Origin of the sequence: Paenibacillus paridis, from assembly GCF_006345825.1 — a bacterium.
Classification (GTDB): domain Bacteria; phylum Bacillota; class Bacilli; order Paenibacillales; family Paenibacillaceae; genus Pristimantibacillus; species Pristimantibacillus paridis.
Map to the genome: position 1 here is coordinate 1,669,763 of NZ_VCIX01000092.1, position 230,686 is coordinate 1,900,448.

Consider the following 230,686-nt stretch of genomic DNA (forward strand, 5'->3'; position numbering starts at 1 on the left):
TCCATTCGGACGTTTACGATGGCTGATTGCTTGAATTAAAACGCCAATCCATGTGAATTGAAATAACAAAATGATAGCTAATGATGCAGGAATATAACGCAAGGATTGATAATAGAGCAACCCAGTAATCGCTGTCGGCGCGCCGGCTGCCATCAATAGCAGCCGATGCTTCCAAGTTAGGCGGCTTGCGTTGCTTGAGCTCGCCGCTTTCTCAGCCTTGCTGCCTCCTTTGCCCTGTTTCTCGCGCCATTTCATAAACAGCGCCAGCCCCCATGCGAGGATAAAGCCGGTTAGCAGTTGGCTGCCCACGACCTCTCCAAGCTGATAACCGTTGCCGTATGCCAGCACTACGATTGTGGATAATATGCCATAGCTGGCCGCTCCTAAAAATACGGATAAAATATACTTCATCTGTAGTAATGCTCCTTCCTGTCTTTTGCAAAATCAATAAAAACAAAAAAATCCTAACGACGAATATAGGATCATTGTGCAATGATCGCATATTCGTAGTTAGGAAGTTAAGGCTTCCCGTAGAAACCCTCACCCTGTAAAATAAATTCCGTGAGGTTATACGAATTATTCAGTTATGCGGACTCGTGTTCAATAGTACAGATGTTACATGAGAAGTGAGGTACTGTCAATAGACAATATGTTGGAAAAGAATAATTAGGCTGCTACTTTCAGCATAGAGTGAGCAAAATCGAAATGATATTCATTTCTTATATGGTATGATATTTAGACATGATATTGGTTACAGGATGGAGTGAACGATAATGATCAAACCTGCTATGAATGGAACGGTCCGTTCCGTATGCCCTTTTGATTGTCCGGATACTTGCGGCCTCAGCGTGACGTTCGAAGAAGGGAAAATAACGAAAATTACGGGTGATTCCGAGCATCCTGTCACACGTGGAGCGATTTGCAATAAAGTGCGGCAGCTTAATGACCGCGTTTACCACCCTGAACGCCTGCTGTATCCGATGCGGCGCACCGGGCCAAAGGGTGAGCTTGCTTTCGAACGCATTACATGGGACGAAGCATACAAGGAAATTTCTGCACGCATGAGAAGGATCATAAGTGAGAATGGCGCAGAAGCTATCTTGCCTTACAGCTTCTATGGCAATATGGGCGTCCTCAACTCAGAAAGTATGGATCGGCGCTTCTTCCACCGGCTTGGCGCAAGCCAGCTCGATCGCGCCATCTGCAATGCCGCAGGCTCCAAAGGTTATTCTTACACGATGGGAGGCTCAATCGGCATCGATCCTGAGGATACCGTGCATACGAAGCTGTTTCTCATCTGGGGCTGCAATTTGGTATCCACGAATATGCATCAGACGATGTTAGCTACCGAAGCTAGAAAAAACGGCGCCACCGTCATCCATATCGATGTTCACCGTAATCGCACTTCCGCCTGGGCAGACCGCTTCGTCCACCTTCGTCCGGGCACGGACGCAGCGCTCGCCTTAGGCATGATGCATGTCATAATCCGTGATGGGCTTACCGATATGGCGTTTCTTGAACAAAACACGCTAGGCTATGAAGATCTCTTCGAACAAGCAGCAGAATATACGCCGACGCGCGTGGAAGAGATAACAGGCGTTCCGGCAGCTGAAGTCGAGGAGCTTGGCCGCTTGTATGGCAGCACTTCCCCCTCTTTTATTCGGATTGGCAATGGCCTCCAGCATCATGACAACGGCGGCATGATCGTTAGGACAATATCCTGCTTGCCTGCACTAACTGGACAATGGGGAGTTCAGGGCGGCGGTGCCATGAAAGGCAACAGCTGGTATTCCCGTCTTAATGGCATGAAGCTCGAACGACCGGATTTATTGCCAGATCCTGAGGTTCGCACGGTAAGCATGAATCAGCTTGGTGAAGCGCTGCTGGAGCTCTCTCCGCCGATCCGGATGCTATTTGTTTACAATAGCAATCCAGCAGTCGTAGCGCCCGATCAGAACCGGGTTCGGGAGGGTCTGCTGCGCGAGGATCTGTTTACGGTTACGCATGATCTGTTTCTGACGGATACTTGCAAATATTCAGATCTCGTTTTGCCGGCCACCTCGCATTTTGAAAATTTGGACTTGTATACCTCGTACTGGCATTTGTATTTGCAGCTTCATGAGCCCATAATGGAGCCGATGGGCGAATGCAAATCGAATTTTACGCTATTTAAAGAACTGGCTCTTCTCATGGGCTTCGAAGAAGCTGAATTTAATCTAACCGAGGAACAAATGATAGCCGAGGCACTCGATAGCGAGAACAATCCGCTTCTGGAGGGCATCACCTATGAGACGCTGAAAACAAATACATGGATGAAGGCTGGCGGTGGCAAGCTCCCTCCAGTGACCGAAATGATACCGACAGCGTCGGGAAAAATCGAGCTTTATTCCGATGCGATGGCGCAAGCCGGGCTGCCGCCCGTGCCTGACTACACGCCGCTGCGCGAGCCTGATACGTATCCGTTTCTGCTCACAACTGGGCCTAACCATAGCTTTATCAATTCGACATTTGGCAATCAAGAACGTCTCCAAAAGCTGGAGAAGGAGCCTCTCCTCCACATGCATAGTCAGAATGCGGATGAGCTTGGCATCAAGGATGGCGAACGGGTAAAAATACGTAATGACCGAGGCGAAGTGGAAATGGCGGTTCGAATCGGCCATGATGTGCTTCCTGGCGTTCTCGTAACCCAAGGACTTTGGTGGGATGACCAGAAAAAAGGGCATCAGGCCGTCAATACGCTTACGCCTCAGCGGTTAGCTGATATGGGCGGCGGTGCCACCTTCTTCTCCAATCGCGTGGAAGTCTTGAAGCTGGAGTAACATGATCGCTTAAAAATCCCAAAAAACAGTACACCCATAACGCGGTGTACTGTTTTTTGTAATGATGCCCCTTCGGCTGGCTAATAGCAAATTCCCACGCGCTCCCGCACAAAGGTCTGATTCAAATAAGAAGAAACCGCAAAATGTGCTGTATCCGCAAATGAAATTTGCGAACCTCCCGTAGGCAAAATATTTTTTCGCACGCGATATTCGCCCGTGAACTCCGTTTGAACAAGTCTTGTTGGGCATACAATCGTCCAATCCAGGTTTGAATCAGCCAATGCGCAATAAGCTTGCTCATGCTCCATGGCCGCTTCATGGTTCACCCTTTTGTTCTCGATGGATTGGTAGCGCAAGAGATGCGGCTGAAGCTCGCTTTGCAAAATACCAGCCGTTCCTATCGTCACAAGCCGCTTGATTTTAAACTCTTGCATGGATCTGACGATATGCTGAATTCCGGTTAGAAGCGTGCCGTTTCCTTCGGTGTTCAAAGCGCATATCACCCCTTCTGCACCCGACATGGCTTGAAGCACATCCTGTTCGTTCCGAATATCGCCAAGAATGCTTCCAGTCTGAACTTGCTCCGGCATTCGGACAAATCGCCTAGCTTGCAGTCCCTTTTCTTCGATAAAATGCTGTATGTATTGCCCGGTCTTCCCTGTGGCTCCAATAAGCAGCAAACTCACTAGCCCAAACTCCTTTATCTGTTCATATTATTTTGTAGGTCCTATCATCATTTCCTACTCGGCGGCAAAAGTAAAGCAAGAAGCCAAATGTTCATTCCTTAAAAAGGAAATTGCCGCTATTCCATAGAAATTCCTCAACCATTAAGCTATGATATATAAAAATGTGAACGGAGCTTGTCCATGGAAATACGCCAGCTAGAGTATTTTGTAACCATTTGCGAAGAGCTGCATTTTACGCGTGCAGCAGAACGGCTTGGCGTGACGCAGCCCACTCTTAGCCATCAAGTTAAGGCGCTTGAAGATGAACTTGGCTTGCCCTTATTTAACCGCATCGGCAAAAAAATCTCGTTGACGGAAGCCGGCTTCATTTTGAAACAACAGGCGAGTGTTCTCTTTCAGGCTTTGCAAAGTGCCAAAGAACAAATGGATGAGCTGCATCTTATTGAGCGTGGGACCTTAACGATCGGTTCTTTGCCTGGTGAGCTTAATCAGCTAGTTGCCTCGTTACTGGTCGATTTCAACCGATTATATCCAAAAATTCAGATAAAAATCGTTGCGGCAGGCGATATTTTTGAGCGTGTGCTTCATAATGAGCTTGATTTAGCCGTGACTATCCATCCTGCCGAGGATGAACGCATTTTAAAAATCCCTTTGTACGAAGAAGAATTTTACATGATGGTTCCAATGGGACACGCGCTTGCGAATGCCAAAAGCATCGAGTTCCAATCGCTGCAGCAGCTGCCCCTTATTTTATTTCCGCCTGATCATAAATGCCGCCAGTTGATAGATGCCACCTGCAGCTCGCTTGGTCTTCATTTCAAGCCACTGATTGAAACCAATACGATTGATTCGATCTTCAGCCTAGTACAAGCAGGAGCAGGCGTAACGGTTCTCTCCAGAACCTTGATTCGTTTGAATGGCAATCATGCCTTGAAGGCGGTTAAAATAACGAATCCTTGTTTAATCAGGCAAATCGCAATCGTCCATCAGCAAGGCAAATATTTAAGCAGCTCGGCGAAAGCCTTTATCGAACTTCTGAAAAATCATATTGCGCAAAGAGATATTAGTGTTTCAGCAGTTTAAGGCAGGCACATTCTTCTTCCAATTAGATCTCCTCGTATCGATCGTGAAAGCAGAAAGAGCCAGACCGGATTCGGAATGGCTCTTCATTATGAAGGATGACATCAACAACTAATCATTGCTGCTGCCTATCGTTTGCTTGTCTTTACCTAGCTGCAAGCTGGCATACAAATCGGGATTTACGATTTTGCGCAATAAGTGCATCGGTCCATCGCCGTTGTCAAAATCAAATACATGCAGCTTCTCGTAACCTCTGCGTTCATACATTGGCAGCAGCCATGGATGCTTCTCAGCGGTGGCCAGCGTTACGGCAGCAGCGCCTACCCGATCACGGATAACGTTCTGCTCTACCCATGTGAGAAGCTTGTCTCCGAGACCTGCACCTTGGTAAGAAGGATCTACCGCAAACCATTTGATAAACGGAAAATCAGTGACAGCCTTCACCTCTTCGCCTTTGGACAAAGTAACCGTTGCGGCAATTACGCCATCTTTCTCCAGCACATAACATTCATTGGAATGGATATTGTCTTGAATTAAAGCCAAATCAGCATGTGCCGCCGGCCAATGGAGCTCCAATTCCCTGATGGTGATATAAGCCTCGTAAATGACATGCTGTAAGCGCGGCGCGTCTTGCATAGTCGCGAGCCGATAGTTTTCGCTCATCTATTTCACCCCTGCTTCATTTGATAGAACGAACAATGCCGATTGATTTAATCGGGATTCCGTTTATTCACTGTATCATCCCTTCAAGCAGGTATCCAATAGACAATTTCTATTGATTGATAAAAATAAACTTGAGCTACCTTAGTTCGTCAACGATGCATGGCGGCGTTTGCCCGGTTAAGGCGTAAACTAAGTTTTTGGCAGCAAGCATGGCCATATCATTTCTCGTTTGCGTCGTAGCTGATCCGATATGCGGCAGCGTCAGTACATTCGGCATCTGAAGAAAGGGATGGTTGGGCGGTATCGGTTCTATCTCGAACACATCGAGTCCAGCGGCAGCTATCGTGCCTGCTTGAAGGGCCTCGACCAATGCATTCTCGTCTACCGTTTGCCCCCGTGACACATTAATAAAAATCGAAGATGGCTTCATTAAGCTGAATTGTGCTTTCCCAATTAGCTGATTCGTTTCTGGTGTCAATGGCGCTAGCATCACCACAAAATCCGAGCTTGCGAGCAGCTCATTTAACTCGGAGTAGTGGACGCCGAGCTGTTCTTCAGCATGAAGCTTTCGGCTGCGGTTATAATAAGCCACTTCCATTTCGAATCCGAACCTCGCCCGGCGTGCTACCGCTTCACCAATCCGCCCCATGCCGATGATGCCAAGCTTGGCATGATGAACATCAGTCCCGAATAAGGTCTTGCCGTCGCCTTTTTTCCATTGTCCGTCCTTCACGTACCGATCAAGCTCTGCTACCCGTCTAGCCGCTCCGAGGATAAGAGCAAATGCCAGATCGGCAACGGTATCATTCAACACATGTGGCGTATGGGTTCCGATGATGCCGCGGTCTTTCATTGCAATTAAGTCAAAATGGTTATATCCCACGCTAATGCTGCTCACGACCTTCAACTGCGGGGCATGCCCTATGAGCTCGGAATCAATAGACGCGCCTGCCGTAAGCAGCCCGTTTGCGTTCGCCACCTTTTCAAGCAGCTGTTGCCGAGGAATTTGCCCATCGCCATCCCATTTGTCAATCGTACAATGCTCAGCGATAAATTCCTCAACCTCCAAGGGTACCTTTCGATCCAAAAAAACCGTTGGTTTCATCTTCTTTTTCCTCCCATCCTGTTATGGTATAAGCATAGCATAATCAACGAATGCTCGTACAAATGGAAAGAGAGCGGCCGATTGAGGCCGCTCTCTCCTTGGATCTATGCAAACATGGCTGCGTGTCTTTTCATCAAATCTTCAACTACGATACATGCCATCGCTTCAACGACAGGGATGATGCGTGGGCATATACACGGATCATGTCGTCCGATCGTCTCAATCATTTTCTCCTGGCCATGAATATCCATCGTTTGTTGTGGCAAGGAAATGGAGGAGGTTGGTTTTACTGCGATCCGAAACACGATTTCTTCTCCCGTACTGATTCCGCCAATGATGCCACCTGCATTATTGCTCAAAAACCCGTCCTTATTCATCTCATCGTTATGTTCGCTGCCAAGCATGTCCGCTGCCGCAAATCCGGCGCCAAATTCAATGCCTTTGACGGCGCCAATGGAAAGCATGGCTTTGGCAAGCTCTGCATCCAGCTTGTCGAAAACAGGCTCGCCGATGCCTGGCTTAACGCCTCTAATTCTGCATTCGACAATCCCGCCGCAGCTGTCTCCTGCCGCAGCCAACTGCTCTACTCTTTCGATCATGCGCTTAGCGGCCTCAGGATCGCATGCGCGAACGGCATTTTTTTCTATTTCATCCTCAAGGAATGTTTCGCATTTGATACCGCCGATTTCCTTGGAATAGGCTACGACGCTGATACCTTTGTTTTCCAGCAGCTTGCGTGCAACTGCGCCGCCAGCGACGCGACCTGCCGTTTCTCTGCCGGAGGCTCTGCCGCTGCCGCGGTGATCGCGAAGCCCGTATTTTTTTAGATAGGTGTAATCGGCATGCCCTGGACGGAATGAATACTGGATGTCATTGTAGGCATCCGGTCTCATATCCTTGTTATGAAGCATTATAAAGAGCGGCGTGCCTGTCGTTTTTCCTTCGAACATCCCCGACAAGATGCTAATCACATCATATTCCTTGCGCGGTGTAGTTACGGAAGACTGCCCCGGTTTCCTGCGGTCCATTTGCGTTTGGATATACTTCTCATCTAACTCCACGCCTGGTGTAACGCCATCTACGATCACCCCTACAGCTTCGCCATGCGATTCGCCAAAGGTTGTAATTTTAAAGCTGCTGCCGTATGTGCTTCCTGCCATCTTGTTGTCCTCCTTGGATCTGGCTTTGACGCTTTCAATCTATATCCATTATAATTTTGATTATGAAATAAATGAAATCAAAATATTAAAGCATTGACATAGAGAGAAGTGATATCATGCAGGTGAATATGGAATGGTACCGTATTTTTTGGCATACAGCCAAATTAGGCAATTTGACAAAAGCAGCCCTTGAATTGCACATCACGCAACCGTCGGTTAGTTATGCGCTAAAGCAATTGGAGGCCCAGCTAGAGGTTAAACTGTTTAACCGATTGTCCAAAGGAGTGAAGCTGACGCCTGAGGGTCTTGAAGTATTCCGCTATGTGGAGCAATCTTTCACGACCCTGTTCGCGGGCGAGAGCAGGCTGCAATCCCTAAAGGATCTAAATGCAGGCGAGCTAAGAATTGGCGCAAGCGGGCCGATTATTAAGCATTTATTGCTCCCTGTACTCGATACATTTCATGCCGAGCATCCTAGCGTGCGTATTCGGCTCTCCCAAGGCAAAACATCGGATATTCGGTCTCGCTTAAAGTCTGGTCAAATTGACGTCGGATTAGTCCATTTGCCGCTGTCTGATCATGAGTTATCCGTTCAGCATCTCACTACGATCCAAGATTGCTTCGTGGTAGGGCGGTCATATCAGCATTTAGCAGAAACACCGATCACGCCCGCTGCATTGTCCAGCCTTCCCCTTCTTCTTCTGTCAGAGGGCAGCAGCACAAGGCAATATGTCGAGAAATGGTTCTCGGCAGGCGACATAACGGCTGAAGCCGATATGGAACTAAGCAGCATGGACATGCTGATTGAGCTTGCTGGCCGAGGCTATGGCGCGGCATTTGTGACACAATCCTTCGTCAATCAGGAATTAATAGACGGTAAGCTGCTCGAACTGCAGACAACCGTCCCGATCCCGCCCCGCGCGGTTGGCTTTGCCATCCGAAAGGACACCGTTCTCTCCATTGCCGCCAGCCGGTTTATGGCATTATTCCAATGATGGTTGCTTATGAAAGAAATATGAGCGGCATGCTCCTATTCCCCCGGCCTTTTAATGCAGAGGGTGAAATGACAAAACCCCAAAAACACGCCAAGCCGATTGGGCTTAGCGTATTTTGGGGTTTCTTTGCCTTAGCTTTAGAGGAATGCTTCTATTCCGATCTGCGACGTCTTGCGAATACGTATCAATATGCTCTCTCGTATTGCTTAGGTGGCGCTGCTTCTCCTTTTACGGCTTGAATGGCATGGAGAGCCCAGTAAGGATCAACCAGCATTCCGCGGGCTACAGCTACGAGATCAGCATCCTTGCTCGCAACGGTCGCTTCTGCAAGCTTGGCGTCTTCTAGCATACCGACGGCGATGACTGGAACTTGCAATGCTTGTTTGAATGCTCGCGCAAACGGGACCTGATAACCGGGATAATTGCCGGGCTTGCGCGTGCCGGACGGACCTTCGCCTCCACTGGAAACATGAAAGATATCAACACCTGCAGCAAGGTACTTCTTGCTGAGTTCAATACTATGTTCAAGGTCGTACCCGCCATCCATGTATTCGATCGCAGAAATTCGTAAGATTAGCGGCATATCAGATGGCATTTCGCTTTTGACTGCTTGAATGACCTCTACACCGAATTTAGCATAATCCTGGCCATACTCATCATCGCGCTTATTGATCTCTGGCGATTGGAATTGATGGACCAGATAACCATGCGCTCCATGAATTTCGATCGTATCCACACCGGCCTCTACGGCTCTTCGAGCCGTTTGCTTGAACTGCTCCACAATTTGTTTAATTTCATCCGTTGAGAGCGGCTTTGGCGTTCTGTAATTAGGACCTGCTGGTATTGCCGAAGGACCGACTGGCGTTACAGCATCCTCTGCCTTCCGGCCCGCATGTGCGATTTGAATGCCGATCTTTGAGCCATATTTATGAACTTCATCAATAATCCGTTTGTAAGCAGGCACCTGCTCGTCGGACCATAACCCGAGATCATGGTCTGTTATCCGTCCGTCAGGATCAACGTCGGTCATTTCCATAATAATGAGTCCCGTCCCGCCTATCGCTCGCGAAACATAGTGGATATAATGCCAATCATTCGGTGTTCCATCCTTGGCTTCCACAGAATATTGGCACATAGGCGCCATAACGATTCTGTTTTTAAGCTCAAGATTTTTGATGGTAAAGGGTGTATTTAAATGAGTTACAGTCATATCGTTCTCTCCTTTGGTTTCTTCGGATCGTGTTCCCTTTTCTATTTTAAACATAGTAAACAAAGAAAATAAAGAAAATAAAGTACTGATCTTTTTTACATATAGTTTCCGAAAAGTTACTTTTGTACTATACTTGGTCTCAAATGAAAAAATAAAAAAAGAGGGATCTCGATATGAACCAGCAAGAACCGCTGATATTAAAGCGCGGAACACCGGGCATTCCTTGCGTCATAGGCAAAGCTCTTGAGATTATTGGAAACAAGTGGACGTTTCTTATCATTCGCGACTTGCTTGTTGAACAAACGCTGCGTTTCAGTGAACTGCTCAAATCCTTGGAAGGCATTAGTCCAAAAACACTCTCCCTCCGACTGAAAGAGCTCGAAGAGCAAGGGATTGTGAAACGAACGATTTATGCCGAGGTTCCTCCAAGAGTAGAATACACCATTACGGATAAAGGTAAACAACTGGAACCGGTGTTTATCGAGCTTAAGCGATTTGGTCTGACGTTATGACGTCTATCCAAACACCTACCGAAGAATCCTGTTGTTCATTGGTTTTACTGTTGAAATTCCTATCAAGTTCAACTATAATATAGACTGCTTTTAATTGTTTACCGGAAAGGAAAAACTACGATGAGCGATGCCAATCAATTTCGCGTTTTATTGTATTATAAATTTATAGCTGTTCCCGATGCAGAGCAATTTGCTGCGGAGCATCTTGCCTATTGCAAGGAGTTAAATGTAAAAGGCCGTATTCTTATTGCTGACGAAGGCATTAACGGTACGCTATCAGGAACTGTAGAACAAACCGAGCAATACATGGCGCATATGCGTGAGAATCCTCTGTTTTCGGACATTGTTTATAAAATAGATGAGACAGACCAGCATGCCTTCAAAAAAATATTTGTCCGCTACAAGAAAGAGCTTGTTACTCTTCGTTACGATAAGCCTTTAGACCCGAATACGCTAAGCGGAACACGCTTGTCGCCAAAGGAGTTCCACGAGTATCTGCAAAGAGAAGATGTGATCGTACTCGATGGAAGAAGCGATTATGAATACGATTTAGGCCATTTCCGCAATGCGATCAGGCCGGATCTGGAAACCTTCAAGGAATTTCCGGAATGGCTTCGCGAGAATATGGCTGATTTCAAGGACAAGCCTATTCTTACTTATTGTACGGGTGGCATTCGCTGCGAGAAGCTTACGGGCGTGATGATGAGCGAGGGCTTTAATGACGTGTATCAGCTAGAAGGCGGAATCGTTACTTACGGGAAGGACGAGGAAGTCCAAGGCCGATTATTCGATGGCAAATGTTATGTGTTTGACGAGAGAACCTCTGTCGTGATCAATCAGACGGACGAAGCTATCGTTGTGGGGAAATGCCACCACTGCGATAATCCAGCAGATACTTACATTAATTGCGCAGATGATTCCTGTCATCTTCAGCATATCGTATGCGATGACTGTTTAGAGACTAAACATGGCTTCTGCTCCAGCGAATGCGAAGAGCATGTCGTGGGAGTCAAATAATTCATTTCATTTAAAAACAGCGATCAAAAGCTTGAATTCTCAGGCCTTTAATCGCTGTTTTATTACGGTAAGAGCATAAATAACAAGCGGGAAAATAAAAAATCCCGTTAAGATATATAACGTTCCCGATTTTGAAATAAAGTCCCCTATCATTTGGAAGTCCTTCGCAAGCCAAAATGTTGATAACAACAGCAGCAGTCCTATCGGTAATATAATGACCACTGGTTTTTGAAGTTCCAGCGTTTCCGATAAGCTTAAATAGATGGTGAAATAATAAAAACTGATTTTGAAAAATTCGCCAAGCACCCACACCATCATCACGATGGCCTCCACATGCTCGAAAAACTCTGCATAGGCGATATACCGAGCTGCCGTAAAGACAGGATAATTGTAAAAGGAAGCACTCTCGCTCATAAGCATAAATACGGTAATATTCGCGATTAGCATTAATAAACCAATCCCCGTTACACAAATGTACCCCCATTTTTGAATGGTATTCTCTTGTTTGACATAAGGCAAGATGTAAATAACTAAGAAGATCTGGCAAAACCAGCCTGCAACTACAACTGAACCTTTAAAGACGGGGGCTGCTCCCTTCTCGAACATAGGAAATATCGTAGATGGATCAAGTTCTGGAATCAAAAAAATGAAAATGAACAACGTGCAAATCGTTATGATGGGAATAAACACTTGTCCCGTTCGAGCTAACACTTCAATTCCACCGCTAACTACCCAAGCACATAGAATTAGCATGCTGATAATGATAATGTAGACCGGTGTTTTCAAATAGAAATTTGTTACGATGAACTCCCCATAATCACGTGTAGCAATCGCTATGATATGAACTTGAAAGATGATGAACAATATATTCATACCTTTTCCAATCACTTTGCCGAACGACGATTCCAACAACTTTACGAATGATCCATGCGGTGCCAGTTTATATAGCTTGAAGGCTACCCAAACGGTAAGGTAACCAACAAGCATGCTAAAGATAGGCGTCATCCACATGTCTTTACCAGATAGCATCGTTGTAATCGAAGGCATGAGAAGTACGGAAGAACTCAAAATCATTTGAAACATTAGAAGAAACATTTGAAATGAGGATATTTTTTTCTTCATTTAAATTACCTCCTCCTATGGACTTAACCAGCCGTGAAGAGGCCGATAGAGTGCATTGACCCATTCGGTAAGACCAGGCAAATTTGGATTCAATCCTAGTCCCAGCGATAAGACAAAAGCAATGAATAATAAGCTGAACAGCACCTTTTTCTCTTTTTTATCGTGTTTTTTCCAGGATGGATTCACGATCCCATATCCTCCGATAAGCACCCAAATCGTGATAAGAGTATGCCATGACATATTAGTTGTTCACTCGATTCATTTTTTTTATATTTTGGTTTAATATGCCTGGTCTTTGGATATTGATTTCAACATCCAGTTCCGTCTCTATTTCCGAGAACATAGTACTCCAGTTTTTCTTTTCTTTTTGCCATTGCTTTGGAGCAAGCTTACGGAAACGGTCGCCGAAATCTAAGACATCGGTTTTGTATTTTTTTTGAAGTACCTTTAACGCTTGCCTGATGCTCATCTCTACCTCTTCATTCGTTTTTTTGATCATAGCCTTATGCTGGGCTGGATTCATAAAATCGAGCGAGCTTGTATTTTGCAGCAGATTCCCTTCTCCGCGAACCTTTATTTTCATCTTCCATTTTCCATCCGGCGTGATTGAAGGAATCAGCGTTGTTTTGCTGTGAGTGAGCAGGACGGCTAAGGTTTGTTCCTCCGGCATTTTCAAACTAATAATTGTATTGCCTTTGATTTGATTCGTGATCCAGAAATATCCCCATGTTAAGTCGGAATTTAAATTTCCGTTCATTTTTCCTTTCTTGAATAGACTCATGCCTCTAAAATAAGGAACGTTCGGGTTGCGCACATGGCTCACGTCTGTTAATAGCTTTCCGCGATTAATATACGGAATCGCGTAGGTTTCATCAGGCGTTTCTACAATTCGTTCAATAATTTCCTTTAGATCAACGGTAATGCTGATTTCTGTTTTAGACAGCTCGCTTAATGCCTCCATCGAATTTGGTTCTAGCCTGGGTATAATGCCTAGCACATCAACAGCGCTGCCTTCCGATATGTAAATGTTTGCTCTCTCGCGCATCCGAACGTATCTCAGAATAAAATCAAGGTCATCCTCAATGCCGTGCTCGGCCCTCGCTTGCCCAATGACAAAAATATCATTATGGCCCCAATACAGCTTGCGGGAAAGCCGCTCTTGGAGCTTGTACATCGCTTCAGCCATGGAGGAGCCTGCCGCACTGGAAACAAATGTTTTACCGTTGCCATTCCCCGCTTTCATACCGCTCTCCTGACCTTCCCCCGTACTTTCTACAGGGATATAAATCTCCGCTGATAGCTTCACCTGCTTTCCATCCATTTGGTCGATACCAGCCCCAACAATGATAGCAATATCATTCACTTCGACTCGATCCCAACAGCTCGTCAAGAGAGGAACGCTCCAACAAAGGAGGCCGCATAACATTGCCCGAATCATACGTCGCTTCATTGCTGTTCACTCTCTTTCTGCTGATGTATCAGGCTTAAAGTTTTGAACCTTTCGTTCTACGAATACTGCCTCCGCTTCTCGTGAAGCGCGGTCTCCGATTTGGCTTCCATGCTGGTGGACGCATAACTACATCCTGCCATTCTCCGGCCATTAACGGGGCAAGCGGCGATAAATAAGGAACGCCAAACGAACGTAGACCACTCAAATGGATCACGATGCCGATTACACCCATCAGCAGCCCGAGCAAACCAAGAACACCTGCAAGCAGCATGATTGGAAACCGCAATAGCCGAATAGATATGCCTACCGAATAATGGGGCAGCAAAAAGGAAGCAATCCCCGTGATCGCTACAACCATAACCATCGGTGAAGACACGAGCCCGGCAGAGGTAGCTGCTTGTCCAATGACCAAAGCCCCCACGATACTAACCGCCGCACCTACCTGCTTGGGGAGTCTTACACCCGCTTCCCGTAGCGCTTCAAACATCGTTTCCATAATAAATGCCTCAACCAAAGCAGGAAACGGGATCGATTCTCTTGATTTTGCAATACTTAGCAGCAAGGCTGAAGGTATCATTTCTTGGTGGTACGTTAATAAAGCAACATAGGCCGAAGGTACAAGCAACGCGACTAGAAAAAATAAATAACGCAACCAACGGATAAAAGTAGAAATAAGAAACCGCTGGTAATAATCCTCTGGTGACTGAAGCAATGAAAAAATGCTTATCGGTGCAATAAGCACAAAAGGGGTATTGTCTGTCAAAATGACTGCCCTTCCCTCCAGCAGGCCGGCAACGACCGTATCAGGACGTTCGGTTGATATTAACTGCGGGAACGGGGAGTATGGCTGATCCTCGATAAACTCCTCAATATTTCCGCTCTCTAATATGCCATCCACTTCGATAGCCGCTAAACGATGTTCAATCTCGGCGATCAGCTCCGGTGCAGCCAGCCCCTCAACATATCCGATTATAATTCTTGTTTTCGTATATTCCCCAATCTCTATCCCCTTCATCTTAAGTGAGGGCGTTCGAATTCTCCTTCTGATCATCGACATATTATCATCCAGTGTTTCCGTAAAGCCCTCCCTTGGTCCACGAATCACGGACTCTGCGACGGGGTCTTCAATGGCTCTTTTGCGCCAATCGCCAAGCGAAAATACATAGCCGCCATCGGAGCCATCAACAAACAGAACCGCATTCCCAAGCGTAAGCTGACTCATCATCTCTTGAAAGGTTTCGATTCTCGTACAGCTAAAGGAGGTTACCTCTTGCTCCATCGTTTCCAGCCATTCTTCAGTCTCGCTGAATTCCCAACTGAACATGGAATGCCTAATCTCATTAAGCCGTTCCTCATCCGTCAGGCCATTAAAATATACGAACATGCCTGGCACCTTACCGCCAAGCTTGCAACTAAGATAAGCAGCATCACTGCAGTCTTTGAGTGATTGTTCTATATGGTGTCTGGATTGTTCCAAATCTTTGGAAATCCTAGGTTCAGCTTTTTCAGCGTTTGCTTCCATGGCAGGAGTTCCCTTCATCTGGATGGGATTAATTGTTTGCTTATTATTTTCCAGTACCCTGCTTCCTATCCAGACTAAGCCGGAATAACCGATAATTTCTGAAAAACTTGGTTAACCTATTGAAGGGCAATACTAAAGAGGCAGCTACGAGGAGGAGGTTTAACATGGCTAGTAACAAGCATAAATCCATTCCAGCTAAAAACCAGGCATTTGAAGCAAGCTCCAAAGAGGCTGAAAATAATGTTGCCGCTTCAACCGCAGAGAATCGCAATCAAAAAGGACATGTGCCAAACAGTCCCTCAACGGGTTAGTCGACGGTCATTTTGAACGAACAAAAACAAAGAGCTTCCCGTGAATATTCTCACGGAAAGCTCTTTGTTTTTGTTCAGCCTGATCGAAACGTTAGTCTCTCTTCACAATGGGTTCCCAGCGATGCTTATATTGCAGTAATCGTGGATGCAGTTTCGTAGGCTCTTCGGTCAACACCAATCTGATCTTAACGATCCATTCTTCAAAGGAGGAGTACGATGCGAATAAATTAGCCATGTCTCCGCTTAAAAGGAGAAACAACGGTTTGGGATAGGTTTCAGACAGATGACGCAATGCCGTATCGATAGGCGTATACTTCTTCCGCTTGATTTCTAATCTTTCCACGATTACGTTCGTTTCTCCGCGATCATGTCTCCATTCATGAAGCCGGTCCTCTCGTTTATGGAAAGGGCTTACCTCGTCCTTCGACATTCGCTTGACGCTCTGCTCATGCAGTGGATATAACACCAGCTTGCTGAAGGAACGATCCTTAGCCACATAGGCTGCGACATCCAATTCGCGATCGGTAATATGCTGAAACGAATCATAATAGACCAGGGTACCTTTGTTCTCATCCTTTGGCGGTTCATAACCAAACGGCATCTTTTGAGCGATTTCACGCATACAGTCGGCCTCCTACGCAGCACTAGCTTGGTTTTGTTAGGGCTTAGGAGAAGAAAATAACATATTTAAGGCCAAATTGCCAAGCTAAAGCTTTCGGTAATCGCTTTTCATTATGCTTTTCACCAAGCTCGGCCATTTGGAATTGGCAGGGCAATATTTTTTGGCTACCTTCTCAATGGTGGTGAGCCCTTTCCCCACATAGTTTCTGGCTAACAATTGTCCGAACTTTCTTACGCTGTCACCTTTGGTTTCAAAGCTGAATGCCTTATTGTATTTATCGCCATCAATCGCATTAAGGCCAAACAGGTTATTTTTGCTTTTGGCCAAGCGACTCTTGCCGTTGCCGCTCTCCAGCTTCATGACTGCAATTGTAAAATAAGCATTGATGCCATATTCTTCTTCGATTTCGAGGATGGCTTGTTCCAAATCCTCGCCGGAGAGCGCCGTGCCTTCAAATATTTTAGCGATATGTTCTTCCGTTAAGCCGGATTCGGATTCCACAATCGAGGTTGGCTCGGTCGGTTCTTCATCGGGAAGTTCATCTATAGTTTCAGATTCCAGCGCTTGCTCAGCGCCGATCTCTTGAATTTCAATCGTTGGCTGGCGTGTATCGGTTACGGAGAAGGAGAGGATAGAAGCTTCTTTTTTCACCTTTTTGGCGTAGCCTCCATGAATATAACCGCCGCTTTGCAACTGCAGCCAGCCATTTTCAGTTTCGGCAACGATCTCAAGCCTCGTAGCTTGCTTAACCACTTTTTGAATAGCTGACTTTGCATTTGGCTCTGTGCGGACATTTAAGTAAAAAGCAGTAACTTCATATGTATGTACGAGTTCTTCGGCGATCGCCGTTTCTTCTTTCGTTGAATCAGGGAGGTCAGCGGTAGGTGCCGGAGGCGGATCAGCTGGAATGACCGCAATGGCTGATATGGCGGGGCTCATTGAGGTTCGAGCGATAGGAATAGGAGTAAGGGAAGATCGTTGTGCAGTTGCAAGCAGCGGTTCGTTACTTATAGTGGAGACCTCATTCTTCTCAGGCGCATCCAACACATGATTTTCAATCGTGTTATTTAAAGGTTGAACGTTCATTCCTAAGGTAATGACTAAGGATAAAATAAGCAAATAGACGAATAAATGCTGATTTAACTTTTTTCGCATGGTTATACCTCTCCCTTGTTAATGAAGTATACTTGGAATACAAGACTTTATATGTTTTACACGATAAAAAAGCCTTATATTTCTGCGAGAAACGGATCGCCTCTTCTTGCATAGGACGGCGACAGCCGTTTCACCTTGAAATATAGGAAAGGTTATTATCTCGCTATCCCTTCTCTACATTTCTCGGAATGAAACGCGCTGCGCCGCCAAAGAACAGCGACAGCCGTTTCACCTTGCAACAAACAACGGTTGACAAGTATAAGTGGACGGTCTGTGAAGATTATATGTCGCTGTCCCCTTCAAAAGACGAGTTTTTACGTATCTATTGAATTATGAGAAAAAATTAAACGAGCAAAATCGCAGTTCTATGCGCTCTTTTTACCTTTTTTCCATGCAAAAAAGCTCTTATTCCCGGGAGAATAAGAGCTTTGCTAATAAAATGTCTGATATGAAAAGTGCCGTGTTTATTTTTTAAATCCGGACGCGTGCGCCGCAATGATCGCATCCATCTGCTCGTTCCACTCGGCGTCTTCCGTGCAGCGCTCGGGGTGAGCTTCAAACCATGCGACCGTTCGTTTGATTCCTTCCGCAAACGATAATGTCGCTTCAAAATCCGGTACAAGCTGTTTAATCTTGCTGTTGTCAAATACGCTGGTTACGGCTTTATCGCCAAGCAGCCCGCCAGTAAGCTCAGGGTCATGCGACACAAGAAACTCACTCGAGATATGCACAAGCTTCGGCTCAGCACCAGCGGCTGCGCCGATCGCTTCATAAATTTGATTCCAGGTCAGCACTTCATCGGAGGTGATGTGATAGGCTTCGCCAATCGCTTCCTCTCGTCCGAGCAAACCGACAAACCCTTTGGCAAAATCCGAGTTATGTGTCATCGTCCATAATGACGATCCGTCGCCATGAACGATAACCGGCAATCCCGCACGAATGCGTGCAATCAGAGACCACGGATGGGGCCAGCTATTTAAGGCTGCCGGTATCATCGTATCCCCGTAGGTGAAAGATGGACGAACGATGGTGTAAGGAAATTCAGTTGACGCATGCTCTTCCTGCAACAGCTGCTCGCAAGCAATCTTATCGCGGGAATACTGCCAATATTTATTTTCAAGAGGCGTGGCATCTTCCGTAATGATATAATGTACGGGCGGCTTCTGATAAGCCGATGCCGAGCTTATAAATATGTATTGCTTCGTACGGCCGCGGAACAATTCAATATCAATGCTAACCTGCTCAGGCGTAAAAGCGATCCAATCGACGACGACGTCAAAATGATAACCTTCCAAAGCGGCTGCCGCAGACTTCGGATCTCTAATATCGCCTAGGATGACTTTTGCTCCACTTGGAACATGAGCATCCCGCTTCCCGCGGTTGAAGAGATACAGCTCTATTCCACGTTCTATTGCCAGTTTGGACACTGCTTCGCTAATCAAGCCTGTTCCGCCAATAAACAATACCTTCATCGTCAATCGCTCCTTTTGATCTATCGTTTTTTACGATTACATCGAAAAGCCTACGATATAGAAGTTCTCAATCGTCAATTAATAGTACCATAGGAGATCATCTTTTAATATTTGAAAATGATATACTATAGCCATACCTAAACAAATAAGGAGTTGCCCTACGTGAAACGTTTAGCGACAACAACGCTCTATTCCGTCCTACTATCTTCCATGCTGCTTAGTGGATGCAGCAGCCAGAATCAGCCGGCGAAAGCCACGAATGTGGCCAACATCGCAAGCGGCTCCGGACATGGCGAGCACCCTACCGATTCGGGAGATCTTCAAGAATGGACGGCTTCGCTCGAAACGCTGCCATCTTTCCTGGATACGGCCTCCGCTACCTTACAAACCGCTTATCGAACTGCGGCAACCGTTACGGATATTTTGCCCTATATCCCTTGCTATTGCGGCTGCGGCGACAGTGCCGGCCATAAGAGCAATCTAAACTGCTTTATTGCTGAAATTAAGGCAGACGGGTCAGTGTTATGGGATGATCACGGCACCCGCTGCAGTGTCTGCGTGGAAATTGCCGTTACTGCGGCAGCGATGAAAGCCACCGGAATCGAAAACGAACGCATTCGCGCATTCATCGACGATACTTACAAAGAAGGATATGCAAAGCCAACGTTAACGGAATATCCACCCGCCACCTAAATATTGCGTATCTACGTGGAGGCAAGAACCCGTCGCCTATTCTCTCTTGCCTCCACTGCCATACTGTCGAAGCTTTACTTCACCTCCGCATTTTTTAGCTGATAGAAGCCCTCATCCGTTCGTATGATCTCGTAAACCGCCTCATGACGGCTGATCTGCCTTTCGGTAGAAGTAAAATCAGCTAGCATTCGATCAAGCGTTACATCTAGTACAACGTCATCACCTCGCACGAAAACAAGCTTATGAAGAGAATCGTCCAATAAAGGGAATTTTTCTCCGGTTAGTTGATGAAACAAATAATTAAAATAGGTTGGCTCAGCGATCCATTTCAAGCCTATCGTTTTCTCCATTTCAGTTTTTGATAGATATGGAGGGAACATATATAGAGTATTCCATTCGAAATCGGTTGTTTCCTTCAAATCCAACTGGCTGTTTTGACTAACGGCAGCCTGCAAATTTTTAAGGAATCTGGCTTCCTCCAGATCATTGATTTTCAGTGCACGGTAGTTCACGTAGCTAACAGCCAAAGGAATACATAAACCTATAATCATTGCCAAAATGACATATTTATTCAAAATCCGCATGGTAACCTCCTATTTATTGTTACGACGACTTCAACATGCTCACGTTTCGCAAAAAAACAAACAAAATCATAACTTTACGGCATCGCCACAGAAGGGTCAAACTTACTAAGATTAAGCTGCAAGGTGTTACGGTTAACTCATGTCTGCTTGATGGAGGGGATCTATGAATCTTCAAACAAAGCTAGTGTTCATTACGGATGCGGACAGCCTTAGCGGCAAAACGATGATTGCTCGGTTAGCGCGTGACGGCACCCATTTTATTCTCAACAGCAGCTCAGGCGGTTTGGAATTGTCAGCTGAATTAGAGCTTGTCCACCGTGCAGGCTTAAAGGCAATCGTTGTAAATATAGACCTGTGCAACAGCCATGAAATTGAAGACATGCTGCAGCACGCTGAGCAAGAGCTGGGCACCGTCGATGTTCTGGTCCATAACAATCAAGAGATTACTCCAAGCACCATCGAATATGGCGAGGAAGAGCAATTTCTGAGCAGCATAGCCGTAAATGCCAAATCAGCTTTTTTCTGCACCCAAGCTGTCGGCAAGCAAATGATGAAGTCGCATGCTGGTAAAATTATTTTTGTTTCCTCGATTCATGCAGAAAAACCTACAGGATCTGCTTTTACGTACAGCATCGCCAAAGGGGCTGTCAAAATGCTCGCCAAGGAAGCTGCTCTAGCTTTGGGCCGGTATGGCGTAAGCGTCAATACGATTGAACTCGGTCCGCTGCCCGGAGATGACGAACGTTTTAGGAGCACACTCTCCACTCTCTACGATCATTATGAATATAAAGTTCCGGATGCAGTGCTGGGAAGCGATGAGAATCTCGCAGAGCTTGTTGCCTTTCTCTCCTCTGATGATTCCCGTTATATCAACGGTTCCGATATCAGGCTTGATGGCGGCTTCCTTCTGCATTATATGAATTTCAAAATGAAACAACCTTAACCGCCCTACCGGAGGTGTAACATGAGTATAGCAGGCAAAGTGGCTCTAGTAACCGGCGCAGGCACTGGAATTGGCAAGGGCGTTGCCATTGAGCTTGCTCGCAGAGGAGCTTTAGTGGCCGTTCATTATAACCAAAGCGATGCGGGAGCTCTTCATACCAAGCAGCAAATTGATGAGTTTGGCGGCGATGCAATCCTTGTCCAAGCCAATGTAGCGGTCAAAGAAGAAATTAATCAAATGATTCAAACCGTTGTCAATCATTATGGCGGAATTGAAATCTTGGTCAACAACGCCGCTCTCCAGCTCAATTACAACTTCTTCGATTATGACGAGGCTTCCTTTGACCGCATGATGAATATCAATTTGAAGGGCTATTGGCAATGCATTCAGGCCGTTGTTCCCCATATGAAGAAAAAGCATTTCGGGCGAATTATTAATATGTCTTCGGTTCACAGTAAGCGCCCGACAGACTTTGATGCCGTCTATTCGATGACCAAGGGTGGCATTCGCATGTTAGGCAGGGAAAGCGCGATTGAGCTCGCCCAGTATGGCATTACCGTCAACACGATTGAGCCTGGTGCCGTAGACGTTGGCAAGCAAAGCGCGCGCGAGTCCAAGCCGATTATGACTGCCGAGGATATCGCCAAGCTTAAAAAAACGACCAGATCGATCCGTGATAAATTCCCGCTTGGTCGTGTGGGACGCCCGCTTGATGTGGCGCAGCTGGTTTGTTTTATCGCATCCGATGAGAGTGAATTCATGACAGGGTCGGCCATTCGACTTGACGGTGGCAGCATGCTGCTCTAAATCACCGTAAGCTGCTGTTCAATCTTATTCCATACAAGGAGTGATTGTCTGTGTCCAATAACCAATCCTATGAAGAAACGTTAGCGCATGTCAGCACCTTCTCCAGCCCTGCCTCCCTGCGTATTACCGATATTAGGTTTACCGATATTGTTGGGGGCCCTTTCCACAGCAGCTTGATTAAAGTGTATACGAATCAAGGGTTGGTTGGCTTTGGTGAGGTTCGTGATGGTGCCGATAAGGTATATGCCCAAATTTTGAAAGGGAGGTTGCTTGGCGAGAATCCTTGCAACATCGACAAGCTGTTCCGCCGCATTAAGCAATTTGGCGGACATGCCCGCCAAGGCGGCGGAGTGAGCGGGCTTGAGATTGCGTTATGGGATTTGGCTGGCAAAGCCTACGGCGTCCCGATTTATCAAATGCTTGGCGGCAAGTTCCGCGAGAAGATCCGAATGTATTGCGATACCGAGGTCGTAGGCAAGGATACGGGCACCGCTATGGGCTTGGCGCTTAAGAAACGAATGGATGAAGGCTTCTCGTTCCTCAAAATGGATCTGGGCATTGGCCAAATTATTGATGAGCCAGGCACATTGAGCGCTCCTGTAGGCTTCCTTCAGGAGATGCGGGACATCTCCAAAAACCGGTACAGCTCCAATCAAGATACCCTTACTGAGGACGAGATCCGCGATATTCGCAATAAGCATTTTGAAATCAACAATATTCCTCATCCATTCACTGCGATCCACGTGACGGAGAAGGGCCTTGATCTGCTGGAGCAGTATGTTGCCGATGTTCGGGCGGTCATCGGATACGAGGTGCCTTTGGCGGTGGACCATTTTGGACATATTGGCTTGGAGGATTGCATTAAGCTCGGAAGGCGCGTTGATAAATTCAATCTGGCTTGGATGGAGGATATGCTTCCTTGGCAGTATACGGAACAATACGCTAAGCTGGCACGTGCAGTTGCTACTCCGATTTGTACAGGCGAGGATATCTATTTGAAGGAGAACTTCCGTCCGCTTCTGCAAGCAGGCGGCGTATCTGTGATCCATCCGGATGTGCTGACGACTGGCGGCATTCTGGAAACCAAAAAAATCGGCGACATGGCGCAAGAATATGGCGTGGCGATGGCCATTCATATGGCAGAGAGCCCTATCGCATGCCTTGCGGCCGCTCATGTCGCTGCTGCTACCGAAAACTTTATGGCACTGGAATACCATTCCTGCGAGGTGCCGTGGTGGGATGATATCATTATTGGCAGCAAGCTGCCGAAGAAGCTTGTTCAAAACGGCTTTATCCATATGACCGATGCTCCTGGACTTGGAATCGACGATTTGAATGACGAAGTGCTGGCCCAGCATCTGCATCCGAAAATACCCGGCTTATGGGAAGCAACGGACAATTGGAACCACTATCACTCGAATGACCGGCTTTGGAGCTAATACAAACATGAAAACAGCTGAGCAGAAACGTCTGCTCAGCTGTTTTTATATAGATGCCCCAATTTCAATTAAACGATTGAAATTCGCTACTTAAACTATTAATTTCTTCCAAGTTGATTTAGATGGATTTGCTCCCTCTAATATTAAGGATTTTGATCATTTGAGGCATTTATAAGGGATTTTTCCCTTTAATACTAGGAAATACCAAGTAAATAACGTAAAATGGTTGAATTAACGTGAGTAATTCCCTTTAATCCACTTGCCCCGCGGATAACGCTATTTTAGAGGGAGAAATTCCTGTTAAATGATAACCAATCTATATTCGCCACTCAACAAGAACAAAAGCAACTCATTTTAGTATTATCCTATGTTCGTTTTATCTAGCTCAAAATGCTTGCATCTGTTCCGGGATTAGATCGGACGCAATCCTGTTACGTCAGCTGGCACATGTCACTATAATATAGTGGATCATATCAAAAAAAGAAGGACGAGATGTCAAAATATCTCGTCCTTCTTTCTATGGCTTACGCATACTCCCGAACGCCTGCCGCCTCCATTAATCCGCGTATATAGCCGATTCCATATAACCGGCCCAGCAGCTCATAGCCCGGATTCGTGTTTTCCTCCCCTTCCATCGTCGGTACATGGTCGGGCCTTGCCGGTCCTTGGAAACCGATCTCATAATAGGTGTGCATCGCCTCAAGCATATTGGTTTTCCCGTCATCATGGAACGTCTCTTCAAATTTCTCAGGCGTGCCGACCACATCCCGAAAATGAACGAAAAATAGTTTATCCTGCTTGGCGAATTGCCGGATCACGCTCGGAATATCGTCCCCAGCCGTAGCCAAGGTGCCTTGGCACAACGTAATTCCGTTATACGGGCTAGGCACGAGATCAATGGCCCGCTGCAAAGCAGCTGCACTTCGTAATATTCGCGATATGCCCCGTATCGGCGTAATCGGCGGATCATCAGGGTGTAGCGCAAGCTTCACCCTCGCCTGCTCCGCTACGGGAACGATGCGTTCCATAAAGTAGCGGAGATTTTCCCAGAGCTGATCTTCCGTAACAATGCCTGCCTCTGTTAAGGGAGCATCCTTCATCAAGCTGTGGTCGTAGCTCGATACGAGCGCGCCGCCTCTTGTGCGTGTTGTTGTAGAAGTCCGGAACCAGTTAAACTGTGCCATGAAATTATAGCAAAGCACGGGAATCCCGGCAGCTCCCATATTTCGGATAAACTGCTGGAACACTTCGATCTCTGCATCTCGCCCAGCCGTACCTAGCTTAATTTCATTGCTCGGCGGCATGGATTCAATGACTAACAGCTCCAATCCAAAATCGGAAAACCGCTGCTTCATCCGGATAAGCGGCATGAGATCCCAGGGCTTCTCGACTTTCTCTTCCCAAGGCAAGCCTCCAACCGCGTGATTGACGCCAAGCTGCTTCGCCAAATGCCAAAGCCGGTTCGGCTGGGACGGAAACACTTCTGCTAGCTGCATGAATAGACACCTCACTCTTTAAATTTATTGGCCGCCTGCTTTGGCTGCTAATTCTTTGCCCATCTTATCCATTTTGTTGAACGCATCCTCAATGGATTGCTGGCCGAAGGTTACGGCTTCCATTTCTTTCTTGTACGTATCGACCCATTCCGAGAAACCTGCTGCTGGCGGATAGAATGGCAAAGCTTTGTCCAATGAAAGATCGTAAATCTCTTTGCCCAGCTTATCCTTGTTCTCAAGCGTTGGCTCGAGCGCGTTGTAGACTTCCGGATTAATCGGAATTCCGCGCGTAAGGCCAAGCGCCTGCCCTGCTTCTTGATCAGCGATAAACCATCTTACGAATTTTTTCGCTTCATCCTTATTTTTCGAGTTTGCGCTGATGCTAAGGAAGATTGTAGACTGCGCCCAGCCGCCGCCTGCAGGGCCGACCTGCATGTTAACGACGCCGACTTTGCCTGGCATCAGCTGCTCTAAAGCGCTCACAGAGCCAGTGGTTGCGCCTCTAGTCATGACAACGCCAGAGGCCATAGGGTCGGCTTGCGGATCATTTTCAAGGAAAGAAGCTGCTTTCTCGGCTGGCGGGACAATTTTGGCTTTACGGAATTCCTCATAGGTTTGATAGAAGGTCATAAACAACGTTTTGTCGAGCGTAAATGTTTTGCCGCCATCGGCCATCACCGGCGGTTTGCCCATAGCCGTCTGATAATAATTGAATGCATCCCAAGTCGTCGTATCGCCAATCGGATATTTGCCTTCCGGCAGCTTTTCCCTCGCGTCTCTTGCCCATTGGAAATACTCCTCATACGTCCAATCCTTGTGCGGGAGCGGTATGCCAAGCTGCTCAAGCTCCGGTTTGTTAAAGGCCATCCCTTGCGCATTTTGACTGAGTGGTATGCCGTACAGCTTGCCGTCGATTTGTAAATTAGCAATGACCGAAGGATCTACAATTCCGCTCAAGTCAATATCGGAGAGATCCTCCAATTGCCCGCGCGATACATATTCCTGGATATAAGCTGCATCCATTTGCAGCACATCCGTAATCGACTTCGACGCTGCCAGCGTCGGAAGCTTCTGCCAGAAGGCATCCCAAGCCATAAATTCGGGCTTAAACGTAACGCTCGGATTTTGCTTGGTGTAAATATCAAGCGCTTTTTTGGTTGCTTCATGCCGGGCATCAGGTCCCCACCACATGATGCTTAGCGTTGTATTGCCGCCTGCCGGCTTTTCTTCTTTTTTGCCCTGCTCCGTGTTGTTTTTCCCTCCATCATCCGTCTGTTTCCCACCGCTGTTGCCCCCGCCACCACTGCATGCCGATAATACAAGCAGCATTGCTAGCGTTAGGAATATCGTGCTTTTTGACCAACTGTTGACCATTCTGAGTCATCCCCTTTAACCTGATAAAATATAAAGCGATTACCCTTTCAAGCCTGTTGTAGCTATTCCTTCGACAAAGTGCTTCTGCGCAAGGAAAAAGATAAGTACCGAAGGAAATATCGACAGCAGGGACATGGCTAGCAATTGCCCCCACTGAATGTCGAACTGGTCAATGAACATGCGCAAGGCTAAACCGACCGTAAATTTATCGACAGAGCTTAAATAAAGCACTTGGGCGAAAAAATCATCCCAGCTCCAAATGAACGTAAAGATCGCTACGGTAACTAGCGCAGGCTTGAGCAGCGGCAGGACAACACGCCAAAAGATGCCGTACACGCTCGCGCCATCGATCGTTGCCGCCTCGTCAAGATCTCTTGGAATGCCCCGGATAAACTGGACTAACAAGAAGATAAAGAATGCTCCCCCGCCAAAAAAATGAGGCAGCACAAGCGGAACATAGCTGTCAACAAATCCTAGCTTATTAAAGAGAATATACTGAGGAACAACCGTAACTTGTCCCGGAAGCATCATCGTCAGGAGCAAAATCGAAAACCAGAAGCCGCGCAGCTTAAAATTCAGCCTCCCAAAACCATAGGCGACGATAGCCGCCGTGGCTACGCCGCCAAGAACGTTGCCGAGCTCCATCAACAGCGTATTACCAAAAAAATGAGCAAACGTATATTCCGAAGAGAAATGCCAGCCCTTCCAGTAATTGCTCCACATCGGCGTAGAAGGCCAAATCGTCGGCAAACTCAGCTCCTCTGTTTTTTTCAAGGATGCCCCTGCCCACCAAATGACCGGATATAACATCAGAAAGGAGAAAAGGGTTAGATACAAATGGCTCGTCAGCTTAGACCGCAGCGAATTCATTTCGGTTTCCCTCCATCCGACTCGTAAAATACCCAATACTTCGAAGCCGCAAAATTAATAATCGTCAATAGCGCCACAATCGTCAGCAGGATCCACGCTAGCGCGGAGGCATACCCCATCTGGTAATGCTTGAATGCTTTCTCGTACAAGAACATGGCATACATATAGGTAGAGTTGATGGGTCCGCCCTTCGTGATAATAAAAGCAGAGGTAAAGGTTTGGAACGATCCAATAATACCGAGCACGAGGTTAAAGAACATGACGGGCGAGAGCATCGGCAGCGTGATACTTATAAATTTCCTAAACTTGCCCGCACCGTCTACCGAGGCCGATTCATAAAGCTCCTGGGGCACCTGCTTCAGGCCAGCGAGAAAAATCACCATCGTTGAGCCAAACTGCCAGGTGTTAAGCAGGATCAGTGTTCCAAGCGACGTATCCGGATTGGATATCCAGCCAACGCCCTCGATGCCAAACCAGGCCAACACCTGATTGATATACCCATCAATTCCAAACATATTGCGCCACAGGGCGGCTACCGCGATGCTGCCCCCGATCAGGGACGGAAAATAAATGGCTGTCCGGTAAATATTCATTCCACGAATGCTTTTGTTAAGCGCCAAAGCGACCATTAGCGAGAAAAACAGCTTAAGCGGTACCGAAAACAGCACAAACATAAACGTTACGCTAAGCGATTTGGTAAAGGTGGTGTCGGCCGTAAATATTTTGGTGTAATTGTCCAGCCCTGTCCAAACCGGTTCCTCCAGCAATGAATAGTCGGTGAATGATAAATAAAAGGATTGCGCGATCGGCCAGAGCGTGAGCAGCAGAAAGCCGATCAGCCATGGGGATATAAAAATGTAACCTGCCGCTAGGTTGGATTTTGTTTTCTGGCGTGCGGTTTTGGTTTGCCGGCTGCTTGTACGCATTTTTTCCGTATGCGCTGTCTTCACCTCGTTCATTCCTCCCCTTCCTCTCGTCCGCGGGTTTACCCTTTGCTAAGCGTTCTATGCTCGCAAGAAGCTCGTTACACCAGTTGGATAACGTTCCCTTACTTTATACGAAAGCGGTTACATCGTTGAAGGTGAATAATTTATGAATTCGTTTGATTTTATATAGTGTGAAAAATTCATAGATGGCGGGCAAATGCCTTAAGAAAGTCGCATCGACAAATACAGCAACGTCCCTAACAATAGAGATAGGACACGGGGCTTAGGCCTGACAATCACGATAGCGAAAGAGGTGCTCAAATGAAATTCGATAACCCGGAAGATATCATTCAGCTAACGCCGCTTTGGGAGGGTGAACGCTTTCCTAACGGTCGGCCAAAAGTATCCGAGGACGTGCTGCGCCGCATGCGCAAAATTACGCTGGAGGAGGCCTGGGGTCCACTCTGGAACAGAGGTTACACCTTTCAATTTGAGGGTGATTTCAAAATCATTCATCCTAAGCAAACGATGGTTGGACGCGCGGTTACGGCGGTCATGGTGCCGAAGCGGCCTGATTTGCATGAAACCCTTCTTAACTACGGGCACGAGCAGGAGGAACGCAAAGGCTTCTTCAATCAATGGGTAATCGATACGCTTGTTGAGGATGACGTAGTTGTCGTAGATATGTTCGACAAGGTGCATCTGGGTACTTACGTTGGCGGAAATTTGTCGACAGCAATCTCTACGCGAACGAAGCGCGGCGGAGCAGTCATCTGGGGCGGGATTCGCGATAACCAGCAAGTGGTAGAAATCGAGAACATCAATGTGTTCTATCGGGGCAGTGATCCGACCGCCATTGCGGACGTAACGATGGTAGGCATGAACGTGCCGACGCGCATTGGCAAGGCGATCTGCATGCCTGGCGATGTTGTGCTCGGTACGCCGGCCGGGGTTATCTTTATTCCTCCCCATCTGGCGGAGCTTACCGTCGTGCAAGCGGAAAAATCCCAGGTTCGGGACGTATTCGGATTTGTTCGCTTGCGCGACAGCGTCTATACAACGGCACAAATCGATGCGGCTTGGGACTTGGCACTGTGGACGGACTTCCTGGATTGGTTCGAAAATGATGGGGCTGCGGCTGAGTATCGGCATTTAAGCTGGAGCTCCGAGCTTGAAAATGTGCGCGCGACGGAACGCAACGGCCCTCAAAGCGATGTTCGCTTATAATACAAATAAGGACTCTTGTCGGCAGCGTCTTTGCCAATAGAGTCCTTTTTGATGCCATCCTTATTTTCCGATCGAATCCCTGTACTCGCTAGGCGAGAGCCCAACCTTCTTTTTGAAAATTTGGCTAAAATATCGCGGATCCTGATAGCCCACTTTTTCAGCGACCTCATAATTTTTAAAATGCGTGCTCTTGAGCATGTCCTTCGCTTTGTCAATCCGGATATCCGTCAAGTGCTCGATAAAGGTTTTGCCGGTATTCATTTTGAACAAGAGGCTTAAATAGGTTGGTGTCATATATACCTTTTGCGCGACGCTTTGCAAGGAAGCATACTGGCATTCCTGCTCCATGTGGTGAATCGTCTTTTTGATAATGCTCCGATGGCTTTCCTTCTGGCCATACATGAGCACGTCCTTTAATCCGATCAGAAAATGAATCACGTATTGCTTAATTTCATCAAGCGTAGCAAGCTTCACAATCGACACGACATCGAATCTTTCGTAATCAATTACGTTCTCCGCTTCGGCAAGCACGCGTTTCTCCACGCCAACCAGCAACCGGACCGTCGTATCGTATATGTTTTGCGTGTCGATGGGTCCTTTGCGCAGCATTTCTTCATAAAAATTCAAGACGCATTGTGCAATCTCCGACTCTGATTCTGCCGCTTTGTAGGTGTCGAATAGCTCCTTCTCCTTGTCGGAGGGGTATTGCAGCAAGGATTCATAATTGCCAAGTTCGCTATAATAAATAATTTTGCCCGTCCCGCGGTAAAATTTATGCTGCAGCGCTGCCGAGGCTTGTCTATAGGATTGCGCTATATACTGTAAATGGCTGCAGGGCTTCCCTACTCCGACATTAAAGGGTTTTTGGAAATAGTCCTTCAGCATAGACTGGATCGCGTTGATCGGTTCTTTGGATACCCATGAGAAGAGCCACCCTACCCGCCCCGCTTCGTCTACAAATACGACGCTGCCATCGGATATCTTTTTGTGCAGAAAATCACGCATGCGCTCCAAGTATATTGTTTTCTCATGCTCATCATGGAAACAAAAGGCAGGCTCTAGCAAGGCTAGAGCGGGGAACGTAAAGTATGGGTTCAACTGCAGCCGCGAAAAGCTCTCTTTCACATCAGGCCTCGCTGTATTTGCATTGGAAACCAAATTCCGTAAAAACCGATCCCTCATCCACGTTAAAATGACATCCTCTTTAAACAATAATCCTTCACTCAGCATGCGCCATTACCCCTTTTGTAAGGTTGACTTGCGAGATGCATGATTTCATTTTTAAGCAAGGTGAATCATCTTGTAAGAATGCATATGCTCAATAAACGTTCGCTCGGCTAGGTCTGCGTCACCGGAACGCAGCACCTCAATTAATCGAAGATGCCAATCCGCAAGTCCGTCCGTTTTATAATGGCGGTTGGAAATGGCCATGAAACGCATCACCTTCATCCGCATATGGTTCCAAAGCTCCAAAATCATATGATTGTCACAGCGTCGGTAAAAAAAACCGTGAAATTCCATATCCAGCTCCAATATGCTCAAAATATCATTTTGCTCATGAGCCTCATGCATTTTGCGGATAATTTCTTCAAGGTAAGCATAATCAGCTTCGGTTAGCTGGCGCATCGTCTGCCTTACGGCAAATCCTTCAATGATTTCTCGAAGCTCGAATATATCTTTAATTTCCTTTGAAGTGATTGTAGACACGACCGAGCCCTTATTCGGAATGCCCGTAATAAATCCTGCGGATTTGAGTCTCTCCAGTGCTTCACGAACCGGCGCTTGGCTGATATTGAATTTTTTGGCGATTTCAAGCACGAGCAAACGCGCCCCCGGCTGCAGTTCTCCCGCAAGAATTTCTTTTTTTATCGTCGTGTAGACATGCTCGCTAATCGAGTTAACGGGTGCATAAGGGACGTTTCCATACATCAATCTCACCTCTTTCGGTTCACATTATCGATTATCGATAATACATTTCAAAAAAAGAAAGCGTTAACAAATTGCTCCAAAATTTCATTTTGAACTGGCTGCCCCATCTCACCGGATTATCGATAATCTGCTGCTACCGTTATTATAGAACTTATTTCCAGCCAAAACAACCGATTAAATTGTCGAATGCCACACAATTTACAAATCATTTGGTAACCAACCATTTATTTATGTCGCGTATCTAGTCATCTCCCCCTAGAACAGCATATAATAGAAATTGGTTTATATCCGATATAACTACTTGGACAAATGGAGATATGATGATGAATGTAAAGCATCCGACGATAAAGAAACAAGTGTTTGATTATATTATTCGCAATGGATTAGTTTCTAAAGCCGCGCTAATGGAACGCTTGACGGTTACAAGCACAAGCTTGTCTCGATTGCTAGAAGAGCTGCTAAGTGACGGATTAATTCTCGCATCCGAGCTGGGCCGATCCACCGGAGGACGAAAGCCGATTTTATACCGGGTTAACCCCGGTCACCGCGCTGTTTTCGGACTTGAAATTTCCCGCTTCAGCTCCTCCATCGGCCTTTACGACCTCAACCTAAAACCATTGGCGTTCGAGAGATGGAAGATGGATGAACACATGACGCCGGAGCGGCTGCTGTCGAAAATTGCCGACATGGCTGAACGAATGATGAGCGAGTGCGGCGTTGAGCGCGAGAAAGTGATCGGTATTGGGATTGGTGCCGTTGGACCTTTAAGCCGTGAGGATGGCATTATGCTGCAGCCGCGCTACTTCCCTGCCGACGGCTGGAGCAATGTACCGATTTGCGAGTGGCTGCAAGAGCGGCTAGGCCTGTCCGCGCTGCTCGATAATGGAGCTAATACGGCGATTATCGGGGAACACTGGGCACTTCGCAGCGAAGAAGTCAAGCATATGGTGTATGTGCACGCGGGTGTTGGCTTGCGAACCGCTATGCTCTCCAACGGCCAAATTGTGCGTGGCGCCGTAGACATGGAAGGCTCCTTCGGCCAAATGATCATTCAGACCGATGGTCCAAGACTCGGCGATGAAGGAAACTATGGTGCGCTTGAGGCGTTGGTTTCCATTCCTGCCTTGGAGAAAAAAATTCGCTCACAGCTTAAGCTTGGCCGGACAAGCTTGCTCTCTGGGTTTCCCCCAGAGGAAGTCCAGTTCGAAGCGCTGCAGAAAGCTTTTATCCAGAAGGACGCGCTCGTTACCGAGCAATTTCTGCAAACTGCAACCTATCTGGGCATCGGCATTGCCAATTTGATTAATATTTTGCATCCGGAGGCGGTTATTCTCGGCGGTCCGCTCGTCAAGGTACACAAGACCATCTATGAAACGGTCATTCAAGTGGCGCGGAGCAACATCTATTATTCGCAGCAATACGAGCCTAAATTTACGCAAGGCCAGCTGACGGAGGATGCCGTTACAGCTGGCGCCGCTATTATGGTTTTGCAGGATTGGGAGCTCAATTAAAGGAATAGTAACTTGAACCTTGCATATAAACACAAAGCGCCATAGGAACCCTATCCTTACGAGAGAATATAGGGCTTCCTATGGCGCTCTTTCATTCAAAAACAACTCATTGCCAAGCCTAAACTAATAAAGCTGGAAGCTCGCTTAAATGAGCAATTTCATAGGTCGGATTTGCAGAGGTCGAATTCAACTTATGGCCAGGATTGAACCAGCAGGTATCAATGCCGTAATTGTTGCCGCCTTGGATATCGGAAGTTAATGAATCACCGACAATAAGAACCTTGCTCTTGTCAGTAATCAATAGCTTATCGAATGCATAGTCGAAAATACCCGTATGCGGCTTGGAATAACCCGTATCCTCGGATATTATAATATGCTCGAATGAATTTGCAAGGCTTGACCTGCCGATTCGGCTATGCTGTGTCTTCTTGATGCCGTTAGTGATAATGGCAAGCCGCTGGCCTTTGGCAAGCAGCTCTGCGACAAGAACATCCGCCCCGTCGATCAGAAAGGAGCCTTCCCCTAAAAAATCGACATAACGCTCACTAAAATGAATGGCATCAAGATCAGCTTGGATTTCCACAAATAGCTTTCTAAATCTTTCATGCCGCAAAAAATCAAGCGTTACTGCACCCTTCTCATAATCATGCCACAGCTGCTGATTAACGCTTCGATAGAGCTCTACATGCGGCTGCATGAGCTCTATCTGATGCTCCAGGAAGGTACTCTTCAGTGCATGTGCCTCCGCGAGTGCGTAATCGAACAAGGTGTCGTCCGCATCGAATAAAATCACTTCATATTTCAATTTACAAGTCTCCTATTGGTTATTTTCTTCTTAATACCGAAGGGTCATAGATGTCCACGGCTCCACAATACATGCAGGACCGAAATAAATAATGATGGTACTGGAGGTTCAATACTTTGCTGAGACCCGCTCCAGTCATCGCGACTTCATTGATTTCACATTCCTCATGCCCACATTTGGAACATTGGAATTCATTCATTAGCTTTGTTTCCAAATCGAGCACGTCTTTTTCGAACGCTGTTTCCACGGAGAGACTCTCATCACCTTCAAACGGCGGGTTCAAATGTTCGGTTAACACCTCATGCTGGCATACCGGACATACCTGCTGTTCCAAGACCACCTCGTTGCTGCACCAAGGACATTCAATCATTACATCGTTCCTTGTTCAAGGTAATGGTACACCGCCATCATTTCTTGTTTATTCAACTCACGAATTCGATTAAAAATAGGGATTTCTGCTACAGCCACAATATTTAGGCTGTCCGTAACCACATCGCTTACTTTACCCGTTAACCATCTTTGTACGTCTACGCCTTCCACAATTTCTGTGCGCCCTTCATCATTGATGCCACTGGCATAACAACTGACACAAGGCACCGATAATTTAAATACGCCATCATGCAGCCCGTCTTCCGAAATGACTCTTTTCCCTTTGCAGAAAGGACATGGTTGACTTGCTTTAATCTTATTAATTAAGGTAACAATTTTTTTGTAACCAAATGCTTCATAGACATAAGTCAGTTTCTTGTATTTTCCATTGGTGAAATATTGATCTATGATGGTTTCTCTCGTTTCGGAGATATTAGCAAAGTCACAGACGGTAATTCGATTATGAAGGCTGATGGATTCGACACTGCTGCTAATACTGCCCCAAAATGGCAGGACATTTTGCAATACCATTTCATAGCCCGCAAAGCTTGCCAGCTCTAGTTCAAGCATTTTTAGCGCGACTTGCGTTTCCCTAGGCAATAATGAGACTTCTTCCGTCAAAACCATTTCACTGCCGACGATCGCTTCCACTTTTTCCAGTACCTGTAGTTTCCCGACTAAGTTCATCGCTTGCCCAAGAGGCTGCTGAATAATCTCGCGAATATCCTTTTCGCCAAAGGTTAGCTTTTTATGATGCTTTAGTACGGTTCCTTCGCAGATGGGACAGCTGATTTTGTGTTTGGATTGTTTGATGTGCTCTTTAATGATCGATTTCGATACAACCATATACATTCCAATGATGTGATTAAAGCCTTCCCAGGTCCTTGTTGCTTTAGCGGCTTTATCATAAAATGACTTTTCCCAATATCCATACAAAAAGGTGTGCTTTTCTGCCTCTGTCATTTCATTATAGCTTTTGCTTAGGTCTTGGCCTAGCTCATTCTTAATCTCATCAAAGATGAATTTTATTTTTGGGAATTGATAAAATTTTAATATATCCATCGCATCCGGATGCAATAAGCCATCCCAGAATGGCACGGATTTGTCCTGCATAACGATATCAAAATCAAATTTTTCGATGACTCGACGGCCCGAGCAGCACGGACAATGATTGGCTTGGTTATAGAAATCGAAGCTATTCGTATCTTTATTGGTTGGATGTGCCGCTACGATATGATTGATCAAGCCGCCAATTTCATAAAGAAAAGTATATTGGCTATACAAGTGCCGTTCCAAATCAATGGCTATAACGGGTGCAATGGTATCCGATTCATATTCGCCATAAATTAGGCGAGCCATGGAAGATAGGCTTTTTAAGATGCCGCCTTTATAGACGTTTTCGGCGTTTTTGAAATAGGCAATAGGGTTATCTTTTGAATAATGGATTCCGTTTTGTTGATGGAGTGTTGAGGGGATTTTCAGTGTAGCCGCTGTATCCTTATTGTTTTGATGACGATAATATTCATCATGACTGACTACCTCAAGTTGCTCCACGGGCTCAAGCTGTCTTTTGCCAAAATCAACGATAAAATCAGAGCTTTCCAACATATACGAATGATGTTCTATCATGATAATGGTGACCGATTCATCCTGCAAAATGACCCTAACGCTATCAATAAATTGATTTAAAATGTTTTGTGATAAACCTTTTGAAGGCTCATCAAAAATAAAAAGCGTATGTGGGTTTCTTGAACCCGCAAACAGCTCAGAAACTAAATGGACGCATTGAAATTCACCCGTGGACAAGGATTGTGTTTTGCGTTCCAACGTCAAATAACCAAGTCCGAGTTTGATCAATAGGCTCAATCGTTTATGAGCGATGTCTTCATTTGGCAGTTCATCAATGATATCTTCAATCGAGCGCTGAAAAATATCATCAATATCTTCGCTGTATTTGGTGAGCTTTCGTTTAATATCAAGGAAAGTGGCAACGGTAGACCGGCTGGTAATCGATTGGTTTCGATCTTGCCCAACCATGACCAGTTTATCCTTCGGATATCGCTTTAGAAAATCTTTGGCCATACACTCATTGACGAGTGTAGATTTACCGCAGCCAGACTCCCCTGTAAACGTTACAAGCCGATTTTTGGGAATTTGAATCTCGGCTATTTGAACATTTCGGCAATATAGATCGTTAAATTGGTAATAGTCGGATGGAGCTGCTTGATTCCGTTCCCCATAGATCGGTTTTGGGCGTGGTGACTCTTCAACGATTTTCCCGCCGTATTTACCGCTGCCAGGCCCAAAGAACAAGTGCTCGTCCGCTGCGCCGAGTACCGTATCCGAATGGTCAATAAGCCAAATTTGATTCTTATGCCCCAACTGTTTAATCTCGGCTAAAATTTTCAATAGGGTTTGGTGATCAAGCCCAACGGAGATTTCATCAATGATAATTACCGTATTTTCACTGGTTGCCATGAATTCTGCCAAGTAAAGCCGCGTTACTTCTCCGCCTGATAATGTACCCATAATACGGTTTAATGTTAAGTAACCAATATTCATATTGATTATATTTTTCAGAATGTTTTGTTTACCCTCGCTAATCTTTAAAACCTCTGCTAGCGAAAGAATGGTTTCAACGCTTAACTCATTGATATCGGAAATACTATGCGCTTGATTAAATAATTCAAAGGTATACTGCTCAACTTCTTGATTGTAGCGCTTTCCCAGGCACTTTTTACATTCGATATTTTTAGTCGTTCCGCGGCCTTTGCAATCCGGACACCAGCCTAACTCGTTATTAAATGAAAAAACTTCCGGAGAAAGATTATATTTTTCAGCTACAGCAACACGAATTTCTGTAAATACGCCAGTATGTGTGCCAATGGTTGATCGTGGATTCGAAGAAATGGATGATCTGCCTAGAAACAGTACAAGCGGCATTTCTTCCATCTTGATGGCACTGAAATTCGTTTCCATAATAGTGGGAAATAAATACTGATATTCCGCCTTTGGCAATAAGGATACGAGGCGTTTCTTGGATTCTTCCCCAATGGTTTTACAAAATGTGGTCTTTCCCGAGCCGGACAAACCAGCGATCCCTAATGATTGATCTACTGGCAGTACTTCGTCCAATTTGTTAATATTGTTCGCGATTAATTGATTTATTTTCAAAGCAAATTTCCCTCCATTCTCTAAAGCTACCCATAAAAAAAGAGCGCAATTCTTACTACGGAATTGCGCTCTATCGTTGAAGGATAGCTTATTTGTATCTTTCGATCCTATAAATAATATCCATTTACAGTTCTGCTAAAACGGTTCCGAGCTGTCCGCCAAAATTTTTCCATGCATAGGTTGCTCCCTCGATGGCTCCTTGGCGTGCTTTTGTTTCTTCGCTAAATCCGGTTTGATCAAGATGCAGGTGGACCGTTCCATCTGAACCTTCTTTCAATGTCCATGTAATCGTGGTGCTTTCTCCTGCACTTAACCAAGTGTAAGATAAAGTATGAGGCTCGTCCACTACAAGTACCTCACTATCTACAATTCCGTTCCACCATTCGGATGGCTCTGTCCTAAACTGAAATTTATGTCCAACCACAGGTTTGAAATCATTTTCCCAGATCCATTTCGCAAGCATATCCGAATCGGTTAAAGCGTTCCAAACCTTCTCGATTGAGCTTGTAAATTGAAAATCTAAAGATACATCGGCTTTCATTATTATTCCTCCAATAAAAGTTTTAGTTTAATGATATTTTCTTTCCAGAATCCTTCGTAAAAAGAGACCCAGTCTTGTATTTCTTTCAATGGCTTGGCATTCAACCGGTATCTCGTTTCTCTACCAACCTTTCGTGCAATGACGAGATCAGCATCTTTAAGGATAGCCAAATGCTTGGAAACGGCAGTACGGCCCATTTCAAAATGAACCGTTATCTCATGTAGGGGCAGGTCTTCAACATTAGCTAATAGCTGAAGTAATTTTCTCCTAGTCGGATCGGCAACAGCGTCATAAACGTCCCTCATTTGACCGCTTTCGTCCAAAATCACCCCCACCTTTTCAGTAATATTTCCTGTATTGTTATCGAATATCCTTCTTAACGCGCTAATAGGACACCATTTATAGTCACATTAATTATAGGACACCAAAAAGTGTCGTGTCAAGTTGCGGAATAAAAAAAGACAAAACATCCACTTGGATGTTTTGTCTTTCGGCATTAGGAATCCTTTGATCTGTTGGCCATATCGATGATCATTACGATAAGCACGAGTAGTTGAATGAGCACTTCAATACTCATATCAATCCCTCCCAGCTGCAGGTAATGCTCCTTCGTTTCGGCCTCTCCTCCCCTTATGACAAGGGTAAAAATACATCTCCCATTACCATATCTATGGTCGGAATTTGGAACTTATGACAGAAACCCAGACCGCTGCAGCAGACATAACGATTGACAATAGACATACGGCGACAAAATGAAGCAATGTATTTTCAATAAACCAAGACTCGAGCTTGGCCGCTTCTGCCCCTCCTCGAACAAGCACAATCGCAATCGGATGCAAGATATAAATCCATACCCGCCATTCCCGGAAACCTTTGCCCGATTTCCCTTTCCATTGCTGCGCCCATTGAAACAAAAAATAGGTGGCAGGAAGCGCAAAGATATACATGCTGTCATGCCTAGGTATTTCCGCCGAGTGCAAAAGTATGCCTTCTGCGAACATCAAGCCAAGCGAAACTGCAAACAATCCGGCATTCGAGAGCGGTGATCTTTGCGCTTGGCGCCCTTTGGCAGCCCATGCTCCCATGGCCAGGTAGACGGGGGCATAAAATATGCCGTTGCGCGTAAAGTCGAATATGGCGAACATGCCGTCGTACGCCTCCGATATTCCGTGATATGGCTTAATAAAGCCATAGTAACTGTCACCGAGCAAACCAATGAAATACAATAGAGCAGCTACGGCGAGCATAGCCTTAAGTTGCATTTTCTTATAAAGCACCGTAGTTAATACGATGCCGATCATCAAAGCAGGCAAATACCACAAATGATAAAAAGTGCCGTCAAACAGCAAATCCTTAAAGATTGAATACGCGGTAAAATCATTTTTAAAGTAGCCTGTATACACATTGAGAGGGATATACAAAACGATAGCGATAACATATAGCTTTCCTATTTTTTTTAGATAGTCCTTCATGGCTCTCAGATCGCCAGCTTGATCCCCGTTCAGTTTACGGAAATAGAAGAAGCCTGAGGTCATGAAAAAAATGGGGACAGCCACACGGGTCAAAATGCCGCTGAGCAGGAAATTTGCATAGGGACTGTAAGACAGCAGCGGACCTGTATGATTGGCGACAACTAAGAGAGCAGCAATAAACTTAAGCCAATCAAGTCCGTTGTAATTTGGTTTATCCAGCACTAGCTTGCGTCCCCGAGCCTGAATATGCCGTGACGATAAATCCGTCCCTATTGTTCCCCGATATCCGGTACAGATCACATTTAACAATGGGGACAGTCGTATAAGCGCCCTTTTCTGCCGGAATATAATAAATGCTCATCGTCAATTGGTTATGCTCATATCGAAGATGCTCGCCTTCATACCGATAGTTCTGAACAAAGTCGATATACTCCTCCAGACAAAAACCGTTCTGCTCCATAATGGAAGCATGGGGATAACCGACGTACCTGAAATGCCAAGGCTCGCATGAAATCGATGTGATCGTTTCTTTTCCTTCCTTATATCGTTGAACAAATCCAAATTCAGCAGCATGCTGCTTGAAGGTGTGGTAAACCCCTGTGTCAGGAAATGATGGCGCAATAAAGTCCACTTCCTTATCCAGCTTGCCGACATCGATGGCTAACCCTGTTTGATGCTCGCTCCGGTCAGGCAAGGCTACGTAACAGGATGTATACTCCGGTCCATTTTCTAGCAAGGAATCTGCATAGATCTGGATTTGTTCTTCTTTGGTGCGATACCCGCTAACCGCGACGATCTCCTCCATTCCCTGGCAAGCTTCCAATAGGGATAGGAGATGTTTTAGGCACGTTTTCTCGAGAAGCATGCCATCATGCAGCTCTCTGATCTTTTCATTGGAGCTAAGCGCCAGCAGCTTATGCGGCGGCAGTGGTTTTCGAATCGGATTCTCGCGATTGATGAGCACCAGCGGTCCCTCGTACATCGCTGAACGATTTACCTGAACGGCAGCGGGTAGGTCATGGCTGCTTTGTTGAATTTGCTTTGCATGATTCGTTTGTCCCATTGAGTTCGAGCCTCCTCTATCCCTTTGTATATTCGAGCCACTCTAGGCGAGAGCGACGTTGATATTTCTTGCGCAACACTGCCAATATGGGCAGCCAGCTCTGAAAAGGTGATTTCTTCGCCGCCTTGGCGGCCGATTAACGTCACCAAGGTCCCTTCTGCATATTCATGCGGCAGCCTTATCATGAGCTGATCCATGCAAATTTTGCCCACCACCTTTGCCCGTTGCCCCCCGACCAAAACTTCAGTATGCTGCATGGCTTGTGACCAGCCGTCCGCATATCCGATCGGAACCGTACCTATCCATTCCGCTTCTTCTGCCTGATAGGCGTTGTCATATCCCAGATATTCTCCTTTGCACAGCTGCTTGACCTGCATGAGCTTGCTATGCAGGCTTAGCGCCGGTTCAAGTTTTACAGAGGTAACCAGCTTTTTCGGGTAAAAACCGTACATAGCTGCGCCAATACGGACCATATCCATCGCTAATTGAGGAAAACGAAGCGCTGCTGCACTCCCGGCGCAGTGATAGTGGCGAATCCACAGCTTAGATGCCTTTGTCCATTCCATCATGCCAGCGAAACGGTTGACCTGCAGCTCAAGAAAAGCAGTATCGGCTTTGCTAGCAGTGGCAAAATGAGTGTAAAACCCGTCAACGACAATATCAGCAGCTTTTAGCCAAGGTACTAATGCCTCCCATTCGTCCTTCGTTTGCAAGCCGATTCGACCAAGTCCCGTATCCACTTTCACATGAACTTTAAGCTTCTTCCCATGAAATGAGGGCTTGTGCGCCCTCATCTCTTTAAACCAATGGGCACTCGTGACGGTTAGCATCAAATCGTGTTCAATTGCAAGCTTGGCATGCTTGGGAAGAATCGGAGTCAGAATTAGAATCGGGAGCGTTGTCCCATTTTCCCGCAGGCGAATGCCCTCATCCAGATAAGCAACTGCAAGGGAATCCGCTCCTGCTTGCTCTGCCATAGCAGCTGCTTCCCTGTCGCCATGTCCGTAGCCATTTGCTTTGACGACCGCCATCAGCTTGACTTTTTTAGGCAAGCTTTGGCGTATTTTCAGCATATTCTCACGGATATGGTTCAAACTAATTTCAGCCCAAGTCGCTCTATGCATTGAAATCACCTCGTATAGTGAAGCAATTGTTTTTCGGCGTGACGGGTAAACGCATAATCGATCAGCTTCTCGACAAGCTCGGGGTAAGCCGTTCCATTCGTTCGCTCCCACATGACCGGATACATGCTGTAATTCGTAAAGCCTGGCAGCGCATTGATTTCGTTCAAGTAAAGCTGGCCGTCACTTGTGTAGAAGAAATCGATACGCGCGAGACCGGAGCAATCATGCGCTTCGAAAACTTGAACCGCAAGCTGCCTGATTCGGATGGTGATCTCTTCCGGCAGCAGCGCCGGGATGGACATCGTCAGCTGCTTGTCCATATATTTGGATTCAAAATCAAAGAAAATATGATTATGCACGAATTCTCCTGGCAAGGAAGCAAGCGGCTTCCCATTCCCCATCACCGCGACTTGAATTTCCCGGCCGATGATTTCCCGCTCAATGACGAGCTTGCTATCGTAGTTGAAGGCTTCAATGATTCCATCGATCAACTGCTGCTTATCGATGCATCTGCTAATTCCGATACTTGAGCCTAGAGAAGCCGGCTTTACATAACAGGGATAACCGATGTTCTTTGCGACAGCATCGAGCACAGCCAAACGGTTATCCTGCCACTCGGCAACACGGCAGGCTAAGTAATCGGTTTGATTAATGCCGGCTTGGGCGGCAAGCTGCTTGGAAATCGCTTTGTCCAGCGTAACCGCCGAAGAGAGCACGCCATTGCCGACATAAGGAACGTTTAATAGCTCAAGCAGCCCTTGAACGGTTCCGTCCTCGCCATTCGAGCCATGGAGAAGCGGCAGCACCACTTTTTTTCCTGGAATCGACAATTGATTCGTAAGCACCTGCCCCATCGATTCGGCGGCAGTCTGAGATTGGGCTTGAAGGGACAAGTCAGTAATATCCAAGCCTTCACGGCTAAAGTTATCCTGCACGCACCAGATGCCGTCCCGAGTAATGTAAATAGGAGAAATGTCAAATTTGGATTCATCTATGGATTGGATGACTGTATAGGCTGTTTTTATGGATACCTCATGCTCGACGGATTTCCCTCCGTAAACAATAAACAATTTTGTTTTCACAACAAAAAACCTCCTAAAATCGACTTGTTATCTCTATTAAAGATAACCGTCAATCGTTAAGAGGCTTGTAAGTAAAGTTTAATTAAGTCTTAAGATTCCTTAAATAGTTTATATGGTTTGCTTCGCAGTAACCGTCATCGCCGCGGCCAGCTCCTGTAAATCTCTGCCCTGTAGCGCACCGGCTACAAGCTCCGGCAGACGGTCCGGCGTACAGCCGAAGCTTGGGATGCCAAGCCCCGCAAGTCGTTTGGCCAGCTCCGCATCATAAGATGGAATGCCGCCATCGGACAAGGCTAGCAAGCAAAGCACGCTTACGCCCGATTGCCGCATGTTCTCCATCCTTCGTACAAGCGCGGACTGATTGCCGCCTTCATATAAATCGGAAATAAGAATAAAAAGCGTCTTCTTCGGATCATGAATAAACTGCTCGCAATACTGGACGGATTTATTAATGTCCGTGCCACCGCCAAGCTGAATGCCAAACAGCATATCAACAGGATCATTGGCGCATTGCTCGCTTAGATCGACGACTTCCGTATCAAAGGCCACGACATGCGTGTCAAGAGCAGGAAGGCTCGCGAAGATCGAACCGATAATCGAAGCATAGATGACGGAATCAGCCATGGAGCCGCTCTGGTCAATATCCAGAATGACGGTCCATTCCTTGCTTCGCCTTGCCCGCTCAAAAAAGTAAAACCGTTCGGGAATGAGCAATTGGCTATGATGGTCGTAATGCTTTAAATTTCGACGGATCGTCGTTTTCCAATCCAGTCCCGACATGGACGGGATCGGCGAGTGCCGCCTGCGATTCAAGGCGCCTGTCACAGCGCGGCGTATTTCATGCTCTAGACGTGCTAATATTTCATTGACGACCTCGCGGACAAGCATCCTCGCCGTTTCCTTCGTTTTCTCGGGGATTCGTCCTTTTAACGCAATAAGCGTCGCCACCATCTTAATATCGGGTTTGATCTGGCTGAGCGTCTCCGGCTCGAACAGCAGCTGCGTCAAGCCTTTCCGCTCAATCGCATCCCCTTGAATGACCGATACGATATCCGGAGGAAAGAAGCTTCGTACATCTCCCAGCCACTTCGTCAGCTTGGGCGAAGAAGACCCCAGACCGGCGCTTCGCTTGCCAGACGTATTTTGGTTATCTTGACCTGTACCAAATGTTTCGTCGTAAATTGCGGCAAGCGCTTCATCCATTAAGCTGTATTCTTCATCGAGCAAGCCTTGCCCTTTAGCCAAATCAGTCAGTTTCTCGTTTGCCGCTTGGCCAAGAATAAGCCGCCAACGTTTCAATTGTTCCAATTCCTGATGATCGCTCATGTTATAGGTCTCCAAAATCGAACTCATTGAGCTCGTCCAATTTTTGCTGTTCCTCGGTACTTAGTTCCCGCTGCAGAACATCTGCGACTTCGTCAACCCCAAGACCCCACAGCTCGCCGAGCAGCTCAGCGATCGCGTTTTTCTCCCTTGCTTCAAACGATGCGAAGGCCCGCCTCAAAAACACGAGGGAACGTCGGAACTGCTCTTCATCCAGCGATTGCAAATAGAGATCGAGCTGTTCCCACAGCTGGCGGCGCGATAGCAGCACATACCGGTTTCGAAGCGAAAGCCCTTCAAACCAGCCGGCACCGATATCGGCCGGAATTCCTGGCGATAACCGGCGGGAAACCTCGCCTGCCAGCCGTTCATTTTCGATTTTATTCCTCTCTAGCAGAAGCGCAAAAGCAAGGCCGGACAGCTTGGCATTACGGTCATCGCGATAGGCGAGCTGTTCCAGCTGCTGCTGCCAGCGTTCATCATCCACCAGGTCGTAATGCTGCTGCGATACCGTATGCATATCTATAATCGCTGCAGCCATGCTTGTAGCCGCATCATCGCTGCACACGGCCGAATCGACAAGAAGCAGCGTGCCTCTCAGAAAGAGCTGCTGAAGCAGGGGGATTAGTACAGCGGTATCCATTTTGCGAACATCGCCAAATTGCACCAATATCGATAGCTCGCGCAGAGCTGCGGAAATTTGCGAATAATCGCCGGCCTCAACCGCAAGCTGCTGCAGTGTCCGGCGGGCATCCTCCATCGAAGTCGGGAGGCCGCACTGCCATGCAGCCTTTACTAACGCTGCGGCTTCAACGATATTGGCGCTTTTCTCCAGAGACTCTTTGATGCAAAAGGAAGCGGCAAGCTCGATGGTCTCCCCTTTCATAATCGATTCGACGATTTCGATCTCGGCCTCTGGCGTCCAGCGCAGAACCCAGTTCTCCGCCCAGGTCGCACCGTCCTGCCTAACCGAGCCTTTCTTTGCAAAGCTGATTTGCAGAAGCTGAAGCCGTTCGAGGAAAAAAGACCTGCGAAGATCAAGGAAAGCAGCTTCCTCTGATTTGACCCTTCGGTTCTCGCGAAGATCAAGCGCAAGGTCAGTAGTCACGGTTGTTTTATATTTTTCAAGCTTCAACATTTTTAAGTTCCGGTTTAAATCATCCTGTATCGGCGTTTGGCTAACGCCTTCAGGCAATGCTCCGATAGCTGTGCCAATATCGGTTCTGACCAGTGCGTCCGCGACGACGGATAGCTCTCCATCGCCCAAGCAGGTAACTGCCGCATCGCGCAAATCCTTTAAGATTGGCTGCTGCCCGCCATGCATAGAAGCAAGTGCATCTGCCAAGCGAACGGCTTCAATCACCGATGCTGCTGAACGATACGTCCCGCTATCGCGCATCTGCCCTGCAATCGAAGCTAAATATAAGGAAGACAGCTTGCCGCGGTCTCCGCTTTGTAAACATCGCCACGCCAGTTCGAAATAAGCGGGTGCGGGATTGCCTGCTCCATAACCCGAATGGCTGGACAGTTTATAATACGAATAGGGCATAAGCGTTAGCTTCGTCCCTATAGACGGCAAACTTGCAGCTTCCTTATCTGACATGGGGGCCATATCCGCTCCAAGCGCTGAAACATGGTAAGCTCCCGTAACGACAACGATTTTTTCGGCTGCAATCCCTTCTTCCAATGCTTTGGCGATACTCATGCGCATATAAGCTTCGCGAATATCATTGTGCGCGGCTTCATAAGGGGTATGAAGGCGTTCCTCGCTCTCGGACAGCTCCCGCATTTCCCGCGAGAACGCATGGATGGCCTGCCGGTATGCCCCCGGCTCATCCATATGCTCGAAGCAGCGTTCCCAGTAAGCTTCATAATCCGGCTCTCCGGCGAGCTCGGCAACACGCTCATATCGCTCGTTTATATGATGGTAGTGCTGCTGGGCAGCATCGCCTGCTTCATTGTGGTCTTGGATCGCTCTACGGCTTGCTCGCAGGCTAATCGAAACCGGTGAGGGAAGGTCAATAAATCGTGCTTCCACCCCATGCTTCGCCGCCCATACAAAGGCTTGGTATTCAGGCGAATATTCCGCTAGCGGAAACACGACCGTTTGAATGGGCAGCTGTTCCGTATAGGCCAAAATAGCAATTGGAGGCTTTACGCCGCTTAGCGTCATTTGGCTAATTAAATCCGTAGCATCCGAAGGGCCTTCTACGAGAACAAGCTGCGGCTGCACGATGTCAAGAAATGTTCGCAAATGGATGGCGCCGGTCGGCGAGAGATGCCGAACGCCGAATAATTGCACGCCGCTCGTAGCTGCGGCAGCCGTACTCACGAGTTCAGCTCACGGCAAGCCCGATACAATCCTCTCCAGTCGGCTCCCCGTTTCTTCATCACATTCTCCAAATACTCCTTCCAGACGGTGTCGTCCTTAGCCTCATCCTTCACGACTGCACCAAGCAAACCCGCAGCCAAATCCTCTTCCGCTACTTGCCCGTCCCCGAAACTGCTGGCCAGAGCCATGCTGTTTATCAACAACGAGATCGCTTCGGCAGTCGATATCGCGCCGCTCGGCTGCTTCAGCTTCTCTTTGCCGTCAACGGTCATTCCGCTTCGCAGCTCGCGGAATATCGTCACGACCTTGCGTACCGCCTCCTCTTCCGGAACGGCACTGCCCAAGCGGTAATTAGCCGCAATTTCGCTCACACGCTTCCGAACGATCGTTACTTCCGTTTCTAAGTCAGAAGGTGCCGGAAGTACAACGATATTGAAGCGCCGCTTAAGGGCCGCGGACATATCATTGACCCCACGGTCACGCGTATTGGCCGTTGCAATGATCGAGAAGCCTCTTGCCGCAGGCATATCTTTGCCAAGCTCGGGAACGGAAATCGTCTTCTCTGACAAAATGGAAATCAAGGCATCCTGCACTTCGGACGCACAGCGGGAAATTTCCTCGAAACGCGAGATCCCGCCTGTCTCCATCGCCCGGTAGATCGGACTCTTTACCAGAGCCTCTTCGGATGGGCCATTCGCAAGCAGCATGGCATAATTCCAAGAATAACGGACCTGCTCCTCTGTCGTACCCGCAGTCCCTTGGATGACCTTGGACGAATCTCCATGAATGGCAGCCGTCAAATTCTCTGAAAGCCAGGACTTTGCGGTACCTGGCTCACCGATCAGCAGCAGTGCGCGGTCCGTCAGCAGCGTTGCAATCGCAATTTCCACCAATCTCGTATGGCCGATGTATTTTGGCGTAATATCGACATCGCCAGCACGCCCGCCTGTAATAAAAGTCAGAACGGCACGCGGCGACAGCTGCCAGCCTTCAGGCCTTTCCCCTTTGTCGCTTGCCTTAAGCGCTGAAAGCTCATGCGCATACAGCAGCTCAGCCGGCTGCCTTAATATATTTTGTTTTTGATCCATGACAGAAATCCCGCTCCCTCTTGTTTTTCATTTATTTCCTCAGGTTTGGCCGCTAATTGCTCCGCTAGCTGCTTTAATTGATTTTTTGCATATTCATAAGTCACTTTATCCGCGATCTGCTGGATCCGCTCCGCATAGCTGCTTGGGAGCATGGCAATGACAACTTGCGCTTCCCTATCCAGGTAGTGAAAGGATTTTTGAGCGGCAAGCTCTAGCGCATCAATGACCATATCGGGCGTATCGCGGTGTCCCAGCCGAAAGAGAGCATAAAATAAATGAATGGTCCGCTGCTTTAGGAGCTGAGGTGCCACTTTAGACTTTTCGACGAGGTAAGCAATGACCTTCTTATCCGGCTTCGTGGCGAGGCGACAGACTAGCTCCTCTTCGTTAAGCTCAATAAACCGGTCTACCCACCGCTCATCCCATGCCAAATTCTGCCTAGACCTGCCCTCAAACAAAATATCGATAAGCGAATTGTGGCTGTATTGGTAAATCGTTTGAAGCAGATCACTCATATACTTGCCTTTTTTAGTTTTAAAATAGCTCTCGTACAGCTCATAAACTTGAGCCGCATCATAAATGCGCAGGGCAGCCTTAAAGGAATAACCGACGAAATATTCTTTTTCGCTGCGCTGTTCATGCATGAACGTTAAGGCATTGATGTCGTTTGAGTGCAACAAAATGGCAGCCGCTTCGCTTGTGAGCGACTCCGTGCCCTTGAACTCCAAATGATTATTTTCAAGCGCTGCCATTAAGAAGCTGATAACCGAACCGTCCTCTGCCCTTGTCTCCAGACATTGGATTACGCTGCCTAGCTTCTCCCGCAGCTCTACATCCTTCACGCTGGGAACATTTTTGTCGATGAGCGCTTTGCCGTAATGGAGTAATTGTAACGTTAAGGCAGCTGATTCATAGTTTTGGATGGGCCCAATGGAAAGCTCAGCGTCTTTGCCCATTAAAGCTTCCATGAATCGATCGTCGATTTTGGATGAAGACAAGTGAGACATCGCTGCAAGCGCCGCTCCGCGTACTTCTTTCTTTCGTGCATAGGACAAGTCAAGCAGTTCCTCTTCGAAATGCGGCAAGTCGGCCATTAACGCAATCGCTGCCAAACGCACAGGCAGAGCCGCTTCTTTTGAGACCGACGATAGCAGTGGCCACAGCTCCTCCCGGTTATCGGTCAGCTTATAAAGGGTTGTTATTATTCTTGCATCGCCACTTGCTCCGTCCCGGTCAAATTGCTGCTGAAGCATAGGAAGAACAGCCTTGCCGACGATCGGAATTACATGCTCAGCGACATAATCGGCAATTTCGGAATAACTATCCCTAAGGGCATGCACTGCCGGAAGCGCTGTTCTTAAGTCAGCGAATGCCCCGTCCGTTTTCCCTTGGGTAATAATTTCGAGCCTGCCAGGCCCGCGCTGCGTAAGCGCGTCCATTAACGGCTTCAGCTTGCGGTAAGGAATGTTCGTAGAAGCGACAGCGCCTGTTGACGAACCTAATGCCGACAGTTCGCCTGGCGCTTCCGTCGTGCTTTGGGTATGGAGCACGGCTTGCAGCAGCACGGCCAAATCAAGCAGCTTCCCTGCGGCATCCTCCGGTTGAGCTTTCGTCACTGCCGCTACCTCTTCGGCTACCCGCTTAAAGATTGGCGCTTTTTCGCCTAGCTGCGCAAGCTGCGGCTGTATTCGATTCAAACGGAGATCGTCAATGGCCATGTTTGCTCCAGCAATGGAAAGCCGGCGAACGTCTTCATGCAATTCTCGCAATAATGGAATACTCATACTATGCTCCTTCGGCAATCTTTAATAGAATAAACGAACAATATCGTCATTGGTTATTAACGTCAGCGGCTGGGCCACGAGCTTTCCTTCCGCAAGGCGATCCTCAAACATGACAAGCACTGCCGTTTCCGTTAGCATATTTGGGCTGACATATGGCAAGAGCTGCATGGTCGGCTGATTGAGCCGCTGGGTATGGGCAAGAGGAAGCCTAGCTCCTTGCTCATCGACAAGAACATACCCTTCCCCGATTTGAGCGATCTGTGCAGCATGCAGAAGCATCACCGGATTTTTGTCAGCCAACGGGCTTTTGAGTTGATTTTTCACGGCTTTTACTGCAGATGCGACGCTCCGCTCCGCAAAGGAGCAAATATCCGACCGATCGGAAGAATGAAGCTCCCGCATCGTCAGCTCTTCCCACCGTACCCGGGCATTCAGATCACCTGGATAAGTAAACAGCTCCTTGGTCTGAACCACCATTGAGCAGGTATCCTCTTCCTTCATATGCTTGGCTGCACGAAATGGACGGTAGCTGCGCGTAACAACAAGTTCTCCGCCTTGCAGCTGCACCCAATAGCCTTCATCCACATGTTCGCCGCGGGCTTCGTCGGTATAGGAGTGGAAGCATAGCTGAATTAGCTCTGCATTTTCGCGTACGCGGCCAAGCTCGCGCAACTCGGCGAGCTGCCAGGCATGTCCAATTTTTTCTTCCAGGACGGTTGCTACATCCAGCGGGCGTTCAGGATCGGCTATGCGAGCATTTAAATGCTCTTTGCTCCGCTTGATTAGCGCATGCAGCGCTGCCAACTTTTCTATTGCTTCCGAATAGACGGATTCGGGGTTGTCTGCTGAACCGGTGAGTACCAGTACCTCTCGCACGGCTGCTTGGATTCCGGGGATATAATGGTTGCCAAGCTGCTTGGCTTGATCTTCATACATTTTAATGGAACGCTTATCCAAAGCCGCAAGGCCGGATTGGACGATTTGCAAAACAAGCTTGTGGGCAAGTTCTATTCCTTCCAATTGAGCAGCCAGCTTCTTGGCTAGCGCATTTTTGTTTACTTTCCTTTTGCTTTCCGTTCCGGTTGGGGCGGACGCGGTATCCTTCTTCTTCTCTTCGCGTTTATCCGCTTTCTCCCGTTTATCGGCAATATCCGCCGGGAGCTCATCTACCGTAAACTCTTTTCCCCCGGCATAAGCGTACATCAAACCTAAAATATGCTTACAAGGAAATTGTCGGCTGGGACAGGAGCAGCGAAATACGGGCTGTTCAGCCTTTACGAAATCGGCGGAGCAGCTGTAAGGCTCTTTACCGCTTCCTTTGCATTCCCCAAACAGCAGTGTCCCGTCTTCCGTGCGGCTGAGCTTCTGAAAGCTGTTTTTACGAACAAGATCATTCCCATTTTTGATGGCTCCTGCATTAAGGGCTAATGAATCGATATAAGCTGCTGATAGATCTGTCATAGTTTCCCTCGCTTATTAGGTTGTTTTACCCCAACTATTTCCACAAAATAATAGCGGTTTCCTGCTTTTGCAGAGAATATGCGGCTTTAAGCATAGAAAAACCCAGGCATAAATGCCTGGGTCCCTGTTTTACCATGCGTAATCTCCGATGTTATTCAGAATCGCATCGATTTCTTTTAATTCTTCTGCCGTCAATGGTGCGCCTTCTAGCGCTTTGACGTTTTCCTCGATTTGGCTCACACGGCTCACGCCGATTAACGCCGAGGTTACGCCGCCTTCGCGCAGCGTCCAGTTCAAGGCCAACTGGGAGATGGTTTGTCCCCGTCTTGCCGCCAATGCTTCCAGGCTGCGGAATTTTTGCACGCGCTCGGCGGTAATCGCTTCCGGCCGTAGCGTGCTCGAGGGAGCGTTCGATTCCGCTTCAATTTTATCCGCGTATTTATTCGTAAGCTGTCCCCTGCCAAGCGGGCAATAGGCAATCGAGCCAATGCCGTTCTCTGCGAGTACCTCTTGCAGGCCGTCTTCGATCCAGCGGTTCAGCATCGAATAATTCGGCTGATGAATCAAGCAAGGCGTGCCCAGCTGCTTCAAGATTTTGACCGCTTCGCGCGTCTGGTCCGCGCTGTAATTCGACAAGCCTACATAAAGTGCTTTGCCGGATCTTACCGCATAATCAAGTGCGCCCATCGTTTCTTCGAGCGGGGTTTCAGGGTCCGGGCGGTGCGAATAAAATACATCGACATAATCAAGCCCCATGCGCGTGAGGCTGCGATCCAAGCTCGAGAGCAGGTTTTTACGCGAGCCCCATTCGCCATAAGGACCCTCCCACATGTAATAGCCAGCTTTGGTTGAGATCAGCAGCTCATCGCGGTAAGGAACCAAGTCCTTCTTATATACCGCGCCAAAGGTCTCTTCTGCAGAACCGGCTGGCGGACCGTAGTTGTTCGCGAGGTCAAAATGGTTAATGCCTAGATCGAATGCTTTCAAAATCATGGCACGTGAATTTTCCAGCGGCTGATTGCCGCCAAAATTTTGCCATAGGCCCAGCGAAATCGCAGGCACCTTTAGTCCGCTCTTGCCCGAGCGCTTGTACACCATATCGGAATAACGTGATTGTTCAGCAATATAAGGCATATTGTTGTTTTCCCCTTTGTTATACTAGATGATTTCAGCAGCGAAAGCATGCTATAATGATTACTTCCTTTGCTGATTGCTAACCCAGTATAGTTCAGGAATGCAGTGAAAAGGAATGTCCGCAAGCAAGTTATATATGTCATAATGTAATTTAATTATAGATGCAAGCAGGAGTTGATCACGGATGTGTGAGCGGTATGATCTGATTTATTACTACCATGGCAAACAATTTTGCGAGCCGGGCTACAACTGGGGACCCGGGGTCAAAGACCATTATAAAATTTTGTTTATTCACGAGGGCAAAGGCACCTACCAAGTGAATGGCTGTACGTATTCCTTAAAAAAAGGCGAAGGATTTATGGTGTTTCCGGATACCATTTGCCATATGGTTGCTGACGAGCACGACCCTTGGGTTTACTCCTGGATCGCTTTTCAAGGCGACTATGTCGAACCACTTCTTACGCAAGTTCAATTAAACAAAAACAAACCTCATTTTCAGTTTGCTCCTGCCGGGTGGTTCGATCCTTGGCTCGATCAACTAACGGAAGCCCATAAGCTTGCCAAGAACAGCGAGCTTGTTGTACACAGCATCCTATATCGCCTCTTCGCAGAATGGCTTGACATGCTGACTGCACCGCAAGCCATCGGCTACTTGCCGAAAGCGAAGGAGGTCTATGTTCGTAAAGCTATGGAGTATATTAAAACGAATTATTACAACAAAGTTAGCATTACGGAGCTGGCTGGAATGATCGGCATCGATCGGATCTATTTGTCCTCACTGTTCAAGGAGTCCATCCAGCTCTCTCCGCAAATGTATTTACTGCAATACCGGATGGATAAGGCTTGCGATTTAATGAATAATCAACAGCTCTCCATCTCGGATATTTCCCATTCGGTAGGCTATAATGATCCGCTGCTCTTCTCCAAAATGTTCAAGAAGGTTAAAGGTGTCTCCCCCTCCCATTACCGCAGAAAAATTGTCTGATGCACGTTAAATAGAGGCTGCGATCACTGCAGCCCCTATTTGACGCGCATCCGCTTAAAAGGGATGAATGTGTAGTAAAAGGCGGCTGCTAAAGTTCCCTATGCCTTCTTTATGGCTTGTTTACTCTCTCGCCTTGCTTCTAACGTAATAAATGACAATCCCGAGCAGTGCTACTACAGCCGCCGTAAGCCCTATAAAGAGTTTGCTGCTGATCTTTCTTCTCTCTTCTTCAGACTGTTTATTTTCTGTATGGCCATTTAAATCTTCTGCTAATTTAACGATATTTGTCGGTTCCTTGCCTTCGCTTAAAACCGTTAAATCTTCTTTGGCTTGGATCAAGGGCCTCGTTCGATCGCAGATGATGGTCACAAGCAGCTCTTTATCGCCATACATCGTCGATGTTTGAGCGTATACCAGATATTCCGTGCCTTCTGTAAAGCTAATCCCACAATCTCCTCCGCCAGAGCCGGTATAGATGATGCCTTGTTCTCTAGACCTCAATTTCAAGAAAAAAGTTTCACATTTTTTTACCAGAACCCTTCGTACGCAATACAAAAAAACCGTTCAACAGCATCTTAATGCTGCTTGAACGGCCTCTTTGTTCGCAAATCTATGAATGATGTTGAATCAGATCATATAGTTAGTTCTGCTTCATTAACGACTTCAATTCATTGACGTTACTGCTAGTCAAAATCGGAATGTTCTCGGTTATTTTCGCGATCTCCCAGTCCCACCATTTCATTGCTATGAGAATCTCAATGACTTCCTCATCGAACCGACGTCGAATCAGTTTGGCTGGATTCCCTCCAACGATCGAATAGGCAGGAACGTCTTTGGTCACGATCGCATGGGAGGCAATGATCGCACCGTCACCGATTTGAATTCCGGGCATAATGGTAACGTTATAGCCGATCCACACATCGTTCCCGATGACGGTATCGCCCTTGAAGCCCCCGCTTAAGTTGTCCAACCCACTCACCCAATCCCCGCCAAATGCTCCAAATGGAAAAGTCGTGAAGGCGCCGGTATTATGATTTGCACCATTCATAATAAATTTAGCTTGAGACGCAATCGCGCAAAACTTACCGATTTTTAGCTTATCACCGATAAAGTCAAAAAGATAAAGTACGTTTTTCTCGAAATCCAATGGATTTTGATGATCATCATAATACGTGTAATCCCCAATCTCAATTTGAGGATTAACGACGATATTTTTCAAGAAGCATAAGCTTCTAATGTTTTTCATAGGGAAAACATGAGTTGGATCTGGTCCAGACATTCAGCATCGCTCCCCAAAAATAATTAATGCGATAAATCTTTAACCATCTTAACATGAGGAATATTTTCCTCCATGAACACCGTTGATGCGACTTCGTAGCCTTGCTTCTCATAAAAAGCAGCAGCTTGCACTTGCCCGTGCAGCTTCGCTTTAACTACGCCCTTCTCCTTGGCGATAGCCTCCAGTTCCTCCATGATCGCTTGACCCAAACGATGTTTGCGGTGGGAAGCAAGGACGCAAATCCGCTCCAGCTTAGCCATATCATCAACGATGCGGACCCTTCCGGTGCCGACAGGCTCGTTCTCGTAATAAACAAGCACATGGGATGCTATATCATCAAATTCGTCGAGCTCTACTTCCTCCGCGACGCCCTGTTCTTTCACAAAAACCGTTTTCCGAATGCGGAAGGCTTCCTCTAATTGCTCATCTGTCGTAATACGTTTCGTCTCCATCGTCATCTACCTTCCATTCATGCTTCTCTTTTGTTGCTGACTCGTGTCAGCTCTATCTCTTATTATAATGCTAACTGTCTAAGATGCAAAAACTTAGCGGTATTTCAATGCTAAAGAGGAGACAGCTTCCGCAGCTAGCGCTGAATTAGGATTCAAGTTGCTGGAAAATCACCAACGAGAGGAACTATTCGCCAAATGCAGACCGTTTTTTTCAATCGGTGAAATGCTATGCTAGGATTATGAAATTCATTTTAGAAGAGGCGGGATATAACATGTCGTATTTTTCGATTAGCACTTGGAGTTTGCACCGTATATTAGGTCCACTGCATTGGACCGTATGGGATGCCGAATCGGGAACACATGCCATCAACGTACAAGAACAACCACTCTTACACACCTTGCTGGAGCTGCCTGCAGAAGCTGCTTCCAGAGGCTACCAAGCTCTTGAAGTTTGCCATTTTCATTTCCCAACGACAGAGCCCGAATATTTAGAAGAGCTTTGCGCTTCATTCCAATCGGCAGGGATGCGGTTCGACACGTTGCTGCTTGACTATGGTGACCTAACCAATGCCGACGAAAACAGAAGGACGGCTGATCAGGCATTTATTAAACAATGGATCGACATCGCTTCTCTTTGCGGCGCAAAACAGATCCGTGTCATTGCAGGCGAAGCATTGCCAACGGATAAGGCAGCATTGCAGCTTTCTGCGGCTTCACTCCATGAACTGGCGCAATATGCCGCACCCAAAGGCGTTCACGTCATAACCGAAAATTTCAAAGCGTTAACCTCTACCGCTAGCAGCAGCCTGGAGCTTCTTGAGCAAGCGGACAAATCCGTTGGCTTCATTACTGATTTCGGCAATTATCATGGTATTGGCAAAATAGATGAGATTGGGGCGACAACGCCTATTAGTGTCTCCGTCCACGTAAAGCCGACCTATGACAGCAACGGTATTCCCGATCAAGAAGAGCTTGTTGCCTATTTGGAAAAGGTACAAGAGGTTGGTTTTGATGGCGCCTATGTCCTCATTTATGATGGTCCCGGTGATATGTGGGAAGGACTTGCCCGTGTGAAAGCCCTAACCGCGCCTTTTGTATTGACAGCACGTTAGTCCGCTCCTATACTTATAGAGTTGAAAGAATGATAATCGTTATCGATAAATCATATACTCTATAAGTATTTTTATTTTGATCTCTAAGGGAGTGCGCTGATGACACAGGACATGGATTTTACGCTTGTTGAAAGCTTTTTTCACATTTCTCCAAAGGGTGCAGACCATCCGTATTACGAGCTGCCCGCCACTGATTTTCTAGATGAGGCCATCTCGTATGCTACGCTAGTTAAAGCCGGAGAAATGGTGCAAGCGATCGGAATGCAGCTGCCAGCCTCCTTCGTTGGCACCTCCTTCTTCCATTTGTGCATTACGAATCTAATTTTTTCCGCGCAATACAACCGGTATTTGGATTTATCGTTACATAATCTCATTTATCAGCTAGAGAAGCATGATGACCATGCCCATTTGGGTTTTAAGATCAAGGAGCTGCGCTGGACCGAGGTTCCAACTAGCGAGCAGGAGCGTAAAACCTTTCTGGAGAACGCCTTTAGCTCCTTCTTTAACCAAGAAATTAACGGTATTGTAGAAACGGTGGCCTCCAGCGCAAATTTAAAATCAGGGATGATCTGGAATCAGGTTGGCACACTATTTCTATCTGTGGTTGAATATATAGAGGAAAATATTAAGGATCAAACGCTCGTTGATCGTTTCAAAAGTGATTTTGACGTCCTTGTCGGGCTTCCGGCAGAGGTATTTAACCGCAAGCGAAGCCCTTTCATTCATAAGCCTCGTTATATTGACAATCCGTGGTCACCGCCGAATGGAAAAGCAATGATCCGTTCGGCTTGCTGCATGTACGATTGCCGGGTTGATGGACAAAAATGTTATACTTGTCCGCGGATGCTGCCTGAAGAGCGTGAAGAAAGACGCAAGCTTGTTCTTGCCGGTTCCGTTTAAATTCGAAAAGCTGCTGATCGATAGATTTCTATCGGTCAGCAGCTTTTTTTATCGAAGCATACTTCCTATCGCAATAAGTTAACATAACTATTATTATGTTAACTATTTTGCTTTCTTGCCGGAATTTTAGTGGAAATATTATCCATGGCATGCCGCAGCTGTTTATTGTCAATATGTGTATAAATTTGAGTCGTCTCTATACTTGCATGACCAAGCAGCTCTTGAAGCGTTCGGATATCGGTACCGCTTCGGATTTGCATCGTGGCGAAAGAGTGTCTTAGCTTGTGGCTGGACAACTGCTTGTCCGCGAGCGATGGCAAAACATCCTTTAGCTGTTTTATCGTATCATCGGCAACCGTCTGAATCATCCGTATGGATAATCTACGGCCAAACTGCGATACAAAGAACGGCTGATCCTTCCCCTGCCGCGAACTCTTGCGATCCTCGAGCGCTTCATTCAAGAAGCTTTGCAAAGCTTCAGGGAGAGGAATAACCCGCCACTTCCGCCCTTTCCCCAAAATATGAATCGAGCCGTCCTGGCGGAAATCCTGTACGTTCATTCGGTGAACCTCGCCCACACGCAGTCCCGCATAGGCCATAAGCAAGACGATTGCCGCATTTCGAATGTAATATTTCCCTTTTATTGCATGGAATAACTCCTCGAGCTCATCCTCTTCCAAATAAACGGGAATGCGGTTTTTTTCTTGTTTGGATTTTGCAATGAGGGCCGCTGGATTAGCTGTCAAATGCTCCATTTCAATTAGCGCTTTAAAAAAAGAACGCAAAGACGACAGCTTGCGGTTACGCGCTTCATCTCCTGCTCCATTTTCCCGACACAGCGCCATATAGCGCATAATATCCATTTTCGCAATGAGCTTCATCTCGGTTGGATAAACGGATTGCAAAAAATACCCGACATCGCTCAAATAGGCTTGATGGGTCGATTTGGTCATTCCTTTATTTTTCATCCAGATGGAAAAAAGCTCTAGTTCGGTTCCATAACAATCCATGACCTCGTGCTGCCTCATACGCAAGTTAAATCCCCCAAATTTATGCAATTCTGTACTCTATTTAAGTGACTCCTTCTCTAGTATCATAGCTGAAAAATAGATATAAATGCAAATTGCGTGAAATATGTATTTCACGCAATTTTTTTGGCCCGTATTTTTCCGTTAATGTCCCTGTTTTTCACCCATTTCAGTGATTTTTAGCGTTACGTCGTAATTGACCTCCGCACGGTTAAAAGTCTCATCCCAATCCATTGTTTGTAGAAATAAAAAAAGAAGAAAGGCCGTTAGCCCCTCTTCTCTTAAATCAACCTTATTTTGTTCAGCTCTAACTAAGTGAGCGCCACGCCTTTAGGTAAAATGTGTTCTACCTGCTCCCGAACATAAGCATCATTCATTTTCTCGCCGAAGATAACGATGTTTCCGCTGTCTTCACGCGTTCGAATCAACCGACCTATTCCTTGTCTAAGCCGCAATAGCATGTATGGCATATCTACCTGCTCAAACGGCGATATAGCATCGTTGCGCCTTGCTGCAAACAACGGATCGTTAGGAGGAAATGGCAGCTCCCATACAATGACCTGCGATAAGGACGGACCTGGAATATCCAAGCCTTCCCAAAGGGTTGCGGCGCATAAAATACTGGCTTCGTTATTTTGAAACTGCTCGATTAGGTAACTAATTTCGCTTGAGCCCTCATAATAGAAGGTGAATTCCGCTGCATCGGCGTGATGCTCCAATTCGGCTTTAAACTGCTCCAACTGTTCCATAGAGGGGAACAAGATCAGGCTTCTGCCGCCCGTTTGCTTCAGCAAGCGGCAGGCAGCTTCCACTTTTTTAGTTAGCGTCGTATCCGAATCGGTATGCGGAAGTTCAACACTCATCTGCTGCTCATAATCGTAAGGCGATGGTACCGAGAAGGAAATAGAGCTGTCCATGCCCAAAATATCCATCATATAGTCAAACGATCCATTTACCGACAGGGTTGCTGAGGAGAAAACAATCGGCATTTTACGGGAAAACACCTGCTCCTTCAACACTTCCTTCACCCATTTAGGCATAATGACAAGCGAAGTTCCTTCCTTGTCCTGAGATACCCAGCTGATAGGCTTGTCCTCTTTCTTGAATAAGGACAATGCAAATTGGATCATTTCCAAATGCTCTTCCACGATCTTTAGCTGATACGTATCGATCGTATACAAGCCGCTTTCGAAGACAAGTTCTTCTTCAATAACGGAAAGCGTATCCTGCAGGCGGTTGATTTCGCGGATTAATTCCTCGCTCCAAATGATTTCTTTCCGATCTGACGCGGGCACTTTCTTACTGTTTTTGTTCATCAGTTTAAACAAGTATTCGCTCTGGGTGATCGCATCCTCGACGGCTACGGCGAGCGATTCCCGAATTTCTTCCTGAAGGAGCCGAGTGACAATACCTTCAAACACGGCATGGTTCAATTTATAAGTCAATGCTTGCTGGGCAGCCGTTTCCAATAGATGGCCTTCATCGAATACAACGGAACTGTACTCTGGAAGCAATGGCAGCTGTCCTTCGCGTTTACGGGCTTCATAAGTCCAAATATGCTCCATATAAAAATCATGCGAGCAAATAATAACATCCGCTGCTTTGCGGTAATGATCACGAGAGAGCGTCTGGCCGCAGCGATGTCTTACGTCGCAGACCAAGCAGTCCTGAAATACATCCCAGCCTAGTTTGTTCCACTGTTCATCGTTCAAGCTCGGATAATCCTTGCGGTTTCCGTAGGGATAGAAGCTTTGCATCGAATCCGGCTTTTGCACAAAGCTTGGGAGTCCTTGGTAAATGCTGTCGAATAACTCGGCATCATCCTGACCGGATCTTACGTCATCGAGCTTGTTTAAGCAAATATACTGATCTGCTGATTTCCCAAGTCTAGCGTCGATGGTCAGGTCCAAATAGCGCGCAAGCTTAGCGATATCCCCTTCAGGCTTTACGAGCTGTTCAATCAGAGATTCATCGGCACATGCGATAATGGCCGGTTTTCGCGTATATCTAGCATAACTAATTGCATAGAGGAGATACACGAACGTTTTGCCTGTGCCGACGCCGGCTTCGGCAAAAATCGTTTGTTTGTCGGCATATGCGCGTTCAAGCTGAAAAGCCATATAAATTTGCTCGTCTCTAATTTCGAAGCCAGCTTCCGGCAGCTTCTCATAAAAAACGTCGGCAATCCAATCGCTCGCCTGTTGGATAAAGGGTTGTTTCGGGTCAAAATCAAACGGATATTTATTCACGGGTAGCTTGCCTCCATATAGTAGGCACAAACGGCTGCGTGCAAGCACGCAGCCGACTGTGAAATCTCCTGTACTAAGCGTACACTCAAATATATCACTAGAGTGCGGCATAGTCAAAGATTTTGCAAACAATTCGCTTATTCTGTCCATTTGATTAAATGAGGGTGAGGATCTAGAATGGATTCATACTGTTCCTTCCACCCATAAACCGCATCCGGATCTAGCTGTTTATACCGTTCATACTTGTGCAGACGATCCTGTTCCCGCGCCCAGCCCCAATGCTTTACGCGCAAGCTGGACGTTTTATTGGCGAGACCATAAATATTCTGCGGAAACCTGCCGCAATGCTGCGGCGTTTGCTTCCACTCGTACGTATACTCCTCCGCATATTTCAAGAGAAACGGCCGGTATACGGAATGGGCATTCCAATACTGGTCTTCTCGATATTCATCTGGCGACCAAAAATCATAGAGGCGGAACAGAAAAACATAGGCTTCCGGATCATTGAGCAGAACAGGCAAATCGAGCTGAAATCTATCCTCAAAGTATTCATCCGCATCCATATTCAAAATCCATTGTGGCCGTAAGCTTATTGTTTCCTGCCATTGCTGCGTTCGCAGTTTCACCTCATTATGGAATTGTGAGCTTTCGTTCTTAATATAGGTTAATGGTATGCCAGCCAATACTTCATGTACGATCTCACCCGTATGATCCGTGCTTCCATCGTCAATAATGACCGCATGGTCGATATACTGACGGTGGTGCTCCAATGCTTCACGCAAAAAACGATCCCCTTCATTTTTTACAATCATGGACAAAGTAAGCTTAGGCCCAGCCGCCGGTACGATAATCGTTGGACCCGTTGCGATGGAAGTTGGCGGTTCATCCACAGGCACACTGCCTGTGGATTCCATGAACAGCTTCGCCCTTACAAGATCAGATTCCCGGTATACGTGAAAAGCGGGGTAGTGAGTGTCGACATGCAGATTTAGGCCAATCGCCGCCGCTCGAATACAGAAATGACGATCCTCGCCCCATAAAGAAACATTCGGGATCGTTCGGAACGAAATCGGCTGCTCCAATGCATTTCGATCAATGTAGGTGCAGGCGCCAAGCCCTCCTACTTCATAAAAACCGGGAACTCTCAGTTTGATAAGAAAAAGAACCGCGGCTTCCGCCCCATCGCCGGCATTCAATGTACGATCATTTTGAAACGGCCAATACGTATCCTTAAGCCAAACCTGAGGAAGCTCCATCGTATTCGGCTGCCACTGGGTCCAAAAGATAGCTGAAATAATATCCTTGCCCGATGACCGCAAAGATTTTAGCGTTTGTGGGTGCAGCAGTAAATCCGAATCAATAAGGAATAATCCATCATAGCGTTGGTCTCTGGCCGTATGGATCATATGATCTTTCCAGTTAGCAATTTTATCAATTAAATCATTGCTCCAATAATGTGTGAATTCATCCCTGGAATAGGGAGTCATGGAATCGCTTCGTTGAAGAATCGTATGGCTTCCTTCTGCTTCCTGCTGCTTTGCAATAAATTCATTCAACAGCTTCGAGGATAATTCGTCATCATTGTCATCGATAAAGTAATAATCGACATGAAAATCATCCTTCGCCAGCCGCTCCAGCGAGGCAAGAAAGTAACGCAATACCGCGGGTTTCTGACGAATAGGACTTCCGATTAAAATTCGTTTCAACGCTATGCCTCCTCTATTCCAAGGTGGAGATTCCTTAGGAATGTTAATCCTTATGAGACATATGCATCTAATATGCGATTTCCTTGTGGTTTTATTTTTAACGGAGGTGTCACCGCTATGGCTGCTATTCAGAAATGGGATCTAAACCCGCTGCTTCTCGGTCTACTCTTTCTATGCTTCGCAGATGCCTTTTTCACAGACATTGGGCTACGAATGCAGCTCATTGAAGAGATGAACCCTCTCATTAAACAAGTGTACGATTGGAACGTTGCAGGCTACTATAGTTTAAAGCTCGTACTGCCCGTTTTGCTTTTTTTGCTTTATTGCAAGACAAGCAGCCGCAAATGGATCAACCCCTGTATTCTTCTTACAACCACTCTTTATTTTGCCGTGAATATCTATCACTTGATTTGGATTTCGTTTGGCGTGCGGGAAGGAGCTATTGTATTTGAACTTTTCTGATGATCTTCTTTACCTCCACTAGGAGTACGGTATAATAATAGTTAGAGGTTTTGGTATCTTACATTTGAACATAGGAGACATCAAAGGGGCTTTATTAACATGATTAAGAAAAGGCTGGTTTCTCCGCTTTCTCTTCTAATTTTTTTACTGAAATGGCTGCTAATCGGAGGAACGGTAGGCCTATTATCCGGAACTGCTTCTGCACTTTTTCTTACTGCCCTCGACTGGGTGACGGAAACTCGTCTCCAGAATTCCTGGCTGCTCTGGCTGCTTCCTATTGGCGGTGCTCTCGTCAGCTATCTCTATCTAAAGTATGGGAAAGAAGCGGGCAAAGGCAATAATCTCATTATTGAACAGATTCATTCCGGTGACGGCGCCGTTCCGTTGCGTATGGCTCCGCTCGTCCTCTTCGGTACGCTTGTCACCCACCTGTTTGGCGGTTCTGCCGGCCGAGAGGGAACAGCCGTCCAAATGGGCGGGAGCTTAGCAGAATGGGTGGGCAAGCCATTCAAGCTTAAGCCTTTGGATCGCAAAATCATTCTCATGTGCGGGATAAGCAGTGGCTTCGGCGCTGTATTTGGAACTCCGCTTGCGGGGACGCTATTTGGCTTGGAAGTGTTAGCGATAGGGTTGATTAGCTATGAGGCGCTGCTTCCCTGTTTTATCGCCAGTTTCGTTGGGCATCTTGTGACTACCGCCTGGGGGATTAAGCATATTCATTATGCCATTGGTGATGTACCGCCTCTACAGCTGCTTCTCACGATTAAAGTTATCGGTGCATCGGTATTGTTTGGTTTTGCGGCGCTTCTCTTCATTCAATTGACACGAAGCTTAAAGCGGTTATTTAGCAAATGGATAGCAAATCCAATAGTAAAAAGTGCGGTCGGCGGCATTTTGATTATCGCTCTCGTCTACGCGTTAGGTACACGCGATTATTTGGGCCTAGGCATTCCGCTCATACAGCAATCCTTTCAAGAGACAGTCTCTCCCGCTGTTTTTTTGCTGAAAACCGCATTTACGGCACTTACGCTAGGAACAGGCTTTCAAGGCGGCGAGGTCACTCCGCTCTTTGTCATAGGCTCGACGCTAGGGAGCGCTCTCGCCGGCTTGCTTGCCGTACCCGTTCCGCTCTTGGCAGCCATTGGCTTTGTTTCGGTGTTCAGCGGTGCAGCCAAAACGCCGATTGCCTGCTTTATTATGGGAATTGAATTATTTGGCTCCGAAGGAGCGATCTATTTGTTTATGGGCTGTATGATCGCCTTTCTCTGCTCCGGCAAGTTAGGAATTTACGAGTCGCAAAAGCCAATCGGCGAATCTAAAGTGTACTAAAAAACCTGCTCCCAACATTTTGGGAAGCAGGTTTTTGCATTTTAGAAATAGACGATATAAATAACGGCTGCCAGCACGATCCGATAAATCGCGAAAGGCACGAGCTTGATTTTGTTGATCAGCTTTAAGAAGAAACGAATCGACAGAAGTGCAAAGACAAAAGCGCTCAGAAATCCCGCAATGAAAAACGGCAGCGATTCCAACGTGAAATATTGCCAATTTTTCGCCAGCGAGAGCAAGCTCGCACCCGCCATGATCGGAACCGCCATGATGAAGGTGAAGTCCGCTGCGGCGCGGTGACTCATCCCTAGCAATACGCCGCCTGAGATCGTTGATCCTGAGCGGGAGAAGCCTGGCCAAAGCGATAAGCATTGAATAAGACCGACCGACAACGCTTGCTTGTACGTAATTTGGTCCACCGTTTCCACCTTCGTCTTGGCTGGCCGGAAGCGATCCGCGATAATCATGAATACCGCTCCGATGACGAGCCCAAAGAGCACCGTTCTAATGGAGAATAAATACTCATCGATGTAGTCATCGAACAATAGGCCGAACACGCCTGCCGGAATCAGACCGACCAGCACATGGGCAAGCTTAAGCCTTTTTTGAGGCCCTGCAACTGCCTGCTGTCCCTCTTGTTGCTTGGCCCGCCGCAATCCTAGCAAATCAATAAATCGGTTGCGGAATATAATGACTACTGCCAAAATCGAGCCAAGCTGGATGACGATTTTAAACGTATTTGCTACGTATTTCGTCAAATATTGCTCCGATTGGAGCCACATATCGTCCACAATGACCATATGTCCCGTCGAGGAGACAGGTGCAAACTCTGTCAAGCCTTCCACAATGCCCAAAATAATCGCTTTTAAAATAATAAAAAAGTCCATGTTCCGTAGAATCTCCTAACCGTGTGAATTCATAGAATGTTTTAATAGGGAAGCACGTATCAAATCATAACACATAACCGTGACAGCCAACAAATCATCGGATGACTTTGATTATTCGCAATTCACAGCTTGGCTAGATAGGTGGCTTCATAAGAAAAAACGCCGTTTGCCCACCTATGCAGCACGACGAATTTCTGCTATTTTTATAGTAAATCTAGTGGTGAGGGTTCAGCCGAATCGCTGGCGATAACCGCATTTTCGGCAAAGCTCCTCTACCGCTTCCCGTCTCGAAAATCCTTCATACAGCTTGGTTGATCGATCATTCTCGATAATTTCGGAAAAATGAGTATCATGGATATTGCCTAAATTAATTACTCCCTCGCCATCCAAGCAGCATGGAATAACCGTTCCGTCAATGAGGATGCCTGCTTGGTTTCGAAGCGCATGGCAGAAGCCTTTGCCGCTATATTCGGGCTCTTTCAAATCTGGCCATTTGAACTCAGGGTCTTGATTTAAATAAATGCGTTCAGCAATTTTCACTCCTGAGCCAGGAATGAATTTCTCTTCAATTTTATAATCAAGGTCGAAAGCCTTCTCGATCATGCCGAGCAGCTCTCGGTTTTTATTTTTCTGTTGATTGGTTTCATTGTCCATATCCAGATTCCATAGCCGAAAGGAGATGATGATGTTGCTTGTGGCTACCGCTTCCTTCACAAATGCCAATATTTCAGCCAGATAGCCTTCTTTATTCGTAGATCCGGCATGTCCATCAAAGCTGTGCAGCGAGAAATTAATTTGGCGCAAGGCCGGCTTATTCAGCAGCTTGTCTTTGTTTTTGGTAATGAGTGTTCCGTTAGACGTAATATTGACTTTGAAACCCTTCTCGTGGCTAATATCAAGCAGCTCATCCATCTTCGGGTGAAGCATCGGCTCCCCCTTGACGTGAAAATAAATATAATCGGTATGCGGCTTGATTTGATCAAGCGTCTTTTTGAAATCCTCCACTTGAATAAAACCTTTCGCGCGAAGCGTAGGCGGACAAAAGCTGCAGGATAAATTACAGATGCTTGTCGTCTCTATATAAAACTTTTTAAACTTCTTCATTGGTCATATACTCCATTCCCCATAGGTCCAGCCTGTGTTCCTTATCGTTGCTTCTGCTATTATACAACGAGAAGAAGGAAAGTGACAAAAAGGAATATACGACAGCAGCTGATCATTCCCGTTTTTCTTCCCGCAAAGGCCTTATGCCAATCGGAATGCTCTCTGAATCAGTAGTTATGAAGGCAGCCTGGAAAGAACCGACATAGCGAAAAACCCGCCCTATGATCGGGTTGCGAACCTCAACCGTTATTTTATAACAGCTCTCCTGATCATCATACCATTCGTTGACCTCGGCTTTGCCAGTCAATGCATTTGGGCATTTGAATTGAAGCCATCCTTCATAAAAGCGTTGTTCTCCTGAGCAAATTTTTATGCCGCCATTTTCCGAGACGCTTATCTCCAAATCAACGGCTAGATGCTGTTGGTTTCCTAAATAATCAACGATCCTGTCTCGTTCCCCGCTGTAAACCATCGTCGCATCAAAATGTCGCACGCAGTGAGTGAATTGGAATTTGCGAATCCAAGTGACCGTCTCCCTCCCGTAATGATCTTTATATGCGAAATTTTCTATAGAAAAGGGAATGTTCGTGCCTCCCTTCGGAAACATAATATGCCGCAAAGTACCGAAAAATAGCGGCAATGCGACCAGCTTGTTATACCAAATATGGTGCATGACCCCGCTTCCAATCGATGCAGTCCGGTCTTGGCTGGAGAACCCAAATCGTTGTTGAATTCGGGGATGAAGCTTGGCAAAATCAGCTCCGAGCGCCTGTTCATAGATCGATCTCATCAGCTCATTCCACTCTCCTTTGCAGATTTATGATATGCACGCTTGCAGCGAGACGCTTGAGGCAAGTGCAAGCGGCTGACCATCGCCGTGCAGCATAAACCGACCATCGGCAAGGCTAATGTAAGGGGATGAAATGGCGATTTGAACAGCTCGGGTTCTGCTATTGCAATCGGAAGAGTCAGAGCAAGAAGTAAAAACATTTGAAGAGTAAAGATCCATCTTCTCCTGTGAAAGCCTACCGTAAGCAAACCCAAGCCGATCTCGGCAGCTCCAAGCAATCCAATCACTGTCTTTTCAATGCCATCGAACCAACCGATATGCTGCATGACGGCCAGCTCTCCCGCATCAGGGAAAAGCAGCTTAGGCACAAGGCCTTCATAGCACCACATCAGCATTAAGAGCATTACGCTCAAATAATGAACGATTGCGCGCTCTGCAATGACGGCAGGCGGGATTCGCTCCTCCAGCCATATGCGCAAGCGGTCAAAGCTCCAAGCTGTTGCGTATCCGAATAAGGGCCGGAACACGAAGCGATCCAGCAGTGAACCAGCCAAACCGAAACGGGTTTGATAGCTATAGAGCGTAGAAAACGTGATTTGATGTGCATGTGCTTCATATTTCCAGTATCCGCCTCCTCTCCGAATCAAAGAGATTGGCTGCTCAGAGGCAAAGGTCAAGGAAGATTTACGATAGCACGCAGAGGCTGTATTAGTTTGAAAGGATTCGCCCGTACCTGAAATTTTTATGCCAAAGCCGATTCGGGTCTCGTATAAAAACTTCTGTATGGAAGCTGAATGGCTTTTTGGCAAATAGCGAATTTGAGTGAACCGAAGATCCCACTGCTCATGCAGCAGCGGGTTTTGCGTATGCTCCCAAAGCTCGCTCATTGATCCTTTGATTTCAAGCTCAACATAGATAGATTTATTATTCATCCCCATCCCCCTCTGCCTTTACGTCTACTGGCTGCATTTGTCCATCCATAAACCTGCTTATCAAATCTGGCGTTGGCAGAATGCAATGGGTTGCCCTGCCAAACCAACGATACCGATTACGCGCAATCAGATCATATGCCGCATTTCGCAAAACGCGGGGTACTATCTTTCCTACAACTGCAAATCGCCACCACCCGCCAAGCCGAACAAGAACATGTAAAGCAGCATCGGATTTGATGAGAAAGCTCCCTTGCTGCACCATAACGAAAGTATCCAAATCCTCCGTTGGCAGCTTGCATTCAAGCAACAGCTGCTGTCCAAGCGGTGATTGCAACGTAGCGAAGCGGAAAAGATTTTCTTTATCTCTTTTGACAACAAAATGTGTAATGCCATTGCATAGCAAGCATTGGCCATCAACAAGAAGTATACTCGGAGCCCCATGCTGATTTTTTTTATTCTTCATTGTCTTTCGCTTCCTCTCTCTCCTCATTTTATATGGCCATTGGGTTGCTTCGGCAGTGCTAACTTTCGTAGAACATCACAAAGAAGGGTACTACACGACGTAGTACCCTTCTTTGTATATCGATAGCTTGTGACCGCAACATTCATCAATTTCGCAAAATCTCAGTTTTCCGTTTCGTCCTTCTGAAGCAAGCCTCTTCGCCTAACTTTTTCAACTGCCGCCTTACTGCTGCTCACGCCGAATTTTTTCAGCATTTTATTTACTTGGTTTTTTAGTGTACTTTCCGCTTTGAACAGCTTCTGCTCAATTTGCGGTTGCGTATGACCCGCCTCAATCAACTCAAATACTTCACGTTCCGCTCCGGTCAATGGTTTGAGCTGCTCTTCTCGTTTTAGCCTCGCGAGCTCCTTAATCAGTGCCTCCATCGGTGCCGAATGGTGAAAGACTCCGCGAATCGTCTGGGGAAGCTCCTGAAACCTTGTTTTCTCCAAATATTGCAAGGCACCGGCCGTGAAAGCCTTTGTCATGGAGCTCTCGTCACTTAGTGACGTCAGCATAATAATTTTTGCAGAAGTGCTCTCATGCATTAGCATGGCAGTTTGAATCCCGTCTAGCGCGCTACCTTCGAGCTGGATATCCATAAGAATGATGTCGATAGCGGTTGTCTGTGCCATGCGAAGCGCATCCACTGCATTTGTTGCGGCTCCGACAACAAGAAGGTCAGCTTCTCTATTCAAATAAGATGTGAGCGCCTTAATCCAGTCAGCATCATCCTCAACGATAAAAACTTTAATATGGCTCAATTGATTACCTCCTCAGCGACTTATAGCAGCTTCTTCCTAGGCAAGAGAAAGCTCACCTTGGTCCCTTTCGTCTCTACGCTTGTAATCCGGACTTTCACTCCGCTTTTCTGCATAACATTGTACACATACGATAAGCCAAGTCCAAAGTTACTTCCCGTCTTCCCCATGCTAAAGAATGGATCGAACACTTCTCCCAGCTTCTCTTTAGGTATGCCAATCCCGCTATCTTGAATAGAGAGCTCTACCCCATTCGGATGTGCTGCAAGTCTAATTTCAATCTTCCCTCCGCCAGGCATCGCTTCGCAAGCATTGTTCAAAACATTTCCGAGCGCCTCGCTAAAATGAACCTTATCGCATATAAAGGTAGGATGCTCCTCAAACACGCGATTCACCGTCACGCCGCAGCTTCTAAAAAGCCCTTCATGCTGCAGCAAACAAAGCTCAATGAAGTCCGCTAACGGTACGCTATCCTCTTTAAGGCTGATATCCTTCATCTGGCTGTGCATGCGGCCAACCATTTCAAGCATGTGATTGGAAGCATTCATAATAATCTGCATATGCTGCTTCGATTGCTCATCGGGAGCTGGGATCATGGATTTCAAATTTTCCGTGCTGATTGCAATTTTGCCAATCTCGTTTTTAAGCGTGTGATTGAGCATGGCCGTTCCTGAACTGACTGCACGCATCGTACTCTCCATTGGATCATGCTCAAAACGAAGCCTGACTCCCAGCACACCGTACATGAATGTACAAAGCAGCGCGACAGCAAGCGAATAGATGATAAAAACAGAAATATAATTAAAAAATTCAAAATCAGGCGATATAACCTTCGCTACGTATATAAAGAAAAGAACGGCAATCAGCGTAGGGACGATAATGATCATTGAAATAAATCGGCTCCGTTTGAGACGAATGTCCCGCTCTCTCCAAAATGAAGCAACAAGGAAATAGCATGAGCTTAGATAATACGGCGCACTCCAGAGCAGCAGTAAACTGAAAAACAACGTTCGGATATCTGAAAAGAAAAAGGGAATAAGCATGAACGGTATTGGCATAGACAAGAACAGTTTGAATGTACGGATAGAGCGTCTAGCGGTTAGCCACCCTGAATAAGAAAGACTGAAAATGATGACCGCATACGGTGTCAAAGTATAATTAAGAAATTGCAATACCTCGGCAACGATAGTTAACCTTAAGTTTAAAAGAAAATCGGAAAGTCCGCCAATCGAGGCGCTGCCAAGGAAAAAGGCCGCCCAGCGGTTTGCTTCATTTTTTCGGTTGTTTAACCATACAATGATGGCTGCCGTAAATAATGCTAAAAAGTAAAAGAGCATATTAAACAACCATCCTGTCCTCATTTGGTAAGTCTATCGTATCACAAATGGACGTTTGATAGTTCAACAGTCGAAAGATGCGATCTCGGATCAAGCGAATAGGTTCATCCATTCCTTTGCTGTCAATAATTAAAAAAATCCCAACCGCTGTTCGAAAGCGAATTGGGATTTTCTTAAATTTTGATCTTCCGTTACTAGTAATCGGATTTCGGTTTGCGAGGCTGAGGCTTCGGTTTGTTTTGCACTGCCGGCAAATGGCGCATGCTTCTAAGCATTGGCCCTTTGCAGATCGGGCAGGTTTGCTCTGTTGCTGCAAATTCGTCTCTTACCCATGCCTTGCAATCCGGATTTTTACATTTGAAAATTTTTGTTGCCTTTAATTTAGGTTTATCGTCTTCGTTAATAGCCACGCTTATGCTTTCCCCTTTTCATCTCTATACTTATGCCATTAATCATTTATGTGGTTAAATAAACAGGGACTACGCAAACCGGCTTCGAAACCGTAGTGCTGATACCTGTGTGCACCAGTTTCCCGCTTGCTTTGTCGATCTTGAAGGTTACGATATTATCGGTATCCCGATTGGCAGCAAGCAAAAAATCCCCGTTCGGCGTAATTGCAAAATGGCGTGGATGTCCACCCTCAACCGAAATATGTTGGACAAGATTCAATATCCCTGTCTGCTCATGGATGGCGAATACAACGATGCTGTCATGTCCGCGATTCGAGCCATATAGGTATTTACCATCTGCAGATACCTTGATTTCGGCACAGGAATTTTCATCCTTGAAATCAGGCGGCAGCGTACTCACCGTCTCTTGTGTTACTAATAGACCGGATTCTTTGTCATATGTAAACGAAGTAATCGTTGAATCCACCTCATTAATGACATAGACAAGCTTTCCATTCGGATGAAAGCTCAAATGACGCGGACCAGCCCCTGGATGCAGTGCCACCTCGCTTTGACGAACAAGCTTGGCATTTGCTTCATCAAGTGCGTATGTCACTATTCGATCAAGCCCCAAATCCGATACGAGCAAATAACGGCCATCCGGGCTATAGAAGGAAGAGTGCGGATGTGGACGGTCCTGGCGATCGGGATGCTGACTGCTTCCTTCATGCTGTTGGACATCAAGCAATGATCCGACTGCTCCTTCTTCCGTAATGCTCATTAACCCAATCATCCCGCCATGATAGCTTGTAACGGATAGAAAACGGCCGTTCTCGTCGCGCTGAATATGGCAGGTCGTCGAATCAACCGTGACCTCACGGTTCATGAGTTGAATGGTACCGCTCGCGGCGTCAATAGAGAAAGCTGCAGCTTCTCCAACCTTTTGGCCCGCTTGATTAACTGCCTCAGAAATTACGTACAGCAGCTTGCGCTTCGCGTCAACATTTAGAAACGTCGGATTTTTAAGACCAGCGAATTCGTCAGTCAAAGTTAATGTTCCCGTTGCTTCATCGAAAGCATACACATAAACGCCGTTATCTCCCGCTTCCGCATATGAGCCTGCGAACACGAGAAGGCGCTGTGATTCAACTGTCAAAATTCATTCCCCCTAAACATTTGCATAACATGGCTGCTTCAAAAGCAGTTGTCTTCGTTTCCGTTATCTATTATAAGACGAGAAGTCATTAGTGACAAATAAGTTCTTAAAGCTTGTTCTCGCCTGTGCTTTCGAACAGCTCAATAATTTCTCCGTCCGGTCCTTTAAAGAACGCGATTCTAACCGGAACGCCTCCTAGGACAGCATCTTTAGGCTCAACCGTTACTTCCATGCCTGCCGCTCTAGCAAGTTCTATAGCCTCAGTTACATTATCAGACCGCAAAGCCAGATGCAAAAAGGCACCCTCGTCCTTCTGGCCTTGCGTACCGCCTGCGAATACTTCTAAATAATTGCCATCACCCGTATCAAGCATGATCGCCCGAGCATTTCCCTCTCCCCACCTCACTTGCTCCTTAAACCCTAGCACCTCTGTATAAAATGAAACCGTTTTGTCAAAATCAAATACGCGGATAGCGATATGATGAAAGCCGCCGCCGCCGATTTTCGCATTGTTACCCATTGCATCCACTTCCTTTTCCAATTTAATGTTCTTTTGGTATGGGACACCAGCTTTGGCCTGTCCAGATAACGAAATCGCCGGGAAGGGCTTCCACGGCGATTTTATTGATCGGAACATTCACATATTGGCCATTTATCTCCAGCGATGCTGAATTTTCGTTTAGGCTGACCATTCGCGCTACACGCTGGATTTGGCAAGAGCTTTTCGACTTTGAATCTTCCATAAGCAAGCCGCCGCCCTTCCTATCTATTATGATTTAGGGGCGTCTGGCGCGCAATACCCATCTGTGCATAATGCATCCGTCTCTCCGTCATTGACTTGTATAAATGCAGGATGCTTCTCGTTCCAAGCCTTGTTCAACGTATCCAAAAATACTTCTGGTGATTGTGCGCCTGATACCGCGTATTTGCGATCAACGACGTAAAAAGGCACACCGCGAATACCAAGGGCGCTTCCTTCCTCTTCTTGCCCGCGCACAGCATCACTGAATCGAGCAGACGCCAGCACGTCAGCCACTGCTGCCGCATCCAAACCAACCTCAACCGCCAGCGCAGTCAAGCGGCCACGATCGCCAACATTTTCTCCATCCGTAAAATGGGCTTTGAACAAGCGCTCCGACATCTCTTTCTCCTTGCCCTGCTCCGCAGCAAAATGAACGACTCGGTGTGCGTCAAACGTGTTGGTTGATACAGCTTTGTCGAAATGAAACGTTAATCCAACGGCCGCCGCTTGATCCGCCACATTTTGGGTGGTCTCTTTCGCTTTCTCAATACTCATCCCGTATTTTGCTGCGAGCATGCTGTAGGTGCTTTTGCCTGAACGGGGATCTGCTCCAGGATCTAGCTCAAAACTGCGAAATACAGTCTCAATCTGTTCCTTATGGGCAAAACGCTCTAAAGCGAGCTCAAACTTTCTTTTTCCTATATAACAAAACGGACATACGTAATCCGACCAAATTTCCACTTGCATGACTTGCACCTCCGGTAGTTTTTAAAAAGTAGGGAACTTACATTATTATTGTAACATGTTTGGTTACGACTTTGAAAATGGTTATTTTGTCGCGTTTGACCATAAAAAAAAGCGAATCCTAATGAAAACATAAATCGCTTGTCATTAAGAAACGCTTCCTTCTATAAGATGCATGGCCAAAACCTGAACATTACACTGCGAAAATGTGCCTGCCGATCTTCACGGTCTGCTTACGCGACCAAATCCAATCCGATGTAGCGGTTTGCGGATTAAAGTAATAGAGTGCATCTCCCGTAGGGTCAAAGCCCTTAACGGCATCCTGGGCAGCTTGATAAGCCGTTTTGTCTGGGGTAAGCTTGTATTGTCCATCATCAACAGCAGTGAAGGCTCTAGGCTGCTCAATCACTCCTCTTATCGAATTAGGAAAGCTTGATGAGGCTAAACGGTTCATAACGACTGCTCCTACCGCTACCTGTCCTTTGTAGGATTCGCCGCGTGCTTCCGCATAAATGATTCTCGCCAGCAAAGTAAGCTCTGTTTGGTTAACCGAAACTTTTTTGAGTGTCTCCCACGTCTGTTTGCCTGCCACGCCGTCAGAAGCGATGCCGTAATCCTTCTGGAAACGTTTCAAAGACTCGAGCGTCGTCGTGCCAAAATAAGCTGTGACATCCTTATTGAAATAACCTAACGTCTTTAATCTATACTGCAAATCAGGTACATCGGCACCCGAACTCCCAACTTTCAGAGTTGCAGGCGAAGCGGCTTGAGCCGAATGTGCCGGAATGCTAAAGGCCAGAATAAAAATCAAGAATAGCGCTATACTATGGGGTATGAATTTAATGTTCATTTAGAAAATGAACCTCCTTCGTTTGCTTATAATTCATCCTTAATAATAAATTGGAATAAGAATGGGAATTCCTCGCTTGGCATGTGTTCGAGTTTAGCACAGTTATCAGGGGATTGTAACCGGAATCAGATAATTACATACATTTGCTAATTTACAAATCAGATAAAATCTGAAATATAAAGTTGACAAAACGCGAAACCTGTAACTATAATTGTTACATCATTTGTTTGTAGCTGCTTCTTATTTTTCCCGTTATTGAAACTCTATATATTAAAATTTATGAACAGTATTGAAATGTTAAAAAATCAACAAAAACAAGGAGATTATTCATATGAAAATTGCCGTTATCGGAGCAACCGGACGTGTAGGAAGCCGAATTGTAGAGGAAGCAAAAAGCCGTGGCCACTACGTAACCGCCATCGTACGCGATGCCTCTAGACTAAGCAGCACGGAAGGAATTGAAATGTTAGTTAAGGATGTATTTCAACTAGACAGTGAATTGAGAGAATTTGACGCTATTGTGAATTCCTTCTCTGCAAAACCGGGTGAAGAGCATAAACACGTAGAAGTGATTAAGCATCTGATTGCTGCACTAAAACCAGCGCAAGGAACGATTTTATACAATGTTGGAGGCGCGGGCAGCTTGCTGGTGGATGATCAAGGGACACGGTTGATGGATACACCTCAGTTTCCCTCCCTTTTTTATGCGACTGCCAAAGCGCAAAGCGACCAGCTAGACGTGCTGCGTGGGGAAAAAGAATTGAAATGGACATTCTTTAGCCCTGCAGCCGTATTCGAGCCTGGGGAGAAAACGGGCAAGGTTCAGCTTGGTGAAGATCATTTCCTTCTGAATTCGCAGCATAAGAGCAAGATCAGTATGGAAGATTATGCGTCCGTTCTACTGGGTGAAATCGAAAATCCTAAATTTCTAAATCGCCGATTTACAGCAATCAACGTATAAGCAATAGCAATTGTTAAAAAAAGCCTCTATGAAAGAGGCTTTTTTTAGTTTCTTTTTTTCTGCACCCGTTGTATGGCAGTAGCCACATTGCTACAATTAGGAGATAACATAAACTAAAGACGACATTTATTTTGTTAACATAATTATTATTATGTTCTTTTAATCAAGTTAACTAATAACGTCATTAATTATAAGGGGCTGATCGGATATCAATATTTTAAAACAAAAGGATCGCGAGGAACTGGATAAACGCCTGCCCACGATGCCCTGGTACATTGATAAATTTATTAACTTTAAGTTGCCGGACTTGTCCCCCTCCTCCCTCGTGGAATATATGAGGGATTATGAAACTTTTTTGAACTGGTTGATGGCGGAAGGATTATCTGAAGCTTCTGCAATCAAAGAAGTAACGCTGTTAGAGCTAGAGAAGCTGCATATGGACAGCATAGACGGATTCCGCATGTATTTATCAACCTACAAAGCGGAGCGAAATAGCAAAACAACGATCTCGCGCAAGCTCTCTTCCCTTCGCTCACTTTTTCATTATTTAAGCCAGATTGCCGAGGATGAGGAATTTTATCCGTTATTGAAACGAAATGTGATGGCAAAGGTTATGATCAAGCGAACACACAAACCGAAGGATACGGCAGCCAAGCTGGAAGGAAAACTGCTGCAAGAGGAAGAAATTTCGGAGTTCATGGCTTATATCAAGCAGCATTACGCAGCGGACGTTGCCTCGAATAAACAAGCTTTATATGCTTATGACTTGAATATGACGCGCGATGCCTGCATTATCAGCTTTATTTTACATTCAGGGCTGCGGGTTTCAGAGCTCGTCAATTTGAATGTCGATGATATCGATTTGAAGAAGAAATTATGTTATGTCTACCGGAAAGGCAAAAACGATGATAATTTCAAAACGCCTGTCTATTTCCGTCAGGAAGCGGTCGAGGATTTGCAAGCGTATCTCACGCTCCGAGAGGTTCGCTACAAAGCGCCAAAGCGTGAAAAAGCCCTTTTTCTCGCTATAGCGAATGGTAAGCATGAAGGTGCGCGCATGACCAAAAGGGCCATCCAAGAAATGGTCATTAAATATGCCAAGCGTTTTGGCAAACCGTACTTATCCGTACATAAACTAAGACATAGCTTCGCGACGGATTACTACTTGCGCAATGATATTTACAAAACACAGGAGCAGCTTGGTCATGCCTCTCCGGAAACGACGCAAATTTATGCTCATTTAACCGACAAAACGATGGCTCAAGCCATTGACCGCACCAAAAAAGAGGACGAAACAAGCTAGCGCCACCCGCGCTTCTTGTTTCGTCCTGCCTTGTTTATGAACTGGTTTGCAAAATAACGGATTCCTGCATGGACAGCTGGGTTAGCACTAGCTTCGCATACAAGCCCCCCTGCTGCATCAATTCCTCGTGTGAGCCTTGCTCAGCAATTCGGCCATCTTCCACCACCAATATAAAATCCGCATCCTTAATCGTTGATAGGCGGTGAGCAATGATAAATGCCGTTCTTCCGGCTAGCAATGTATGCAACGCTGCTTGGATATGCTGCTCGGTCTCCGTGTCGACGCTTGAAGTCGCTTCGTCCAGAATCAATATTTTCGGATCGGATAAGAGGACACGGCCAAATGCAAGCAATTGACGCTGACCGACAGAAAGTTTTGAGCCGCGTTCCTCCAGCTCTGTCTGGTACCCATCCGCTAGCTTGGAGACAACGCGATCGAGCCTTACGTTTTCGCCTGCGCGCCGCAGCTCCTCATCCGATGCTTCTTCATTTCCATATCGCATATTTTGCTCCACCGTTCCCGCGAAAACAAAGGAGTCCTGCAGCACGATTCCCATCTGCTTCCGCAAGGATTCAAGTGTTGCCTCCTTGACATCAACGCCATCAATTCGGACGACGCCGTCTGTTGCATCATAGAAGCGCATTAACAAATTGACTATGGTGCTTTTCCCTGCGCCGGTCGGCCCAACCAAGGCTACCCGCTGACCTGGCTTTACGCGGAACGAGACTTGATGGAGCACATCAGGCTTTCCTTCCTCATAGCGAAAGGATACATTTTCAAACGCTACTTCTCCCTGTATTGGCGGAAGAGCCTTGGCTCTGCTGCTATTTTTCACCTCTGGTTCGGTGTCCAGCACCTCAAATATCCGTTCTGCCGATGCCATCGCGGAGAGAAGCTGACTGTATACTTTGGATAATGCGCTGAGCGGTCCCCAGAAACGCCACAAATAATTGATGAAAGCCATAATAAAGCCGAGCGTAATCGCGCCTTCAATGACTCTCATGGCTCCAAACCATACGACAATGCATGTGCCGAGCATCCCGATCATTTCAACTAACGGATAGACGGTAGACTCCAGAGTAATTGCCCGCATGAAAGCCTGTTTGTTCCGCATGTTGATCGTATTGAATTTTTCGTTGTTTTTATCCTGGCGGGAAAATGCTTGGATGACCCTGATTCCCTGAATCGTCTCATTCAAATGACCATTAATCGAAGACATCGTCGAGCGTGAGCGTGACCACGAGCCCTCAATCTTCGGACGAAGCTTCGCAATGATAACAAACAGCAGCGGCATCATAATAAAAGAAAGCAATGCCAGCTGCCAATCCATCCACACAAGGATGACGACAATGCCGAGAAGATGAGTAACCTCCATCACCATCGTAATGAGACCGCCGTTGATCAATTCCCCAATCGCATTCGTATCGTTTGTGATCCTAGACATAATTTTGCCGGCAGGTCGACCGTCGAAAAAACGGAAGGACAAGGTCTGAAGATGATTAAATAATTGCTGACGCAAATCGAATAAGATCCGCTGTCCCGTATGATTGATCCATTTGGTATGCAGCCAGCTAAACAGCCAGCCCAGCAGCTTTATGCCTAGAAGCACGGCTCCAAGCACATGAATGACGGTAAAATTTTGATCAATGATTCCTTTATCAATGATATAAGCCAGGATGATCGGTTCCGATAAGCTTAGGAGCATGTTTAGGAGCACTACGATAACTACCCATGTCATTAATTTGCGGTAAGGAACAAGATAGCCCAGCATGCGCTTGAAATATTGGCCGTTAAATGGCTTCTCCTCGGCTTCGTTATCCGAATCCCATTCGACTTGACTCATGGTATCGCCTCTTTTCTAGGTTGGCGTGATTTCCTTCTGCCTGTCAAATAGTTGACGGAAAAAGCCATTGCCCTCGTTTAATTGCTTATGTGTCCCCTGCTCAGTCAATCGACCGTTTTCAAGCACGATAATACGATCTGCATGCTGGATAGAGGATAGCCTTTGCGCGATAATAAATGTCGTTTTCCCCTTCATGACTTCCAGCAAAGCTTCGTGAATGGCCGATTCCGTCGCAGTATCGACGCTCGCCGTTGCTTCATCTAGGATTAGGATTGGAGGATCTGTTAATATGGCTCTAGCCAGCGCCACTCTCTGCCTCTGACCGCCGGACAAACCGACTCCCCGCTCTCCAATTCGCGTGTCGTACCCGCTAGGCATGCTTTGAATAAAATCATGTATCTGTGATTTTCTCGCGGCTTCCTCAATTTGCTCCTGCGTAGCATCGGGACAGCCATAAGCAATGTTATCGCCTATCGATGCAGAGAAGAGAAAGGTTTCCTGCGGGACAACACCGATGCTTCTGCGAAGGCCGTCAAGCTCGTAATTTTTGACATCGACTCCGTCTATCAGCACTTGCCCGCCCGAAGTATCATAGTATCGCGATAGCAAGCCAATCAGGCTGCTCTTGCCAGAGCCCGTTGCGCCAAGTACGCCGATGACCTCTCCCGCCTTCACATGAAATGTAATGTCATCTAATATCGGTTTATCCTTCGTTTGGTCTTGATCAGAAAAATAAAACGAGACCTGCTTGAATGAGACATTCCCATTTATGTTGCCAGCAGGTGTTCCTGAAACCGGATTTCTAATTTCCATTGGCGTATCGAGCACTTCAAAGACCCGTGGCGCAGCCTTAATGGCTTGCTGAAATATATTAATTTGCCAGCCCAGCATGTTCAGCGGCCAAATAATTCCCCAGGTATACCATTGAAAAGCCATGAAGGTACCGATGGACATCTCGCCGCGCACAACAAAGATGGCGCTGATCCAAATCATCAGCACGAAGGTCAATCCTCCGTAAAAGCCCATTAACGGGAAACTTTTTGCCTCCAGCTTGGCCCGATCCATATTTGTTTCAAAGTTTTGCTCATTCCGCTCTGCAAATTTCCGCTGCTCCACCGTCTCGGTCGCAAACGATTTAACGACGCGAATGCCTGAAATATTTTCTTGCAGCGTCGTTGTTAATCGGCCCATTTGCTCCCTGATGCTGGACCATGCCGGCCCCACCTTATGGTTGAAACGGAACAAAACGAACAAGATAAAGGGTATCGTTACTAAGCTGATCAACGTAACCTTCCACTGCATCGTCATCATAAAGATAATAGTGCCTAGAAAGGTCAGCATGCCCGTAAACAGGTTCATGGCGCCAAAACCGACAAAGTTTTTCACCGCTTCAATATCGCCTGTCATTCTGGACATTAATTGTCCGGTCTGTGCCCGGTCATAATAGGAAAAGGACAACCGCTGCAAATGCTCATATAGCTCCTTCCTAAGCTTGAATACGACATTTTGGCCGACAAGCTCCTGAGAATATCCTTGAACAAACATGCCAGCGCTCTTTAGCGCTTGAATGCCCGCCAGAGCAAGAGTCAAACCGATAACGACCGACATCTTGCCTTTAGCGATCCCCTTATCAAATATCTCTCCCAGAATCCATGGGGCAACCAAGTCGAAGATCGTTGCCAGTATCATAATGCAAATAGCGGTAACTACCCATTTCATACTTGGTCTTACATAAATCATTAGCCGTAAAAGCGTTTTCATTAGACAGCTCCTTCCCCTGATGGAAACAAAAAAAGACCTCAAGCCATCATTGGCTAGAGATCTTCGTATGTAAGCGAGCAACGGCGAAAAAACGCTACGTTGACGCCCTTGAACGAAGGCAGGCCAGTCGGCATGTTGATGAATTCAATTGGAAATTCAAGCTGATCTGCACGCCGAAAACAAACATTCCAAAGTCACCGTTCAACATCCTTAAGCCCCCCTTTTTATTTTCCATATAATCAATTCTTCCTAATACATCCAAATCTTAACATCTTCCCTCTGCTTTGCGCAAGAGGGGTTAACAATAAATATTCAAAACCTGTCCGACTCAAAAGGCAGCTCCATATCACTTGAGGATATGCCTTCCTCTACCGCGAATTCAAAATCCTCGATATCATAGATTTGCACGGGGACTTCCGCCTCAATCAGTTTATCTTGAAATTCGAACTGATCGGACAAAAGCGGCACGTTCAGCTTTAAGCTCGTTAGAAGCAGTTCTGTTTCTATCGGATCAAACGTTTCGCCGTAGTGCGCATTATCGACGGCATGCACAACCGTAAATTGAATCATTTCGTTCAGCAAGAGTGGTGAGCTCTCTCTCCATGGTACCTGCATCGCTTTTTCAATTTTTTTCCGATTGAGCGAATCTTCAAAAAAAGCGATAAGTTCATTTATTTTGCTTTTGACATGCCCATCATCGTCTGGATCATCCATGACCGGATCCACTCCATCCCTCATTTCATAAAGCTCAGCGATGGATGAGTATGGAACAACGTAATCAATCGGACGGCTCGGTACAAGAAGATGCCCATACGTTGCCACTAATACTGCCTCTATTACAAAACGCCGCCGCATGTGATCTCCTCCAATTCTTACGTATGCGAATGCTAGCTTCATAGGAAACCAGTCAAAAATAAAAAACAGTTCCACATTATTATACAATATTCCTTTGGCTGTACAAGAGAGTCAAAAAACCAAATTTGCACAATATACGCGCTGCAAAGTAAAATAGAGTTAAAGATAGAGAGTAGAGGCAGCAAAAGCTTCGCCTTATTTTTAGGAGGAAACTGCATATGCAAATAGAAGAAGCCATCATAATCGGAGCAGGTCCTTGCGGCTTGGCGGCAGCCATCGAGCTGGAAGCGATCGGGCTCCGTCCGCTTGTTATAGAAAAAAGAAATATTGTCCATTCCATTTCGCAATACCCGACTTATATGCATTTTTTCAGCACGCCTGAACTGCTTGAAATCGGAGGCATCCCCTTTACGACCGCCAACGACAAGCCTTCAAGGCTCGAGGCTTTGAACTATTACCGAACAGCCGCTCAGCGGCATCAGATCCGTGTTCAGGCTTATGAAGCCATTACTCGTATCACACCCGACGAAGGTGCTTTTTTACTTGACGGAGAAGACCGTTTTGGCCAAAAGCGTTCCTACAAAAGTCGATATGTCATCATTGCCACTGGTTATTTCGATCATCCCAATGAGCTCGGCATACCTGGAGAGCAATTGGATAAGGTCAGCCACTTTTTCAGAGAGTCCCATCCTTATGTTGGCATGAAGGTCGCTATTATCGGCGGAAGCAACTCTGCAATCGACGCGGCGCTTGAGCTGGAGCGCGTTGGCGCAGATGTGACGGTCGTATATCGCGGGGAAGATTATTCTTCCAGCATCAAATCATGGGTGAAGCCCGGCTTCCAAAGTAAAGTAGCCAAAGGCTCGATCCGCATGCTGTTTAACTCCCAGGTTATCGCAATCGATAATAATGACATCACGGTTCGGGGGCCGGAGGGTGACATCCAAATACCAAATGATTTTGTATTAGCTTTAACCGGCTTCCATCCCGACCGCAACTTCCTAACCGCTAGCGGAGTTACGATGGAGGAGGAAGGCTACCCTACCTTTGATCCAGACACGATGGAAACGAACGTTTCCGGCATCTACTTGGCAGGCGTGGTTGCCTCCCGTCATGAGGCGAATGAAATCTTTATCGAGTCGGGTCGATACCATGGCCGTAAAATCGCTGAACATATTCAAAGTGGGAAGTAGTCTTTTCAGTTTTCGATAGCGTTAGACTACTCTTTCCAACGAAAAAAAGGTTAACCTATTTAACGGGTTAACCTTTTTTTATAACAAAATCTTCTCCTGGTGCTGCTAAAGGTTTTAAAAGCAATGCTTTTTTTGCTCGCCTCATTCACTGAACAAAGCAGACTTTCCGAGTGCTTCCCTTTGCTTATCGACCGGATCATGCAAGGTAAGCGTACGAGCATTGCGGAAATACCGGTCAAAGCCGTATTTTCTTGTAGCAGCTCTCGCTCCCATAAGCTGAAATACGTCGGATGTGATTTCAAGGCTGGCTGAGGTTGCAATTACCTTCGCTTGAGAGGCAGCAAGCGCAGCTGACGCATAGAGCTCCGGTGCAGACTGCGCCGCTTGCAGCAGACGCGCTGCATGGAGTACAAGCTGTCTGGCGGCTTCTAACTTCGCATCCATTTCGCCTATTCGGATTAAAATAGCCGGGTCCTCTGTCACTTTTAAACCTGCTGTCCACGTACGCGTTTTCTCCTTCACATAATCCAAGGCTTCACGAAGCGCACCTGCAGCTATTCCGACATACTGCGCGGCAAAATGAATATGGAACTGCGTATTGAAAAAGGAATGGACAAGCCCATACGCCCCCTCGCCCCCGATGACTCTCCCGCTAGGCACAAGCACTTGGTCTGCGTGCACCGTGCCGCTGCCCGTACCTCTTTGTCCGATGCCATCCCAATCGTCGGTGACGGTCACGCCTTCGGCTGTCAAATCAACGATTGGCATTGCAAACCGATCTTCCTGGGATCCTTCCACATCCGTTCTTACTGAGCGCCAAATGGCCCATTTCGCGCCTGTAGAGCCCGTAGCGAAAATTTTTGTACCGCTTAAACGATAGCCTCCATCAACAGCAGCAAGCCCGCTCCCTAGCTTAAAGCGGTCCGCTCCAGCCTCACTCCCAAAGCTTGCGAACAGCTCTCCGTGCATGACCACCCTATCAAAGAAAAAAGCGCGCTGCTCAGCATCGCCTAGGGCATGGACCAACTGCACTCCCGTATTGTGAAGCGTGAATACTTGCGAGGCGGATGAACACCAAGCAGCCAGCTCCATCAGAAGAAGGGGCAGCAGAAGCGCGTCGCCGCCGAAGCCTGCACCATGGCCACCTGCTTCTTCCGGAACTGCAATGCCAAGCAATCCAGCTGCCCTAAGTGATTGGATGGCTTCATGCGGATATCGCGCTTCATGATCGACCTGCCAAGCTGCCGGGCCAATCTTCTCTTTGCCAAGCTCGCGAGCTTGCTGGAGAAACGACCATTGTCGGTCCGTTAGCTCTGCTCGAATGGAGGCTTCTCTAACATTCGTAACCTTATCTTGATTAGACGATAAATGCATGGCTGTCATGCTTTTGCAGGCGCATGCCTGAATGCAGCGCCGGGATGTCCAGCTGACAATCTAGCATTTCCGAACAGCTTCTCCCGAAAGGTTCCCTGCTCATATTCACGTTTAAACAAACCGCGCTCCTGAAGGACCGGAATCACAAGCTCCACAAAATCCGTATAGGAATCCGGCAGCACATAAGGCTCCAGATTGAACCCATCCACATCTGTAATCGCTACGACTTCTGCAATCCGGTCAGCGACTTCCTCCGGCGAGCCGATGATCGTTACGCCGCGAAAGCCTTTTTTTAGAAAATCGTCACGGACCTCGCCGACCGTTTTTTTAGTCTTCGCATGTTTTGTAAACCGGTCGGTATGCGTCTGGCCCATTTCCGTATGAATATTTTCAAAAAAGGAATCAGGATCCAACTTGGTCAAATCAATCCCCGTAACGGATGCATAGCTGGACAGGGTCGCCTCAGCGCTCTGATAACTTAAATACTCCTCGTGCTTACGATGCGCTTCCTCGCTCGTAGCTGCCGTAACGACAGACAGGCCTGTGAATACCTTGATTGATTCCGGTTCCCTGCCGTAAGCTGCCGCACGCCGGCGGATATCGGCAATTTGGTCGCGCAGCACCTCTAAGGTCGGAGCCTTTAGGAACACGCCCTCTGCATGCTTCGCAGCAAATGCGCGGCCGCGTTCCGAGCTGCCCGCTTGGAAAAGTACAGGCGTACGCTGCGGCGATGGCGAACTGGAGAAATAGCCTTGTGATTTAAAGTATTTGCCTTCATGCGCAACCGGATGGACTTTGGATGGATCCGTAAACACACGCTGGGCACGGTCGATTTGCAGCGCATCCTCTTCCCAGCTTCCTTCCCAATACTTATAGCTTACGTCAAGGAATTCATCCGCAATGTCATAACGCTCATCATGCGGGACGAACTCGCTCCGTCCGAACAATGCCGCTGCCGATGGCGAGCTCGTGGTTACGACGTTCCAGCCAATTCGGCCTTTAGATAAATGGTCCAGCGTGGCAAATCTCCTCGCATTGGCATAGGGAGCTTCGTAAGTCGTAGACGTTGTCATCGTAAAGGACAAATGCTCGGTAGCGGCTGCCAGAGCCGGAAGTAGCAGCATCGGATCATTACCGGGAGGACCGGAAGCTTCACGGAAAGCAAGCTCCGCGTTTTTGCTTGGCGACCCATAAGAATCGGCAAAAAACATAAAATCGAATTTCCCTTTTTCCAGTATTTTCGCGATACCGAGCCAATATTCCAGGCTGTTGAAATGGATACGGTTTTGAGCCGGATGCGCCCATATCCCTTGTGTAAGGTGATTGACGCTGTTAACTTCGAATACGCCTATATGGATTTTTTTCATCAAATGCTTCCCCTCTCTCACTTCAAGCTAAATGGCAAGCGGCAAAATGGCGGTCTGCGACCTCACGCTTCACCGGTATTTCAATACGGCATCTTTCTGTTGCAAGTGGACACCGAGGATGGAAAGTGCAGCCGGACGGCGGATCGAGCGGCGATGGCACATCTCCCTCAAGCAATATGCGGTCCCGCTTTCCAGCAGGATCGGGATTCGGGACTGCTGACAGCAGCGCTCGCGTATACGGATGCCTAGGTGATGCAAACAACTGGTCGGTCGGCGCTTCTTCCACAAGCTTGCCCAAATACATCACGCCGATTCGGTCCGAGATATGCCTGACAACGCCTAAATCATGGGCAATAAATAAGTACGTCAGTTTAAAATCCTGCTGGAGCTGCTTCATTAAATTCAAAATTTGCGCTTGGATAATGACATCAAGCGCTGATACGGGCTCATCGCAAATGACTAGCTTTGGCTCAAGGATGAGTGCTCGCGCCAGCACCACGCGTTGGCGCTGTCCGCCTGAGAGCTCATGGGGCAGCCTGTCATAATGGGACGGCTGCAGCCCAACCACTCGCAAAATTTCCAGCACACGGCTATAACGCTCGTCTGGCGTGCCAATACGATGGATGACCAGCGGTTCCGTTAGAGCAGCACCAATGGATTTACGAGGATGGAGCGAGGCGAATGGATCTTGAAACACCATTTGCAGCTGCTTTCGGCTGGCTTGCAGCTCCTTGCCTGGCAAGGTGAATAAATCCTTCCCGTGATATAAGGCAGTCCCCTCCGTAGGCTCGGTGAGTCTTAGCAGGGTCCTGCCTAGCGTACTCTTTCCGCAGCCTGATTCGCCAACAAGTCCATAGGTTTCTCCTTCGTATAAGCGGAAGGAGACATTGTCAACGGCTTTCAAGGTCTTGGTGCGCCAGGATCCGGGCTGCTTCGAAGCAAAATATTTGCGGAGTCCGTTCACCTCAAGAATTGGCTTTAAAGGAAGCTGTACCCTTATCATATTAGGCATGTCCAACCGCCTCCTTCTGGGATAAGGCTTCCGAATGCCAGCAGCGTGCTTGCGATCCTAAGCTTCCCTTAGCTTCTAGAAGTGGCATTACTGCATGGCAGCGCGCATCCGCATGCGGGCAACGTGGGGCGAAGCGGCAGCCCTTTGGCAGCTGGTGCAGCGCTGGAACAAAGCCCTCCACGGCCTGCAGCGGCTTTGCGCGGTCACGGTCAAGGCTTGGAATCGATTGAAGCAAGCCCACGGTGTAGGGATGCTGAGGTTCCCGAAACAGCGTTGCTACATCTGCGGTTTCAACGATTTGTCCCGCATACATCACTGCCACCCGGTGGCATACCTCGGCAACAACGCCAAGATCATGCGTAATTAGAAGCACACTCATGCCTAGCTCGCGGTTTAACTTTGCAATCAGGTCCATGATTTGCGCTTGAATCGTTACATCAAGCGCTGTTGTCGGCTCGTCCGCAATAAGCAGCTTCGGCTCGCATGCCAGCGCAATTGCAATCATGACACGCTGGCGCATTCCTCCCGAGAGCTGATGCGGATATTCGTGGACACGCCGCTCTGGCGCCGGAATGCCGGTAAGCCGAAGCAGACGAACCGCTTCCTGCCAAGCATTTTTTCTGCTGAATTTCCGGTGGCTCCGGATGGTTTCGGTAATTTGCTCTCCTATGGTCAGAAGCGGATTGAGCGAGCTGAGCGGATCTTGAAAAATCATCGATATGTCATTGCCGCGAACGCCGCGCATCTGACGCTGGCTGAGCTTAAGCAGATCGACCCCTTCAAAGTGGATCTCGCCACTGTAGCTGGCTTGTGATTTCTCGTCCAATAATCGAAGAATGGACTGGGCCGTGACGCTTTTTCCGCAACCGGACTCGCCGACTATGCCTACGATTTCTCCTGCTCCAACTGCCAGAGAAACGCCATCGACGGCCGAAACCTTGCCGGCTTCCGTATGGAAATGGGTTTGAAGCGCTTTGATTTCTAGTAAGTTTTCGCTTGCCAACGGACCTTCCTCCTTTATGATGAAGCTTGAGTCGCAGAGCTAACCTTCTCATTATTGTTGTCGCTTGTGTTCTTTTCCATGGAGCCTTTTCTGCTGCGCTTGCGTTTCGTCCGCGCATGCGGATCCAACATGTCACGCAAGCCGTCTCCGAACCAGTTCATCGCAAGGACTGACAAAATGAGCGCGAATCCCGGAAAGAGGGTCATCCACCAGGAATTATAAATGAACTGCTTGCCCTCTGAGAGCAAATTCCCAAGGCTCGGCATGGGAGCCGGAATGCCGGCACCAAGGAAACTAAGCGCAGCCTCGACGATAATGGATTCCGCAAACACGAATGAGCCTTGTACGATCAGCGGCGACAGTGTGCCAGGCATAATATGCAGCCACAAGATGCGTGTACGCGATGCGCCAAGCGCCCTCATCGCCTCAATATAAGTCTGCTCCTTTACAACCAGTGCCGATGACCGGACAATTCGCGCGACCGCCGGGGTGAATACGATGCTTAAGCAAATCATTAAATTAGATACGTTAGGACCGAGCGCAGCCATCATCGCCATCGCGAGCAGAACGGCCGGAAAAGCAAAAATACCGTCCATTATTCGCATTAGCACTTGATCTAGGCGCCGATAATAAGCCGAATACAAACCAATGACAAGGCCAGCAGCCGAGCTGACAAGCGCTACCGTCAACCCTACCTGTATGGAAATTTTCGTTCCATTCAAAGTGCGGCTGAATACGTCACGGCCCAGATTGTCCGTGCCGAACCAGTGCTTCACGCTAGGCGGCTTAAGCCGGCTAACTACATCGACAGCTTGCGGCTCGAACCGGGCAAGCCATGGCGACAGCAAAGATGCCGCTATGAGCAGAAGCATTAGCACGCCGCCAATGACTGCGGTACGGTTGGCCATGAATCGCCTTACCGGCTGTGAATGTATAAGGCTCGTCCGGCGAGCTTGCTGCTTCCCTTCTTGCACTGTTGAATCTGTCAATGTCATAGCCTCCTGATGCCAAAATTATTGCAGCCTAATCCGTGGATCAACGACTGCGTATAGCAGATCAACAGCAAGGTTGACTGCCACATAAACGATAGCAATAAACAGCACCATCCCTTGAATGACGGCATAGTCTCTTCGCTCGACCGCATGAACCAGCATTTGGCCAAGCCCTGGAATGTTAAAGATCGTTTCAATAACCGCAGCGCCTGCCACCAGTGTGCCAAATGACCCGCCCACTACGGTTAAGATCGGAATTAGCGCGTTGCGCAGGACATGCTTGTAGATGATGGTATTCTGACGAAGCCCTTTAGATAGCGCCGTTTTCACAAATCCTTCATGCAGCACCTCCAGCATGGACGCCTTCACGATACGCGCAGTCAGCGATGACATGACAATACCGATAGAGAGCGCCGGCAGGAACATAAACTTCAGAAAGCTGCCAATCCCTTCATGAAGCGGGGCAAAACCGGACACCGGAAACCACTTCAGCCTTACTGCAAAAACAAGCACAAAAAACAGGCTGAGCAGGAAGCCCGGAACGGATATACCGAGCAAAGAATAAGCATTCAAGGTTTTGTCAGCCAAACCGCCGCGGTTCACGGCAGCTCTAACGCCAAGAGGTATGGCGATCAGAACCGCAATGAACTGGGCAAACAATGCAAGCGACAGCGTAGGTGCTAAATGCTCGCGAATGGCTGTTGATACAGGCTGCTGGAGGAAGAAGGAACGTCCCAAATCGCCTTGAACAGCGTTTCCAATCCAGCGCCCGTATTGTTCAAGCAATGGATAATTGAGACCCATCTGCTGTCTGAGCTCTTGAATCGTCGATTCATCGGCCCCGTCTCCGAGCATGACGCGCGCCGGATCACCCGGAATCAAATAAATGATTAGAAACACGACGATCGACATTATCAAGACCACGGGAACCAGCGCAAGCAGACGCCTCAAAATGTAAATGACCATTTAGGATTTCAAGACTTTCACGTTTCCGAGATTCGGGTAGCCTGCGTAAAGGATTAACCCTTGCAGCTCATCCCGGATCGCATAATAAGTGAAGGTGTCCCCGATTTTGGATACCGCCAAGTATTCCCATGCATATTGCTGGAGTGCGTCATTAGCTGCTTTGACCGCTTCCGGCGTAATCGCCGAAGTCGATGCTCTCAGAAGCTCAGCAAGCTTGGCGTCATCAGCAAATCCGTAAGTCGGATTGAAGTACAACAGCTGCGAAGGCGTAGTAGGAACGGTAAATCCGCCGACATAGATGTCCCACACCCCTGCATCCGCCCGTTTCGTGAGCATCGTTGCATAATCATACGTGTCGACTCTAGTTTTAAATCCAATGTTCTCCAGTTGGGCTTGAACGACCAAGGTCGCGTTATAAAATTTTCCTCCAAGATCCTTGGTAGTCAAGAATACAATTTCCCGTCCATCATAGCCGGATTGCTTCAGCAGCTCCTTTGCCTTCTCTGGATCATTTAGATTGTATTGGTCGCTTCCCGCTTCCGAATACCATGTTGCGTTATCCTTGAACATATAGCTGGAGTTCAGTTCGAACAGCTCAGGCGTAGATACAGTGCCGAGCAGAATATCGTCTACCTTGAGAGCGGTATTTACGGCTTGACGATTGGTCAAATTAGAAAATACAGGTGATTTTTTGTTGTACACCAGGTTGTAATCGCTGGATATCGATTTGATAATTTCAATGCCTGGTTGCCCTTCAACCTGCGGCAAATTATCCAAATCAATATCGACGAAGTTGTATTCGCCTGTCAAAAATGAATTAAAACGTGTCGAGGTGTCTGTCACGAGCGAGAAGCGGAGTTTCTCAATTTGCGGAATCTTCTTGCCCGAGAAACCGTCCGGCTCACTGCCTTGCGATTGGTAGTCCGCGAATTTCTCCACGTCGATGTATTGATCTTTTTTCCATTCCACAAATTTGTAAGGACCGGTCCCGATATATTCAGTAATGCCCTCTGGGGCTGCGCTATCCACGACTTCCTTAGGCATAATCGCCGCAAAGTTAAGCACATGGCTTAGCTGGGCAAGCGTGTCGTTTTGCGGAGCAGTCAACTTAAGAGCGACAGTGTAATCATTCACAATTTCAAACGTGGAATCGCCAAACGAGTTTTTGGCGCGGGGCGCTTTATCCTTCCAGCGGTTCAAAGAGGCGGCCACATCCTCGGCCTTCATCTCTTTGCCATTATGGAATTTGATGCCTTGGCGCAAATGGAACGTATACGTTTTGCCGTCCTCGCTCACATCGGTCGACTCCGCAAGCATAGGCACGGGCTCAAGCTTTGAATTAAAGGCATAAAGCCCTTCAAAGATATTCAAAATGACGGCGCCGTTGCTGCCTCCCACGGAAAGATGAGGATCAAGTGTGGAAACGGCTTGTCCAAGAGCATATTTAAGCTCCGTGGCTCCCGGTTTGTCGGTTGTGTCTGTTGCGGCAGGCGCTTCATTGCCCGGTGACTGTGCAGGCGTGTTGGAACCCGTATTATTCGAGCAGCCGTACACAAAAATTAAGGCGCTTAATAATAAAATGATTGCTGTGGATTGACGAAGCTTGTTCATATAAATCCCCCTTGACGTTAATTCATTTATATCCGATTGTTTTAATCGGATTAAACTTTCACCTATCATAACGGATCATTGCGAAAAAGTACAATGCAACCTTTTAATAGCTGAGTTTACTATTTTCTATAATTGAACCCAATTTACTCTTGCTGCTGATTAAGCAGTTTGTCGGCCACTCGCAGAAAAAGCCTTATGCCGTTCAATAAGCCGTCTTCGTCGAACGTAAATTTGGGATGGTGATGAGGATATACGATGCCCGACTCCACATTCCCGGCTCCAATATTTACAAATGCACCAGGGACATGCTGCTGGTAGGCAGAGAAGTCTTCGCCTCCCATCGCAGGCGGTGTTGCAATGACAGCCTCCGCTCCAACGATTTCGATAGCCGCCTCTCTGACAATGCCCGTTACCCATTCATCGTTAATGACGGGCTCATAGCCGTATACAAATTCCACTTCAACGCTTGCCCCATAGATGGCCGCTACTCCCTCTGCCATCTTTTTGATCAACTCAGGCGCCTCCTTGCGGACAGATGACTTAAAGCTGCGAACCGTGCCTTTAAGTGTAGCTGAATCGGGAATGACATTGTGGGACGAGCCGGCAGTAAATTGCGTGACGGAAACAACCAATCGCTCGAGCGGATCGGTGAGGCGCGATACAATCGTTTGCAAATGTCCTACCAGCTGCGCTCCTATCGCGATTACGTCAATAGACCGGTGAGGATATGCCGCATGCCCGCCAAATCCTTTGATTACAATTGTGAAATTATCAGGAGATGCCATCATCTCCCCTTCGCGGATGCCAATTTGCCCGACGGGAAGCAGCGAAGCCAAATGAACGCCAAATACCCAATCGACGCCATCGACGACACCGGCATTTACCAGCTCTATGGCTCCGCCAGGCGGCAGTTCCTCTGCATGCTGGAATATAAAGCGGATCTCTCCGCGTAGTTCTTCCCTTCTCTCGCTGAGCAGCCTTGCAACCGCAAGCAGCATGGCCGTATGTCCGTCATGGCCGCATGCATGCATGATGCCAGGCACATCCGAAGCAAATTCAAAATCATTCTCCTCCTGAATCGGAAGGGCATCCATATCTGCACGCAGCGCCAAAGTAGGACCAGGCAAAGCTCCCTTCAATATCGCTACTACGCTCGTAGCGGTAGGGCGGTTGATTTCCAGCCCCTCCCACTCGCGCAAGGTTTGCTCGACATATGCCGCTGTGTTGTGCTCTTGGAAGGACAACTCCGGATGCTGATGCAGATGCCTTCTCCAGGAAACCACTTGTTCCGCTACCCAATTGGGCAGCGGCTCAAATGGCAGACGTTGGTTGCTCATTCATTTTTCCTCCATTCTATTTTTAAGCGTGGTCAAAAGCTTGCTGAGCGTTTACGCGATGTGCAAGTGCCGAGCCTGCTTTAAGCGCAGTTGCGACAAGAATCGTTTCTGCGAGCTCTTCAAGCGTGGTACCGGCTTCCTTGGCTTGGCGGGAGAAAATATCAATGCTGTAGGCATTGCCCGTAATATGAGATGAAGCTAACGCGATCAAAATTTTCTCTTTGGACGTTAGCAAGCCGGGCTGCAGCGCTTGATGGACAAATGCCGTGAAGGAAGTGAATTGCTCCTCGTTCAGCTTCTCTACCTCTTCGATTTTGCCCAGGTTGTCCCTTGCGTACAGGTCTTCTCCCACTTCACCTCCGCGATAGGCATTTAAAGCATTAATTGCGTTATAAAATACGGAATGGGCATTCACCGCCGTGGCGACTACAATCGACTCTACCAGCTCTTCTAGCGATGCTTGCTGGTCTTTCGCTTTGTTCACATGGGCTTCGATACAATAGGGGCAGCCGGTAATGTGGGCAACGGCTACGGCAATCAATTCCTTGGCCTTTACGGAAAGCGCTCCTGCCGCAAGCGCCTGCTTGTTGAATTCTCCGAACGCTTTAAAGGCTTCAGGTGCGTAAGCAAACAGTTTCGCGGAATAGGCTTGATTATGGCGAATATACAAACTTTCAGTAGACATTTTAAAATAACCTCCAGATTTTTTCGGAATACCAAGTATTCCTCTTTTATTAGTTATGAAACTTCTGTTATCATAATAGATATCTGATTGTTTGTATAATTGAAAAGTTTAAATCCGCAATTTAACTTTATTAAAGAGAGGGAGGTCGCCGAAGTGGAAATCCGCCTGATCAAAGCATTTCAAACCATCGTGAAACTGGGCAGCTTCCAACGTGCAGCCGAAGCCCTGCAATATTCACAGCCGACCATAACCATTCAAATAAAAAAACTAGAGGACGAGCTTGGCGTCCGATTGTTTGAGAGAGGCAAGACCATTACGTTAACCAACGCGGGACGTTTGTTTCTCGAGCGAGCCGACTCGCTGCTGCAGGAGTATGATGTGCTGAACAGCACGCTGAGCGATTTCATTAACGGTGACGCCGGCACTGTCCGCCTAGGGGCGACGGAGCCTTCGGCAAGCAATCGCCTGCCTGGCATTCTGGCTCGATATGCTGCGCTCAAGCCTAAGGTGCAGATCAACGTCGCCATTGGCTCGACGCGAGAGATGACGCGCATGCTGCTCGAGGACCAGATTGATTTTGCCTTGTGCAACCAACCAGAACCGCATATCGATCTTGCTTTTGACTCCCTATTCCGCGAGACGTTTACACTTCTGCTTCCAAGCGGACATGCACTCGCAAGCAAGGATGAGATCCAGCTGCAGGATTTGAAAAACGAAAAAATGCTGTTTACGCCAGGCACCTGCCCTTTCCGCATTCGGATTGAGGAAATGATTACAAGCCAGATCGGGCAGTTGCGGCATGCAGGCATGGAGGTCACAGGCATTAACGCCATTAAATATTTCGTCCAAGCCGGCATGGGCATTGCCTTGTCCCCCGAAGTTGCGGTAACGCCTCCCATTCCGGGAACGGTCATCAAATCGGTAAAAGATTTGCTTAGCGGGCCGCCTCTTGGGCTGTTATACAAACGGAATACCGACGCACAAAGCCGCATTGCCATTGACTTGAAAGATGAAATCAAACGTCAGCTTGTCGTTGAGTCTTAAATCATTGCAACTGAAGGTCTATTAAAAAAAGTAAATTGCCTCTTTAGGATTATCTATTATACAAGCCCTGCTTTTTTCGATATGATCTGAGCACTGCATGACATATTGGGGAACTTAGGTTAGGAGTGATGATCATTGAAGAAGATTCATTTGGGCATATTCGATATTCAAACCCCGAATCAAATGACGCAAGGGGCATGGGCCCATCCGGAGAACCAGTCCACGCGCTATCGTGAGCTCCCCTTCTGGATCGAGCTGGCGCAATTGTGCGAACGCGGGCTATTTGACTTTATATTTTTTGCAGATTCCTACGGCTATCCCGTCAACAAACGCGAGCTAGCCTACCGTGAAGCGGTTTATACCCCCGGACTCGATCCGATGTTAAGCATCTCGGCGCTGGCAGCCGCAACAAAAAAGCTTGCATTCGTTACGACGGCATCCCCATCCTACGAAGCCCCTTACGCCAATGCTCGACGGTTCTCCACCTTGGATCATTTGACAGGTGGCCGAATGGGCTGGAACGTTGTCGCTGCCGGAGGTTTGTCAGGCGCTGCTTGCTTTGGACGGGATCAAGTGCTTAGTCATGAAGAGCGCTACGATCAAGCAGAGGAATTTCTTGAAGTCAGCTACCGTTTATTCGAGGAAAGCTGGGAGGAAGATGCCGTAACCGCCAGCCGCAGCAAGCGGTGTTATGCGGATGCATCAAAGGTACATCTCATTGACCATGAGGGGCCATATTTTAAAGTAACGGCATCTCATGCCTGCGAGCCCTCCCCTCAGCGGACGCCTGTACTATTCCAGGCAGGCAGCTCTGACCGGGGCCGTGACTTTGCAGCTAAGCATGCCGAAGGCATATTTCTAAAGGCACCGACGAAGGAAGCGCTGAAAGCGCAAGTGCAGGATATCCGGGAACGTGCAGCTACATACGGACGTAATGCGGATGAGATTAAAATATTTACGGGCCTATCAGCGATTGTAGGCGAGACGAATGAGGAGGCAGCGCGGAAGCTTGCTGATTTCAAAGCTTACAGCAGCCGCGAAGCCGCCCTCCTCACCTATGAAAATGCGACTGGCCTCGATCTTGCAGCAATGGAACCCGATGCGCCCTTTGCAGGCGTACAGACGGAACAAGGGCTATCGCATACGGAACGATACACGAAGCATCAAGGCCATGTGCTAACCGTTTCGCAGGTCATGGATAATTTTGCGGAGAAAGAATTTCGGGGCATCACGGTCTGCGGAGATGCGAATACGATTGCAGATACCATGCAGGAATGGATCGAGCATACCGGAATCGATGGCTTTAATCTGGAACGATATTTGCTCCCGGGAACTGTAGCTGATTTTGTCAATCATGTCGTTCCTGAACTTCAACGGCGCGGCGTATTCCGAACTTCCTACGAAGAAGCTACCCTGCGCGAGCGGCTATTTGGCAATGGGAAACCCAAGCTTCCATCCTCGCACCCTGGGGCAAGTTATCGTCACGGTAGCTCTGCGGCATATTCTGTCAACTAAACTTGTCCGCTGGCATAGAAAATGGCGCTCCTGGATTGCTCCAGAAGCGCCATTTTTTATTTTTTATGGTTGAATTGCTGCTTCAACGACTCTACGACGTTATCCGCTTGCGGTATCTCACCATAACGAGTCTCTTCGTACACGTCAATAAAAGACTGCATGTCCTCATGCTTATATTTCCCGTTATTCCATTTTGCCAAATCAGCGGCCGTCTCACGAGGCGTCATATGCGCTTTGGCTTCATACCCCTGCTCGGAACCCGTTCGTAGAACATACGAATATAAATATCTGATTTTTTCGGTATTGGTAGTGAGCTCGTTCCACTCTTGGGCGAAAGAACGTTTCCTTGGCATGAGCTTCTTCAAACGGTTGCCCATACGCTCCCTCAACGTAGAAAGCGTCATTAAGCTCTCGATCTCATCTGTATAGCCTTCGTCTCCATTACCACGATTCGCTCCACGCTCTTGCAGCTTTGCAGCCAAAAGCCTCGCCCATTTCATTGCTTTTTTGATGATAAAATACATCAATACAACAACCGCTGCAACAAGGAGTACAATCCCGACGATCTTTATGATCTGCTCCAAAATCAGCATCCAATCCGATGGCGGCTTTACTTCCCCTTGCGGCATTTCCGGCGCTTGCGGATTGCTAGGCGGTTCTTCCGTTATTTCCTCTTTTCCCGGCCGGTTAAGCCAGTTCATCATCCGTTCGATGACCGAGTGAAAAAACCGCTCAACCATTTGCTGAATTTGCCGAAATAACGCAAGAACGCTAATTAGGATAACTACAATCATGATCAATAAACGATTCTGGCGCTTGAAAGCGAGCGTAGCTGATGATTTTGCCGAATCAATGGTCTCGCTGTTCAAGTGCCGCTCATTGGCGAAGAAGAATAATAAGATAACGGAAGCGATGCCGCAAACGATTAATAACCCGTTATAATCCACTAGCTTTTTGAACAAAAACAATTTTAAAGGCTGCATCCCAATATAAAGCGCAACTCCGATTAACATCTGTGTGTTAGAAAACGAAATCAACCAGCCGCGCATCTGGGCAGACATGCCTTTAATTGCTGTAATCGCTGCAACAAGACTGCAGATAGCCAGAGGAAGAACCGGTAAACCTTCCCCTGCTGTACTCATTATGATTACGCCATGTAGCAAACCGATTACCAATGCCAGCAATAGCCTTATGCCGTAACGCAATTGCGTGAATTTTTGGAGAAGTAACGAAGCGGCCCAATAACAAAGCGGTAAAGTCGCAATCCACCCCCATAAGGTCGCATCCGGCAGTAAATAAACGCCTACGATTAACAAAACAGGTAAATAAAAAAACAACTCGATTACGCCTTGACCGAAGGACGTCCAAGCCATGGAGCGTTTTGTTGGCACATTCATGCGGTCACCTCTTCTCTTCCCGCTTCGGGTGAAGGCTGAAGGTCGCCACTGAGCTCGGATAGCAATTTGTCTGTCAACAGCCATACGGCAACCGCATTGCCATTATAACGAAGCTGTTCAGCTTGTTTTTCCAGCTCTTCGTTCCAGTAACTCGTAATCATCAGAATGTCTCGTTCGCTATACCCGCGTTCTGCTTCCCGTTCTAGCAAATGGTGAAAAAGCTCCGTACGTTCAATTTCAAGCTTCGCCATTTCTTCAAAGATCCCGAGTAAATGCTCATGTCCCCCGCGCGGTTCGATATGAACGCTTTCTCTTGTGCCGACAACCGGCATATTGGCTGCGAAGCCAACTTCCATCCCCTGCTGGATTACTGCTTCAGCTGCTCCGGCCGCCCATTCTATGCCCCGCTCAATTAACGCAGCATCCGTTACGCTTCGCCACATTCCTTCTGCGTCATCTACGTTCAAATAAATCATCAGCCTGCGATCCGCCGTAAAATCATATTGATGCACCTGAAGGCTGCCCGTTTTAGCTGTAGCCTTCCAATTGATTTGTTTATAGGTATCGCCTGCCTGATAATTGCGAACCCCGGCTATAATAAAAGGGTCGCTAATAATCCATCGCTTGACCGATTGATCCCCTTGCCAGCTGTGGTATGGCAGTTGATGGACAGGCACCTGTGCCGGCTTCGGGTAAACCAGTAGCTCACCATGGAGAGGAATTTGTTCGGACGTGGAGGAAAGCCCGAGCAAATCGCCACCGGTCAGGGTCACGGTCTGCAGCTTGTACCAACCGCGCTTCGCGCAAGTAATGCGATGCGTACGCGTAATTTTAGTATAAGGAGCAAGACTGAAGAAGCTCTTATGATTCTGGTAAACCTGCCCGCTGCTGACCGAAAAATTATCAAGCTTCTGAAAATGCAAATGCGTAGCCAGTTGAGATTCGACGCGGAGCCAAGGCACTGGCAACCATTTCGCATTGGACATTTCTTCAATGAGCTCCACCTGCTCCCCGCTATAGCAGGTTTTGGCTGTAAAGCGACGCCCATATCGGATATGACGCAGCACGAAACGTTGAAATACTCTCCCTTGGACGAACAAAATGGCTAATGCCGCAACGATAAACCAAAATAATACCATCGGCTGCCCGCTTAATGGACTGGCAAGCCGGCTTCTGCAGGCACTGCCGTCAATCGAATGATATCATCAATAATGGCTTCCGCCTGATTAGCTGCACGCTGAATGCCGCGAACAGCCAAACGATGTGCTAGAACGGGCTTAGCCATTGCCTTCACGTCATCGGGCGTAACGAAGTCTCGGCCGCGCAGAATCGCATGTACCTGAGATGCGCGCAGCAGCGCTTGACTGCCCCTCGGGCTGACACCAACTGAAACTTCCTCCCGCTTGCGCGTCTGTTCTACGATTTGCAGCAAATATTGCAGAACATCGTCCGTTACCTTAACGGAGGTGTAGGCCTTTTGCGCTTGTTGAATGACATCAATTCCCGCAACAGGCGCGAGCTCAGCCAGCGGATCCTGGTCTTTAAACCGCTTCAGCAGCTGCAAGCCCTCTTCCGTTGTGGGGTAACCCATTTTAATCTTAAAGAGAAAACGGTCTAGCTGAGCTTCTGGCAACGGAAAGGTGCCTTGATTCTCTATTGGGTTTTGGGTGGCAATGACCATGAAAGGCCTCTCCAAAAGCTTTGTTTCTCCATCGATGCTAATTTGCCTCTCTTCCATGCATTCCAGCAAACTTGACTGGGTACGTGGCGTGGCGCGGTTAATTTCGTCGGCGAGCAGCAAATTCGTAAACAATGGGCCTGCGCGGAACTCGAACTCACTTATTTTCTGATTATAAAAATGAATGCCGCTCAAATCCGAAGGAAGCAAATCTGGCGTGAATTGGATGCGTTTAAAAGTTAAATCCAGTGATTTGGCTAATGATTTCGCTAACATCGTCTTGCCCGTTCCCGGAACGTCCTCAAGCAGCACGTGCCCGGATGTAATAAGTCCGATGAGCAATAAATCCACTACATCCTCTTTACCGATAATGACGCGTCCTATATTCCCTTTTACCTGCTCGGCTAATTGTTTGATGACTTCAAAAGACATGGGTCAGCTCCTTCGGTTAGGTTATAAAGCCTGTTCTCTCACGCTGAAGCTTCTGCAGCTCGCGCCAGCGAATCATACGAATTCCCTCGTCCTTCAGCGTCTGTTTCATTTCCGTATCACGGAACAGCTCTAGCTCCATACCCCGTTTAAGGGGTTGTGCATGAAAAGCATTCAGCTCTTCCGTTACGAATGACGGATGGATGATAAGCTCCGTTACGCCCGGATGCAGGCTCTTCAGCAGCTGCTGCATATCCGTCTTCAAAGTTTCAAAGCTTTCGCCTTCCTGCAAATGGAAAGGCAGCCCGACCAAATAATCAAGAATGACAACGCCTTTGGAATCCGCGAGCTGTGCAAGCTGCCTTGCTTGTTCAGCAAGCTCTGGTGGCGCGACCTGTCCGTTTTCCTGAAGCAAATAACGCGGCAAGCGGAAAGGCAGGCCATAGGAAGCGCATACATCTAGCACCGCAGGTAGAAAATGACGGCCGGTTGCCAAACCGTACAAGCTGCCCATATGATTATCCGCATGAGAAGGCTTCATGCCCATAGCAAGAGCCATTTCCACTTGAGCTATTAATTCCGCTTTTACCTCTTCTGGATCAGCTTGCAGTTCGAACGTCTTGCTGTCCTTCGGAAAATGATTCTCGTTCGTCACTAATGACGCCGTGCTGCTCTTGCGGTTCACCGGTCCCCAGCGATAGGGGTCCCATTCGCTCGTAAAGGTAAAATGAATGCCTACATCCACTTGCGTATGCCTCGCACTCCATAGTGCAGCTTCCCTTGCCCATCCACAAGGCATCATAATCGTAGCCGAGCTGACCGTCTCTTCGAGCAGCAGCTGCTGAATGCCGCCGTTCACCGAATGGCAAAGACCGTAATCGTCAGCATTGATGAGAAGAAGCTTCTCTCCTTCGTTATATCCAAGCGCCTTAGCCAGACTCATTTGTATTCAGCCTCCCAATGATCATTTATCCAATTGCATCCAAATAGGGATTGATCGATTATACCGCAAAGGATTTCCGCTTTATCTAAATTATCCCTTAAACGAACTGCAAAATGCAATGCCACATCCAAAAGCCGTAATTTCATCAACGCAGGCAACTGCTTCCGTTCCTCCTCAGTTAGCTGTATTCCCGCCTGATAGCCTTGGAGCAGCACCTTCAATTTGCTTTGAAAATCGGGATCTCCCGGTTTGATCATGTCGACGATAATAACAGCCAATTCCATCGCTCTGGCATCGATCGTTGCAAACTCAAAATCGAGCACGCCGACAATGTTATCTTCATGCGATACCGTGTTATTAAAAACTAGATCGCCATGAATCCATTGCTGTGGCAAGAGAGCCAGCTCCCGGCAGCTCTGAATTAACCGCTCTCGTTCCCCATGAAGGGCTAGTATACCCGGTTTCCTTGCTTCAAGTGCCTGAGAGCGAACAGCCAACGATAAAAATGAATCCAGATCCATAGAAGCATACGTTTCTTCAAGCGAATAATAAGGGCTATACATTGGTTTTCTTATAGGTTCAATCCGGCCTAATGCCTCTGTCAGTTTCGCAGCGGTATAGCCTAAAGCATAGATATGCCTTTCATTTGCCATGGATGGCCTATCCCCTTCTATGTAATCAAAAAGGGCGGATAATGTGCCGTCTGGTGCTAGGGTAACTGAATCTCCGTATTTATTGTACAGCGGTATCGGCACTTGAAATGATAGCTCCTGCTCATTCAGCTTCTGCAGCACCTCATGCTCAAGCCTAACAATGTCCGGATCTTTATGATTATTATAAATGCGGAAAACATATTTACGGTCACCCGATGTAATGATACGGGTCGTATTATTCATCCCGCTCTCGCGATTCTCTACCACACAGGGTTCTTGAAATTCATAATGGTCTAAATATGCAGTGAAATCTATCTGGCTGTTCAACGATCCCAACACTCCCTACTCCAATGTCTTCAGCTTATCGAGGCGCTTGCCCAGCTGCTTCTGCCAGCTTGCCGCCAGCTCTTGTACTTCAAGCAGTGCACGAATTCCGTCCTGGTCTTCCTTGTCCTTATACATGACCCGATTGGCCTCTGCAATCGTTATGCGAGCTGGATGCCTCTGTGCAATCGATAAGGCTGTCCCGGCTTTGACTCTGCCCTCCTGCAGCACGCGGAAATAAAATCCTGTATAACCGGTGAGCTGCACTTGCACTGGCAAATCAGGGAGCTCGTGCCGGATTCCCAGCTTAAAACAGGGCTGCCTAGGCTGGCTGACCTGTAAGACAGTCTCGCCCGCTTGAACGATATCTCCGATGCACAAATCGTCCTCGGTCCACTTCGACAGCGTGAAATTTTCGCCAAACGCCCCATAGTGAAAAGGTTTGTCAAACTGGCTCCGCCAATAAGGGTAACGCTGCTCGAAGTAGGCGCAAACCGCCTTGTCCGGTCCGCCATGATTGACAAGGTCCCCTTGGCCATCCCCTTCAAGACCCGTAAGGCTGATTGCAAGGGTTTGTGCGGAAGGCTGCTTGATGATGCCGGATAATACCTCTTTCGAGCCATGTGCAAGAGCTATGGGCTTACCAACGTTAAGTGATACGAGGCTTGCTGATTCGATTTGCTGCGACATGCTGCCTTTATCCTCCTAAATGCATTTTCTTATTCGACTATTATAATCGGGATAGGGAGAAGTTGGCAAAGCGAAATAACCACATTAAATTTTAATGCAGTTAATTACTGCTCATTTGGACCCTTCGACAGCTTAAGAGACCATCCACCATTTCCTGTCGAAAACCTCTCTTTCGTGTAGCATATTGCGCTTCCCCGGGAAATGTTTTTGAAATAGTTAGAATATTTCCTAAAATTCCATTCTCTATTTCCCGGGTAGAATATGCCTAATCATTTAAAGGAAACTTTCTTTCCAACCGATAAATCTCTTTTTGCGACTTGATCCCGCTGCTTTGCAGGCGCAAGGCGTGACGCTTTCTGTTTCTTAACTCCAGAAGAAAGATGAGAAGTGCTGTGACGGCAACCGCCCCTGCTCCCCAATATTGAATGTAAACCCCAGCTAGGCATGAGGATACTGTCAGCCATCCAACAGCTAGCCAATTGATAGGTATGCTCCAAGCCCCAAGCCGCCATGGCGCAAACCGCCAAATGCCAGCGGATGCTCCTCTTCTTAACTTTAATACGATAGGGATAACATAAGAAATATGCAAAGATATAATGGCGAACGATAATAAAACGAGAATCATTTGATCGCGGGAAAAAATAAACATGAATCCCAGCAGCATGAGTGAAGCTATGGCCCCTAGCCAAATCGCGTTGTAAGGTGCCTGTTGTTTCATGGATACGGCTGACCATTTTTTGTGCAAAGGCAATGCCTTTTCTCTTGCCAGACTGAATAGAATTCGTGAACTTATCGTCAACGTATGCAAACCGCTTCCCCAGAGAGAGCCAACCACCAGCAATAAAATAACAGCTGATCCTCCTGCCCCCGTTTGCGCTGCAGCCAGAAACAACCCTAAGCCGCCTGTCTCAACAGATCCTGCAGTGGTCAGCAGGCTAAAAGCTAACAGCACAAAGCCGAATACAAACGTATAAGCCGTTGAGAGATAAATGGCCCATGGCACCCGAATCCGCGGATCAATCGTTTCTTCCGCTCCATGACTGGCGCCATCCATGCCGACGAAAAGTTTAAGCAGCAGCATTGTACCGCTTATGAAAGCTCCTCCGGTTACCGTACCGTTCCACTCGGCATTTTGAAATTGATAAAGCAAAGCGGGAGAATAAGCCCCTGGCCAAAACAACCATAGAAGACCAGCCAGCATGATAAGGACAATTCCGGCCTGCAGCACTACTCCAATAGATTGCAAGCTTCCGAGAAGCGGCTTTCCCCAATAGTTGAGGGCCCCTTGCGCAAGCGTCAATACGATAACCGTAAACCAAAAGGTAAAATCGGTTGCTTGATAGGCAAACTTATCCGAAAACAGGCGATCAATAAGCGCAGCGCACGCACAATTTAGAAGCGCGAGTATGGCAAGATGGCCAGCGGCTTGGAAATATCCGGCTCTCCAGCCCCATTTTCGACCACCTAACGCTGATGCGGCATGATACACGCCACCGGTGGTTGGCACCGCTGATGCCAGCTCGGCGAGTGAAGCACTGACTGCCAGTCCAAACAGCGCTATAATCGGTAACCCGAATCCAATCACCGATGCTCCTCCCTCTCCGATAGCAATGCCGAATAAAACAGCTGCGCTTCCAATCAATGCTGCTGTATTGAAGGATAAACCAAAGGAGGAAAGGCCACCCCATCTGCGCCTGAGCTGCTGAGCGAATCCAAATTGATGCAAATCATGAGCATCCTGCAAAAGCTGTGCCGGTCTCCCGTACTCAAGCATGCTCTTGTGTCTGGACAATTGAATGGATTGCTGCGCCTTGAAAGCAATGGCTATCACTACCATGCATACGATAATGAGCAGCACTATGCCGGCAATAACCTGTATCATCCGAACACCCCCTTACGTAACTATATGAGCATGACAGGAATGGCATGCAGCCTTCGCTACCTGAACGGATGACATAGCAAAAAGCCCTGCATCCCGTTGATGCAGAGCATTGGTTACTCCAAAGAGCGAACCGCTGTTCAATGAGCTTATTCCATAAGCAGAAGAACTTCCTCTTTCAGCTCGATGATATCAAAGGGCTTCGTAAAGCAATGGCTAATGCCAAGCTTTAACGCTTCCTCCATTTTGGAAGGTTCGGCATAGGCAGTAATAAGCACGACAGGCACTGCTTGCGATTGTTTCCTAATCTCCCGAAGCACATCAATGCCATCTATGTCCGGCATTTTCAAATCGAGCAGTACGCAGTTCAACGTATGTTTTCCAATCAGCTTTAAAGCAGCATCCCCGTTCTCGGCTTCAAACACCTCTACGCCCTGTGAGGCAAACAACTCCTTAAGCATAAGGCGGATGGATGGCTGATCGTCCACCACCAAAATTTTTTTATCCGTTAACGGGCCTCGTTCAGCAAAGCTTGGGCGTTCTGCAGGCAGCTGTTGTGTCGATAAGATGCTTGCCATATTCGATGGGACAATCTTAGAGGGTTCCTTAATCGGCTCCGGCTTCTTTTCTATTTTACGTTGATGGTAATAAACAAACGACACGGCAACAAGCAATGCAGCGGCGAAAAGTATGAAGAAATAGGTCAATGCGTCGTCTCCTTAAAGCTTTGCGGCTTACAGCAGCTTAGCATAAGTTAGGCTTGTTACGAACTAGTCGTTAACGGTCATGGCTCCAAGCGGCCCATCATCGTTAATAATATCCTGAAGTTCGTAGACCGATATGGGAAAGTAGAGAAAACCGAATACATAGGCGGCCAGCTCATAGAGCTGAAAGTAAATGACCAGCGAACGATCTGCCACATAATAATCTTGATCCGGCCGGATACTTTTGAAGGGCTCCAATGTATCGATCTTCCGGAGCTTGATTTGGGCGCTCACAATCGCGCTTATCCGCCCAATATAGTCGGAACCAGGCTTAAACAGCTGTGCCAGTGTATAGGTTTGCCCTGTGGACTGCTTAAAGGTGAGCGAATGCTGCAAGGTAAGACCATGCGCACCACCCGTAAAAGCATAGTTGAACAATGACAGGCTGAGATAATCCTTTTGATTGTTCTTCTGTTCAAAATAACCCAGCATCTGGGCATTCGGATCATCCAAGGAGCCTTGGCTGTGCACAAGCTGCTGCACGGAATGATGAATCGTGTGGTTTATTTTTTTATCTGCGGCTTCGCTTTTGCCTCCACTCACATAGGGAAGCGCAAGCTCGGCTTTCGGAAATTCTGCCTTGGCGGTCTGAATGACGACGGGCGGTTGAAATGGCATGTGGAAGACACCTTCCTATTCGGTAAGATGCTCCATTGTATGCAGGGTACGGCTCATCTCATACCAAGTGATGCCGCCATGCGTAGAGCTTGATGGCCCATGCAGCCGAAACTGCTTGTCCTCATAAAAAGGAATAAGATGCTTCTCGCACATTAAAATTATTTTCTCAATGTCCGCCTCTTCACATTGCTCAACAAGTTTCTGCAGCAATAAAGCGCCTATCCCCTGCCTACGCTGCTCTTTATCCACTGCCACAGTCAGTACACAAAAGTTGCTTCCTTCCGCAGCATCCCCCTGTATCCCTTTCATCTCATCGCCACAATCATTTTGAAACGTACGTATGCCGTTGGCAATGCCAACCAGCCGGTCGCCAATCCATGCCGACCAGAAGAAGGGACGATAGTGCTCATAACGGTACTGGAACCCCTCCAGCGTCGCCGCAGCGTCCTCAGAGTAGCAGTTCTTCTCCAGTGCGATGGCAGCACTCAGCTCTTGCTCTTCAATCAACCGCAGTTTAACTGTACTCACAGCAACGATTTCTCCCGCTCCGTCAATCTTCTTCCTGTAACGTCTACGACAAGCTTGCCGTTATTCAATCCGAGAATTCGATCGGCAAAGCGCTCTGCCCAGTCTCCTTGATGCATGACGGCAATGACGATGACGCCCTGCTCTTTGCAGAGCGCTTTCAAATCGGTCAATACCTGGTCGGCCGTATGCGGATCAAGTCCTGATACCGGTTCATCCGCTGCAATTACTTTGGCGCCATGCACGAGTGCTCTTGCAATGGCCATGCGCTGCCGCTCGCCCCCGCTTAGGGTGCTAGCTTTCTGATGGGCCTTGTCGATCAAGCCGCGTTTCTCGATCATGTCCATGGCGCCCATATAATCATCATTGCGAACCATGCCCGTCCATCTGCGCCAAGCCGGCGTTTGGGTAACCGAACCGATGATGACGTTCTTTAATCCTGTTTTGTTGGGGAATAGGAATGGCTTCTCTTCCACATAAGCTACCTGCTGCTTTACTTTAAGCTTGCCGGCAAAGCCTTCCTTGAAGACATCCTTTCCTTCGAATTGATAGGAGCCCTCCGTCCACTTTTCTTGCAGGGCAAGGCAGCGCAGCAGCGTCGACTTTCCGCTTCCACTGTCTCCTTTTATTGCGACAAAGTCTCCAGGATATACCTCGAAGCTAATATCGTCGAGCACCTTGGGCCCGCCTGGAATACGTTTGGATAGGTTTTTTATTCTGATCATTTTCCGCGCTCCTTCTGTTTGCAGCAACTGCCTCTATGAATCTAGTTTACGTTAAACAAAAAACAGTTTCCATACGAACAAATGTTTGGTATAATAAAAACAAGAACAAACGTTCTAAAGATCATCGAATTCAACCATTTGAAGGAGGCCTGATCACCATGAATAACATCTGCGAAAATTTCCGTTATTTAGAGAATGGACGTCCTGGACGCGACCTTACTTTTAAGTTTTACGCCGATGGACGGCTAATCATTATTGACAATGTAGCAGAGGAGGTGATCACTCCCAATGATTTGAAAGGTGCGAGCAAGGACTTTTATGTTCGTAGACGAATCGCTTTTATCAAGAATCAATTAAGAGCCTCGCAGCTTAAATATGCATAAATATAAAGATGAGGAGAGCCTGTTCAGGCTCTCCTTTTCTATTGAATTTCTTTAACATGCTTAAGGAAGCTCTTTTTTTATTCTGTTTAAGCTCGGGGGCCGTTTCCCCTGCTTGTCAGGGTCTAGCGTACCGTCTTGCTCACGATTGTTTATCGGATTTTTTTGCTGTTCGTTTTTGTTGTTTTTTTGAAATGCCATGCCTATCACCTCCGTTGTCATTATGCCTATTTTTTAGAAAAACAATGTAAATTTGAATCAAACCGCTTCCCTTTCATTGACTCGACCCCTCCTATTGCGGTAGATTGGTCATACAGTTTCAAGTTTTGCAAAGGAGAGTTCTATATGAAGCAACAAATCATGTTTGACCTCGACGATACGTTAATCCACTGTAACAAATATTTTTATTTGGTTATCGACCAATATATTGATTCGATGACTACCTGGTTCGGAAGCTCTCCTCTGGTCAGCGTACAGGCCATTCGGGACAAGCAAATGGAGATCGATATTGCAGGAGTGGCCGTATTCGGCTTCAAGAGCGAACATTTCCCACAGTCTTTCGTAGATACCTACATCCACTTCTCCCATCTGACGGGCCGCAAACGCTCCACGAATGAAGAAAACTTTTTGTGGAAGCTTGGAATGAGCGTTTACGAACATGACGCAGAGCCATATCCCAATATGGAACAAACGTTATTTTCGCTTGCCGAAGCGGGACATGAGCTTCATCTGTATACAGGCGGGGAACTGCCTATTCAGCGACGCAAAATCGAAAAAATGAATTTGGAGCGCTATTTTGATTCGCGCATTTACATTCGCAGATTGAAGAACAGCGATGCATTGGAGAGCATTTTGTCGACAGGCCTCTTTGACAGAAGCAGCACTTGGATGGTTGGCAACTCCATACGTACAGATGTCGTACCAGCCCTGACCGCTGGTATTCATGCCATTCATATGCGGGCGGTGTCCGAATGGGAATTTAACGTCATTCAGATTGAAGTCGAGCCAAAGGGCGCCTTTCTGACGCTGGACCACTTAAAGGACGTACCTGACGCGATCCATGGCTACGTTAACCGATAAACAAAAATCAAAATAAATAGACCCGTATCTACCTCGTGGCAAGCGAGATCGATTCGGGTCTATTTTTATTTTAAATTGGAAGCAACCAATCGAACCCTCTACTGCTCGATGGCTAACTCCCCAGTCTCCGTATTACGGATAACGATTTTCCCTTCTCCTGGTGTTCCATCCGCTAGTTCAAGCTTCAGCTTCGCGGTTTTGCCTTTCTCCACCAATGCCCGTACCTGCGTATCCGTCAAGCTTCGGCCGAAGCTTTCCTTCCAAATAACGAATTTGCAGCCTTCTTTGTAGTGGGAGCAGCCATAGCCTTTGCGTCCCATAAAAATCGATCCGCCGCAGCCTGCACGCGGACAGGCCGCAATGACGACAGGCCCTCCACCAGCTGCTTGGGTGGCTTTCTCTGCGCTCTTGGTTTGAGCCCCAATGGCTTTCGCTTTCGTTACTCGTGTCCGCGAGGCAGCTGCCGATTTCCCAGTTCCTCCTCTTCCTGAGGCTGGTGCTGGTGCCTCGCTTTCGAACGATGTTTTTGCGGCACGGGACTGGACGCGAACCTTATCGACAATCATGGTAGCGAATTTTTTAACATTTTCCATAAATTGTCCATCCGAGGCGGTTCCTCTTGAAATTTCGTTCAAGCGTCTCTCCCATAATCCGGTCATCTCAGGTGAGGTTAACAGGTCAATTCCGGCACCGCGTATAAGCTCGATAGCTGTTCTGCCCTTTTGTGTTACCTGAATTTTCTTCCCCTGCATCTCCACATAACCAACGTTCTTCAAACGCTCAATCGTTGCAGCTCTAGTAGCAGGCGTGCCAAGGCCCGAATCCTTCATCGCATCGCGGACATCCTCGTCCTCGATTTGCTTGCCGGCGCTCTCCATCGCTTTGAGAAGCGTACCCTCTGTATAATGCTTAGGCGGCTGCGTATCTTTCTCCTTTACGATGGCATCGGAACACACAACGCCTTCATCAGCTGAAATGGAGAAGGGCTCGTTTACCTCAACCTCTTCTTCCTCAGCATCCTCCTTGTCTTTTCCTTTGGCTGTCGACTTTGCCTTATCCTTTTTCTGATCGGCATAAATCACTTTCCAGCCTAGGCTGAGCAGCTCCTTCACCGTCGTTTTGAAATGTTCCTTCTCCACTTCTGTTATGACAGTATGAACCTTATATTCTGCTGCTGGATAAAATTGCGACAGAAACCGTCTGACGACAAGATCGTAAAGCTTTTGCTCATCGGGACTTAGGTTGTTTGCCTTTCGGTTGGTAGGCAGGATCGCATGATGGTCCTCTACCTTCGTTGGATTACAAATAAATTTATTTCCTTTATGGACCAAGCCGCGATTTGCTCCTTTTACGAGCTCATCATAGCTTGTCCCTTGCAACGCATTCAGCGTTTTATGCATTTCCGGTATATTTTGTTCGGTCACATAGTTGGAATTCGTTCTTGGATACGAGATGACCTTGTGCTTCTCGTACAGCGCCTGGGCGGTATCGAGTGTTTTTTTCGCTGAAAAACCATATTTGCCGTTCGCTTCCCGCTGCAGCAGAGTAAGGTCATACAACTTAAAAGGATACTCCTTCGTATCCTTCACCTCATAGGAAGCAATGCGGCCTTGCTTGCCTTTTACTTTGGCAGCCAACGCTTCAACCTGAGCCTGATCGGTCATTCTCTCGCCCTGCCACATCGCTTTATACGTCAGCTCGTTCTGCGTAAAGTGTCCTTCCAGTTCAAAAAACTTTAGCGACGAGAAAGCTTCAATTAGCTTCTGGCGATCATAGATCAACGCCAGCACGGGCGTTTGAACTCTTCCTACGGACAACAACACATTATGTTTTGTTGTAAAGGCGCGTGAACCGTTCATACCGATAAGCCAATCCGCTTCGCTCCTTGCCGTAGCCGCACGCGTCAGATTCTCATACTCGGCGCCTTCCTTCAGCTCATCAAAGCCTTTGCGGATCGTCTCAGGCGTAAGATCCGAGATCCACAGCCGCTTAACCGGCTGGCTCAGCTTTAAGTGCCGCTGAATCAGCGAGAAAATATATTGACCTTCCCGCCCTGCATCGCAGGAGTTGACGAGCAAATTGCTTCGCTTAGCCAGATCCCCAATCACCTTGAGCTGATCGATCGTTTTTTTGTTCGGAACCAGCTTGAACTGCGCCGGAATGATCGGAAGATCGTTAATATTCCATTTTTTATAGCGGTCATCATAAGCATCCGGCTCCGCGAGCCCGATGAGATGCCCAATCGCCCATGTAATAATATAGTGTTCGCCTTCTATGTAGGAACGGTGATTTTTTGCTTTGGGATCGATTGCGGCGGCTATGTTTCTTCCCATATCGGGTTTTTCCGCAATGATTAGTGTCTTCAAAAGATAATCGCTCCTTCTATAAGCATTTCGCAAGCTTGCCGGCTGATGCAGGCTGTGAGCAGCATTCATCAGCTTCGCAAGGTGTGGCCTCTAAACATTTTACAGACTTCTCGAACAAAAGGGAATCCTTTTCACCGTTTCAGGAGTAGAAATCAGCCAAAAAAATAACCCAATAGGACGTTTGTCCCAATTGGGTTATTTGGTATAAGAGCTATTGAATCCATAATGGCTGTAGCATCCCTATTATTCATTATGATCTTTCGAGAAGAATCTAAAGTTGTTATTTTCCAGTGGTTGGCGCTTCAATAGAAGCGACTATGGATGCAAAAATAGACCTGACGCCATCCGACCATTTCGGGTCTTCCGCATATTTCCGATTAATCCAAGTAAACGGATCGACTTCGGAAGGACGTTCCTTGCTTAAGTTGAATACCGTTCTCGCGGCTATCTCCGCCGATTGCTCGATCGTTGTATTAAACTCCTGCCAGCTGTGGAAAACATTAAAGGGATTGTTCGCTATTTCCTTATGCTGCTTGTTTGTCTTGGGCACAAAACCCTGCTCCTGCCCAGTAATTGCAAACAACAGGGCAGGATGAATATCGAAGGCATACGCTGCTCCAACAATGGCATCAAAGTAGGGCTGCTCCGCCAAAATGGATGATCTCTTCTGCAAATAGGCGATCAGTTTTGCCGAATCAATCTCATGGTATCGCAGCTCCTCTGGCAACCCGCTTGATTGGACAGGTAAAGGCTGAACAGGTTGTGTCACCACCGTTGGCTGCAGCTTATAAAGGGAAGGCTTGCTTAATGACCAGCCATATAATAATGAAGCACTAATTAAACAAGCACATAAAACCGCATAAATAAAGGTTTTGGTCCGAGCGATTCGACCGAAAGGCTTTTGCCACCTTGAAATGGGCATTACGATTACATCTCCTGAAGACCGGCTCGCGAGCTCATCGCCAAATTCAGCGCCTTCTGCCATTAGCATGCCCCTTAACTTCGCTAGAAGGCCTCCCTCAGCCTCTTCGTTAGTAACAGCCCCCAACTCCCCCGTCGCCTGCAGCTTGTCCATTAAACGGAGCAAGAGAGGCTTCTCGCAACGCATATGCAGCTGTCGCTCTAACCAATCATGGAGGGGATCATATACATTCGAATTTTTCTGATCAATCGATAAACAAGCCTGCAATATATCCTCGGCTCTGACAGGCCCCTGACGTTCTAAAACGACTGTGCGAATCAAAGTTTCCGTTACGGCTATTTTTAAGCTGTTCTCGAATTTAGGCAATTGCTTATGTATGATTCGTTTCACAGCATCAGCCACAATCTCTGCGCGCGCCTCCTGAGGCATGGCTGCATACTTGTGCTGAACATAGCTTCGTATGTTTCGTACGTCTGTAGGTGAAAGTACATATGCTTCATCAGCTGGCATGACGAATCGCCCCTTCGCGTCATCTCAAACCGATTTTACCACAAGTTTCCTTATGATGGTGAGGTAAGTTTCGGATTTCGTCTTGAATAGCCTCCTTCTTTGTCTATTCCAAGCTGCGTCCTCAACAAGAAAAGCGCCCAAAGGCGCTTCTCCAAAAAAAACGATTATTAACATTGCGTTTCATTACTTTAGCTTAGCCGTTAAGGCAGCATCGATGTTCCCATTAAATATTTATCCACTTCGCGAGCAGCCTCGCGGCCCTCGTTGATTGCCCATACAACCAAGCTTTGACCACGGCGCATGTCGCCTGCCGCAAACACTTTATCAACATTGGTTGTATACTTGCCATAAGCAGCCTTTACATTCGTGCGACGGTCTTGTGCAAGGCCAAGCTGTTCGATCAACGTCGTTTCCGGTCCTTCAAAGCCTACTGCAATGAAAACAAGATCCGCAGGCCATACTTTTTCCGTTCCAGGAATCTCGCTATATATTTTACGGCCGGTCTCGTCAACCGTACGCATAATTTGTACCGTATGAAGCTCTTTGAGGTTACCATTGCCGTCGCCAACGAATTTCTTCGTCAACACGGAGAAGGCACGTGGATCTTCGCCAAACAAGGCTTTCGCTTCCTCATGCGCATAATCGAGCGTGTACACGTTCGGGAATTGCGGCCAAGGATTGTTCAGGCTATCTCGCTCAAGCGGCGCTTTGGCATGCGTGCCGAATTGAGTAACCGATTTACAGCCGTGGCGAAGCGCCGTTGCCACACAGTCCGACCCGGTGTCGCCGCCGCCGATAACGATAACATCTTTATCTTTAGCCGAAATATAGTTGCCATCCTCAAGGTTGGAGTCCAAATAGCTCTTGATTGTGCCATTCAAATAATCCATAGCCATGTGAACGCCATTCAGGTCACGGCCTTCGATTTTAACGTTACGTGCTCTAGTGGAACCGCCGCAAAGGACGACTGCGTCGAATTTCTCGACAAGCTCATTAGCCGTAACGTCTTTGCCGATTTCCGTATTCGTTACAAATTCCACACCTTCTGCTTCCATCAGATCAACACGGCGCTGAACGACATGCTTCTCCAACTTCATCGTCGGAATGCCATAAGTGAGCAAACCGCCAATGCGGTCAGCACGCTCATATACCGTTACGGTATGGCCTGCTTTGTTAAGCTGGGCAGCGGTTGCCATTCCGGCAGGACCCGAACCAACTACGGCAACGCGTTTGCCTGTGCGGACCTTCGGAGGCTGTGGAACAACCCATCCCTCGTCAAAGCCGCGATCGATAATGGCTTGTTCGATTGTTTTGATTGTAACCGCATCGCCAATCAAGCCAACTGTACAAGAACCCTCGCACGGCGCTGGACAAACCCGGCCCGTGAACTCTGGGAAATTATTCGTTTTGTGCAAACGGTCGAGCGCCTCGCGCCACAGTCCGCGGTAAATCAGGTTATTCCACTCTGGAATCAGATTGTTTACCGGACAGCCGGAAACAGATCCTGCAAGTTCGATACCGGTATGGCAATATGGCGTGCCGCAATCCATGCAGCGCGAGCCTTGCGTCTTTAATTGCTCATCCGAAAAATGCTTATGAAACTCTTGCCAGTCTTTAATGCGCTCCAGCGGGTCGCGATCGGCCGGCAATTCACGTTGATATTCCATAAATCCAGTAGGTGTAGACATGATCGCTTTTCCTCCATCCATATTTCCCGTTAACCTTGTTACGATTCTCTTCAAACTATATCGGGAATCCATCTAATATTCAATAACAAACTTTCTCAAAAACGAATATTTTGTCTAAAGCACTCGTTTACTATTTTACAACATCCTAGCATTCAAGTCCTTATGACGTTAATGGATTATCCGCACAATCATTTGCACTTTCTGACATATCGTTCGTCAAATGTTCGGAAATAGCCTAAAAAGCTAAGAAGATCGTCGGTTGAACGTTTGAAACGTGAAGGCATAACTATTTTTTTCGTCGCTTTCTCTTGGGTCGCGAGCCGCTAGCTCCCACTCCGAATCGGAGAACTCAGGAAAAAACGCATCTCCTCCTTCGATTTCCACATCAACCTCAGTAAGGTAGATTTTATTGGCAAATGGCAGGAATTGCGCATAGATATCCTCGCCGCCAATGACGATCAGTTCTTCCTCTTTGGACAGCGCAAGCGCTGCTTCAATCGAATGCAAAATCTCACAGCCCTCAGGTTCGTAATTCGATTGGCGAGTCAGTACGACATTTCGACGATCCTTGAGCGGTTTAGGAAGCGATTCGAACGTTTTGCGACCCATCAAAACCGTTTTCCCTATTGTGGTTTGCTTGAAGAAGGCCATCTCTGCGGGCAGACGCCAGGGTAATTTGTTGCCGATTCCTATCGTGCGGTTGCGGTCCATGGCCGCGATTAACGTAATTGACATGACCTTTTCCACCCCTTAATGAATAATTAGCTGCATTCTCTACACGGCTACTGGTGCTTTTATGGATGGATGCGGCTCATATTGTTCAATCGTTAAATCTCCAACTTCAAAGTCAAAGATCGATTGTTTGTCCGTATTTAGTTTTAATGTTGGCAAAGAACGAGGTTCCCTGCTCAGCTGCAGATCGATTTGCTCCAGATGATTCGTATAAATATGCGCATCGCCGAGCGTATGGATAAACTCGCCTGCTTCAAGCCCGCATTCATGAGCAATCATGTGCGTTAATAGAGCATAACTCGCGATGTTGAATGGAATGCCGAGAAAAATATCGCCGCTCCGCTGATAAAGCTGGCAGGAGAGCTTCCCGTTCGTCACGTAAAATTGAAACATTGTATGGCATGGCGGCAGCGCCATATTTCTAGGCACGTCTTCCGGATTCCAAGCGGAAACGATCAGCCTGCGGGAGTCAGGGTTGTTTTTGATGGTAGCAATGACATCCTTAAGCTGGTCTATGGTTTCACCTTGTGTTGTTTTCCATTCCCGCCACTGCTTTCCATAAACATTGCCAAGCTCACCAAATTCCGCAGCAAATGAATCATCCAAGAGGATCTGCTGCTTAAACAGCTCCATTTGCTCCTCATACGCCACGGCAAACTCAGAATCCGTTTGTGAGCGAAGCCCGAAATTAGTCATGTCTGGGCCAGTGTATGCCTTGCTTTCAACCCATTTTTTGAATGCCCATTCATTCCAAATATTATTGTTGTGCTGAAGCAGATAACGAATATTCGTATCGCCTTGAATGAACCAGATCAACTCACTCGCAATTAGCTTGAAGGGCACCCTTTTGGTCGTTAAGAGGGGGAAACCTTCACTCAAATCAAACCGCATTTGGTAACCGAAGGTAGAAATTGTCCCAGTACCCGTACGGTCTTCTTTTTTGGTTCCGTGTTCAAGAACATATTTTAACAATTGCAAGTAGGTTTGTTCGCTTTTGCTCATTTGGATATCGCTCCTTATCATGAAACAAACGTCGGAAAAATAACACCAATTATACCATCATCCGCGTTTCCTGTCCTCTTTTCGTTTCTTGCGAAGCGCGTATCGTTCAGGTGCCGAAGCGTGCAGCCGCTTCTCTTCTTCTGTCAATGGAACAACTGCCGGTACGATAGCGGGTTTGCCGCTGCCATCCAAAGCTACAAAGGTAAAGAAGGCGGTTACCGTCGTTTTACGCAAGCCGCTGAATAAATTTTCGGAATGAACCGATACATAAACCTCCATGGAGCTCCGATTTGTCCATGTAACGAAAGCTTCGACCTCAATGACTTCTCCTACCTGGATTGGCGCCAAAAAGTCCAGGCTGTCCGTCGAAGCGGTCACAGCCTGCATTCTAGCATGCCTCATAGCAGCAATAGCGGCGACTTTATCCATATACTCCATCAGCTTGCCGCCAAACATCGTATCGTTATGATTGGTATCCAACGGAAATATCAGCTGTGTCATGATCGTTCTGGACTCGCTTGTCGGTTTGGACGCTTGCTCCATCGTCATTTTCGCCCCTTTAGCTCTAGTTTACGTTAAATCCCCTTTAGAAGCGCAAAGAGGCCCCGTCGGCTGGAGAGCCGCGTGACCTCTACTATCGCTAATGAACAGTCATTAGTACGAATTATTTAATGAAAGTGTGGATAGGGTGACCAAGTGCAACCTCGGCCGCATCCAGAACGATCTCTCCCAGTGTAGGGTGAGCATGAATCGTAAGCGCGATATCTTCAAGCGTAGCGCCCATTTCGATACCAAGCGCAAGCTCGGCAATCATGTTGGATGCTTCGATACCGATAATTTGAGCGCCTAGCACAAGACCGCTGTCTGCATCCGATACGAGCTTAACAAAACCTTCGTTCGCGTTAAGCGACATCGCACGACCATTGATAGCAAATGGGAATTTACCCACTTTAACGTTATGGCCCTTGTCTTTTGCTTCTTTCTCGCTAAGGCCAACGCTTGCGCATTCCGGATCGGAGAAACATACCGCCGGTACGCATTTGTAATCAATTACGCTTGCTTGGCCCGAGATGGCCTCAGCAGCAACGCGGCCTTCATACATCGCTTTGTGAGCTAGCGCAGGTCCAGCGATGATGTCACCAATCGCATAAATATGCGGAATGTTCGTACGGCATTGCTCATCAACTTCAACGAGTCCGCGATCAGACAGCTTTACGTTGATGAGGTCAAGACCAAGCTCGCCGTCGGTGTTTGGACGACGTCCAACCGTTACAAGCAAGTAATCTGCCGTTACTTTTTCTTCTTTATCGCCAACGGTGTAAGTAACCGTAACGTCTTTATCCGTTTGCTCGGCACCTTTGGCTTGTGCGCCAGTGATGATATCAACGTTCGTGCTTTTCAGTTTCTTCGCAACGATGGAAGACATATCTTTATCGAAGCCTGGAAGAATTGCGTCAGAGCCCTCGATTACCGTTACCTTAGTACCGAATTTGGAGTACATTTGACCAAGCTCAATACCGATATAGCCGCCGCCGATAACGACAAGGCTTTTCGGAATTTCCGGCAAGGACAAAGCGCCAGTCGATGATACGATACGGCCGCCGTAAGGGAATGCTTTCAATTCAATCGGACGCGAGCCCGTAGCGATAATGCAGTTTTTGAAACGGTAGCGCGGCGCTTCTTGATCGTTGAATACGCGTGCTTCGTTCTCATTGATGAACATCACTTCGCCTTGAAAATATTGGACTTTGTTCGCTTTCAATAGAGAAGCAACGCCGCCTGTCAATTTTTTGACAATACCGGCTTTAAACTCTTGCACTTTAGTGAAATCAACCTTCGCTTCGCCAACTTCGATACCGAAAGCAGAAGCGTGGCTGATGGATTCGTATTGATGCGAAGCAGAGATCAACGCTTTGGAAGGAATACAGCCTACGTTCAAGCATACGCCGCCTACGTATTCTTTATCCACGATGAGTACGTTTTGACCAAGCTGAGCAGCACGGATCGCTGCGACGTAACCGCCAGGACCCGCACCAATGACTAGAGTATCAATATCTAGGGAAGCATCACCTACGACCATGTCTTATACCTCCATTATGAACAATTCCGGTTGGCCCAGAAGTGTTTTGATGTAATTCATAAAGTTTTGTGCCGTTGCGCCGTCGATGAGACGGTGGTCAAAGCTAAGTGAAAGTGCCATTACCGGAGCAGCTACGATTTCGCCGTTGCGAACGATTGCTTTCTCTGTAATTCTGCCTGTACCCAAAATAGCAACCTCAGGGAAGTTGATTACCGGTGTGAAGAACATACCGCCAGCCGAACCGATGTTCGAGATGGAAATCGTGCTTCCTTTCAGCTCGTTAGCAGCTAGCTTGCCATCACGGCCGCGAGCAGCTAGATCACGGATGGAATCCGCAATTTTGAACAGGTTTTTACGGTCTGCATCTTCGATAACCGGAACGATTAGGCCGTTATCTGTGTCTGTTGCAATACCGATGTTGTAATATTTGCGAAGCACGATTTCTTGGTTAGCCTCATCAAGCGTAGCGTTCAGGATCGGGAACTCACGGCAAGCAGCCACAAGAGCCTTCACAATAAACGGCAAGTAAGTCAGCTTGGAGCCTTTTTTCTCGGCATAAGGCTTATATTTTGCACGGAGTGCAACAAGCTCAGTTACGTCAACCTCATCCATAATCGTAACGTGAGGCGCTGTGTAAACCGATTTGGACATTGCATTTGCGATGATTTTGCGAATGCCTTTGAACGGTACGCGTTCTTCCGGACGGTAAGCTGTTCCAGCTGCTGTGTGCGCAGGCTTCGCTTCACCAGCGCCTTTAGCTGCCACTTCCGCGTTGCTCGGTTGCTCAGCAGGTGCTGCGGCATCAGTAGCAACAGCAGCAGGTGCGCCGCCAAAACCATTGACATCATCACGAGTAATACGGCCGTTCTTGCCAGTTCCGCCGACTTGAGTCAGGTCTACACCTTTCTCACGGGCAAATTTGCGAACGCTTGGCGTTGCAAGCACAAGTCCGCCAGTCGCTTTCGGAGCTGTAGGTGCAGCAGCAGCCGGAGCTTCCGCTTTAGGTGCTTCTGCTGCTGGAGCCGCTTCCGCTTTAGGTGCTTCCGCTTTTGGAGCCTCTGCAGCTGGTGCTGCTTGCTCAGGAAGCTCGCCTTCCGCATCAATGATTGCCACAATCTCGCCTACGTGGCACACTTGGCCGTCTTTCACGAGCACTTCCAATACTTTGCCGTTAACCGGACAAGGTACTTCAACGATTGCTTTATCGTTTTGGACTTCCATAATAATATCATCATCTGTAACCGTATCGCCGACTTTGATGTTCACTTTCACGATTTCGCCTTCGTGCAAGCCTTCGCCGAGCTCTGGGAAACGATATTCGAATTTTGCCACCGCTAGTAACCTCCTTTAAAAGTTCAATACTTTTTGAACCGCCGCAGAAACGCGAGCTACCGAAGGAAGCCACGCATCCTCAACAAGCGCAAACGGATAAACCGTGTCCGGTCCAGCTACGCGCAGTACTGGAGCTTCCAAATGAAGAATCGCATGCTCGTTGATTTGAGCAATGATTTCTGCTGCAGCGCCAGACGTTTTTTGCGCTTCTTGTACGACAATGGCACGGTTCGTCTTTTGAATCGATGCAACGATTGTTTCAATATCAAGCGGCACAAGCGTGCGAAGGTCGATAACCTCTACGCTCACGCCTGTTTTTTCAAGCTCTTCAGCGGCTTTAACCGATGTATGAACCATCATTCCGTAAGTAAGGATCGTTACATCCGTACCTTCGCGGACCACATTTGCTTTGCCAATTTCAACGGTATATTCGCCTTCAGGCACATCTGCTTTAAATGCACGGTAAAGGTTGAGATGCTCCATGAAGAAGACGGGGTCATTATCACGGATAGCTGAAATCATCAAGCCTTTTGCATCATAAGGATTGGAAGGAATAACGACTTTGATACCTGGTGTTTGAATAGCCAGACCTTCAAGGGAATCCGTGTGCAGCTCAGCTGCTTTCACGCCGCCGCCGAAAGGCGTACGGAATACGATTGGCGAGTTATAACGTCCGCCTGAGCGGTAACGCATGCGAGCGGCTTGGACAAACATTTGGTCAAGCGCTTCATAAATAAAGCCAACGAATTGAATCTCGGCAATGGGACGGAAACCTTGCAATCCCATACCTACTGCCATACCTGCAAGAGCAGACTCGGCAAGAGGCGTATCAAATACGCGATCTTCACCAAACTCTCCTTGCAAACCTTCTGTCACGCGGAATACACCGCCGACCTTACCTACGTCCTCACCGAAAATGACAACGTTTGAGTCGCGTTTAAGTTCAACGCGCATCGCATCGCGAATTGCTTCCAACATATTCATTTGAGCCATGATCGTCTGATCCTCCTCTACTATTGAAAATCGGCCTTTTGCTCTTCCAGGTGCTTCGGTGTTGTTTCGAACATGCTATCGATCAAGCCTGCAACCGTCATTTTCTCAACGGCTTCGGTTTTCTTAATTTGCTCGTTAACGGTTGCTTTTGCTTCTTCTTTGACGCGGTTTGTGTCTTCATCCGACCACAAGCCTTTTTTCTCCAAATATTTGCCGAAACGAACTAGCGGATCTTTAAGCGCCCATTCTGCTTCTTCTTCTTTTGTACGGTATTTCGTTGTATCATCCGCCATGGAGTGCGGACGGAAACGGTAAGTCAGCATTTCGATCAGCGTTGCGCCTTCGCCGTTGCGGCCGCGCTCAGCTGCCTCTTGAACGGCTTTAATTACAGCTAGCACGTCCATGCCGTCTACTTGAACGCCTTTGATACCTGCTGCAACCGCTTTGTGCGCGATCGACAATGCGCCCGTTTGCTTAGCGTATGGTGTCGTAATAGCGTAGCCATTGTTTTGTACTGCATAGATAACTGGAAGCTTGTAAGCACCAGCAAAGTTCATGCCTTCGTAGAAATCGCCTTCGGATGAACCGCCATCGCCTGTATATGTGATAGCAACACGCTTTTCATTCTTTTTCTTAAATGCCATGGCTACGCCAGTTGCGTGCAAAATTTGCGCGCCGATAATGATTTGCGGCATAAGCACATGAACATCATCAGGAATACGTCCGCCCTCTTGGTGGCCGCGGGAATATAGGAATGCTTTATACATAGGCAGACCATGCCAAACGATCTGTGGCATATCGCGGTAGCCCGGGCAAATGAAATCATCTTTATTCAGTGCATACTCGCTGCCGATCATGGATGCTTCTTGGCCGGATACCGGAGCATAGAAGCCCAGTCTTCCTTGACGCCCAAGATTAACGGCACGCTCATCCCAAGTACGGGTAAATACCATGCGGTACATAACTTCTTTTAGTTGATCATCAGACAATTCCGGCAATAAATCCGGATTAACAACTTCCCCGTCGAGTGACAAGACAGAAAGCGGAGTAACCGGTTCCGTTTGAACTTCGTATGGCAATTTGCTCATTTTGAACGCTCACCTCAATCGAAATATTTGAAAATCCTTAACCTCTGTTATAGAATTATTATAAACCTGTTTAACGAAAATGGTCAAAGCAAAAAACAAAAAAACCGTTGTTTTTTCGCTGATTCTCATCATTATCTTAAGAAATTGTATATGCTACAGACTTATTTTATTAGTATAACAGCATAATACAACACGACAGAAATAGATGCGATTCCTTTGATTGCCTTTCTATTGTTTACCCACATGAGAAGCTTTCCATTCAACAAACCAACCCGCGAGGAGAGAAAGAAATGACAGATGAACGCTATTTAAAAAGAACGATTGTTAAAGAAACGGTGCCTAGCCGCTATTTGCCGGAAGACTCCCGCAATTTAAGAATCTTTTTGCCACCCGGGTATAACGAGGTTTTGAGTTACCCGGTCGTGTATTGCCAGGACGGCGAAGACTTCTTTAACTTTGGGCGCATTGCGACAACGGCAACAAAATTGATCTTGGACGAGGGATTAGAGCCCTTCATTATTGTAGGCGTTGATGTTGACAAAAAAATCAGAACGGATGAATATGCACCCGACGGCAATCGACATGCGAACTACATTCGGTTCTTTGCCGAGGAGCTTATTCCGTTTGTCGAAGAGCGTTATGCAGTTAGAAGCGTTCCTGAGCATCGCCTGCTTGCCGGCGATTCGCTTGGCGGCTCCGTCTCGCTCCATTTGGCGCTTGCCTACCCAGAGCTCTTTACGCGCGTGATGTCGTTATCAGGCGCTTATTACGGCGTCTCGCAAAATATCATCTCCGAAGCTGGCGATCTTAGCTGGCTGAACATCTATATGATTGTAGGCTTACAGGAAGATGCCTATGAGACCGATCGGGGCGTATTCGATTTTGTTGCACTCAACCGCAATGCAAAGGCGCTGTTAGAGCATAATCAAGCGACCGTCTTCTATGAGGAGAAGGACGGCAAGCATCAATGGGGCTTCTGGCAGAAAGAGCTTGACCGGGCTTTGTCCTATTTTATCGATATCGAATAGCCATTTAAACGGAGCACATGTCACTACGCCTGATCAGAGGCAAAAAAAGATTGAGCATTCACAGAAAAAGCTTCCTATTCGGCTGTTTGGAATAGCCATAGGAAGCTTTTTTGTTCGAGAAAAACTTGTTTTAGTTTAGATCCGCTTGCACTCTGCTTAACAGCTCTTTGCAGCCGTTCTCCACCAGCTCGAACACAAACGGAAAATTCCCATCGTAATAAGGATCGGGTACATCCACAATCCCCTGCTCCGGCAGCAGCTCCATAAAGGTAAACAGCTTGGCTTGTTCCCCTTGTTCTTTGGAAAGTAGCTTGCGCACATCCCGCAGGTTGTTCGTATCCATACAAACGATGTAATCAAACGCGTCAAAATCTGTCGATGAAACTAAGCGAGCCTTCATGCCCTCGTATGAAATGTGGTGCTCATCGAGCTGCTGCCTGGTTCCTTCATGGGGAGGATGGCCCAAATGCCAGTCGCCTGTTCCCGCAGAATCGACTTCAATAACTTCCGACAAATTTGCAAGCTCCACCTGATGGCGCATGACCGCCTCAGCCATTGGCGACCTGCAGATGTTGCCCAAGCATACGAATAATACACGTTTCTTCACGATTTGCCTCTTTTCTGCTGTTCATGAACAGTATTAATATTTAATGAACGCCGCGGCAGCTTCCATTTGTAGTATACGGACAGCATCCGAAAGCTAATGATAACGACGAATAGAAATAGCAGCTCCAGTGTCGACTTAAGCCACCCCAGTCCAATAACCAACCCTGCGAGCATCGCCCAAACGGCATAAATTTCATCTTTCAGCACCAGAGGTTTACGTCCGGCAAGCACGTCGCGAATGATGCCTCCCCCAATTCCGGTCAGCATGGCAGCAACTAGCACCGCACTGAGCGGATGCTTCATCTGAGTTGCATAAAGCGCGCCTTGTATGGCAAATGCGGACAAGCCAATCGCATCAAAAAAAGCCTCGCTCCTTCGCCAGCGCTGAATCCATACCACGGGGAGCAGAAATGCGATCGTCATTGCAATCATGGCAATTTTCAACAAATAACCTTGGCTCCAAAGCGATGTCACCGGCATGCCGATCAGTAAATTACGGACCACTCCCCCGCCAAAAGCGGTTACGAGACCCAGTACGAACACACCTAGTATATCGTACTCCTCTTCCATAGCCACAATCGCTCCGCTGACAGCAAATGCAATTGTGCCAATAATGCTGAATACCCCAAAAATATCCATACTCACCGCAATAGCTCCTCGCTTCCCGTCCATAGACCGGCCGCACTCGCCGGTACTTTCCTACACCATTTTAGCTGGGAGCATGCGGTTACGCAACGACAATTTTCGCAGTTCTTATTTCAAGATCAAGCAGCAGATCAATTACCCACTAGTCTTTATAGTCAAAAAAGCTTTATACTTGTAATGTTTTCTAATGATTTCCCTAATAAGAAAGGAAATTTGAATATGCAGCCTCTGATTGTCATTTGTACAGGCGGCCAGCTTGGTGACTGGGCGCTTAACTTTATAAACACGGCTGATCTGCTCATTGGAGCCGACAGCGGTGCCCGTTTTTTAATTTCACATGGCTTTCGCCCCGATATTGCCATCGGAGATTTCGATTCCGTATCAGAAGAAGAATTGCTAGCCATACAGGCAAACAGCGCCAAAACGATTTCATGCGATCCCATCGACAAAAACTATACCGATACGGAAATGGCTGTGCGTCTCGCGCTGGATCTGAAGCCGCGCAAGCTGGTACTCCTAGGGGCACTCGGCACTCGCTTCGACCATTCGCTAGCAAATGTCCATCTCCTTGCCCTCGCCATTGAACAGAATGTGATTGCCGCAATAATTGACGACCATAATAAAATCTCGCTCACTAAGGATCAAATGACGATTGAAGCAGAGGGCTATCCCAATGTATCCCTGCTCCCACTCTCCATGCGGGTCGAGGGAATCACCCTTACTGGCTTTCAATATCCATTGAACAAGGCGGTATTAACGATTGGACAGTCTCTTGGCATAAGCAACGTGCTTATTTCTGATTACGGTACAATTCAATTGCGCGCTGGACTGCTTCTCGTCATTCAAAGCCGAGACTAATAAACTCATGCTAAACAACTAAATTGAACCAACCGCGGGAGCTCTTCGAGAAGCCTTTCCCGCGTAATGGGATCGTCAAAGTTCCATTTCGCCCCCAGCTTGATGACTTGCCCATTCTGCACAGGACGAAGCTTCCCCCAGATCGTACTGTTCAACAGTTGATTGGTGGCAAAGCGGGAAGCTTCGTCCTCTGCGACTAACAAAACGAAGCGGTCACCGTTAAACTCAGCTATGTTCTCCAGTTCCAGAGCCTCGAAAGGGATTTGATTTTGAATAAGCCTGTTCACTCCATCCGTTGGCCTAAAGGCTAAAGGATGATAGAGGGTCGGCGAGATCCCATGGTTTCCCATTACAAAAGCGCGTCCCCCCACCACGACGAATATCGTCATCGTTTCACCAGAATGAATCGAAGGCTTTAAAAGCCGCCACATCGCCTCAGCCTTCTTCTCATAGCGGGCAATCCAGCTCTCGGCCTCCGTCTGCTTCCCTAAAATGACTGCAATTTGGCGAAGCCTGACATAAGTCGAAGCGTTTTTTTCGATGGCGATCGTAGGAGCAATTCTCGAGAAAGTGTCAAGCGGCTTGTCATGCGTACTACAATGTAAAATAAGCTCTGGCTGCAGAGTTCCAATAATCCGTTCATCTGCATGGCTTCCGATATCTGTAATATTTTGCAGCTCATTTCGAAAAACAACCTGTTGGCCAATCAAAGAAAGATCAGCCCCAATCGGTCTAACGCCAAGCGCCAGCAAATCGCCTAGCGCATACCCAATAGCTACAACTTTAGAAGATTGGAGCGGAAAAGCAAGCTCTGCCCCTCCAAAGCCCTGGATGCTGGAATGCGGGTTATGCATACGGACATATTTTTTGGGAGATAGTCCTGTCATTTGCCGAAAACGGCGATTAAAATAATATTCATCTTTGAAACCTACGCTTTTTGCAATTTCTCGAAGCGGATCATCGGATTGAAGCATGAGCGTTTTGGCTCTATTTATTCGAAGGTCAGCCAAGTAATCAAGCGGTTTTTGCCCGGTAATGGCTTGAAAGATTGAGCTGTACTGCCATCGGCCAACCCCAGACATTCGTAATAGCTGCACGACCGTGATCGGTTCACGATAATGCTCCTGCATATAAAGAACCGTCTCTTCCACCGCTTCAGTCACGTCAGGATAGCTTTGCGATTCCTTGGCATTTTCAAGCAGAAGCACAAATAACTCTAGCATCATCAATTGTCGCTTCATCTGCTCAAGGTTCGTTTCGCTTCGATCAACTGCAAGCAGCTTTGTAAAAACTTCTACTAAGGCAGAAATCTGATGTACAGAAATGAGCTTGTTATAAGGAAGTAGCTCGGATAATGACGCTGCCGGCTCACGCTCGTGTGCCTGAAAGGCTCGCAGCACCATCCAGTAGCCGGATAATTGGGTGCCATCCAGATCCAAAAGGTTAAATTGACTCTCAGGCAAAATCAACAAGCAGTCCCCCTGCCGAATCTTGTAGGAGATGCCATCGAGCCAAAGGGTACCCGTACCGTTAGTTACCGCTAATAGGATATGTTGAAAATGCTGCGCAGGCATATGGTTTGAACTTATGGACGGTGTTAGCTCACCGATCTCGTCTAGCGCGAAGTAATAGCGATTTGGCGAAGGAGAAACTATTCGTTTTGAGCTCATGTGCCAGCCTCCTTCTTATAATGATGAGAACAATTATCAATAATCCTATACTATACAAAAAAAAGAAGCGTTTCAACGGGTAGTTGAACGCTTCTTGCAGAGCCAATTAAAATTATTGGTTTACGATATTCGGAAGCTCGTCAAGCAATCTTTCCTTCGTAATCGCATCGTCAAAATTCCACATCGTTTTCAAGTAATAGACTTTGCCGTTTTTAACAGCCGGAATCGCCTTCCACAAGGGATCATTGGTAAAGGAATCAGTAGCTGCACGCGCGGTCTCGTCGTCATCGGTAAGCACGAACATCCACTCTCCTGCGAGTTCGGCATATACCTCGCTTGAAATATTGGCAAAAGCTTCTCCTTTGTCAATCAGCTCTTCCTTCACTTTTGCGGAGGGTGAAAAACCGAGGGTCTCATATACCGTAGAGCCGAGTGAAGCATTTCCCATGATATAAAAATCTTTGCCCAGCTGCAGAAAAACAGATGCGGTCACGTTCGTATTTATGTTTAGCTTGCTTACGACTTCCTTTGCTTTAGCATCATAGTTACTTATCCACCGCTCCGCTTCAGCTTGTTTGCCGAGAATATCCCCGAATACACGCAAGCGTTCATTGGTGGACAAACGGTCATACGTAATCGTCGGTGCTATTTTGGAGAGCTGCTCAAAGGCGTTCTCTTCATAATAGCTCCCGCCGCTATCGAGCAAAATCAAATCCGGATCAAGTGCAGTCACTTTCTCTAAATCGCCAAGCAGGTCACCTACATCTGCGATGCCATTAATAAGCTCCGGGTAAGCAATTTGATCTCCGATGATTCCTAAAGCTGCTCCTATGGGCTTCACATCAATGGCAAGCAAATCTCCAAGCTCACCGCCAGTATAGATCACGCGTACAGGCTTAGTCGGAATTTCGACTTGATGCCCCTTTGAATCGGTATACATTCTTGTAGCAGCCTCTGTGGACTTGTTTCCATCGTTATTTGAAGAAGTACTTGATTGATCGGTTGGTGCGCTCACGTTCGTATTCGATCTATCAGCATTTGAACCGCATGCTGACAGCAATGCCCCCATTACCATCGTCATACATAAAATAAAAATGCGTACATGTTTCATCTGTTTTGTGCCTCCGATATATTTATCTTATCAGATAATGATAATCATTATCGTCAATATATATCTTAAGTAAACTTTTCAACGGGCACAATGGACAAACGTCTGATATTAATTGGGACAAAAAACAGAACACATCTGGCAATAACCTCTCGTTCTGTTCGGAACGAGAGGCTTCACGATTACCTGAAATTTATGGCTATAACTTCTCCTCCGGCGTCTCGATCGTAAGTCCTTCCACATGCTTTCGGTTCAGTAGCTTCCGTACTTTTCTATTTTCCTTAGTTTCAAAAACAATATCGAGATCATATTGATCGTCGGGATAAAGCTCTGCTTTTGGAATGTAGAGCTTCATCCTTTTATGGTTGAACGTAAACCTTTGTCCCTGCACTTGAACAATCACATTGCCCCGCTCATCTGCGGGGCGGTACACAACCCCCATACGCTTGAGCGGGTAGATCCATACCGCATCTCCTTTAACGAAAGCTTTTAGGTTCGCCTTCACCTGCTTCGGAACAGACTCCTCGCCAGCTGCTTTGGATTGTACGGCTGTTTCAGCTCTTGCCCTTTTAACTGACGTTTGGACTTGTTCAACAGGTCCAAGCTCACCCGTTCGTATGCCTTCTTTTCTCTCTAGCCATTTTTCCGCTCGCAGCATCACTTCCTCGGGAAGACCATATCGCCTTGCAATTGCAAAAGCATGGCTATCGCCCGCTTCGCCAATTTCCAACCGGTAAAGCGGCTTTAGCGTATCGATGTCAAAGGCCATCTTCCCATTCTGGCAGCCTTCCGTGCGAGCGGCGAATGCTTTGATTTCGTTGAAATGCGTCGTAGCCACAGCCAAAGCCCCCCGTTTTAAGAGCTGCTCCAATAATGCGATTGAGAGTGCTATCCCTTCTGTTGGATCTGTACCAGCAGCTAACTCATCGAGCAATAAGAGCGTATGCGGACTGGCTTGCTGAAGCATTTCCTTCAAAACAGTGATATGTGATGAGAATGTGCTTAGCGATTGTTCTAAGCTTTGTCCATCTCCTACGTCTGCAATCACCTGCTGAAAAATTCCGATCTCGCTGCCCTCTTCGGCCGGAACCAACAATCCTGATTGCACCATCAGCACGAATAAACCGATTGTTTTAAGTGTAATGGTTTTGCCGCCAGTGTTGGGCCCCGTAATTATTAACTGCCTCCAGCCAAACCCGAGCTCGGCATGAAGAGGGACGCCATTATTTCCGAGCAAGGGGTGTCGCGCGGCAACTAGCCGAATGACTGGCATTGTGGATAGCTTGATTTTCTTCCCCTCGAAGGAACGGGAAAGCTTGGCTCTTGCCGTAATAAAATCAAAGGACGCCATCGCTTCCACATTCTGAAACAGCTCATGCGAGAACGATTCTGCAAGCTCTGAGAGCCTTGCCAAAACGACCGTTCTCTCCCGTTCCTCCTCCATCTTCCATTGCTGAAGCTCCGCTTGCAAATCCGCTACGTCTAACGGCTCCACGAACAAGGTCTGACCGCTTGCCGACTCATCCCATACCGTACCTGGCACCTGTTTGCGAAGCTCGCGTTTCACAGAAATAACAAATCGGCCATGTCGCTTGCTAATAACAGGTTCCTGCAGAGCAGAACGGTATTTGCTTAGCGCTAGCTCCATTTTTTTCTGAATTTTATCCTCAGATGCATAAATATGCCTGCGAATAAAGGCAAGGTCTGCGCTAGCTTGATCGGTAATGAGACCGTACCGGATAGAGCGGTTTAGCTCCTCCCGCAGCTCTGGGCAATCATACATGGATTCTGCATAAGCTGCGATTGTAGGCGCTATCTCGCGTTTACTGTTCATGTATTTTTTCATTTGCACGACGGAGGTCAACCAAACGGACACAAGCTCCAGCTCTTGTTCGTGATAAATTCTGCCTTTGCCGAGCAGCATTAGAAAAGGATCGATCCCCTCCATTGCCGATAGCGGTATGCTTGCCCCGCTTCCCAGTAGATCATCCGCTTCCGCTGTTTCTTGCTGCCACGCTGCTACTTGGCGTAAGTTCGTACTTGGTTCATGCCTCTCCGCTAACAATCTGCCAGCAGGTGATACGGTAAAGCTTAATAATCTATCTTTTACCTTGTCGTACTCTAGTCTTCCCCATGTTGCTTTATTCATCTTGATGGCCTCCTCTAATTTTGGGCATAAAAAAAGACAGGAATAGAACGCGGGCGCGTTCCATTCCTGTCTTGCTCGACTCATGCTCCAATACCGCTTCCGGCCTTAACGAAATCGTTAAGCTGAAAACGGGCATAAAAAAACCGCGCTGCGAGAGCACGGTGATTGGGCCGCTGTCGAATCGCTACAGGCGGAAATCCTCATGTCCTTAACTCTTGGCGCCAGATCACGAAATAGAGCCTTGCCGCTTGGTGCATTTCGCACCTTACGATAATCGCAAGACCATTAGTCATCTGACCATATCCAATTTATGAGTTAAAGACACCAGCAAACATTAAAATTTCCCCTTTAAGCGTAATCATAATCTAAATAAGGTTACACCCTTAATGTACAAAAAAGGCAAGCTTGTTGTCAAGTTTGTTTTTTCCATAACTCAGCTCTTAAATTTCTATGTGCATACCGGTAACAGCAAGCTGGAGCTGTTCTGGCAGCCCATAATCCTTGCCAGCATCAATGTCATGGGACATATGGGTGAGAACCGTATGCTTAGGCTTCCACTTGTTGATCAAGTCAATCGCTTCAACCACATCATATACTGATCTTGTTTCATACGCGAATGGCTCATGATAGAAGCTTGTTCCGAGTATGAGAAGATCCAGATTGGCAAGCGGCTTTTGCTGCTCATCGGTCAACCCAATAGAGTCAGAGCAATAAACCCATTTGAAGCCGGTATCACGATGCTCAAACCGAAAGGCATAGGCGTACCCATTCTTGCCATGATGGACGCGCCAGCTGGCTGCCATCCACTTCCCTATGCTGACCGGTTCATCAAAGGTTTGAAAATGAATATGATTGCTTAGCCATGGAAACCGGTCCAGAATTTCCAAAATCACTTCAGAAGGGGCGTATGCCGAGCCCTTCTTCTTCTGCCAGCGACAAGCATCCGCCCACTCAACCAAGCCGCCAATATGGTCGAAATGCGCATGCGTGATTAGAAGAGTATCAATTTCTCTTAAATTGGCCGCTTCCAGCTGCTCACCGAAATCCGGTCCGCAATCTATCCATACGTTGCCTGCTTCTTCGTCCCATATGTGCAGCGAGGATCGCAAGCGCCGGTTCAAGCCTGTTTCCCGTGCTTCCGAGCATACATCGCAGTCACAATAAATACGGGGAACGCCCATCGAGTCTCCCGTTCCTCTAAAAATAAGCCGGGTCATAGCGGATGAAGCTCAAGTGTACCTGAAGTGCGAATTTGTTCCATCATGCGCAGCCATTCAGCAGGCTTGTTCGGCAATGCGGAATAGTAGCCCTCCAAAAACTCAGCTACTAGCGATGCATCGATTGCAGACAGCTCTTCGTCCTTTGGCAGGAAGCACAAATCAAGCTCTGCAACCGCTTGGCCCTCATGATCCCATGACGGATGAACGTAGCTGACGCCAATCCGTTTATAGCCGATATGGGACAATACTTCTCGGCGGACATAGGGATTCATGGGTGAGACTCCGCCAAACGAATGCTCTTCAGCGCGGTAAGGATCGTATACTTCAGCGAACATACCGATTGGCGTTGTTCCCGATTGCTGCGCAAGTTTCTCCAAATCACGTTCTCGGTTACGCAGCAAGAAACGTCCGATACCGAGCGAAGGCTTGCCGATAATCGTAAAATCGGTCATTGCTACGCGCATGTCGGGGTAATAACGGTATTCGGTTGAACCGACCACTTCACCTTCATGGATCGCAACATAGACGTGAATCGTGGGATCTTCAAGAGGTTCCTTCCACAATTCGTAAGCCAATACCTCTTCGGGCGGGAAAATCGTTTGCAATAGTTTATGTAAAGCGCCAAAGTATTGATCTTCAATGGAGCAAATACGATGATAAATAAGCATATAGCATATCTCCTTTATTTAAATGGATTGCGCCATTCCATCATGGCAGCGCAGTTTCTTGATTCCTCATCATCCAAATAATGATGTGCAACACCCACTGGCATGCGGCCGCATCTGAGCAAGAAGGTGATGACCGGGTCTTTCAAATCACCCGTAATCACCTTCTCCAAATACTCTTCAGGCGACATTGCTTCTGCATAAGCCCCATAACCCGGCATACGCCCTCCGCCAAGCAGCCTGTTCAATCCCAGATACACAACGGTTTCGTACATCGTTTGCATAAGCCATTTGCCGATCCCTGATTTTCGATATTCAGGGATCACGCATATATCCACCACATACAAAGTGTCTCCGCTTGGATTGTGATTGCGGATATATCCGCTGCCGGAGATAGTCTCCCAGTCATGGGCATGGCCGTAATCGTTCATATTCACAAGCAAGCCAGTCATGGAACCAATCAATCGGCCATCAACTTCCGCGCATAAAGCGCCAGCGGCAAAACGGGAGACATGCTCAGACAATTGCTCCTTGTTCCACCATAGCTCCGAAGGATAAGGCGGTGGAAAGCTCACGCTCTGCACTTCAATCATGGCTTCAAAATCATGCTGGTTATAATTGCGAATGATGGTTTTGACCGGTTTTCCGTCAACAATCAAATAAAGCTCTTTGCGCATGGCTACCCGCCTCTCCACCATGATTTTACGATTTCCAATCTGGATACAGATCCGTACGGCGGTCGCGCCAGGTCGTTACGGACCCTTTCGCCCGCACTTCCTCCAGTAGTGCCAAATCTAGGTCAGCTACGACGAGCATATCGTCATTGATGATCCCCTCACTCAAGATGCCTGCTGGCGGGAACGGTATATCATTTGGCGCGATAATGGCAGCCTGACCGAAGTTTGCACGCATCAGATCAACTTTCCGAAGCGAACCGACCGTACCGGTTGTTACGATGTAAACCTGATTCTCGACCGCTCTCGCATGACAGCAATATCTAACCCGGTAGAAGCCGTGGCGATCATCGGTACAGGAAGGACAGAAAATGACGTCCGCTCCTTTTGATCGCGCCATTCTTACAATTTCAGGAAATTCAATATCGTAACAGGTGAGCATTGCAATCGTGCCATAAGCAGTCTCAAATACCTCAAGGCCCTCGCCTGCGGACATGTTCCATCCTTCTACCTCAGACGGCGTAATATGTATTTTGTGCTGCACATCAATTTTTCCATCGGGGTGAAAAAGATGTGCCGCGTTGCGAAGGCTTCCGTCTATGGTTTGAATGACATGCGTCCCGCCAATGATATAGACGTTATATTCAGCTGCAAGACTACTGAACAATTCTAAGTACTGCTCCGTAAAATCAGGAAGCTTATGAATGGGGAGAGCATTCCCCTGCTCATCTCCGATCGACATCAGCTGAGTCGTTAGAAACTCAGGGAACAAAATAAACTGAACCCCATACTCCGAGGCATTTCGTACATAATGAGCAACTTGCTCTGCGAATTGCTCAAATGTACTAATATCAGCAAGCATATATTGAACGGCTGCTGTCCGAAACTTCATTTCTGTTTTCCCCCATTAATCCTTGTTATTGTTTCCGCTGCTTGAACTGCAAGGTTATGGTCGTTCCGAGATCAGGCAAGCTAAACACGTCAACCTTCCCCTCATGCAGGTCGACGATACGTTTGGCTATAGATAATCCAAGCCCTACTCCGCCCGTCGCACGGCTTCTAGCGCCGTCTACACGGTAAAATCGCTCGAATAAATGCGGAATCTCATTCTCCGGAATTCCCATTCCTTTATCCATGACCTCGATCTTCACGATATGCCTAACCAGCGAAATGGTGACATCAATCGGCTCCTTCGAGTATTTGATCGCATTATCAAGCAAGATGACAAGCAACTGCCTGATCTTGTCTTTGTCGCCAACCATACGAACAACCTTGGACATTGCTTTCACGCGGATCGGACGGCCAAAGGTGGTCTGCAGCATGGTAGCCAGCTCATCAACCACCTGTACGACGTCAAACAGCTCTTGTCGCAGCCAGTCCTCTTGCTCCGCTTCAGCGAGCATAAGCATAGACTTCGTTAAATTTTGCAGCCGGTTGGCTTCCTTGTCAATCGCTTCGATGGCTTCGTTGCGCAGGCTCTCATCATCGCGTCCCCAACGCTTAAGCATGCCAGCATAGCTGCTGATTACGGTTAGCGGTGTCTTCAGCTCATGGGAAGCGTCCGCAACAAATTGCTTTTGCTTCGCAAAGGTCCGGTCGAGCCGTTCAATCATTTGATTAAACGCACGGACGAGCTGCAGCAGCTCTGCGGATTCCTCCTTGCTGCTAAGCTCAATTTGCCTAAGCTTGCCGCTCCGGTCAATTTCGCGCATCGTATTGACCATTTGCTGAATGGGAGCTGTTAGCCTGGAGGTGAACCAATAGGTACCGAAAATGGCGAACAAGATCGCGCCACCGCTCGTAACGCTAAGTGCAGCGACCAGCACCTGCAAATAATTATCTAGCTCATCCAATATACGATTAATCTCAAGCATAGCTATGACCCGATTTCCATCATATAAAGGGACGCGCATAAACAAAATGCGCTCTCCGCCCTTGGTGATCATCCCCGTATGATGATGAGACTCAAAAGTCGCCGGCAGCTGCTGAAGAAGCTCATCCGAGCCTGTTATATTAACGACTCTGTTATTCGGAGCAATGATGCGAATCATTTCGTTAACATTATAATATTCGTTGAGCAGCTCCGGATAGTTTAATCCTCGGCCGCTCTGAATTCGGGGATTCTCCAGCATGAGATTCACCTTGTTGGCAATAACCTCTTCTTCGCTTTCAGTTGTAATCTTAATCACATAAAAATAAACAAAAATATTAAACAAAATCAAAATAAAGATCAACCAAAAGATCGTAAAGAGCGTAAACCTTTTGCGCAGCGTCATGCGTCCGGCTCCTTGATCATGTAACCTACTCCGCGAACCGTGTGAATCAGCTTATGACGATACCCCTTGTCCAATTTTTGGCGCAAATAACGAATATAAACGTCGACAAGGTTCGTTTCCCCAATAAAATCATAGCCCCATACTTCAGACAAAATATCTTCGCGCGATTTCTCGTCATTTTTGTTCTCGACAAGGTACACTAGCAGTTCAAACTCACGCGGCGTCAGTTCGATAAGGATATCCTTTCGATAAACTTTACGGGTCCGCAGCTCAATCGTAAGGTCGCCGACCTTAATCATATCCGAGCCTTCCGCTTCCTTCGGATACTGTTGGAAGATACGCAAAATGTTGCGGACGCGCGCAAGCAGCTCCTCCATCGCAAATGGCTTCGTAATGTAGTCATTTGCTCCATGCTCAAATCCGCTCACCTTATCGGGGACCGTATCACGCGCAGTTAATAATATGATCGGTACCGGATTCCCTGCTTGGCGCAGCAAACGCAGCACTTCTATACCACTCATTTCGGGCAGCATGACATCGAGCAACACTAGCTCCCATTCGCCTGTTGATGCCATTTCATAACCCGTCCGGCCATCCGCGGCTGTGCCTACTGTATACCCCTCATGCTCCAGTTCCAGCTGTAAGATGCGGGAGATCCCCGCTTCATCTTCCACGACAAGAATTCGTTCCTTCATCTTAGAGGTTCACCTGCTTCCAGTTGTAAATAAATCGCTTGCAAATATCCATCGCCAATACTAAAAAAGCATAATCGCTTAAATTTATCATAATGAAGACGTTTCACAAATGCAAGCAAGCCGATCTACAAAAAGAGTAGACCGGCAGCTATTGAATTCAAATCATGGAACAAATTAGCTTTGCATCGACCATGCCTCTACGTCCCATGTTTTGGTTACCCAATCCTCATAGAAATCAGGTTCGTGAGACACGAGAACGACAGTTCCTTTGTATGCTTTAAGTGCGCGCTTCAATTCAGCTTTTGCAACGATATCCAGATGGTTCGTCGGCTCATCGAACAAAATCCAGTTGCTCTCGCGCATCAGAAGTTTGCATAATCGAACCTTAGCCTGTTCGCCACCGCTTAACTGATTAAGGGCGCGAGTAATATGCTCATTCTTTAGGCCGCAGCGCGCAAGCGCTGCACGAACCTCATGCTGGTTCATAAAGGAAAATTCGTCCCAAACATCCTCAAGAGGCGTCATTGTCGGCGCTTTGGCCTCCTGCTCGAAGTAAGCAGGATTCAAATAATCACCGAGATACGTTTTTCCATCCAGCGGAGGAATGACCCCCAGTATGGTTTTGAGAAGAGTAGACTTGCCTACGCCATTACAGCCGACAATCGCGATTTTGTCTCCGCGCTCAATCGACATATTCATCTTGGGCAGCAGCGGCCTATTGTATCCGATCACCATATCCTCAGCTTCAAATACCGTTTTGCCGCTCGTTCTGGATTCTTTAAAATTGAAAGTCGGCTTTGCAGCCTCCTCAGGCTTGTCGATCCGGTCAATGCGGTCGAGCTGCTTCTCCCGGCTCTTCGCACGGCCCGAAGTGGACGCACGCGCTTTGTTTTTATTAATAAATTCTTCTTGCTTCTTAATGAAATCCTTCTGTTTCTCGTAAGCATCGATGTGCTGAGCTTTATTTAAGTCAGCCATTTCCAAAAACTTATCGTAATTGGCCGAATATCGCGTCATTTTTGTAAATTCAAGATGATAAATGACATTAACAACCTGATTCATAAAGGCTGTTTCATGTGATATCAGGACAAAGGCATGCGGGTAATTTTTCAAATAGTTGGTCAGCCAGTTGATGTGCTCTTCATCCAAATAGTTGGTTGGCTCATCGAGCAGCAGCACGCCTGGTTTCTCAAGCAGCAGCTTCGCAAGCAGCACCTTGGTCCGCTGCCCCCCGCTAAGCGCGGTCACGTCACGGTCGAGCCCAATCGCATTAAGGCCTAGGCCGTTAGCCATCTCATCGACTTTCACGTCAATCAGATAGAAATCGCCGATCTCAAGCTCTTCTTGAATTTCCCCCATTCGGACGAGGAGCTCATCCAGCGTATCCGCATCGACATCCGCCATTTGGGCAGCAATTTGGTTAAGCTCCTCTTCCAGCTGGAGCATCGGCAGAAAGGCATCTTTCAACACATCTCGAATGGTCTTGCCCGCTTCAAGCTTCGTATGCTGATCCAAATAACCGTAACGAACACGCGGCGTCCATTCCACCTTGCCTTCGTCCTTAAGCAGCTTTCCTGTCAAAATATTCATTAATGTTGATTTTCCGGTACCATTCGCTCCGACTAGCCCGACATGCTCTCCTGCCAGTAAACGAAAGGATACGTTGCGAAACAGTACTCGGTCGCCAAACGTATGTGATAATTGCTCTACAGTTAACAAACTCATTTGTCTTTATCTCCATTCATGTATGCACCTTAACTAATGCTTGGGATGATTCCCGATTAACCCGTATTATTGTACCACAAATACGGTCATTCTGTGTTTATTTCATTGTAAATGTGCTTGAAAATGGGCAAAAATGCTTGATTAAGCTGCTTGCGCATTCGTGAATCGTCAGTCGCCCTTCGACCGCCGTATTGCATGGATAGAAGCTTCTCTTCATCAAGGCGCGGCAAAATCACAAATGGAGCTTCCGGGAACAAAGACAACCATTCATTTCTCCCGCGAAAGGATAAATCTTTATTCGCTATAAATTTCAGCTGTCTTCCTGAGGGCTGCAGCTTTCGTCTGATCGAGTACAGCTGTCTAAGGTCATTGGCTTGCCATTTAGAAGCAGCTGGGTCTGCAACCACAAGTACAAGTGATGATTCATACAGCAGCTGGAGCGATTTGGCATCAGACCATTGTGAGGATAGATCGATTAATTGAATTAATCCTCCCGTATGCCGTAAAAGCTGCTCAAAGCGCCCGTCCTCCACTATACCGCTCTGGCTACGCTGCTCCGGATGCAAATAATACCAATTGACCATTTGCTCCCGATCACTGAATTGGATGAAACGCGAATCTCCTGCACCAGCTTGATGCGGCTGTTTATTTTGTTGGCCGGAAAACCAAGCATGCCATTCAGGCTTGGCAAGCTCATGCTCTACAGCCGTTACGGTCATTCCCTTCCTACCCAGCAGCTCAGCAAGCGCATGCGTCAGAAAGGTAGCTCCCGCACCAGATGATAAAGATAACACACTAACACGTATCGGCTTGATTACGGCAGCGCCACGCTTTGGTGCTCTAATCTCTTGTTGAGCAGCAGAGAGATTATAATACATCGTAAACGGTTGAAGTGCTTGCTCAACCTCTAATATCGAGCCATACCTTAAATGTGGAGCGGCCTGCAGCATGCGCAGAAGAACCATTTTAAATGCTTCCGGAACGTCAGCCTGCAGCTGCCTAAATGGCTCCATCTCTCCCCTGCTTCCAAACGAAGGTCGATAGCTGGCACCTTTACTTGCCAAATAAAAAAGCAGAGCTCCCAGCCCATAAACATCTGTCCGTTCATTACTTTGGCCACCTTCTATTTGCTCCGGTGCCGCAAAGCCTCGCGTGCCGAGCTGCAGCGTATCCTGCAGCTGTCCCTTCTTGTACTGCCGCGAGATGCCAAAATCAATAAGCTTGGCATCGCCTTGCTTATCGATCATAACATTCGATGGCTTTAAATCACGATGAATAATCGGTGGTTGATAGCTGTGCAAATGGTTGAGCGCCGAGCAAAGCTGCAGTGCAAGCTGGATAAGTTCTGCAAAGGAAAAGTGGGTCTTAGGATTCCGAAATAACTCTGCTAATGTACAACCTTCGATATATTCCATCACAACCGCCTCAAATCCCAGTTCGCTTCTTCCAAAATAATCCACGATTAACGGTAAATGAGGGTGATTGATTTTCATCATCAGCTGCGCTTCATCTGCAAGCATAATATTTTTGTGCAGGTTAGGCTCTAGTACTTTAATCGCTCTAAGCTTGTTGGCAAGCTTCACATCCTCTGCCAAATAAACACTCCCCATTCCGCCCCTTCCAATTTCCCGTATAATTCGGTAACGGCCGCCGATCATCGTTCCACTCATAACGAAAGCCTGCTCTTCTGCCCATTCAGCCATTCTTTGATCCTCCATTAAACGCAAAAAAACACTCCAATACCGTTTGTTACGAAACAAACGGTATCAGAATGCTTTTCTGATTGGTTATTTTAAAATATAAGCCTTTATTTATATTGCATAATAAGCAGGTTTATAATTCTACGAGAAACAGGTACCCATCTCTTTAAGAGAAAGGGAAGCCCATTCCGTTTCTTCTTGTTAGAGCTACTTTAACATATTTTGAGATATAAATACAGATTTCCTCTTTTAAAAAACACGTTTTTGAGAATTAAGCAATTCTGAAAGGAAAGCAAGCGCGAGGCCTTGGCCCCAGCCTTGTACCCGTTTATGCGCCACGTCCTTGTACCCTTGCTGATCGTTCATCACAGCCGTTCCTGCAGATACGTTAAGTACAGAACCATCTTCCGTAATCTGACTTAAAATACCGTCAATGGACCGTTGGATGTATTTGTTATATAAGGAACCGAATGCGAACAATCCAGTAGCAATACCCGCTGAGCCCGAAGTTTCATGGTATGAACCATCATCATTCAGCACCGTATGCCATAAGCCGTTATCCACTTGCAGGCGGACGAGCGTGCTCAACTGATCGCGCATCGAGCCTTCAATCATCATAAAGGAAGGATGCTGAACGGCAATGTGCGGCAGCGCTTTCGCCATCGTTAATGCTGCCCAGGAGTTGCCACGAGCCCAGAAAATCGAAGACATATGGTTTTGGGCAATATTGTCCCAACCGTGATAGTACAAATTCGTAACCTGATCCTGCAGAAAATGCTCATGGCCATGATATTGCTTCAGGCCATCTTCCAAATAATCCTCACGTCCTAGCAAATGCCCCATTCTGACCAGGAAATAACCTGCCATCATCATCGTATCTACCCAAGCCTGCTCCGGGAAATTGTAGGTCTCCGAATTTACGGTATGCTGGAAAACGCCATCTGCAAAGCGAACGGCATCATGCTTTAAGTATTCTGCCATCTGGGTGGCAACGTTTAAATATTTTTCTTCATCAGTAGCTTTATAGAGCGAGATTAGAGCGTGGCCAATGGAAACGCCATTCACGGATAGCTTAGGAAGACCGTCCTCCAGCTTCTCATCTACCCACTCCTGCAGCAGCTTGATGTAACGTTCGTTGCCCGTGGCTTCATAGGCTTCCGCGACACCATAGAAAGCGACTCCTCCCGGCCAATCCCAGCTAAAATCCATTCTAAACGTTCGGTCTACAACACGGTCAATTACCTCTCGAATGTGATTATCGTCAAATTGAAGCTGAGGCATTTCCATCTTCCTCTCCTATTCTTCTGCTCATTTTCTATTTCAAACCGCTTGTGCTAATCCCTTCAACGATGTACTTCTGAAAGGCGAAAAATATAGCCAGAACCGGAATCAAGCTCACAATGGACATCGCGAACATGGCGCCCCAATTGGATACCGTATCACTGTCCAAGAACATTTTCAGTCCCATAGATACCGGATACAAGCTTGGGCGGTTCAAGTAAAGAACCGGGCCGAGCAAGTCTTCCCAGCGCCAGTAGAAAGAGAAAATCGATGCCGTAGCAAGTGCCGGTACAACGAGTGGCAAAATGATTCGGAAAAATAATCGAAACTTCCCGCAGCCGTCAATGGTGGCTGCCTCATCAAGCTCATTAGGAATCGTCCGGATAAACTGAATGAGCAAGAAGATAAAAAACGGAATGCCAAAATATTGCGGAATGACGATCGGTTTAATGGAATTAAGCCAGTGCAGCTTGGCAAACAAAATATACTGCGGCACAAGCACAACGTCATGCGGCAGCATGAGCGTAACCATCATAATACCGAACCAGAAAGTTTTGCCTGTGAAGTTAAGACGTGCAAAGCCAAAAGCGATAAATGCCGATGAGAGCACGGCGCCAATCGTTGAGATGATAACGATTTCAAGGGAGTTCATAATGAAATTGCCGAACGACTGTCCAGCGATGCCGATCCAGCCAATCCGGTAATTATCCCAAATCCATGGCTGAGGAATGAGGGAATCCGCTGTTGCAAAAATTAGGTTGCTTTGCTTGAACGAGCTCATGAGCAGCCATAACACGGGATATACCATTACAAGAGCAAGCGCAGCAACGAAGATATGGTAGATAGGCCACTTCAATTTTTTCAAGATCATGATTAATGGCCACCTTTCGATTCGTAATGTACCCATTTTTTGGAGGTGTAGAACAAAATTCCTGTCAAAATGGCAATGATGATCAGCATAACCCAAGCCATTGCTGAAGCGTAGCCCATGTCAAAGTAGACGAACGCCTGACGGAACAAATAAAGCGAGTAAAGCAGCGTGCCGTCCAAGGGACCGCCCTCCCCTTTGGAAATAATATAAGCGGGAACAAAGGTCATGAATGCGCCAATCGTCTGCATAATCGTGTTGAACAAAATAATTGGACTCAGCATCGGAATCGTAATTTTGAAGAAACGAATAATCGGTCCTGCTCCGTCAACATTTGATGCTTCATACAATTCCGGCGGAATGTTCTTTAGGCCAGCAAGGAAAATCAGCATAGAAGATCCAAATTGCCATACCGACAACGTAATGAGCATCCAAAGTGCAGCTGCAGGCTCAGCAAACCATCTCACGCTATCTAAACCGAGTGCATTCAGAAAAATGTTTATGACTCCTTCGTCACCGTAAAGGTTCCGCCACATGATTGATACTGCGACGCTGCCGCCAATGATAGAAGGAAGATAATAAACGGTCCGATATAACCCGATTGCTTTCGAAGCTGTATTTAAGATCATGGCGATAAATAAGGCAAAAGCCAAGCGAAGCGGAACCCCGATAAACACGTACAAGAAGGTTACTTTGAGTGACGCCCAAAATTTCGAGTCATCCGTAAACATCGTCGAGTAATTCTCTAATCCGATAAAGGATGGTGTCGACAAAAGGTCATAATCGGTGACCGAGAAATACAACGATGCCACAGCCGGAACCAAGGTGAATAACAAAAATCCGATGACAAAAGGTCCGATAAACGTGTAGCCAATTAAGTTGTTTTTAAGTGATAGCGATTTCATCTTATCCAACTCCTATACGAAGTCTAGCTTGCTGGTCTCTTTTTAGTAAAAAAGCGATGGCCGATCTACCGACCAACCATCGCATCTACTCAAACAATATTACTTGTTTTTCTTAAGAATGGAGGTTGCTTCGTCTCTGAATTTCTTAGCTGCTTCTTCCGGCTTGATTTTGTTGTAGTTCATTTGCTCAGAAAGGCTAGTCAAGGATTTGAATACTTCAGCCGAACCGATTGGATCTGCTGGGTCCATTGGGGAGCTGTTAGCTTCTGCCCAAGCAACGTAGTCATACACTTGAATTTGCGCTTCTGTTGAAACTTCTTTCAATGCGTCTTTTACTTTAGAGGAAACCGGTACGCCGCGGTCGCCAAGAATCAATTTGTTAGCTTCGATATCATTTACGAAGAAGTTGATAAATTTAGCCGCTTCTTCTTTTGCTTTCGAGTGCTCAGAAACGGAGAAGAACATACTTGGTTTCAGGAACAAGCCTTTTTCCATGTTCGGGCCAGCCATTGGAGCAATTGCAAGCGGGCGGTTAGCTACTTGCTGCAAGCCTACGTATTGGTTAGACCACTGCCATACGCCGATGCCTTGGTTAAGCACAAGGTGGCTGTCTTCAGCACCTTTAATTTGAGCAAGCACGTCTGGTGATGGTACTGCGCCGTCAATGACGAGCTTAGCTAGCATTCCGAAGAAATCGGTAAACATTTGATCATCTTCATAGCCAAGACCGTTACCTTCTGCGTTAAACAGGGTTTTGCCTAATGTACGAAGGTAGTAGCCGAAGAATACTTCCGGACGCATGCCATTATCGAAGTAAATGCCTGCAGCTTTGGCTTTCTCAGCCATTGCTACGTAATCATCCCAAGTGAAGTTCTCAGGAATGGAATCGATGCCTGCTTTTTTTAGAAGCGCTGGATCATAGTTGAATCCAAGTGCATTTACGCCAAGGTTCATACCGTAAAGCCCATCGCCCAATTTGCCACCGTCAATCGCGTTTTGACTAATATCAGAAACGTCAATTTGGTTGCCTAAGTATGGTGTCAAATCAGCCAGTTGTTTTCTTCCAGCATATTGGGAGTAGTTTTGCGTATCGATTTGAATGATGTCCGGAAGTTCATTTGCAGCTGCTTGCGGAGCAAGCTTTTTCCAATAGTCATCATAATTTGCATATTCCATTTCAATTGTTACATGCGGGTTTTTGGCTTTGTACATTTCAATAACTTTCATCGTGTAATCGTGACGTGGCTGTCCGCCCCACCAAGCGATGCGTAGAGTAACCGGCTTAGCTTCCGCTGGCTCTTCTTTCACTTCATTGGTCGTTTTCGGTGTGTTGGTCGCATTTGTTGTCTTGCCGTTGTTTGAGTTTCCGCCGCAAGCGCTTACGAGAACCAGTGCAACAGCCATGAGCATTAAAAGCATTTTCTTCGGTGCTTTCATTGTGTTACGCCCCTTCCAGACTCTTTAATGTTGTTTACAAGCTTTATTATAGGTCGAATGTCGAAATGTCGGAATTAAAAAAACCGCTTTCTTTGTTAAAAAAACAGAGGTCGCCATTAAGGCGACCTTTTGAAATCCGAAGGGGTAAACCCCGTATGTTTTTTAAATACCTGGCTGAAATATTGAGGATTATCCCCGAATCCAAATTTCTCGGCGAGCTCAAAAACCTTAACGTCCCCCGTTTTTTCAATTTCCTCCACGGCCTTTTCCATTCTCAAGCGGACCACATAATTTGAAAATTTTTCGCCGGTTTCCTTTTTGAATAGCTTTCCTAAATAGTCAGCATTCATATACAAGATCTCACTTGCTACCCAGTTTAATGACAAGCCCGGGTTAGACAAATGCTCTTCTATGACTTGAATCATCTTATGAATAATGCCGGAATGCTTCTTAATTTGGAAATGGAAATTGTGCAAGCAAATTTGTTCCGCATTTTCCGTAACGAACTGCTCAATCGTCCGCAAGGTGTAAAATTGATCAAAGCTTGCGATTTTTTTGAGGTACTCGTTTATCTCCTCCGGTTTACCTTGGCGGACTATCGAGATGTAGAGGGGAATGACATACGATTTAGACAGATGCGTATCCATTCTACTGTCCGCCAGCAGGCTGAAATAATGCTGAAGCTCCGACTGAACATACGTCCAGTCCCCCGATTTCACATGCATACAAAGCGGCTCTTCATCATAAAAGAATGCCTTTATGGATTCATCGTCTTCTCTTTCAACATCCTTTTGCGTTATAATGCTGCCTTCGCCTAAGTAAAACTGGTAATTCAAGCATTCCAGCGTTTCTCGGTACATTTTGCGCGCATGGACAATTTGCCTTGGATCGCTGACCGCAACGGTTGCATCGAGCTTGTAGTAGGTAGAAAAGGTTTTCTTAATCTCATTAAGCAATACGAATAATGACGACGTATCCTCGGTTTCTTTGATGAGCAGCAGTACATGCTTACCGATCGTTGTGCTGAGAAGCACTATGGATTTGCCTAGTACATCCTGAGCAATGTTTTTGATGGCGAACATATGCTCAAATTCAAACTTCCCTTCAATCTGAAACAACAGCAGCTGTACTTGATCATTTTCCATCGTGATGTGAAACAATTCACCGTAATCGTCCCAGTCACGCTTGCCATACGTTTTATTGGTAACAAGCTCCTTTAAGAACTGCTCCTTAGCATGCGGCAGCACTTTAGACAGCTCCTTCTGGATATTCAGCATAAAGCTCTTCTGCGATTGCTGCTGTTCAAGTTCAGCAATCACTTCAGATAAAGCTTCCGTAATCGAATTTTCATTGCATGGCTTCAAGAGATAATGTTTGACGCCAAACTGCATGGCTGTTCGCGCAAAATCAAATTCACTAAAGCCCGATAACAATATAAATGCGATATGCGGATATTTCTCATGCACCTTCTCCACAAGCTGCAATCCGTTCATGCCTGGCATTTTGATATCGGAAATGACAATATCGGGCACATGGCTTTCAATAAAAGCCAATGCATCTAGACCATTGCGCGCAGTTCCGGCAAGCTCCGTGTTAGAAGCATTCCAATCTACGGTAAGCGATATGCCCTCAACTATAATCCGCTCGTCGTCAACCAAAAGCACCTTATACAATAGAATCCCTCATTTCGAATGGAAGTATCATCATCACCTTCGTGCCTTCGTTTGGCTCGCTTTCAACTGTCAATCCGTAAGACTCTCCATAGAGAAGCTTGATCCGCTCCTCGATATTTTTCAAGCCCAAGCCGGAGCCCTTTGTTTTCACTTGTCCGCTAAGCAGCTGTGCAACGAATGCCTTTTCCATGCCGGGTCCGTTATCTTCTACAGAGACATAAAGCAGCTTATCCTCGGTATACGCATGAATTTTTATGCTGCACGTGTCGATCATTTGTTCAAGGCCATAATTTATTGCATTCTCGACGAGCGGCTGAAGCGACAGCTTTGGAATGCTGCAATAGAGCAGCTTATCTGCTACATCGACTTGGAAATCAAGGCGCTCCTCAAACCGGTATTTTTGAATCGTAACATAATGACTAATAATTTCGAGCTCTTTGCTCAGAGGAATCAGCGGTTCTTTCAGGTTGATTGAAGTTCTAAGCAAGGAGCCTAACGCTTCAACCATTTGCGAAATATGCGTTTGCTTGCTTAGCTTCGCCGACCAGTTGATCGACTCCAAGGTGTTGTACAAAAAATGCGGATTAATTTGCGCCTGCAGCGCTTTGAATTCCGTGTCACGAATCGTAAGCTGCTTCACATAGTTCTCGTGTATAAGCTCATTAATCCGTTCAACCATGATGCGGAAATTACGGTGCATTTGCCCCGCTTCATCCATGGCAAGCGCACGCTCGTTCGGTTCCTCGATATATTCAAAATGGCCCAGCTGGACCCTTTTCATTTTCGCGTTAAGCCGCTCGATCGGTTCCGTAATTCCTCTCGCAAAAGCGACGGCGATCAGTAGAATGACCACAAACAAAATAGCCAAAATCATCAAAATGGTATTTTTCACTTTGGCAACGCGGTCGAAAATGTCATCGAACGGAATTAACGTATAATACGTCCAATCCGTGTAGGTGGAAGCGATATAGGTTACAAAGTACTGTTTTCCTTCATAGCTAATCACTTTGTATCCTTCGCTCCCCGTGAGCTGCGACAAGCTGTCAATCGGAAACGCTGACGCTTCGGGAAATACGGCCTCATTGTTTTTCATAATAATAAGCTGGGCGTCGTTGCTGTTCATTCCTTTGGCTAAGTCCCGAAACAGCTTGTTCATATCAATTCGCAGCGCTAGCGTTCCGATATAATCCAAATTCAGCTGCTCAAATGACCGGACTTCGCGTGCAGCAATTAATGATTTATCGTTACTGTAAGGTGCAATCCACGTATTGCCTCCTTTATTGTCAGCTGTGAGCTCCTTAAAGGAATTCAAACGGTCTTGATAAACCGTTATGGAATTTGCTCCCACCGCATACTCGTTATCATAAAAATCATATAGTTGGGCTGAAAGCACGTATTTATCAAGCGCTCCAATGTTCACCATTCTTTCTCTTACCGTCAACTGCACGACATAATTGTCATACTTGGACAAGCCGCTTTTGATTGAACGCAAATATTTTTGAATCGTTGTGTCTGTGGCCAGCATGAAAGTAAGTTTTTCCATTTTTTTGAGCTCATTCTCAATGCTAATGGAAGATAAGCTGAGCGCTTTGGAAGATTGCTTGTAAATCTCCTCATCGTAAAAGTCAAATGCGTACTGTTGAATAATAATGGCGAGTACCGCGACAAACAGCATCACGACTGAGATTAGCACAAACATTTTATGCTTGATCCTTAAATTCAGATAAAGCGCTTTCAGATTAAGCATAGACGTTGCCTCCTCGGGCGTTTCCCTGATCAGTTGCTTATCCAATATAACAAAACCAGCTGCGCATGGAAAGAAGCGAATAACAGCTGGTGTGGTCTCAAAACAAAGCACCCTGCCCTGCGGAGAGGGTGCTTCGTTTTATTTTTTGATGAGGTATAGCGTTATTTCTTCACGGTTGTGGAACAATTGCTTAGCCTTTTGAAGTCTAAATTCTGTAGATAGTCTCGAAATCACATCACGAATCGTTTGCAGCGGTTTGCGATGCATGAGCTTCACAGTAATTATAGCCGTTCCGCCCTGCGATAACGCCGGTTCCAAATCGAGCACAAGCTTGCACATCATCATCGGACTCCAGCTCATATCGCAGACGAGCAAATCAAAGGTTCCAGCTTCAAACTTCACATCAGAAGCATTTCGCTTCAAGTAGGTCAAGGTAGGATATGCCATTAGAGACGGATGAAGCTCCGCGGGATCAATGGCGGTAACGCGTAGTCCACGTTCCAGCAAAAGAGAAGTCCAGCCTCCCGGCGCAGCACCGATATCAATCGCATTCCGGAACTCGGCGTAATTAAGGCCAAATTCCCGCTCTGCCTCGAGCAGCTTGAATTTGGCGCGCGAGACTTGTCCTTCCTCACGCTGAAAACGCACCGCACCGCCTGGCCAATCCGAGAGCATATCAGGTGGCGCTCCAAAACCGACATAGAGCTGCTCAACCGCTGCATAAATGGCAATGATCACGTCCGGCTGCTGCACGACCGGTTCCGCATCTAGCTCCTCCAATACAGCATCTAGTACCGCTTTCGTATCAGCAGCAGAATAGACAAAGCCGGACTTTGGCGTTCTTCTAATATGAACGGCCACCCGTTTATTCTCAAAAGTCATAACGGCATTGCGCACCATGTCGGATAACTGCTCCAAGTCGTTGGCATTACCGGTAATTTCAATTGTCCGGTCCACCGGCTGCAAATGCCTCAGAAAGATCGGTTCTTGCTGGCGAATCGCTTGTAGCGTCTCTTCCCGCTCAAGCGGACACGACATTAAGAACACTTCCCCTGCCGCCAACTGCGTAAATGTTACACCCTCAATCAATCTCCGAAGCTCTTCCATTGCATAAGGTGCATAAGTTTGATTAGCCGTTCCGATCCATTGACTCACTAGTATAAACCTCTTTCGTATGTGAATTACCATAAAGTTACCTTATTACCTATAAGGGTTTTGCTTGCTGCCCCTAAATCCGATTGCACAACCATTCATTCGAATTAGATACATTTCGTGAAACTAAAACTGCAAAAACTGTTGTTCACTTACAGCTTGGTCAGTTAGCCCTTTCAAGTAATCATTAGGCCCACGAAATGTAGCTAATAAAATCCTTTCAACGCAAGCTTGTCCCACAAGGACAAAATCGATCCCTGCACACATTAAACTTTCACGCGTTTGTCTATGAAGCTAATAAAATCCCCAAAATGCAAGCGTGTCCCATAGGGACGAGAGCGTTCCTTGCACACACAATACTTTCTCGCATCTGTCTAGCTACTAAGTTAGTCCAGTTGCGGGTGTCCAGAGGGTGCAACCCTTGGGGCCCTCCCTTGGAAGGGAGGGTTTGGGTGGGTTCGAAAAGCCTTTAAAGGTTTGGTAGAAGCCCTATAAGGGTTAGGTGTCTCCTACGCCTTTCCGGCAATTTCATGCAACAACGTATCTGGCATTGGACCGTTATGGAGCTTGGTATCTGCTGGAGCGCTGAGCGAAAGCGTATGGTACATTTGCATTCGGCCAGCGGCGCTTGAAGTGTGTAAGTAAATTTGGTTAGGATAACGACCTGATTCTACGATGTGACGAACAACCTCGTAGCCCGTCGGCTGTGCCCAGCCTAGGTCATAATCCAGCGACAAAATTCCAACTTCACTGTGATCCAGCAGCTGCTTGCATTCTTCCGCGTTGCTTGCCAGCACGAAGCCCTTTGGACATGTACGGTAGTCATCTAAATAAACATGAATCATCAATGAATCCTCCGTTCATCCTTCAGATTCGAAGCATGTTATTTCACTGATCCTTTTGGCAGTCTGAACATACGAATGCTTTTCGTCCGGAGACATCAATTTTCTCAATTATGCCGCCGCAGCGCGGGCAAGTCTCACCTTCACGGTCATAAACTTGAAAATGACCACGGTGTCCCCCTGTCAAGCTATCCCCTAAGGAAAATGCATGCTCACCTGCTCCGCCTTCTGAAATCGCTTCCTTTAACACATTATGCATCGCTTCATATAGGCGTTCCCAAGTTTCACGCTCAAATACAGGGATCTTAGCGTCTGGGCGTAAGGCGGCTGCATAACAAATTTCATCCGAGTAAGCCGCTCCGATACCGGAAAGAACATTTTGATCCATTAATGCGGATTTTATCGCGCCGCGTTTTTTGGCAAACCGCGAGATGAAACGATCAATAGTCAGTCGTTTGTCCAAAGCATCGTATCCGAAACGTCCAAGTTTTTCTTCGACTTCTCTTACAGTCAGGAGTTGAAGTTCATCCGATCGCAGCCCTACAAAATAAAGCTCATTCTCTCCAAACTTCAATGTGACTTGAGCCGCACGGTCTGGTTTGTCAGATTCATTGCCCTTATACAAATAAGCCCCTTGCCCCAAGCGGAGCAATAGACGCTTGCCGTTATCCAAATGAAACAACAGATGCAATCCTCGGCGTTCCACAAACCATAATACTTTCCCAATGACATTCCGCTGAATTTCATCTTCACTCGCTTGAAACGATTTCGCGCTTGATATCTCGACACCGGTAATTTGAGCTCCTGCGAATTGTTCCGCGATCAATGCCCGATAGATATCCAGTTCCGGCAATTCCTGCATGAAGTTTCTCTTCCTTCCTATGTTCTCCGTTGTAGCTTATATCTCTCTATAGTCAGATATATACGAACGAAGCTTTTCTAAGTTTTCAATAACTATGGTAGGCTTGCATCCCGCTTCCTCGATATAAAAATTAATATTATCAGCAGTAGTCAGACCAGTCAGAACAAGAATGGTGCCACAGCCGGCGGCTACGCCAAATGCAATATCTGTAGCCATATTATCTCCAATAACCCAAGCCTCGTCAGCCTTCAAACCAAGTTCTCTTAAAGAATAATCCATCAATATTGAAGAGGGCTTGCCAATTAATATCGGCGCCTTCCCTCCAGCTGCCTTTAGCATAGCACCTATGGATCCTGCTCCCGGAATAAGACCATCGCTGGATGGAAGCAGTAAATCTGGATTCGTCATGACAAAGGTAGCTCCGCTGTGGATGTAGCGGACGGCTTTGGTTAAACGTTCATAGGTGAATGAACGGTCAATTCCCTGCAGCACAAAATCCGGTTGGTCTTCCGTAATGACCAAGCCTGCGTCCTGCACAGCCTTCCGGAGTCCTTCCTCCCCAACAATAAATACAGCCGCACCTGGATGAAGGTCGGAAATATGTTCAGCCGCTGCTTGCGCAGAGGTACAAACCTCTTCTGCAGCCGCATCAATTCCCATTTGCAACAAACGGTTCGCTACCTCTTGCGGTGTTGCTGATGAGTTGTTCGTTACAAAACGAAATGGCAGCTTAATTTCACGCAAATAAGCAATCAGTTCACCTGCGCCTGGTATACGATGAATACCGTGGTAAAGCGTTCCATCGAGATCAATGAGCAATCCGCGCATGGGTTGTTTCTTTTCTGTCATTGCTTTGATCCTCCAGAGCGTTATCGGCAATAGCTGCCATGTTGTGGATCGGTAGCTAGTTTAAGCTAACGAACTCAACAAGCAGCGCATCAACGAATAGAATAACGCTTCTTCCCTATTTTGAGACTGCACGTTTATTGGATGTGTTTCTCCTGCTTGCGGCGCAGCCGGGTAATTCGGTTCCGCAGTGCTTCGAGCTCTGCACGTTTCTTACTGTCTCGCTTCGTCAGCATCGAATGAGTCATCGCTTGTTCGAATGCCTGATTCGCATGCCCTAACGCCGATTCATAATCTTTGAGCTTATGCTCATAATACATGGCGAGCTCAATGCAAGCCTCGTTTGTTGCCGAATTATAATTCAAAGAAGAATGAATAATGGCCTTCTGCCACAATAACACAGCACGATCCCAATTTCCAGCCTTCTTATCACGCGCTGCAAGCATGAGCAGCGTAGATGGATTAGCATCATCTGCTTCTGCAGCCATATGATAAAGTCGTTCTGAGAGTTTGATTCGACCCATACGTTCCAGCCACAGACCTGTACGAACCATCTCCTCAGGCTCATCCGGCAGTGGGATGTAGCTTTCAATATTGCCGCTTAACAAATGTCCGAACCGAACGGCCAAGCAGGCTAACGAAAGCATATCCGTTTCATTATGGTGAAAAACGCCCTCAAGCGGTGAAGGATCTCCAGTAGCCAAATATTGAAAATAAAGCTGGGGAGCCAAGGAGCCCGGCACATCATCCTTACGATGAATACCGAGTCTTTCTTCCTCCACATGACTGAGCCTGCATGAAACAAGCGTATTACGCCAAATCGATCTGGCAGGATGCAAAAAGTCTAACTGCTTGGGCTCCCATATTTTCCGGCTAAGCCCGTTCATGATAAAACGGTTTTCTACAAGCGGCCAATCAAATGTTTTGCCGTTATAGGTTGCCAAGTATGCATAATGCTGAAACTTCTCGGCCATATACACCAGCATCGCTCGCTCCTCTGCGGGATTCCTGATCAAGGTCTGTTCAATAACAAATTGCTCCTTCGACATATAACCTATGCCAATCATGAACGGAACGTTACCCGCGCCTACGCCGAGTCCCGTAGTCTCCAGGTCAAGGAACAAAATCTGCTCTGCCGATGCCTGTTCGATAGGGTGAAAAGCTGTTAAGCCGGCCGCCGCCTCGCTCAGTTCACTAAGAGAATGCAGGCCATGCCGAAAATCAACGGGATAAACGATCCTTCGCATTAGAAAGCTGCCCTCTTCGTTTCGGTGCAGATGAACACCAAAAGTTTCCCATACCGGCGAAAGCAGTTCTTCTTCCGGGTCATCCAAAACGGAAGCCGCTGCCTCCTCGTGTGAAGGAATTGTTTTCGGAGCGCTCTTATCTCTGTCCGCACTTTCGCCTCTCAATCGGTTCATCCTATCACGCATTCCGCTCATCGAATACCCTCCGCTTCATTCAGCAGCTCTAATGCCTGCTGCTTGCCCAGCAGACCCACCTCTTCGATCGGGCCTACGCAGGCCGGACAGCCGCTTAAGCAGGAGCAGCCCCGAATTAGGGATTTAGCCTGCCGAATAAGATCGTCATGAACCTCAAACAATCGCTCACTAAGCCCAATGCCGCCTGGGTACCGATCATAAAAATAGATGGTCGGCCTTTGAGTGTGAACGGCTTTGACCTGAGGCACTACTCTAATATCAAACGGATCGCACATTAAATAGAGCGGCGCAATATGAACGAGCACGTTCGCAATGCCAAGCAAGGCAAATTGCATTTCGTTCTTGCTTTTGCGCGCGGCTGCTTCCTCACTGAATGAGAACCAATAGCCGCTCGTATGCAGCTCTTCTTCTGGCAAATGAATCGGACCCGAGCCAATGTTTTCGTGGGTGCGCAGCTTTATTTTTTTGAAAATGGTTGGCTTCGCATTGACCGTAAGCTCGCCGTATTGCCGAATAAGATCACCGGACTCACGTTCCTTGTCTACGTATAACACCTTGAGCTCTACTGCCAGATTTGCGTCTGTATAATAATCAACGCTAACCTCGCGTACATACGCTTTTTTCTCGGGATAGTCCAGCTTTTCAACCTGATACTGCACGCCTTCGTGAATATAGATTGCTTCCTCATGAATGAGAGTCGGAGCGCTGAAGCGGTCTACCTCTCCAAGCACCCTGCTGCCGCTAGTGTTGTCTATGATCACAAAGTTCTCCTGCGCGGCAGAGCGAAGCGAAATGTTATGGGCGGGAAAGGATTGCTCCATCCAAAACCAACGATTGCCAGCTTTGTGAAGTACCTTCTCCTCCACCAAAAATTCCATCATGTCCGCGAGCGACTCTGAGCCGAAGGTATCGCCAACCTCAAAGGGCAGCTCGTAAGCCGCACATTTCACATGATCGATGAGCACAAGCAAATTATCAGGATGGATTAACGCCCGCTCCGGCGGCCGATTAAAGAAAAAGTCCGGATTTTGAATCATGTATTGGTCCAAAGGATTGCTGCTGGCGACCATAAAAGTAATCGAGCTCTCTTGTCTTCTCCCTGCTCGTCCGGATTGCTGCCAAGTACTCGCAATAGTACCCGGGTAGCCATTCAATACACAGGCTTGAAGCTGACCGATATCAATGCCGAGCTCCAGTGCATTCGTGCTGACAACTCCGCGGATTTCCCCTGACCGCAGGCCGCGCTCAATCTCTCTGCGCAGTTTAGGCAAATAACCGCCGCGATAGCCACGAATTGATTTGTCATTAATTTTATCACGGATCAGCTCCTGCAAATAAGTAAGCAGCAGCTCGACACGAACCCGGCTGCGGGCGAATACGATCGTCTGTACGCCTTGTTTAAGCAGCAAGCCAGCGAGCTTCCGCGTTTCCAGCACACTGCTGCGACGAATACCAAGCTGCTTGTTGACGACAGGCGGATTATAGAAGACAAAATGCTTCTCCCCCATAGGTGCTCCGTTATTGTCAACGAGACTAACCTTCTCCCCAATGAGACGCTCTGCATGCTCCTGCGGATTATCAATCGTTGCGGAAGCGCAAATAAACTGCGGATTGGAACCATAAAATTTGCAAATTCGTTTCAAACGCCGAATCACATTCGCAACATGGCTTCCAAATACCCCCCGATAAGCATGAACTTCATCGATAACGATAAATTTAATATTTTCAAACAGCTTGACCCATTTGGTATGATGCGGCAAAATCGCCGAATGCAGCATATCGGGATTCGTGACGACAATATGGCCGGCATTTCTGATTGCCGTTCGTACGGTAGGCGGCGTATCCCCATCGTACGTATGCGTTTTGATGCCAACATCCATTAAATCCGCGAGCGCTTGTAGTTCCGCCACTTGATCCTGCGCGAGTGCCTTTGTTGGAAACAAATAGAGAGCCCGTCCCTCCTCATTCTCTAGCAAGGATTGCATGACCGGCAAATTGTAGCAAAGCGTCTTGCCAGAAGCTGTCGGGGTTACCGCTACGACATGATGACCCGCCCGCGCAGCCCGGTAGGCGTCCGCCTGATGCGTATATAATTCGCTGATTCCTCGGGAACTCAGCGCTTCCTTCCAAGCATGGTGAAGTCCGTCAGGCAGCGGTGCGGTTCGCGCCTCACGCGGAGCAAGGGTTCGCCAGTGCGTCACATTGTCCATAATCTCGGTATTTTGCCGCACATGCTCCAACCACTCCTCCAAGCCGGAGGTTTTACCCGTAAACCGGTTCATAACCGTCCCACTCCCATCAAACATTTGTTTGTTTATTTTCATTTTACAGAATACATGTTCGTGCTGCAATTTTAATTTGCTAAACATCCCGTAAAGCTGTGAATTGACAGCCAATTGGGGAAACGTTATAGTAATTTCAGCTTCATTATTTAGAAGATTGTCTAAGTATCTAATTCCTGTATAGGTGAACTTGGAAAGGATGGGTTAAATGACCATCAACTTTGCTTTCAAAGCGCTATCCGATCCCACTAGACGCATCATTTTGGATTTACTAAGAGAACGTGACCTTACCGCTGGAGAAATTGCCGAGCACTTTCAGATGACAAAACCGAGCATCTCCCACCATCTCAATATATTGAAACAAGCGGAACTCGTTTTCGATCAGCGCAACGGACAGCATATATATTATTCGCTCAACACCAGAGTATTCCAGGATATAACGAACTGGATCGTCTCCTTTCAGCAGATTAAAACCGAAAGGCAGGAAAGGCATGAAAGCTAGCCTATTATCTTGGTTCTTCATTGCCCTCGCCATAGCGGCGAGTATAATCAGCTATCCCGATCTTCCTGAGCAAATGGCTATTCACTGGAATATGAGCAACGAAATTGACGGATTAGCTCACAAAGCCTTTGCCCTGCTTCTGCTTCCCGCACTTATGGTCATTTTGATCGTGGTTCTTCCCAGAAAACAAAACTTTTTAAAACACAAAAAAGCAATGATGATTATGCAAAACGTTATTCTTTTTTCCCTTCTTGTCTTGCACAGCATGACCATTGCTTTCGGTTACGGAGTGGAAATCAATATCGTTAAAATTGTGCTCCCTATGGTTGGCATCCTGCTAGCAATAACCGGGATCTACATGCCGCGATTCGAGCCAAACAGTTACATTGGCATCAAAACAAACCAAACGCTCGCAAGCGAAGCCGTATGGATAAAAACACATCAAGTAGCTTCGAAGTTTTTTGTTTTAGGCGGGTTAATTATGATACCGACAGGTTTCCTGCCTACCCCTTTGCCTATGATTGGATTTTTTGCAATCATTGTCATCATTGTTCTGGCTTCTGCATTTCTAGCATTTCATTACGGCAAAGACAACAAATAATCAACAAAAAAACGCGAGGAATACAGTCCCTCGCGTTTTTTTGTTCGAATTACCAGCTTACCCTCTGCGCTTTACTTCCACATTGAGCAAATCCCTAGCGGCTATAACGTTCGGAAAATGGGCAGCTGCCTCAGCTTCTAATGCACCTAAATCCTCGTTGCTATAGCGTCCGCTAAAATGGGTCATCACAAGCTGTCGCGATCCGGCTTGAGCAGCGGTTTGTGCTGCTTCTGCTGTAGTGCAATGACCGAACTCATGGGCCTTTTCTTCCATGCCCGCCCCAAAAGTGGCTTCGTGAACAAGCAAATCTGCTCCCATCGCCAAGTGCAGCGCATTCCCGCAAGGCTTCGTATCCCCAAGTATCGTGATTACTCTCCCGATATGCGCGGGTCCTGTTACATCTTGAGGCTGTATCACGACGCCAGTGGGCGACGTAATGGCATGCCCCTGCTTAACCTGACCGTATAAAGGGCCAGCTTCTACGCCAAGCTCCTTCAGCTTATGAACGAGCAGCTTTCCAGGCTGGTCCCTCTCAGTGATACGGTATCCGAAGCTAACTACGCGATGTTCAAGCGTCGCGACTTCAACCTGAAAACAGTCATCCTCAAAAATAATGCCTTCATCGCCCGTCAATTCATGGATAACCAGCTCATAATCAAGGCGAGTAGCGCTTACATTAAAAATCGTTTCGATAAATGGTTTGATTCCTACGGGTCCATATAGCTGAACAGGCGTAACGCCGCCGTCAAATGAACGGCTGCTTAACAAACCAGGCAATCCGTAAATGTGATCGCCATGCAAATGAGTAATAAACACAGCCTCCAGCTTGTTAAGCTTCAGTGGCGTATGCATGATCTGATGCTGAGTAGCCTCACCAGCATCAAAAAGCCACCAGTTGCAATCCGGTTCAGGCAGTTTCAGTGCTACAGCCGTTACATTCCTATACTTGGAAGGCCTTCCGGCCCCTGTACCCAAAAACCACATCTTCATGTCCGAATACACCTCATCCTGTCCGCGCTTGCGATTGCGCGTTTGAAACGAAGAGCCCTCTAAAGCTCGGTAATCCGAACGCTCAAGGGCTCCATATCATTATAACCTATAGCTTCTCTACGTTAAAATATTGTGCTTCTGGATGCGCAAATACCATAGCGGATACGGAGGCTTCCGGTTCCATCATACACCCTTCAGTCAGCTCTACGCCAATGTCCTGAGGTCTCATCAGATCGAACAGAGGCTCCTGATCCTCTAGGTTTGGACATGCCGGATAACCGAACGATACGCGAATGCCTTGATAACGCGCGCCATGACGCTGTTTCATCGTCATCTCAGCAGGGTCAGGGTAACCGCTAATGTCCCGCATGATGTGATGCACGCGCTCAGCCATTCCTTCCGCAACCTCGAGTGCCACAGACTGCAGGGCGTGGGATCGCAGGTAATCGCCATTGTCCTTCCATTCATTTGCAAGCTCTCGAATGCCATGTCCTGCAGTTACAACAAGGAAGCCAACATAATCCATCACGCCGCTTTCGACGGATTTCAAGAAATCGGACAAACAAAGGTAAGGCTCAACCTGTTGGCGCGGGAATGTAAACCGTTTGATTTCTTGGCGCGGCTCAACCGGATTGTAGATGATAACATCATTGCCCGAGGATTGCGCCGGGAAGAACCGGTACATGCCGTGGGTTTTAATGATGCCATCCGAAGTTCCTTGTTTCAGAATTTCATCAACGGTTGCCTTGAGATGTACCGCCTTTTCATTGCCTTCTTTCAGCAAATTGTCTACGTTGCCCTTTAAGCCAAGATGATGGCCGAGCAGCATCTGCATATTCACATATGGAATGACATGTGGCAGCGGAACATCGCGCAGAATATGGCGATCCAAATCTGGCGGCGTAAACACAGGCGCATCTGGCGAAATTTTCGAACGAACGGCTCTGGTTAATTCCGGCAGAGGTTTCTTCACTTCCTCTTCCAATCCCCCGGATGCTTTGTATGCAGCCATCTCTTCCTCAAGCCGGTTGCGATGCTCGGGGTCCATCAGCTTGTTCGCGATGTCCAATCCGTCCATGGCATCCTTTGCATAGAGAACAAGCCCGTCATATTCAGGACCGATTCTAGTTTTCGTAAATTTCCTCGTAAGTGCCGCGCCGCCAACAAGTATAGGTGCATCAATGCCGGCATTACGTAGATCTTGTGCCGTAATGACCATTTGCTGCGCGGATTTCACCAGCAAGCCTGAAAGTCCGATCGCATCGACCTTCTCGTTGCGGTAAGCTTCAATCAGCTGCTCTGGCGGAACCTTAATGCCAAGATTAATGATTTTATAACCGTTGTTTGACAAAATAATTTCGACTAGGTTTTTGCCAATATCATGCACATCGCCCTTAACCGTCGCCAGAATGATTTTGCCTTTTACGGATGATTCATTTTTTTCCATGAATGTTTCTAAATAGGTGACAGATGCTTTCATAACCTCTGCGCTCTGAAGAACCTCCGCTACGATCAACTCGTTACCGTTGAACAAGCGGCCGACTTCCTCCATCCCGCGCATTAAAGGACCATTGATAACTTCCATTGCCGAATACTTTTTGAGTGCCTCATCTAGATCCGGAATGAGTCCTTCCTTAGTTCCCTCAACCACATAAGAGCCCAGACGTTCTTCGAGGGACAGGTTTGAGATTTTTTCTTTCTTCTCTACCTTTTTATCCCGGAAAGCAGCGACGAATGCAGCCAATGTGTCATCTGTCGTATTATAGATTAGCTCTTCAGCCAAACGCCGCTCTTCATCTGGAATAGACGCATAACGCTCCAGTTTCTCGGTATTCACAATGGCGTAATCGAGGCCCGCTTTTGTTGCATGGTACAAATAAACGGAATTCAGCACCTCACGGCCTGCGTCAGGCAACCCGAACGAAATGTTACTCAGACCCAGAATGGTCTTGGCGAGCGGATATTTTTCTTTAATCATCCGGATGCCCTCAAGCGTCTCTACAGCCGAACCGATATATTGCGGATCGCCCGAGCCAACCGGGAACATGTTCGGATCAAAAATAATATCCTCAGGATTCATCTTGTATTTTTGAGTCAATAGGTTATAGGAGCGTTCAGCAACTTCCATTTTCGCCTGGCGGGTAACCGCTTGGCCACGCTCATCAATGAGAATCATAACAACGGCAGCGCCATAGCGGTGGATCAATGGCAAAATCTGTTCGAATTTCGATTCGCCATCCTCAAGGTTAATGGAGTTAATGATCGCTTTTCCTTGTGAATATTTCAAGCCTAGCTCGATAATATGATCATAGGTGGAATCGAGCATTAATGGCGCTTTGATTTTTTTCACGACCTGCGGCAGGAATTGGTGCACCGCATAAGCCTCGTCAATATCCGTATCCTGTAGATTGATGTCGATGACATGGGCTCCGCCCTTCACCTGCGCGCGTGCAATTTCGGACGCTTCATCAAATTTCTCTTCTTTCAAAAGCCGCTTAAATTTACGTGATCCTGAAATATTGGTACGCTCGCCAATCATAATTGGGCGATTTTCCGGCTCGATAAATACCGTTTCGATTCCGGAAACGGCGTTCGGATGCGATCCCATTTTTGTGCGGGGCGCATATCTAGACATCATTTCGCCCATGACGCGAATATGTTCTGGAGTTGTACCGCAGCAGCCGCCAGCGATGTTAAGCCAGCCCTGCTCGGCAAAGGCCGACATCTTCTTCGCCAGAGACTCTGGAGATTCATGATAATGACCATTTTCATCCGGCAAACCCGCGTTCGGGTAACAGCTTATTGCTGCATTGGCGATTTCGCTAAGCGTCCGCAGGTGATCCCTCATAAACTCTGGCCCCGTAGCACAGTTCAAGCCAATGGAGATCGGTTTCAAATGTTCCAACGAAATATAAAAAGATTCAATGGTCTGCCCTGCCAGCGTTGTACCCATCGGCTCAATCGTGCCGGAAATCATGATGGGCAGTTCTTTGCCAAGCTTGTCAAAAGCATTGCGAATACCGATGCTCCCCGCTTTAACGTTCAATGTGTCCTGTGAGGTTTCAAGCAGTAGCACATCAACGTCAGCTTCTATTAAAGCAAGTGCTTGCTCATAATAGCTCTCAACAAGCTCATCGAAGGTTACCCCTCCCGTAACGGACAAGGTCTTAGTCGTTGGGCCTAATGCTCCGGCAACATACCGGGGTTTTTCTGGAGTACTGTATTTGTCACAAGCATCGCGAGCCAGCTTGGCTGCTGCCAAATTGATTTCTCTCGCTTTTTCAGGTATATCATAATCTGCTAAGACGACACTGGTAGCGCCAAACGTATTCGTTTCCAAAATATCCGCGCCGGCTTCCAAGTATTGTTCATGAATCGATTGTATAACATCAGGACGAGTCAGCACGAGCATCTCATTACAGCCGTCCAGCTCAGGTCCGCCAAAATCAGCTTCATTTAAATCCGCTTGTTGAATCATCGTACCCATTGCGCCGTCCAAAATGAGTATGCGCTCCTGAAGCATTTGTTGTATGGTCGGTTTCGACAATTTACTACACCCTTCCCAAAATCATTAAACCATAGTTTATCAGAATCCCCTTATTGTGAAAAGGTAAATCCATCGACAATCGTTTTGATTTGTTTTATAATAATTATATCATTTAATTTCTATAGGAAAAGAGGGAATGTTCATGGCTGAAATAAGAATTCGCAATACAGAGGAACGGATTCAAGGTGAAGAGGCTGTTCGTGCATTTCTAGAACAGCAAGAGGTGCTCTATGAGCATTGGAACCCAAGCAAGCTTTCGGAAGAATTACAGCAGAAATTTGTTCTTTCCGATGAGGAAAAACAGCAAATTCTAGCCACATATGACGAAGAAATTAAAGATTTAGCAGAGCGTCGCGGCTACAAAACATGGGACATTATCGCTTTGTCCGATGCTACGCCGAACCTTGACGAGCTTCTTAAAAAATTCGAGAACGTTCATACACATACAGAAGATGAAGTGCGTGCGATTACCGCAGGACGCGGCATCTTCATTATTAAAGGTACGGACGATGTTGGTTATTTTGACGTTGAGCTAGAAGCTGGCGACGTTATTTCTGTACCGGAATACAAACCTCATTTCTTTACGCTCATGGACAACCGTGAGATTGTTGCGGTTCGTTTGTTTATCGAAACGGAAGGCTGGATCGCCCATCCTTTCGCCGATGAGAAATTTGCTTCCAAACAAGCTTAAACTGGAATGATTTAAAAATAATGCAAGCCCCTCGTAAGCAGCAGAAGCTGACTCTGAGGGGCTTTTTGCTGCTATTATTTAGGCATCGAGCAGCTGCAGCAGCTCTTCTAAATGTTTGATTTCATGCGTAGGTACGATCTCGTCGTTCCTTACCACGTTATGTCGGTTAATCCATACCGACGTCATTCCGATCGTATTTGCACCTAAAATATCGGTCGTCAGCTTATCCCCAACCATGATGCCATGATCCGTTTCTATCCCTAAACGTTCCAAAGCGTGTTTGAAAATCGAAGCGGCCGGTTTGCCTTGTCCGAACTCGCCTGAAATTATAATATGATCAAAATATGGAATCAGTTCCGGTACACCAGCCAGCTTTTCGCGCTGCAAGTCCGGCGATCCGTTCGTCAGAAGCAGCAGTTTGTATTTGCCTTTCAGCGCATCAAGCACGCGGAAGGTTTCTTCGTAAACGATAGGTCGTGAGCGTCTTTCCGCAGGAAACTGCTCTGCCAGCTTCGCGCCCAGCTCCTCGTCATCAACGCCTAGCGATTTTAAGCCTTGTGTCCAGGCTGCTTTACGATAGCCAGGCGCAAGCTGTTCAAGCTTGCGGAACTCCTCCTGCTCCCCTTCTAGAAAGGGTGCCCAAAGCCCTTCAAACGGATTAATGCCGATCATCTTCGTAAATGCAAACGTCTCGTAGGATTCATACAGCGATCTTGCTTCACGGCGCACGGCTTCCTCCAAAGCGTCAGGATCAACGCCAGTAACCTCTGCCGCAGCCTGACATGTCGCTTCAAATGATTCCTTTACGCTGCGGTCGTCCCACAGCAATGTATCGTCCAAATCAAATAATACTGCTTGTTTAGCCATCGTTGTCCAAACTCTCCTGCCTGTTTATTTTTGTTGAAATGGAATTCCATTTGCTTGTGCAAAAACTTGAAGTTTCTCAGCGATCTCATCCGTTGGAAAACGGTTGGTCAGCTTTGAGAACATCCAATTACCGCCTTTGTGCTGCTCCACGATAACATAGCCCTTTTGAGCGACGATGCCTTTGATTCCGGATACCGGAATCCGTTTGTCACCCGTTAGACGGCGGGATTGCACATAATCTTTGCCAATCGTTATGTAAGGCCTGCGGAAGAAGAACAAAGTAGCTAGCAAAATGTAGCAGCCAATCGTAACCCAAAACATGGTATCCATTTTGAACTCGGAAGAGCCGGACATTAAAAAGACATACATGCCAATAAACAAAATCAGCATAATCGGTGCAATATAATTCCGTCCGACAATTTTCTCTGATTTCTCGGCATTAAAAACGATTTGACCATTTCCTTGCTTCTTGCGCTGCTTATTAACGACACTCATGTTTTTGCGCACTTTGCGCTCCCAAGAACGTGACAAGCTGATTCTCCTCCTAATGGTACTTCCTATTCGAACGGTCTGCGGAACTTTTCAATAAAACGATTCGGATAATCCTCGGGCAGCGCACTTACCTGATCCAAGCGATCCCAGATCTCACTTGGCATATCCCAGCCGATCGCGCCAATATTATCCTCAAATTGCTCTAGCTTGCTTGCACCAAAAATCGGTGATGTAATGCCTTCGCGCTGAATAAGCCACCGAAGCGCAACTTGCGCAGGCGTTTTGTCAAGCTCGTTAGCTGCTTCCAAAAGAGTATCGAGTATAACAAAGTTTTTGTCGGTTGCCCGTTTGTCCCAGGCGCTTTCCCCAACTTTAGAAGTCAAGCGGCCCTCTGTTGGAGTATCTCTGCTGTATCTGCCCGTAAGAAAGCCTCCGCCTATTGGCGCCCATGGAATAATGCCCACGTTTTCTTCTAAACAAAGAGACATCATTTCACGATCCATTTGCCTGCTTACCAAACTGTACTGCGGCTGAAGCGAGACAAAGCGAACATACCGGCTGGCATCGCTATAAGCCAAAGATTTCATTAATTGCCATGCAAAAAAGTTAGAGCACCCGATATAGCGCACTTTACCCGACGTTACCAAATCATTAAGCGTACGGAGCGTCTCTTCAATTGGCGTCGCATGATCCCATACATGGACCTGATACAGGTCTATATAATCCGTCTGCAGCCGTTTGAGACTTGCTTCAACTCCGTCCAAAATATGTTTGCGTGACAGGCCGCCTCCATTAATATCGCTAGAAGTAGTCATGCGAACCTTGGTAGCTAGCACGATATCAGACCTTTTATTTTTGATCGCTTTGCCGACAATTTCCTCTGAACGACCACTTACATATACATTGGCTGTATCTAGAAAGTTACCTCCACGATCAATAAACCGGTCAATCATGGTTATGGAATCATCTTCGTTAGTCGTATTCCCAAATGTCATCGTTCCCAGACATAGCTCCGATACAGCAAGTCCACTTCTGCCGAGTAATTTGTAATTCATTTAAACAACCTCCCATGGCTATTTAATGGTTGTGCAAACCTCGATTAATGCTTGATATTGTCTTGGTCGTCAACAATTTCAATGGTATCCAGCTGCTGGCGGAAATTGTTTTTGAAATTTTCCAAATACAACTTGCGAAGCCCATCTCGTTCAATCGTTTCTTCATCGGTAAGCCCTACCGATTTATTTTTACGAGCCAGCTCGTTGATTCGTTCAATGATTTTTGAAAATTCCATTACTTGCTCTACTCCCCTCATGATGAAAAAACCTCTACTCTATACTTTGACATTTCAACCGATGAGTTGTCAAGGCAGAGCAGAGGGATATCCTTTTCGTTGTTCTCTATTGGTTTGATGATTATTGCAAAACAACCTGATCGCCTGGCTTCAGTCCATCCAGTACTTCCGTTAATTCTGGCGTCTCAAGGCCGATCTTGATTTCCTTGCGTTCATATTGCCCGCTTCCATTGTCATACATAACGAAATGTTTATCCTTTTCCCTGATGATCGCAATAGAAGGAACGGCTGTCGTGTTTTCCTTTCGTTCAGTCTCGATGGCACCGCTTAGGCTCAAGCCAGCAATTAAATATTCGTTAGGCTCCAGCACGATAACGACTTCAAATTGAGCAGCTTGATTCAGGTTATTCTGATCCGTACCTGTTTTCGCAAATTTGGATACTTTTTGTACTTTTCCTGCTAGTTTAAGCTCCTTCATTGCATTCATTTTTACTTGTACGATCATGCCTGGCTTAATTCGAAATATGTCTTGCTCGCCAACCAAGGCAATAAATTGCAATTTATTTAAATCAACGACCTTTCCAACATACTCGTTATCTGTTAATACCTGTGGTCGCTTATTGGGATTATCGAACAAAAAGATGCCTGTCGCCGGTGAATGATAGGTCGCTTTATTGAGCTTTGTTTTCTTTTCTTTCAGCTCATTCGCTTGAATTTTGGTAGTTACTGCATTGGTCTCTCTAGTCAAACGGGCAATTTCTTGATCCACCAATTGCTTCTTCCGGCCTTCCTCTGTAAATTCTAACGGCTCTGCATCAACGCTTTGCTGGTTAAGATAATCATTTAGCTCGCCTTCCAATTTAATTTTGCGCATTGATGCTTCCATCTGCAAAATCTCATTTTGAACCGCCGTCTGATCGAGCTTGAATAAAACATCACCTTTATTAACCTGCTGTCCATCCTCAATGGACCAGTCCGTTACTTCCGAGCCAAATGGCGCATAAACAAGCGTCTCTTGCTCGTAGAGGGATTTCCCCTTTACTTCAACCGTATTTGAAATCGTCGCCTTGGTTACTTCGAACGTTATCGGCTCATTATCCATGGTCATTTCCATCTGACGCGATGGATTGCCTATTTTGTATAATCCGAAGCTAATGCCAATAATAATTAGTCCAATGATTCCCCATTTAATTTTCTTTTTCATTTTTATACTCCTTCATCCATCTTAAATTAATCACGTCTAATCGCGGTGAGCGCGTCTGTGCGCGAAGCGCTGATTGCCGGGTAAATCCCTGATAAAATACCGGTTGCAAGGGCAAATGCCATGCCGATCGGTATCGTTAAAAATGGAATAAATATAATAACAGAATCCTGTTCTCCCGATAAATTCATAATCAAAGCGTTAATGCCCCATACAATCCAGTAGGAAAATAATACGCCAAGCAAACCGCCTAGCAAACCAAACAAAGCTGCTTCAACAATAAACATATTTCGAATTTGCCCTAAATTAGCGCCTAGCACCTTCATGATGCCAATCTGCCTTCGCCGCTGATAGGTGGACATGGTCATGGCTACAACGATGGATATCGAAGCGATAATCAGAATAAATACGCCAATGCCGAGTGCAGCGGCTTTAATGATCTTAAATTCACTCGCTAGGCGTTCTTTTTGATAGAGATTCGTTTGCGTGCTTACGGTTAGCTTCTGCAGCTGCTTCTCTACTTGCTCAATTTTGGACTGCTCATCCACCTTGACAATAATTGAATTGTAGCTGTCTCCGGTTTCATCGCCGCGTTTAAGCTCTATACTTAGAAGCTCTGCTGTTTCAAGCGATATGTACCCCTTCTTGTCATACATGATTTGATCGTCACTTACTCCTGCCGGCTTTTTCAAGACCCCAACCACCCTCAGCGGCGTACTGAGAACCGGACCGTCATTGGAGTACATGCGCAGCTGGATCTGCTTCTGATAAAGTGCTGTCGGTACACGGTTTAAGTTTTGGTATTGCTGAAATACCGTTTCATCGTAAGGATTTGCATTCAATTGATCTTGGATGTTTTTCCTTGTGAGCTCATCGACTAGCCCCATCGTAGCCCCATAGCTAAGTACGATGGTGCCTTCCATATCCGATGGCCCGCCTTGCATATAAGAGTTGCCAAAAGCAGTTAGCATATCCAAGTCTGTGCCGATCACCTCTGTCGCATTTTGTGCCATGAGACCGTCAATGGTCGATATTTCCATATAGTCTAGCTGGCGATAAGGCGACGCAGCTTTCACATGCTGGATCTGCCTCATAATGTCCAGCTTTTGTTCGGTCAATTTGCCTTGGTCTTGCAGCGTAAGGTCTGCAGGAGATGACTCCCCTCCTGTTTTGACACCCGTATTCGCGGTCACTGTTATTTCGTCCATTTTCAAATAGCTGTTCATTTGCTTCTCAATGTACAACTGAGCGGATTCTCCTATACTCATGGCGACAATAATGGCCGCACAGCCGATCGAAATACCCGCCGCGCAAAGTGCCGTAACTACTTTTCTCCGCTTGACCTGGTCCCAGGACAAACGTGAAATATCACTAATTCTCAATTTGTGTTCCTCCTGCCACTATTCCTTCCTGTACAGTCTCCTGCTCAGTTACCAAGTACCCGTCACGCAGCGTTATGATTTTTTCGGTTTGCGCGGCCACTTCACGCTCATGCGTGACGATGATAAATGTGGTTTCCATCGTTTTGTTCAGCTTCTTTAAGATCATAATGATTTCTTCTTCGGTTTTTGTATCCAGATTACCCGTCGGCTCATCTGCGAATATTACGGAGGGTTCCGTAATGAGCGACCGTGCTATGCTTACGCGCTGCTGTTGGCCGCCTGACAATTGAGAGGGAAACAGCTCAGCTTTATCTGGAATGCCCACTTGTTCAAGCAATGCAAGTGACTTCTTCTTTCGAATAGATGGGTGAATCGATTGAAATACAAGCGGAAGCTCGACGTTTTCCCTAACCGTCAAATTGGCGATAAGCTCATAGGCTTGAAAAATAAAGCCAATATGCTTTCTTCTAAACTCCGCCAGCTGATTCTCGTTCATCGTTACAATGTTATGATCAGCAATAAATATTTGACCTTCCGTTGGCTTCATTAATCCAGCCATCAGATTCAGCAGCGTAGACTTTCCTGAACCTGAGCTTCCTAATAACGCAATCATTTCACCCTTATGTACATCAAAGTTAATGTGCTGCAAAACAGCAGTCGATTCATTCCCATTCATAAAGGAATGGGATAGTTGTTCAACTCGTAACAATTCAGCCTCTCCTTTCATTCCTCTTTCATAGACGAACAAATTACGGTCGCCCCCTGCAGTTTACGCAAAAAAACTTTCTCAAACAAATAGATTACCTTAGTCTACTTGTTTGAGAAAGTTTATGGGAAAACATTATTCTTTTATTTTAAATGGTTCACTTGTTATAGGCTAGGAATGATCAGCTTCTGGCCAGGCATGATTTGTGCGGATTGCAGCGCATTGCGATCCTTAATTAAATAGACCACATAACGAATATCCTGGCTGCCATCGGTGAATTGCTTGGCTATTCCCCAAAGAGTATCCCCTTGCTGAACCGTAATTGTCTGTTCCCCTATAACGGCCAGCTCAGGCTGATTACCTGAAGCATATGTTCCCATTAGCAAGAAGCTAGTGAATAGAAGCACGAAGAAAGCAGTGCATACAAGAAGCTTTACTGCATGCTTCTTCGCAATACGTACGGCCATATGACCGATTCTTACTGCTTTGGTTTCTTCTTGTTTATGGATCGTTCTATAAAAACTTGGACTAGTTATCATCTCTCAGCACCCCAAACGTTTGTTCTGTTTTTAGAATACACGAACAAACGTTTGGTGTCAATCTCAAAAATGCGAACTTCTGTACTTAAGAACTTATGTTTGTACGAACTCCGGTTCTATGTTATAATTTTCTACAAACCTACTAATGGAGTGATCGCAGTGTCGAAGATTTCTAACCGACAACATTCGATTCTTGAATTTATTAAGAATGAAGTCCGGGAGAAAGGCTATCCACCCTCCGTTCGAGAGATCGGCGAAGCTGTTGGATTGTTATCCAGTTCAACCGTTCATGGTCATTTGGACCGCTTGGAGAAGAAGGGCCTGATTCGCCGGGACCCGACTAAGCCCCGTGCAATTGAAATTTTAGATCAAGAAGGTGAAGACGGTATCATTCCCCTTTCTGTAGCTAAAGTGCCGATCGTCGGCAAGGTTACAGCGGGTGTTCCGATCACCGCTACCGAAAATATCGAAGAATATTTCCCTCTTCCTTCCCACTTTGTGGGTGATAGCAGCGTATTTATTCTGAATGTTATGGGAGAGAGCATGATTGAAGCCGGCATTCATGACGGCGATTACGTAATCGTTCGCCAACAGCAAACGGCCAATAATGGAGAAATCGTTGTTGCCATGACTGAGGATGACGAAGCTACCGTTAAGACGTTTTACAAGGAAAAGAATCATATCCGCTTGCAGCCGGAGAATTCCACGATGCAGCCGATTTTGCTTCAAAACGTCACCATACTAGGTAAAGTAATTGGACTTTTCCGCGATATTCACTAAGCAACAAACAAAGAGTACATAAAGAAGAGACTGAATCGATGCTTAAGCATCTCGATTTAGTCTCTTTTTTCATTGTATAGGGCAATTATTGTATCATTATAGCGGAATTATACAACCCTTTTCCGCAGCAATAACGCAGAGAAATGCTGTTTTTTATGTTGAGCGAGCCTATGTCGGTCAAGCTTCGGATAATCGTATAGGTATCCTTCATAGACCACACGAAATGGTTCATTCATCAGAAAATCATGCGGCGTAACTAACGTTGATGGGCGATTCCAGAAGCTTATCCCGCTTCTACGCAGCGCTTCAGCTACAAATTGAGAGCAAAAAAAGGAATTAGGAAGTCCCATATCCATGTTGCATAACACCCCAACCAGCCCTATTAAATTATAGCGGTATTTGTATTTTTTCTTTTCGAATTCCTGTACCAACTCGATAACCGCCTTGCGCTGCTGAGCTGTCACTGCGATTTGAAGCAGCACACAGCTCGTATTTTGGTAATGGCGAAAAGTTCCCTCGTAAATATCTTCCTTTACAAAACCCGCATTAAAAGGATTATTCGCTTGTTTGCGTCCAAAGCTGTACACTTGCTCCAATTCATCATCCATGACAAGAGAGGCGTGGTTGTAAGGTGCGCCTGTAAAACCTTTGATTATTCTTGTGAAGAGAGTTCCTGTATCGCTTAAAAGCACATAAATATGATCCGTCAAATCATCCTTTGTAATCAGCTTCGTCATGCCGTTCACCTCATTATCCGTCTGCTGTCCTTTTTACCGGACATGACTTCCTGATATGAATATAGCAATCGGAAAAGCTGCCGAATAGTACCAACTCTTTATGGTACCCTAATACATGATCAAGAATGATTCGTAGAAATATGATTCGTTAGACTTTTCACCGAGCGTGTGCTTCTCTTTGATCCGTAGCAGCCCTGTCCCCAATTAGCAGCTGCACTGCAATCATAACTACTATGACTGCCAGCATTAACACAAAAGCCGGGGTAAAACTTCCACTGAAGTCATGCACTATTCCGATAACTAATGGACCCATTGCTCCAATCACATAACCGCCGCTTTGTGACAAGGCTGACCAACTGCCTGCCTCCTCTGCATTGCGTGTCTCAACGATCGGAAGCATAAGTGCAAGAGGAAATAGACCGCCGGCACCGATACCTAGACTTATTACAGCTAACATCACCGGCAAATGGAGCATTAGCATGATTATTCCTGCAAGCTCAAACATGCTGCATAGTACAAGAAACCATTTTCTTTTGCCAAAGCGGGAGACCATAGCCGGAATGACCATGGAAACCGGAATTTGAACAAGTGTAAATACCGTTAAAATAATGGCTGCACTTGATTTACTATGGCCCATGCTTTGGGCAATCGGTGATATCCATGCAGTGAGTGAATAAAAAATACTAGCCATTAATCCAAAAAACAATGTGAGCAAAAGAGCACGTCTATTTCGGATAGGCAGCCGGGAATGATTTTGCTTCATCATTATCGATTTATGGCGTACGAGGCCAATCCAGCCTACAAGTGCTAGTAGCCCAAGCAATGACCAGATGCCGAGCGTTAATGTTAAACTTTGACTGCTGCGCGTATAAATCGGAATAGCTAAAGCGGATGCGAGACCGGCACCCACGGTCATAGAAACGGAATAGACGCTTACGATACCAGGCTTGCTGGGAAAATATTTTTTAATAAAACCTGACAATAACGGTCCCGCTAAGCCGATACCAATCCCTGCGATAAATGCTGTCGTTATCAGCATTATGGCTGAGCCCGCAATTCCTCGCATAGCTGTTGCAGCTGTGACCAGGACTAGCGCAATAAAGATCGATCGTTCCAAGCCTACTCGATCTCTCATTTTTGTCGCAAATGGGGCAAAGATTCCCATGCAAAGTACGGGTAATGTCGTTAATAAGCTAATGGTAAAACCGCTCATCCCTAACGTCGACTGAATGGTTTCCAGTAACGGCGCGACCGATGTGATCGTTGGCCTTAAATTAAGTGCAGCTAGACAAAGGACAAGCAGCAAATAAAAGGTTCTCATTAGTTTCTCTCCTCTACACTTTCTGTCTGTGTTACCTGAGTATAGAGACGAATCATTCATTGATCAATACTATTGTTTCTATTATAATAATAGAAAATAACTATTTGATGAGGAGTAATATCATGGATACTCGTCATATGAACTATTTTCTAGCCGTTTGTGAGCATCTTCATTTCACAAAAGCTGCAGATGAGCTTGGCATTAGCCAACCTACATTAAGCCAGCAAATTCAAGTGCTTGAAGGCGAGCTTGGCATGCCCCTCTTTGATCGCGTAGGCAAACAAGTCATCTTAACCGAGGCCGGAATGCTGCTTAAGCTGCATGGGGGGAGAATGCTGCAAGCTGAACGCGATGCCAAAAATGCAATTACCGAATTGTTTTCGGGAGAACGCGGAACGATTCGTATTGGATTGCTGCCCTCTGATTTAGATTTTCTGTTCATCCCTCTGTTTATTCAATTTCATCAAGCTTATCCTGCCATTCAACTTCAAGCGTATTCCACGATTCGGATTCAGGAAGAAGTTCTCTCCAACAAGGTTGATATTGGCATTGGGCTTCAAAGCATGCCGGACAGCCGATTAGTGCAGATCCCCCTTGGTTCTGAGGCTTATCACCTATTAGTTTCTGGTACAAGCCCCTTAGCTGAACGAGAGGCAATTGCTCTTCATGAGTTAGAGACCATCCCATTAGTTTTGTATCCATTGGGGTTTATTGGCAGAGACATTGTTGAATCCACATGCAGGGTACACGGGGTTAAGCTCGATACGGTTATGGAGACAACGACAGCTACTTCCATTCTCCAACTCGTACGCGCTGGCATAGGTGCGGCTATTCAACCAGAACGACTGCTTAGAGGCACGACACAGGAAGATGGGCTCATTGGCATACCATTTCGCGAGCATGCCCCTGTTCGTCATTTAGAGCTTGTCTACCGCTCCGACCGCTTCATTAGCAAAGCACAAAAACAGCTTGAACATAGGCTTATTGATTTTTTCAAGCAGAAGGAAAATTGAAGTGGATGAATTTTCATCAGTGAAAAACGATTAAACGGTGTGAACTTGAATAGCGCATATATAAAATGATTAATTTTAAAAAACTTAACAGCTTATGCTGTACCCCTTAGAATATACTTTGGAAAAAGCCATGGTTATTCTAAAGATTTCTTAGGTGATTATTTTGTCGTAATAAAGAGTCAAAAACTGAAAACGTAATCTGATGAAGTAAAGTAAAAGTTTGATTTTATTCGTTAATTATGAAGTAAAAAAGTCAAGTTATTGAAAAATCAACGAGTATTTTGGAACACTGAGTTACGAGAAGATTTAGACTTTCAAAAAGAATAGTCATCAACAAAGAGAATATGATTTAATGGATAGTCACGAACGCAGAAAAAATCACATCGATAAAGTTTGAGCATATAAGCAAAACAAACGGGAGAATTTCTCAATATACAGTTTCTCGATAATTTAGTAGCAAGTTTACTTAAAGTGGATTTTAAATTCTACCTAATAATGATATTAAGTCAGGAGAAGTGCCTATCATTAACACTATTACTGTCTGCCCTCAAAAAACTTTATGATAATGATACTATCTCTTTTATAACTTCAGTCATCATAATGAAAACGATTTGGTGCTCAACAAATTAAACAAAAGATCTCATAAATCCAAAGCTTTACATTACATGTGTAATCTAGTGTAATGCTTTTACCACAGTGCCTTTACAGCGTTCAAATGAAGAATCTCAACAAAGGATCTAAGCAATTAACAAAAATTATAAATAAGCGTATTTAAACAAAACTAAACAAGCTGGTTCCGACATCGTATCGGCACCAGCTTGCATAATAAGAACTATTTTTTTGTCTTTAAAATAGGTGCTTGTCCAGTAGGTCAGTTGAGTTCATATTATCAGAATGGTTTACCTTCATTAATAATTATTGGTGTGTCTTGAAAAAGTGTGTTAGTAGAAGGAGGTGTTGAACTAGAAGTAACTATTAACTTTCTTCCTTGTACATTACCACCTGCCATCAGATGACCACTATTAGAGTTAACAACTATCTTCCCATGTGTCGGCCTCTCGGAACATGCCACTTTAGATTCTTGGCCAAACCATCCAAAATACTGGATAGTAGAGTTAGCTTGAATCGTTACAGATGTTCCTGGTATAAATCCGGAATCAGTAACAATTCCAATAGCTGCATAATTATTAGAACCAGGTAAAGAGAACGCTGTTCCGTCTTTTTTATATAGGTACAATGTCACATTATTAGGAGTATCACTGACATTATTAATATGTAGATATAACTCGCTCCCAAAAGTAGTTGAATTACATACTCCATTATTTTGTATAGTAAAATAAACCACCCTACTTGCTTCTGCAGTTGCTGACGTTGTAGAAATTGTTAAAATTGAAGCAGCTAAAATTGCAAATAAACTAAGTCTTTGAAATATTGATTTTTTCTTCATAATCGATTCACTCCTTAATAAATTTATTACTTTCATCTTATCACAATCTAATTAAAGGAAACAATCTACAATAATAAGTCATAATGCAATATAATATAAAGTGGACCCTTTTATTTTTTTTTATAAACATCCAATTTCCAAATAATTTAATAACATAATACATGTTCTCTAATTTGAAATATTCAATTCTATCCTTCATGTACAGCAATCGCAATTTCTATTTATTAGTATAAAATTACATTAAGCACCTAAACGAACCATGTCACTAAATAATTGATTTTTAACTAACATTTACTTAGTCATTCAAATTCATTGGTTGTTGAGATTCTTTTTCAAATAATTGTTTAATAGATATTCATTAAAGAAAAATCAATGATCATAATAAGTAGAATGTATCCTATTTTATTTTGAATGAACATATTAACTTTTAATCAAAAAGATATGAACTATTTGGAAGCCTGGAAAAATGCAAGTAAAAAAGCGAATAGCGGTGTTTCGCAACTATCTCAAAGTTACAAAAGCACTTCGCGTCAAATAATCAGTTGTTCAAATCATCAAATAACCGTATTACTAATTCATGAAGCCGTAGAAACCGGTGCAAGAGAATACTTAGCTTAAAAAGCGCTTAAACTAATACTAAGAACACTACATAGTTGACGAAATCAAGAAGTATGCAAGGAACAGCGATTTCAGATTGTGCCTAGACACAGGCAGATTAGGCTACGTAAATTGAAACAGAATCTACTTTCTATCGCGTCTTGCACCAAAACAAGTTATTTCATCAACGTGGGAAAAGTGCAAAATCAATATCTAAACAATCGACGAGTCATCGCACAATAAAGACAAATCAAGACTGAATGTGGGATACTACTCAGCTTGCAGACCTTGTTAAAGGCTTCTATTTCTATCTCTCTTATCATTGATTTATTTAGCAGAAAAAGCGTGGGCTAGTTAAACTTGGGAGTAAGTATCCGTAGACTACACGAGCCAATTAATTAATAGAACCGTATTATGTGAGCAATGTTTGATTCACATAGTTCGCTCGACTTACATTCAGACAATCGTAGTCCCTTAAAGGACTCAAGTCTTCTAGAGATACCGAATAGTCTTGACATACCCCGTCTAGAAGCAAACCACGAGTAAGTAATTACAACAAATTTACGAAGTAGTAAATGCCTTACATCAACACGTTGGTCAGGAAGTACTCACAACTGGTGTTGAGAGGAAGAAGTGAGGCCTATTAAAGCTGAACAAAAATCAATATACTAACTACTACTTTTCTACAAAATTCAAGACACTATCTTGACTAACACCGAATACATGGGTGAAAAGACAAATAATCAACTTATCTAGTACAAATAGAAAAAGAATGTGTAAACCACAAAATGCTCAGAACGAACTGAAAGATTTTTTTGTCGAGATATTCCAAAAAAATGGATACGGTAATGAATCTGCATTTAGGTTACGGCAAATACGAACATTAAGTAAATAGACAATCTACTGTTATCCGAAACGATTCTTAAAACGGTTAACTTTAAATATGAAGTTCAGGAAATTGTCATTTCTCATTTTCGTCAAGGAGGAAAAACTTTAGTCTTGAAAAGTTCAAGTCGAAATTATACCAGCATTGATTTTTAAATTTTTACGTAAATGATATCAGTGCACAAGAAATACAAGACAATTTGGAAATCTCTGCGGAATTGACGTTCTGCTCATACACATTATCTACAACTAATGAAATACCTAAAGACAGAAAAGTTGGAATAATACAGAGTATATACACGATTGATTTATTTCGGATACAATTCACTTCAAGCGAGTTAAGACGGGGTTATTGAGACAAAACTACGTACATGACTAAGATCAATCTTCATGTAAAAAGCATTTCCAGATGTGTGAATTAGTAATATTGGGTTTGCTAAGTTCAGGTTAAGCTTAGTAAACAACCTAAAAAACCACGCTATAAAAGTCTTCCTTTCTATATGTCCACAAAATTCAAAGAGGCCGTTCTCAAGATATTCAAATTCTCCATAAGTGACTACATTTGCAATTAGACAAGAAGTGCACTGTATATGGAATAAGATGGTTCTCCCACTCTCCTATTTTTCTAAATGAGATCCAATATTGTTTATGTAATAAGAAAATTCCTTCTAAATGGAGCTTCCTAAAATAGCTAACACTAAAACATAAAAAGACACTTAGACTTGACACTAAACAAGATTATCTTAATATTTTTTAGATCAAGACTAATAATAATTAATAAAATTATAAAAATAGTTTTGATTCCATAATTACTCATTCTATAATTTCACTCTTGTTAATATTTCAATTTTACCTCTTTTATAAACAGAACGTAATTTATAACTTATAAATACTAATATCAAACAATAATTATATTAAAAATATTTATTAATTACATAAACTTGTTTAACCATTTTGAACTTTATCATTCATTAACATGAGATAGAGCGATAAAATAAAGAGTGAAGTTCAGGATTTCTATAAAAACAATTTTATAATCCATGAGGGAAACCTTGATTTCAAATACCTAGGCTTTTCCCTCATGAACGATTAGCAAAACTTTTATTCTATAATTTTCCTACTTAGTAAAGAGTCAAATACTGATCGCGTTCCCATTGGTGAACTTGGGTGCGGTACATATCCCACTCGATTTCTTTCAGCTCGTAGAAATGAGCAAGAGCGTGATCGCCGAGAGCTTCGCATACGATATCGCTTCTTAGCATTTCGTCAAGCGCTTCTTTCAAGTCGAGCGGCAAGCTTGGAATACCTGCATCCTGGCGCTCTTCCTCTGTCATGATGTAAATGTTACGGTCAGTTGGCGCTGGCAAAGGAAGCTTGTTCTGAATGCCGTCAAGGCCTGCTTTAAGCATAACTGCAAGCGCTAGGTAAGGGTTAGCCGCTGGATCCGGGTTGCGAACCTCTACGCGCGTGCTGAGACCGCGTGATGCTGGGATACGAATCATAGGCGAACGGTTGCTTGCTGACCAAGCAACGTAGCAAGGCGCTTCATAGCCAGGGACCAAACGTTTGTATGAGTTAATAGTCGGATTAGTAATAGCTGCCATCGCGCGGGCATGAAGAAGAATTCCAGCCATGTAATGGCGAGCGGTAGCGCTTAAGCCTAGCTTGTCCTTCTCGTCGTAGAACACGTTAGTGTCATCTTGGAACAATGATTGGTGACAGTGCATGCCTGAGCCGTTTACGCCAAACAAAGGTTTAGGCATAAACGATGCGTGCAAGCCATGCTCGCGGGCAACGGTTTTGACAACAAGCTTAAATGTTTGGATTTGGTCGGCTGCTTTAATGGCATCCGCGTATTTGAAATCAATTTCATGCTGGCCAGGAGCGACCTCATGGTGGGAAGCTTCGATTTCAAAACCCATTTCCTCCAGCGTCAATACGATTTCGCGGCGACAGTTCTCACCCATATCCATAGGCGCAAGGTCAAAATATCCGCCTTGGTCATTCAGTTCTGTCGTTGGCTCACCGCGCTCATCCGTCTTGAACAAGAAAAACTCAGGCTCAGGTCCGACGTTCATCGCTGTATAACCAAGCGCTTCCGCTTCTCTCAATGCACGCTTTAGAATTCCGCGCGGGTCACCGGCAAACGGCGTACCGTCAGGCATATAAATATCACAGATCAGACGGGCAACACGGTCTTGGGTTACCCATGGAAATACAACCCAAGTATCTAAATCTGGGTACAAATACATGTCGGATTCTTCAATGCGCACATATCCTTCAATGGACGAGCCATCAAACATCATTTTGTTATCCAAAGCTTTCTCAAGCTGGCTAACCGGAATTTCTACGTTTTTAATGGTTCCAAGCAAATCCGTAAACTGCAAACGGATGAACCGAACATTTTGTTCCTGTGCTATACGTCTAATATCATCTTTAGTGTAACTCACAGAATCATCTCCTTGGTTGGCTAATCGATTGTTATAATAGTCAATCTAGCGCTTATTTAAGAATCGAGTCAATTGACCCTGAATGAGCGAGGCCTGACCCGGTCTCTTCTCTAGCAATTGCTGCTTCAGCAAACGATGCAGCTGCTGATCGGAAAGCTCGCGGCGCTTCACTTCCGATTGCTCACTGACGATCGTCGCATCATCCGATTCTTTCGAAACCGGATTCATGACTTGCTTAATGCCGGCGATATTAACGCCCTTCTCAATCAATGATTTAATTTCCAAAAGCCGTTCTACGTCATTAAACGAAAATAACCGTTGGTTTCCTGCTGTTCTAGCAGGTACGATCAATTCATGCTGCTCGTAATAGCGGATTTGGCGGGCCGTTAAGTCCGTCAGCTTCATTACGATGCCGATAGGAAATAAGGCCATATTTCTGCGAATATCATCAGCCATGTCGCATCAACCTTCCAGTCGCTCATTTATATGTCCATTCTATACGTTACAACGCAAATGTGTCAAGTTATGTAAGGTTTAATCACAATTAAACCACTATCAACAAGCCGGTATAACGCAGTCAAAACGCCATATTTTGCATGAGCATACGTTAGTCCGCCCTGCATATAAGCAATGAAAGGCTCACGAATCGGCGCATCCGCCGACAGCTCTAAGCTGCCACCTTGAATGAACGTTCCTGCCGCCATGATGACAGCATTCTCGTACCCCGGCATGTCCCACGGCTCTGGGACGACATGAGAATCGACAGCTGCCGCTTGCTGTATGCCTTGTACAAATGCAATGAGATGTTCTGCTTGTCCAAATCGGACGGCTTGAATAAGATCCGTACGCGCTTCTTGCCATTTGGGCTTGGTTTCGAAACCAAGCTCTTCAAACAAAGCAGCTGCCAGCACGCTGCCTTTAACTGCTTGTCCAACCAAATGCGGAGCTAAAAACAAACCTTGGAACATCGGCCGCAGCGTGCCAAGCATCGCTCCAACCTCGCCTCCTATTCCCGGTGCCGTCAAACGATACGCTGCAGATTCAACCGCTGAAGCAGTACCGGCAATATAACCTCCGGTTTCAGCAAGTCCACCGCCTGGGTTTTTGATCAGGGAGCCAGCCATTAAATCTACGCCAACTTGGGTTGGCTCGAGCAGCTCAGTAAATTCGCCATAGCAATTGTCAACAAATACGACGACGCCAGGCTTTAATGCTTTTACCCGTTTGGTAATCTCTTCAATCTCCGCTACGGTGAAAGAGGCTCTCCATGAATAACCGCGTGATCTTTGAATGCCGATCACTTTGGTTTGTTCGGTTATCGCGCTTTCTATTCCTGTCCAGTCAAGACCGCCGTCCTCCAGTAAAGGCACCTCGCCATACTTGATTCCCCAATCTTGCAAGGAACCGGTCCCGTCTCCCGGCTTCCCGATAACTTTATGCAGAGTATCATATGGCTTGCCGGTGACATACAGCAATTCGTCCCCTGGCCGCAATAAGCCGAATAATGCGCAGCTGATCGTATGCGTGCCTGAAACGAAATGAGGACGAACAATCGCAGCCTCCGCACCCATGACGTCTGCATAGACAAGATCAATAATTTCACGGCCCCTGTCGTTATAGCCATAACCAGTAGAACCCGTAAAATGGAAATCACTGACTTTATGGCGTTGAAAGGCTTCAATAACTTTCCACTGATTGCGCTCGGCTATGCGGTCAATGCGTCGGAACGCTTCCTCCGCAACATCCTCGGCCTGTCCCGCCAAGCGCTCCAGATGCTCCCATAGCTTTTGATTCTCATGCTGCAAACTCATTGTGATATCTTCTCCTTAAAAGTTTTGCGAAGCAAAACTTGCTTCGTAAGCATCCGCTTGGTTTTGCGAAGCAAAACTCGCTTCGTAAGCATCTGCATGGTTTTGCGAAGCAAAACTTGCTTCGCAAGCATTTGCTCGGTTTTGCGAAGCAAGGTATGCCTCATTAACAATGGCTTATTCGATATATTGTTTTAACCGATATCCATGCTGCTCATAATCCTGCTTGCTAACGTGAACGGTTAATCGCAGCGTTTCTTCATTCACTTCTTGGTTTACGACTTCGCCGCTACGATAGGCAAGTGCAATCAGGTCGCCGCGGTCTGCGGGCACGTTAAAGGTCAATAAATCCCCGCTGAGCTTATCTTGAATCGTCTGGCGCAGCAGCTCGAGGTCGCCGTCCTCATATGCGCTTATCACCAAATTATCACCGCTCGTAATAGGCAAATCAGCTAGGGTCCCATTGTTGCTGCATAGATCCTTCTTGTTATAGACCATGACGTATGGCTTGTCGGCTGCGCCAAGATCGCCGAGTATTTTATTTACGACAGCAATTTGTTCATCCCGCATCGGCGAGCTGCTGTCAATCACATGTAGCACAAGATCCGCTTCGCAGACTTCCTCCAAGGTGGCTCTAAAGGCCGCTACAAGATCATGCGGCAGGTTTTGAATAAAACCTACCGTATCTGTAATGACGACTTCCCTGCCGTTAGGCAGCTCCAGCGTTCTTGACGTAGGGTCAAGCGTTGCAAACAGCTGGTTTTCAATATATACGTCTGCATCAGTCAGCTGCTTAAGCAGCGTAGATTTCCCGGCGTTCGTATAGCCGACCAAAGCAACTTGGATTACGCCGGATTTCTTCCGGCGCTCCCGGTGCAGTTTTCGGTGACGCACAACTTCTTCGAGCACTGTTTTGAGATCAAAAATCCGGTCTCGAATATGGCGTCTGTCGGTTTCAAGCTTTGTTTCACCGGGACCCCTTGTTCCGATTCCGCCGCCGAGGCGGGAGAGATTCTTGCTCTGGCCCGAGAGACGCGGCAGCAGGTAGCTGAGCTGCGCCAGCTCCACTTGAATAATGCCCTCGCGCGTCTTGGCGCGTCCTGCAAAAATATCCAAGATCAACTGCGTGCGGTCTACGATCTTCAAATCGAGCGACTCTTCCAGGTTCCGGACCTGTGCACCAGATAGCTCCTGGTCAAAAATTGCGGTCGTAGCGCCAAGCTCATCTGCCAGCGCTTTAACCTCTTGTACTTTGCCTTTGCCAATAAACCATTTGGAATCAGCGGTTTCCTTATTTTGCGTTAGCGTGGTAAGGACTTCAACGCCTGCGGTTTCCGTAAGCTGTTCCAGCTCTTGAAGGGACATCTCAGGGTCACCGCCCTTACGTTTGTCTTTCGATGTCACTAAGCTAATCAATATCGCTTTTTCAATCATATCGGGGTTCGTGTCGAATGTTTTCTCGCTCATATTTGCTCCTTCTAAATTACGCCGTCATTGCGACTTCGTCTCCCATTTTAAATCCTCCGGCCTAATGGACATCAGCTCTTGCTTCGCCGGCACGGAGCTGGCATATTGCGTAAGCAGACGAACGGCCTGAAACCGAATTGCCTTTTCAATTGTATTTCGGACATACCTCGCATTGCTAAAGGAAAACATCGTTGTTAGCTTCTCCTGCATCAGATGCTGCCTTAATTTAAATATGGTCTGCGGCTGCAAAATATAGTCTCGTTCCTTGGCCATTAGCTCGCTGATTTGAATTAACTGGTCCACTGAATAATCGGGGAACTCGATTTGTATCGGAAACCGGGATGGCAATCCTGGATTGGTAAGCAGAAAATCATCGATCTCTGCAGGATATCCTGCAAGGATGAGCACAAATTGATTTTTATGGTCTTCCATGGCCTTTACCAACGTATCGATGGCTTCCTTGCCAAAATCCTTCTCTCCGCCACGGGCAAGGCTGTACGCTTCATCAATGAACAATACGCCGCCAATCGCTTTGCGTACAAGATCACGCGTCTTCTGTGCCGTATGCCCGATATATTCGCCGACAAGATCCGCGCGTTCCACCTCGATCAAATGTCCTTTGGATAATACGCCCATTTTTTGGAACAGCTTCGCAACAATGCGGGCAATCGTCGTCTTTCCCGTCCCCGGATTGCCTTTAAAGATCATGTGGTAAACATGCGAACCGCCAAATAGTCCGGCTTCCGAACGCATCCGGCTAATATAAAGCAAAGCATATATTTCATAAACAAGGGTTTTCACATTGTCCATGCCAATCATCGGCTCTAACTCTTTTTGAATATCCGCATAATGATCCACGCTGGGCAGCGGCTTAACGGCCGGAAGCGGCTCTGCTTCCAAGACATGAGCGGATGCTCCCGTTTGAAACGTTTCTTGGCTTCTAAGGACCACATTGATTTGGCGGGAAGGCCTTGCATTGCTATTTACTGGTCCAGACTTGACGTGTCCACTCATCTGTCGCATCACCTATCCTTTGCATCGAAAGCTGTAGCGGCTGACCGCACTACAAGTTTATTCTATCTTGCAGCAGCATATTAGCAGATTTACAGCGGCGATTCCGATGAACGGATTCCAAGCGTGAGAAGCAACGAGTCCACCTTCCATTTCGTAAAAGCAAGTACCTCTCGCGATTCGTTATACACGGGATTCAATACTTTGGATTTCGTCGCGGCGACTTGAAAGCCCTTGAAATCAAGCTTTTTGGCAATCTCCTTCGCTCTTGCCGCATGATAATCATGCGTGATGACAACCAGTTTATCCAGGTTGTTCGCTTCGGCTATCCGTTTGCTTAGGCCTAAATTCTCATAAGTGCTGGACGCTTTATTTTCTAGCAACAGCTTGTCAGCTGAAATACCTTTTCCAATCAAATAGTCACGCATGCCCTCGGCTTCGGTCTTCTTAGCTCCGTTAGCATCAAGACCGCCAGACAAGATCAGCTTGTCCACCGTTCCCGCTTCGTAAAGCTGCAACGCAAGGTCCAAACGCTCCTTTAGAGCGGGACTCGGAACATCATTCCATAAAGCTGCTCCAAGCACGATGCCCGCATCTGCCTTGGTTAATGGCTGATTTACTGGGAAACCGTTAATTAACCAAAGCAGATAACCGCACCAAAACACGCCTATACATATGATCCAGGCAGCAACGCGAAACAGGAACAGCCACGGACGACTTTTCTTCGTTCGTTTACGTGAGCTGCTCCTTCTTCTCGTTGCAGTATTCATGATTCGCTTAGTTCGCCGGTTCGCTCAAGCAGGCTCTTCCGATGTTTCAGACTAAGCGTAAAATAACGAAAACGGCCATTTCGAATGCTCGACAGCAGCTTGCCTGCGGTTTTTCGCGCGAGCGCGACATCCCTGCCGTTCACATCGCCTGACCTTAAGGCATCCTCCAGTTCATCCTCATCCATCAGGAAGACCTCCCCGCTTGGGAGAACGACCACATCCAGATAAAGATCATCGAACCATGGGACCTGTTGGTCGGTCAAGCCCTGCGTCTTGCATACGTCGATATACCATTGCACGACGCGTCCCTTATCGTCGAACATCGTCGTTACGACAAAATGCTCACCCTTCGGAAAATGCTGCATCCATAAGTAACCGCGATCAGCCAAACAAAGTTTTCGCCCGTTATATTCCTTCCATAACGGTTCTCTGAGCTCGTGAATCCGGTAAAACGTAACGAGACCTTTGAACTCCTCGCCGTCCAGCGCTAAGCATGTATAGCTCTTGCGCAAGATACGCCTCCAGTTGGCCCGGTCTGAAAATTTTCTCTTCATACGGAACGTACCTTTCCGTTCATTTGGGATTCGTGCGCCAAGCCTAGCGCAGGTCCTCCTGGTGTTCCTTCACAATGAACTCATCGCGACATACGACAGTTTACATTTACCTATAAAAAAAGATTACCATATCTTTACGTCCATCTCCAGCCGACAAACAAAATAAACCAAGCTATTCACTCAAAATAAAAAGAATACCGCCATTTCTGGCGGTATTCTTCCTTATTGCTCAACGATCTCGATGGAGTTAATTTTGATAACCTCGCTCGGAACATTGTCCTTCACGGGCGTTTTCGCTATGGCTTTGACGATATTCATGCCGGTCTCCACCTTGCCAAAAATCGTATAGTTGGGCTCTCGATTTAGATTAGCCGCATCAGGACCGGTGCAAATAAAAAACTGGCTGCCGCCCGAGTTCGGCTTGCTGGCATTCGCCATCGCTACAATGCCTTCCTCATACTTCACGTCCGTGCTTAGCTCATCTGGAATCGCATAACCCGGTGTCCCCGTCCCATTGCCCTTCGGATCACCGCTTTGAATCATGAAGGACTCGATAATGCTGTGAAAGGTCAGCCCCTCATAAAAGCCCTCACGGGCCAAAAACACAAAATTATTTACCGTTACCGGTGATTCATCCGCAAACAGTTTGACAGTAAAATCGCCTTTAGTCGTTTGGAACTTCGCTACATACGTTTTGTCTAGATCAATCTGCATTTCAGGCATCTTGTCCCAGCTCATCGTTTTTGTCGAAGCGCCAGCACTGCTACCTTCTGAACCTGATCCGCCCTTGCCGCAGCCAGCGATAAGAATCACTGCCGAGACAAGAGCAATCACGCAGAGGAACCGCGCTTTCTTTCTATCCGCCATTACTAACCACCCGTTCCTTGCGAATTGCCGCCGGTCGCCGTATTTCCTAATGCATTAGTGGTATCCTCATTGCCTGTACCCATAGCAGGTGCATCTGTTGGAATGGGATCTGTAGAACCATTGCCCGCACCCGAATTTGGCGTTGGCGTCGGAAGCTCGATTCCATCGCTTGGCGTTGGAGTAGGCTCCTCGCCGCCGCCATCCACCGGAGGTGTAATTTCTCCGCCATCCGGGTCATGCGGGTCCGGTTCCATCGGAATTTCCGGATTTATTTCCGTTTCTGGAATAGTCACCTTAATTTTCTGGGATGGCGCGCTTTCCTGGTCATTCTCTGCGTCATACGCTACGACGTAGTATTCATAGGTCATTCCAGGGAACGCGCTCATATCATCGACCCCAGTCGAAACAAGCGAATCCACGAAACGGATATAATCACTCTCCGACGCTTCCTTGCGGAAGACTTGGTAAGTCACCTTACCGTCCTGATAAGGATCCCAAGATAATTTAACCTTCATTTCTTCCGGAATGAAAACGGCGCTAAAATTCGTTATTGCTGCCGGCGGCTTGTCTTCTTTGATTCCTTGAGGTTTATTAAAGCTGGATTTCGGCACATTTTTCATTGCACTCTTCATGACCTTGGAGAACATGGCTGCTGCTTGGCTGCTGCCCGTCTTTAGAATATGGTCAACATTTGTTTTATCGTATCCCATCCAGACGGCCGCTGTCCACTCCGGCGAGTAGCCAACGAACCATGCATCACGAATTCCGGAGCCGCTGTAACCCGGAATGCCATGCTGCGTTGTACCTGTCTTGCCCGCTAGCGGACGATCAATGGCCGCTTTGGTTCCCGTGCCGCCTTTTTCAACGACCGTCTGCATCATCTCCGTCAAGTAATAGGCGGTCTGCGCAGACATCAGCTGCTTGGTGGCTGGCGCCTTGTACGTATAAGGGTTGTTATCTTTGCCTACAATTTTCAAAATCGTATGGGGGTCAACAGATTTGCCGCCATTAGCGAATACGCTGTAGGCCGTTGCCATCTGCATCGGCGTCGCACCTTTAGTAAGTCCACCCAGTGCAGCTGTTAGGTTGCGATCGTCATCCTCTAGACTAAAGCCCAGTTTGTCTGCAAAAGCAAAACCGCTCTTCAAGCCGATTTGGTTCAGCATCCAGACCGAAGCCAAGTTGCGAGAATCCTTAATCGCCTGCGTCATAGAGACGGCTGTGGCACCCCATCTGTCGGTTGGGCAATAATTGCCGTAACATTTCTTGTCATTCGCAAGAACGGTCCAAGGGTAATACTTTCCTGATTCCAAAGCAGGGCCATATGAAATTATCGGTTTAAAGGCCGAACCAGGCTGCCGGGCAACCTCGACGCGATTAAGTCCTTTTTTCACATAGTCGCGACCGCCTGACAAAGCCTGAATCTCACCATTACGGTGATCGATAATTATCATCGCGCCTTGCACCTGCTGGTCATCCTTGCTTTTCTCGAAATTATCATCGTTACTGAATTGATTGTCCATGACATCCTGAGCTTGCGTATTAAGCGTCGTATAAATCTTAAATCCGCCTATGCGCAGCTCTTCTTCGGAAAGATTCGTCTTCTCTACCGCTTCTTCAACGACATAATCAACAAAGGCAGGATATTTATCTGTATTTCTTTCGGCATGGTTTTCTGGAATTTCATAGACAACCGCTTTCGCTTGCTCCATCTCCTCTGCCGTAATATAGCCCTGATCGAACATAAGCTTCAGAACTACGGCACGGCGGTTCATTGAATCCTCGGGATGAGCAATCGGATTGTAGCGGTTTGGCGCTTTAGGCATCGCTGCTATCGTAGCAATCTGCCAAAGCTCCAAATCCTTAAGGTCGGTATCAAAGTAAAACTTTGCGGCTTCCTTGACCCCATGTACTCTTTTCCCGAAAAAGATCCGGTTCAAGTACATCGTCAATATTTGCTGCTTGGACATTTTTTGCTCAAGCGCAACAGCAATCGATGCCTCTGTCGCCTTCCGGAAAAACGTTTTGTCAGCCGTTAGGAATACGTTCTTAGCTAATTGCTGTGTAATCGTACTTGCACCTTCAACTGCGCTGCGCGCAATGACGTCCTTGACGACGGCACGGCCAATCGCGAAGAAGTCTATGCCTGAATGCTCGTAGAACCGCTGATCCTCCGTTGCTACGATCGCATTGAGCAACTGCTCAGGAATCTCTGAAAACTCAGCCAGCTCCCGATTTTCATCCGGGTCCGATAATCTTGCAATTTCCACTTCATTCACATCATAGATAATCGATGCTTCGCCAAATACCAGCTTATTGGCATTTTCCGTCAGTACCCGCTCCCCGTTTAAAATAATAAGCAGATATCCGATAATGCCACATACAATTGCGATAACCGCGGTAAAAAATAAACCGTAAAACCATTTTCGTCCTGATATCTTCTTTTTCTTCTTTGGTTTCGGTGCAGTCTTGCTGCGTGGTCGCTCAGCCATTGCCGACTCCCCTCCTGTTGTTCCATAGTCCGTCTAATCTATCTTTGCCACGAAATGGAAAGAGCAACCCAGCTTGGAGCGGGTTGCTCTTACCTGCCGCTATCTAGTTAAACGATACTCGTTATTAGAAAGTTTCACTTTACGCTATCACCTATGAATCGGAACCACTTTGGTCCTGCTGCATAAGGGAAACATTTCGCTGCGGGGTAAACGTCGAAATAGCATGTTTATAAACCATTTGTTGACGACCTTCGCTGTCAATGATAATCGTGAAATTATCGAATGCTTTAATAACGCCCCGAATTTGGAACCCATTCATTAAAAAAACCGTAACCGGTATGTTGTCTTTGCGCAGCTGATTCAGAAACGTATCTTGAATATTGATCGATTTGTTCATTGGACGTTACCCCCGTCTTAAAAAGATTGATTAGAATTATATTCAAGATTAACTTGAAACTTTCCTGCTATTATACCATGAACAGCTTGCAAATTGTTGTGAAAATTTTCCCCCATATCAATCCAATGAATGTCCTTCATATGGCGAAACCAGGAGAGCTGACGCTTGGCAAATCTTCGCGTATCCCGTTTGAGCCGTTCTATAGCTGCTTCCAATGTGCAGTTTCCTTGCAAGTAATCCGCAATCTCCTTGTAGCCTAGCCCCTGCATAGCAACTGCCGCAGGCGGCAAATCTCTTTCAAGTAGTCGTCTCACCTCTTCTACTAACCCTTGCTCCATCATCAAATCTACCCGCTGCTCTATTCTACGATACAACTCTGCACGGTCCATAGTCAAACCGATGATGCAAAGTTCATAGGGTGACTCCTTCGTTTGGCCTGCTTGCTGCTCCGAAAAAGTCTCGCCAGTCATATGGTAAACCTCTAATGCACGGATCACGCGCCTCAAATCATTAGGGTGCAATCGCTCGCCAGCAGGCGGGTCAATCGCAGCTAGCCTTGCGTGCAGAGCTTCAGCGCCCTGTTCAGCGGCATAGCGCTCCTGTTCTTGCCTGAATGCCTCATCCGAGCCGATATCGGCAAATTGAAATTGATAGCATACCGACTCTACATAAAGTCCGGTTCCGCCAACGATAAAAGGCAGCTTGCCGCGAGCTGCGATCTGGGAGATCGCCGTAGTTGCCCCCGCTTGGAAATCTGCAGCGGAATAAGCAACATCCGGCTCGCAAATATCGATCAAGTGATGCGGGATGCCTTCCCGTTCGTCCATGGCGATTTTGGCTGTTCCGATATCCATGCCGCGATATACCTGCATCGAATCACCGGAAATAATTTCTGCATTCCAGGCTTTAGCAATATCTAGGCTCATGCGCGTCTTGCCTACCGCAGTTGGCCCAATAAGGACAAGAAGTGGCTGCTTGCGTTGCGGTTTATCTTCAAGGCCAGAATCCAAGCCCGTAAGTTCTGTATTCAAAGCTGTATCACTCCATATGCAATTTTCGAAGTATTCACATGGCGGCGCTCAAATCCAAGCCTAGCAAATTCTTCACTTGCTTGATGCTCCTTAAGCACTACGCATTTGCGGGCAACCCGCTTCGCTTGTTCGATGGTCTCAATGGATAAAGCGTCCATATTGGCCACTGCCCTGAGCGGCTCCATCGAGCTCGATTCATGGATCGGCTTTCGGAACATGGGATCAAAATATACGATATCAACGCTTTTGTCAGGCAAATTCGTTAAATAGACAAGATGATGGACGTTTATCATTTCGATGCGCCTCATCGCTTCATTCACATCTTCTAGCATAGTCTGATAGACCGCCAAACCTTCCCGAACAAGGGCACAAAGCACTGGTTCGCTCTCTAAGGCAGACACCTTCCCACTAGGACCCGCGGCATAGGAGAAAACGAGCGAATCCGAAGCCAGCCCCGCCGTACAATCTACGATATAGTCGCCTGCCTCGCATCCGGAGAGCTGAATAAGAGGGTCTGTCTCCCCCCGTCGCAGCCGCTTCACGCGGACAAACGCCATGCTGGGATGGAAATACAACGGCGTCTCGGCTTGTCCGTCGTAATAACGCACCTCTTCTTCGGTAACCACAAGCAATCTCTTGTCCTGTGTTAAGCTGAGCAGCTTATTGACGGTCAGATTGCCTCGTGATCTAAGCGTTGAAGCGAGCTCTCCGGCAAGCCGCTCTGCTTGCGCTAGCGCGCGCTGGCTTGGCTTAGCCGTTGTTGTAACGATCACGACATCACCCGCTTGAACATTTTTTCCAGCTGGTAGCTCGATAGATGCACGATGATTGGCCGGCCATGCGGGCAAGTATAGGGCTGCTTGCAATGGCCAAGCCTTGCTAGCAGCGTCTCGCCTTCTTCCCGGTTCATTCTGTCATTGGCTTTGATGGATGCTTTGCAAGCACACATGATGGCCGCTTTCTCGCGCAGCTTTCCGATATTGATGGATTTGCGTTCCGAAATGAGCAATTCAGCCATTTCTTCAAGCAGAGCTTGCTCCTCACCCTGCGGCATCCACTCCGGATAAGAGCGAACGAGGAAGGTTTGTGCGCCAAAGGCCTCCAGCTCAACGCCAGCCTGCGCAAACAAAGGCAGAAGCTCTCTGAGCTGCGAGGCTTCCCCCGCTGTAAATTCTAACGTCAAAGGCACAAGCAATTGCTGGCTTGCTGATTCGGGATTCCCGAACTTTTGGAAAAAATATTCATAATTAATCCGCTCATGTGCCGCATGCTGATCAATCAAATAAAGACCGTCCTCGGATTGGGCTACGATATACGTTCCGTGATGCTGACCAATCCAATAAAGCTCTGGAAACGCCGGCTGTCCATCTTGTACATCCTCATCCGTAGGCAATTGAGCGACCGGTTGCTCAGCGGAAGGCGCATATTCGCTGCTAACTTCACCTGCTTCAGGCTGCTCTGACGACTGTTCGGAAGACATCTGAGTGCTTTGCGATATGATTTCGCTGGCTTGAGCAGTTGGCTGTTCTGTATATTCCTGAACATTAAGGTTTTCAGCCAGCGGCTGAGAATTCTGTTCAGAAGCGTTAACGGGCAAATCGGCCGGTTGATGCGTCTGCTGCTCGGAATGAGCCGTCTGGTGCGGTGAGCTAGCTAAGGTTGGCGCAGCTTGCTCCCATGGTGCAAAAGCCTCGCGGACAGCAAGAGAGTCGCTGCTCGTTGCCGGTGGTGCATAAAGCTTCTCCGCTGCATTTTTGGGCACATACTCCCGTTCGATGATAGGCGGCTTATAGCTGCTAGCCGAGGGTTTAGGAGTCGTTGCCGGCTGAAATGGCTTAAAAGCTTCTGCTGCGGGCTCAGGACGGTGAAACGATATAGCATCCTGAACAAATACCGGCTTGGAACGATCTGCTTTTCTGCTTGACTCCGGCCCTGGAATATGGCGTTGACGTCCGAGTACGTCTTTAATCGCTTGCTCGATCATTGTCCGCAGCTCTGGCTCTTTGCTGAATCTGACCTCCATCTTCGAAGGGTGTACATTGACGTCGAGCAGACTCGGATGCATGCCCAGCTCTAAAATAACCAGCGGGTACCGGTTGATCGGCAGCAGCGTATGATACGCTTGCAGCAAGGACTGATTAATTGTGTGGCTGCGGATGTAGCGCCCGTTGACGATCGCAGTGATCCCGTTCCGGTTAGCCCGGGTAAGCTCAGGTTTCGAGATAAAGCCTCTCAGCTCGTAATCTGACGTTTCCGCTTCAATCGGAAGCATAACTTTGGCAGTATTCGAGCCGTAAACAGCGGCAATCACCTGCAGCCTGTCCCCGGTGCCAAGCGTACGGAGCAGCACATTTCCGTTGTGCTTGAATGTAAATGCAATGCCGGGGTGCGCTAGCGCAATCCGGTTGACATAATCCGAAATATGGCCAAGCTCGGTTTGAATAGCCTTCATGTATTTAAGCCGGGCAGGCGTGTTATAAAATAAATCCTGTACGGTCATTTCTGTCCCTTGCGGCGCGTTTGCCGGTTCATCGATGGTAACCTTGCCGCCTTCAATCGCGATTCGGCGCGCCAGTCCCGTGGATGTCTCTGATGAAACGCATTGCAGACGGGATACGGCCGCGATACTCGGCAAAGCCTCCCCACGGAACCCAAGACTCGCAATCCGAAAGAGATCGCTGCTCGTAGAGATTTTGCTCGTGGCATGGCGTTGAAACGCCGTAACGATATCGGAGGCTTCAATGCCATAGCCATTATCAACCACTTTTATAAGCGATAAGCCGCCTTCTTCAATCGTAATATCGACGGTAGTGCTGCCGGCATCGACGGCATTTTCGACTAGTTCCTTCACGACAGAAGCTGGCCGTTCCACCACCTCGCCTGCTGCGATTTGGTTGGCAAGCTGCTCGTCAAGCACTTTGATTTTCCCCATGACGCACTGTTTCCCCTCTCGCCAGGCTAATTGTTCAATTTGTTTTTCATATCATTCAGCCATTGCATCGCCTGCATTGGCGTTAGATTAAACAGATCAAGCTTACGTAATTGATCCGCAAGCAATTCAGCCTTTGGACTAGCTTTCTTCTTCGCTGGTTCTACCTCGCTGGCAGCTGCTGGCTCATCAAAGATCGAGAGCTGAACCATGCCGCGGGTCTCCATGACCTTCTCTGGCTGTTTGCTCTCCGCTTCGGGAACGGAAGCAAGCGGTGCATATGAAAAGTCCGGTAAAGCTGCAGACGACATTCCTGATGCTTTAGGCGCTTCAACGACAAGCGTCTCATCCAGCAGCTCATAAGCCCTGCCGATAATCGACTGCGGAAGTCCCGCAAGCTGAGCGCAATAAATGCCGTAGCTGGTACTTGCCGCACCAGGTATCAGCTTGCGCAGGAACGTTACATTATCGCCGCTTTCCTCTACAGCCATACGCGCATTGGTTAATGAAGGCAAAGACTCCTCGAGATGCGCCAGCTCATGAAAATGGGTCGAGACGAGCGCTTTGCAGCCAATATGGTGATGGACATACTCAATGACCGCTTGCGCAATGGCCATGCCTTCGCCTGTCGAGGTGCCACGGCCTAGCTCATCGATAATGACAAGGCTATTTTTTGTGGCCTTTTCTGTCATGAGCTGGATATCCTTCATCTCGACCATAAACGTGCTTTGACCACCGATTAGATCATCGGCAGCGCCAATTCTCGTGAAAATCCGGTCAATCAGCGGGATAACCGCCGACTTGGCGGGCACGAAGCAGCCCATTTGAGCCATGATGCAGATAAGCGCCACCTGGCGCATATACGTGCTTTTCCCAGCCATGTTCGGTCCGGTAATAAGCAGCATCCATTGGTCATCCTTATGCAGGCCCGTACCGTTTGATATAAACGGCGTGCCGTCCATCATCGCTTCGACCACCGGATGCTTGCCATCCTCAATATGCAAATCGTAGGCTTCGGTTACTTTCGGCCGCGTAAAACGGCGCTCGGCGCTAACCGTCGCTAGCGACTGGTACACGTCAAGCTCAGCAATAATCGCAGCTGCCTTCTGGAGCCGATGCAGATGAAGTGACAAATGGTCCCGCAGCTCGATGAACCTTGCATGCTCCAAATCGACCATCTTATCCTCAGCCTCAAGAATCAGCCGTTCCTTCTCCTTCAGCTCCGGCGTTACGAACCGTTCTGCATTGGCAAGCGTTTGCTTGCGCTCATACCTTCCTTCCGGAAGCATGGCCAGATTCGCTTTAGAGACTTCCAAATAATAACCAAAAATACGGTTGTAACCGATTTTTAATGTTTTGATGCCGGTTGCCTCGCGCTCCTGGCGCTCCAGCTCCGCAAGCCATTTTTTTCCGTTTGTGCTTGCTTCGCGAAGTTGGTCCAGATAGCTGTCATACCCTGCACGAATCAAGCCGCCCTCCCTAATGGTGACAGGAGGCTCGTCTACCAATACAGTCTCGATTAGGTCCGCCAAATCCGAACACTGGTCAGCGCCTTCAACAAGCGCCTTAAGCACATTAGAGCCGGACTGCTCGCAAAGTGCCGTTAACTGTGGAATGCGGCGCAGCGAGCTTCTCAGTGCGTTCAAGTCGCGTCCGTTTGCGCTGCCGAAGGCAACCCGGCCGACCAGTCGCTCAAGATCGTATATCGGCTGAAGCTCTGAGCGGATATCATCTCTTAAAATCAAATTTAAATACAACGTCTCAATCGCATCCAACCGGGCTTCGACTGCCGTGCTGCTGAGCAGCGGCTTGTCAATCCAGCGGCGAAGCAGGCGCGCGCCCATGGAGGTCTGCGTACGATCAAGCAGCCAAAGCAGAGAGCCCTTCTTATTTCGGTCGCGTACCGTCTCGGTAAGTTCTAGATTTCTTCGCGTGTAATGGTCCAATATCATATATTGGTTCGGTTCATAGCTTGTTATCGCACGAACATGCCCAAGCGAACGTTTTTGCGTTTCTTCCAGATATCCGGTCAAGACACTCACCGCTTGCAAACGTGCGCCCGCAACCTTTGCCAGCTCAGCTTCGCCAAATTGTTCGGCAAGCTTGTCCGCAGACATCGGCTCCCGTGCGGTCAACAGCAGCTGTTTGTTCCATACAGCCGCCTCCTGTACCTTGTCGAGCAGCTCCTTGTCCCCGACTAGCTCTGAAGGCTGATAAACGTTGATCTCATCAATCAATGCCTCCATATGCTCTGGGAAAGAAGTGACATAAAGCTCGCCCGTTGACAAATCGCAGGCCGATAGCCCAAGCATTCCGCCGACGCGAACGATGGCCGCAATAAAGTTGTTCGACTTGCCCTCTAACGCCTTCGATTCCATGACTGTGCCCGGCGTAATAATACGAACGATCTCACGGCGCACGACGCCTTTGGCCGCTGCGGGGTCCTCCACCTGCTCACAAATGGCAACCTTGTACCCTTTTTCCACCAATCGGCTAATATAATTCTCGGCAGAGTGATATGGCACGCCGCACATCGGGATCTTTTGTTCGCCGCCGCCTTCTCTCCCTGTCAAAGTAATTTCGAGCTCACGGGAAGCTGCTATCGCATCCTCAAAAAACATCTCATAGAAATCGCCTAGCCGAAAAAACAAAAAAGCATCCTTCGCTTCTTCCTTAATCGCAAGATATTGCAAAATCATTGGAGTATATCCAGCCATTCCGATCCTCCTCAAGAACCTATGTATCGTCATTCTGCTTTAAGCTCTTCTTTATTTAACAGCGTTAATTACATGGCCGCTTCCTTTTATAACATACCGACCATGCAGTAAACATTAGATATCTATTATAACAAGCGGAACAGATGTGCGCTATAAGCGAAAACAACCAATGCGGGCATAGTCGTTAAAGTTAAGTATGATTTTATTGATAAAAAAACTTTTCTGAATCCATTTTGGCTGAGCTGGGGTTACTTCCAAGACTGGGGTGCGAAGCAGGCTGAGCTATATTGTACGCAGGCATTAACTTACCTTAATTCGGCACACAAAAACATTCTATCCTGCATATTCGCAATAAAATAGCTCCTTCCATCTGTGAATTGAAGGTCAAAAGCCTGCTAGCATGCATTCGTACATTATAGCTCCCGAGAGATCTCTCAATCCTCATTCTATAGAGCAAAAATACAGGATAACTTAGCTATATTCATTAAACCTTAGATAGTTAATGAGGTTAAATAAATAACTGCACGAAGTCGTTCTGCCTCTCACAATATGAAATCTTTCCCGACGTATATCAATGTGTACTCTAATTTTGAGAAATCAAAGGTTCAGTATTTCAGCGCACATTAGGCAACTCGTCTTAGAAAAGAATCATAAATTTTTTTATAATAAAATAAATACGAATTTCATCCTGTCATGATTAGGGGTAGCTTGGCTTCTTTGAAAAAAACCGGTTGGCCAGCATTTCCATTAATAATTACGTACCAATACTAGACAGGATAATGCTTTAGCATGCATAAAAGTAATGGTTAATCAGACATAAAATAAGCAGATGCTTTAGCGAGCATATGAATTATATCAATCTGACATTGAAAAGTAGATGCATTTAAAAACATGATTGATGATCAATATGACATCGATAAGTAGATGCATTAAAAAACACACGATGGAGGTCAATATGATGCACAAATGTTAATGACATTAAATAAAGTTCGAATAGGTCAAACCTAACCGTTTCCAGAAAACTGGCTCATAACTGAGCAGTCTGGAATATTTAATGATGTTAAATAAATAACGTATCATGTTGCCCTCCAATCTGCCCCTACGACAATGGGTTACAAATAACGATGGAGACTTGATTAGAAAATAGGAAGAATTCCAAATGAACCCCCTGTCTCGGCACGCATCACAAAAAATAGCAGCTCCCTCATCAATGAGGAAGCCGCCATTTGATGCGGATATCTGATCGTTCGTCCCAGGTCTTGCCGCGTTTAGCGGCATCAAGGAGAGGCTCAATATACGGAGCCAGCTCAGTGTAGCTGTTCGTGGCCGCGAGCGATGCGGCCAGCGCATCCAAGCAGCCGGCCAGCACTGCGCGGTCGCCGGCGTAATAAGCCTCAACATACCGCTCCTCCAGAGCAGGTATGTAATCCAGGTTCTGCTCCTCGCGAACGCACAGCAGAGCGAGCGCGAAGGAGGCTTTGGCCGCTGCCGGCGATACGAGCCAGCTTGGCAGCGTTCGGTACTCAAACCCGCCATGCGGCTGCAGGCGGAAGTCCCCGAGCATCCCGTATCGGGGACGGCGGGCCCGCCCAGCGGGGTCCTCGACTAGAGCAAGCGGGAATGCCGCGTAGCTGTCCAGCAGGCGGAGCAAGCGGCTCGTGAGCGGCGCTCCGCTGAGGTGGATGTGCCCGCCGAGCGCAAGCCCCGGCACGGGCATGGCTCCAGCGGCCCAGCGCAAGCTTGGGTCGCTGATGCGATCGGCGGCGCGCAGCAGCAGGCGCCGCACGTTTGCGGCGAGCGCGGCCGGGTCCTCGGCCGGCTCGGGCCGCAGCTCGGCGACGGGATACAGCAGCCGTCGCCCCACAAGCAGGGCGTCGGCCCCGGCTGCCCCGCCGACGCCAGCGCCCAAAAACCGCGACGCCGATGCGATCTTCCCGCCCGGCGTCACCAGCACAAACTCCGGATCGGCGCCAATCCGCAGCCGCCGATCCCCCTCCCCCGCTCTCGCCGCCGCATGCCACGCGGCGAATCGGCGCAGCATAACCGCCTCCAGCCTCGTGTCCCTCAGCTTCGGCCAAGCGGCGCGGACGACTGTCCGTCCGTCCCCGCCAAGCGCTATCTCGGCCTCTCCAATATCGAGGCCGAGCGCATAGAGTGCCGCGGCTGCCGTTCGCGCCACTCGCCTTAGCGCCGGGTCCTCCGGCCAGGCGCCAATCAGCTTATGGCCAGCATCCACAGGCTTTACATTCCGTGAATCTCCATTCCTGAGTTCTGCATTCCTCGATTCCACGCGCCTGCCCGGCAGTGCCTTACCAGTTGCATCTATACGGACCATCTCCACCGGTTCCAAATGCACGATACTGACAAGATACAAACGCTCGCTCGTCAGCGGCGCGCCTCCGCACAATCCGGCTCTGCGCCAAATGTGCTGCTTTTCCTCGTCGCTTTGCTTTGCAACAATATATCCGTTCCCATTCAGCACCCAAACGCCCGGAAACCGGCTTCTATCGAGTTCGCGCGTGTCTGACCACGCCAATACCGCATCGCCCGGTTTAACCGCTGACCAAGGCTGTGCATTAAGCGGTTGCCCATTGCGCTCGCCGGAAGTATGGAGCTCTTTCCCTGTGTAAGCAATCCGCTCTAACCGATCGTAGCTCCCTCTCCATATCCATGTCGAAGCCATTGTGTTTCCCGCCTTTACTCCTTTTATGTAAAGGTAATTTTTACGATTTAAATATTTCAAAAAAAAAGAGGGCTTTCGCCCTCGAATTTGCCGCTTGCGCAGCATATGATACCTTGACAGCAAAGCTTCCCGGCTTGCTTACAACTCATCGTCCAGCAAATCTGGATCCAAATCCTCATAATCGCTATCGCCGAGGCTGAATTCCAAATCCTTGCCGTCCAGGTCGCCGCAACCGCCTGGAAGAACCGCAACGCAGACCTTTGTCTCGGCGACAAGTTCCACTGCAAACTCACGCTCTACACGAATCACGACACTCGAACCGTTCGAAGAAATGTTGGCTTCGATACAATTCGGCTCCTGAATCACCTCGGCAGACACTTCAACTGTAGAAGGCCGGTGCTTCGGATCTACATAGGAGAGGTTCACGTGCTCAACGTAATGCACGGATTCCTTTGCCACGTCCGTTTGCGAGTTCTTGCTGTACGAATACCAGATGTTGATATCGTAAGTACCAATTACCTCAATGCCGTCGCCCGAACGAACCGCTTCATATTGATGGTTGATTATCCATGCTCCGAGAATACTAGTCGGATTATGAGGCGGCGTTACGGTATGGGTTACAGTGGAAAACTTACGACCTTTGCCGCAGACAGCCTTCGTAATTATTTCTCTGTACTGTAGCTGCTTATCTGCAATAGCCATTGATTTAACCTCCTCCATACAATCATTCATTTAAAGTGTATGCAGGACATAGGCAAATGTTGATTAAGTGGTCCCATATAAATGTTTATGTTCAATAGCAGTGGGATATTAACACTCATTCGCTGCGTCTCCTTACATCTATATGTGCTATAAAAGTAAATGATTCGCGCTTGGCAACCTCGCCCACAAAAATAGAATAAAGACCTATAAATATAGAACTAGATCCGTTCACGGTTCAAAAAGCAGCAGCCTTATGGACAATAAAAAGCCCACAATCCATAAAAACATTGTGCTAAACTAAATCGCCTATTATCGGCTTTCTATATACGAACAGGCTGTTATTTCATGAAAAGCCATCGAACTCCTCTGCTATCTTTTCGATATCTTGGTATTTTAATAAAATCATTCATCTCGCTGATACAATTCTCAAAACTGTCATCTGACGATAAATCACAAAAGAACGTTACCTTTTGGCGCTTCCAATAACCTTGAATAGAACCTTCAACACTCCAGTGTGAGTGAAGTTCGAGTTCGCTTTGTTCTAGCACGAAATATTGAGCTTTCGTTTGCACTTCAACCTCAATCAGCTTCGCATTCAGTTCCTCAATCCGCTCTTTGAAGGCACTCACCATTCATCCCTCCTTTTACAAAAGCATATCATGAATTTTCGCGTCGATGATCAAAAAAAGTCCTGGCAGGCCTTGGACTGGATTCCCCAAAGACATACGCAGGACAACACGCTCTCGCACTCGCTATATTTCACTCATCCATTGCTATTCTGCTGGCTAGGCTTGAAGCCCAGCCATTTTGGCCTTCCTTTTCTTCAAACGCTTAGCAATGCCCAAATACCGCTCCAACTCGCGCAGCAGCTTAAGCAGCGAAGCGCGCACTTCGAATTCATCACGCGTCTTGGGAAGCTCCATTCCTTGAAACAGCTGTGACAGCTCATGCAGCCGCTCTTCGACGTTGCCTTCATATACATCCGATTTGACGTCGCTCGCGAGCTGATCAAGCAGGTCTGCAATCATCACGGCTTGCGGGAATTTCTGATAGACAAATGCCAGCTCCACGAGCATCTGCTGCACCGACTCCAACTGCTGGCGCCTCATCTCAAAATATGTCGACCAATACTGTTCCTGGCCCCAAAGTCGATTTTCCCGATTCCGCACAGACCGCTGCGCACCTTCTTCAATCGCGCTGTAAGCTTCAAGAATCTCGCTGCCGTTCCACACATGCGCAGGATTGCGCAAGGTGAAAGCCATTTCTTGAAAGATGATACCGAAGTTCTGTTCGAGCGAATTGCGGTAATGCTGCAGCTGATGCTCGTCCTTCGGCATGTAAATGATATTTACAATCGTCGCCCAGCCGAGACCCGCAAACAGCAGCAGTATTTCGTTGCCGATAATGCCCGTAGTTACTTCCTCGCGGTTAAACAGATGGAATACGATGACCGAACTCGTGACGATCCCGTCCTTCAATTGAAAGCGGGAAAGAACCGGGAAGGTAATCAAAATAAAAATGGCCACCGCCCAAATATGAAAGCCGAACAACGAAAAAATAAGCGATGCAAAAAAAAGGCCGAGCACAGACGCAATAAAACGGACGAATGCGCTCTTAAGTCCCTTCATTCGCGTCACTTCGACGCCGAGTATGGCAAGAATGCCCGCGCCAAGCGGCGGCTCCAGACCCAGATAGACAGCGGTATATATAGCTGCAATGGCTGCCAGAGCTGTTTTGATAATGCGAATGCCCATGAAATTAACCTCGCGTACGATAGGATTTATTCCTACATCCTAACGCTCGCGCCAGCCTGCCGTCAACCGTCGCTCCAGCATCGCCACTAGCTGATACATAACTGTCGCTACAATCGCGATCACAATGAGGCTGGATAAGACCAGTGTAAAATTAAACACTTGGAAGCCGTAGATGATCAAATAGCCAAGTCCAAGCTTCGCGACAAGGAATTCACCGACGATTACGCCAATCCAAGCCAAACCAACGTTAACCTTGAGCGTAGCGATTATGACCGGAAACGAGCCGGGCAAGATGACGAGCTTAAACAGCTGTAACCGCGATGCGCCAAGCAGCCTAACAACCTTGATATAGCCGGAATCGATCTCCCGAAAACGATTATATATATTCAAGGTTGTAATGATGACAGTAACCGATAACGTGATCGCAACGATGGACATAAACCCTGGGCCTAGCCCAACAATAAAAATCGGTCCCAACGCTACCTTCGGCATACTGTTGAGCACGACCAAATAAGGATCGAACACGCGCGACAAAAAGGGAAACCACCAAAGCACTGCAGCCATTGCCGTCCCCAGAATCGTACCGAGTAAAAAACCGACTACCGTCTCCGTTACGGTCATCCCGACATGCGGCCAAATGCTGCCGTCAGCCATCGTTTTCCACAGCTGCTGCAGCATTTTTGTGGGATAACTGAACAATAAGGGATCGATCCATTTATTACGCCCCGCAGCTTCCCACAAGCCAACAAACAGCAGGAGCAGAACCGTTTGCGTCACGATGACCGCTGCCGTAAGCTTTCGCTTCTGCGATTTGAAACGCATGTGAAGATCACCCATCCAGCTGCGTCGATCCTCCTGAATGCCGGAAGTATGGATGGGCCCTTGCATTTCTGCATGTTCAGCATTCTGCTTGCTTCGCTTATCCATTACTTCTGCCTCCTTCACCGTCATCCTTGTCAAGCTCCGCCCATAAGCTGTCGAACAGCTCTTGAAAGCTGGGCAGCTTGCGTGCAGCCATTGGGGCCGCTGCGCGTATATGCTCATGAACGGAAATCTCGCTTCGGATATGTCCGGGATTTCGGCCAAGCACGATGATTCGATCGCTCATCGCAGCCGCTTCCGCCAAATCATGGGTGACAAGGACTGCGGTTTTTCCAAGTCGCTTCAGCGTCTGATGAACCAAATCCTCCAGCTGCAGCTTAATATGCAAATCAAGCGCGGAGAATGGCTCATCCAGAAGAAGCACCTCAGGCTCTGTAGCCAGCGTTCGCGCAAGCGCTACTCGTTGCCTCATCCCGCCTGATAGCTCATGGGGGTATCTCCCCCCTGCATCAGGCAAGCCAAGCTCGCTGAGCAGCTCATCAACAGCCCGTAAAGTCTTCTCAGTCTTGCGGCCGCTTATTTCAAGCCCAATGGCGGCATTTTCTCTTATCGTGCGCCATGGAAACAAATAGTCTTGCTGCAGCATATAACCTACCTTTGGCGAAGGCCCCTCTACCCGTTCTCCGCCTAGCAGCACCTGCCCTTTTGTGGGAGGGAACAAGCCGGCGAGCAAGCTAAGCACCGTCGTCTTGCCGCAGCCGCTAGGCCCAACCAGGCTAATAAACTCTCCGCGGTCAACCGTCAGATCGATCTGTTCAACCGCGAGAGAGGCTTCCTTTTCATTCACATATACATGTGATAATTGCTGCAGCTCAAGCACAGGAGTATGTTTCATGCCCAAGCCTCCATTTTCTGCATGCCGATTATTTCACTGCTTCGATCGCCTTCTCCGCAAAACTTGTGTCAACCAGCTCGCTGTGTTCCGTACGCTTCTCAAGCTCGCCCGCTGTCGTTATGACATCCAGAAGATTATTCCATTCCGCTTCATCGATTATCGGATCGGTAGCGAAGGACCCCTGCTGCTTGTAACGGTCAATTGAACTTACAACAATGTCACGATCCACATTATCAAAGAAAGGCAGCACTGCGTCTGCAATCTTATCCGCGTCATTGCTCTCCACCCAAAGCTGCGCTTTATGCAAGGCATTCGTGAAGGACTGAACCGTATCCTTATTCTTCTTCAAATAGCTTTGCTTGGTCATGAACACCGTATAAGGCAAATGTCCACTCTCCGTTCCGAAAGACGCAATAACATGCCCTTTGCCTTCCTTCTCGAAGATCGATGCGGTTGGCTCGAACAGCTGGACATAATCACCCGTACCCGAAGCGAAAGCAGCTGCGATATTGGCAAAATCCACGTTTTGAATCAACTCCAGATCAGCCTTCGGATCAATGCCATGCTTCTTCAGGACAAACTCGCCTGCCATTTGGGGCATGCCGCCTTTTCTTTGTCCGAGAAAAATGCTTCCTTTCAGTGAACTCCAGTCAAAATCCTTCACTTCATCCTTCGCCACTAGAAATGTGCCATCCGTTTGAGTAACCTGTGCGAAATTGATGATTGGATCATCGGTTCCTTGCTGATACACGTAGATGGAAGTTTCTGAACCTACGAGCGCGACGTCAATGGCGTTCGACAGCAGCGCAGTCATCGTCTTGTCACCGCCCGGCGTCGTCGTTAATTCCACGTCTAGGCCTTCTTCCTCAAAGAAGCCATTGGCAAGTGCTACATACTCCGGTGCATAGAACAATGACCGGGTGACCTCTCCGATCCGTACCTTTGTTTTCTCTGAATCCCCTTTGCCGCAGCCCGCGAGCGCAGCAGTCATGACGAGCGCTACCGTAAGCAGCAGCGACATGAATATACGTCTTTTCATTTGGAGTCCCTCCTGCACATTTAAGTCATTTGATGTACTCCAGCCTATGCAAAGACAACTTGGGCGGTGAATGGGCATGCAAAAAGAAGGCTGCCCGCATATCGTCAATGACGAGCGGACAGCCTTCTATTACCGTTCCTATTCGTTTTGCTTTACAGCTTGTAGATATCCGTATATTTCTTGGTCAGGTAATCAACTAAATATTGTGGGTCGAGCGGCTTGCCGGTTACGCTCTCAATCAGCTCAGATGGCGATCTCAGCTTGCCGTATTTGTAGATTCGCTCCGTTAACCAGTCCTTAATAGGAAGCAGCTCACCACCGCCGACATTCGTCCAGAAGCTCGGAAGCTCTTTCTCCATCGTATCTGCGATTTGCGCCGCATACATATTGCCAAGCGAGTAAGATGGGAAGTAACCGAACGCTCCGCCAGACCAATGCACATCCTGAAGGACGCCTTCGGCATCATTCGGCGGTGTCACGCCCAAATACTCTTTGTATTTGTCGTTCCAAATGGCAGGCAAATCGGCTGCTTTCGCTCCTCCGTTAAAAATCAGCTTCTCCATCTCATACCGAATAATGATGTGAAGGTTGTAAGTCAGCTCATCCGCCTCGATTCGGATCAAGGACGGCTTTACGACGTTGTTGCCGCGGTAAAACTGATCAACGCTAACATCAAGCTGGCCAGGAAAGCGTTTCTGAAGCTCGCCGAAATATTGGTTCCAGAACGGCCTGCTGCGGCCGATCACATTTTCCCAAAAGCGGGATTGCGATTCATGGATTCCCATGGAGGTACCCGTGCAAAGCGTCGTTCCAATAAGCTCCTCCATAATATTTTGCTCATAGAGAGCATGGCCGCCTTCATGAATTGTCCCGAACAAAGCGCTGGTAACATCATCTTCCAAATAGCGTGTTGTAATACGTACGTCGCCAGGGCTTAAACCGGTAGCGAATGGATGTGCACTCTCGTCCAATCTGCCTGCCTCAAAGTTATAACCCATTTGCTCCAATATGTATAAGCTGAAAGCTTTTTGAGCGGATTTATCATAATTTTGCTTTAAAAATGACTCATCCGGCTGGTGCGGCGAGTTCGCAATTGCCGCTGCCAGCGGAACGAGCTTCGCGCGCAAGCCGCCGAATACGCGGTCAAGCTCGGCTACGGTCATACCCGGTTCATATTGATCAAGCAATGTATCGTAGCGGGTTTCCTTAGCGCCCCAGAGATCAATAAATTGATTGGTATACGAAATGACTTTCTCTAAATAAGGCTGGAAGCCGGCATAGTCGTTGTTTTCCTTTGCTTCCTCCCACTTGGATTCGGATTGTGAGGCTAATACCACATATTCTTGATACAGCTTTGGAGGTATTTTCACGCTTCGGTCGTATTCCTTGCGGGTTTCCGTTACAAGACGCTGGTCAATCTCAGACAGGCCTGAATAAGCTGCGCTTTCCTCCAGCACCGAAATCCATTCTCCCAGCTCGGGTGAAGTCGAAAGCTTGAATTGGTCGGCGGATAAGGCACCAATGACCTCGGAACGATTATCCATTCCTTTACGGGGCGCTCCTGTGCGCAAATCCCAGTACAGCACGCCAAGCGCTTCCTCATAGCTTTTTATTTTGCGAATCGTTTCTTTAAAGCTGTTCAGCGCTTCATTCGTTTTGGTTGACATCATTATACCGCCTTTCTATAGTTATCGGATTGCTATCTTCATGGGAACTTCACTTGATCTTCATTATTTCAATCCTTATAATCATCTTAAACCTGCTCGTCATCCAGTGCAAGAGAGAGAAAGAGAGGAAGCCTTATGCATATTATTTTTTCGAAAGCAGCGATTGATCGGATTACTCCCTATTTGGATAACCGAGAACTCAAGCTAAAGTTTCTTCATGATACGGAAGGCTGCGGCTGCGTCGTTAGCGGCGTGCCAGCGCTTCAGCTCATACATGAACCGACTGTCGATGATCGGCTTGGCCAAGGCGAGCCATTCGCCTACTATTATGAGCCCCGTCACGAGATTTATTACGAGCCCCAGATGAAAATCGATTATAATGCGGAAACCGGCAGTTTTAGTCTAAAAAGCGATAGCCAGATTTATACCCATCACCTTCGCTTCTTAACCAAAGGAAGTGCAGCGTGAACAAAATCGATGACATCTTAGCCTACAATAAGCAATTTGTTGAGAATCGTGATTACGAAACCTATTCGACAAGCAAATACCCGAAAAAAAGAATGGTCATCGTAACTTGCATGGATACGCGGTTAACTGAAATGCTCCCTAAAGCTATGAATCTTAAAAACGGTGACGCTAAAATCATCAAAAATGCCGGTGCTATCGTCACGCAGCCATTTGGCAATATTATGCGAAGCATACTCGTTGCTCTATATGAGCTGCAGGCCGATGAAGTTTTTGTCATCGGACACACCAATTGCGGCATGACCGGACTTAATCCCGAGCTTATCATTCAGCACATGGAGGAACGCGGGGTGTCTACTGACACCATCACTACGCTTAAGCATTCCGGACTGAATTTAATGCGCTGGCTAACGGGCTTCGACAATGTGCACGACAGTGTGCTTAACAGCGTAAGCATCATTCGCAACCACCCGCTGCTGCCTGCAAACATCCTCGTTCATGGTTTAATTATTGATTCGGAAACCGGACAACTAGAGCTCATCGACGCAGCTGAAACGCAAGATTAAATGAAAAGGGAGCATAACGGCTTTATTAGCCGTTGCGCTCCCTTTTCTTCGCTTCATAGGCTTCCTGTCTAGCGGCGATCACATCTGAGCGATCTCTTAGCGTATGCCGGTGAATGGTTGCATCCCCGAACGCTGAACTGGGAGCTCCCCAAATCAAGTCCCTACCCTTGCAAGCCTGCAAACATTGTTCCAAAAGCTCATCGCTTGTTAGGCGTAAATCCATATCCGTATAATCAGCATCAGTTTCTGACTGCAGCGCCGCAATTCGCGGCAGCAATTGATTTTCTAAGTGGTCCTTGTCAATTCCTAATTGATCAAGCGGGGATAAAGACAGCCTGCGCTCAGCTTGGACCATCATTTTGAGAGCGCCGCGCTTGTTGCCCCGCCTTTCGTGATAAAGCCCAACAGCCAGCTGAATAAGCCCTACCCAAGTATCCGCAAGCGGGTCCTCTGGGTGCTCTTTCCAATATTCTTCAAGCAGCTCATGGCATTCAAAGAAATCCCTAGTTGCATGAAACTCCACTAAATAAGATAAATAAGCAGCAGGAAAAGTGGTCATGTCATCCTCCCGGGCAAGTGTAATCATTCCTGTAAATTCACATTTAATATTAGAAATAGTAGCATAGATCACTTATACTTTCATACTTTTAGACCAATCCTATATAAATAAATGAAACCCAAGTCTCACTTATGCGTATGAAAGACGGTAAGCAGCTTATGTATTAAAGATACCAGGAGGAGAACAGACAGATGAAAAAGGGATTCATGGTCATGCTGGCGTTAGCTCTATTCTTCACATTAGGGTTTGGACAGTATGCCGATGCAAAACCACGGGGCGGCGGCATTAAATCTCCAAAGCAAAGCGTAACGCAAAACCCTAAGAAATCAGAAAACGTAAATCAAAGCAACCCGGGTACAAAAGCAGGCACGACAGCAGGCACAACAAAACCAGGATTTTTCAGCGGCGGCGGCCTTATGAAAGGCATGATGATCGGCGGCTTGGCTGGCTTGATGTTCGGCAGTATGTTTGCTGGCATGGGCGCATTTGGTAACATTTTGGGTTTCATGATTAATCTACTGGCGATCTTCGCGATCATTATGCTGATACGCGTAGCATTCGTATACTTGCGCAGCAAGCGCAACCCGCCAGATCAACGGAGACCTTACTAATCGTGCGTATCTATACGGATGAAATTATAAACGCTATCTGCCTGAACATGGCCGACCGCAGAGGCGTCAGCCCGACGGATGTGGAAGTTCAGCTCTCATGGGAAGAGGAATACGGATTTACGGCTGAGGTTTGGGTAAAGGGTCGCAGCCAGTTCATTCTGGAGTCTAACATCCTTGAGGCTATTGAGCAGTATATGATTAAGCAATACAATAAAAGAGTGTTTCGCTCCAACATTACGCTAGATGCGGATGAAGAGTTTTGGGCGGACATTACCGAGGAAGGTTAGACCATTAAGCATTCAGAAGCTTCGCTTATCGTAAGATAACGCGCCTCTGGGTGCTTTTTTTCATGTTCAATTTCCGATAATCGTTCTATTTGAAATAATTGCTAGTCTAGGATTCATAGATAGAGAGCAACCTCCGCCCTTTCCTTGCGTCTAACTGTAGGATATGGAGAGGAGTGAGCAAGGACAATCTATGAGAAAGTGGATAAGCACCACCCTGCTGCTATTATTAGTTTTACAAACCAGCCTGACTACCTTGACGAGTACAGTCGAAGCAGCGTCCCCACAAATGACCAAATACCGTGTTTACCAGAACGATCAGGCATTAAAAGAATTCGCTACACAGTCACAGGCTATCGCCTATGCTGGCAAATTCGCCTACAGCCATGTGGAGACCATTTCCGGACGCGCCTGGGTTTGGGACAACCTTCCGCGCTATCAACTTTACCAGAACGGTAAGACACAGTCCAAATGGGCATTTCAGAGTTACAATGAAGCACTTTCGACAGCGAGGAAACTGACCAACGTACATATTCGCGATTTGGAGAACGTTGGCTGGGTCTATCAATCCTACGCGAAATACCAGCTCTTTCAAGGCGATAACACGAATATAAAATGGTCCTTTCCTACTCTTGCAGCTGCTAAGCAAGAAGCCTCTAAATGGGGCAATGCTCATATTATGGAGCTGAACTCGAACACCTGGGTTTGGAGCAACCTTACAGCTGCCCAGGTTAAAGCTCAGCAAGAAGCAGCTCCTGTCTACCAATTGATGTTAAATGGAGGACCAGTCGAAAACACGCCTCTATATTCCTTTCTTAAGGAAGCCATTCATGCTTCTGCTGGAATAACGGGCAGTGAAGTATTGAATGTAAAGACAAACAAAATCGTCCATTCGAATACTGCCGATTATTTGATTCAACAAGCAGGCAAGATTGTTGGCTCTGCTATAAGCCTGGAGGCTGCCGTTCAGCTTGCCAAAAAAACGCCAAATGCCGAGGTTTACTACAAGGATCAGGTTTATTGGTCCGGCATTCCTTTCCTAGCCGTCTATCAAGGCGACAACAAGCTCAAAGCATTCAACGCGCGAAGCAGTGCTGTTGCTTATGCCAAAGGTTTCGCGAACAGCTCTGTGCGAACGAGTGAAGGCAGAACCATATGGAGCCAAACGAAGAAGTTAGTATATATGGGCTGGAACGGAAGTTCCTCCAGTTCTACGATCATTGGCCATACCGCTAACACGCAAGGCTTAACGATTGATTCTCCCACGTGGTTTGAGCTTGCTGCCGCAGATGGAACCGTCACTGATAAATCCGATCCAGCCATCGTTTCCTTGTTTAAAGAAAAAGGAATCCAAGTGATGCCGCTTGTTCATAATCAGTTTAATAAACAGATGACTACCGCGTTTTTGAAAAACAGCACAGCTCAGAAATCATTCATTAACACAATCACAACAAGACTATCTCAGCTCGGCGCAGCAGGCGTCAATCTTGATTTTGAGGAAGTGGCCGGCAGCGACCGAATCGCTTACACCTCCTTTGTCACAGCTTTCGCGAAAGCTGTACAGGCAAAAGGCATGCAGCTGTCCATTGATTTACCCAGAGGCAGTCTAAGCTGGAATCACTTAACCGCGTATGATCATGCCGCGCTTGCTCCTGTCGTCGATACCATAATTATTATGGCCTATGATGAGCATTGGAGCGGCAGTGATACCCCTGGCTCTGTCGCAGGGCTGCAATGGGCCGAGGAAGGTGTAAAGCATTTTCTTAGCTACGATATTCCGAGGAACAAGCTGATGCTGGGAATCCCCTTCTACGTCAGGGAATGGAAGCTCGACAGCAGCAATAAATTGGTTAGCAATCGCGCCGTTCTGATGAAGGAAGTGCCTAAACTGATCGCCGATACTCACGCGCAAGGCACTTATGACGCCGCCTCCGGCCAGATGAAATACAAATACGTGAAGGATGGCTTCACCTACTTGTTCTGGGCAGAGACCGAAGCAACCGTCAAAGCCCGCATTGATCTAGCCAAAGCATATGATCTCGCTGGCGTTGCCGCATGGCGCCTCGGCTACGAAAACTCCGATTTATGGACGATGATGCTTCGTATGAAATAAGGTGAAACGCCCCTGTTCCGAGGTCAACGGAAACAGGGGCGTTCCTATTATTTTCAAAATTCGAATTTATCGTTCCCCTTCTACCGCTGGAAAACGGAGTACAACCTTTGTCCCGGCACCTTCCTTGCTCTCAAACGAAATTTTTCCGTTCAAGGCCTCCACGATTCGAATCGTAACCAATATCCCTAGTCCCGTCCCCGTATCTTTGGTCGTAAAAAAGGCCGTACCTATATTGTCTAAATCTTCCTTGGACATTCCTTTTCCATTATCCTTAATCTCAATAAAGATCTCCTCATTGCGATAATAGGCATTAACGGTAACTATCCCTGTATTGGGAATGGCCTCCACGCCATTTTTAATTAAATTCAGCACGACTTGTGACAGCTTTGGCTTGTCAGCAAGTACAAACAGATCTGTTTGATTGCAATTTAATTGGATTTGGACATTTTGAATTAAACTGAACGAGTTCATAATTTCGAGCGTACTGCTCAGAAAGCTGGACACTTCCACCTGTTCAAGCTGGTCTGCCTGAGGTTTAGCCAAGTTGAGGTAATCGGTAATAATATATTCCGCTCTCTCAAGCTCCGATAAAGCTATTTTTAAATAATCCTTTTTTCTATCATCTACCGATTCTTTGAGCAGCTGCAGAAATCCTTTGACAACAGTGAGCGGATTACGCACCTCATGAGCAACCGAAGCTGCGATCTGGCTCACAATCTTGAGCTTCTCGCTTCGCTCCAGCTCCAGCTTCAAATAGTTCGTTTCAAGGATATGTTCTTTAAGCAAGGAAGAAATCGCCATCCCGATGAGTGAAGCTATTGCTAATATGGATATTGTGATGAAAATATGTTTTTGATCCTCTACGGTGTAAGCTTGAATCTTTATGTAGCTAACCAAGCTGATGACAACAAGAATAACGGAATGAAGGGATAAAAGGATACAGATGATCATGCGTTTGATCGTCTTATAGCTTGAAAATGATTTTATAAAGAAAAAGCTTGGAGCTACAATCGCTAAAAAACCAATCGTAGTTATGATAATAACATCGCCGCCTAAGTAAATACGGTAAAGTACGGCAATAGACAAGGCGATAATGCCGGGCAAATATTTTCCAGAGCTATACAAGATTGATATAATAACGGGTATGGATCTTAGGTCACCCTGAAAGTTTCCGATTACTTGGACTGGCAACGTCATGCACAGCACGGCTGATGCGCCGAACATGCAGCCATTTACGACTTGGTAGCGAATGTCATCCGATATTTTTTTGCGCGCAAAAAAGAACTGCTGGATAAAGATCGGAAACAATATGATAATAAGATGAATGAGTAATTGATTTATCATATCTCGTTATCGATTCTCTCTCCTTTTTACAAATTTTGTATAGTTCTTCGGAACTAATCATTATATTTGTATAATAACACAAAAAATAGAAGCAGATCACTATAATTTTGACATATTTACATTCCATCGGTAAACGCTTTATATATATCTCTGCTCGTTGGCAATTAGGCAAAATGTTCGTAACTATATTAGCTAATCCAGCACTGAAAGGAAGATGATGAGATGAACTGGACAATCCGCTTCGAATCTAATTATGAGTGTTCTGAAGGCATAGCTGAGGAAGAGTTGCTGCGTTTTCTCCATACGTGGAATATCGCTCTAACCGATCCAGAAAAAAAGGAAATTAACAATCGGCAGCGCAATCCGTTTCCGCTATCGGACCCCTTGTATCCGAAATATATCCCGATTGATCCTGCCGACTGGTCCTTTCCTCAAAAAAAATTGCCAGAGAGCTATTTAGCTTTCCTGCGTTATGCCCATGGTGGCGAGTTCGGTAACGGTGAACGATATTTTCAATTTTTCAGTACGGCTGATCTTAGAGAGATGAACTTGGCTTATGAGATTCCTGAATATATGCCTGATGCGGTTTCCTTCGCCATGGATGGCAGTGGCAACCATTATTTATGGGATATGCGTGGGGACATGAAGAATGGTGAATATCCCATACTGGTTGCCCACTCCGGCAACTTGGGGTTCGAGGACTGCAAACAGATAGCCGATACGTTTGTGGAGCTTTGCACAGGGACAACTTCTGTTGACGAGGAGCTGAATGGTTAAATATTTTTACAGTCGCACAATCCTCCTGTAATGCAAATGTCCCATCATGTCATCCCATTCCACATCTTCACTGTAAGGATCTCGATAATATACAGCGGCAGCTGGCAAGTAACCAACCACAACTCCCGTTCCTCCGCAGATCATGCTTCCTCCATCTCCCCCTTTGGGCATAAGGAGACCTTCGCGGGTAGTCCATTCACACTGGTAAGGATCTCCTGTAAAATGCAGTCCGAAGGCATTGGGCAGCTCCAGATCGTACTCTCGCGAAGTATTGTCTGTATTTAGGTCTTCAAAGTGCTTGAGCTTGAAATTGTAGTTGAAACTATCGCCCCAGGGAAATAAGGTCCGGCAGCCGCCACCATAGCAATACTCCCACTCATCTTCAGTAAGAAGACTAAACCCTTCGTCAAGTAGGCTGCTCACCGCTTGATCGTAGGTCAAATCTTCGTTGAACATATAAAGGACGATTTCTTCTTCTTGACGTATAAGCCGAAAATGCAGATGCCGCTCATATTCGCTATAGGTGGAGGCGCGGAATTTTGCAAGTTCACTCTCTACCTCTGGTTCGTCAAGCGCTGATAGTTCTTCAAGTGGAACCTCTTGCCATCCGGCTGATCGAGGGACGCGCTCCACAAGCATTGCTCCAATAATCGCTTGCCTCAGCGGCGACATTTGATCTCGAAGAAATTGATCTGAATCCTCGATGTCGTATTCGCTAAGCGATTCTATCAAATCCTGCTGCGTGGCTTCATCCATGCCATGTTCCCAGCGTTCCCAGCCGAGCGTGGCCTGATCGCCAGGAATAAACAAAAATTCACTATCCTTATATGTAAATATCCCTGTTTCATTCGTTTTTCCATATCGCTGAAAAGCCGTAAATCCTTGATACTCAAAACCTTGCGGCAGTCTACTGAGCAGTGAACGCATCGCCGCGTCCTTCTCACCCTTGTTCATAGCAATCCAAGTACTCCGCTCTAACTCGTGCATTCCTTCATTCTCATCCTCTCCAAATAGCATATGAACCAGTTACGGACTATTTTATCAAAAATAGATTTCCACTGAATATCCTTAAATCTTACTTTTTTAATCTGACATCTGGCAACAGCTATAATCGCGGGGATCCTCTAGTCAACGTCTGCTTTATGCAGTTAAAAAAAGCCATCCCATACTTTGTCGTTCAGGGATGGCTTGCTCGTTTTCATTATCCTAGCGTTTAATTGCACCAAGACTACACGGTTATCAAGTGGAGGAGCTTAGAGCGCTGCGATCCGATCCTGGATACGTGGAAACAGTCCAAACGCATTCTCGTAAAATACCTTCTCATGATGCTGCTCCGGAACAAGCCGACGGACGAATTCGGCATACAGGTCAATTGCTGCTAAAGGCCAGTCCGTCCCGAACAACATCTTCTCGTAATGGTCGGAGTACACCAGCGCCCGTCGAAAATGGTCCATATATAACGGTTCGTTCATAAACCTTTCAAAGTGAGGCCGATCGCCAACGACCAGGCCTGACAAATCGGCGTAGACGTTCGGATTCTTGGCAACCACTTCGGCGGCATCCATTACCCAAGGATCACCCAGATGGCAGATCATAAAGTTTACGCCGCGCTGCTGATAGGCTAATTCATCTACGGTAAGCGGGTGCGAATACTTAAGCAATCCGTTCATGGAGTAAGTATCGCCAGTATGAATAACCACAGGCAGATTATACTTGGCTGCTAGCTCATAAATCGGTGAGTAGATAGCGTCATAGACGTAATGATGATAGTATCCGGCATACAATTTGATTCCGGCCACTTCGGGTGCTTGCAGCCGCGCTTCAATCCGGTCCAGCTCCACTAAAGCATTTTTACCAGTAAGCAGGTTCGGATTAATCCCCACACATTCCATCAGGAAAGGCGGGACGGTGCCTTCCAAATCCAGTCCCATCGGATTAGGCGAATGGATATCAGGGAAGGCTCCCTTCGTCTGCTCCGAAACGCCCATACCAATGCCAAGAATGACATCGTTTTTATCAAATTCCGCCTTGAGGCCGGCAACGGAATAATCCACTTTGGACAAATTCCTCGCTGTATGATGAAAGCTATCGATATCCGACAGATGGATATGAATATCAATGATCGGCATGAGAAATCTCCTTTTCATCCGTAAGGTTCGCAAAGGTTAGCTTTGATAAGCCACGTACATCCTCTTCATTCAGGAGCATTTTCCCAAAGATCAGAAAGGTCGGCTGTGTCCAGACTGTTTCTCCATCCAGCAGTGGCAGCTGGCAATTTACACCGTGAGTGAGCACCATATTGTTCACATACACCGAAGCGCTCTGGTTGGGATGCCTATTCACGATATGCAGCATATCCTTGCGTGTTGATGCACCGATTCGCATGATCCCCTTGGAAGGAAGTCCTGCTCCCAGCTTTCCTAGAAGGAACCGCTCTCCTTCAGGGAGCTCTACCCATCCTTCGGAAAAAACAGCCGAAGGCTTGAAGTAACTATCTTCCGACAGCGAATAATTCGGAAGAGCCACGCCGCTTTTGTTGGTTACCGAATGCAGCACACAGAGCACAGGCACGCCAGGCAGCATAAGGTAATGCTGGTCGATCGTGATCCCTCGATTCGCTTCCTGCTTCTCAATGCAAGTTGTCATTCGAAGTCCCTTCCAGACGTTGCCTTGATCATCCGCCTGCTCCGTCCAAGCTGCGGATCTCGGCTCCTGCTGACGACTAAATCCACTCATTCCTGAAATCCCAACGCCTAATCCACCGTGCCATGGATTCCACCACGAATGAGGGATCGCTTCCGGATAGGAGCTGTCCAGCCATTCTTCTCCTTGAAATTTCAGTGAATGTACGATGCTGCCAAATCCAGAAGCAGCTGCTAGAGAGAGAACTCCGTTGCTTACAGTGTGAATGGGCCCTGCCTCTCCTTCTTCTATCTCGAATTTGATGCTTGCTTCTGTCTGCGGGAACCATAGAGACGAACGCTCCTGAACTCGGTCCTCACCGTGATAGACGGTACGGACCTTCCAAGCAGATGCGCTAAGTTCTGACGATTCCGGTTCCGTTGGAGCAAAGGCATAGCGGGCTGAACGCAGATCCTGCTCCCTTTGCAGCTCGTGGACAGAAACCTTCTTCTCTGGTTCGTTATCGTTTTGCGCATGCCATTCGATACTGCCAGCGAGCGGTACCAGCTTCCGTTCGAGTAATTCTGCACTTAACGTACTGGCCGCGAACGGATTTCCCTCGCCGATTATAAGTTCAAGATGATCATTCAGCATCGGTTCAACAGATTTTCTCAGCTTACGGGCGTAGGAGCGGAAATCCCACCACTTGTTGAAGGTATTTAGCGCAAACACGGTGGCCTTAGTCCGCACGACGGCTCCGTCTGAAATACGACCAACGTTATGCTCCAGCCCAAGCGGATATTCCGGGCGAAGCAGCTTGAGGGATGGGTCCCAACAGATCCCGTAAGCAACACTCTCCTCTTTACAGAAAAGCCAGTTTTCTGTAATATGGGCACTTTCCCAATGATCCGGATCTCCAGAGTAAGCATCGCCCATATCCACAAAATGTCCTTGGTAAGGCAGAATGAGCCTGTTTCCGAAAAACCCAAAATTCGTCAACAAATAAATATCCTCTGTCAGCTCAATACTGCCGGTGTTGCCCACTTCATAATAAAATTCGGTGATTCCACTTGCGAAGAGCTTGCCTACTGATTTAATCTCAAGCCCTGGGTAATCTTCCGACTCGTAGAGAGCTTCGAGCACTTGGCTCTCCCCATCCGAAAAGATGTTCACTTCTCTGGCCTGCTTCTTGGAAAACTCTTCTACAAATGGCTTCCCTAGCTTCGGATAAGACCACCAGAATCTATGGTTAGAACCAGGATACTCGATGCTCATGTGATTTTCGTGCTTGTTGAGATGAAGGGAAAATGCGCCATTCACGACGACCCACTGTTCTCCGTCTTCCCCGCCAAAGCGTCCATGTGTTCCTTTTATTAGTACGGACAGTTTGCTATTGAAGAAAACCGCGTTCTCACCGGCCTGAACGGCCTTAACCTCAACTTCTCGCGAGTAGAGCCCATAGGACTGCAAGGTAAAGGGGACGGAAATAGAAGCTTTTCCCTTTGCCGGAACCTTAAAGGCGACTGCACGCTCTTCCCAAACCAAGAATTCATCCTCCGGCAGGTCGAAAGCGAACTCCGCCTCTGAAGCAAAATGATTCTCCACATTGAGGTACAGCTCGGCAAGTATGCCCGGATAGAGCTGCTGTGAAGGTAATACCATCTTCATTTTAACCGGGAATTTCGGGGCGATGCCTATACGAAACTCTGCCTGCTTACCGCCGATCATCCATTTGCTTATCACAACGGGATGGGTCTTCTTATCCTTCTGCTCCTCCATAACTGGATCAAGCTCAAATTCACCCTCCACGATGATTGTTTCTCCTGGAGCGATCGTTTTTGCTGCAGAGAGGGCAAAACGAATATTTTTGTCGTCCTGGCCTTTGATTTCGATGGACAGCTCCGACGCCGAGCAATTCTTGATACGATAACGAACCTGATAGCTGGCTCCGAACACAAGATCATGCTCTTCGATCTCAGTGGAAATTTCATAATCTGGCGTTTGGAGAGCGGTCAGCCCACGTCCGCTTTTCTCAAATTCAGCGCGCAGGAATAGCTCTCCCTTACGCCAGGAGTAATCATAAAAATCAAAGCCACGTTCTCGGCGACCATCGGGCTCAATGGCGAGCTCACGTGTGCTGTCTTCGTACCAATGAAGCTCCTTGAAATATGGAGCGAGCGCCTCCGTTTGCAGGATCGTTGGAATGAAATTCATCAAATGAACATAATCATCATTTTTCTCCCAGAAGAACCCGCATTTCTTATACATCGGTACGGCTTTTGTGTTGCCTGCCCAAGTGAACAAATCGAGGCGCGGCCATCCCGCTTCAACCGTCTTATGGACGGCGTTCAATATGAGATTGCGGCCGACCTTGTAGCCATGATAATCCGGATGCACATTTAGCAGCGGCACATACAAAGCGCCTTCGTCCTGGCGATAGTGGGCAAAACTGCAGAAGCCAACAACTTCCTTGCCATGGACAGCGAGAAATACATGAAGATTTGACGAACTCTCCATCTCCCGTCGCACCGTGTCCTCCGTTCTAAGGTTGGTGCCGCCTCCCCAACTTTCGCGGCTGGCGTTCCACATCTCAGCCACGTCTCCTGCGTAAGATGGATCATATTCAATAATGCGGATTTGTTCCGCAGTGATTTTTGCGGTCATGATTTCAGCTCCTTATGGTCAACTATAAGCATTTGTAGTAATTATCTTGGCTAACGAATGTGCAGAAACGATAAGCAGCTAAACTACTGATTTGAAAATTTAAAACATAGTCCAATGCTCAAATTTGAGAAATACAGCCATTGAAGACAATACTATTATCATACCATTAGTTGGAATATTATTACCAATGCTCCCACCCTAAACAAAAAAACTTCTACCGGTATAAAGCGGCAGAAGCTTTAAAAAGGATTAAATTTAATTACATCTAATTAATTAAAGCATAACGGTTAGCAGGAACCTGAAGTCCCAGATTGCCCCGCAGCGTCTCATGCTCGTACTCGGTACGGAACAGCCCCCGCTCCTGCAGGACCGGAACTACCAGATCAATAAAGTCCTCAAGACCGCCTGGCACCACCGTACGAATATTGAAACCGTCAGCGGCTTCACTTTCAAACCAATCCTGGATCAAATCAGCCACCTTCTCTGGTCTACCGATGAACGAAGTGCGAGGCGTAGAGGTGAGCAATGCCACTTGCCTCAAGGTCAGCCCCTCTTCTTTTGCCTGCTGCTTGATCTTGTCTGTGGTGCTGCGGAAGCTGTTACTGCCGAGATCGCCGATCTCAGGAAACGGTTCATCCAGCGGGAACTGAGAGAAGTCGAAGTGCTCAAAATATCGGCCTAAATAATTCAGAGCCTGATCAATGGTGACCAGTCCCGCGATTTCCTGATATTTTTGCTCGGCTTCTTCTTCCGTTTTCCCCACGATTGGACCAATGCCAGGGAAAATCAGGATATCTTCTGCCTTGCGACCAAGCGCTACCGCTCTTTTCTTAACGTCTGCATAAAACTCTCTTGCTTCTTCCAGCGTCTCATGCGCTGTATATATAGCATCTGCCGACCGGGCAGCCAAATCTTTGCCGGATTCGGAAGAGCCTGCCTGAAAGATGACCGGCTGCCCCTGTCTGGAACGTGCCACATTCAGTGGTCCCTGCACAGAAAAGTGAGTCCCTTTATGATTCAACGTGTGCAGCTTCGCGGGATCAAAAAATACGCCATTCTCCTTATCTCCAATAAATGCATCGTCCTCCCATGAATCCCATAGGCCTCTGACCACATCCAGATGCTCTTCCGCAATTTCGTAGCGCAAAGCATGATTCGGATGCTCGCCCTTGCCGAAATTAAGCGCTGATCCTTCCAGCGGTGAAGTGACGACGTTCCATCCCGCCCTTCCTCCACTTATATGATCGAGAGAAGCGAATTGCCTCGCAACCGTGAATGGCTCACTGTATGAAGTAGATAAAGTCGCGACCAGTCCAAGGTTTGAGGTAACCCCCGCAAGCGCAGTAAGAAGAGTCAGAGGCTCAAAACGATTCAGAAAATGAGGATTGGATTTCTCGTTGATAAACAGACCGTCCGCAATAAACAGCAGATCAAATTTTCCTTCCTCGGCCTTAAGTGCCTGCTTTTTGTAGAAATCAAGGCTTACGCTCGCATTGACCGGAATATCCGGGTGGCGCCAGAAAGAAATACTGTTGCCCACTCCGTTCAAATTAGCTCCTAATTTCAATTGTCGTTTCGTCATGTTTAAGCCCTCCTATAGTTTGGTCATTTATCAAATCGGTTTTTAACGTCTTGTTTGAATCGTTGACCTTTACCACCCATGCGGCTAGCAGCAGTACAACACCTGTCAGAAGAAAAATAAACGGCACTCCTGTCCAGCCGCCCAGAAATCCGCCGATTAACGGTCCCAGCACAATACCGAATTGGCTGGCGGTCTGGCTCAAACTGACGGCTCTCCCCCGGAAATCGTGATCGACATATTTTATGATCAGAGCATTCATGGCCGGGTACACCGCTGCAAAGAACAAACCATATACAAATCGCAAGCTTCCAAAATAAATCAGGTTAATCGCAGTCAGTTGCAGAAGGCTGCCAATTCCGCCACCTAGCAGACCGATAAACAGTGTTTTCTCGTACCCGATCCTCCCGCCAATCCGTCCCCAGCGCGGCCCCATAATCACCGTAGCTACGCCGATAGCCGAGAAAACGATGCCTGCACTAAGTGTCGCACTGCTGACATCTCCCCCGATTTGCACGACATAAAGCGTCAGTACAGGTTCTATAATTAGAACGGAAGTCGACACCAGCAGAATCAGTCCATAGATTCGCATTAATCCGGGAGTGGAGGCTGCCTTTTTCAGATCGCCTACGATGCTAGAACGAGCGATGGTCTGGGGCCCGCGCGTTTCTTTGACTCCAAGTACCATAAGCGCCGAGATCAGCGTAATCATTCCGGATGCAATAAAGCATCCCCTCAGCCCGATCCAATGGCTTAATATTCCACCTGCCAGCGGTCCAAGAATTCCTCCGGCAGCGGTAGATGTGGAGATGACACCAAGCGCATAGCCGACATGCTTCTCGGGCGTATTAGTTCCCACTAAGGTGATCGATGCTGGATTAAAACCGGCCATGAGTCCCTGAAATATCCGCACAGCAATGAACATGTAGGGATCATGTACAAAATAGTTAGCCAGATGGGCCACCGCCAGCCCAACGCCTGAACGAATTAGCATTAGCTTGCTGCCGTACTTGTCAGCTAGCGCTCCCCAGAAAGGGGCACAAAGTCCACTGATCAGAAAGCTAATGGAAATCGATACGCCGGACCAAACTTCCAGCCCACTCTGAATTCCTAAATTATTTTGCAGGAACAAAGGAAAAAACGGAACAGACAAGGTATATGCCATATGATTGAAAAACAAGCCTAACCATAGAATATACAGATTTCGTTTCCAATGAGGCATAGGCCAATCTCCATACTCCATAATTCCTATATAAAAAGTAGGTTATAGTCCATATTAAGATACTGCTTCGGGAAAGTATAATAGAAAAGTTCAATATGCACATTCAACAATTGAATCAGGTTAGCGCGAATATTCGATAAGGAATCACCTCATCTTAATCATGTGCCGAAAATCAAAATAAGCCGCCTCCAATGCCAGAAGCATTGAGGCGGCTTAAATAGAATGGCGGTACAGATTATAATATTCTCTCTGAACGAGGTACGCATAGTTTTGCTATCAATAAGGCAGGTGTCAACATAGATAGTTAACTAAATTTAACCCCTAACCGTAATCTTTAATTGCTCTTCAACAAAAACACGACAGATCTCCATGCTTTGATACGCCGTATTGGTCGATTGGTCTACTTCGAGCGTTACCCAGCCCGTATAACCGATGTCATTCAGCGAGTCTATAACAGCAAAAAAATTCACAGCCCCTCTTCCCAGCTCACAAAAGAATGGGATCTGTTCATGCTCCTGCAAACCTGGAAAATTAGCTCGGCTTGCTCCTTGGACAGTCAGGTCTTTAAGGTGGACGTAGGCTACTCTATCCTGATATTGCCTAATCTTAGCTGCGGGGTCCATTCCCGCTCCGAGTAAATGGGCGGAATCCGGTGCGAAGAAAACAAACTCCGGATCTGTAAGACTCATGATGGCATCGAGTTCATTCTCGTCTTGCACCTCTGTCCATAGATGAGGATGGACACATGCTTTTACCCCCCATGCATAGGTTTGCTTAGCTAGTTCATTAATCGTATCCGCAGCAATTTGCAGTTCTTCACGAGTAGTAGGCTTGTCTCGGGTACCTCCCGGGCCTAAGACCAGAATATCAGCGCCACATGCCGCAATGATCCGAGCCAGCCGTACATTATAATCAATGATATGGGGACGGTCAGCCAAATTTCCAAAGCTTTGGTTTTGCCCGCCTGAAGCCCCTCCGTACAAGGCGGTCATTGCCAGCCCATAGTCAGCTAACAGCCCTTTAAATTGTTCTGGCTTCTCTTCAAATTGAAGGGCAAAAGACGCCCATGGCTCTATCGCTTTATAACCCAGCTTTGAAACTTCCTCTAGTGCCTGGAGATGCTCTTGTCCCCATGTAATGGTGTGCGCCGCTATTTTACCTTTAAACTGAGCCATACCTAGTCTCCTTTTACGTCAACAACTACTATATTTCCAACCCGCTATAGTTCATGCCATGACCCATTAGTTTTCCAGTGACGCGAATACTTTATCAAAACCAGCCTTTGACCGGGCCAACAATTCTTGTGAGCTCTGGCTAGATGCATAAGATAACACTTCTTGGGCGACAACGCCGGTGTAGCCGATCTGCTTCAGACTCCGCAAAAATCCAGTTAGATCAATAATACCTTCCCCGGGATATAACCGATCTGAATCCTGCACTTCCTCTATAGGCAAAGGCTTCGCATCATTGATGTGGACATACGTAATTTGATCGGGTTTTAGCTTTAGCAAATCCATGGTGGTAAGGCCATTCGTATGCCAATGGTAGGAATCCAGCAATAAGCCGACGTTCCTCGCTTGAATAGCTCCCATCCATTCCAGCGTATCTTCCATTTTCCAAACAAACGGATTGGCCCACTGGGTACGTAAATGATGAGAACCTACAAACTCCAAGCCCAAAGAAATTCCATATGCAGCTAAAATGTCAGCACACAATCTTAATCGTCTCGTAGCTGCAATCATGAAGGGCGCTGCTGGAAGATCCGTAGAAGGCAAAATGTACGTACAGCATGCCGAGCAATTCAATGCAGCCGCTGCCTCCGCCATTTCAACAAGCGGCTTCAGACCTTCCTGAAAGTTTATTTCGGTTGACCGCCAATCTACTTCTAAACCGAATGAACCGATAGAGATACTGTGTTCTTTCAATAATTGAAGAGCGCCTTCATTGCCATATTGCTGTATGAGTTCCAACGGATTCAAATCGACCGACTGAAATCCGAATCGAGCCGCCTGCCGAATAAAATTTTCATTGGAACCGATCTCTCCCAAGCCTGCTTTCGTTAATCCTCTAATCATCGCAGCTTCACTCCTCATCATTAGTTGTCCCTCTAAATGTATGGTTTTTTGAAGAGTTTGTCTTTGACTGCAATTATGATTTTTTGTCTAAAAACACGAATTAACAGCTACATAAAGTTTCGTGTCCTAATAATATAAAAAGCCGGAGCGCATGATTCGCATACGCTCCGGCATCAAAATAATTCGCTTTATAACCGATCCAATTTACCGCAATGCCATCATCTCAGTGATTTCATTAACTAGCTCCTTATTAACCTTGCAAATAAGAAACTTTCCTTTTTTTTCAGTAGTAACAAGCTCGGCGTTCACCAATTCTTTGATGTGATGGGAAACGGTAGGTGCACCGATATTCAAGCAGGAAACGATTTCTGCAACGCAAAGTCCTCCACCCGCTTCGAAGCTGGATTCATTGGACTCCGCGATTTTAAAATATAATTCCAAACGATTTTCATTCGAAAGGGCTTTAAATATTTTAGCCATTTTTTTTGTGTCCAATGTCCATCAACCCCCTATTCGACGATATCATTATTCGATAATTATCGAATAATTTTAGCTTACAATAGGGTTCATGTCAATGAACGGCTATTCCATAACTATTCAGATATGATCATTAGGAAAATAACTTTCAAGTTTATCCCAATTCGGTGTCGGAATGTTTGCATTTTTTTTCAAATCGTGAAAGGCTTGATTTAATGCTGCCATCTCATCTTCAGATACCGCTTTATCGCTTAACATCATTCGTCCTGCAGGAATGGCAAGCACCATTTTCAACCCGAAATAGAACAGCTTTTTTTTCTCGCGTGCCAATTGGACTTGACTAGCAGGCGTTATCGTATAGCCAAGCTTTTCTAAGACCCGATGCCCCTCATCTGTCGCTTCAATCACCTGATTCAGTAGTTTTTTGTCTCTACCGGCTTTGCGAAGGTTACCTTGACTCGCACTCGCAATAAAGTTAATCGGCAAAATCATAACGAAATGACTTTTCAGCCACACATCCATATTCTGATAATACGTCAGTTTATATTTCGTGTTAACAAAAGCTTCGTCGATCATAGCCCGCCAAGTTAATTCTTCATTAAGGCCCCCAATGGCCATTTCCACCTTCGGACCACGCAAGCTTATCATCTTGCCTTCCTCCCTCCAGCCGCCGTTTAGTTGAAAGGCGAATGCGATCTTTTTCTCAGAAGGGCTGTTTACTTGCAAATAATCCTGCATCTCCCCAGGGCTCGCATTATTTCCCGTGATTACGATATGTTTGCTTTGATTCGCCGCCAGCGCAGGCAGTACCGCCTGAAAATCCGGGTACTTCATGACAACAAAAATAAGATCATAAATATCGTCTTCGCGCAGCTCACTGATCACACTCACCTTGTCCACCGTAGCATGAAGTTGAAAATAATGCCGAATTACATTTCCTTTAAGCCGCAGCTCTTCCAGGCGGCGTCCTCTTGCCAACATGGTCACCTCGTTGCCGCCACGCACCAATACGTGGGCAAGATAACTCCCTAACACTCCGGCACCATAAACTAAAACTCTCATTCTATCGTCCTCCTACTTATGCTGCTTCATGTGCTTGTCACAACAATATTACGATTCGATAACTTTCGAATTGATTCTAATGCATACTTTCTTTATTGTCAAATTATGAATATGATTTCACCACATACAAATAAGCTGGAATGCATGACCTGCACTCCAGCTTGGTTTATTTCAGGCTATTCATCATCTTTGAAAGTTTGATTCTTCCAACGCGACTGCATTTTCGAAATACTTACAATGCTCCACTCACCAACCGTCCAAGGTACCAAACGGCCTGCCGGGGTGCTCTTCGGGCAACTGCCTCCGCAGAACAGCTGGCATGAAGCAATACAAAGCTCGCATCATCGCCAACCTTTGGCCAAAGGTGCTCACCGTTTGCATGGAGTGGCGATAACCCGCCAGTAATGAATTGAAGGGTTTGCGACAGGGAAGCTTCATCCTGGCAGCCATACAGTTCTGCGAATCGGCCTGCCTTTTCGAGCTGATCCCCATTCCCGAACGGTGACCAATGATCCGTTAGGCTATCTGTCGCAAGCTTGACTTTGACACCTTGGCTGTGGAGCATGGGGAGCGGCATGGTCATTCTTCCAATCGGTACCGTCGATGAAATAGCCATGCCGAGGGCGGCCATTCGCGCTGCCATTTCTTTAGCCTCCTGCGGCTGAGCGCCTGCAAACCAGAAAGCGTGGCTAACGGTTACTTTACCATGAAGGCCAGCTTCCTCCGTTAAATCTGAGAGCTTGGTCAACGTCTTTTTGCCCACTTCGCCACCCTCGTGCAGGTGGATATCCACACCTGAGCTGCTCTCCACAGCGAGTTCAATCATCGCGCTCAACGATCTTTCTATGCTGCCGTCCACCGTATGCGGATCTACCCCGCCCACATGAGTTGCACCTTCAGCTAGCGCTTGCTTTACGAGTGATACGGATTGCGAACGAAGCAGGCCATGCTGCGGAAAAGCAACGATTTCAGCTGAGATTTTGCCAGAGAATGTTTCTATCGCTTGCTTCGTTGCCTCTAGCCTCGCCAAGCCGCTTACTGGCTCTATATCGCAATGAGCGCGCACATGCGTGGCACCGTATCCTTGGATCAGTGTCAAAATACTCTCGGCTTGCTGCTTCGCCATAGGGAGCAGCTTGGGCAAAAGGACTTTTTCTTCCTCTATTCGGTCAAAGATGCTAGAAACCGATCTGACCGCTTTCCACGCACCGTTGTAATAAGTCTTGTCCAAATGAATATGCGCCTCCTCGAAGGAAGGAAGCACTAATAAACCCTTAGCATCGTATTTGGGAAGCGAACTCTTCAGCTCCTCCCCCTCATCCAAAATTTCAGCAATCTTGCCGCCTTCGATTCGAAGATGGCAAAGCTTCGTTATTGTACCTATGACTTGACGCTGTTCAATTTCATAACTCTGTTCTACCCTAACATTAGTGAGCCAATATGCATCATGTAACATGCCATCCCTGCTTTCTGATTTAAGCCCCTGCGTCGATTAACAAACGTTCGATTGCTGCAAATTGTCTTGCTTTGGCATGCTCCAGCGGCGTAGTCCCTTCTTTATCAGGAATATTCACATCCGCGCCATGCTCGATTAGCAATTGAATGACTTGCTGCTGCTTTTCATTGCCATTATTAAGCACAATCGCCTCCATTAACGCCGTCCACCCCAGATTATTGATGTGATTGACGTCAATGCTTGAGTTCTTGAGCAGTTCCTCAACAACCTCCACATACCCATGCTCTGATGCCGGAATCAGTGCCGTACCTCCAAACCGATTCGTGATGGCAGGATCTGCTCCCGCTTCATTCATTAGTTTCACGATCTCCAGCTTTCCCTCTGCTCCCGCGTATAACAAAGGATTATCCAATCGGTCATCCTGTAAATTAATGTCTGCTCCGGCATCTCTTAATGCTTGCACGGTGTCCACCCGATTCCCATGAGTAGCTGCCAAAATCGCCGTCCGTCCACGATCGTCTCTGACGTTAATATCGATACCGTCCTTGAGATGCTGTAAAACCTTTTCCGTCTCCCCGCGCTCTGCTGCTTCGATGAATGCTTTGCTCACAAATGTCACATCCTCTTCGACTATGTTCGGTCTGTTTGTACAGCCTGTAAGCAGGCAAACTAGAACGAACAATATGATTTTTTTCATGGCAAGCGACCTCTTTCTCTTGAGCCTAACCTTATGGTAACATAGCCATTATCATACTTAAAATATTTATATAATTCGTTTCACATACCCTTAACCTTTAGAAAGGAGTGATTTCAGCATGGATATTCGTCAGCTTCGCTATTTCATTGCTATCGCTGAAGAGAAACAGCTTACGGCCGCTGCCGATAAGCTTAACATGACGCAGCCACCGCTGGGTCAACAGCTAAGAGGCATGGAAGAAGAGCTTGGGGTTCAGCTTTTTGTCAGAAACGGGAAATCGATGGAATTGACTGAAGCAGGTGAAACGTTATATACGCATGCGTTGCAGTTGACAAAATCTCTCGAAGAAACAGCGATGGAGCTTCAAGAGATGGGCCTCGGCATGCGCGGGAAATTAACGATCGGTGTAAATACTTTATCCGCAATAGCTTTGCCTAAGCTGCTGCATACATTCAAAGAGCGATTCCCGCTCGTCACCTATAAAATTCAGCAAAATGAATCCTCGCAAATTGTTCGCCTCATTAAAGAAAGATCCATCGAGCTTGGTATCGTTCGCCTGCCCTTGGAGCTGAGTGATTTTGAAGTGCTGACCCTTCAGCCCGAACCCTTCTTCTTTGTGACCGGCAAAAGCTCCCCGCTTGACACTCCTGTATTCACTTATCGCGATATCCAGCATTATCCGCTTATTTTGCCGAGTGCCGAAGGGCTTGGATTGTACCAGAGCATCGTCGGACAGTTCACGGATCGCGGCTTAACTGCGAATGTGATTGGTGAATGCTCTGATATTGTAACCTTGTTAAAATGGGTAAGTTATGGAGATGCTGCAACGATTGTGCCGGAATCTGTACTTCAATTGCATCAAGGGTACAATATCCGGTCATTTCCCATCACGGATAGCAATCTGCAATTTGCGATAGGACTGATTTGGCTGAAGGGGCGTTATATCACTCAAGCGGCAAAACAATTTATTGAACTGATGAGGGTAAACGAAGATACGCGCCAATGATGACAGCTGTTCGGAGATCAGGATAAATTAAAAAGTGCCTATTAGTTGAATAGGCACCTGTTATTATAGCTCAGCAACCATGGTCACTGAAGTACCACTTACACCTACTACCTTAAAGCCGAATCGTTGGTACAACTTCATTGCAGGCACATTGTTTGGATCTACGCTTAAAGATATTTTAGAAACCTGTTTTCTGCGAAGCTCCTCGACCATAGTTTTTAACAGGGCATTTCCAATTCCTTTCCCTCTATAGGCTTCCGTTATCGCCATTCCAAGCTCCGGCACATCATTACCTACATAACCAAATCCTGCGTTAGCCTCGTCAAAATAACGTATCGTCACTGACCCTACAGGCTCATTCCGATGATTAACAGCAATATAGCCCAAATCGCCTTTTCTTCCCCAGCCCTCCGCATATTTGGATATTACTGGTTCTTTAAGAATATCCCTGCTGAAAGCCTCTTGCCCCTCAGGAACATACATGGACTCATACAGCATTTCCCATAAAAATGGTTCGTCTTGCACATCTACAATTCTAATTGTATATTGCATACATGAAATCTCTCCTTATCATGAAAGCCATTCTAGGGTGAGCTATTGTAGCAGGAACAAAATCTTTTTGTATTCCGATATGCACTTGATGAGTGCCGCATTGGAACCAAACGCCACCACGTTTTTTTAGAATTTCAGGTTTTGGAATCTCCGTCCAACCCAATATATTATGGAAAAAATTCCGAGCCACTGTTTCACAACCTTCTGGGGCTGCCAATTGAACGTGATCAAGACCATAGAAATGGTAAGCCATATGAATCGCTCCCTTGTGTTTCATATAGTGAAACCTTGTTTCATATTACGTTCCATTTTATAGTAATGCTTGATAAAAATCCAGTTCTTTTTTAACCAGCTGAAAGCAACAATAAAGCGACCGAATCCCCATTGAAGCCAGGGACTCGATCGCTTTTTATGAAAATCAGCTAAACTATTCACTCATTGTTCCAAACTCAATCCGCCAGCAAGGAAACCTTCTCCCATTCCGCTACTTCATCCATTCTTTTGCCCAAGGCATCGCGAATGCCATACGAAGCCAACGATCCAACCGGAAAGTGAAGCGGTGGATTTTCGCTATTAATCATCGTGATCATCGCTTCAACCGCTTTATTCTGATCTCCTTTATTCAAAGCCTCATAGCCTTGATAAAAAGCATCATATATCGGAGCATACTCGGGCAAAGGCTCGGCTAGTTTCCTGGAATGACCCATAAATTCTGTTTCAAAGACACCTGGCTCCACAATCGTAGTCTTAATGCCAAATGGTGCTAGCTCTGCTGCCATTGACTTGGAGAAGCCTTCGACAGCAAATTTGGAAGCAGCGTAGAGACTGAAAGCCGGAATGGCCCACACGCCAAAGATAGACGAAACATTCACATAATGACCTGATTTCTGTTTCTTAAAGATAGGCAAGGTTTCACGGATGACATCCAGCATGCCAAAAACATTCACATCAAACTGATGCCTCATTTGTTCGTCTGTGTATTCTTCTAGCATGCCGAATAATCCATAACCTGCATTATTTACAACAATATCGATGGTTCCAAATCGGTTAACCGCCTCTTGAACCGCTGCTTTGACCTGCTCTTTCTTGGTTACATCCAATTGTGCGATATGCACCTGGTCTGGCGAAGCTTCTTTCAGATCTGCAATAGACTCCAAGTTACGTGCGGTCGCGACAATTTTATCGCTGGTGTGCAGCAGTTGCTCTACGAATTTACGGCCGAATCCCGTGGACGTTCCCGTAATAAACCAAACTCTACTCATGATACTATTCTCCTTTGCAATTAAGCTTTCAGATAAATAGGAGCGCCGAACGGGGATGAGCCCGCGCCTCCGTCAACGCTGATTTCTGCACCTTGAACGAAAGAAGCATCATCAGAGGCCAGGAATAGAGCTACGTTTGCGATTTCTTCCGGCTCGCCCAAGCGGTTAAGCGGAATCGAGCGTGTGAGCGCGGACTCCATCTGTGCTAGCCCTTCGGGTTGTCCCCAAATCGGCGTGCGCGTTGCTCCGGGAGAAATGGTGTTTACGCGGATTCCGTGTGGTGCCAATTCAGATACCAGCACTCTCGCCATACTGCTGACCGCGCCTTTACTCGCAGCATAAGCGGCCCATCCTGGGCTCCCTGCCGTTGCAAGCACCGAACTGTTCAAGATGACCGAGCCCCCAGCCTTTAAGTAAGGCAGAGCAGCTTGAACCGTAAAGAAGACTCCCGTCACATTGATCTTGAGTATATTTTCAAAAACCGTAAGCTCCGTTCCCCCAGTAGGCGTATGGCCAGAGATACCCGCATTGGCGAAGACGACATCCAGTCCGCCAAATTTTTCTACAGCCGCCGCTGCCGCTTTCTCCATACTTGCAGGATCTGTGGTATCTGCTTGGACTGCATAGCTAAACTCAGCGCCAATCTCCTCCACTGCCCGGTTCAGCGTCTCCTGATTCCGACCGGTAATGACGACTTTTGCTCCTTCAGCTACGAATTGTTTTGCCGTTGCCAATCCGATTCCGCTGTTGCCTCCAGTAATAAGCGCTACTTTACCTGTTAATTTTCCCATTTTACCTATCCCCTTTAGTGATTTATAATTATGATTCATTCATTTTATGAGAACGATCATTCTCATAAAGTCAAAAAAATTTATTACCCCTGGATTTGCATCATCGAGAAAGAAGATCCCTTTCCTTCGGCCTTCTCAACATTCAGTTAGATTGAAGGGAAAGCCATTGCATTGCATCTTCCATTTCACTAAAATTCATCAGTTCATATGGAAGCTCGCCTAATTGATTCACCGTTCGGTCTAAGCTTAATTTCGCAATCGTGCTTTTTGGCAGTACCATCGCAAAGTAGCGCAATCCGTTCCCAAATGCGTGCGAAACAAATGTTTGCCTGATCCAATCCTGATCCTCTGCTTTAATTGCCGATCCTTTGCGGGCATCCATTAATAGTCGACCGCTTCTCATCTCGCTTAATAATTCGATCCCTCTATTCATAATCGTTTGAAACTCTACGCCATATGCAAAGCCCTTCCACTCCATGACTACAGCCTTAAGCCCTTTATCCCATGAAACCTCTCCGTGGGTCGATTGATAAGAAATCATCTGCATCAAACTCCTATAGATACTAGCATAGTTGCCGAATTTATTTGAGAACAATCATTCTCAAAACATTAAAAAAATAAATAAGGTTTGCCATTTATTTATATAATGTTTCCATGGAAACATTGGCAATACGATGAAGCTTCTCCTTGTTTGCTGTGGAGGTCCGGGTAAAAACCCGCAGCCCTAACAACGTGTTATGGATGCTTTCAGCGAGCTCCTCGGCGTTCCGTTTGGATGTAAACTCACCCGACTGCTGTCCTCTTCGGATAATATCTGTGAGCAGCTCCTCAGATTTAGTAAAGCTGTCACAAACCTTAGCTTCCACTTCCGGATCTCTTGCAGCCAGCTCGACCGCCATATTTACAAATAAGCAGCCAGGAGGACTATCGTCGATGCCTTGAATCATGAAGTCAAACATAAAAGCGATGGCCTGCTTAGGAGATGAACGAATGATGCCTGCATGCAGCTCGGCATTAATCAGCTTGCTATACCGATCAACTACGGCAAGAAACAGCTTATGTTTATCGCCGAATGTGTCATACAAGCTCCTTCGGTGAATCCCCATACATTCGACGAGATCATTAATGGATGTTTTTTCATATCCCTGTTCCCAAAAAAGCCTCATCGCTTTATACAACACCGCATCATCATCAAATTCTTTCGTTCTTGCCAATGCGATCACTCCCTCCTCTCGAAATGATCATAACATATTGAGAACGATCGGTAAAGAATATTTTTTACTGATCATTCTCAATATGAATTCACTCAATCGATATAGATTTTTCAAGTTTGGACAAAATAAAAACGACCATCCCAGCCCTTCTTCTTATTTATAATGCCGTTCAATTGTCGACTCAAGTCTTGTTATGATACGATGGGCTTAATTCATCCCAATCGAAATGAAATAGGCCATTTGTGTCTCCTCTTTCATGGATAACAAAAGCAGGTGTACATCGTGTGGAAACCCGATCGTCAAAGCTCCACCCCCTTGTATCAACAAATTGCTAACGATTTGCAAAGCAAAATCATCGATGGCGTGTACCCTCCAGGCAGCCCGCTTCCTTCCGAACGGAAGCTTGCTGAGCAATTCGGCGTTAACCGAAGCACCGTCGTGCTGGCTTATTCCGAGCTTCGCTCGCTTGGCTTTATCGAGAGCCAACCCGGGAGTAAAACGCTGGTTAGCCCGTATAAATGGAATGACGAAGCCAACCGTACGCCGGAATGGCATCGCTACGCCAAAAGCGGAGGTTTTCTTCCGAATCTTCCGTTTCTGCGCCGTATACGGGAAGAGGTTGTTCGTAATTCTTCACTCATCGATTTTGCTAGCGGAAAGCTATCTGCTGATCTGTCGCCCGTACAGGAAATCAATCGGATCTTGCAAAGCACCGAATATAACCCAGGGCAAGGCGCTGACAATAATCAGGGCTTTCTTCCGCTAAGAGAAGCATTAGCCTTGTTTCTCCGTCGCCACCGAGACATTCATACGTCTGCATCATCCATTCTCGTCACCAGTGGCTCCCAGCAATCATTGTATCTGATTACACAATGCCTGCTCTCTCCCGGCGATGCAATTGCAGTTGAGACCCCATCATTTACACATTCGTTATCTATGTTTCAGTCAGCTGGCCTTCGGATGTACCGCTTGCCCGTGGATGAGTATGGCGTACGTCCCGAAAGCATCCGCCAATTACATAAGAAGCATCGGATCAAGATGCTGTTCGTTAATCCGAACTTTCAGAACCCCACCGGTACGTTGCTGAGCTCGGATAGAAAAAAACAGCTTCTAGAAACCGCTAGCGAGCTGGGACTTCCCATTGTAGAGGATGATCCGCTGAGCTTAACGGCATTCGAGACGAACGTGCCGCCACCTATAAAAGCAGAAGATGCTGCCTCAAGCACGCTATATATCGGTTCTTTCTCCAAAATAGCCGCAGCCGGCCTTCGCATTGGCTGGATCGTAGCGCCGCATTCCGTTATCCAGCGGCTTGTTGATGCCAAGCGTCAAATGGATATGGGGTTTAGCATTATTCCGCAGCAAATTGCCGCGAAGTACATAGAATCGCCGCATTTTATCCCTCATATCGAACATTTAAGAAAAGAGCTTATACGTAAGCGGAATCGCTTAGCCGCAGCTTTGGATCAAGAAATGAATGGGCTTGTCCGGTTTAATCTTCCCATTGGAGGCTTGCATCTTTGGTGCAAAATCATTCCCAAGGTCAATGACGGCAAACTGCTTGATGCCGCATTGCGGCAAGGCGCAGCCTTTGTTCCCGGAAGTGTGTATGGAGCCGAATCTGGCTTTATGCGTCTTACTTACGCACATCCGAAATTCGAAGATATCACCCCAGGTGTATCCCGGCTTGCTTCTGCCCTCCGCGAGGTTTTGGAATAAGCATGAAAAAAAGCGCAGAATACGGGCTCAATGGCCTAACTGCGCTTTTGTTATGTTTATCTTGGTTTCCGTACGATTAATACATATACAAAGTAAGGGGCTCCGATTAAAGCCGTGATAATCCCAGCTGGAATCTCCAGCGGAGGATGAACGATCCGTCCGATTAGATCCGCCATAGCAACTAGCACGGCGCCAAGGAGCGCTGCAACCGGCAGTGAATATTTGCTGTCCGATCCGATAAGCAGCCTTGCGAGTGGCGGAATAACCAGACCTACGAAACCGATGGTTCCTGCTACCGCCACCGCACTTGCGGCAAGTCCTACGGCCACCCCAAGCAGCAGAAGCCGCACAAGCTGAATTCTCATACCAAGACCTTTGACCGTTTCTTCATCCAGCTGCAGCGTATTTAAGTACCGGTAACTCATTAAAGCTACCAGCAAGCAGCCAAGCGTCCACGGCCATAATAAGTCGACATGCTGCCATGAACGGGCATATAAGCTTCCCTTCAGCCACACCAATGCCTGCGAAGAAGACAAGGCATACTTAACAATCATAAATGTAATCAAAGCTTGGAAGCCCGTTGATACGGCCACCCCGGTCAGGGCTAGCCTCATCGGCTGAATGCCTCCGCGCTGATAGGAGATCAGATAGACGATTGCAGCGGCAAACACGGCACCGGCAAATGCCGCTGCTGGAAGCGCCTGTGCCCCTAGCGTAGGAAACACCAGCATAACAATGACTGCGAATAAACCTCCTCCGGATGAAACACCGATAATATCGGGTGCAGCGAGCGGATTGCGAGTGATCGCTTGCAGGATTGATCCCGAAACCGCCATATTTACACCAACCAATAGTGCAATGACAAGCCGTGGCAGCCGGTATTTCAGCACCAGCCACTCCCCGCTCACGATTTCCTGAATGATATCGGAAAGCGGCGTTTCCACCGCTCCTAATCGCAGGCTTAGTAACGCCATAATGAACAGGAGAATGCATAATCCGCCCGAAATTTTAACAAAACGGGCCTTTTTCATTTAACGACCCTCCTTTTCGAGCGAAGCAGATAGAGAAAGAACGGCACGCCAAGAATCGCGGTAATGATGCCCACCGGAATATCTGAGGGATAAAAGAGCCACTGGGCAACAAAGTCTGCTGAGGAAAGCAGAAGTGCTCCAAGTAGGATCGACACCGGAATGAGTACCCTGTAATTGTTGCCGGCCATTCTTCTCGCCATATGCGGAACGATAAGTCCAACAAATCCAATAGGTCCCGCCACGGCTACCGCACTACCCGTCAAGAGGATTACCAGAAGGCCAATGATTCCCCGTATGCGCCGGACACGAATGCCTAATCCGCTGGCAATCTCCTCGCCTTGCGCCAATACATTCAAGGTATTGGCAAGAACATAGGCGGCAGCTACAGCAGGAATATCCAGCAGCCATACCAGATGGCTGTCTCTCCATTCTGCGCCGGACAGCTTTCCAGCCATCCAATACAAAATTTCCGTTAGCTGTGTCTCATATAACAAAATAATGCCGGTAGTCAGTGCGCCCATGAATGCGCTTATGGCTACCCCGGCTAGCACCAAGCGAGAGTGATCACTGCCGCTGTAGCGCGAAAACCAATAGATCAATGCTCCGCTCATCCCTGCGCCGCATAAAGCCGCAATCAGAATGACATTTGCGCTGTTGGCACTTTCAAATAACAGCAAGGCTATGACCGCAAAACACGATGCTCCTTGATTCAAACCCATAATTTCGGGATCTGACAAGGGATTCCTTGTCATCGCCTGCAGCAGGCAGCCAGCCACTGCCAGCGCTGCGCCGAGCGTGATGGCAAGGAACAACCGGGGTACCCGAACATGCCATACCGTAAAGGAAAGAAGGATATCCGCCGAATCCGAAGACGGAAAGAAGAGCGGCCTCCAAGCGAGGCCGCTCACCCGAAAGGCTACCGTCATGCATGCAACGACGATAAGCAGAACGATTAGAGTAACGAAGAGCAGCCAAAGCGAGCCTGCAAACCGCAAACCCTGCCGCTCTCTTCTGATGCTGCCGCCCATGAACTTTCTCTCCTTATTTAGAAACGGCATTGCCCGTCAGGTTGGCAAGTGTTTCATCCAGTATTTTTCCGGCCGCTATCGGTCCACGTCCACGCGCCCAAAGATTGCGGTCCACGACAATAAAATGCTGGTCCTTTACCGATTTTAGATCTTGGTACAGCGGATTGCTGAGCAGCTTGTCAGGCTTGTCACCATAAAGCATAATGAAGTCGGGATTAAGCTCATGCAGCCGCTCCAACGTCATTTTAACCCCTTCGCCTTTGCCTTCCAAGTTTGACTTTTCGCCATTGAAGGCATATTCCGCACCCACTTGGCTAAGTAAAGAACCTACGAAAGAATCCTTAATCCAGACCGTGAACATATCATCGAAATACCCGGCAACTACAATCGAAGGCGCATCTGTAATCTGCTGCTTCACAGCCGCAATCTTCTCATTAAGACCTGCCGCAACCTGCTCGGCTTCTTTCTGCTTCCCTAAAATTTCAGCGATATTTTTCACATTGTCCATCACTTGGTCATAGCTCACATCGTCAAAAGCAACCGTAGGCGCAATTCCCTCCAACTCGTTACGAATCATGCTATGCCGGTCCACGCTTGCAATGATCAAATCCGGTTTCAAGGATTGAATGACCTCCAAATTCGGTGCCTTTCTCTCCCCTACATCTGCCACTGTAGCTTGCAATTGGTCCTGTAAGTACTCAGGGAATTTAGTTGTTCCAACACCGGCATTGCCCACAGGCGTTACGCCTAAGCTCGTTAACGTATCCATAAACGAAAAATCCAGCGTGACTACCTTTTGCGGAGCTTGCTCGATTTTATATGTTCCCCATTCATGGGTGATGCTCTTTCCATCGCTTTGTACGGCTGTTTCTGCATTTTCAACGTTTCCGGCCCCATTTTCATTTACGCTTTTCTCTGCTCCGCAACCCGCAATGGCTATACTGCACAACAGCATAATGGATGCAATCAGTTGTTTTTTTCTCATGTTACTTAATCCCCTTTACCCTCATCGTGAATGATTATTATTCTCAATAACATATTGTAAAGGAGGAATTTTTCTTTTACACCATCCAGTTTTCAAATGTTGCCGCCATCCAGTTTCGTGTTCATTGGCTCTTCAGCGTCTCCCTACGTTTCCCTTTATAGATAAAAGCCAGTAAAGCAATGGAGACGATGCAGATGAGCAAAAGGATGACAAAAAACGTTCCTAATACATCGCTCCGACTCTCTAATGATTGATTCCCATTCCACATAGCAAGCGCTAGCGCAGATCCAAAAACCATGCCTGCATTACGGGTCAAGGCAATCATTCCGCCAATAGCCCCCAAATGCTCTACCGGTGTATGCCGCATGATAAAGCTGTTATTCGGGGATGCAATGAGTCCCATTCCTGCGCCAATGACAGCAAGCAATGCAGCAATTCCGCCTATTGGCAGCTGATTCAGATATATAAGGAACATAAAGACACCAACGCCCATGCAGCTTAGTCCACCTAGCATCAAGCGACTGGAGCCAAAGCGGTCGGATAAATATCCGGCAGCTGGCCCTGTGATCGCAAGCGAAATTGGATAGGCAGCCAAGATATATCCGGTTGTCACTGGAGATAGACCTGCTGCTCGCACAAGATAAAACGGCATGATCACGAGGATAGAATTAGATAAAACAAAAGATGCGCAGCTTATCAGCAGCCCACCTGCCACGATGGGAATACGAAGAGCTTGGAGAGGCAAGAAAGGAACAGATTGTCGCCGTTCCCACCAGATAAGTAAGAGCAATAGCAAGACAAAACCCAAAGCCAAATAAAGAATCTTGGTTGAAGTCCACCCCCACTCTCTTCCATACAATAAACCGACAATGGCCATGCTGATGACAGCAGCAAAAAGGATAGCCCCTAAACGGTCGAAGGCTCCTTTGCTGTTTCCTTTTTTTCCTGCGGGAATAAAGGAGTTAGCCATGAGCGTTGCAACAATAGCGACTGGTACATGAGAGAGGAACAGCCATTGCCAGCTTAAGCCTTGCGCGATGAAACCTCCGACAACCGGTCCGGACATTCCCCCAAGTGCAACGGCTGTACTTACGATGCCAAGCGCTCTCCCTCTTTTCTCCCTTTCCACATGGGTCGTAATGAGTGCAATGTTAGTCGCTTGAAACATTGCTGCACCTATCGCCTGAACGATTCTAAGCGCAAGCAGCGTAGGCAAATTGGGTGAAAAAGCAACTAGAATGGAGCCCACAGTAAAAATAAGGTAGCCCCAGTTATGTATGTTACGATACCCATATCGGTCGCCCAGCTTCCCCATAATCGGAAGCAGCGCTGTGATGATAAGCAAATACCCCGTTGTAATCCATGTTATTTTGCCAAGATCCGCCTGAAAATACTCCATAAATTGCGGAAGCGATACATTAACGACTCCTGCTGTAAAATGTGACATAAACGCGCCTAAAGCAATAGCGGTCATCATCCACAAACGATTGCGGCTGGCGTTAGTTTTTTGAGATACATTAAAATCGGTCATGCTAATCCCTTCTTTACCTGGAATGATGGCTCTAATTCTCTGTGTTCATTACAACTTGTTTCCAGCTACCCATCCGCCTCTTAATTAAGAATCATTCTCAATTATAGATGAGGTGAGCGAAACAGCAATCCCATATATATGGGATTCTTAGTGCTGTGCAAGCATTTCTTGCGTGAATTAATCCATGAAAACGCAGGTTACCGGTATGCGAACTGCCCGACAATCC

General features: G+C 47.0%; 210 protein-coding genes, 1 pseudogene and 1 riboswitch (1 of these 212 only partly in view). Of the genes and pseudogenes, 40 read left to right on the forward strand and 171 right to left on the reverse strand.

Annotation, left to right across the window (positions count from 1 at the left end; genetic code table 11):
- Positions 1 to 411, reverse strand: partial view of an EamA family transporter gene (locus FJQ58_RS29315; RefSeq protein WP_139998942.1) — the 5' end (the start) only. 534 nt of this gene lie to the left of the window's left edge; 411 of the gene's 945 nt are visible here — the first part of the coding sequence; the start codon lies at positions 409 to 411; its stop codon lies beyond the left edge, outside the window.
- Between the two features lie 76 nt (positions 412 to 487).
- Positions 488 to 595: riboswitch (purine riboswitch) on the reverse strand.
- A 178-nt stretch (positions 596 to 773) separates the two neighbouring features.
- On the opposite strand from FJQ58_RS29315, the gene FJQ58_RS29320 reads away from it, so the two are divergent.
- On the forward strand, positions 774 to 2,819 hold the full coding sequence (locus FJQ58_RS29320) for a molybdopterin oxidoreductase family protein (protein WP_139998944.1): 2,046 nt from the start codon (positions 774 to 776) through the stop codon (positions 2,817 to 2,819).
- An 80-nt stretch (positions 2,820 to 2,899) separates the two neighbouring features.
- Here the strand turns inward: FJQ58_RS29320 and FJQ58_RS29325 are convergent, their stop codons facing one another.
- On the reverse strand, positions 2,900 to 3,505 hold the full coding sequence (locus tag FJQ58_RS29325; RefSeq protein WP_162341833.1) for an NAD(P)-dependent oxidoreductase: 606 nt from the start codon (positions 3,503 to 3,505) through the stop codon (positions 2,900 to 2,902).
- Between the two features lie 180 nt (positions 3,506 to 3,685).
- Here FJQ58_RS29325 and FJQ58_RS29330 point away from each other — a divergent pair, with 180 nt between their 5' ends.
- The gene (locus FJQ58_RS29330; RefSeq protein WP_139998948.1) at positions 3,686 to 4,588 is read left to right on the forward strand and encodes a LysR family transcriptional regulator; all 903 of its coding nucleotides are present in this window, start codon (positions 3,686 to 3,688) and stop codon (positions 4,586 to 4,588) included.
- Positions 4,589 to 4,696: 108 nt separating this feature from the next.
- Here the strand turns inward: FJQ58_RS29330 and FJQ58_RS29335 are convergent, their stop codons facing one another.
- From FJQ58_RS29335 to aroC, 3 genes are all read right to left on the reverse strand, one after another.
- Positions 4,697 to 5,248 carry a GNAT family N-acetyltransferase gene (locus tag FJQ58_RS29335; RefSeq protein WP_139998950.1) on the reverse strand — a complete coding sequence of 184 codons (552 nt, stop codon included), beginning with the start codon at positions 5,246 to 5,248 and terminating at the stop codon, positions 4,697 to 4,699.
- Positions 5,249 to 5,384: 136 nt separating this feature from the next.
- Positions 5,385 to 6,353 carry a 2-hydroxyacid dehydrogenase gene (locus FJQ58_RS29340; RefSeq protein ID WP_139998952.1) on the reverse strand — a complete coding sequence of 323 codons (969 nt, stop codon included), beginning with the start codon at positions 6,351 to 6,353 and terminating at the stop codon, positions 5,385 to 5,387.
- A 104-nt stretch (positions 6,354 to 6,457) separates the two neighbouring features.
- Positions 6,458 to 7,513, reverse strand: coding sequence for a chorismate synthase (gene aroC, locus FJQ58_RS29345; protein WP_139998954.1), 1,056 nt, complete (start codon positions 7,511 to 7,513; stop codon positions 6,458 to 6,460).
- A gap of 116 nt (positions 7,514 to 7,629) precedes the next feature.
- Here aroC and FJQ58_RS29350 point away from each other — a divergent pair, with 116 nt between their 5' ends.
- Positions 7,630 to 8,508 (forward strand): LysR family transcriptional regulator, encoded by an 879-nt coding sequence (locus FJQ58_RS29350; protein WP_139998956.1) that lies wholly within the window; start codon positions 7,630 to 7,632, stop codon positions 8,506 to 8,508.
- Between the two features lie 184 nt (positions 8,509 to 8,692).
- Here the strand turns inward: FJQ58_RS29350 and FJQ58_RS29355 are convergent, their stop codons facing one another.
- Complete coding sequence (locus tag FJQ58_RS29355) at positions 8,693 to 9,718, reverse strand: NADH:flavin oxidoreductase/NADH oxidase (RefSeq protein ID WP_139998958.1); 1,026 nt, start codon at positions 9,716 to 9,718, stop codon at positions 8,693 to 8,695.
- A gap of 173 nt (positions 9,719 to 9,891) precedes the next feature.
- Here FJQ58_RS29355 and FJQ58_RS29360 point away from each other — a divergent pair, with 173 nt between their 5' ends.
- Both FJQ58_RS29360 and trhO read left to right on the forward strand, forming a co-directional pair.
- Positions 9,892 to 10,230 (forward strand): winged helix-turn-helix transcriptional regulator, encoded by a 339-nt coding sequence (locus FJQ58_RS29360; protein ID WP_139998960.1) that lies wholly within the window; start codon positions 9,892 to 9,894, stop codon positions 10,228 to 10,230.
- Between the two features lie 120 nt (positions 10,231 to 10,350).
- Complete coding sequence (gene trhO / locus FJQ58_RS29365) at positions 10,351 to 11,247, forward strand: oxygen-dependent tRNA uridine(34) hydroxylase TrhO (RefSeq protein WP_139998962.1); 897 nt, start codon at positions 10,351 to 10,353, stop codon at positions 11,245 to 11,247.
- A 39-nt stretch (positions 11,248 to 11,286) separates the two neighbouring features.
- On the opposite strand, the gene FJQ58_RS29370 is transcribed toward trhO, so the two are convergent.
- Genes FJQ58_RS29370 through FJQ58_RS29380 form a run of 4 tightly spaced genes read right to left on the reverse strand, consistent with a single transcriptional unit; the run spans position 11,287 to position 15,296 of the window.
- Positions 11,287 to 12,369, reverse strand: coding sequence for a GerAB/ArcD/ProY family transporter (locus FJQ58_RS29370; protein ID WP_139998964.1), 1,083 nt, complete (start codon positions 12,367 to 12,369; stop codon positions 11,287 to 11,289).
- A gap of 15 nt (positions 12,370 to 12,384) precedes the next feature.
- Positions 12,385 to 12,609 carry a hypothetical protein gene (locus tag FJQ58_RS32465; protein WP_238404388.1) on the reverse strand — a complete coding sequence of 75 codons (225 nt, stop codon included), beginning with the start codon at positions 12,607 to 12,609 and terminating at the stop codon, positions 12,385 to 12,387.
- Position 12,610: 1 nt separating this feature from the next.
- Positions 12,611 to 13,819 carry a Ger(x)C family spore germination protein gene (locus tag FJQ58_RS29375; protein WP_139998966.1) on the reverse strand — a complete coding sequence of 403 codons (1,209 nt, stop codon included), beginning with the start codon at positions 13,817 to 13,819 and terminating at the stop codon, positions 12,611 to 12,613.
- A gap of 34 nt (positions 13,820 to 13,853) precedes the next feature.
- Complete coding sequence (locus FJQ58_RS29380) at positions 13,854 to 15,296, reverse strand: spore germination protein (protein ID WP_238404389.1); 1,443 nt, start codon at positions 15,294 to 15,296, stop codon at positions 13,854 to 13,856.
- Between the two features lie 209 nt (positions 15,297 to 15,505).
- Between FJQ58_RS29380 and FJQ58_RS32675 the strand changes: the two genes are divergently transcribed.
- Positions 15,506 to 15,652: a hypothetical protein gene (locus FJQ58_RS32675; RefSeq protein WP_202915349.1), complete on the forward strand. Its 147-nt coding sequence runs from the start codon at positions 15,506 to 15,508 to the stop codon at positions 15,650 to 15,652.
- A gap of 91 nt (positions 15,653 to 15,743) precedes the next feature.
- On the opposite strand, the gene FJQ58_RS29385 is transcribed toward FJQ58_RS32675, so the two are convergent.
- The 3 genes from FJQ58_RS29385 to FJQ58_RS29395 form a co-directional block, all read right to left on the reverse strand.
- Positions 15,744 to 16,274, reverse strand: a complete 531-nt coding sequence (locus FJQ58_RS29385; RefSeq protein ID WP_139998970.1) for a hypothetical protein — start codon at positions 16,272 to 16,274, stop codon at positions 15,744 to 15,746.
- An 84-nt stretch (positions 16,275 to 16,358) separates the two neighbouring features.
- Entirely contained in the window at positions 16,359 to 17,429 is a 1,071-nt protein-coding gene (locus tag FJQ58_RS29390) for a glucosaminidase domain-containing protein (RefSeq protein WP_139998972.1), read from the reverse strand.
- A gap of 464 nt (positions 17,430 to 17,893) precedes the next feature.
- The gene (locus tag FJQ58_RS29395) at positions 17,894 to 18,901 is read right to left on the reverse strand and encodes an SDR family oxidoreductase (protein ID WP_139998973.1); all 1,008 of its coding nucleotides are present in this window, start codon (positions 18,899 to 18,901) and stop codon (positions 17,894 to 17,896) included.
- A gap of 162 nt (positions 18,902 to 19,063) precedes the next feature.
- On the opposite strand from FJQ58_RS29395, the gene FJQ58_RS29400 reads away from it, so the two are divergent.
- Complete coding sequence (locus tag FJQ58_RS29400) at positions 19,064 to 19,594, forward strand: PCYCGC domain-containing protein (RefSeq protein ID WP_238404390.1); 531 nt, start codon at positions 19,064 to 19,066, stop codon at positions 19,592 to 19,594.
- A gap of 74 nt (positions 19,595 to 19,668) precedes the next feature.
- On the opposite strand, the gene FJQ58_RS29405 is transcribed toward FJQ58_RS29400, so the two are convergent.
- Positions 19,669 to 20,178, reverse strand: a complete 510-nt coding sequence (locus FJQ58_RS29405; RefSeq protein ID WP_139998975.1) for a hypothetical protein — start codon at positions 20,176 to 20,178, stop codon at positions 19,669 to 19,671.
- Positions 20,179 to 20,341: 163 nt separating this feature from the next.
- Here FJQ58_RS29405 and FJQ58_RS29410 point away from each other — a divergent pair, with 163 nt between their 5' ends.
- From FJQ58_RS29410 to FJQ58_RS29420, 3 genes are read left to right on the forward strand one after another with little or no spacing between them, the layout of a single operon-like run.
- On the forward strand, positions 20,342 to 21,121 hold the full coding sequence (locus FJQ58_RS29410) for an SDR family NAD(P)-dependent oxidoreductase (RefSeq protein WP_139998977.1): 780 nt from the start codon (positions 20,342 to 20,344) through the stop codon (positions 21,119 to 21,121).
- Positions 21,122 to 21,142: 21 nt separating this feature from the next.
- On the forward strand, positions 21,143 to 21,928 hold the full coding sequence (locus tag FJQ58_RS29415) for an SDR family NAD(P)-dependent oxidoreductase (protein WP_139998979.1): 786 nt from the start codon (positions 21,143 to 21,145) through the stop codon (positions 21,926 to 21,928).
- A gap of 50 nt (positions 21,929 to 21,978) precedes the next feature.
- Positions 21,979 to 23,367 carry a mandelate racemase/muconate lactonizing enzyme family protein gene (locus FJQ58_RS29420; RefSeq protein WP_139998981.1) on the forward strand — a complete coding sequence of 463 codons (1,389 nt, stop codon included), beginning with the start codon at positions 21,979 to 21,981 and terminating at the stop codon, positions 23,365 to 23,367.
- 524 nt (positions 23,368 to 23,891) lie between these two features.
- On the opposite strand, the gene FJQ58_RS29425 is transcribed toward FJQ58_RS29420, so the two are convergent.
- The 4 genes from FJQ58_RS29425 to FJQ58_RS29440 are packed head-to-tail and all read right to left on the reverse strand — an operon-like array spanning position 23,892 to position 28,033.
- Positions 23,892 to 24,863, reverse strand: coding sequence for a mannonate dehydratase (locus tag FJQ58_RS29425; RefSeq protein ID WP_139998983.1), 972 nt, complete (start codon positions 24,861 to 24,863; stop codon positions 23,892 to 23,894).
- Positions 24,864 to 24,887: 24 nt separating this feature from the next.
- The gene (locus tag FJQ58_RS29430) at positions 24,888 to 26,237 is read right to left on the reverse strand and encodes an ABC transporter substrate-binding protein (protein WP_139998985.1); all 1,350 of its coding nucleotides are present in this window, start codon (positions 26,235 to 26,237) and stop codon (positions 24,888 to 24,890) included.
- A 39-nt stretch (positions 26,238 to 26,276) separates the two neighbouring features.
- A complete protein-coding gene (locus FJQ58_RS29435; RefSeq protein WP_139998987.1) occupies positions 26,277 to 27,107 on the reverse strand; it encodes a carbohydrate ABC transporter permease in 831 nt (276 codons plus the stop codon).
- Positions 27,104 to 28,033, reverse strand: coding sequence for a carbohydrate ABC transporter permease (locus tag FJQ58_RS29440; RefSeq protein ID WP_140000216.1), 930 nt, complete (start codon positions 28,031 to 28,033; stop codon positions 27,104 to 27,106). Before FJQ58_RS29440 ends, FJQ58_RS29435 begins: the two co-directional genes overlap by 4 nt.
- 321 nt (positions 28,034 to 28,354) lie before the next feature.
- On the opposite strand from FJQ58_RS29440, the gene FJQ58_RS29445 reads away from it, so the two are divergent.
- Positions 28,355 to 29,260: an RraA family protein gene (locus tag FJQ58_RS29445; RefSeq protein ID WP_139998989.1), complete on the forward strand. Its 906-nt coding sequence runs from the start codon at positions 28,355 to 28,357 to the stop codon at positions 29,258 to 29,260.
- A gap of 60 nt (positions 29,261 to 29,320) precedes the next feature.
- Here the strand turns inward: FJQ58_RS29445 and FJQ58_RS29450 are convergent, their stop codons facing one another.
- A complete protein-coding gene (locus tag FJQ58_RS29450; RefSeq protein ID WP_139998991.1) occupies positions 29,321 to 30,490 on the reverse strand; it encodes a helix-turn-helix domain-containing protein in 1,170 nt (389 codons plus the stop codon).
- 51 nt (positions 30,491 to 30,541) lie between these two features.
- Positions 30,542 to 31,189, reverse strand: coding sequence for a GntR family transcriptional regulator (locus FJQ58_RS29455; RefSeq protein WP_139998993.1), 648 nt, complete (start codon positions 31,187 to 31,189; stop codon positions 30,542 to 30,544).
- Positions 31,190 to 31,512: 323 nt separating this feature from the next.
- Between FJQ58_RS29455 and FJQ58_RS29460 the strand changes: the two genes are divergently transcribed.
- Positions 31,513 to 32,700 carry an ROK family protein gene (locus FJQ58_RS29460; RefSeq protein ID WP_338016178.1) on the forward strand — a complete coding sequence of 396 codons (1,188 nt, stop codon included), beginning with the start codon at positions 31,513 to 31,515 and terminating at the stop codon, positions 32,698 to 32,700.
- 118 nt (positions 32,701 to 32,818) lie between these two features.
- On the opposite strand, the gene FJQ58_RS29465 is transcribed toward FJQ58_RS29460, so the two are convergent.
- The 15 genes from FJQ58_RS29465 to FJQ58_RS29535 all read right to left on the reverse strand — a co-directional run bounded on the left by FJQ58_RS29465 (position 32,819) and on the right by FJQ58_RS29535 (position 51,452).
- Entirely contained in the window at positions 32,819 to 33,505 is a 687-nt protein-coding gene (locus FJQ58_RS29465; protein ID WP_139998997.1) for a YjjG family noncanonical pyrimidine nucleotidase, read from the reverse strand.
- A gap of 19 nt (positions 33,506 to 33,524) precedes the next feature.
- Positions 33,525 to 33,875, reverse strand: coding sequence for a zinc ribbon domain-containing protein (locus tag FJQ58_RS29470; protein WP_139998999.1), 351 nt, complete (start codon positions 33,873 to 33,875; stop codon positions 33,525 to 33,527).
- Positions 33,875 to 37,048, reverse strand: coding sequence for an ATP-binding cassette domain-containing protein (locus FJQ58_RS29475; protein WP_139999001.1), 3,174 nt, complete (start codon positions 37,046 to 37,048; stop codon positions 33,875 to 33,877). The genes FJQ58_RS29470 and FJQ58_RS29475 overlap by 1 nt, the downstream gene beginning before the upstream one ends.
- A gap of 124 nt (positions 37,049 to 37,172) precedes the next feature.
- Positions 37,173 to 37,589, reverse strand: a complete 417-nt coding sequence (locus FJQ58_RS29480; RefSeq protein WP_139999003.1) for an SRPBCC family protein — start codon at positions 37,587 to 37,589, stop codon at positions 37,173 to 37,175.
- A 2-nt stretch (positions 37,590 to 37,591) separates the two neighbouring features.
- Positions 37,592 to 37,912, reverse strand: a complete 321-nt coding sequence (locus FJQ58_RS29485) for an ArsR/SmtB family transcription factor (protein ID WP_139999005.1) — start codon at positions 37,910 to 37,912, stop codon at positions 37,592 to 37,594.
- A 345-nt stretch (positions 37,913 to 38,257) separates the two neighbouring features.
- Positions 38,258 to 39,283, reverse strand: coding sequence for an acyltransferase (locus FJQ58_RS29490; RefSeq protein ID WP_162341839.1), 1,026 nt, complete (start codon positions 39,281 to 39,283; stop codon positions 38,258 to 38,260).
- On the reverse strand, positions 39,273 to 40,124 hold the full coding sequence (locus tag FJQ58_RS29495) for a D-alanyl-D-alanine carboxypeptidase family protein (protein WP_238404391.1): 852 nt from the start codon (positions 40,122 to 40,124) through the stop codon (positions 39,273 to 39,275). The genes FJQ58_RS29490 and FJQ58_RS29495 overlap by 11 nt, the downstream gene beginning before the upstream one ends.
- The gene (alr, locus tag FJQ58_RS29500) at positions 40,055 to 41,248 is read right to left on the reverse strand and encodes an alanine racemase (RefSeq protein WP_139999009.1); all 1,194 of its coding nucleotides are present in this window, start codon (positions 41,246 to 41,248) and stop codon (positions 40,055 to 40,057) included. The genes FJQ58_RS29495 and alr overlap by 70 nt, the downstream gene beginning before the upstream one ends.
- A 5-nt stretch (positions 41,249 to 41,253) precedes the next feature.
- Positions 41,254 to 42,330: a D-alanine--D-alanine ligase gene (locus FJQ58_RS29505; protein WP_139999011.1), complete on the reverse strand. Its 1,077-nt coding sequence runs from the start codon at positions 42,328 to 42,330 to the stop codon at positions 41,254 to 41,256.
- Between the two features lie 108 nt (positions 42,331 to 42,438).
- Complete coding sequence (locus FJQ58_RS29510) at positions 42,439 to 43,656, reverse strand: VWA domain-containing protein (RefSeq protein ID WP_139999013.1); 1,218 nt, start codon at positions 43,654 to 43,656, stop codon at positions 42,439 to 42,441.
- 1 nt (position 43,657) lies between these two features.
- Complete coding sequence (locus FJQ58_RS29515) at positions 43,658 to 45,985, reverse strand: DUF5682 family protein (RefSeq protein WP_139999015.1); 2,328 nt, start codon at positions 45,983 to 45,985, stop codon at positions 43,658 to 43,660.
- Positions 45,982 to 47,073, reverse strand: coding sequence for an AAA family ATPase (locus FJQ58_RS29520; protein WP_139999017.1), 1,092 nt, complete (start codon positions 47,071 to 47,073; stop codon positions 45,982 to 45,984). The genes FJQ58_RS29515 and FJQ58_RS29520 overlap by 4 nt, the downstream gene beginning before the upstream one ends.
- The gene (locus FJQ58_RS29525; RefSeq protein WP_139999019.1) at positions 47,049 to 48,857 is read right to left on the reverse strand and encodes a hypothetical protein; all 1,809 of its coding nucleotides are present in this window, start codon (positions 48,855 to 48,857) and stop codon (positions 47,049 to 47,051) included. The genes FJQ58_RS29520 and FJQ58_RS29525 overlap by 25 nt, the downstream gene beginning before the upstream one ends.
- A gap of 21 nt (positions 48,858 to 48,878) precedes the next feature.
- Positions 48,879 to 50,318: an SWIM zinc finger family protein gene (locus FJQ58_RS29530; protein ID WP_139999021.1), complete on the reverse strand. Its 1,440-nt coding sequence runs from the start codon at positions 50,316 to 50,318 to the stop codon at positions 48,879 to 48,881.
- 129 nt (positions 50,319 to 50,447) lie between these two features.
- Entirely contained in the window at positions 50,448 to 51,452 is a 1,005-nt protein-coding gene (locus FJQ58_RS29535) for an aldo/keto reductase (protein ID WP_139999023.1), read from the reverse strand.
- 184 nt (positions 51,453 to 51,636) lie between these two features.
- Between FJQ58_RS29535 and FJQ58_RS29540 the strand changes: the two genes are divergently transcribed.
- Positions 51,637 to 52,437: an AraC family transcriptional regulator gene (locus FJQ58_RS29540; RefSeq protein ID WP_139999025.1), complete on the forward strand. Its 801-nt coding sequence runs from the start codon at positions 51,637 to 51,639 to the stop codon at positions 52,435 to 52,437.
- A 120-nt stretch (positions 52,438 to 52,557) separates the two neighbouring features.
- Here FJQ58_RS29540 and FJQ58_RS29545 read toward each other — a convergent pair whose 3' ends face one another.
- From FJQ58_RS29545 to FJQ58_RS29555, 3 genes are all read right to left on the reverse strand, one after another.
- Positions 52,558 to 52,944: a hypothetical protein gene (locus tag FJQ58_RS29545; RefSeq protein WP_139999026.1), complete on the reverse strand. Its 387-nt coding sequence runs from the start codon at positions 52,942 to 52,944 to the stop codon at positions 52,558 to 52,560.
- 133 nt (positions 52,945 to 53,077) lie between these two features.
- Complete coding sequence (locus tag FJQ58_RS29550) at positions 53,078 to 53,716, reverse strand: CatB-related O-acetyltransferase (RefSeq protein ID WP_139999028.1); 639 nt, start codon at positions 53,714 to 53,716, stop codon at positions 53,078 to 53,080.
- 23 nt (positions 53,717 to 53,739) lie between these two features.
- The gene (locus FJQ58_RS29555) at positions 53,740 to 54,168 is read right to left on the reverse strand and encodes a GNAT family N-acetyltransferase (RefSeq protein ID WP_139999030.1); all 429 of its coding nucleotides are present in this window, start codon (positions 54,166 to 54,168) and stop codon (positions 53,740 to 53,742) included.
- A gap of 272 nt (positions 54,169 to 54,440) precedes the next feature.
- Here FJQ58_RS29555 and FJQ58_RS29560 point away from each other — a divergent pair, with 272 nt between their 5' ends.
- On the forward strand, positions 54,441 to 55,280 hold the full coding sequence (locus FJQ58_RS29560; protein WP_139999032.1) for a sugar phosphate isomerase/epimerase family protein: 840 nt from the start codon (positions 54,441 to 54,443) through the stop codon (positions 55,278 to 55,280).
- A 99-nt stretch (positions 55,281 to 55,379) separates the two neighbouring features.
- The gene (locus FJQ58_RS29565; protein WP_139999034.1) at positions 55,380 to 56,180 is read left to right on the forward strand and encodes a hypothetical protein; all 801 of its coding nucleotides are present in this window, start codon (positions 55,380 to 55,382) and stop codon (positions 56,178 to 56,180) included.
- A 98-nt stretch (positions 56,181 to 56,278) separates the two neighbouring features.
- Here FJQ58_RS29565 and FJQ58_RS29570 read toward each other — a convergent pair whose 3' ends face one another.
- The 3 genes from FJQ58_RS29570 to FJQ58_RS29580 all read right to left on the reverse strand — a co-directional run bounded on the left by FJQ58_RS29570 (position 56,279) and on the right by FJQ58_RS29580 (position 61,163).
- Positions 56,279 to 57,208: a tyrosine-type recombinase/integrase gene (locus FJQ58_RS29570; RefSeq protein WP_238404450.1), complete on the reverse strand. Its 930-nt coding sequence runs from the start codon at positions 57,206 to 57,208 to the stop codon at positions 56,279 to 56,281.
- Positions 57,209 to 57,519: 311 nt separating this feature from the next.
- The gene (locus FJQ58_RS29575) at positions 57,520 to 59,457 is read right to left on the reverse strand and encodes an ATP-dependent DNA helicase (RefSeq protein WP_139999038.1); all 1,938 of its coding nucleotides are present in this window, start codon (positions 59,455 to 59,457) and stop codon (positions 57,520 to 57,522) included.
- A gap of 137 nt (positions 59,458 to 59,594) precedes the next feature.
- A complete protein-coding gene (locus FJQ58_RS29580; RefSeq protein WP_238404392.1) occupies positions 59,595 to 61,163 on the reverse strand; it encodes a glycosyltransferase family 2 protein in 1,569 nt (522 codons plus the stop codon).
- Positions 61,164 to 61,280: 117 nt separating this feature from the next.
- Here FJQ58_RS29580 and FJQ58_RS29585 point away from each other — a divergent pair, with 117 nt between their 5' ends.
- Together FJQ58_RS29585 and FJQ58_RS29590 are read left to right on the forward strand one after the other, a co-directional pair.
- Positions 61,281 to 61,625 (forward strand): DUF5658 family protein, encoded by a 345-nt coding sequence (locus FJQ58_RS29585; RefSeq protein ID WP_139999042.1) that lies wholly within the window; start codon positions 61,281 to 61,283, stop codon positions 61,623 to 61,625.
- 99 nt (positions 61,626 to 61,724) lie between these two features.
- Positions 61,725 to 62,954 carry a voltage-gated chloride channel family protein gene (locus FJQ58_RS29590; protein ID WP_139999044.1) on the forward strand — a complete coding sequence of 410 codons (1,230 nt, stop codon included), beginning with the start codon at positions 61,725 to 61,727 and terminating at the stop codon, positions 62,952 to 62,954.
- A gap of 41 nt (positions 62,955 to 62,995) precedes the next feature.
- Here FJQ58_RS29590 and FJQ58_RS29595 read toward each other — a convergent pair whose 3' ends face one another.
- The 13 genes from FJQ58_RS29595 to sleB form a co-directional block, all read right to left on the reverse strand.
- Complete coding sequence (locus FJQ58_RS29595; protein ID WP_139999046.1) at positions 62,996 to 63,841, reverse strand: undecaprenyl-diphosphate phosphatase; 846 nt, start codon at positions 63,839 to 63,841, stop codon at positions 62,996 to 62,998.
- Between the two features lie 228 nt (positions 63,842 to 64,069).
- Entirely contained in the window at positions 64,070 to 64,945 is an 876-nt protein-coding gene (locus tag FJQ58_RS29600; protein ID WP_139999048.1) for a radical SAM/SPASM domain-containing protein, read from the reverse strand.
- 112 nt (positions 64,946 to 65,057) lie between these two features.
- Positions 65,058 to 65,735: a DUF4166 domain-containing protein gene (locus FJQ58_RS29605; protein ID WP_139999050.1), complete on the reverse strand. Its 678-nt coding sequence runs from the start codon at positions 65,733 to 65,735 to the stop codon at positions 65,058 to 65,060.
- Positions 65,735 to 66,667, reverse strand: coding sequence for a DoxX-like family protein (locus tag FJQ58_RS29610; RefSeq protein ID WP_139999052.1), 933 nt, complete (start codon positions 66,665 to 66,667; stop codon positions 65,735 to 65,737). The genes FJQ58_RS29605 and FJQ58_RS29610 overlap by 1 nt, the downstream gene beginning before the upstream one ends.
- Entirely contained in the window at positions 66,660 to 67,130 is a 471-nt protein-coding gene (locus FJQ58_RS29615; protein WP_162341841.1) for a thiol-disulfide oxidoreductase DCC family protein, read from the reverse strand. The genes FJQ58_RS29610 and FJQ58_RS29615 overlap by 8 nt, the downstream gene beginning before the upstream one ends.
- A gap of 161 nt (positions 67,131 to 67,291) precedes the next feature.
- Positions 67,292 to 67,933, reverse strand: a complete 642-nt coding sequence (locus tag FJQ58_RS29620) for a response regulator transcription factor (protein WP_139999057.1) — start codon at positions 67,931 to 67,933, stop codon at positions 67,292 to 67,294.
- A 20-nt stretch (positions 67,934 to 67,953) separates the two neighbouring features.
- On the reverse strand, positions 67,954 to 69,267 hold the full coding sequence (locus tag FJQ58_RS29625; RefSeq protein WP_139999059.1) for a sensor histidine kinase: 1,314 nt from the start codon (positions 69,265 to 69,267) through the stop codon (positions 67,954 to 67,956).
- Between the two features lie 194 nt (positions 69,268 to 69,461).
- Positions 69,462 to 69,677 carry a cold-inducible protein YdjO-related protein gene (locus tag FJQ58_RS29630; RefSeq protein WP_139999061.1) on the reverse strand — a complete coding sequence of 72 codons (216 nt, stop codon included), beginning with the start codon at positions 69,675 to 69,677 and terminating at the stop codon, positions 69,462 to 69,464.
- Positions 69,678 to 69,723: 46 nt separating this feature from the next.
- Positions 69,724 to 70,812: a lactonase family protein gene (locus FJQ58_RS29635; protein WP_139999063.1), complete on the reverse strand. Its 1,089-nt coding sequence runs from the start codon at positions 70,810 to 70,812 to the stop codon at positions 69,724 to 69,726.
- A gap of 106 nt (positions 70,813 to 70,918) precedes the next feature.
- Entirely contained in the window at positions 70,919 to 71,332 is a 414-nt protein-coding gene (locus tag FJQ58_RS29640) for a VOC family protein (RefSeq protein ID WP_139999065.1), read from the reverse strand.
- Between the two features lie 22 nt (positions 71,333 to 71,354).
- The gene (locus tag FJQ58_RS29645; RefSeq protein ID WP_139999067.1) at positions 71,355 to 71,555 is read right to left on the reverse strand and encodes a hypothetical protein; all 201 of its coding nucleotides are present in this window, start codon (positions 71,553 to 71,555) and stop codon (positions 71,355 to 71,357) included.
- A 26-nt stretch (positions 71,556 to 71,581) separates the two neighbouring features.
- On the reverse strand, positions 71,582 to 72,301 hold the full coding sequence (locus FJQ58_RS29650; RefSeq protein ID WP_139999069.1) for a DsbA family oxidoreductase: 720 nt from the start codon (positions 72,299 to 72,301) through the stop codon (positions 71,582 to 71,584).
- 190 nt (positions 72,302 to 72,491) lie between these two features.
- Complete coding sequence (sleB, locus tag FJQ58_RS29655; protein ID WP_139999071.1) at positions 72,492 to 73,148, reverse strand: spore cortex-lytic enzyme; 657 nt, start codon at positions 73,146 to 73,148, stop codon at positions 72,492 to 72,494.
- Positions 73,149 to 73,479: 331 nt separating this feature from the next.
- Here sleB and FJQ58_RS29660 point away from each other — a divergent pair, with 331 nt between their 5' ends.
- Together FJQ58_RS29660 and xerS are read left to right on the forward strand one after the other, a co-directional pair.
- A complete protein-coding gene (locus tag FJQ58_RS29660) occupies positions 73,480 to 74,109 on the forward strand; it encodes an NAD(P)-dependent oxidoreductase (protein WP_139999073.1) in 630 nt (209 codons plus the stop codon).
- 208 nt (positions 74,110 to 74,317) lie between these two features.
- Positions 74,318 to 75,412: a tyrosine recombinase XerS gene (gene xerS, locus FJQ58_RS29665; protein ID WP_139999075.1), complete on the forward strand. Its 1,095-nt coding sequence runs from the start codon at positions 74,318 to 74,320 to the stop codon at positions 75,410 to 75,412.
- A 34-nt stretch (positions 75,413 to 75,446) separates the two neighbouring features.
- On the opposite strand, the gene FJQ58_RS29670 is transcribed toward xerS, so the two are convergent.
- The 3 genes from FJQ58_RS29670 to FJQ58_RS29680 form a co-directional block, all read right to left on the reverse strand.
- Entirely contained in the window at positions 75,447 to 77,255 is a 1,809-nt protein-coding gene (locus FJQ58_RS29670) for an ABC transporter ATP-binding protein (protein WP_139999077.1), read from the reverse strand.
- A gap of 15 nt (positions 77,256 to 77,270) precedes the next feature.
- The gene (locus tag FJQ58_RS29675; protein WP_139999079.1) at positions 77,271 to 79,016 is read right to left on the reverse strand and encodes an ABC transporter ATP-binding protein; all 1,746 of its coding nucleotides are present in this window, start codon (positions 79,014 to 79,016) and stop codon (positions 77,271 to 77,273) included.
- Between the two features lie 312 nt (positions 79,017 to 79,328).
- Positions 79,329 to 79,871, reverse strand: coding sequence for an ADP-heptose synthase (locus tag FJQ58_RS29680; RefSeq protein WP_139999081.1), 543 nt, complete (start codon positions 79,869 to 79,871; stop codon positions 79,329 to 79,331).
- A gap of 218 nt (positions 79,872 to 80,089) precedes the next feature.
- Between FJQ58_RS29680 and FJQ58_RS29685 the strand changes: the two genes are divergently transcribed.
- Positions 80,090 to 81,064, forward strand: coding sequence for a YpdA family putative bacillithiol disulfide reductase (locus FJQ58_RS29685; RefSeq protein ID WP_202915350.1), 975 nt, complete (start codon positions 80,090 to 80,092; stop codon positions 81,062 to 81,064).
- Between the two features lie 141 nt (positions 81,065 to 81,205).
- Here FJQ58_RS29685 and FJQ58_RS29690 read toward each other — a convergent pair whose 3' ends face one another.
- From FJQ58_RS29690 to FJQ58_RS29730, 9 genes are all read right to left on the reverse strand, one after another.
- The gene (locus FJQ58_RS29690) at positions 81,206 to 82,447 is read right to left on the reverse strand and encodes an acyl-CoA dehydrogenase family protein (RefSeq protein WP_139999083.1); all 1,242 of its coding nucleotides are present in this window, start codon (positions 82,445 to 82,447) and stop codon (positions 81,206 to 81,208) included.
- Positions 82,444 to 83,805, reverse strand: coding sequence for an LLM class flavin-dependent oxidoreductase (locus tag FJQ58_RS29695; RefSeq protein ID WP_238404393.1), 1,362 nt, complete (start codon positions 83,803 to 83,805; stop codon positions 82,444 to 82,446). Before FJQ58_RS29695 ends, FJQ58_RS29690 begins: the two co-directional genes overlap by 4 nt.
- Before the next feature lie 22 nt (positions 83,806 to 83,827).
- Positions 83,828 to 84,808, reverse strand: a complete 981-nt coding sequence (locus tag FJQ58_RS29700) for an ABC transporter ATP-binding protein (protein ID WP_140000222.1) — start codon at positions 84,806 to 84,808, stop codon at positions 83,828 to 83,830.
- Position 84,809: 1 nt separating this feature from the next.
- Entirely contained in the window at positions 84,810 to 85,820 is a 1,011-nt protein-coding gene (locus FJQ58_RS29705; RefSeq protein WP_139999087.1) for an ABC transporter ATP-binding protein, read from the reverse strand.
- Positions 85,821 to 85,834: 14 nt separating this feature from the next.
- Positions 85,835 to 86,815 (reverse strand): ABC transporter permease, encoded by a 981-nt coding sequence (locus FJQ58_RS29710; RefSeq protein WP_139999089.1) that lies wholly within the window; start codon positions 86,813 to 86,815, stop codon positions 85,835 to 85,837.
- An 18-nt stretch (positions 86,816 to 86,833) separates the two neighbouring features.
- Positions 86,834 to 87,778: an ABC transporter permease gene (locus tag FJQ58_RS29715; RefSeq protein ID WP_139999091.1), complete on the reverse strand. Its 945-nt coding sequence runs from the start codon at positions 87,776 to 87,778 to the stop codon at positions 86,834 to 86,836.
- Positions 87,779 to 89,389 (reverse strand): ABC transporter substrate-binding protein, encoded by a 1,611-nt coding sequence (locus FJQ58_RS29720; RefSeq protein ID WP_162341843.1) that lies wholly within the window; start codon positions 89,387 to 89,389, stop codon positions 87,779 to 87,781. It lies immediately after the preceding gene.
- A 143-nt stretch (positions 89,390 to 89,532) separates the two neighbouring features.
- Positions 89,533 to 90,726: an amidohydrolase gene (locus FJQ58_RS29725; protein ID WP_139999095.1), complete on the reverse strand. Its 1,194-nt coding sequence runs from the start codon at positions 90,724 to 90,726 to the stop codon at positions 89,533 to 89,535.
- Positions 90,727 to 90,748: 22 nt separating this feature from the next.
- Positions 90,749 to 91,411, reverse strand: coding sequence for a carboxymuconolactone decarboxylase family protein (locus FJQ58_RS29730; protein WP_139999097.1), 663 nt, complete (start codon positions 91,409 to 91,411; stop codon positions 90,749 to 90,751).
- A 153-nt stretch (positions 91,412 to 91,564) separates the two neighbouring features.
- Here FJQ58_RS29730 and FJQ58_RS29735 point away from each other — a divergent pair, with 153 nt between their 5' ends.
- Complete coding sequence (locus tag FJQ58_RS29735; RefSeq protein WP_162341845.1) at positions 91,565 to 92,455, forward strand: LysR family transcriptional regulator; 891 nt, start codon at positions 91,565 to 91,567, stop codon at positions 92,453 to 92,455.
- A 135-nt stretch (positions 92,456 to 92,590) separates the two neighbouring features.
- Positions 92,591 to 93,970 carry an NtaA/DmoA family FMN-dependent monooxygenase gene (locus FJQ58_RS29740; RefSeq protein ID WP_139999101.1) on the forward strand — a complete coding sequence of 460 codons (1,380 nt, stop codon included), beginning with the start codon at positions 92,591 to 92,593 and terminating at the stop codon, positions 93,968 to 93,970.
- Positions 93,971 to 94,026: 56 nt separating this feature from the next.
- On the opposite strand, the gene FJQ58_RS29745 is transcribed toward FJQ58_RS29740, so the two are convergent.
- From FJQ58_RS29745 to FJQ58_RS29795, 11 genes are all read right to left on the reverse strand, one after another.
- The gene (locus FJQ58_RS29745) at positions 94,027 to 95,367 is read right to left on the reverse strand and encodes a DUF4129 domain-containing protein (protein ID WP_162341847.1); all 1,341 of its coding nucleotides are present in this window, start codon (positions 95,365 to 95,367) and stop codon (positions 94,027 to 94,029) included.
- Positions 95,364 to 96,506 carry a DUF58 domain-containing protein gene (locus tag FJQ58_RS29750; protein WP_139999105.1) on the reverse strand — a complete coding sequence of 381 codons (1,143 nt, stop codon included), beginning with the start codon at positions 96,504 to 96,506 and terminating at the stop codon, positions 95,364 to 95,366. The genes FJQ58_RS29745 and FJQ58_RS29750 overlap by 4 nt, the downstream gene beginning before the upstream one ends.
- 11 nt (positions 96,507 to 96,517) lie before the next feature.
- A complete protein-coding gene (locus FJQ58_RS29755; protein WP_139999107.1) occupies positions 96,518 to 97,477 on the reverse strand; it encodes an AAA family ATPase in 960 nt (319 codons plus the stop codon).
- Between the two features lie 16 nt (positions 97,478 to 97,493).
- Entirely contained in the window at positions 97,494 to 98,417 is a 924-nt protein-coding gene (locus tag FJQ58_RS29760) for a polysaccharide deacetylase family protein (RefSeq protein ID WP_139999109.1), read from the reverse strand.
- Positions 98,414 to 99,397: a phosphotransferase gene (locus FJQ58_RS29765; protein ID WP_139999111.1), complete on the reverse strand. Its 984-nt coding sequence runs from the start codon at positions 99,395 to 99,397 to the stop codon at positions 98,414 to 98,416. Before FJQ58_RS29765 ends, FJQ58_RS29760 begins: the two co-directional genes overlap by 4 nt.
- A 15-nt stretch (positions 99,398 to 99,412) precedes the next feature.
- Positions 99,413 to 100,084 carry an MOSC domain-containing protein gene (locus FJQ58_RS29770; RefSeq protein WP_139999113.1) on the reverse strand — a complete coding sequence of 224 codons (672 nt, stop codon included), beginning with the start codon at positions 100,082 to 100,084 and terminating at the stop codon, positions 99,413 to 99,415.
- A gap of 265 nt (positions 100,085 to 100,349) precedes the next feature.
- On the reverse strand, positions 100,350 to 101,966 hold the full coding sequence (locus FJQ58_RS29775) for an amino acid permease (RefSeq protein ID WP_139999115.1): 1,617 nt from the start codon (positions 101,964 to 101,966) through the stop codon (positions 100,350 to 100,352).
- 146 nt (positions 101,967 to 102,112) lie between these two features.
- On the reverse strand, positions 102,113 to 102,670 hold the full coding sequence (locus FJQ58_RS29780; RefSeq protein WP_139999117.1) for a response regulator: 558 nt from the start codon (positions 102,668 to 102,670) through the stop codon (positions 102,113 to 102,115).
- Between the two features lie 63 nt (positions 102,671 to 102,733).
- Positions 102,734 to 103,345: a DUF3298 and DUF4163 domain-containing protein gene (locus tag FJQ58_RS29785; protein WP_139999119.1), complete on the reverse strand. Its 612-nt coding sequence runs from the start codon at positions 103,343 to 103,345 to the stop codon at positions 102,734 to 102,736.
- A gap of 15 nt (positions 103,346 to 103,360) precedes the next feature.
- On the reverse strand, positions 103,361 to 103,873 hold the full coding sequence (locus FJQ58_RS29790; protein WP_162341849.1) for a GNAT family N-acetyltransferase: 513 nt from the start codon (positions 103,871 to 103,873) through the stop codon (positions 103,361 to 103,363).
- Positions 103,870 to 104,595 carry a phosphonate ABC transporter ATP-binding protein gene (locus tag FJQ58_RS29795; protein WP_139999123.1) on the reverse strand — a complete coding sequence of 242 codons (726 nt, stop codon included), beginning with the start codon at positions 104,593 to 104,595 and terminating at the stop codon, positions 103,870 to 103,872. Before FJQ58_RS29795 ends, FJQ58_RS29790 begins: the two co-directional genes overlap by 4 nt.
- Before the next feature lie 158 nt (positions 104,596 to 104,753).
- On the opposite strand from FJQ58_RS29795, the gene FJQ58_RS29800 reads away from it, so the two are divergent.
- Entirely contained in the window at positions 104,754 to 104,978 is a 225-nt protein-coding gene (locus FJQ58_RS29800) for a hypothetical protein (RefSeq protein ID WP_139999125.1), read from the forward strand.
- A 60-nt stretch (positions 104,979 to 105,038) separates the two neighbouring features.
- Here FJQ58_RS29800 and FJQ58_RS32680 read toward each other — a convergent pair whose 3' ends face one another.
- Positions 105,039 to 105,176 (reverse strand): hypothetical protein, encoded by a 138-nt coding sequence (locus tag FJQ58_RS32680; protein WP_202915351.1) that lies wholly within the window; start codon positions 105,174 to 105,176, stop codon positions 105,039 to 105,041.
- A gap of 144 nt (positions 105,177 to 105,320) precedes the next feature.
- Here FJQ58_RS32680 and FJQ58_RS29805 point away from each other — a divergent pair, with 144 nt between their 5' ends.
- Complete coding sequence (locus FJQ58_RS29805) at positions 105,321 to 106,055, forward strand: HAD family hydrolase (RefSeq protein ID WP_139999127.1); 735 nt, start codon at positions 105,321 to 105,323, stop codon at positions 106,053 to 106,055.
- 98 nt (positions 106,056 to 106,153) lie between these two features.
- Here the strand turns inward: FJQ58_RS29805 and FJQ58_RS29810 are convergent, their stop codons facing one another.
- The 10 genes from FJQ58_RS29810 to pdhA form a co-directional block, all read right to left on the reverse strand.
- Positions 106,154 to 108,421, reverse strand: coding sequence for a type IA DNA topoisomerase (locus tag FJQ58_RS29810; RefSeq protein WP_139999129.1), 2,268 nt, complete (start codon positions 108,419 to 108,421; stop codon positions 106,154 to 106,156).
- 280 nt (positions 108,422 to 108,701) lie between these two features.
- The gene (locus tag FJQ58_RS29815; RefSeq protein ID WP_139999131.1) at positions 108,702 to 109,853 is read right to left on the reverse strand and encodes a hypothetical protein; all 1,152 of its coding nucleotides are present in this window, start codon (positions 109,851 to 109,853) and stop codon (positions 108,702 to 108,704) included.
- 200 nt (positions 109,854 to 110,053) lie between these two features.
- Positions 110,054 to 111,541 (reverse strand): glutamate synthase subunit beta, encoded by a 1,488-nt coding sequence (locus tag FJQ58_RS29820; RefSeq protein WP_139999133.1) that lies wholly within the window; start codon positions 111,539 to 111,541, stop codon positions 110,054 to 110,056.
- Positions 111,542 to 111,784: 243 nt separating this feature from the next.
- On the reverse strand, positions 111,785 to 112,276 hold the full coding sequence (locus FJQ58_RS29825) for a dihydrofolate reductase (RefSeq protein WP_139999135.1): 492 nt from the start codon (positions 112,274 to 112,276) through the stop codon (positions 111,785 to 111,787).
- A gap of 39 nt (positions 112,277 to 112,315) precedes the next feature.
- On the reverse strand, positions 112,316 to 113,275 hold the full coding sequence (locus tag FJQ58_RS29830) for a thymidylate synthase (protein WP_139999137.1): 960 nt from the start codon (positions 113,273 to 113,275) through the stop codon (positions 112,316 to 112,318).
- Between the two features lie 57 nt (positions 113,276 to 113,332).
- On the reverse strand, positions 113,333 to 113,818 hold the full coding sequence (locus tag FJQ58_RS29835) for an acyl-CoA thioesterase (protein WP_139999139.1): 486 nt from the start codon (positions 113,816 to 113,818) through the stop codon (positions 113,333 to 113,335).
- 121 nt (positions 113,819 to 113,939) lie between these two features.
- Positions 113,940 to 115,355, reverse strand: coding sequence for a dihydrolipoyl dehydrogenase (gene lpdA / locus FJQ58_RS29840; protein WP_139999141.1), 1,416 nt, complete (start codon positions 115,353 to 115,355; stop codon positions 113,940 to 113,942).
- Between the two features lie 3 nt (positions 115,356 to 115,358).
- Positions 115,359 to 116,687: a dihydrolipoamide acetyltransferase family protein gene (locus FJQ58_RS29845; protein WP_139999142.1), complete on the reverse strand. Its 1,329-nt coding sequence runs from the start codon at positions 116,685 to 116,687 to the stop codon at positions 115,359 to 115,361.
- Between the two features lie 15 nt (positions 116,688 to 116,702).
- A complete protein-coding gene (locus FJQ58_RS29850; protein ID WP_139999144.1) occupies positions 116,703 to 117,680 on the reverse strand; it encodes an alpha-ketoacid dehydrogenase subunit beta in 978 nt (325 codons plus the stop codon).
- Between the two features lie 20 nt (positions 117,681 to 117,700).
- Positions 117,701 to 118,768, reverse strand: coding sequence for a pyruvate dehydrogenase (acetyl-transferring) E1 component subunit alpha (gene pdhA / locus FJQ58_RS29855; protein WP_139999146.1), 1,068 nt, complete (start codon positions 118,766 to 118,768; stop codon positions 117,701 to 117,703).
- Positions 118,769 to 119,058: 290 nt separating this feature from the next.
- Between pdhA and FJQ58_RS29860 the strand changes: the two genes are divergently transcribed.
- A complete protein-coding gene (locus FJQ58_RS29860; protein ID WP_139999148.1) occupies positions 119,059 to 119,796 on the forward strand; it encodes an alpha/beta hydrolase in 738 nt (245 codons plus the stop codon).
- A 130-nt stretch (positions 119,797 to 119,926) separates the two neighbouring features.
- Here the strand turns inward: FJQ58_RS29860 and FJQ58_RS29865 are convergent, their stop codons facing one another.
- Both FJQ58_RS29865 and FJQ58_RS29870 read right to left on the reverse strand, forming a co-directional pair.
- Complete coding sequence (locus tag FJQ58_RS29865) at positions 119,927 to 120,406, reverse strand: low molecular weight protein-tyrosine-phosphatase (protein WP_139999150.1); 480 nt, start codon at positions 120,404 to 120,406, stop codon at positions 119,927 to 119,929.
- Positions 120,400 to 121,041, reverse strand: coding sequence for a trimeric intracellular cation channel family protein (locus tag FJQ58_RS29870; RefSeq protein ID WP_140000224.1), 642 nt, complete (start codon positions 121,039 to 121,041; stop codon positions 120,400 to 120,402). The genes FJQ58_RS29865 and FJQ58_RS29870 overlap by 7 nt, the downstream gene beginning before the upstream one ends.
- Positions 121,042 to 121,266: 225 nt before the next feature.
- On the opposite strand from FJQ58_RS29870, the gene FJQ58_RS29875 reads away from it, so the two are divergent.
- Entirely contained in the window at positions 121,267 to 121,905 is a 639-nt protein-coding gene (locus tag FJQ58_RS29875; protein WP_139999152.1) for a thiamine diphosphokinase, read from the forward strand.
- A 5-nt stretch (positions 121,906 to 121,910) separates the two neighbouring features.
- Here FJQ58_RS29875 and FJQ58_RS29880 read toward each other — a convergent pair whose 3' ends face one another.
- The 23 genes from FJQ58_RS29880 to FJQ58_RS29990 all read right to left on the reverse strand — a co-directional run bounded on the left by FJQ58_RS29880 (position 121,911) and on the right by FJQ58_RS29990 (position 151,124).
- The gene (locus FJQ58_RS29880; protein ID WP_139999154.1) at positions 121,911 to 123,575 is read right to left on the reverse strand and encodes a helix-turn-helix domain-containing protein; all 1,665 of its coding nucleotides are present in this window, start codon (positions 123,573 to 123,575) and stop codon (positions 121,911 to 121,913) included.
- Between the two features lie 112 nt (positions 123,576 to 123,687).
- A complete protein-coding gene (locus tag FJQ58_RS29885; protein ID WP_139999156.1) occupies positions 123,688 to 124,686 on the reverse strand; it encodes an ABC transporter substrate-binding protein in 999 nt (332 codons plus the stop codon).
- Positions 124,687 to 124,882: 196 nt separating this feature from the next.
- Positions 124,883 to 126,832 (reverse strand): endonuclease MutS2, encoded by a 1,950-nt coding sequence (locus tag FJQ58_RS29890; RefSeq protein ID WP_139999158.1) that lies wholly within the window; start codon positions 126,830 to 126,832, stop codon positions 124,883 to 124,885.
- A 440-nt stretch (positions 126,833 to 127,272) separates the two neighbouring features.
- The gene (locus FJQ58_RS29895) at positions 127,273 to 128,049 is read right to left on the reverse strand and encodes an MBL fold metallo-hydrolase (RefSeq protein WP_139999160.1); all 777 of its coding nucleotides are present in this window, start codon (positions 128,047 to 128,049) and stop codon (positions 127,273 to 127,275) included.
- Positions 128,046 to 128,720: a GNAT family N-acetyltransferase gene (locus tag FJQ58_RS29900; protein WP_139999162.1), complete on the reverse strand. Its 675-nt coding sequence runs from the start codon at positions 128,718 to 128,720 to the stop codon at positions 128,046 to 128,048. Before FJQ58_RS29900 ends, FJQ58_RS29895 begins: the two co-directional genes overlap by 4 nt.
- A 14-nt stretch (positions 128,721 to 128,734) precedes the next feature.
- Positions 128,735 to 129,394, reverse strand: coding sequence for a GNAT family N-acetyltransferase (locus FJQ58_RS29905; protein WP_139999164.1), 660 nt, complete (start codon positions 129,392 to 129,394; stop codon positions 128,735 to 128,737).
- Positions 129,395 to 129,419: 25 nt separating this feature from the next.
- The gene (locus tag FJQ58_RS29910; protein ID WP_139999166.1) at positions 129,420 to 130,283 is read right to left on the reverse strand and encodes a carbon-nitrogen hydrolase family protein; all 864 of its coding nucleotides are present in this window, start codon (positions 130,281 to 130,283) and stop codon (positions 129,420 to 129,422) included.
- A 25-nt stretch (positions 130,284 to 130,308) separates the two neighbouring features.
- Positions 130,309 to 131,667 carry a HAMP domain-containing sensor histidine kinase gene (locus FJQ58_RS29915; RefSeq protein ID WP_139999168.1) on the reverse strand — a complete coding sequence of 453 codons (1,359 nt, stop codon included), beginning with the start codon at positions 131,665 to 131,667 and terminating at the stop codon, positions 130,309 to 130,311.
- A complete protein-coding gene (locus FJQ58_RS29920; RefSeq protein WP_076265833.1) occupies positions 131,664 to 132,362 on the reverse strand; it encodes a response regulator transcription factor in 699 nt (232 codons plus the stop codon). The genes FJQ58_RS29915 and FJQ58_RS29920 overlap by 4 nt, the downstream gene beginning before the upstream one ends.
- Positions 132,363 to 132,536: 174 nt before the next feature.
- Positions 132,537 to 134,087, reverse strand: coding sequence for an ABC-F family ATP-binding cassette domain-containing protein (locus tag FJQ58_RS29925; protein WP_139999170.1), 1,551 nt, complete (start codon positions 134,085 to 134,087; stop codon positions 132,537 to 132,539).
- Positions 134,088 to 134,173: 86 nt separating this feature from the next.
- A complete protein-coding gene (locus tag FJQ58_RS29930) occupies positions 134,174 to 135,790 on the reverse strand; it encodes a serine/threonine protein kinase (RefSeq protein WP_162341851.1) in 1,617 nt (538 codons plus the stop codon).
- A gap of 246 nt (positions 135,791 to 136,036) precedes the next feature.
- On the reverse strand, positions 136,037 to 137,068 hold the full coding sequence (locus FJQ58_RS29935) for a glycoside hydrolase family 88/105 protein (RefSeq protein WP_140000226.1): 1,032 nt from the start codon (positions 137,066 to 137,068) through the stop codon (positions 136,037 to 136,039).
- Positions 137,069 to 137,102: 34 nt separating this feature from the next.
- Positions 137,103 to 137,939 carry a carbohydrate ABC transporter permease gene (locus tag FJQ58_RS29940; RefSeq protein ID WP_139999174.1) on the reverse strand — a complete coding sequence of 279 codons (837 nt, stop codon included), beginning with the start codon at positions 137,937 to 137,939 and terminating at the stop codon, positions 137,103 to 137,105.
- A 2-nt stretch (positions 137,940 to 137,941) separates the two neighbouring features.
- Positions 137,942 to 138,841: a carbohydrate ABC transporter permease gene (locus FJQ58_RS29945; protein ID WP_139999176.1), complete on the reverse strand. Its 900-nt coding sequence runs from the start codon at positions 138,839 to 138,841 to the stop codon at positions 137,942 to 137,944.
- A 99-nt stretch (positions 138,842 to 138,940) separates the two neighbouring features.
- Positions 138,941 to 140,278, reverse strand: coding sequence for an ABC transporter substrate-binding protein (locus tag FJQ58_RS29950; protein ID WP_238404395.1), 1,338 nt, complete (start codon positions 140,276 to 140,278; stop codon positions 138,941 to 138,943).
- 116 nt (positions 140,279 to 140,394) lie between these two features.
- Positions 140,395 to 141,942, reverse strand: a complete 1,548-nt coding sequence (locus FJQ58_RS29955) for a response regulator (protein ID WP_338016195.1) — start codon at positions 141,940 to 141,942, stop codon at positions 140,395 to 140,397.
- A 1-nt stretch (position 141,943) separates the two neighbouring features.
- The gene (locus FJQ58_RS29960; protein ID WP_139999180.1) at positions 141,944 to 143,698 is read right to left on the reverse strand and encodes a sensor histidine kinase; all 1,755 of its coding nucleotides are present in this window, start codon (positions 143,696 to 143,698) and stop codon (positions 141,944 to 141,946) included.
- A 138-nt stretch (positions 143,699 to 143,836) separates the two neighbouring features.
- Positions 143,837 to 144,853, reverse strand: coding sequence for a 23S rRNA (cytidine(2498)-2'-O)-methyltransferase RlmM (locus FJQ58_RS29965; RefSeq protein WP_238404396.1), 1,017 nt, complete (start codon positions 144,851 to 144,853; stop codon positions 143,837 to 143,839).
- A 506-nt stretch (positions 144,854 to 145,359) separates the two neighbouring features.
- Complete coding sequence (locus FJQ58_RS29970) at positions 145,360 to 145,695, reverse strand: cyclic-phosphate processing receiver domain-containing protein (RefSeq protein WP_139999184.1); 336 nt, start codon at positions 145,693 to 145,695, stop codon at positions 145,360 to 145,362.
- Between the two features lie 43 nt (positions 145,696 to 145,738).
- Positions 145,739 to 146,554 carry an Fpg/Nei family DNA glycosylase gene (locus tag FJQ58_RS29975; RefSeq protein WP_139999186.1) on the reverse strand — a complete coding sequence of 272 codons (816 nt, stop codon included), beginning with the start codon at positions 146,552 to 146,554 and terminating at the stop codon, positions 145,739 to 145,741.
- A gap of 36 nt (positions 146,555 to 146,590) precedes the next feature.
- Positions 146,591 to 147,403: a TIGR01457 family HAD-type hydrolase gene (locus FJQ58_RS29980; RefSeq protein ID WP_139999188.1), complete on the reverse strand. Its 813-nt coding sequence runs from the start codon at positions 147,401 to 147,403 to the stop codon at positions 146,591 to 146,593.
- A 134-nt stretch (positions 147,404 to 147,537) separates the two neighbouring features.
- A complete protein-coding gene (locus tag FJQ58_RS29985) occupies positions 147,538 to 148,842 on the reverse strand; it encodes a ribonuclease H-like domain-containing protein (protein ID WP_139999190.1) in 1,305 nt (434 codons plus the stop codon).
- A complete protein-coding gene (locus tag FJQ58_RS29990) occupies positions 148,839 to 151,124 on the reverse strand; it encodes a DEAD/DEAH box helicase (RefSeq protein ID WP_139999192.1) in 2,286 nt (761 codons plus the stop codon). Before FJQ58_RS29990 ends, FJQ58_RS29985 begins: the two co-directional genes overlap by 4 nt.
- A gap of 208 nt (positions 151,125 to 151,332) precedes the next feature.
- Between FJQ58_RS29990 and FJQ58_RS29995 the strand changes: the two genes are divergently transcribed.
- Both FJQ58_RS29995 and FJQ58_RS30000 read left to right on the forward strand, forming a co-directional pair.
- Positions 151,333 to 151,626: an autorepressor SdpR family transcription factor gene (locus FJQ58_RS29995; RefSeq protein ID WP_139999194.1), complete on the forward strand. Its 294-nt coding sequence runs from the start codon at positions 151,333 to 151,335 to the stop codon at positions 151,624 to 151,626.
- Positions 151,616 to 152,227, forward strand: a complete 612-nt coding sequence (locus FJQ58_RS30000) for an SdpI family protein (RefSeq protein ID WP_139999196.1) — start codon at positions 151,616 to 151,618, stop codon at positions 152,225 to 152,227. The genes FJQ58_RS29995 and FJQ58_RS30000 overlap by 11 nt, the downstream gene beginning before the upstream one ends.
- Positions 152,228 to 152,284: 57 nt before the next feature.
- Here the strand turns inward: FJQ58_RS30000 and rnz are convergent, their stop codons facing one another.
- Both rnz and metH read right to left on the reverse strand, forming a co-directional pair.
- Entirely contained in the window at positions 152,285 to 153,217 is a 933-nt protein-coding gene (rnz, locus tag FJQ58_RS30005) for a ribonuclease Z (RefSeq protein WP_139999198.1), read from the reverse strand.
- A gap of 106 nt (positions 153,218 to 153,323) precedes the next feature.
- Complete coding sequence (metH, locus tag FJQ58_RS30010) at positions 153,324 to 156,740, reverse strand: methionine synthase (RefSeq protein ID WP_420799873.1); 3,417 nt, start codon at positions 156,738 to 156,740, stop codon at positions 153,324 to 153,326.
- 166 nt (positions 156,741 to 156,906) lie between these two features.
- On the opposite strand from metH, the gene FJQ58_RS30015 reads away from it, so the two are divergent.
- Complete coding sequence (locus FJQ58_RS30015) at positions 156,907 to 157,455, forward strand: 1,2-dihydroxy-3-keto-5-methylthiopentene dioxygenase (protein WP_139999202.1); 549 nt, start codon at positions 156,907 to 156,909, stop codon at positions 157,453 to 157,455.
- A 78-nt stretch (positions 157,456 to 157,533) separates the two neighbouring features.
- Here FJQ58_RS30015 and FJQ58_RS30020 read toward each other — a convergent pair whose 3' ends face one another.
- From FJQ58_RS30020 to yneA, 8 genes are all read right to left on the reverse strand, one after another.
- Positions 157,534 to 158,322, reverse strand: a complete 789-nt coding sequence (locus tag FJQ58_RS30020; RefSeq protein WP_139999204.1) for an HAD family hydrolase — start codon at positions 158,320 to 158,322, stop codon at positions 157,534 to 157,536.
- 24 nt (positions 158,323 to 158,346) lie between these two features.
- Positions 158,347 to 158,853, reverse strand: a complete 507-nt coding sequence (locus FJQ58_RS30025) for a hypothetical protein (protein WP_139999206.1) — start codon at positions 158,851 to 158,853, stop codon at positions 158,347 to 158,349.
- A gap of 26 nt (positions 158,854 to 158,879) precedes the next feature.
- Positions 158,880 to 159,869: an aldo/keto reductase gene (locus tag FJQ58_RS30030; protein WP_139999208.1), complete on the reverse strand. Its 990-nt coding sequence runs from the start codon at positions 159,867 to 159,869 to the stop codon at positions 158,880 to 158,882.
- Positions 159,870 to 159,913: 44 nt separating this feature from the next.
- Positions 159,914 to 160,105, reverse strand: a complete 192-nt coding sequence (locus FJQ58_RS30035; protein WP_139999210.1) for a DUF896 domain-containing protein — start codon at positions 160,103 to 160,105, stop codon at positions 159,914 to 159,916.
- Positions 160,106 to 160,226: 121 nt separating this feature from the next.
- The gene (locus tag FJQ58_RS30040; protein WP_139999212.1) at positions 160,227 to 161,309 is read right to left on the reverse strand and encodes an efflux RND transporter periplasmic adaptor subunit; all 1,083 of its coding nucleotides are present in this window, start codon (positions 161,307 to 161,309) and stop codon (positions 160,227 to 160,229) included.
- A 26-nt stretch (positions 161,310 to 161,335) separates the two neighbouring features.
- The gene (locus tag FJQ58_RS30045) at positions 161,336 to 162,688 is read right to left on the reverse strand and encodes an ABC transporter permease (RefSeq protein ID WP_139999214.1); all 1,353 of its coding nucleotides are present in this window, start codon (positions 162,686 to 162,688) and stop codon (positions 161,336 to 161,338) included.
- Positions 162,678 to 163,397, reverse strand: coding sequence for an ABC transporter ATP-binding protein (locus tag FJQ58_RS30050; RefSeq protein ID WP_139999216.1), 720 nt, complete (start codon positions 163,395 to 163,397; stop codon positions 162,678 to 162,680). The genes FJQ58_RS30045 and FJQ58_RS30050 overlap by 11 nt, the downstream gene beginning before the upstream one ends.
- Positions 163,398 to 163,558: 161 nt before the next feature.
- Positions 163,559 to 163,933 carry a cell division suppressor protein YneA gene (gene yneA / locus FJQ58_RS30055; RefSeq protein ID WP_139999217.1) on the reverse strand — a complete coding sequence of 125 codons (375 nt, stop codon included), beginning with the start codon at positions 163,931 to 163,933 and terminating at the stop codon, positions 163,559 to 163,561.
- A 159-nt stretch (positions 163,934 to 164,092) separates the two neighbouring features.
- On the opposite strand from yneA, the gene lexA reads away from it, so the two are divergent.
- The gene (gene lexA, locus FJQ58_RS30060) at positions 164,093 to 164,713 is read left to right on the forward strand and encodes a transcriptional repressor LexA (RefSeq protein WP_139999219.1); all 621 of its coding nucleotides are present in this window, start codon (positions 164,093 to 164,095) and stop codon (positions 164,711 to 164,713) included.
- Positions 164,714 to 164,820: 107 nt separating this feature from the next.
- Here lexA and FJQ58_RS30065 read toward each other — a convergent pair whose 3' ends face one another.
- Both FJQ58_RS30065 and FJQ58_RS30070 read right to left on the reverse strand, forming a co-directional pair.
- On the reverse strand, positions 164,821 to 165,450 hold the full coding sequence (locus FJQ58_RS30065) for a C40 family peptidase (RefSeq protein ID WP_238404397.1): 630 nt from the start codon (positions 165,448 to 165,450) through the stop codon (positions 164,821 to 164,823).
- A gap of 157 nt (positions 165,451 to 165,607) precedes the next feature.
- Complete coding sequence (locus FJQ58_RS30070; protein WP_139999221.1) at positions 165,608 to 166,771, reverse strand: MFS transporter; 1,164 nt, start codon at positions 166,769 to 166,771, stop codon at positions 165,608 to 165,610.
- Positions 166,772 to 166,893: 122 nt separating this feature from the next.
- Here FJQ58_RS30070 and FJQ58_RS30075 point away from each other — a divergent pair, with 122 nt between their 5' ends.
- Entirely contained in the window at positions 166,894 to 167,784 is an 891-nt protein-coding gene (locus FJQ58_RS30075) for a LysR family transcriptional regulator (RefSeq protein ID WP_238404398.1), read from the forward strand.
- Positions 167,785 to 168,673: 889 nt separating this feature from the next.
- Here the strand turns inward: FJQ58_RS30075 and FJQ58_RS30080 are convergent.
- The 4 genes from FJQ58_RS30080 to FJQ58_RS30095 form a co-directional block, all read right to left on the reverse strand.
- The gene (locus tag FJQ58_RS30080) at positions 168,674 to 169,231 is read right to left on the reverse strand and encodes a hypothetical protein (RefSeq protein WP_139999225.1); all 558 of its coding nucleotides are present in this window, start codon (positions 169,229 to 169,231) and stop codon (positions 168,674 to 168,676) included.
- Positions 169,232 to 171,834: 2,603 nt separating this feature from the next.
- Entirely contained in the window at positions 171,835 to 173,163 is a 1,329-nt protein-coding gene (glnA, locus tag FJQ58_RS30085) for a type I glutamate--ammonia ligase (RefSeq protein WP_139999227.1), read from the reverse strand.
- Positions 173,164 to 173,208: 45 nt separating this feature from the next.
- Positions 173,209 to 173,619 (reverse strand): MerR family transcriptional regulator, encoded by a 411-nt coding sequence (locus FJQ58_RS30090; RefSeq protein WP_053376247.1) that lies wholly within the window; start codon positions 173,617 to 173,619, stop codon positions 173,209 to 173,211.
- Between the two features lie 62 nt (positions 173,620 to 173,681).
- Positions 173,682 to 174,974, reverse strand: coding sequence for a methionine gamma-lyase family protein (locus FJQ58_RS30095; protein WP_139999229.1), 1,293 nt, complete (start codon positions 174,972 to 174,974; stop codon positions 173,682 to 173,684).
- A 38-nt stretch (positions 174,975 to 175,012) separates the two neighbouring features.
- On the opposite strand from FJQ58_RS30095, the gene FJQ58_RS33270 reads away from it, so the two are divergent.
- Positions 175,013 to 175,141 (forward strand): hypothetical protein, encoded by a 129-nt coding sequence (locus FJQ58_RS33270; protein ID WP_274382347.1) that lies wholly within the window; start codon positions 175,013 to 175,015, stop codon positions 175,139 to 175,141.
- 7 nt (positions 175,142 to 175,148) lie between these two features.
- On the opposite strand, the gene hflX is transcribed toward FJQ58_RS33270, so the two are convergent.
- The 19 genes from hflX to FJQ58_RS30190 all read right to left on the reverse strand — a co-directional run bounded on the left by hflX (position 175,149) and on the right by FJQ58_RS30190 (position 198,768).
- A complete protein-coding gene (gene hflX / locus FJQ58_RS30100) occupies positions 175,149 to 176,438 on the reverse strand; it encodes a GTPase HflX (RefSeq protein WP_139999231.1) in 1,290 nt (429 codons plus the stop codon).
- Positions 176,439 to 176,462: 24 nt separating this feature from the next.
- Positions 176,463 to 177,452 (reverse strand): AAA family ATPase, encoded by a 990-nt coding sequence (locus tag FJQ58_RS30105; RefSeq protein WP_139999233.1) that lies wholly within the window; start codon positions 177,450 to 177,452, stop codon positions 176,463 to 176,465.
- Positions 177,453 to 177,541: 89 nt separating this feature from the next.
- Entirely contained in the window at positions 177,542 to 178,219 is a 678-nt protein-coding gene (locus tag FJQ58_RS30110; RefSeq protein ID WP_139999235.1) for a YdcF family protein, read from the reverse strand.
- A complete protein-coding gene (locus FJQ58_RS30115) occupies positions 178,216 to 178,773 on the reverse strand; it encodes a ribonuclease FAU-1 family protein (protein ID WP_139999237.1) in 558 nt (185 codons plus the stop codon). The genes FJQ58_RS30110 and FJQ58_RS30115 overlap by 4 nt, the downstream gene beginning before the upstream one ends.
- A 222-nt stretch (positions 178,774 to 178,995) precedes the next feature.
- A complete protein-coding gene (locus tag FJQ58_RS30120) occupies positions 178,996 to 179,640 on the reverse strand; it encodes a peptidylprolyl isomerase (protein WP_139999239.1) in 645 nt (214 codons plus the stop codon).
- Positions 179,641 to 179,642: 2 nt separating this feature from the next.
- On the reverse strand, positions 179,643 to 182,132 hold the full coding sequence (locus FJQ58_RS30125) for a penicillin-binding protein 1A (RefSeq protein ID WP_139999241.1): 2,490 nt from the start codon (positions 182,130 to 182,132) through the stop codon (positions 179,643 to 179,645).
- 151 nt (positions 182,133 to 182,283) lie between these two features.
- Positions 182,284 to 182,529, reverse strand: coding sequence for an RNA chaperone Hfq (gene hfq / locus FJQ58_RS30130; protein ID WP_139999243.1), 246 nt, complete (start codon positions 182,527 to 182,529; stop codon positions 182,284 to 182,286).
- 17 nt (positions 182,530 to 182,546) lie between these two features.
- A complete protein-coding gene (miaA, locus tag FJQ58_RS30135; RefSeq protein WP_420799868.1) occupies positions 182,547 to 183,560 on the reverse strand; it encodes a tRNA (adenosine(37)-N6)-dimethylallyltransferase MiaA in 1,014 nt (337 codons plus the stop codon).
- Positions 183,557 to 184,333 (reverse strand): class I SAM-dependent methyltransferase, encoded by a 777-nt coding sequence (locus tag FJQ58_RS30140; RefSeq protein ID WP_139999245.1) that lies wholly within the window; start codon positions 184,331 to 184,333, stop codon positions 183,557 to 183,559. The genes miaA and FJQ58_RS30140 overlap by 4 nt, the downstream gene beginning before the upstream one ends.
- Positions 184,330 to 186,492 carry a DNA mismatch repair endonuclease MutL gene (gene mutL, locus FJQ58_RS30145; protein WP_139999247.1) on the reverse strand — a complete coding sequence of 721 codons (2,163 nt, stop codon included), beginning with the start codon at positions 186,490 to 186,492 and terminating at the stop codon, positions 184,330 to 184,332. Before mutL ends, FJQ58_RS30140 begins: the two co-directional genes overlap by 4 nt.
- Positions 186,493 to 186,518: 26 nt before the next feature.
- The gene (gene mutS / locus FJQ58_RS30150) at positions 186,519 to 189,206 is read right to left on the reverse strand and encodes a DNA mismatch repair protein MutS (RefSeq protein ID WP_139999249.1); all 2,688 of its coding nucleotides are present in this window, start codon (positions 189,204 to 189,206) and stop codon (positions 186,519 to 186,521) included.
- Between the two features lie 1,207 nt (positions 189,207 to 190,413).
- Positions 190,414 to 191,949, reverse strand: a complete 1,536-nt coding sequence (locus FJQ58_RS30155) for a putative amidoligase domain-containing protein (RefSeq protein ID WP_162341853.1) — start codon at positions 191,947 to 191,949, stop codon at positions 190,414 to 190,416.
- A gap of 78 nt (positions 191,950 to 192,027) precedes the next feature.
- Complete coding sequence (locus FJQ58_RS30160) at positions 192,028 to 192,591, reverse strand: outer spore coat protein CotE (RefSeq protein WP_139999253.1); 564 nt, start codon at positions 192,589 to 192,591, stop codon at positions 192,028 to 192,030.
- A 338-nt stretch (positions 192,592 to 192,929) separates the two neighbouring features.
- A complete protein-coding gene (locus FJQ58_RS30165) occupies positions 192,930 to 193,220 on the reverse strand; it encodes a hypothetical protein (protein ID WP_139999255.1) in 291 nt (96 codons plus the stop codon).
- Between the two features lie 156 nt (positions 193,221 to 193,376).
- Positions 193,377 to 194,345, reverse strand: coding sequence for an aromatic acid exporter family protein (locus FJQ58_RS30170; protein ID WP_139999256.1), 969 nt, complete (start codon positions 194,343 to 194,345; stop codon positions 193,377 to 193,379).
- 39 nt (positions 194,346 to 194,384) lie between these two features.
- Positions 194,385 to 195,272: an ABC transporter permease gene (locus FJQ58_RS30175; RefSeq protein WP_420799869.1), complete on the reverse strand. Its 888-nt coding sequence runs from the start codon at positions 195,270 to 195,272 to the stop codon at positions 194,385 to 194,387.
- The gene (locus FJQ58_RS30180) at positions 195,265 to 196,062 is read right to left on the reverse strand and encodes an ABC transporter ATP-binding protein (RefSeq protein WP_139999258.1); all 798 of its coding nucleotides are present in this window, start codon (positions 196,060 to 196,062) and stop codon (positions 195,265 to 195,267) included. Before FJQ58_RS30180 ends, FJQ58_RS30175 begins: the two co-directional genes overlap by 8 nt.
- A gap of 28 nt (positions 196,063 to 196,090) precedes the next feature.
- Complete coding sequence (locus FJQ58_RS30185; protein ID WP_139999260.1) at positions 196,091 to 197,101, reverse strand: ABC transporter substrate-binding protein; 1,011 nt, start codon at positions 197,099 to 197,101, stop codon at positions 196,091 to 196,093.
- 152 nt (positions 197,102 to 197,253) lie between these two features.
- A complete protein-coding gene (locus FJQ58_RS30190) occupies positions 197,254 to 198,768 on the reverse strand; it encodes a carboxypeptidase M32 (protein ID WP_139999262.1) in 1,515 nt (504 codons plus the stop codon).
- A 135-nt stretch (positions 198,769 to 198,903) separates the two neighbouring features.
- Between FJQ58_RS30190 and FJQ58_RS30195 the strand changes: the two genes are divergently transcribed.
- Together FJQ58_RS30195 and FJQ58_RS30200 are read left to right on the forward strand one after the other, a co-directional pair.
- Positions 198,904 to 199,236 (forward strand): iron-sulfur cluster biosynthesis family protein, encoded by a 333-nt coding sequence (locus FJQ58_RS30195; protein ID WP_139999264.1) that lies wholly within the window; start codon positions 198,904 to 198,906, stop codon positions 199,234 to 199,236.
- On the forward strand, positions 199,233 to 199,799 hold the full coding sequence (locus tag FJQ58_RS30200; RefSeq protein ID WP_139999266.1) for a beta-class carbonic anhydrase: 567 nt from the start codon (positions 199,233 to 199,235) through the stop codon (positions 199,797 to 199,799). The genes FJQ58_RS30195 and FJQ58_RS30200 overlap by 4 nt, the downstream gene beginning before the upstream one ends.
- 25 nt (positions 199,800 to 199,824) lie before the next feature.
- Here the strand turns inward: FJQ58_RS30200 and FJQ58_RS30205 are convergent, their stop codons facing one another.
- Positions 199,825 to 200,358: a DUF309 domain-containing protein gene (locus FJQ58_RS30205; protein ID WP_162341855.1), complete on the reverse strand. Its 534-nt coding sequence runs from the start codon at positions 200,356 to 200,358 to the stop codon at positions 199,825 to 199,827.
- A 191-nt stretch (positions 200,359 to 200,549) separates the two neighbouring features.
- Here FJQ58_RS30205 and FJQ58_RS30210 point away from each other — a divergent pair, with 191 nt between their 5' ends.
- From FJQ58_RS30210 to FJQ58_RS30220, 3 genes are all read left to right on the forward strand, one after another.
- The gene (locus FJQ58_RS30210; protein ID WP_238404399.1) at positions 200,550 to 200,969 is read left to right on the forward strand and encodes a hypothetical protein; all 420 of its coding nucleotides are present in this window, start codon (positions 200,550 to 200,552) and stop codon (positions 200,967 to 200,969) included.
- 2 nt (positions 200,970 to 200,971) lie between these two features.
- Positions 200,972 to 201,256: a DUF2653 family protein gene (locus tag FJQ58_RS30215; RefSeq protein WP_175598033.1), complete on the forward strand. Its 285-nt coding sequence runs from the start codon at positions 200,972 to 200,974 to the stop codon at positions 201,254 to 201,256.
- Between the two features lie 190 nt (positions 201,257 to 201,446).
- Positions 201,447 to 203,366, forward strand: a complete 1,920-nt coding sequence (locus FJQ58_RS30220; RefSeq protein WP_139999272.1) for a glycosyl hydrolase family 18 protein — start codon at positions 201,447 to 201,449, stop codon at positions 203,364 to 203,366.
- Between the two features lie 66 nt (positions 203,367 to 203,432).
- Here the strand turns inward: FJQ58_RS30220 and FJQ58_RS30225 are convergent, their stop codons facing one another.
- On the reverse strand, positions 203,433 to 204,710 hold the full coding sequence (locus tag FJQ58_RS30225) for an ATP-binding protein (protein WP_139999274.1): 1,278 nt from the start codon (positions 204,708 to 204,710) through the stop codon (positions 203,433 to 203,435).
- Between the two features lie 222 nt (positions 204,711 to 204,932).
- On the opposite strand from FJQ58_RS30225, the gene FJQ58_RS30230 reads away from it, so the two are divergent.
- Positions 204,933 to 205,487, forward strand: coding sequence for an SMI1/KNR4 family protein (locus FJQ58_RS30230; RefSeq protein ID WP_139999276.1), 555 nt, complete (start codon positions 204,933 to 204,935; stop codon positions 205,485 to 205,487).
- A gap of 6 nt (positions 205,488 to 205,493) precedes the next feature.
- Here FJQ58_RS30230 and FJQ58_RS30235 read toward each other — a convergent pair whose 3' ends face one another.
- From FJQ58_RS30235 to FJQ58_RS30285, 11 genes are all read right to left on the reverse strand, one after another.
- On the reverse strand, positions 205,494 to 206,474 hold the full coding sequence (locus tag FJQ58_RS30235; protein ID WP_139999278.1) for a formylglycine-generating enzyme family protein: 981 nt from the start codon (positions 206,472 to 206,474) through the stop codon (positions 205,494 to 205,496).
- Positions 206,475 to 206,740: 266 nt separating this feature from the next.
- Positions 206,741 to 207,616 carry an amidohydrolase family protein gene (locus tag FJQ58_RS30240; RefSeq protein ID WP_139999280.1) on the reverse strand — a complete coding sequence of 292 codons (876 nt, stop codon included), beginning with the start codon at positions 207,614 to 207,616 and terminating at the stop codon, positions 206,741 to 206,743.
- Positions 207,603 to 210,773: a GNAT family N-acetyltransferase gene (locus FJQ58_RS30245; protein ID WP_139999282.1), complete on the reverse strand. Its 3,171-nt coding sequence runs from the start codon at positions 210,771 to 210,773 to the stop codon at positions 207,603 to 207,605. Before FJQ58_RS30245 ends, FJQ58_RS30240 begins: the two co-directional genes overlap by 14 nt.
- A gap of 265 nt (positions 210,774 to 211,038) precedes the next feature.
- On the reverse strand, positions 211,039 to 212,355 hold the full coding sequence (locus FJQ58_RS30250) for an LLM class flavin-dependent oxidoreductase (protein ID WP_139999284.1): 1,317 nt from the start codon (positions 212,353 to 212,355) through the stop codon (positions 211,039 to 211,041).
- Positions 212,324 to 213,574 (reverse strand): MFS transporter, encoded by a 1,251-nt coding sequence (locus tag FJQ58_RS30255; protein ID WP_139999286.1) that lies wholly within the window; start codon positions 213,572 to 213,574, stop codon positions 212,324 to 212,326. The genes FJQ58_RS30250 and FJQ58_RS30255 overlap by 32 nt, the downstream gene beginning before the upstream one ends.
- Positions 213,575 to 213,888: 314 nt before the next feature.
- Entirely contained in the window at positions 213,889 to 214,749 is an 861-nt protein-coding gene (locus FJQ58_RS30260) for a sugar phosphate isomerase/epimerase family protein (RefSeq protein WP_139999288.1), read from the reverse strand.
- Between the two features lie 66 nt (positions 214,750 to 214,815).
- On the reverse strand, positions 214,816 to 215,649 hold the full coding sequence (locus tag FJQ58_RS30265; protein ID WP_139999290.1) for a sugar phosphate isomerase/epimerase family protein: 834 nt from the start codon (positions 215,647 to 215,649) through the stop codon (positions 214,816 to 214,818).
- 204 nt (positions 215,650 to 215,853) lie between these two features.
- Entirely contained in the window at positions 215,854 to 216,144 is a 291-nt protein-coding gene (locus FJQ58_RS30270) for an ArsR/SmtB family transcription factor (protein ID WP_139999292.1), read from the reverse strand.
- Between the two features lie 102 nt (positions 216,145 to 216,246).
- Positions 216,247 to 217,188 (reverse strand): ketopantoate reductase family protein, encoded by a 942-nt coding sequence (locus FJQ58_RS30275; RefSeq protein WP_139999294.1) that lies wholly within the window; start codon positions 217,186 to 217,188, stop codon positions 216,247 to 216,249.
- 232 nt (positions 217,189 to 217,420) lie between these two features.
- Positions 217,421 to 218,644, reverse strand: a complete 1,224-nt coding sequence (locus tag FJQ58_RS30280) for an amidohydrolase (protein ID WP_139999296.1) — start codon at positions 218,642 to 218,644, stop codon at positions 217,421 to 217,423.
- 19 nt (positions 218,645 to 218,663) lie between these two features.
- The gene (locus FJQ58_RS30285) at positions 218,664 to 219,341 is read right to left on the reverse strand and encodes an ankyrin repeat domain-containing protein (protein WP_139999298.1); all 678 of its coding nucleotides are present in this window, start codon (positions 219,339 to 219,341) and stop codon (positions 218,664 to 218,666) included.
- Between the two features lie 118 nt (positions 219,342 to 219,459).
- Here FJQ58_RS30285 and FJQ58_RS30290 point away from each other — a divergent pair, with 118 nt between their 5' ends.
- A complete protein-coding gene (locus tag FJQ58_RS30290) occupies positions 219,460 to 220,347 on the forward strand; it encodes a LysR family transcriptional regulator (protein ID WP_139999300.1) in 888 nt (295 codons plus the stop codon).
- 63 nt (positions 220,348 to 220,410) lie between these two features.
- On the opposite strand, the gene FJQ58_RS30295 is transcribed toward FJQ58_RS30290, so the two are convergent.
- The 6 genes and pseudogenes from FJQ58_RS30295 to FJQ58_RS30320 all read right to left on the reverse strand — a co-directional run bounded on the left by FJQ58_RS30295 (position 220,411) and on the right by FJQ58_RS30320 (position 224,166).
- Positions 220,411 to 220,899 carry a GNAT family N-acetyltransferase gene (locus FJQ58_RS30295; protein WP_139999301.1) on the reverse strand — a complete coding sequence of 163 codons (489 nt, stop codon included), beginning with the start codon at positions 220,897 to 220,899 and terminating at the stop codon, positions 220,411 to 220,413.
- Between the two features lie 34 nt (positions 220,900 to 220,933).
- A pseudogene (locus FJQ58_RS30300) lies at positions 220,934 to 221,152 on the reverse strand (VOC family protein); the annotation flags it as partial.
- A gap of 196 nt (positions 221,153 to 221,348) precedes the next feature.
- The gene (locus tag FJQ58_RS30305) at positions 221,349 to 222,161 is read right to left on the reverse strand and encodes an SDR family NAD(P)-dependent oxidoreductase (RefSeq protein ID WP_139999303.1); all 813 of its coding nucleotides are present in this window, start codon (positions 222,159 to 222,161) and stop codon (positions 221,349 to 221,351) included.
- 20 nt (positions 222,162 to 222,181) lie between these two features.
- A complete protein-coding gene (locus FJQ58_RS30310) occupies positions 222,182 to 222,952 on the reverse strand; it encodes an SDR family NAD(P)-dependent oxidoreductase (RefSeq protein WP_139999305.1) in 771 nt (256 codons plus the stop codon).
- A 142-nt stretch (positions 222,953 to 223,094) separates the two neighbouring features.
- Positions 223,095 to 223,493, reverse strand: a complete 399-nt coding sequence (locus FJQ58_RS30315; protein WP_139999307.1) for a hypothetical protein — start codon at positions 223,491 to 223,493, stop codon at positions 223,095 to 223,097.
- 94 nt (positions 223,494 to 223,587) lie between these two features.
- Positions 223,588 to 224,166 (reverse strand): TetR/AcrR family transcriptional regulator, encoded by a 579-nt coding sequence (locus tag FJQ58_RS30320; protein ID WP_139999309.1) that lies wholly within the window; start codon positions 224,164 to 224,166, stop codon positions 223,588 to 223,590.
- 282 nt (positions 224,167 to 224,448) lie between these two features.
- Here FJQ58_RS30320 and pdxR point away from each other — a divergent pair, with 282 nt between their 5' ends.
- The gene (pdxR, locus tag FJQ58_RS30325) at positions 224,449 to 225,885 is read left to right on the forward strand and encodes a MocR-like pyridoxine biosynthesis transcription factor PdxR (RefSeq protein ID WP_139999311.1); all 1,437 of its coding nucleotides are present in this window, start codon (positions 224,449 to 224,451) and stop codon (positions 225,883 to 225,885) included.
- A gap of 56 nt (positions 225,886 to 225,941) precedes the next feature.
- On the opposite strand, the gene FJQ58_RS30330 is transcribed toward pdxR, so the two are convergent.
- The 4 genes from FJQ58_RS30330 to FJQ58_RS30345 all read right to left on the reverse strand — a co-directional run bounded on the left by FJQ58_RS30330 (position 225,942) and on the right by FJQ58_RS30345 (position 230,460).
- Positions 225,942 to 226,916 carry a FecCD family ABC transporter permease gene (locus FJQ58_RS30330; RefSeq protein WP_139999313.1) on the reverse strand — a complete coding sequence of 325 codons (975 nt, stop codon included), beginning with the start codon at positions 226,914 to 226,916 and terminating at the stop codon, positions 225,942 to 225,944.
- The gene (locus tag FJQ58_RS30335; RefSeq protein ID WP_162341857.1) at positions 226,913 to 227,944 is read right to left on the reverse strand and encodes a FecCD family ABC transporter permease; all 1,032 of its coding nucleotides are present in this window, start codon (positions 227,942 to 227,944) and stop codon (positions 226,913 to 226,915) included. The genes FJQ58_RS30330 and FJQ58_RS30335 overlap by 4 nt, the downstream gene beginning before the upstream one ends.
- Positions 227,945 to 227,957: 13 nt before the next feature.
- Positions 227,958 to 228,929, reverse strand: coding sequence for an ABC transporter substrate-binding protein (locus tag FJQ58_RS30340; protein ID WP_139999317.1), 972 nt, complete (start codon positions 228,927 to 228,929; stop codon positions 227,958 to 227,960).
- A gap of 121 nt (positions 228,930 to 229,050) precedes the next feature.
- Positions 229,051 to 230,460: an MFS transporter gene (locus FJQ58_RS30345; protein WP_238404400.1), complete on the reverse strand. Its 1,410-nt coding sequence runs from the start codon at positions 230,458 to 230,460 to the stop codon at positions 229,051 to 229,053.
- Between the last annotated feature and the right edge of the window lie 226 nt (positions 230,461 to 230,686).

Coding starts and splice junctions, on each gene's coding strand:
- metH (WP_420799873.1), bottom strand. CDS start 156,740: ATGCTTCAGGAGCGCATACTCATTTTGGACGGCGCAATGGGTACGATG.
- FJQ58_RS29910 (WP_139999166.1), bottom strand. CDS start 130,283: ATGAAGTTTCGGACAGCAGCCGTTCAATATATGCTTGCTGATATTAGT.
- FJQ58_RS29960 (WP_139999180.1), bottom strand. CDS start 143,698: ATGCTTAATCTGAAAGCGCTTTATCTGAATTTAAGGATCAAGCATAAA.
- FJQ58_RS29550 (WP_139999028.1), bottom strand. CDS start 53,716: ATGTCTGGACCAGATCCAACTCATGTTTTCCCTATGAAAAACATTAGA.
- FJQ58_RS29660 (WP_139999073.1), top strand. CDS start 73,480: ATGAAAATTGCCGTTATCGGAGCAACCGGACGTGTAGGAAGCCGAATT.
- FJQ58_RS29700 (WP_140000222.1), bottom strand. CDS start 84,808: ATGATAAGGGTACAGCTTCCTTTAAAGCCAATTCTTGAGGTGAACGGA.
- FJQ58_RS29605 (WP_139999050.1), bottom strand. CDS start 65,735: ATGAGATCGATCTATGAACAGGCGCTCGGAGCTGATTTTGCCAAGCTT.
- FJQ58_RS29820 (WP_139999133.1), bottom strand. CDS start 111,541: ATGTCTACACCTACTGGATTTATGGAATATCAACGTGAATTGCCGGCC.
- FJQ58_RS29795 (WP_139999123.1), bottom strand. CDS start 104,595: ATGATCAGAATAAAAAACCTATCCAAACGTATTCCAGGCGGGCCCAAG.
- FJQ58_RS29540 (WP_139999025.1), top strand. CDS start 51,637: ATGTGTGAGCGGTATGATCTGATTTATTACTACCATGGCAAACAATTT.
- FJQ58_RS29895 (WP_139999160.1), bottom strand. CDS start 128,049: ATGACCCGGCTTATTTTTAGAGGAACGGGAGACTCGATGGGCGTTCCC.
- FJQ58_RS30065 (WP_238404397.1), bottom strand. CDS start 165,450: ATGACGAAGCTGATTACAAAGGATGATTTGACGGATCATATTTATGTG.
- FJQ58_RS29530 (WP_139999021.1), bottom strand. CDS start 50,318: ATGACAGATCTATCAGCAGCTTATATCGATTCATTAGCCCTTAATGCA.
- FJQ58_RS29930 (WP_162341851.1), bottom strand. CDS start 135,790: ATGGCTGAATGGGCAGAAGAGCAGGCTTTCGTTATGAGTGGAACGATG.
- FJQ58_RS29775 (WP_139999115.1), bottom strand. CDS start 101,966: ATGATACAGGTTATTGCCGGCATAGTGCTGCTCATTATCGTATGCATG.
- FJQ58_RS30120 (WP_139999239.1), bottom strand. CDS start 179,640: ATGGCGGATAGAAAGAAAGCGCGGTTCCTCTGCGTGATTGCTCTTGTC.
- FJQ58_RS29625 (WP_139999059.1), bottom strand. CDS start 69,267: ATGCTCTTTTACTTTTTAGCATTATTTACGGCAGCCATCATTGTATGG.
- FJQ58_RS29445 (WP_139998989.1), top strand. CDS start 28,355: ATGAAATTCGATAACCCGGAAGATATCATTCAGCTAACGCCGCTTTGG.
- FJQ58_RS29645 (WP_139999067.1), bottom strand. CDS start 71,555: ATGGAAGATTCAAAGTCGAAAAGCTCTTGCCAAATCCAGCGTGTAGCG.
- FJQ58_RS29870 (WP_140000224.1), bottom strand. CDS start 121,041: ATGGATATTTTTGGGGTATTCAGCATTATTGGCACAATTGCATTTGCT.
- aroC (WP_139998954.1), bottom strand. CDS start 7,513: ATGGCAGGAAGCACATACGGCAGCAGCTTTAAAATTACAACCTTTGGC.
- FJQ58_RS29525 (WP_139999019.1), bottom strand. CDS start 48,857: ATGAGTATTCCATTATTGCGAGAATTGCATGAAGACGTTCGCCGGCTT.
- FJQ58_RS30330 (WP_139999313.1), bottom strand. CDS start 226,916: ATGAAAAAGGCCCGTTTTGTTAAAATTTCGGGCGGATTATGCATTCTC.
- FJQ58_RS29925 (WP_139999170.1), bottom strand. CDS start 134,087: ATGAGTTTGTTAACTGTAGAGCAATTATCACATACGTTTGGCGACCGA.
- FJQ58_RS30345 (WP_238404400.1), bottom strand. CDS start 230,460: ATGACCGATTTTAATGTATCTCAAAAAACTAACGCCAGCCGCAATCGT.
- FJQ58_RS29950 (WP_238404395.1), bottom strand. CDS start 140,278: ATGAAAGCACCGAAGAAAATGCTTTTAATGCTCATGGCTGTTGCACTG.
- FJQ58_RS29340 (WP_139998952.1), bottom strand. CDS start 6,353: ATGAAACCAACGGTTTTTTTGGATCGAAAGGTACCCTTGGAGGTTGAG.
- FJQ58_RS29480 (WP_139999003.1), bottom strand. CDS start 37,589: ATGAAAGCCGATGTATCTTTAGATTTTCAATTTACAAGCTCAATCGAG.
- FJQ58_RS29600 (WP_139999048.1), bottom strand. CDS start 64,945: ATGAAGAAGTTTAAAAAGTTTTATATAGAGACGACAAGCATCTGTAAT.
- FJQ58_RS29470 (WP_139998999.1), bottom strand. CDS start 33,875: ATGATTGAATGTCCTTGGTGCAGCAACGAGGTGGTCTTGGAACAGCAG.
- FJQ58_RS29390 (WP_139998972.1), bottom strand. CDS start 17,429: ATGCGAAAAAAGTTAAATCAGCATTTATTCGTCTATTTGCTTATTTTA.
- FJQ58_RS29715 (WP_139999091.1), bottom strand. CDS start 87,778: ATGGTCATTTACATTTTGAGGCGTCTGCTTGCGCTGGTTCCCGTGGTC.
- FJQ58_RS30290 (WP_139999300.1), top strand. CDS start 219,460: ATGGATATTCGTCAGCTTCGCTATTTCATTGCTATCGCTGAAGAGAAA.
- FJQ58_RS30015 (WP_139999202.1), top strand. CDS start 156,907: ATGGCTGAAATAAGAATTCGCAATACAGAGGAACGGATTCAAGGTGAA.
- FJQ58_RS30075 (WP_238404398.1), top strand. CDS start 166,894: ATGGATACTCGTCATATGAACTATTTTCTAGCCGTTTGTGAGCATCTT.
- FJQ58_RS29915 (WP_139999168.1), bottom strand. CDS start 131,667: ATGACGCTGCGCAAAAGGTTTACGCTCTTTACGATCTTTTGGTTGATC.
- FJQ58_RS29560 (WP_139999032.1), top strand. CDS start 54,441: ATGTCGTATTTTTCGATTAGCACTTGGAGTTTGCACCGTATATTAGGT.
- FJQ58_RS29975 (WP_139999186.1), bottom strand. CDS start 146,554: ATGCAGGAATTGCCGGAACTGGATATCTATCGGGCATTGATCGCGGAA.
- FJQ58_RS32680 (WP_202915351.1), bottom strand. CDS start 105,176: ATGGCATTTCAAAAAAACAACAAAAACGAACAGCAAAAAAATCCGATA.
- FJQ58_RS30000 (WP_139999196.1), top strand. CDS start 151,616: ATGAAAGCTAGCCTATTATCTTGGTTCTTCATTGCCCTCGCCATAGCG.
- FJQ58_RS30260 (WP_139999288.1), bottom strand. CDS start 214,749: ATGGCTCAGTTTAAAGGTAAAATAGCGGCGCACACCATTACATGGGGA.
- FJQ58_RS30340 (WP_139999317.1), bottom strand. CDS start 228,929: ATGAGAAAAAAACAACTGATTGCATCCATTATGCTGTTGTGCAGTATA.
- FJQ58_RS29755 (WP_139999107.1), bottom strand. CDS start 97,477: ATGTCTTTTGAAGTCATCAAACAATTAGCCGAGCAGGTAAAAGGGAAT.
- FJQ58_RS29555 (WP_139999030.1), bottom strand. CDS start 54,168: ATGGAGACGAAACGTATTACGACAGATGAGCAATTAGAGGAAGCCTTC.
- FJQ58_RS29375 (WP_139998966.1), bottom strand. CDS start 13,819: ATGAAGCGACGTATGATTCGGGCAATGTTATGCGGCCTCCTTTGTTGG.
- FJQ58_RS32465 (WP_238404388.1), bottom strand. CDS start 12,609: ATGTCATGGCATACTCTTATCACGATTTGGGTGCTTATCGGAGGATAT.
- FJQ58_RS29970 (WP_139999184.1), bottom strand. CDS start 145,695: ATGATTCATGTTTATTTAGATGACTACCGTACATGTCCAAAGGGCTTC.
- FJQ58_RS29385 (WP_139998970.1), bottom strand. CDS start 16,274: ATGCGTGAAATCGCTCAAAAGATGCCGTTTGGTTATGAACCGCCAAAG.
- FJQ58_RS29710 (WP_139999089.1), bottom strand. CDS start 86,815: ATGACATTGACAGATTCAACAGTGCAAGAAGGGAAGCAGCAAGCTCGC.
- FJQ58_RS29405 (WP_139998975.1), bottom strand. CDS start 20,178: ATGCGGATTTTGAATAAATATGTCATTTTGGCAATGATTATAGGTTTA.
- lpdA (WP_139999141.1), bottom strand. CDS start 115,355: ATGGTCGTAGGTGATGCTTCCCTAGATATTGATACTCTAGTCATTGGT.
- FJQ58_RS32675 (WP_202915349.1), top strand. CDS start 15,506: ATGGCTAGTAACAAGCATAAATCCATTCCAGCTAAAAACCAGGCATTT.
- FJQ58_RS30250 (WP_139999284.1), bottom strand. CDS start 212,355: ATGACGAAACGACAATTGAAATTAGGAGCTAATTTGAACGGAGTGGGC.
- FJQ58_RS30195 (WP_139999264.1), top strand. CDS start 198,904: ATGCATATTATTTTTTCGAAAGCAGCGATTGATCGGATTACTCCCTAT.
- FJQ58_RS30255 (WP_139999286.1), bottom strand. CDS start 213,574: ATGCCTCATTGGAAACGAAATCTGTATATTCTATGGTTAGGCTTGTTT.
- FJQ58_RS30205 (WP_162341855.1), bottom strand. CDS start 200,358: ATGACCACTTTTCCTGCTGCTTATTTATCTTATTTAGTGGAGTTTCAT.
- FJQ58_RS29535 (WP_139999023.1), bottom strand. CDS start 51,452: ATGCCTTATATTGCTGAACAATCACGTTATTCCGATATGGTGTACAAG.
- FJQ58_RS29335 (WP_139998950.1), bottom strand. CDS start 5,248: ATGAGCGAAAACTATCGGCTCGCGACTATGCAAGACGCGCCGCGCTTA.
- FJQ58_RS29760 (WP_139999109.1), bottom strand. CDS start 98,417: ATGAGTCTGGCTAAGGCGCTTGGATATAACGAAGGAGAGAAGCTTCTT.
- FJQ58_RS29415 (WP_139998979.1), top strand. CDS start 21,143: ATGAGTATAGCAGGCAAAGTGGCTCTAGTAACCGGCGCAGGCACTGGA.
- FJQ58_RS29330 (WP_139998948.1), top strand. CDS start 3,686: ATGGAAATACGCCAGCTAGAGTATTTTGTAACCATTTGCGAAGAGCTG.
- FJQ58_RS29460 (WP_338016178.1), top strand. CDS start 31,513: ATGAATGTAAAGCATCCGACGATAAAGAAACAAGTGTTTGATTATATT.
- FJQ58_RS30240 (WP_139999280.1), bottom strand. CDS start 207,616: ATGCCGATCATTGATATTCATATCCATCTGTCGGATATCGATAGCTTT.
- FJQ58_RS29455 (WP_139998993.1), bottom strand. CDS start 31,189: ATGTATGGAAACGTCCCTTATGCACCCGTTAACTCGATTAGCGAGCAT.
- FJQ58_RS29360 (WP_139998960.1), top strand. CDS start 9,892: ATGAACCAGCAAGAACCGCTGATATTAAAGCGCGGAACACCGGGCATT.
- mutS (WP_139999249.1), bottom strand. CDS start 189,206: ATGGCTGGATATACTCCAATGATTTTGCAATATCTTGCGATTAAGGAA.
- FJQ58_RS29900 (WP_139999162.1), bottom strand. CDS start 128,720: ATGCTTATTTATCATCGTATTTGCTCCATTGAAGATCAATACTTTGGC.
- FJQ58_RS29520 (WP_139999017.1), bottom strand. CDS start 47,073: ATGGATCAAAAACAAAATATATTAAGGCAGCCGGCTGAGCTGCTGTAT.
- FJQ58_RS29395 (WP_139998973.1), bottom strand. CDS start 18,901: ATGAAGGTATTGTTTATTGGCGGAACAGGCTTGATTAGCGAAGCAGTG.
- hfq (WP_139999243.1), bottom strand. CDS start 182,529: ATGAACAAATCGATCAATATTCAAGATACGTTTCTGAATCAGCTGCGC.
- FJQ58_RS29920 (WP_076265833.1), bottom strand. CDS start 132,362: ATGAAGGAACGAATTCTTGTCGTGGAAGATGAAGCGGGGATCTCCCGC.
- FJQ58_RS30170 (WP_139999256.1), bottom strand. CDS start 194,345: ATGGGCATTCGCATTATCAAAACAGCTCTGGCAGCCATTGCAGCTATA.
- FJQ58_RS30095 (WP_139999229.1), bottom strand. CDS start 174,974: ATGAGTTTGCAGCATGAGAATCAAAAGCTATGGGAGCATCTGGAGCGC.
- FJQ58_RS30230 (WP_139999276.1), top strand. CDS start 204,933: ATGAACTGGACAATCCGCTTCGAATCTAATTATGAGTGTTCTGAAGGC.
- FJQ58_RS30030 (WP_139999208.1), bottom strand. CDS start 159,869: ATGAATTACAAATTACTCGGCAGAAGTGGACTTGCTGTATCGGAGCTA.
- FJQ58_RS29770 (WP_139999113.1), bottom strand. CDS start 100,084: ATGTCGCAGCAAATCGAATCAGCAAGCCTCGTATCACTTAACGTTGGT.
- FJQ58_RS29945 (WP_139999176.1), bottom strand. CDS start 138,841: ATGAAATCGCTATCACTTAAAAACAACTTAATTGGCTACACGTTTATC.
- FJQ58_RS29995 (WP_139999194.1), top strand. CDS start 151,333: ATGACCATCAACTTTGCTTTCAAAGCGCTATCCGATCCCACTAGACGC.
- FJQ58_RS29725 (WP_139999095.1), bottom strand. CDS start 90,726: ATGAGCAACCAACGTCTGCCATTTGAGCCGCTGCCCAATTGGGTAGCG.
- FJQ58_RS30220 (WP_139999272.1), top strand. CDS start 201,447: ATGAGAAAGTGGATAAGCACCACCCTGCTGCTATTATTAGTTTTACAA.
- FJQ58_RS30210 (WP_238404399.1), top strand. CDS start 200,550: ATGAAAAAGGGATTCATGGTCATGCTGGCGTTAGCTCTATTCTTCACA.
- FJQ58_RS29745 (WP_162341847.1), bottom strand. CDS start 95,367: ATGAATGTGCCAACAAAACGCTCCATGGCTTGGACGTCCTTCGGTCAA.
- FJQ58_RS29410 (WP_139998977.1), top strand. CDS start 20,342: ATGAATCTTCAAACAAAGCTAGTGTTCATTACGGATGCGGACAGCCTT.
- FJQ58_RS29985 (WP_139999190.1), bottom strand. CDS start 148,842: ATGAGCGGAATGCGTGATAGGATGAACCGATTGAGAGGCGAAAGTGCG.
- rnz (WP_139999198.1), bottom strand. CDS start 153,217: ATGAAGATGTGGTTTTTGGGTACAGGGGCCGGAAGGCCTTCCAAGTAT.
- FJQ58_RS30275 (WP_139999294.1), bottom strand. CDS start 217,188: ATGAGAGTTTTAGTTTATGGTGCCGGAGTGTTAGGGAGTTATCTTGCC.
- FJQ58_RS30315 (WP_139999307.1), bottom strand. CDS start 223,493: ATGATTTCTTATCAATCGACCCACGGAGAGGTTTCATGGGATAAAGGG.
- FJQ58_RS29585 (WP_139999042.1), top strand. CDS start 61,281: ATGGCTGCTATTCAGAAATGGGATCTAAACCCGCTGCTTCTCGGTCTA.
- FJQ58_RS29695 (WP_238404393.1), bottom strand. CDS start 83,805: ATGAAAAAAATCCATATAGGCGTATTCGAAGTTAACAGCGTCAATCAC.
- FJQ58_RS29860 (WP_139999148.1), top strand. CDS start 119,059: ATGACAGATGAACGCTATTTAAAAAGAACGATTGTTAAAGAAACGGTG.
- FJQ58_RS29440 (WP_140000216.1), bottom strand. CDS start 28,033: ATGCGTACAAGCAGCCGGCAAACCAAAACCGCACGCCAGAAAACAAAA.
- pdhA (WP_139999146.1), bottom strand. CDS start 118,768: ATGAGCAAATTGCCATACGAAGTTCAAACGGAACCGGTTACTCCGCTT.
- FJQ58_RS29565 (WP_139999034.1), top strand. CDS start 55,380: ATGACACAGGACATGGATTTTACGCTTGTTGAAAGCTTTTTTCACATT.
- hflX (WP_139999231.1), bottom strand. CDS start 176,438: ATGAGCGAGAAAACATTCGACACGAACCCCGATATGATTGAAAAAGCG.
- trhO (WP_139998962.1), top strand. CDS start 10,351: ATGAGCGATGCCAATCAATTTCGCGTTTTATTGTATTATAAATTTATA.
- FJQ58_RS29805 (WP_139999127.1), top strand. CDS start 105,321: ATGAAGCAACAAATCATGTTTGACCTCGACGATACGTTAATCCACTGT.
- FJQ58_RS29425 (WP_139998983.1), bottom strand. CDS start 24,863: ATGCAGCTAGCAGAAGTGTTTCCGTCCCAGCCGAACCGGCTTTGGCAT.
- FJQ58_RS30070 (WP_139999221.1), bottom strand. CDS start 166,771: ATGAGAACCTTTTATTTGCTGCTTGTCCTTTGTCTAGCTGCACTTAAT.
- mutL (WP_139999247.1), bottom strand. CDS start 186,492: ATGGGGAAAATCAAAGTGCTTGACGAGCAGCTTGCCAACCAAATCGCA.
- FJQ58_RS29830 (WP_139999137.1), bottom strand. CDS start 113,275: ATGAGCAAAAGCGAACAAACCTACTTGCAATTGTTAAAATATGTTCTT.
- FJQ58_RS29680 (WP_139999081.1), bottom strand. CDS start 79,871: ATGCGGCGGCGTTTTGTAATAGAGGCAGTATTAGTGGCAACGTATGGG.
- FJQ58_RS30020 (WP_139999204.1), bottom strand. CDS start 158,322: ATGGCTAAACAAGCAGTATTATTTGATTTGGACGATACATTGCTGTGG.
- yneA (WP_139999217.1), bottom strand. CDS start 163,933: ATGATAACTAGTCCAAGTTTTTATAGAACGATCCATAAACAAGAAGAA.
- FJQ58_RS29590 (WP_139999044.1), top strand. CDS start 61,725: ATGATTAAGAAAAGGCTGGTTTCTCCGCTTTCTCTTCTAATTTTTTTA.
- FJQ58_RS30265 (WP_139999290.1), bottom strand. CDS start 215,649: ATGATTAGAGGATTAACGAAAGCAGGCTTGGGAGAGATCGGTTCCAAT.
- FJQ58_RS29670 (WP_139999077.1), bottom strand. CDS start 77,255: ATGAGTCAAGTCGAATGGGATTCGGATAACGAAGCCGAGGAGAAGCCA.
- FJQ58_RS30080 (WP_139999225.1), bottom strand. CDS start 169,231: ATGAAGAAAAAATCAATATTTCAAAGACTTAGTTTATTTGCAATTTTA.
- FJQ58_RS29430 (WP_139998985.1), bottom strand. CDS start 26,237: ATGGTCAACAGTTGGTCAAAAAGCACGATATTCCTAACGCTAGCAATG.
- FJQ58_RS29990 (WP_139999192.1), bottom strand. CDS start 151,124: ATGAACCGGTTTACGGGTAAAACCTCCGGCTTGGAGGAGTGGTTGGAG.
- FJQ58_RS29320 (WP_139998944.1), top strand. CDS start 774: ATGATCAAACCTGCTATGAATGGAACGGTCCGTTCCGTATGCCCTTTT.
- FJQ58_RS30115 (WP_139999237.1), bottom strand. CDS start 178,773: ATGAAGAGAAAATTTTCAGACCGGGCCAACTGGAGGCGTATCTTGCGC.
- FJQ58_RS29800 (WP_139999125.1), top strand. CDS start 104,754: ATGAATAACATCTGCGAAAATTTCCGTTATTTAGAGAATGGACGTCCT.
- FJQ58_RS30040 (WP_139999212.1), bottom strand. CDS start 161,309: ATGAAAAAGAAAATTAAATGGGGAATCATTGGACTAATTATTATTGGC.
- FJQ58_RS29835 (WP_139999139.1), bottom strand. CDS start 113,818: ATGGAGCAAGCGTCCAAACCGACAAGCGAGTCCAGAACGATCATGACA.
- FJQ58_RS29640 (WP_139999065.1), bottom strand. CDS start 71,332: ATGGGTAACAATGCGAAAATCGGCGGCGGCGGCTTTCATCATATCGCT.
- FJQ58_RS29720 (WP_162341843.1), bottom strand. CDS start 89,389: ATGAACAAGCTTCGTCAATCCACAGCAATCATTTTATTATTAAGCGCC.
- FJQ58_RS29940 (WP_139999174.1), bottom strand. CDS start 137,939: ATGATCTTGAAAAAATTGAAGTGGCCTATCTACCATATCTTCGTTGCT.
- FJQ58_RS30285 (WP_139999298.1), bottom strand. CDS start 219,341: ATGAAAAAAATCATATTGTTCGTTCTAGTTTGCCTGCTTACAGGCTGT.
- FJQ58_RS29370 (WP_139998964.1), bottom strand. CDS start 12,369: ATGAAGAAAAAAATATCCTCATTTCAAATGTTTCTTCTAATGTTTCAA.
- FJQ58_RS30105 (WP_139999233.1), bottom strand. CDS start 177,452: ATGAGTGGACACGTCAAGTCTGGACCAGTAAATAGCAATGCAAGGCCT.
- FJQ58_RS29595 (WP_139999046.1), bottom strand. CDS start 63,841: ATGGACTTTTTTATTATTTTAAAAGCGATTATTTTGGGCATTGTGGAA.
- FJQ58_RS30225 (WP_139999274.1), bottom strand. CDS start 204,710: ATGATAAATCAATTACTCATTCATCTTATTATCATATTGTTTCCGATC.
- FJQ58_RS29825 (WP_139999135.1), bottom strand. CDS start 112,276: ATGTCAATTACGTTAATCGCGGCCATGGACCGCAACCGCACGATAGGA.
- FJQ58_RS29615 (WP_162341841.1), bottom strand. CDS start 67,130: ATGAAGAATAAAAAAAATCAGCATGGGGCTCCGAGTATACTTCTTGTT.
- FJQ58_RS30090 (WP_053376247.1), bottom strand. CDS start 173,619: ATGGCTGATGATATTCGCAGAAATATGGCCTTATTTCCTATCGGCATC.
- FJQ58_RS29750 (WP_139999105.1), bottom strand. CDS start 96,506: ATGGTATTATTTTGGTTTATCGTTGCGGCATTAGCCATTTTGTTCGTC.
- FJQ58_RS29610 (WP_139999052.1), bottom strand. CDS start 66,667: ATGAATAATAAATCTATCTATGTTGAGCTTGAAATCAAAGGATCAATG.
- FJQ58_RS30035 (WP_139999210.1), bottom strand. CDS start 160,105: ATGGAATTTTCAAAAATCATTGAACGAATCAACGAGCTGGCTCGTAAA.
- FJQ58_RS29435 (WP_139998987.1), bottom strand. CDS start 27,107: ATGAATTCGCTGCGGTCTAAGCTGACGAGCCATTTGTATCTAACCCTT.
- FJQ58_RS29880 (WP_139999154.1), bottom strand. CDS start 123,575: ATGAGCTCAAAACGAATAGTTTCTCCTTCGCCAAATCGCTATTACTTC.
- FJQ58_RS29785 (WP_139999119.1), bottom strand. CDS start 103,345: ATGCCATTTCAACCGCCCGTCGTCATTCAGACCGCCAAGGCAGAATTT.
- FJQ58_RS29570 (WP_238404450.1), bottom strand. CDS start 57,208: ATGAGGCAGCACGAGGTCATGGATTGTTATGGAACCGAACTAGAGCTT.
- FJQ58_RS29675 (WP_139999079.1), bottom strand. CDS start 79,016: ATGAAAACGCTTTTACGGCTAATGATTTATGTAAGACCAAGTATGAAA.
- FJQ58_RS30175 (WP_420799869.1), bottom strand. CDS start 195,272: ATGGATAAGCGAAGCAAGCAGAATGCTGAACATGCAGAAATGCAAGGG.
- FJQ58_RS30235 (WP_139999278.1), bottom strand. CDS start 206,474: ATGCACGAGTTAGAGCGGAGTACTTGGATTGCTATGAACAAGGGTGAG.
- FJQ58_RS29885 (WP_139999156.1), bottom strand. CDS start 124,686: ATGAAACATGTACGCATTTTTATTTTATGTATGACGATGGTAATGGGG.
- FJQ58_RS29850 (WP_139999144.1), bottom strand. CDS start 117,680: ATGGCTCAAATGAATATGTTGGAAGCAATTCGCGATGCGATGCGCGTT.
- sleB (WP_139999071.1), bottom strand. CDS start 73,148: ATGAACATTAAATTCATACCCCATAGTATAGCGCTATTCTTGATTTTT.
- FJQ58_RS29875 (WP_139999152.1), top strand. CDS start 121,267: ATGCAGCCTCTGATTGTCATTTGTACAGGCGGCCAGCTTGGTGACTGG.
- FJQ58_RS29905 (WP_139999164.1), bottom strand. CDS start 129,394: ATGCGCAAAGAGCTTTATTTGATTGTTGACGGAAAACCGGTCAAAACC.
- FJQ58_RS29980 (WP_139999188.1), bottom strand. CDS start 147,403: ATGACAGAAAAGAAACAACCCATGCGCGGATTGCTCATTGATCTCGAT.
- FJQ58_RS29495 (WP_238404391.1), bottom strand. CDS start 40,124: ATGGGACAAACGAATCATGCAAAGCAAATTCAACAAAGCAGCCATGAC.
- FJQ58_RS30310 (WP_139999305.1), bottom strand. CDS start 222,952: ATGGGAAAATTAACAGGTAAAGTAGCGCTTATTACTGGAGGCAACAGC.
- FJQ58_RS29690 (WP_139999083.1), bottom strand. CDS start 82,447: ATGACAGCCATGCATTTATCGTCTAATCAAGATAAGGTTACGAATGTT.
- FJQ58_RS30180 (WP_139999258.1), bottom strand. CDS start 196,062: ATGAAACATACTCCTGTGCTTGAGCTGCAGCAATTATCACATGTATAT.
- FJQ58_RS29650 (WP_139999069.1), bottom strand. CDS start 72,301: ATGCAAGTGGAAATTTGGTCGGATTACGTATGTCCGTTTTGTTATATA.
- FJQ58_RS30160 (WP_139999253.1), bottom strand. CDS start 192,591: ATGGCTATTGCAGATAAGCAGCTACAGTACAGAGAAATAATTACGAAG.
- FJQ58_RS30335 (WP_162341857.1), bottom strand. CDS start 227,944: ATGGGCGGCAGCATCAGAAGAGAGCGGCAGGGTTTGCGGTTTGCAGGC.
- FJQ58_RS29890 (WP_139999158.1), bottom strand. CDS start 126,832: ATGAATAAAGCAACATGGGGAAGACTAGAGTACGACAAGGTAAAAGAT.
- FJQ58_RS30185 (WP_139999260.1), bottom strand. CDS start 197,101: ATGAAAAGACGTATATTCATGTCGCTGCTGCTTACGGTAGCGCTCGTC.
- FJQ58_RS29510 (WP_139999013.1), bottom strand. CDS start 43,656: ATGAGCGATCATCAGGAATTGGAACAATTGAAACGTTGGCGGCTTATT.
- FJQ58_RS29685 (WP_202915350.1), top strand. CDS start 80,090: ATGCAAATAGAAGAAGCCATCATAATCGGAGCAGGTCCTTGCGGCTTG.
- FJQ58_RS29355 (WP_139998958.1), bottom strand. CDS start 9,718: ATGACTGTAACTCATTTAAATACACCCTTTACCATCAAAAATCTTGAG.
- FJQ58_RS30295 (WP_139999301.1), bottom strand. CDS start 220,899: ATGCAATATACAATTAGAATTGTAGATGTGCAAGACGAACCATTTTTA.
- FJQ58_RS29935 (WP_140000226.1), bottom strand. CDS start 137,068: ATGCCTCAGCTTCAATTTGACGATAATCACATTCGAGAGGTAATTGAC.
- FJQ58_RS30110 (WP_139999235.1), bottom strand. CDS start 178,219: ATGAATACTGCAACGAGAAGAAGGAGCAGCTCACGTAAACGAACGAAG.
- FJQ58_RS29350 (WP_139998956.1), top strand. CDS start 7,630: ATGCAGGTGAATATGGAATGGTACCGTATTTTTTGGCATACAGCCAAA.
- FJQ58_RS30190 (WP_139999262.1), bottom strand. CDS start 198,768: ATGTCAACCAAAACGAATGAAGCGCTGAACAGCTTTAAAGAAACGATT.
- FJQ58_RS29815 (WP_139999131.1), bottom strand. CDS start 109,853: ATGCCAGCTGATGAAGCATATGTACTTTCACCTACAGACGTACGAAAC.
- FJQ58_RS29450 (WP_139998991.1), bottom strand. CDS start 30,490: ATGCTGAGTGAAGGATTATTGTTTAAAGAGGATGTCATTTTAACGTGG.
- FJQ58_RS30280 (WP_139999296.1), bottom strand. CDS start 218,644: ATGTTACATGATGCATATTGGCTCACTAATGTTAGGGTAGAACAGAGT.
- FJQ58_RS30125 (WP_139999241.1), bottom strand. CDS start 182,132: ATGGCTGAGCGACCACGCAGCAAGACTGCACCGAAACCAAAGAAGAAA.
- FJQ58_RS29730 (WP_139999097.1), bottom strand. CDS start 91,411: ATGTCTACTGAAAGTTTGTATATTCGCCATAATCAAGCCTATTCCGCG.
- FJQ58_RS30245 (WP_139999282.1), bottom strand. CDS start 210,773: ATGACCGCAAAAATCACTGCGGAACAAATCCGCATTATTGAATATGAT.
- FJQ58_RS30305 (WP_139999303.1), bottom strand. CDS start 222,161: ATGAGTAGAGTTTGGTTTATTACGGGAACGTCCACGGGATTCGGCCGT.
- alr (WP_139999009.1), bottom strand. CDS start 41,248: ATGCATAGAGCGACTTGGGCTGAAATTAGTTTGAACCATATCCGTGAG.